General features: G+C 67.1%; 198 protein-coding genes (2 of these 198 cut by a window edge). 129 read left to right on the forward strand and 69 right to left on the reverse strand.

The genetic code is table 11. The annotated features are described in order from the left end of the window. The 8 genes from CFB49_RS30770 to CFB49_RS30805 all read left to right on the forward strand — a co-directional run. On the forward strand, positions 1 to 2,446 hold the end of the coding sequence (locus CFB49_RS30770) for a hybrid non-ribosomal peptide synthetase/type I polyketide synthase (protein WP_089493260.1). 11,591 nt of this gene lie to the left of the window's left edge; 2,446 of the gene's 14,037 nt are visible here — the last part of the coding sequence; its start codon lies beyond the left edge, outside the window; the stop codon is at positions 2,444 to 2,446. 1 nt (position 2,447) lies between these two features. Beyond that, positions 2,448 to 4,043, forward strand: a complete 1,596-nt coding sequence (locus tag CFB49_RS30775; RefSeq protein WP_249190630.1) for an MBL fold metallo-hydrolase — start codon at positions 2,448 to 2,450, stop codon at positions 4,041 to 4,043. 65 nt (positions 4,044 to 4,108) lie between these two features. Continuing rightward, entirely contained in the window at positions 4,109 to 5,572 is a 1,464-nt protein-coding gene (locus CFB49_RS30780) for a serine hydrolase domain-containing protein (RefSeq protein ID WP_089493262.1), read from the forward strand. After that, complete coding sequence (locus CFB49_RS30785; protein WP_069619523.1) at positions 5,553 to 5,996, forward strand: GNAT family N-acetyltransferase; 444 nt, start codon at positions 5,553 to 5,555, stop codon at positions 5,994 to 5,996. Before CFB49_RS30780 ends, CFB49_RS30785 begins: the two co-directional genes overlap by 20 nt. Beyond that, positions 5,993 to 7,240, forward strand: a complete 1,248-nt coding sequence (locus CFB49_RS30790) for an MFS transporter (protein WP_069619524.1) — start codon at positions 5,993 to 5,995, stop codon at positions 7,238 to 7,240. Before CFB49_RS30785 ends, CFB49_RS30790 begins: the two co-directional genes overlap by 4 nt. A 95-nt stretch (positions 7,241 to 7,335) precedes the next feature. Then, positions 7,336 to 8,154: an aspartyl/asparaginyl beta-hydroxylase domain-containing protein gene (locus CFB49_RS30795; protein ID WP_089493263.1), complete on the forward strand. Its 819-nt coding sequence runs from the start codon at positions 7,336 to 7,338 to the stop codon at positions 8,152 to 8,154. Between the two features lie 408 nt (positions 8,155 to 8,562). After that, positions 8,563 to 9,282, forward strand: a complete 720-nt coding sequence (locus CFB49_RS30800) for a response regulator transcription factor (protein ID WP_089493264.1) — start codon at positions 8,563 to 8,565, stop codon at positions 9,280 to 9,282. Next, positions 9,282 to 10,805: a sensor histidine kinase gene (locus CFB49_RS30805; protein ID WP_089493708.1), complete on the forward strand. Its 1,524-nt coding sequence runs from the start codon at positions 9,282 to 9,284 to the stop codon at positions 10,803 to 10,805. The genes CFB49_RS30800 and CFB49_RS30805 overlap by 1 nt, the downstream gene beginning before the upstream one ends. Before the next feature lie 16 nt (positions 10,806 to 10,821). On the opposite strand, the gene CFB49_RS30810 is transcribed toward CFB49_RS30805, so the two are convergent. After that, positions 10,822 to 11,922 (reverse strand): AraC family transcriptional regulator, encoded by a 1,101-nt coding sequence (locus CFB49_RS30810; protein WP_089493265.1) that lies wholly within the window; start codon positions 11,920 to 11,922, stop codon positions 10,822 to 10,824. A 309-nt stretch (positions 11,923 to 12,231) separates the two neighbouring features. Between CFB49_RS30810 and CFB49_RS30815 the strand changes: the two genes are divergently transcribed. From CFB49_RS30815 to CFB49_RS30840, 6 genes are all read left to right on the forward strand, one after another. Further along, entirely contained in the window at positions 12,232 to 13,866 is a 1,635-nt protein-coding gene (locus CFB49_RS30815; RefSeq protein WP_089493266.1) for an AMP-binding protein, read from the forward strand. After that, a complete protein-coding gene (locus CFB49_RS30820) occupies positions 13,866 to 15,026 on the forward strand; it encodes an AraC family transcriptional regulator (RefSeq protein ID WP_069619529.1) in 1,161 nt (386 codons plus the stop codon). The genes CFB49_RS30815 and CFB49_RS30820 overlap by 1 nt, the downstream gene beginning before the upstream one ends. Positions 15,027 to 15,440: 414 nt before the next feature. Next, positions 15,441 to 17,231 (forward strand): acyl-CoA dehydrogenase, encoded by a 1,791-nt coding sequence (locus tag CFB49_RS30825; RefSeq protein WP_089493267.1) that lies wholly within the window; start codon positions 15,441 to 15,443, stop codon positions 17,229 to 17,231. Positions 17,232 to 17,311: 80 nt separating this feature from the next. Continuing rightward, entirely contained in the window at positions 17,312 to 18,940 is a 1,629-nt protein-coding gene (locus CFB49_RS30830; protein WP_373453201.1) for an electron transfer flavoprotein-ubiquinone oxidoreductase, read from the forward strand. A 48-nt stretch (positions 18,941 to 18,988) separates the two neighbouring features. Then, positions 18,989 to 20,182, forward strand: a complete 1,194-nt coding sequence (gene bktB / locus CFB49_RS30835) for a beta-ketothiolase BktB (RefSeq protein WP_089493269.1) — start codon at positions 18,989 to 18,991, stop codon at positions 20,180 to 20,182. Between the two features lie 38 nt (positions 20,183 to 20,220). Continuing rightward, positions 20,221 to 21,075 carry a 3-hydroxybutyryl-CoA dehydrogenase gene (locus tag CFB49_RS30840; RefSeq protein ID WP_069619533.1) on the forward strand — a complete coding sequence of 285 codons (855 nt, stop codon included), beginning with the start codon at positions 20,221 to 20,223 and terminating at the stop codon, positions 21,073 to 21,075. Between the two features lie 102 nt (positions 21,076 to 21,177). Here CFB49_RS30840 and CFB49_RS30845 read toward each other — a convergent pair whose 3' ends face one another. Together CFB49_RS30845 and deoC are read right to left on the reverse strand one after the other, a co-directional pair. Beyond that, positions 21,178 to 22,041: a DUF2071 domain-containing protein gene (locus CFB49_RS30845; protein WP_089437614.1), complete on the reverse strand. Its 864-nt coding sequence runs from the start codon at positions 22,039 to 22,041 to the stop codon at positions 21,178 to 21,180. A 162-nt stretch (positions 22,042 to 22,203) separates the two neighbouring features. Beyond that, entirely contained in the window at positions 22,204 to 22,884 is a 681-nt protein-coding gene (deoC, locus tag CFB49_RS30850) for a deoxyribose-phosphate aldolase (protein ID WP_089493270.1), read from the reverse strand. A 146-nt stretch (positions 22,885 to 23,030) separates the two neighbouring features. Between deoC and deoR the strand changes: the two genes are divergently transcribed. Continuing rightward, positions 23,031 to 23,801, forward strand: coding sequence for a DNA-binding transcriptional repressor DeoR (gene deoR, locus CFB49_RS30855; RefSeq protein ID WP_012337409.1), 771 nt, complete (start codon positions 23,031 to 23,033; stop codon positions 23,799 to 23,801). A 19-nt stretch (positions 23,802 to 23,820) separates the two neighbouring features. Here deoR and CFB49_RS30860 read toward each other — a convergent pair whose 3' ends face one another. The 3 genes from CFB49_RS30860 to rbsK are packed head-to-tail and all read right to left on the reverse strand — an operon-like array spanning position 23,821 to position 27,216. Beyond that, entirely contained in the window at positions 23,821 to 24,873 is a 1,053-nt protein-coding gene (locus tag CFB49_RS30860) for an aldose 1-epimerase family protein (protein WP_089493271.1), read from the reverse strand. 2 nt (positions 24,874 to 24,875) lie between these two features. Beyond that, positions 24,876 to 26,249, reverse strand: a complete 1,374-nt coding sequence (gene fucP / locus CFB49_RS30865) for an L-fucose:H+ symporter permease (RefSeq protein ID WP_069619536.1) — start codon at positions 26,247 to 26,249, stop codon at positions 24,876 to 24,878. A 40-nt stretch (positions 26,250 to 26,289) separates the two neighbouring features. Next, positions 26,290 to 27,216, reverse strand: a complete 927-nt coding sequence (gene rbsK / locus CFB49_RS30870) for a ribokinase (RefSeq protein ID WP_069619537.1) — start codon at positions 27,214 to 27,216, stop codon at positions 26,290 to 26,292. 255 nt (positions 27,217 to 27,471) lie between these two features. Between rbsK and CFB49_RS30875 the strand changes: the two genes are divergently transcribed. Continuing rightward, complete coding sequence (locus CFB49_RS30875) at positions 27,472 to 27,726, forward strand: type II toxin-antitoxin system Phd/YefM family antitoxin (RefSeq protein ID WP_034175542.1); 255 nt, start codon at positions 27,472 to 27,474, stop codon at positions 27,724 to 27,726. Beyond that, entirely contained in the window at positions 27,717 to 28,139 is a 423-nt protein-coding gene (locus CFB49_RS30880) for a type II toxin-antitoxin system VapC family toxin (protein ID WP_089493272.1), read from the forward strand. Before CFB49_RS30875 ends, CFB49_RS30880 begins: the two co-directional genes overlap by 10 nt. A gap of 175 nt (positions 28,140 to 28,314) precedes the next feature. Here CFB49_RS30880 and CFB49_RS30885 read toward each other — a convergent pair whose 3' ends face one another. Then, the gene (locus tag CFB49_RS30885; RefSeq protein ID WP_089493273.1) at positions 28,315 to 28,917 is read right to left on the reverse strand and encodes a LysE family translocator; all 603 of its coding nucleotides are present in this window, start codon (positions 28,915 to 28,917) and stop codon (positions 28,315 to 28,317) included. A 442-nt stretch (positions 28,918 to 29,359) separates the two neighbouring features. Between CFB49_RS30885 and CFB49_RS36975 the strand changes: the two genes are divergently transcribed. From CFB49_RS36975 to CFB49_RS30955, 15 genes are all read left to right on the forward strand, one after another. Further along, on the forward strand, positions 29,360 to 29,716 hold the full coding sequence (locus CFB49_RS36975) for a hypothetical protein (RefSeq protein ID WP_249190628.1): 357 nt from the start codon (positions 29,360 to 29,362) through the stop codon (positions 29,714 to 29,716). Then, positions 29,713 to 31,329: a tryptophan halogenase family protein gene (locus CFB49_RS30895; protein WP_089493274.1), complete on the forward strand. Its 1,617-nt coding sequence runs from the start codon at positions 29,713 to 29,715 to the stop codon at positions 31,327 to 31,329. The genes CFB49_RS36975 and CFB49_RS30895 overlap by 4 nt, the downstream gene beginning before the upstream one ends. Then, positions 31,329 to 32,414 carry a monodechloroaminopyrrolnitrin synthase PrnB family protein gene (locus tag CFB49_RS30900; protein WP_089493275.1) on the forward strand — a complete coding sequence of 362 codons (1,086 nt, stop codon included), beginning with the start codon at positions 31,329 to 31,331 and terminating at the stop codon, positions 32,412 to 32,414. The genes CFB49_RS30895 and CFB49_RS30900 overlap by 1 nt, the downstream gene beginning before the upstream one ends. Positions 32,415 to 32,468: 54 nt before the next feature. Beyond that, positions 32,469 to 34,169 (forward strand): NAD(P)/FAD-dependent oxidoreductase, encoded by a 1,701-nt coding sequence (locus CFB49_RS30905; RefSeq protein WP_089493276.1) that lies wholly within the window; start codon positions 32,469 to 32,471, stop codon positions 34,167 to 34,169. 24 nt (positions 34,170 to 34,193) lie between these two features. Beyond that, entirely contained in the window at positions 34,194 to 35,279 is a 1,086-nt protein-coding gene (locus CFB49_RS30910; RefSeq protein WP_034175623.1) for a Rieske 2Fe-2S domain-containing protein, read from the forward strand. 533 nt (positions 35,280 to 35,812) lie between these two features. Continuing rightward, positions 35,813 to 36,169: a hypothetical protein gene (locus CFB49_RS30915; protein ID WP_089493277.1), complete on the forward strand. Its 357-nt coding sequence runs from the start codon at positions 35,813 to 35,815 to the stop codon at positions 36,167 to 36,169. Between the two features lie 196 nt (positions 36,170 to 36,365). Continuing rightward, positions 36,366 to 39,149, forward strand: coding sequence for a sugar ABC transporter (locus CFB49_RS36980; protein ID WP_249190627.1), 2,784 nt, complete (start codon positions 36,366 to 36,368; stop codon positions 39,147 to 39,149). Positions 39,150 to 39,198: 49 nt separating this feature from the next. After that, on the forward strand, positions 39,199 to 43,272 hold the full coding sequence (locus CFB49_RS30920) for a tetratricopeptide repeat protein (RefSeq protein ID WP_306427001.1): 4,074 nt from the start codon (positions 39,199 to 39,201) through the stop codon (positions 43,270 to 43,272). Positions 43,273 to 43,443: 171 nt separating this feature from the next. Next, positions 43,444 to 43,941 carry a penicillin-binding protein activator LpoB gene (locus CFB49_RS30925; protein ID WP_084044344.1) on the forward strand — a complete coding sequence of 166 codons (498 nt, stop codon included), beginning with the start codon at positions 43,444 to 43,446 and terminating at the stop codon, positions 43,939 to 43,941. A gap of 34 nt (positions 43,942 to 43,975) precedes the next feature. Then, positions 43,976 to 45,436, forward strand: coding sequence for a PelD GGDEF domain-containing protein (locus CFB49_RS30930; protein ID WP_089493278.1), 1,461 nt, complete (start codon positions 43,976 to 43,978; stop codon positions 45,434 to 45,436). 52 nt (positions 45,437 to 45,488) lie between these two features. After that, a complete protein-coding gene (locus CFB49_RS30935) occupies positions 45,489 to 46,523 on the forward strand; it encodes a hypothetical protein (protein WP_089493710.1) in 1,035 nt (344 codons plus the stop codon). Further along, positions 46,520 to 48,166 (forward strand): GT4 family glycosyltransferase PelF, encoded by a 1,647-nt coding sequence (pelF, locus tag CFB49_RS30940; RefSeq protein WP_089493279.1) that lies wholly within the window; start codon positions 46,520 to 46,522, stop codon positions 48,164 to 48,166. Before CFB49_RS30935 ends, pelF begins: the two co-directional genes overlap by 4 nt. Then, entirely contained in the window at positions 48,166 to 49,539 is a 1,374-nt protein-coding gene (gene pelG / locus CFB49_RS30945; protein ID WP_069619548.1) for an exopolysaccharide Pel transporter PelG, read from the forward strand. The genes pelF and pelG overlap by 1 nt, the downstream gene beginning before the upstream one ends. 174 nt (positions 49,540 to 49,713) lie before the next feature. Continuing rightward, a complete protein-coding gene (locus tag CFB49_RS30950; RefSeq protein WP_089493280.1) occupies positions 49,714 to 50,520 on the forward strand; it encodes an endo alpha-1,4 polygalactosaminidase in 807 nt (268 codons plus the stop codon). A gap of 506 nt (positions 50,521 to 51,026) precedes the next feature. Beyond that, positions 51,027 to 52,595, forward strand: a complete 1,569-nt coding sequence (locus CFB49_RS30955; RefSeq protein WP_089493281.1) for a methyl-accepting chemotaxis protein — start codon at positions 51,027 to 51,029, stop codon at positions 52,593 to 52,595. A gap of 316 nt (positions 52,596 to 52,911) precedes the next feature. Here the strand turns inward: CFB49_RS30955 and CFB49_RS30960 are convergent, their stop codons facing one another. From CFB49_RS30960 to CFB49_RS30975, 4 genes are all read right to left on the reverse strand, one after another. Next, the gene (locus CFB49_RS30960) at positions 52,912 to 53,313 is read right to left on the reverse strand and encodes a hypothetical protein (protein ID WP_143328653.1); all 402 of its coding nucleotides are present in this window, start codon (positions 53,311 to 53,313) and stop codon (positions 52,912 to 52,914) included. Next, positions 53,310 to 53,840 carry a chemotaxis protein CheW gene (locus CFB49_RS30965; RefSeq protein ID WP_089493282.1) on the reverse strand — a complete coding sequence of 177 codons (531 nt, stop codon included), beginning with the start codon at positions 53,838 to 53,840 and terminating at the stop codon, positions 53,310 to 53,312. The genes CFB49_RS30960 and CFB49_RS30965 overlap by 4 nt, the downstream gene beginning before the upstream one ends. Positions 53,841 to 53,874: 34 nt before the next feature. Then, positions 53,875 to 55,605, reverse strand: coding sequence for a methyl-accepting chemotaxis protein (locus CFB49_RS30970; RefSeq protein WP_089493283.1), 1,731 nt, complete (start codon positions 55,603 to 55,605; stop codon positions 53,875 to 53,877). A 462-nt stretch (positions 55,606 to 56,067) separates the two neighbouring features. After that, positions 56,068 to 56,580, reverse strand: coding sequence for an Lrp/AsnC family transcriptional regulator (locus CFB49_RS30975; RefSeq protein WP_069619552.1), 513 nt, complete (start codon positions 56,578 to 56,580; stop codon positions 56,068 to 56,070). A gap of 173 nt (positions 56,581 to 56,753) precedes the next feature. Here CFB49_RS30975 and CFB49_RS30980 point away from each other — a divergent pair, with 173 nt between their 5' ends. After that, positions 56,754 to 57,770: a 1-aminocyclopropane-1-carboxylate deaminase gene (locus CFB49_RS30980; protein ID WP_069619553.1), complete on the forward strand. Its 1,017-nt coding sequence runs from the start codon at positions 56,754 to 56,756 to the stop codon at positions 57,768 to 57,770. A gap of 71 nt (positions 57,771 to 57,841) precedes the next feature. Further along, positions 57,842 to 60,532, forward strand: a complete 2,691-nt coding sequence (mdeB, locus tag CFB49_RS30985; protein ID WP_179234986.1) for an alpha-ketoglutarate dehydrogenase — start codon at positions 57,842 to 57,844, stop codon at positions 60,530 to 60,532. A 272-nt stretch (positions 60,533 to 60,804) separates the two neighbouring features. Here the strand turns inward: mdeB and CFB49_RS30990 are convergent, their stop codons facing one another. Beyond that, positions 60,805 to 61,701 carry a LysR family transcriptional regulator gene (locus CFB49_RS30990; RefSeq protein ID WP_089493712.1) on the reverse strand — a complete coding sequence of 299 codons (897 nt, stop codon included), beginning with the start codon at positions 61,699 to 61,701 and terminating at the stop codon, positions 60,805 to 60,807. A gap of 133 nt (positions 61,702 to 61,834) precedes the next feature. Here CFB49_RS30990 and CFB49_RS30995 point away from each other — a divergent pair, with 133 nt between their 5' ends. The 4 genes from CFB49_RS30995 to CFB49_RS31010 all read left to right on the forward strand — a co-directional run bounded on the left by CFB49_RS30995 (position 61,835) and on the right by CFB49_RS31010 (position 66,827). Next, complete coding sequence (locus CFB49_RS30995; RefSeq protein WP_089493284.1) at positions 61,835 to 63,259, forward strand: M20 family metallopeptidase; 1,425 nt, start codon at positions 61,835 to 61,837, stop codon at positions 63,257 to 63,259. 48 nt (positions 63,260 to 63,307) lie between these two features. Further along, positions 63,308 to 64,594 (forward strand): MFS transporter, encoded by a 1,287-nt coding sequence (locus CFB49_RS31000; protein ID WP_089493285.1) that lies wholly within the window; start codon positions 63,308 to 63,310, stop codon positions 64,592 to 64,594. Positions 64,595 to 64,686: 92 nt separating this feature from the next. Continuing rightward, on the forward strand, positions 64,687 to 65,160 hold the full coding sequence (locus CFB49_RS36120; RefSeq protein ID WP_179234987.1) for a hypothetical protein: 474 nt from the start codon (positions 64,687 to 64,689) through the stop codon (positions 65,158 to 65,160). Positions 65,161 to 65,261: 101 nt separating this feature from the next. Next, the gene (locus tag CFB49_RS31010) at positions 65,262 to 66,827 is read left to right on the forward strand and encodes a methyl-accepting chemotaxis protein (RefSeq protein ID WP_089493286.1); all 1,566 of its coding nucleotides are present in this window, start codon (positions 65,262 to 65,264) and stop codon (positions 66,825 to 66,827) included. Between the two features lie 80 nt (positions 66,828 to 66,907). On the opposite strand, the gene CFB49_RS31015 is transcribed toward CFB49_RS31010, so the two are convergent. Together CFB49_RS31015 and CFB49_RS31020 are read right to left on the reverse strand one after the other, a co-directional pair. Next, complete coding sequence (locus CFB49_RS31015) at positions 66,908 to 68,287, reverse strand: sigma-54-dependent transcriptional regulator (RefSeq protein WP_069619559.1); 1,380 nt, start codon at positions 68,285 to 68,287, stop codon at positions 66,908 to 66,910. Then, positions 68,269 to 69,768, reverse strand: a complete 1,500-nt coding sequence (locus CFB49_RS31020) for a sensor histidine kinase (protein ID WP_306426997.1) — start codon at positions 69,766 to 69,768, stop codon at positions 68,269 to 68,271. The genes CFB49_RS31015 and CFB49_RS31020 overlap by 19 nt, the downstream gene beginning before the upstream one ends. Before the next feature lie 724 nt (positions 69,769 to 70,492). On the opposite strand from CFB49_RS31020, the gene CFB49_RS31025 reads away from it, so the two are divergent. Together CFB49_RS31025 and CFB49_RS31030 are read left to right on the forward strand one after the other, a co-directional pair. Beyond that, complete coding sequence (locus CFB49_RS31025; protein WP_006481405.1) at positions 70,493 to 71,170, forward strand: heavy metal response regulator transcription factor; 678 nt, start codon at positions 70,493 to 70,495, stop codon at positions 71,168 to 71,170. Beyond that, a complete protein-coding gene (locus CFB49_RS31030; RefSeq protein WP_089493287.1) occupies positions 71,167 to 72,627 on the forward strand; it encodes a heavy metal sensor histidine kinase in 1,461 nt (486 codons plus the stop codon). Before CFB49_RS31025 ends, CFB49_RS31030 begins: the two co-directional genes overlap by 4 nt. A gap of 234 nt (positions 72,628 to 72,861) precedes the next feature. Here the strand turns inward: CFB49_RS31030 and asnB are convergent, their stop codons facing one another. From asnB to CFB49_RS31050, 4 genes are all read right to left on the reverse strand, one after another. Beyond that, entirely contained in the window at positions 72,862 to 74,682 is a 1,821-nt protein-coding gene (asnB, locus tag CFB49_RS31035) for an asparagine synthase (glutamine-hydrolyzing) (RefSeq protein ID WP_089493288.1), read from the reverse strand. A gap of 496 nt (positions 74,683 to 75,178) precedes the next feature. Further along, on the reverse strand, positions 75,179 to 76,720 hold the full coding sequence (locus CFB49_RS31040) for an efflux transporter outer membrane subunit (RefSeq protein WP_089493289.1): 1,542 nt from the start codon (positions 76,718 to 76,720) through the stop codon (positions 75,179 to 75,181). 31 nt (positions 76,721 to 76,751) lie between these two features. After that, complete coding sequence (locus tag CFB49_RS31045) at positions 76,752 to 78,170, reverse strand: efflux RND transporter periplasmic adaptor subunit (protein ID WP_089493290.1); 1,419 nt, start codon at positions 78,168 to 78,170, stop codon at positions 76,752 to 76,754. 52 nt (positions 78,171 to 78,222) lie between these two features. Further along, the gene (locus CFB49_RS31050) at positions 78,223 to 81,462 is read right to left on the reverse strand and encodes an efflux RND transporter permease subunit (protein WP_089493291.1); all 3,240 of its coding nucleotides are present in this window, start codon (positions 81,460 to 81,462) and stop codon (positions 78,223 to 78,225) included. 267 nt (positions 81,463 to 81,729) lie between these two features. Here CFB49_RS31050 and CFB49_RS31055 point away from each other — a divergent pair, with 267 nt between their 5' ends. Beyond that, positions 81,730 to 82,227: an MEKHLA domain-containing protein gene (locus CFB49_RS31055; RefSeq protein WP_089437643.1), complete on the forward strand. Its 498-nt coding sequence runs from the start codon at positions 81,730 to 81,732 to the stop codon at positions 82,225 to 82,227. A gap of 127 nt (positions 82,228 to 82,354) precedes the next feature. Beyond that, positions 82,355 to 82,669 carry a DUF4148 domain-containing protein gene (locus CFB49_RS31060; protein WP_069616623.1) on the forward strand — a complete coding sequence of 105 codons (315 nt, stop codon included), beginning with the start codon at positions 82,355 to 82,357 and terminating at the stop codon, positions 82,667 to 82,669. 67 nt (positions 82,670 to 82,736) lie between these two features. On the opposite strand, the gene ansP is transcribed toward CFB49_RS31060, so the two are convergent. Next, positions 82,737 to 84,227, reverse strand: a complete 1,491-nt coding sequence (gene ansP, locus CFB49_RS31065; RefSeq protein ID WP_089493292.1) for an L-asparagine permease — start codon at positions 84,225 to 84,227, stop codon at positions 82,737 to 82,739. Positions 84,228 to 84,698: 471 nt separating this feature from the next. Between ansP and CFB49_RS31070 the strand changes: the two genes are divergently transcribed. The 5 genes from CFB49_RS31070 to CFB49_RS31090 all read left to right on the forward strand — a co-directional run bounded on the left by CFB49_RS31070 (position 84,699) and on the right by CFB49_RS31090 (position 88,117). After that, positions 84,699 to 85,505, forward strand: a complete 807-nt coding sequence (locus tag CFB49_RS31070) for a transporter substrate-binding domain-containing protein (protein ID WP_089493293.1) — start codon at positions 84,699 to 84,701, stop codon at positions 85,503 to 85,505. A gap of 89 nt (positions 85,506 to 85,594) precedes the next feature. Continuing rightward, positions 85,595 to 86,281, forward strand: coding sequence for an amino acid ABC transporter permease (locus CFB49_RS31075; RefSeq protein WP_069616618.1), 687 nt, complete (start codon positions 85,595 to 85,597; stop codon positions 86,279 to 86,281). Beyond that, positions 86,278 to 86,928 (forward strand): amino acid ABC transporter permease, encoded by a 651-nt coding sequence (locus CFB49_RS31080; RefSeq protein WP_069616617.1) that lies wholly within the window; start codon positions 86,278 to 86,280, stop codon positions 86,926 to 86,928. Before CFB49_RS31075 ends, CFB49_RS31080 begins: the two co-directional genes overlap by 4 nt. Then, positions 86,915 to 87,664, forward strand: a complete 750-nt coding sequence (locus tag CFB49_RS31085) for an amino acid ABC transporter ATP-binding protein (RefSeq protein ID WP_069616616.1) — start codon at positions 86,915 to 86,917, stop codon at positions 87,662 to 87,664. The genes CFB49_RS31080 and CFB49_RS31085 overlap by 14 nt, the downstream gene beginning before the upstream one ends. Before the next feature lie 174 nt (positions 87,665 to 87,838). Next, on the forward strand, positions 87,839 to 88,117 hold the full coding sequence (locus CFB49_RS31090; protein WP_089493714.1) for a DUF4148 domain-containing protein: 279 nt from the start codon (positions 87,839 to 87,841) through the stop codon (positions 88,115 to 88,117). Positions 88,118 to 88,310: 193 nt separating this feature from the next. Here the strand turns inward: CFB49_RS31090 and CFB49_RS31100 are convergent, their stop codons facing one another. From CFB49_RS31100 to CFB49_RS31110, 3 genes are all read right to left on the reverse strand, one after another. Then, the gene (locus CFB49_RS31100; protein WP_089493295.1) at positions 88,311 to 89,453 is read right to left on the reverse strand and encodes an FAD binding domain-containing protein; all 1,143 of its coding nucleotides are present in this window, start codon (positions 89,451 to 89,453) and stop codon (positions 88,311 to 88,313) included. Between the two features lie 41 nt (positions 89,454 to 89,494). After that, a complete protein-coding gene (locus CFB49_RS31105; RefSeq protein WP_069616612.1) occupies positions 89,495 to 90,370 on the reverse strand; it encodes an alpha/beta fold hydrolase in 876 nt (291 codons plus the stop codon). A 130-nt stretch (positions 90,371 to 90,500) separates the two neighbouring features. Further along, positions 90,501 to 91,220 (reverse strand): TetR/AcrR family transcriptional regulator, encoded by a 720-nt coding sequence (locus CFB49_RS31110; protein ID WP_089493296.1) that lies wholly within the window; start codon positions 91,218 to 91,220, stop codon positions 90,501 to 90,503. Between the two features lie 241 nt (positions 91,221 to 91,461). Here CFB49_RS31110 and CFB49_RS31115 point away from each other — a divergent pair, with 241 nt between their 5' ends. Next, on the forward strand, positions 91,462 to 91,698 hold the full coding sequence (locus tag CFB49_RS31115) for a DUF1427 family protein (protein WP_089493297.1): 237 nt from the start codon (positions 91,462 to 91,464) through the stop codon (positions 91,696 to 91,698). Beyond that, entirely contained in the window at positions 91,680 to 92,417 is a 738-nt protein-coding gene (locus tag CFB49_RS31120; RefSeq protein ID WP_069616609.1) for a YoaK family protein, read from the forward strand. The genes CFB49_RS31115 and CFB49_RS31120 overlap by 19 nt, the downstream gene beginning before the upstream one ends. Positions 92,418 to 92,570: 153 nt before the next feature. Here CFB49_RS31120 and CFB49_RS31125 read toward each other — a convergent pair whose 3' ends face one another. Together CFB49_RS31125 and CFB49_RS31130 are read right to left on the reverse strand one after the other, a co-directional pair. Further along, positions 92,571 to 93,479 (reverse strand): LysR family transcriptional regulator, encoded by a 909-nt coding sequence (locus CFB49_RS31125; protein ID WP_069616608.1) that lies wholly within the window; start codon positions 93,477 to 93,479, stop codon positions 92,571 to 92,573. A 147-nt stretch (positions 93,480 to 93,626) separates the two neighbouring features. Then, entirely contained in the window at positions 93,627 to 93,905 is a 279-nt protein-coding gene (locus tag CFB49_RS31130) for a XapX domain-containing protein (protein ID WP_089437650.1), read from the reverse strand. 297 nt (positions 93,906 to 94,202) lie between these two features. Here CFB49_RS31130 and CFB49_RS31135 point away from each other — a divergent pair, with 297 nt between their 5' ends. The 5 genes from CFB49_RS31135 to CFB49_RS31155 all read left to right on the forward strand — a co-directional run bounded on the left by CFB49_RS31135 (position 94,203) and on the right by CFB49_RS31155 (position 99,746). Then, the gene (locus CFB49_RS31135) at positions 94,203 to 94,889 is read left to right on the forward strand and encodes a hydrolase (protein WP_069616606.1); all 687 of its coding nucleotides are present in this window, start codon (positions 94,203 to 94,205) and stop codon (positions 94,887 to 94,889) included. A 168-nt stretch (positions 94,890 to 95,057) separates the two neighbouring features. Next, a complete protein-coding gene (locus CFB49_RS31140) occupies positions 95,058 to 95,225 on the forward strand; it encodes a DUF1427 family protein (protein ID WP_059579100.1) in 168 nt (55 codons plus the stop codon). A gap of 19 nt (positions 95,226 to 95,244) precedes the next feature. Then, positions 95,245 to 97,134 carry an amidohydrolase gene (locus tag CFB49_RS31145; RefSeq protein WP_089438134.1) on the forward strand — a complete coding sequence of 630 codons (1,890 nt, stop codon included), beginning with the start codon at positions 95,245 to 95,247 and terminating at the stop codon, positions 97,132 to 97,134. Positions 97,135 to 97,305: 171 nt separating this feature from the next. Continuing rightward, positions 97,306 to 98,259, forward strand: a complete 954-nt coding sequence (locus CFB49_RS31150; protein WP_069619205.1) for a VOC family protein — start codon at positions 97,306 to 97,308, stop codon at positions 98,257 to 98,259. Between the two features lie 14 nt (positions 98,260 to 98,273). Then, on the forward strand, positions 98,274 to 99,746 hold the full coding sequence (locus CFB49_RS31155; RefSeq protein ID WP_089493715.1) for an alginate export family protein: 1,473 nt from the start codon (positions 98,274 to 98,276) through the stop codon (positions 99,744 to 99,746). Positions 99,747 to 99,769: 23 nt separating this feature from the next. Here CFB49_RS31155 and CFB49_RS31160 read toward each other — a convergent pair whose 3' ends face one another. Then, positions 99,770 to 100,675 carry a LysR family transcriptional regulator gene (locus CFB49_RS31160; RefSeq protein ID WP_069619204.1) on the reverse strand — a complete coding sequence of 302 codons (906 nt, stop codon included), beginning with the start codon at positions 100,673 to 100,675 and terminating at the stop codon, positions 99,770 to 99,772. Between the two features lie 216 nt (positions 100,676 to 100,891). On the opposite strand from CFB49_RS31160, the gene CFB49_RS31165 reads away from it, so the two are divergent. Continuing rightward, on the forward strand, positions 100,892 to 101,938 hold the full coding sequence (locus tag CFB49_RS31165) for an MBL fold metallo-hydrolase (RefSeq protein ID WP_089493298.1): 1,047 nt from the start codon (positions 100,892 to 100,894) through the stop codon (positions 101,936 to 101,938). A 248-nt stretch (positions 101,939 to 102,186) separates the two neighbouring features. Here CFB49_RS31165 and CFB49_RS31170 read toward each other — a convergent pair whose 3' ends face one another. Beyond that, on the reverse strand, positions 102,187 to 103,158 hold the full coding sequence (locus tag CFB49_RS31170; RefSeq protein WP_089493299.1) for a LysR family transcriptional regulator: 972 nt from the start codon (positions 103,156 to 103,158) through the stop codon (positions 102,187 to 102,189). Positions 103,159 to 103,419: 261 nt separating this feature from the next. Between CFB49_RS31170 and CFB49_RS31175 the strand changes: the two genes are divergently transcribed. Both CFB49_RS31175 and CFB49_RS31180 read left to right on the forward strand, forming a co-directional pair. After that, positions 103,420 to 105,978, forward strand: a complete 2,559-nt coding sequence (locus CFB49_RS31175) for an ATP-binding protein (RefSeq protein WP_179234988.1) — start codon at positions 103,420 to 103,422, stop codon at positions 105,976 to 105,978. 178 nt (positions 105,979 to 106,156) lie between these two features. Next, complete coding sequence (locus CFB49_RS31180; RefSeq protein ID WP_249190563.1) at positions 106,157 to 107,146, forward strand: alpha/beta hydrolase fold domain-containing protein; 990 nt, start codon at positions 106,157 to 106,159, stop codon at positions 107,144 to 107,146. A gap of 65 nt (positions 107,147 to 107,211) precedes the next feature. Here CFB49_RS31180 and CFB49_RS31185 read toward each other — a convergent pair whose 3' ends face one another. Beyond that, positions 107,212 to 108,132, reverse strand: a complete 921-nt coding sequence (locus CFB49_RS31185) for a helix-turn-helix domain-containing protein (protein ID WP_069619200.1) — start codon at positions 108,130 to 108,132, stop codon at positions 107,212 to 107,214. A 401-nt stretch (positions 108,133 to 108,533) separates the two neighbouring features. Between CFB49_RS31185 and CFB49_RS31190 the strand changes: the two genes are divergently transcribed. The 3 genes from CFB49_RS31190 to CFB49_RS31200 all read left to right on the forward strand — a co-directional run bounded on the left by CFB49_RS31190 (position 108,534) and on the right by CFB49_RS31200 (position 114,188). Continuing rightward, positions 108,534 to 111,446: an ATP-binding protein gene (locus tag CFB49_RS31190; protein ID WP_089493302.1), complete on the forward strand. Its 2,913-nt coding sequence runs from the start codon at positions 108,534 to 108,536 to the stop codon at positions 111,444 to 111,446. A gap of 87 nt (positions 111,447 to 111,533) precedes the next feature. Then, positions 111,534 to 113,432: an amidohydrolase gene (locus tag CFB49_RS31195; RefSeq protein ID WP_089493716.1), complete on the forward strand. Its 1,899-nt coding sequence runs from the start codon at positions 111,534 to 111,536 to the stop codon at positions 113,430 to 113,432. 81 nt (positions 113,433 to 113,513) lie between these two features. Then, positions 113,514 to 114,188 (forward strand): phosphohydrolase, encoded by a 675-nt coding sequence (locus CFB49_RS31200; protein ID WP_089437657.1) that lies wholly within the window; start codon positions 113,514 to 113,516, stop codon positions 114,186 to 114,188. 94 nt (positions 114,189 to 114,282) lie between these two features. On the opposite strand, the gene CFB49_RS31205 is transcribed toward CFB49_RS31200, so the two are convergent. From CFB49_RS31205 to CFB49_RS31260, 12 genes are all read right to left on the reverse strand, one after another. Then, complete coding sequence (locus CFB49_RS31205) at positions 114,283 to 115,395, reverse strand: alkene reductase (protein WP_089437658.1); 1,113 nt, start codon at positions 115,393 to 115,395, stop codon at positions 114,283 to 114,285. A gap of 70 nt (positions 115,396 to 115,465) precedes the next feature. Beyond that, positions 115,466 to 116,683: an MFS transporter gene (locus CFB49_RS31210; RefSeq protein WP_089493303.1), complete on the reverse strand. Its 1,218-nt coding sequence runs from the start codon at positions 116,681 to 116,683 to the stop codon at positions 115,466 to 115,468. Positions 116,684 to 116,864: 181 nt separating this feature from the next. Continuing rightward, positions 116,865 to 117,782, reverse strand: a complete 918-nt coding sequence (locus tag CFB49_RS31215) for a LysR family transcriptional regulator (RefSeq protein WP_069619195.1) — start codon at positions 117,780 to 117,782, stop codon at positions 116,865 to 116,867. Between the two features lie 103 nt (positions 117,783 to 117,885). Continuing rightward, on the reverse strand, positions 117,886 to 120,147 hold the full coding sequence (locus CFB49_RS31220; RefSeq protein WP_069619194.1) for a xanthine dehydrogenase family protein molybdopterin-binding subunit: 2,262 nt from the start codon (positions 120,145 to 120,147) through the stop codon (positions 117,886 to 117,888). Then, positions 120,147 to 120,647: a (2Fe-2S)-binding protein gene (locus tag CFB49_RS31225; RefSeq protein WP_069619193.1), complete on the reverse strand. Its 501-nt coding sequence runs from the start codon at positions 120,645 to 120,647 to the stop codon at positions 120,147 to 120,149. The genes CFB49_RS31220 and CFB49_RS31225 overlap by 1 nt, the downstream gene beginning before the upstream one ends. Further along, positions 120,644 to 121,924 carry a c-type cytochrome gene (locus CFB49_RS31230; protein WP_089493304.1) on the reverse strand — a complete coding sequence of 427 codons (1,281 nt, stop codon included), beginning with the start codon at positions 121,922 to 121,924 and terminating at the stop codon, positions 120,644 to 120,646. The genes CFB49_RS31225 and CFB49_RS31230 overlap by 4 nt, the downstream gene beginning before the upstream one ends. Before the next feature lie 274 nt (positions 121,925 to 122,198). Then, positions 122,199 to 123,329 carry an amidohydrolase family protein gene (locus CFB49_RS31235; protein WP_069619191.1) on the reverse strand — a complete coding sequence of 377 codons (1,131 nt, stop codon included), beginning with the start codon at positions 123,327 to 123,329 and terminating at the stop codon, positions 122,199 to 122,201. Beyond that, a complete protein-coding gene (locus CFB49_RS31240; protein ID WP_089437661.1) occupies positions 123,326 to 125,011 on the reverse strand; it encodes a cation acetate symporter in 1,686 nt (561 codons plus the stop codon). The genes CFB49_RS31235 and CFB49_RS31240 overlap by 4 nt, the downstream gene beginning before the upstream one ends. Next, entirely contained in the window at positions 125,008 to 125,367 is a 360-nt protein-coding gene (locus CFB49_RS31245; RefSeq protein WP_069619189.1) for a DUF485 domain-containing protein, read from the reverse strand. The genes CFB49_RS31240 and CFB49_RS31245 overlap by 4 nt, the downstream gene beginning before the upstream one ends. A gap of 73 nt (positions 125,368 to 125,440) precedes the next feature. Next, the gene (locus CFB49_RS31250; protein ID WP_069619188.1) at positions 125,441 to 126,664 is read right to left on the reverse strand and encodes an FAD binding domain-containing protein; all 1,224 of its coding nucleotides are present in this window, start codon (positions 126,662 to 126,664) and stop codon (positions 125,441 to 125,443) included. 1 nt (position 126,665) lies between these two features. Next, positions 126,666 to 127,145, reverse strand: coding sequence for a VOC family protein (locus tag CFB49_RS31255; protein WP_089493305.1), 480 nt, complete (start codon positions 127,143 to 127,145; stop codon positions 126,666 to 126,668). Between the two features lie 156 nt (positions 127,146 to 127,301). Further along, complete coding sequence (locus CFB49_RS31260; protein ID WP_069619186.1) at positions 127,302 to 127,574, reverse strand: UBP-type zinc finger domain-containing protein; 273 nt, start codon at positions 127,572 to 127,574, stop codon at positions 127,302 to 127,304. Positions 127,575 to 127,794: 220 nt separating this feature from the next. On the opposite strand from CFB49_RS31260, the gene CFB49_RS31265 reads away from it, so the two are divergent. Next, positions 127,795 to 129,066 carry an NAD(P)/FAD-dependent oxidoreductase gene (locus CFB49_RS31265; protein ID WP_069619185.1) on the forward strand — a complete coding sequence of 424 codons (1,272 nt, stop codon included), beginning with the start codon at positions 127,795 to 127,797 and terminating at the stop codon, positions 129,064 to 129,066. 25 nt (positions 129,067 to 129,091) lie between these two features. On the opposite strand, the gene CFB49_RS31270 is transcribed toward CFB49_RS31265, so the two are convergent. Together CFB49_RS31270 and CFB49_RS31275 are read right to left on the reverse strand one after the other, a co-directional pair. Then, the gene (locus CFB49_RS31270; RefSeq protein WP_069619184.1) at positions 129,092 to 130,528 is read right to left on the reverse strand and encodes an efflux transporter outer membrane subunit; all 1,437 of its coding nucleotides are present in this window, start codon (positions 130,526 to 130,528) and stop codon (positions 129,092 to 129,094) included. Beyond that, positions 130,525 to 131,553: an HlyD family secretion protein gene (locus CFB49_RS31275; RefSeq protein ID WP_089438137.1), complete on the reverse strand. Its 1,029-nt coding sequence runs from the start codon at positions 131,551 to 131,553 to the stop codon at positions 130,525 to 130,527. The genes CFB49_RS31270 and CFB49_RS31275 overlap by 4 nt, the downstream gene beginning before the upstream one ends. An 83-nt stretch (positions 131,554 to 131,636) precedes the next feature. On the opposite strand from CFB49_RS31275, the gene CFB49_RS31280 reads away from it, so the two are divergent. Beyond that, complete coding sequence (locus CFB49_RS31280; protein ID WP_069619182.1) at positions 131,637 to 133,217, forward strand: MFS transporter; 1,581 nt, start codon at positions 131,637 to 131,639, stop codon at positions 133,215 to 133,217. Positions 133,218 to 133,317: 100 nt separating this feature from the next. Here CFB49_RS31280 and CFB49_RS31285 read toward each other — a convergent pair whose 3' ends face one another. Further along, positions 133,318 to 134,139 (reverse strand): alpha/beta fold hydrolase, encoded by an 822-nt coding sequence (locus tag CFB49_RS31285; RefSeq protein ID WP_256122016.1) that lies wholly within the window; start codon positions 134,137 to 134,139, stop codon positions 133,318 to 133,320. On the opposite strand from CFB49_RS31285, the gene CFB49_RS37195 reads away from it, so the two are divergent. From CFB49_RS37195 to CFB49_RS31310, 6 genes are all read left to right on the forward strand, one after another. Beyond that, positions 134,126 to 134,539: a hypothetical protein gene (locus CFB49_RS37195; protein WP_373452664.1), complete on the forward strand. Its 414-nt coding sequence runs from the start codon at positions 134,126 to 134,128 to the stop codon at positions 134,537 to 134,539. The two genes, CFB49_RS31285 and CFB49_RS37195, sit on opposite strands and share 14 nt — an antisense overlap. A 125-nt stretch (positions 134,540 to 134,664) precedes the next feature. Continuing rightward, entirely contained in the window at positions 134,665 to 135,096 is a 432-nt protein-coding gene (locus CFB49_RS31290; RefSeq protein ID WP_069619180.1) for a DUF3331 domain-containing protein, read from the forward strand. 64 nt (positions 135,097 to 135,160) lie between these two features. Further along, positions 135,161 to 135,982 (forward strand): alpha/beta fold hydrolase, encoded by an 822-nt coding sequence (locus CFB49_RS31295; RefSeq protein WP_089493306.1) that lies wholly within the window; start codon positions 135,161 to 135,163, stop codon positions 135,980 to 135,982. A gap of 400 nt (positions 135,983 to 136,382) precedes the next feature. Further along, entirely contained in the window at positions 136,383 to 138,188 is a 1,806-nt protein-coding gene (locus CFB49_RS31300) for a winged helix-turn-helix domain-containing protein (RefSeq protein WP_069619178.1), read from the forward strand. A 232-nt stretch (positions 138,189 to 138,420) separates the two neighbouring features. Beyond that, positions 138,421 to 138,840: a DoxX family protein gene (locus tag CFB49_RS31305; RefSeq protein WP_069619215.1), complete on the forward strand. Its 420-nt coding sequence runs from the start codon at positions 138,421 to 138,423 to the stop codon at positions 138,838 to 138,840. A 111-nt stretch (positions 138,841 to 138,951) separates the two neighbouring features. Then, a complete protein-coding gene (locus CFB49_RS31310) occupies positions 138,952 to 140,445 on the forward strand; it encodes a mechanosensitive ion channel family protein (RefSeq protein WP_089493307.1) in 1,494 nt (497 codons plus the stop codon). Positions 140,446 to 140,487: 42 nt separating this feature from the next. Here the strand turns inward: CFB49_RS31310 and CFB49_RS31315 are convergent, their stop codons facing one another. Beyond that, positions 140,488 to 141,396 (reverse strand): LysR family transcriptional regulator, encoded by a 909-nt coding sequence (locus tag CFB49_RS31315; RefSeq protein WP_069619176.1) that lies wholly within the window; start codon positions 141,394 to 141,396, stop codon positions 140,488 to 140,490. Between the two features lie 119 nt (positions 141,397 to 141,515). On the opposite strand from CFB49_RS31315, the gene CFB49_RS31320 reads away from it, so the two are divergent. Then, positions 141,516 to 142,421 (forward strand): helix-turn-helix transcriptional regulator, encoded by a 906-nt coding sequence (locus CFB49_RS31320; protein ID WP_069619175.1) that lies wholly within the window; start codon positions 141,516 to 141,518, stop codon positions 142,419 to 142,421. 52 nt (positions 142,422 to 142,473) lie between these two features. Here the strand turns inward: CFB49_RS31320 and CFB49_RS31325 are convergent, their stop codons facing one another. Beyond that, positions 142,474 to 143,151 (reverse strand): hypothetical protein, encoded by a 678-nt coding sequence (locus tag CFB49_RS31325; protein ID WP_089493308.1) that lies wholly within the window; start codon positions 143,149 to 143,151, stop codon positions 142,474 to 142,476. A 106-nt stretch (positions 143,152 to 143,257) separates the two neighbouring features. On the opposite strand from CFB49_RS31325, the gene CFB49_RS31330 reads away from it, so the two are divergent. After that, positions 143,258 to 144,421, forward strand: a complete 1,164-nt coding sequence (locus CFB49_RS31330) for an aldose epimerase family protein (protein WP_089493717.1) — start codon at positions 143,258 to 143,260, stop codon at positions 144,419 to 144,421. Between the two features lie 27 nt (positions 144,422 to 144,448). On the opposite strand, the gene CFB49_RS31335 is transcribed toward CFB49_RS31330, so the two are convergent. Together CFB49_RS31335 and CFB49_RS31340 are read right to left on the reverse strand one after the other, a co-directional pair. Next, positions 144,449 to 145,309 carry a PhzF family phenazine biosynthesis protein gene (locus CFB49_RS31335; protein ID WP_089493309.1) on the reverse strand — a complete coding sequence of 287 codons (861 nt, stop codon included), beginning with the start codon at positions 145,307 to 145,309 and terminating at the stop codon, positions 144,449 to 144,451. Between the two features lie 16 nt (positions 145,310 to 145,325). Further along, positions 145,326 to 146,144, reverse strand: coding sequence for a TrmB family transcriptional regulator (locus tag CFB49_RS31340; protein WP_089493310.1), 819 nt, complete (start codon positions 146,142 to 146,144; stop codon positions 145,326 to 145,328). 134 nt (positions 146,145 to 146,278) lie between these two features. On the opposite strand from CFB49_RS31340, the gene CFB49_RS31345 reads away from it, so the two are divergent. Then, positions 146,279 to 146,644, forward strand: coding sequence for a RidA family protein (locus CFB49_RS31345; protein ID WP_069619171.1), 366 nt, complete (start codon positions 146,279 to 146,281; stop codon positions 146,642 to 146,644). After that, positions 146,641 to 147,846, forward strand: coding sequence for an MFS transporter (locus CFB49_RS31350; protein WP_089493311.1), 1,206 nt, complete (start codon positions 146,641 to 146,643; stop codon positions 147,844 to 147,846). The genes CFB49_RS31345 and CFB49_RS31350 overlap by 4 nt, the downstream gene beginning before the upstream one ends. A gap of 197 nt (positions 147,847 to 148,043) precedes the next feature. Here the strand turns inward: CFB49_RS31350 and CFB49_RS31355 are convergent, their stop codons facing one another. Next, a complete protein-coding gene (locus CFB49_RS31355; RefSeq protein WP_089493312.1) occupies positions 148,044 to 149,015 on the reverse strand; it encodes an AraC family transcriptional regulator in 972 nt (323 codons plus the stop codon). A gap of 94 nt (positions 149,016 to 149,109) precedes the next feature. On the opposite strand from CFB49_RS31355, the gene CFB49_RS31360 reads away from it, so the two are divergent. Both CFB49_RS31360 and CFB49_RS31365 read left to right on the forward strand, forming a co-directional pair. Continuing rightward, positions 149,110 to 149,943 (forward strand): oxidoreductase, encoded by an 834-nt coding sequence (locus tag CFB49_RS31360; protein ID WP_089493313.1) that lies wholly within the window; start codon positions 149,110 to 149,112, stop codon positions 149,941 to 149,943. 134 nt (positions 149,944 to 150,077) lie between these two features. Next, positions 150,078 to 150,914, forward strand: coding sequence for an alpha/beta fold hydrolase (locus tag CFB49_RS31365; RefSeq protein WP_069619167.1), 837 nt, complete (start codon positions 150,078 to 150,080; stop codon positions 150,912 to 150,914). A gap of 114 nt (positions 150,915 to 151,028) precedes the next feature. Here CFB49_RS31365 and CFB49_RS31370 read toward each other — a convergent pair whose 3' ends face one another. Further along, positions 151,029 to 151,736 (reverse strand): DUF3142 domain-containing protein, encoded by a 708-nt coding sequence (locus tag CFB49_RS31370; RefSeq protein ID WP_089493314.1) that lies wholly within the window; start codon positions 151,734 to 151,736, stop codon positions 151,029 to 151,031. A 7-nt stretch (positions 151,737 to 151,743) separates the two neighbouring features. Then, positions 151,744 to 153,918 (reverse strand): hypothetical protein, encoded by a 2,175-nt coding sequence (locus tag CFB49_RS31375; protein WP_089493315.1) that lies wholly within the window; start codon positions 153,916 to 153,918, stop codon positions 151,744 to 151,746. 454 nt (positions 153,919 to 154,372) lie between these two features. On the opposite strand from CFB49_RS31375, the gene CFB49_RS31380 reads away from it, so the two are divergent. From CFB49_RS31380 to CFB49_RS31390, 3 genes are all read left to right on the forward strand, one after another. Then, the gene (locus CFB49_RS31380; protein WP_089493316.1) at positions 154,373 to 155,953 is read left to right on the forward strand and encodes a hypothetical protein; all 1,581 of its coding nucleotides are present in this window, start codon (positions 154,373 to 154,375) and stop codon (positions 155,951 to 155,953) included. A 32-nt stretch (positions 155,954 to 155,985) separates the two neighbouring features. After that, the gene (locus tag CFB49_RS31385; protein WP_089437675.1) at positions 155,986 to 156,312 is read left to right on the forward strand and encodes a hypothetical protein; all 327 of its coding nucleotides are present in this window, start codon (positions 155,986 to 155,988) and stop codon (positions 156,310 to 156,312) included. 148 nt (positions 156,313 to 156,460) lie between these two features. After that, positions 156,461 to 157,513 carry an AraC family transcriptional regulator gene (locus tag CFB49_RS31390; RefSeq protein WP_089493317.1) on the forward strand — a complete coding sequence of 351 codons (1,053 nt, stop codon included), beginning with the start codon at positions 156,461 to 156,463 and terminating at the stop codon, positions 157,511 to 157,513. 42 nt (positions 157,514 to 157,555) lie between these two features. Here the strand turns inward: CFB49_RS31390 and CFB49_RS31395 are convergent, their stop codons facing one another. Continuing rightward, positions 157,556 to 158,968, reverse strand: coding sequence for a 3-deoxy-D-arabino-heptulosonate 7-phosphate synthase (locus CFB49_RS31395; RefSeq protein ID WP_089493318.1), 1,413 nt, complete (start codon positions 158,966 to 158,968; stop codon positions 157,556 to 157,558). A 31-nt stretch (positions 158,969 to 158,999) separates the two neighbouring features. Further along, entirely contained in the window at positions 159,000 to 159,761 is a 762-nt protein-coding gene (locus CFB49_RS31400; RefSeq protein WP_069619160.1) for a 2-keto-4-pentenoate hydratase, read from the reverse strand. 296 nt (positions 159,762 to 160,057) lie between these two features. Between CFB49_RS31400 and CFB49_RS31405 the strand changes: the two genes are divergently transcribed. From CFB49_RS31405 to CFB49_RS31440, 6 genes are all read left to right on the forward strand, one after another. After that, entirely contained in the window at positions 160,058 to 160,537 is a 480-nt protein-coding gene (locus CFB49_RS31405) for a universal stress protein (RefSeq protein ID WP_089493319.1), read from the forward strand. Between the two features lie 13 nt (positions 160,538 to 160,550). Then, the gene (locus CFB49_RS31410; RefSeq protein WP_069619158.1) at positions 160,551 to 160,742 is read left to right on the forward strand and encodes a DUF2964 family protein; all 192 of its coding nucleotides are present in this window, start codon (positions 160,551 to 160,553) and stop codon (positions 160,740 to 160,742) included. Positions 160,743 to 160,929: 187 nt separating this feature from the next. After that, on the forward strand, positions 160,930 to 162,666 hold the full coding sequence (locus CFB49_RS31420) for a site-specific integrase (RefSeq protein WP_089493321.1): 1,737 nt from the start codon (positions 160,930 to 160,932) through the stop codon (positions 162,664 to 162,666). A 55-nt stretch (positions 162,667 to 162,721) separates the two neighbouring features. After that, entirely contained in the window at positions 162,722 to 163,045 is a 324-nt protein-coding gene (locus CFB49_RS31425) for a TfoX/Sxy family protein (RefSeq protein ID WP_089493322.1), read from the forward strand. Positions 163,046 to 163,136: 91 nt separating this feature from the next. Then, positions 163,137 to 164,057 carry a hypothetical protein gene (locus CFB49_RS31430; protein WP_089493323.1) on the forward strand — a complete coding sequence of 307 codons (921 nt, stop codon included), beginning with the start codon at positions 163,137 to 163,139 and terminating at the stop codon, positions 164,055 to 164,057. An 848-nt stretch (positions 164,058 to 164,905) separates the two neighbouring features. Next, a complete protein-coding gene (locus tag CFB49_RS31440) occupies positions 164,906 to 166,330 on the forward strand; it encodes an aminotransferase-like domain-containing protein (RefSeq protein WP_089493718.1) in 1,425 nt (474 codons plus the stop codon). 150 nt (positions 166,331 to 166,480) lie between these two features. Here CFB49_RS31440 and moaD read toward each other — a convergent pair whose 3' ends face one another. The 5 genes from moaD to fdhD form a co-directional block, all read right to left on the reverse strand. Beyond that, positions 166,481 to 166,738 carry a molybdopterin converting factor subunit 1 gene (gene moaD / locus CFB49_RS31445; protein WP_069619153.1) on the reverse strand — a complete coding sequence of 86 codons (258 nt, stop codon included), beginning with the start codon at positions 166,736 to 166,738 and terminating at the stop codon, positions 166,481 to 166,483. Between the two features lie 52 nt (positions 166,739 to 166,790). Next, positions 166,791 to 167,363, reverse strand: coding sequence for a molybdenum cofactor biosynthesis protein MoaE (locus CFB49_RS31450; RefSeq protein ID WP_089493324.1), 573 nt, complete (start codon positions 167,361 to 167,363; stop codon positions 166,791 to 166,793). A gap of 47 nt (positions 167,364 to 167,410) precedes the next feature. After that, entirely contained in the window at positions 167,411 to 168,535 is a 1,125-nt protein-coding gene (gene moaA, locus CFB49_RS31455) for a GTP 3',8-cyclase MoaA (RefSeq protein WP_089437683.1), read from the reverse strand. Positions 168,536 to 168,752: 217 nt separating this feature from the next. Continuing rightward, a complete protein-coding gene (locus CFB49_RS31465; protein WP_089493325.1) occupies positions 168,753 to 169,967 on the reverse strand; it encodes a molybdopterin molybdotransferase MoeA in 1,215 nt (404 codons plus the stop codon). Continuing rightward, positions 169,964 to 170,836 (reverse strand): formate dehydrogenase accessory sulfurtransferase FdhD, encoded by an 873-nt coding sequence (gene fdhD, locus CFB49_RS31470; protein WP_089493326.1) that lies wholly within the window; start codon positions 170,834 to 170,836, stop codon positions 169,964 to 169,966. The genes CFB49_RS31465 and fdhD overlap by 4 nt, the downstream gene beginning before the upstream one ends. Positions 170,837 to 171,259: 423 nt before the next feature. Between fdhD and CFB49_RS31475 the strand changes: the two genes are divergently transcribed. The 4 genes from CFB49_RS31475 to CFB49_RS31490 all read left to right on the forward strand — a co-directional run bounded on the left by CFB49_RS31475 (position 171,260) and on the right by CFB49_RS31490 (position 175,282). Continuing rightward, on the forward strand, positions 171,260 to 172,660 hold the full coding sequence (locus CFB49_RS31475; protein WP_069619148.1) for a cytochrome ubiquinol oxidase subunit I: 1,401 nt from the start codon (positions 171,260 to 171,262) through the stop codon (positions 172,658 to 172,660). 2 nt (positions 172,661 to 172,662) lie between these two features. After that, on the forward strand, positions 172,663 to 173,670 hold the full coding sequence (gene cydB, locus CFB49_RS31480) for a cytochrome d ubiquinol oxidase subunit II (protein WP_089437686.1): 1,008 nt from the start codon (positions 172,663 to 172,665) through the stop codon (positions 173,668 to 173,670). Positions 173,671 to 173,857: 187 nt separating this feature from the next. Continuing rightward, positions 173,858 to 174,778 (forward strand): bestrophin family protein, encoded by a 921-nt coding sequence (locus tag CFB49_RS31485; protein ID WP_069619146.1) that lies wholly within the window; start codon positions 173,858 to 173,860, stop codon positions 174,776 to 174,778. A 93-nt stretch (positions 174,779 to 174,871) separates the two neighbouring features. Then, positions 174,872 to 175,282 (forward strand): VOC family protein, encoded by a 411-nt coding sequence (locus tag CFB49_RS31490; RefSeq protein ID WP_089493327.1) that lies wholly within the window; start codon positions 174,872 to 174,874, stop codon positions 175,280 to 175,282. Positions 175,283 to 175,291: 9 nt separating this feature from the next. Here the strand turns inward: CFB49_RS31490 and trpS are convergent, their stop codons facing one another. Both trpS and CFB49_RS36540 read right to left on the reverse strand, forming a co-directional pair. Continuing rightward, positions 175,292 to 176,305, reverse strand: coding sequence for a tryptophan--tRNA ligase (trpS, locus tag CFB49_RS31495; protein ID WP_089493328.1), 1,014 nt, complete (start codon positions 176,303 to 176,305; stop codon positions 175,292 to 175,294). 208 nt (positions 176,306 to 176,513) lie between these two features. After that, on the reverse strand, positions 176,514 to 176,669 hold the full coding sequence (locus CFB49_RS36540; protein WP_006481299.1) for a hypothetical protein: 156 nt from the start codon (positions 176,667 to 176,669) through the stop codon (positions 176,514 to 176,516). 527 nt (positions 176,670 to 177,196) lie between these two features. Between CFB49_RS36540 and CFB49_RS31500 the strand changes: the two genes are divergently transcribed. From CFB49_RS31500 to CFB49_RS31520, 5 genes are all read left to right on the forward strand, one after another. Then, positions 177,197 to 178,123 (forward strand): SEL1-like repeat protein, encoded by a 927-nt coding sequence (locus CFB49_RS31500; protein WP_249190564.1) that lies wholly within the window; start codon positions 177,197 to 177,199, stop codon positions 178,121 to 178,123. Positions 178,124 to 178,468: 345 nt separating this feature from the next. After that, on the forward strand, positions 178,469 to 179,095 hold the full coding sequence (locus CFB49_RS31505) for a hypothetical protein (protein ID WP_089493329.1): 627 nt from the start codon (positions 178,469 to 178,471) through the stop codon (positions 179,093 to 179,095). A gap of 80 nt (positions 179,096 to 179,175) precedes the next feature. After that, positions 179,176 to 179,508, forward strand: a complete 333-nt coding sequence (locus CFB49_RS31510) for a RebB family R body protein (protein WP_069619142.1) — start codon at positions 179,176 to 179,178, stop codon at positions 179,506 to 179,508. 193 nt (positions 179,509 to 179,701) lie between these two features. Next, a complete protein-coding gene (locus CFB49_RS31515) occupies positions 179,702 to 180,064 on the forward strand; it encodes a RebB family R body protein (RefSeq protein WP_069619141.1) in 363 nt (120 codons plus the stop codon). 172 nt (positions 180,065 to 180,236) lie between these two features. Further along, positions 180,237 to 180,560, forward strand: coding sequence for a RebB family R body protein (locus CFB49_RS31520; RefSeq protein WP_069619140.1), 324 nt, complete (start codon positions 180,237 to 180,239; stop codon positions 180,558 to 180,560). A gap of 101 nt (positions 180,561 to 180,661) precedes the next feature. Here CFB49_RS31520 and CFB49_RS31525 read toward each other — a convergent pair whose 3' ends face one another. Further along, positions 180,662 to 181,504 carry a Crp/Fnr family transcriptional regulator gene (locus CFB49_RS31525; RefSeq protein ID WP_249190565.1) on the reverse strand — a complete coding sequence of 281 codons (843 nt, stop codon included), beginning with the start codon at positions 181,502 to 181,504 and terminating at the stop codon, positions 180,662 to 180,664. 243 nt (positions 181,505 to 181,747) lie between these two features. On the opposite strand from CFB49_RS31525, the gene CFB49_RS31530 reads away from it, so the two are divergent. From CFB49_RS31530 to argE, 8 genes are all read left to right on the forward strand, one after another. Then, a complete protein-coding gene (locus CFB49_RS31530; protein WP_069619138.1) occupies positions 181,748 to 182,305 on the forward strand; it encodes an RNA polymerase sigma factor in 558 nt (185 codons plus the stop codon). 113 nt (positions 182,306 to 182,418) lie between these two features. Further along, entirely contained in the window at positions 182,419 to 182,712 is a 294-nt protein-coding gene (locus tag CFB49_RS31535; RefSeq protein ID WP_050014033.1) for a RebB family R body protein, read from the forward strand. 29 nt (positions 182,713 to 182,741) lie between these two features. Then, complete coding sequence (locus tag CFB49_RS31540) at positions 182,742 to 183,353, forward strand: hypothetical protein (RefSeq protein WP_089493331.1); 612 nt, start codon at positions 182,742 to 182,744, stop codon at positions 183,351 to 183,353. Positions 183,354 to 183,570: 217 nt separating this feature from the next. Continuing rightward, the gene (locus tag CFB49_RS31545) at positions 183,571 to 184,017 is read left to right on the forward strand and encodes a hypothetical protein (protein WP_069619136.1); all 447 of its coding nucleotides are present in this window, start codon (positions 183,571 to 183,573) and stop codon (positions 184,015 to 184,017) included. A gap of 184 nt (positions 184,018 to 184,201) precedes the next feature. Then, entirely contained in the window at positions 184,202 to 185,524 is a 1,323-nt protein-coding gene (locus CFB49_RS31550) for a flavin-containing monooxygenase (protein ID WP_089437692.1), read from the forward strand. Between the two features lie 68 nt (positions 185,525 to 185,592). Beyond that, positions 185,593 to 186,042, forward strand: coding sequence for a RidA family protein (locus CFB49_RS31555; RefSeq protein WP_050014029.1), 450 nt, complete (start codon positions 185,593 to 185,595; stop codon positions 186,040 to 186,042). Then, positions 186,039 to 186,716: a DUF1028 domain-containing protein gene (locus CFB49_RS31560; protein WP_089493332.1), complete on the forward strand. Its 678-nt coding sequence runs from the start codon at positions 186,039 to 186,041 to the stop codon at positions 186,714 to 186,716. The genes CFB49_RS31555 and CFB49_RS31560 overlap by 4 nt, the downstream gene beginning before the upstream one ends. Continuing rightward, on the forward strand, positions 186,709 to 187,872 hold the full coding sequence (argE, locus tag CFB49_RS31565; protein WP_069619133.1) for an acetylornithine deacetylase: 1,164 nt from the start codon (positions 186,709 to 186,711) through the stop codon (positions 187,870 to 187,872). The genes CFB49_RS31560 and argE overlap by 8 nt, the downstream gene beginning before the upstream one ends. A 75-nt stretch (positions 187,873 to 187,947) precedes the next feature. Here the strand turns inward: argE and CFB49_RS31570 are convergent, their stop codons facing one another. After that, on the reverse strand, positions 187,948 to 188,871 hold the full coding sequence (locus CFB49_RS31570; RefSeq protein WP_069619213.1) for a LysR substrate-binding domain-containing protein: 924 nt from the start codon (positions 188,869 to 188,871) through the stop codon (positions 187,948 to 187,950). 393 nt (positions 188,872 to 189,264) lie between these two features. On the opposite strand from CFB49_RS31570, the gene CFB49_RS31575 reads away from it, so the two are divergent. Continuing rightward, positions 189,265 to 190,686 carry a purine-cytosine permease family protein gene (locus CFB49_RS31575; protein ID WP_069619212.1) on the forward strand — a complete coding sequence of 474 codons (1,422 nt, stop codon included), beginning with the start codon at positions 189,265 to 189,267 and terminating at the stop codon, positions 190,684 to 190,686. A 135-nt stretch (positions 190,687 to 190,821) separates the two neighbouring features. Here the strand turns inward: CFB49_RS31575 and CFB49_RS31580 are convergent, their stop codons facing one another. From CFB49_RS31580 to CFB49_RS31600, 5 genes are all read right to left on the reverse strand, one after another. Continuing rightward, positions 190,822 to 193,101: an FdhF/YdeP family oxidoreductase gene (locus CFB49_RS31580; RefSeq protein ID WP_089437695.1), complete on the reverse strand. Its 2,280-nt coding sequence runs from the start codon at positions 193,099 to 193,101 to the stop codon at positions 190,822 to 190,824. Positions 193,102 to 193,223: 122 nt separating this feature from the next. Next, positions 193,224 to 196,067 carry an ATP-dependent Clp protease ATP-binding subunit gene (locus tag CFB49_RS31585; protein WP_089493333.1) on the reverse strand — a complete coding sequence of 948 codons (2,844 nt, stop codon included), beginning with the start codon at positions 196,065 to 196,067 and terminating at the stop codon, positions 193,224 to 193,226. Positions 196,068 to 196,351: 284 nt separating this feature from the next. Next, on the reverse strand, positions 196,352 to 196,621 hold the full coding sequence (locus CFB49_RS31590) for a hypothetical protein (RefSeq protein ID WP_143329353.1): 270 nt from the start codon (positions 196,619 to 196,621) through the stop codon (positions 196,352 to 196,354). A gap of 78 nt (positions 196,622 to 196,699) precedes the next feature. Beyond that, a complete protein-coding gene (locus CFB49_RS31595; RefSeq protein ID WP_069619130.1) occupies positions 196,700 to 197,515 on the reverse strand; it encodes a family 1 encapsulin nanocompartment shell protein in 816 nt (271 codons plus the stop codon). After that, complete coding sequence (locus CFB49_RS31600; protein ID WP_089493335.1) at positions 197,508 to 198,587, reverse strand: Dyp-type peroxidase; 1,080 nt, start codon at positions 198,585 to 198,587, stop codon at positions 197,508 to 197,510. The genes CFB49_RS31595 and CFB49_RS31600 overlap by 8 nt, the downstream gene beginning before the upstream one ends. Positions 198,588 to 198,986: 399 nt before the next feature. Here CFB49_RS31600 and CFB49_RS31605 point away from each other — a divergent pair, with 399 nt between their 5' ends. The 3 genes from CFB49_RS31605 to CFB49_RS31615 all read left to right on the forward strand — a co-directional run bounded on the left by CFB49_RS31605 (position 198,987) and on the right by CFB49_RS31615 (position 200,395). After that, positions 198,987 to 199,361 carry a LysR family transcriptional regulator gene (locus tag CFB49_RS31605; RefSeq protein ID WP_069619211.1) on the forward strand — a complete coding sequence of 125 codons (375 nt, stop codon included), beginning with the start codon at positions 198,987 to 198,989 and terminating at the stop codon, positions 199,359 to 199,361. Next, positions 199,358 to 199,810 (forward strand): phosphate-starvation-inducible protein PsiE, encoded by a 453-nt coding sequence (locus CFB49_RS31610; protein WP_012336571.1) that lies wholly within the window; start codon positions 199,358 to 199,360, stop codon positions 199,808 to 199,810. Before CFB49_RS31605 ends, CFB49_RS31610 begins: the two co-directional genes overlap by 4 nt. A gap of 87 nt (positions 199,811 to 199,897) precedes the next feature. Next, on the forward strand, positions 199,898 to 200,395 hold the full coding sequence (locus CFB49_RS31615) for a DUF1269 domain-containing protein (RefSeq protein ID WP_089493336.1): 498 nt from the start codon (positions 199,898 to 199,900) through the stop codon (positions 200,393 to 200,395). Here CFB49_RS31615 and CFB49_RS36545 read toward each other — a convergent pair. Next, positions 200,389 to 200,589 carry a hypothetical protein gene (locus CFB49_RS36545; RefSeq protein ID WP_179234989.1) on the reverse strand — a complete coding sequence of 67 codons (201 nt, stop codon included), beginning with the start codon at positions 200,587 to 200,589 and terminating at the stop codon, positions 200,389 to 200,391. The genes CFB49_RS31615 and CFB49_RS36545 overlap by 7 nt on opposite strands. Before the next feature lie 87 nt (positions 200,590 to 200,676). Here CFB49_RS36545 and CFB49_RS37200 point away from each other — a divergent pair, with 87 nt between their 5' ends. The 15 genes from CFB49_RS37200 to CFB49_RS31690 all read left to right on the forward strand — a co-directional run bounded on the left by CFB49_RS37200 (position 200,677) and on the right by CFB49_RS31690 (position 217,840). Beyond that, entirely contained in the window at positions 200,677 to 200,850 is a 174-nt protein-coding gene (locus CFB49_RS37200) for an Arm DNA-binding domain-containing protein (protein ID WP_373453202.1), read from the forward strand. Next, a complete protein-coding gene (locus CFB49_RS36985; RefSeq protein ID WP_373453198.1) occupies positions 200,777 to 201,193 on the forward strand; it encodes a type VI secretion system baseplate subunit TssF in 417 nt (138 codons plus the stop codon). Before CFB49_RS37200 ends, CFB49_RS36985 begins: the two co-directional genes overlap by 74 nt. Continuing rightward, positions 201,145 to 201,540, forward strand: coding sequence for a type VI secretion system baseplate subunit TssF (locus tag CFB49_RS36990; protein WP_373453199.1), 396 nt, complete (start codon positions 201,145 to 201,147; stop codon positions 201,538 to 201,540). The genes CFB49_RS36985 and CFB49_RS36990 overlap by 49 nt, the downstream gene beginning before the upstream one ends. Before the next feature lie 380 nt (positions 201,541 to 201,920). Further along, positions 201,921 to 202,172, forward strand: a complete 252-nt coding sequence (locus tag CFB49_RS36995; protein WP_249190572.1) for a hypothetical protein — start codon at positions 201,921 to 201,923, stop codon at positions 202,170 to 202,172. Positions 202,173 to 202,296: 124 nt separating this feature from the next. Then, on the forward strand, positions 202,297 to 205,296 hold the full coding sequence (locus tag CFB49_RS31630; RefSeq protein WP_089493337.1) for a type VI secretion system Vgr family protein: 3,000 nt from the start codon (positions 202,297 to 202,299) through the stop codon (positions 205,294 to 205,296). Continuing rightward, positions 205,296 to 206,165 carry an ankyrin repeat domain-containing protein gene (locus tag CFB49_RS31635; RefSeq protein WP_089493338.1) on the forward strand — a complete coding sequence of 290 codons (870 nt, stop codon included), beginning with the start codon at positions 205,296 to 205,298 and terminating at the stop codon, positions 206,163 to 206,165. The genes CFB49_RS31630 and CFB49_RS31635 overlap by 1 nt, the downstream gene beginning before the upstream one ends. Before the next feature lie 43 nt (positions 206,166 to 206,208). Continuing rightward, on the forward strand, positions 206,209 to 206,652 hold the full coding sequence (locus CFB49_RS31640; protein ID WP_089493339.1) for a hypothetical protein: 444 nt from the start codon (positions 206,209 to 206,211) through the stop codon (positions 206,650 to 206,652). Between the two features lie 65 nt (positions 206,653 to 206,717). Continuing rightward, positions 206,718 to 207,176 (forward strand): DUF1795 domain-containing protein, encoded by a 459-nt coding sequence (locus CFB49_RS31645; protein WP_089493340.1) that lies wholly within the window; start codon positions 206,718 to 206,720, stop codon positions 207,174 to 207,176. 21 nt (positions 207,177 to 207,197) lie between these two features. Further along, complete coding sequence (locus CFB49_RS31650; protein ID WP_089493341.1) at positions 207,198 to 211,445, forward strand: RHS repeat-associated core domain-containing protein; 4,248 nt, start codon at positions 207,198 to 207,200, stop codon at positions 211,443 to 211,445. 9 nt (positions 211,446 to 211,454) lie between these two features. Continuing rightward, positions 211,455 to 211,979: an SMI1/KNR4 family protein gene (locus CFB49_RS31655; RefSeq protein ID WP_089493342.1), complete on the forward strand. Its 525-nt coding sequence runs from the start codon at positions 211,455 to 211,457 to the stop codon at positions 211,977 to 211,979. A gap of 69 nt (positions 211,980 to 212,048) precedes the next feature. Then, the gene (locus CFB49_RS31660; RefSeq protein WP_089493343.1) at positions 212,049 to 212,474 is read left to right on the forward strand and encodes an NTF2 fold immunity protein; all 426 of its coding nucleotides are present in this window, start codon (positions 212,049 to 212,051) and stop codon (positions 212,472 to 212,474) included. 234 nt (positions 212,475 to 212,708) lie between these two features. Beyond that, complete coding sequence (locus CFB49_RS31665) at positions 212,709 to 213,269, forward strand: imm11 family protein (RefSeq protein WP_256979935.1); 561 nt, start codon at positions 212,709 to 212,711, stop codon at positions 213,267 to 213,269. A gap of 1,303 nt (positions 213,270 to 214,572) precedes the next feature. After that, complete coding sequence (locus tag CFB49_RS36550; protein ID WP_179234990.1) at positions 214,573 to 215,037, forward strand: hypothetical protein; 465 nt, start codon at positions 214,573 to 214,575, stop codon at positions 215,035 to 215,037. Between the two features lie 748 nt (positions 215,038 to 215,785). Further along, entirely contained in the window at positions 215,786 to 216,034 is a 249-nt protein-coding gene (locus tag CFB49_RS31685) for a hypothetical protein (RefSeq protein WP_069619127.1), read from the forward strand. Between the two features lie 381 nt (positions 216,035 to 216,415). Then, entirely contained in the window at positions 216,416 to 217,840 is a 1,425-nt protein-coding gene (locus tag CFB49_RS31690; RefSeq protein ID WP_089493345.1) for an aminotransferase-like domain-containing protein, read from the forward strand. A gap of 27 nt (positions 217,841 to 217,867) precedes the next feature. Here CFB49_RS31690 and CFB49_RS31695 read toward each other — a convergent pair whose 3' ends face one another. Continuing rightward, on the reverse strand, positions 217,868 to 219,028 hold the full coding sequence (locus CFB49_RS31695) for an NAD-dependent formate dehydrogenase (RefSeq protein ID WP_089493346.1): 1,161 nt from the start codon (positions 219,026 to 219,028) through the stop codon (positions 217,868 to 217,870). Between the two features lie 232 nt (positions 219,029 to 219,260). Here CFB49_RS31695 and CFB49_RS31700 point away from each other — a divergent pair, with 232 nt between their 5' ends. Next, the gene (locus tag CFB49_RS31700; RefSeq protein ID WP_089493347.1) at positions 219,261 to 220,790 is read left to right on the forward strand and encodes an FAD-dependent oxidoreductase; all 1,530 of its coding nucleotides are present in this window, start codon (positions 219,261 to 219,263) and stop codon (positions 220,788 to 220,790) included. A gap of 42 nt (positions 220,791 to 220,832) precedes the next feature. Next, the gene (locus CFB49_RS31705) at positions 220,833 to 221,210 is read left to right on the forward strand and encodes a DUF5594 family protein (RefSeq protein WP_069619123.1); all 378 of its coding nucleotides are present in this window, start codon (positions 220,833 to 220,835) and stop codon (positions 221,208 to 221,210) included. 49 nt (positions 221,211 to 221,259) lie between these two features. On the opposite strand, the gene CFB49_RS31710 is transcribed toward CFB49_RS31705, so the two are convergent. Further along, positions 221,260 to 221,478, reverse strand: coding sequence for a DUF6566 family protein (locus CFB49_RS31710; protein WP_069619122.1), 219 nt, complete (start codon positions 221,476 to 221,478; stop codon positions 221,260 to 221,262). Positions 221,479 to 221,600: 122 nt separating this feature from the next. Here CFB49_RS31710 and CFB49_RS31715 point away from each other — a divergent pair, with 122 nt between their 5' ends. The 4 genes from CFB49_RS31715 to CFB49_RS31730 all read left to right on the forward strand — a co-directional run bounded on the left by CFB49_RS31715 (position 221,601) and on the right by CFB49_RS31730 (position 224,484). Beyond that, the gene (locus tag CFB49_RS31715) at positions 221,601 to 222,239 is read left to right on the forward strand and encodes a MarC family protein (protein WP_089437703.1); all 639 of its coding nucleotides are present in this window, start codon (positions 221,601 to 221,603) and stop codon (positions 222,237 to 222,239) included. 31 nt (positions 222,240 to 222,270) lie between these two features. Further along, the gene (locus CFB49_RS31720) at positions 222,271 to 222,750 is read left to right on the forward strand and encodes a hypothetical protein (protein ID WP_069619120.1); all 480 of its coding nucleotides are present in this window, start codon (positions 222,271 to 222,273) and stop codon (positions 222,748 to 222,750) included. 145 nt (positions 222,751 to 222,895) lie between these two features. Continuing rightward, complete coding sequence (locus CFB49_RS31725) at positions 222,896 to 224,101, forward strand: zinc-dependent alcohol dehydrogenase (protein ID WP_089493348.1); 1,206 nt, start codon at positions 222,896 to 222,898, stop codon at positions 224,099 to 224,101. 59 nt (positions 224,102 to 224,160) lie between these two features. Beyond that, entirely contained in the window at positions 224,161 to 224,484 is a 324-nt protein-coding gene (locus tag CFB49_RS31730) for a four-helix bundle copper-binding protein (RefSeq protein ID WP_175975264.1), read from the forward strand. Between the two features lie 10 nt (positions 224,485 to 224,494). Here CFB49_RS31730 and CFB49_RS31735 read toward each other — a convergent pair whose 3' ends face one another. Next, positions 224,495 to 226,087 carry a PAS domain-containing hybrid sensor histidine kinase/response regulator gene (locus CFB49_RS31735; RefSeq protein ID WP_089493349.1) on the reverse strand — a complete coding sequence of 531 codons (1,593 nt, stop codon included), beginning with the start codon at positions 226,085 to 226,087 and terminating at the stop codon, positions 224,495 to 224,497. Between the two features lie 266 nt (positions 226,088 to 226,353). Here CFB49_RS31735 and CFB49_RS31740 point away from each other — a divergent pair, with 266 nt between their 5' ends. From CFB49_RS31740 to CFB49_RS31755, 4 genes are all read left to right on the forward strand, one after another. After that, the gene (locus CFB49_RS31740) at positions 226,354 to 226,707 is read left to right on the forward strand and encodes a chemotaxis protein (protein ID WP_089493350.1); all 354 of its coding nucleotides are present in this window, start codon (positions 226,354 to 226,356) and stop codon (positions 226,705 to 226,707) included. Between the two features lie 184 nt (positions 226,708 to 226,891). After that, positions 226,892 to 227,743: a BON domain-containing protein gene (locus CFB49_RS31745; protein WP_089437707.1), complete on the forward strand. Its 852-nt coding sequence runs from the start codon at positions 226,892 to 226,894 to the stop codon at positions 227,741 to 227,743. Between the two features lie 47 nt (positions 227,744 to 227,790). Next, positions 227,791 to 230,601, forward strand: coding sequence for an ABC transporter transmembrane domain-containing protein (locus CFB49_RS31750; protein WP_249190568.1), 2,811 nt, complete (start codon positions 227,791 to 227,793; stop codon positions 230,599 to 230,601). Next, positions 230,543 to 230,686, forward strand: the 5' end (the start) of a protein-coding gene (locus CFB49_RS31755) for a hypothetical protein (RefSeq protein ID WP_034196537.1). Its footprint extends 384 nt past the window's final position; 144 of the gene's 528 nt are visible here — the first part of the coding sequence; the start codon lies at positions 230,543 to 230,545; the stop codon falls past the right edge of the window. The genes CFB49_RS31750 and CFB49_RS31755 overlap by 59 nt, the downstream gene beginning before the upstream one ends.

The following is a 230,686-nucleotide window of genomic DNA, read 5'->3' on the forward strand; positions in this document are numbered from 1 at the left end:
CCTGCAGCGCGCGACCGTGCTCAACCTGCCCGCGTCGTTCTGGCGCGAATGGGTGCGTGCGATCGGGCTCGGCGAGGCCGCGCTGCCTGCGCGGCTGCGGCTGGTCGTGACGGGCAGCGAGACGGTGCCGCTCGCGGCCGTGCAGACATGGCGCGCCGTGACGGGCGGCCGTGTGGCGCTGATGAACGCGTACGGGCTGACGGAAAGCGTGATCACGTCCGTCGTGCACGACGTGCCGGCCGACGCGCGCCCGGATGAACGCGACGTGCCGATCGGCGCACCGCTGCCCGGCACCACGGCCTATGTGCTCGACGCGCACCTGCAACCGGTGCCGCCGCTGTGCCGCGGCGAGCTCTACCTCGGCGGCAGCGCACTTGCGAGCGGCTACCCGGGCCGGCCCGGCCAGACGGCCGCCGCGTTCCTGCCCGATCCGTTCGCCGGACAACCGGGCGCGCGCATGTATCGCACCGGCGACCTCGTGCGTCGCGACGGCGAGGGCGCGCTGATCTACCTCGGCCGCAGCGATCGCCAGATCAAGGTGCGCGGCGTTCGTGTCGATCTGGCCGAAGTGGAAGCGCTGCTGCTCGAACAGGACGGCGTGCGCGAGGCCGCGGTGCGGCTGTCGGGCGGACCCGACGCGCCGGCGCCGCGGCTGGAGGCGTTCATCGTGGTCGGCTCAGACGCATCGGGCGCGGCGGACACGTCACGCGAGGCGGCGCGCGAGCGGCTGCGCGCGTTGCGCCGCGTCGCGCCCGCGCATCTGGTGCCGCATGCGCTGGCAATCGTGCCGTCGCTGCCCAAGACGTCCGGCGACAAGATCGATCGCCAGTGGGTATCGACGGCGGTGCTGCCGTCCGCGGCCGCGGACGGCGACGACACGCCGCCGCTGCGCGCGCTGCTGACGGTGCTGCGCGACGTACTGCGGCTGGATCGGATCGGCCGCGACGACAACTACTTCGGGCTGGGCGGCGATTCCATCCTGGTGCTGCGGGCCGTCGCGCAGCTGAACCGGGCCGGCTGGACGGTCGACCCGCAGGATTTCTTCGCGAGCCCGACCCTCGCGGACCTGGCCGATTGCCTGCGGCCGCTGGCGGCGCGACCGGACGCGCACGATGTGTCCGCGTTTCCGCTGACGCCGTATCAAAGGCGCGTGCTGCAACGCCCGCATGCGCACCACTGGAACCGCGCGTTGCTCGTTCAGGCGGCGCAGCCGCTCGACGCCGACGCGCTGCGGGCCGCGCTCCGCTCGCTGCTCGACGCGCATCCGGGGCTGCGCTGCGTATTCGATCGCGGCGCGCTGGCGGGCCGCGTCGCGCCGGCGGACACGGACGCCGTGCAGCGCTGCTTCAGCAGCCACGACCTCGCGGCGGACGATGCGGCGCGCTTCATCGTCGCGCACAGCACGACGCTGCAGCAGGGCTTCGATCTCGCGCAAGGGCCGCTGGTGCGGATCGCGCACTACCGATGCGGCGCGGCCGGCGACCGGCTGCTGCTCGTCGTGCACGGTCTCGTCGCGGACAGCCATGGCTGGGCGGTGCTGCTGGACGACCTGGCCAGTGCGTATGCGGCGCATGCGAACGGCCGGACGCCGGCAGTGGCCGCGCCGACGCTGGCGTATCCGGCCTATCTTCGCGCGCTCGACGCACGCATGGCGGCCGTGCGGCAGGCGGGCGAAACCGCCGCGTACTTTGCGCCGATGGCGGCCAACGTCGCGCTGCCGCGGGATCGGCACGCGGAAGCCGGCGCGAACGCCGAGGCAAGCCAGCAGGTCGTGCGCGACCGGCTGACGGGCGAGGCGGCGCGACGGTTGCTGGCCGTCGTGCCGCAGCGCCTGCGCGTGAAAGCCGCCACCGTCGCGATCGCGGCGGCGGCGCGCGCGCTCACCGACTGGGCGGGCGGCGCGGTCGTCGCCGATCTTGGCCGGCACGGCCGCGACTGGCTCGACGACGGGCCGGCGGTCGAGCGCGCGGTCGGCTGCTTCGTCTGCGACGTGCCGCTGCTGTTGCCGCATCACGCCGGCGTGCCGGGCGTCGCCGCGCTGCGCGAATGGGAGACGACGCTCGCCGCGCTGCCGCTGGCGGCGCTGGGCGGTGCAGACCTGCCGCCGCCCGCCGGCGTCGATCCCGACGCGTGGCGGCGCTGCGTGCAGCCGCAGGTCAGCGTCGATTTCGTGTCGGCGGCCGCCGCGCGTCCGTCCGCGTGGTTCTCCGCCGCCACCGAGGCGGTGGGCGCGGACCGCGCGGCGAGCGACGAACGTTCCCATCTGCTGAACCTCGTCTGCGTCGCGGGCGACGGCGAACTCGCGTTCGAGTGCCGCTACAGCGACGCCGTCCACACGCGCGCCACCGCCGAACAGTTGCTGCGTCGGTGGCGCGAACACATGGAGGCCGCGCTCGCGCATGTCGCCGACGCAGCCGTTCCCGTAGTCGAACACGATCATTCCTGACATGACCCAGATCTACCTGAAACCCAACGTCGTCTTCGAACCGCTGATCAATCAATGGTATGCGTGGACTTTCCTGCTGCAGCCCGCGACCTGCGCGCTGGTGATGAAGCAGGTGCATCTGCGCATCATGGAATCCTTCATCCGCGCGCCGGAGCTGCATCGGCGCTCCGCCGCGAAGATGGCCGGCGGCCCGTTTCTCAATGGCGGCCGTGAGCTCGTGCCGGCGGTCGACGCGCTGATCCGCGAGACCCGCACGCGCGCCGCGCCGCTGCTGGCGCTGGCGGACGCGCTGCGCGAGCTCGACGAACTGCTCGCGCGGGAAGGGGGCGGCGATACGCTGTCGCCGCTGTATGCGCGGGTGCCCGAGCCGTTGAAGGGATTCGTCGAGCTGGGCTACGACCTGCGCGGCCACGCGTCGTACCGGCTGTTCGAGCGGCTGCTGTACGACAGCGCCGGCTATCTCGACGCGCTGCAGAGCGTGAACGGCTTCCTCGCGACCAGCGACGACCGGAGCTTCATGCTGAGCACGCCGCGCTTTCCGGACGAGCACATGGTGCAGATCCGCCTGCCGTTCCGCGACGCGCTGTACGACGAGCTGTTCGCGGCCCGCCACACGGGCGCCGCGCCGGACCTGATCGACCGCCTGCTCGCGCACGCGGAGGGCGGCGCCGCGCGGCGCACGGCGCTCGAAACCTGGTTCACCGATGCGCCGCCGCCGCGCCCGCCGTCGGCGCCGGCGCGCGCGGGGCAGCCGGTGCGGGTGCGCTACTTCAACCATGCGACGGTCCTGGTCGAAACCGCGGAATTCTCGCTGCTGACCGATCCGATCGTCGGCTATCCGCTCGGCCAGGGCGACGATCCGTTCACGTTCGCGGATCTGCCCGAGCGCATCGATTACGTGCTGCTGACCCACAACCATCAGGATCACATCGTGCTCGAGAGCCTGCTCCAGCTACGGCACCGGATCGGCACGCTGGTGGTGCCGCGCAGCCACGGCGGGTTCCTGCAGGACCCGTCGATCCGGCTCGCGCTCGAAGCGTGCGGGTTCGAGCGGGTGATCGAGGTCGGCGAGCTGGACAGCGTGCCCGTGCCGGGCGGCGAGATCGTCGCGCTGCCGTTCCTCGGCGAGCACGGCGATCTGCATATCGCCGCGAAGATGGCGTTCGCGCTGAAGGTGGACGGCAAGAGCATGCTGTTCGCGGCCGACTCGAACAACCTGCAGCCGGAGCTGTACCAGCGCATCGCGCAGCGCATCGGCCGGATCGGCACGCTGTTCATCGGCATGGAATGCGAAGGCGCGCCGATGTCCTGGCTGTACGGCGCGCTCCTGAACGAGCCGCTCGGGCGCCAGTTCGACCAGAACCGCCGCCTGAACGGCTCCGACTGCGAGCGCGCGTGGCCGCTGGTCGAGTGCTTCGCGCCGCGCCAGGTGTTCGTCTATGCGATGGGCGCGGAGCCGTGGCTCAAGTTCATCTCCAGCATCGAATACGCGCCGACCTCGCTGCCGATCGTCGAATCGGACAAGCTGATCGCCCGCTGCCACGCACACGACATCCAGTCCGAGCGGCTGTACCTGAAGAAGGAAATCGTCCTTTGAGCGCGCGCGACCGCGGGGCCGCCCGCATCGTCTCGTCGAATCGTCGAACCAGGAAAACATCGCCCATGCCGGATCGTCCTCCGTCCCGTGTCGCTACCGCCGTCAGGATTCTCGCCGTCACCGTCATGCTGTTGCTGGCCGTTGCGGTGGGCCTGCTGTATTGGGCGCTGCCCGCCGCGACCGGCTATGCGTCGCATTACCTGTGCGTGCGCGTGCTCGCCGGTGGCGACGGTCGCGACGACGGTGCGCGCGCCGTGTTCGCGCGCGAGGTGAAGCCGATCAATCCGTTGTTCGACTTCGTCACGTACCGGATCGACCGTGCGCGACAGACCGTCGAGGCCGCCGGGCTCGGCGTGCTGCGCGCGACGGTCGCGTTGTACCGGCCGGGCCTCGGCTGCACGATCGCGCCGGCCGACGCGCTCGACGCGTTGCGCGTGGAGGGCCATGGCCTCGCGTTGCCGGGCGCGGCGGCCGAGACCGACCACCTCGACGATGCCGCACCGTCCGATCCGCCGCCGGCGCTGGGCGCCGTGCTGGATCGCGCGGTGGCGGAGCCGGCGCCCGGATCGCTGCGCAACACGCTGGCGGTGGTCGTGCGGCAGGACGGCAAGCTCGTCGGCGAGCGGTACGCGCCGGGCGTCACGGCCGACACCCCGTTGCTCGGCTGGTCGATGACGAAGACCGTCACCGCATTGCTGGCGGGCGTACTGGCCCGCGACGGCAAACTGACGCTCGCGCAGGATCGCCTGCTGGACGACTGGGCGTCGTCCGGCGACCCGCGCCAGGCGATCCGGTTGCGCGACCTGCTGCAATGGACGAGCGGGCTGGACTACCAGGAAGGCTATCTGCCCGGCTCGGACACGACGAAGATGCTGTACCAGTCGACCGACATGGCGCGCTTCGTCGCGAGCCGGCCGCTGAAGGTCGCGCCCGGCCGCGAGGTGGACTACCAGAGCGGCGGGAGCGTGCTGATCGCGAAGATCATCGCGCGCGCGGTTTCGCCGCGGCCGCTCGACATCGTGCCGTTCGCACGGGCGCGGCTGTTCGAGCCGCTCGGCATCCGCACCGCGATGATGGAGCCCGACGCGTCGGGCACGCTGGTCGGCAGCAGCTACATGCTGGCATCGGCGCGGGACTGGTCGAAGCTCGGCCAGCTGATCCTGCAGCACGGCGTGTGGCGCGGCGCGCGCATCGTCGATGAGGACTGGGTGCGTTTCATGGCGACGCCCGAGGCGACCCGGCACGACGGCCGGCTCGGCGCGCATCTGTGGCTGAATGCCGGCGCCGGCGGCGCGCGCCGGTTTCCGTCGCTGCCGGAGGACCTGATGATGATGGACGGCTTCAATCACCAGCTGGTGGTGATCGTGCCGTCGTGCCGCGCGGTCATCACGCGGCTGGGCGCGACGGTGGACCACAGCTGGGACACCGAACGCTTCGTCGCCGACGTGATGGCGAGCCTGCCAGGCTGCGCCGATCCGGCAACCACGACCGCTGCAAGGGAAGCGAATCATGAAGATCACCGTGCGTGACGCCGTGGCCGCCGATATGCCGGCCCTGCGCGAGCTGTTCCTGTACTCGCGCCGCGAGACTTTCGTCTGGCAGCCGGCCGGTGCGTTCGAGCCGGCCGATTTCGACGCCCAGACGGAAGGCGAGCGGCTGAGGGTCGCCGAGGACGGAAGCGGGCGACTCGCCGGCTTCGTGTCGGTCTGGGAGCCCGACCATTTCATCCATCACCTGCACGTGTCCCGGCCGCACCACCGGAGCGGCGTCGGCCGTGCGCTGCTGCGCGCGCTGCCGGGCTGGCCGGCCACCCGCTATCGGCTCAAGTGCCTGCGCGCCAACGCGCCGGCGCTGGCGTTCTATGCGGCGTGCGGCTTCGTCGAGATCGGCGCCGGCAGCGCGGAAGACGGCGAGTACCTGCTGCTCGAGTCCGGCGACAAGGACCGCCGATGACCGTTCACCTGCGGTACTGCCTGCAGCAGGCGGCGTTGTGGGGCACCTTTGGCCTCGTGCTGCCGGTCGTCACGCTGTTCCTGCTGCACAACCATTTCACGCTGTTCGAGATCGGGCTTTACGCGGCGCTGTTCAGCCTGTCGACCATCGCGCTTGAGCTGCCGTTCGGCGCGATGGCCGACCGCGTCGGCCGTATCCGGACCTATCGCGTATCGCTGCTGATGAACAGCGTCGGCTGCGCGCTGATGCTGTGCTTCAGCCAGAAGCCGATGCTGTACCTCGCGGCGGCGAGCTTCGGCATCGCGCGCGCGATGAGTTCCGGGACCGTCGACGCGTGGTATGTCGGCCTGCTGCGCGAGCACGGCGAAACGAAGCGGATTCCGTATTTTCTCGGCCGCGCGGAGCTGGCCTCCGCGCTCGGGCTGGCAAGCATGTCGCTGGTCGGCGGCGTGCTCCCGGACCTGATCGGCAGCCGGCTGTTCGACAACCCGTACAAGATCGGCCTGGCTCTCGCATGCGGCCTGTTCGTCGTGCTGCTGGGCCTCACGTCGTGGTTTTTCGCCGAGGCGGAGCAGGCGCCGCGCGAGGCGGTGCCGGCCGGCAGGATGCTCGACGATCTTCGCGAACTGGTCCGGTTCACGTGGCACGGCGGCGCGGTGCGGCCGCTGATCCTGCTCTGCATGCTGCTCGGCGGCGTCGTGTCGGTGCTGGAGAGCTACTGGCCGGTCGTGTTGAAGACGCTCGTGCCGATGCACGGCGCGACCTGGGCGTTCGGCCTGTTCCTCACGCTGATGCTGGTCGTGAAGGGCGCGGGCGGCTGGGTGTCGTATCGCGTGATGAAGCAATGCGCCGCGCGGCCAGCGCTCGCCGTGACGCTGCCGTTCGCCGGGCTCGCCGTGAGCCTCGTGCTGACGCGCTGGGCGAATCACGTCGTCGCGTTCGGCGTCGTGCTGAGCGGGGTCGCGCTGTGCCTCGGCATCGCTGGCGCGGTGGTCAACGCGGTGCTGCATCACCGGACGCCCGATGCGCTGCGATCGCGCGCCGTCTCGTTCTTTTCGCTGGTGTTTCAGCTCGGCAGCATGATCGCGTCGGTCCTGCTCGGCTACCTGGTCAGCCAGTGGGGCGTGCAGGCGGTGTGGTGCGGCGTCGGCGTGCTGGTCGCGGCGGCGTCCGGATACGGCGCCACGATCGGCGGCTGGGCCGCCGACCCGGTGGAAGAGGCGAAGGCGACGGCGCGCGTGTAGGGATGGGCGCGCCGGATCGAGTCAGGTGCGATGCGTCATGCGGTAGCGGCAATCTTTTTCGTTTGTCACCCCCACGATAGCCAAGGAGAGCGACTTTGAAACAGGAGATGCGCAATGCGATTCACAACACGCTGGATGCGCTCGTGTCCCAGTACGGGATGGCGGAGCTCGAACGCGTGATCGAGTTCGTCGACATCAATACGGGGCGGGTTCCGTTGCCCGTGTTGCCGAAACATCAGCGGCCGTTGCTGTTTTATTTCCCGGGGCTCGATGGGAAGCCGTGGTACGAGGCGTCCGATTATCCGGAACTCGAGGCGTTCACGTCGACGCTCGAGGCGTCGGTCGACGTGCTGCGCGAGGAGTTTCTCGCGCAGGTGACCACGCCGATGCTGCTGCCGTACGAAGAGCAGGTGGCGGGACGGTTCGAGTCGATCCGGCGCAACGACTGGGGGTCGTTCTATTTCAGGCGCAAGGGCGAGCCCGAGGTCGAGGAGAATTGCCGCCGCTGCCCGCGCACCGCGGCGCTGATGCGGGAGGTGCAGGATTTCCTCAGCCCGAGCGGCGCGTTCATCTTTTCGGTGATCCAGGGCGGCACGCGGATTCCGCCGCATTCGGACACGACGAATCTCAAGCTGACCTGCCAGCTTCCGCTGATCGTGCCGCACGGCTCGCGACTGCGCGTCGGCGACGAGACCCGCGAGTGGCCGGATCGGCGTGCGATCATTTTCGACGATACGTTCGAGCATGAGAGCTGGAACGACAGCGACGAGCCGCGGGTTTGCCTGCTGGTCGATATCTGGCATCCGGGCATCACGCGGATCGAGCGGGACGCGCTCGAGCGGCTCGATGCGGCGATCAGCCAGCATCTCGGCCTGGATTTCCGGCCACCCTGGGCCGAAGCGGCCGCGGCGTAACGCGGGGAAGGGCGGCCGGCGGTCGTCTTTCGATCATCGACCGCTAGCGGCTGGGTCAGGCTGGCATTCGGCGCCGCGCTCGTTTTTACACCGGCGCGCGCGCGGGTGCCGGCCGCGCGCCGCGCCGAGGGAAAGGGGGGCACCGGGCATCTCGCGCCCGGTTTTTTCGTGTCCGTTGGGTGGTCGCGCGGGCGCGTGGGATCGAGTTTGAAGGGCCGGAGCGGGAAGCCTTGCGGATATTGGCTGACATCGCGAGCACGATCCAAACTTAAACGAAATGTGATCCCTCGCCGCCGCAAAATTTTGCACAATGACGGCAGCGCGGTTTTCCTCCGCGCTTCGACCCGGGCCGACCGCCCGTCGACCACCGTCATTGAGCTCCGCGCCGACGTGCCGCCGCCCACCGCCATGGACCAACCGAAACGCATCCTGATCGTCGAGGACGACGCCGACATCGCCGACGTGCTGAGCCTGCACCTGCGCGACGAGCGCTACGAGGTCGTGCACAGCGCGGACGGTGCCGAAGGGCTGCGCCTGCTCGAACAGGGCAACTGGGACGCGCTGATCCTCGACCTGATGCTGCCGGGCGTCGACGGCCTCGAGATCTGCCGGCGCACGCGGGCGATGACGCGCTATACGCCGATCATCATCACGAGCGCGCGGTCGAGCGAGGTGCACCGGATCCTCGGCCTCGAACTCGGCGCCGACGACTACCTCGCGAAGCCGTTCTCGGTGCTCGAACTCGTCGCGCGCGTGAAGGCGCTGCTGCGGCGCGTCGATGCGCTCGCGCGCGATTCGCGGCTCGATGCGGGCACGCTCGACGTCGCGGGGCTCGCGATCGACCCGATCGCGCGCGAGGCGAGCGTCGACGGCGCACGCATCGACCTCACGCCGCGCGAATTCGACCTGCTGTATTTCTTCGCGCGCCATCCGGGCAAGGTGTTCTCGCGGATGGACCTGCTGAACGCCGTGTGGGGCTACCAGCACGAAGGCTACGAACACACGGTCAATACCCACATCAACCGTCTGCGCGCGAAGATCGAGGCCGATCCGGCCGAGCCCGTGCGGATCCTGACCGTGTGGGGACGCGGCTACAAGCTCGCCGCGCCGGGCCAGCGGGACGCATGATGAAGCTCACGCTCACCCGGCGGCTGTCGCTCGTGTTCTCGATCCTGCTGCTCGCGTGCTCGGGCGCGTCGGCGTGGCTGCAGATCCGCGCGAACGACATGCGCGAGAAGGAAGTCGTGCAGGCGCTGTCGCGCGACCTGGCCGCCAACATCGCCGGCAGCGCGCCGCTGATGGACGCGAACGGGCTGCGCCCCGACGCCGTGCGCACGCTGTTCGGACAGTTGATGGGCGTGAACCCGAGCGTCGAGGTGTACCTGCTCGACAACACGGGGCGCATCAAGGGCGACGATGCGCCGCCCGGCCACGTGAAGCGCGACCGCGTCGATCTCGCGCCGGTGCAGCGCTTCATCGCGGGCCAGCCGCTGCCGATCCTCGGCGACGATCCGCGCAGCCCGGACGCGCGCAAGGTGTTCAGCGCCGCGCCGCTGCAGCGCGCGGGGCAGCCGCCGTCGGGCTACATCTACGTGGTGCTGCTCGGCGAGGCGCATGACCGGCTCGCCGCGCGCGTCGACGCCGGCAACGTGCTGCGCACGACGCTGTGGTCGATGGCGATCGTCGCGCTGCTCGGCCTGCTCGCGGGCCTCGTTGCCTTCGGCTTCATCACGCGCCCGCTGCGCCGGCTGACGGCCGCGATGCGCGACTTCGACGCGAACGGTGCGCCCCGCGCGCCGGGTGGGCCCGACACGCCCGACACGCCGCCGCCGGTGCTGCGCTTGCCGCCGGGCCGCCGCGGCGACGATATCGCGGTGCTCGAATCCGCGTTCGCGCAGATGGCCGACCGGATCGGCGACCAGTGGCGCGCGCTGACGCGCCAGGACCAGCAGCGGCGCGAACTGATCACGAACATCTCGCACGACCTGCGCACGCCGCTCACGTCGCTGCACGGCTATCTGGAGACGCTGTCGCTGAAGGCCGACACGCTGCCCGAGCCCGAGCGGCGGCGCTACCTGTCGATTGCGCTCGCGCAGAGCGCGAAGGTCGGGCGGCTTGCGCAGGCGCTGTTCGAACTCGCGCGGCTCGAATCGGGCGGCGTGCAGGCCGAGCGCGAGCCGTTCTCGCTCGTCGATCTCGTGCAGGACGTGTTCCAGAAATTCGAGCTGGCCGCGCAATCGCGTGGGGTCGCGCTGCATGCGCGGATTCCGCCGCGCGTGCCGGTCGTGTCGGCCGATCTCGGGATGATCGAGCGCGTGCTGACCAACCTGCTCGACAACGCGCTGCGGCACACGCCTTCGCACGGCGAGGTCGAGATCGCGCTGGCGCCGCAGGGCGACCGCGTGATCGTGACCGTATCGGATACCGGGGAAGGGATTCCGGCGGCGCGGCGCGAAGGGCTGTTCCAGCGGCCGCAGCGGCCGATGAGCGGCGGCACGGCGACGAGCGGCGGGCTCGGCCTGTTGATCGTGCACCGGATGCTGGCGCTCAACGGCAGCGGCATCCGGCTCGTCGATCGGCCCGGGCGCGGCGCGGTGTTCGAGTTCGCGCTGGCAGTCGCGTCGCCGGCGGCGGGCGACGGCACGCGCTGACCGCGCCCGGCAGGCGCTACTTGCCGCGCTTGCGTCGCACGTCGCTCGGCGTCGTGCCGGTCCAGCGCTTGAATGCGTGGCGGAATCCCACTGCATCGCTGAAGCCGAGCGTCAGCGCGATGTCCTCGGTGCTGAGCGTGGTCGTGCCGAGATAGTCGATCGCGAGCGCCTTGCGCACGCTCGTCAGCAGTTCGCTGTACGACGTGCCTTCGGCTTCGAGCTTGCGGCGCAGCGTGCGCGACGTCATGCACAGGCTCTCGGCGATCGCGTCGATGTCCGGGAATTGACCCGGCGTGCGGGTGAGCTCCTCGTAGACGCGTCGCGTGATGCCCGATCGGCTGCGCAATTCGTCGAGCAATTGCGCGCAGTGCGACGACATCTGCGCGGCGGTGATCGGATTCGCGAGCTGCGGCGCACGCGCGAGCCACGCCGCCGGATAGCTGAGCACGTGATGCGGCTGGTCGAACGCGATCGGGCATTCGAGCGCGTCGGCCAGCAACGCCCCGTGCGGCGGCCGCGGCTGCGCGAACTGCGCGCGCGCGGGCACGCACCATCCGCCCATCACGTCCTTGATGATCGTCACGTGCAGCGCGAACTGCATGTCGATCAGGAAACGGTACAGCGACTCGTCGAGATCGGGCAGCGCGACGTCGTGCCGGTCCGGAAACAGCCATGACGCGGTGTCACCCTGTTCGACCCAGCGGATCGGCAGCATGCCGTTCGCGAGCCGGTGATATTTGACGGCCGAATCGAACGCGCGCGCGAGCGATTCCGAGCACAGCATCGCGTAGCCGTACATCCCGTAGCTCGACGCACGCAGCAGGCGGCCGACGCGCACGCCAAGGTCGGTGCCGTCGTACCGGCCGACCGCATTGCGTGCGGCCGTCAGGAACTGCAGCGGCGACGTGAGCGTGAACGGGTCCGCGACGTCGGCCGGCGCGAGGCCGGTGCCGGCGAGCACCGTCGCCGGGTCGAGGCCGGCTTGCGCGGCCACGTCGACGAGCACGGCCAGCTTGGCCGGCGTGAAGCGCTGCTCGCGCAACGCGTGGGCGGCCGCGGCATCCGGCAGCGGGATGGAGCGGGCGTCGGTCGGTTTGAAGAGCGCACTGCGCGGCATGACGGGATCCTGCGTCCGAATCGATATCGTTGACGGCACGCAATTCTGCTCGGGAACGGTCCCATTCGCCACCGGGTTCACCCTGATGCGCCGACGGAGCTGCCCGGGCGGACAGGTGTTCGCCGTGTGATGTTGCGCAGCACGGGCTTCGCCTGTCCGTTTCGATCATGTTTCGGCCGCCCGGATCATTTGCAAAGCGCGTCGTGCGCGCGATAGTCGCCGATCAGGCGGCGGCCCGCGTCCTTCCGGCGTGCAGGCTGCCGTGCGAACGGCACGCAGGCTGGCGTGCCGTCCCCAGAGGAGTGAGACATGACGAACAGACACTGGCTCGGGTCGTATGGCCCGATCCCCGCCGAGATCGACGCCGATCGCCATCCTTCCGTCAGCGCGCTGCTGGACGACGCGATGCACCGCTTCGCCGACCGTCCGGCGTTCCATGCGTTCGGCCGCACGCTCGCCTATGCCGACGTCGAACGCCTGTCGAGCGCGCTGGCCGCGTATCTGCAGCAGGTCGTCGGCGTGCGCAAGGGCGACCGCGTGGCCGTGATGCTGCCCAACGTGCTCGCGTTTCCGGTCGTGTTCGTCGCCGTCGCGAAGATCGGGGCGGTCCAGGTCAACGTGAATCCGCACTACACCGCGCGCGAACTCGAGCATCAGCTCAACGACGCGGGGGTCGAGGTGGCGATCGTCTGCGGCGGGTCGATGGGCACGTTCGCGGACGTGGTCGGCGGCACGCGCGTGCGCACCGTGCTGAGCGTGGGGCGCGACGATCTCGGCGTCGTCGATGCGCCGGCCGGCGCGTGCGACGCACTGCCGCCCGGTTCGATCGCGCTCGCGCAAGCCATCGCCGCCGGCGAATCGCTCGCGTGCGAGCCGGTTGCGCTGAGCGGCGCGGACCTGTTGCTGCTGCAGTACACGGGCGGCACGACCGGCCTGTCGAAGGGCGCGGCGCTGTCGCATCGCAACCTCGTCGCGAACGTCGCGCAGTTCGCGGCGATCGTGCCGGATGCGCGCCAGCCGGGCGAGGAGGTCGTCGTCACGGCGATCCCGCTGTATCACATCTTCGCGCTGACGGTGAACTTCCTGTCCTACTTCGCGATCGGCGCGCAGAACTGGCTCGTCGCGAACCCGCGCGACATGGACGGGTTCGTCGACGTGCTGAAGGCCGCGCGGCCGACGGTGTTCGTCGGCGTGAACACGCTGTACGCGGGGCTCGCCGGCCATCCGCGGCTGAAGGAGGTCGACTGGTCGCGGCTGAAGCTGTCGGCCGGCGGCGGCGCGGCGGTGATCGACGTGATCTCGTCGCGCTGGAAGGCGGTGACGGGCAATTTCATCCGCGAAGGCTACGGGCTGTCGGAAACGTCGCCGGTCGTGTCGTTCAACCCGCAGTCGATCGACCGGTTCACCGGCACCACGGGCGTGCCGCTGCCGTCGACCGACGTGAAGCTGCTCGACGACCAGGATCGCGAGGTGGCGATCGGCGACGCGGGCGAGATCTGCGTGAAGGGGCCGCAGGTGATGAGCGGCTACTGGCAGAAGCCGGACGCGAACGCGGCCGCGTTCACCGCGGACGGCTATTTCCGCACCGGCGACGTCGGCGTGTTCGACGCGGCCGGCTTCCTGCGGATCGTCGACCGCAAGAAGGACATGATCATCGTGTCCGGCTTCAACGTGTACCCGAACGAGGTGGAAGCGGTCGCGACCGCGCTGCCGGGCGTCGCCGAATGCGCGTGCATCGGCGTGCCGGACCCGCGCACGGGCGAGGCCGTCAAGCTGTTCGTGGTGCTCGCGCCGGACGCCGACGTGACGGAGGCGCAGCTCGTCGCGCATTGTCGCGCGAGCCTGGCCGCGTACAAGGTGCCGAAGCTCGTGCGCTTCGTCGACCGGCTGCCGAAGTCGACGGTCGGCAAGATCCTGCGCCGGGAACTCAGCCGCACCGACTGATGACGGCGCCGCGCCGCGCGGCCCAGGCTGCGCGGCCCGGTGCGCGGAAAGCCCCGAAGGTGGCGCGCGGGCCGCTCAAGTACAATGCGGTCGGTTCGATCGACGGGGACGCGATGACCGGCTCAGATTCACTTTCCGCCCGGCCCGGGCGTGCGCTGCCGTCGCCGAGCGCGACGGTGCCGATCTCGCTCGTCAACGGCTTTCTCGCGAGCGCAGGCGTGCAGCGCGACGTGGTCGAGCGCTACCTGCGCGGCGCCGGCATTCCGATCGAGCTGCTCGGCGAGCCGCATGCGCGCGTGACGGAGGAGCAGTTCTCGACGCTGTATCGCACGCTCGCGATCGACCTCGACGACGAGATGCCCGGCATCTTCTCGCGCCCGTTGCGCGGCGGCACGCTGAAGTACCTGTGCCTGAGCCTGCTCGATGCGCGCAACCTCGAAACGGCGCTGCATCGTTTCGGGCAATTCTTCCATATCCTGCTCGACGACTTCTTCGTCGAATCGAAGCGCGACGAGCTCGTCGCGCAGGTGCTGCTGCGCCCGAACGACGCCATCGGGCCGATCGGCGCGCTCGGCCAGGAGTTGATGCTCAAGCTCGTGCACGGCGTGTGCTCCTGGCTGATCGGCCAGAAAATTCCGCTGCTGCAGATCGAGTTCGCGTGCCCGCGGCCGCGCCATGCGGTCGACCACCTGTACTTCTTCACCGGCGCCGTGCAGTTCGACCGCGAGCGCACGCTGATGCGCTTCAGTGCCGATTACCTCGACGCGCCGATCCGGCAGAGCAAGCGCAACCTGCGCAAGTTCCTCGCGCGCGCGCCCGGCGACTGGATCTTCGAATCGTTCAGCGAACAGCTCGTGTGCCATCGGGTACGGCAGTACCTGTCGGCGGCGCTGCCGGATCTGCCCGTGATCGATCAGGCGGCCGAGCACCTGCATTGCTCGGTGCGCACGCTGAGCCGCCATCTCGCCGCCGAAGGGACGACGTTCCAGGTGCTGAAGGACGAGCTGCGGCGCGATATCGCGATCCAGCGGCTGACCGATACGCCCGACACGATCGCGGCGATCGGCGCCGATATCGGCTTCGACGACCCGAGCGCGTTTCATCGCGCGTTCCGGCACTGGACGGGCAGCACGCCGGGGACGTATCGGCGCCGTGCGTGACGCCGGAGTGGGGCCGGGTATCGCCGGTTCGCCGATTCGAGGATCGCATCCCATAACCGGCTCCTTTGCGGTGTTCACGGCCGGTTTTTCAGAGGACACTCCCATAACCGGCTCCCTTTGCCACGTCGAGCCGGGGAGCCGCGCGTGCGCCCGGTCGCTTTTTTGGCGCGCGTTGCCGCCATTGTCGAGACGGACGGACCGGGCGCCGACGCCCGCCCGACGGGCTTCACCGCCATGCGCAAGGGTCGCGGGCGGCGTGCGCCGTGGCCGGTTTTGTCACCATGTGGGCCGGATATGACAATGGGAATCGGGATCCCCGGCGTTAGGATGGCCCATCGCGTCGCCCGGCACTGGCCGGTTTTGCCGTACCGGCCCCCGTGGCGCCCTATTCACCGCCTGAATGGAACATCGACCATGAGCTATAACGCCCCCGTCAAGGACATGCTGTTCGTGCTGAAGGAACTCGCAGGCATCGACGCCGTTGCGCAGTTGCCGGGCTTCGAGGATGCGGGTTACGACACGGCGCAGGCCGTGCTCGACGAATCCGCGAAATTCTGCGGCGAGGTGCTGGCGCCGCTGAACGTCGAAGGCGACCGCAACCCGAGCAGCTGGAAGGACGGCGTCGTGACCGCGACGCCGGGCTTCGGCGCAGCGTTCCGCCAGTTCGTCGAAGGCGGCTGGCAGGGGCTGCAGCATCCGGCCGAATACGACGGCCAGGGCCTGCCGAAGCTGATCGCGACGCCGTGCATCGAGATGCTGAACGCATCGAACCTGTCGTTCGCGCTGTGTCCGCTGCTGACCGACGGCGCGATCGAGGCGCTGCTGACGGCCGGCACCGACGCGCAGAAGCAGCGCTACGTGCCGAAGCTGATCTCGGGCGAATGGACCGGCACGATGAACCTGACCGAGCCGCAAGCCGGTTCGGATCTCGCGCTGGTGCGCTCGCGCGCGGAGCCGCAGGGCGACGGCACGTACAAGGTGTTCGGCACGAAGATCTTCATCACGTGGGGCGAGCACGACATGGCGGACAACATCGTCCACCTGGTGCTGGCGCGCACGCCGAACGCACCGGAAGGCGTGAAGGGCATCTCGCTGTTCATCGTGCCGAAGTTCATGGTCAACGAAGACGGCTCGCTCGGCGCGCGCAACGACGTGCACTGCGTGTCGATCGAGCACAAGCTCGGGATCAAGGCGAGCCCGACCGCGGTGCTGCAATACGGCGATCACGGCGGCGCGATCGGTTACCTGGTCGGCGAAGAGAATCGCGGCCTCGAATACATGTTCATCATGATGAACGCGGCGCGCTTCGGCGTCGGGATGCAGGGGATCGGCGTGGCCGACCGCGCGTACCAGAAGGCCGCCGCATTCGCGAAGGAACGCGTGCAGAGCCGCCCGGTGGACGGCTCGGCGAAGCAGTCGGTGACGATCATCCATCACCCGGACGTGCGCCGGATGCTCGGCACGATGCGTGCGTTGACCGAAGGCGCGCGGGCGCTGGCCTACGTGGCCGCCGCGCACAGCGACATTGCCCACCGCCATGCGGACGACGCGACGCGCGCGCGTCATCAGGCCATCTACGAATATCTGGTGCCGGTCGTGAAGGGCTGGAGCACCGAGATGGTGAACGACGTGGCGAGCCTCGGTGTGCAGGTGCACGGCGGGATGGGCTTCATCGAGGAGACCGGCGCCGCGCAGTACTACCGCGACGCGCGGATTCTCGCGATCTACGAAGGCACGACCGCGATCCAGGCGAACGACCTCGTCGGCCGCAAGACGCTGCGCGACGGCGGCGCGGTCGCGAAGGCGCTGATCGCCGAGATCGGCGACACGGTCGCGGCGCTCGGCAAGCTCGACGGCGCGGCGGCCGCATCGATGAAGGCGCAACTGGAGAAGGGTGCGCGCGCGTTGTCGGCGGTGGTCGACTACGTGCTGGCGAACGCGAAGCAGGACCCGAACGCGGTGTTCGCGGGCAGCGTGCCGTACCTGAAGCTCGCGGGCGTCGTGCTGTGCGGATGGCAGATGGCGCGCGCACTGCTGGCCGCGCACGCGAATCGCGCGAGCGACGTCGCGTTCTTCGATGCGAAGATCGCGATCGCCCGATGCTATGCGGAGCACGTGCTGGTGCAGGCGAGTGCGCTCGAAGCGTCGATCGTCGGCGCGAAGGGCAACGAGAGCGTGCTCGCGTTGACGGAAGACCAGTTCTGACCGCTGACGGTCGGGACGCAGCAGGAGACAGGATTTTGACCACACAGGACTTGCTCGCGCAATACGGCCCGCGCGAATCGATGGAATACGACGTCGTGATCGTCGGCGGCGGCCCCGCCGGGCTGTCGGCGGCGATCCGGCTCAAGCAACTGGCCGCCGAGAAAGGCACCGAGATCGGCGTGTGCGTGCTCGAGAAGGGTTCCGAGATCGGCGCGCACATCCTGTCGGGCGCGGTGATGGACCCGCGCGCGATCACCGAGCTGTTTCCCGACTGGAAGGAGCGCGGCGCGCCGCTCGATGTCGAGGTGAGCGAAGACCGCTTCCTGTTCCTGTCCGAGAAGAGCGCGGTGACCACGCCGAACTGGGCGCTGCCGGACAACTTCAAGAATCACGGCAACTACGTGATTTCGCTGGGCAACGTGACCCGCTGGCTCGGCCAGCAGGCCGAGGCGCTCGGCGTGGAAATCTTCCCCGGCTTCCCGGCCGCGGAGATTCTCTACAACGACGACGGCTCCGTGAAAGGCGTCGCCACCGGCAACATGGGCGTGGGCAAGGACGGCGAGCCGACCGAGAACTTCCAGCTCGGCATGGAACTGCACGCGAAGTACACGCTGTTCGCCGAAGGCTGCCGCGGCCATCTGGGGCGGCAACTGATCGCGAAGTACAAGCTCGACGCGAACGCCGATCCGCAGGCGTACGGGATCGGCATCAAGGAACTGTGGGAAATCGATCCCGCGAAGCACAAGCCGGGCCTGGTGATCCACACGGCCGGCTGGCCGCTGAAGCCGGATACGTACGGCGGCTCGTTCCTGTATCACATGGACAACAACCAGGTCGTGGTCGGCTTCGTGGTGGGCCTCGGCTACACGAACCCGTACCTGTCGCCGTTCGAGGAATTCCAGCGCTACAAGACGCACCCGTCGATCCGCGCGTTCCTCGAAGGCGGCAAGCGCGTGTCGTACGGCGCGCGCGCGATCACGGCCGGCGGCCTGCTGTCGCTGCCGAAGACGGTGTTCCCGGGCGGCGCGCTGATCGGCGACGACGCGGGTTTCCTGAACGCGTCGCGGATCAAGGGCAGCCATGCGGCGATCAAGACCGGCATGCTGGCGGCCGACGCCGCGTTCGACGCGGTGCAGGCCGGCCGCCAGTCGGACGAGCTGAACGCGTACCCCGATGCGTTCAAGCAATCGTGGCTGTACACGGAGCTGTACCGCGCGCGCAACTTCAAGCAGTGGATGGCCAAGGGCCTGTACCTGGGCACGCTGATGGTCGGGCTGGAGCAGAAGGTGATGGGCGGCAACGTGCCGTGGACGCTGCATCACCAGCATGCGGACCACGAGATGCTGAAGCCGGCGTCGCAATGCGAGCCGATCGCGTATCCGAAGCCGGACGGCAAGCTGACGTTCGACCGGCTGTCGTCGGTGTTCATCTCGAACACGAACCACGAGGAGAACCAGCCGGCGCACCTGACGTTGAAGGATGCGAACGTGCCGGTAAACGTGAACCTGCGCACGTACGCGGGGCCGGAGGCGCGCTTCTGCCCGGCGGCGGTGTACGAGTTCGTGAAGAACGACGACGGCGGCGAGCGCCTCGTGATCAACGCGCAGAACTGCGTGCACTGCAAGACCTGCGACATCAAGGACCCGACGCAGAACATCGTGTGGGTCACGCCCGAAGGCGGCGGCGGGCCGAATTACCCGAACATGTAACGCAACGTATCCCCGCGCCCGCGGGCGCGAACGAACCGGAGTGAGACGATGAGCAATGCAGCGAAGGAAGTCGTGGTGGTGAGCGGTGTCCGTACCGCGATCGGTGATTTCGGCGGCAGCCTGAAGGATTTCTCGCCGACCGACCTCGGCGCGAAGGTGGTCGCCGAAGTGCTGTCGCGCGCGAACGTGCCGGGCGATGCGATCGGGCACGTCGTGTTCGGCCACGTCGTAAACACCGAACCGAAGGACATGTACCTCGCGCGCGTCGCGGCGATCAACGGCGGCGTCGCGCAGCACACGCCGGCGCTGACCGTGAACCGCCTGTGCGGCTCGGGCCTGCAGGCGATCGTGTCGGCCGCGCAGACGATCATGCTCGGCGACGCCGACGTCGCGATCGGCGGCGGGTCGGAAAGCATGAGCCGTGCGCCGTACACCGTGCCGGCCGCGCGCTTCGGCCAGCGCATGGGTGACGCGAAGCTCGTCGACATGATGCTCGGCGCGCTGCACGACCCGTTCCAGACGATCCACATGGGCGTGACGGCCGAGAACGTCGCGAAGAAATACGACATCTCGCGTGACGCGCAGGATGCGCTGGCGCTCGAATCGCATCGTCGCGCGGCGCGCGCGATCGCCGAAGGGCGCTTCAAGGACCAGATCCTGCCGATCTCGATCCGCACGAAGAAGGGCGAGGTCGCGTTCGACACCGACGAGCATGTGCGGCACGACGCGAGCGCGGACGATTTCACGAAGCTCAAGCCCGTGTTCGCGAAGGAGAACGGCACCGTGACGGCCGGCAACGCATCGGGCATCAACGATGCCGCTGCCGCCGTGCTGATGATGAGCGCGGACGCCGCACGCGCGCAGGGCGTGAAGCCGCTCGCGCGCCTCGTCGCGTATGCGCATGCGGGCGTCGATCCGGCGTACATGGGCATCGGCCCGGTGCCGGCCACGCAGAAGGCGCTCGAACGCGCCGGCCTGAAGATCGCCGATCTCGACGTGATCGAAGCGAACGAGGCGTTCGCCGCGCAGGCGTGCGCGGTCACGCAGGAACTTGGCCTCGATCCCGCGAAGGTCAACCCGAACGGCTCGGGCATCTCGCTCGGTCACCCGATCGGCGCGACCGGCGCGCTGATCACGGTGAAGGCGCTGTACGAGCTGAAGCGCATCGGCGGGCGTTACGCGCTCGTCACGATGTGTATCGGCGGCGGCCAGGGGATTGCCGCAATCTTCGAGAACATCTGATAATCGACCGCTCAGCATCCGAATACACAGGAATCGTCATGGCCATCGAAACCGTCGGCGTCGTGGGCGCCGGAACCATGGGTAACGGCATTGCGCAAACCGCTGCCGTCGCCGGACTGAACGTCGTGATGATCGACGTCAGCGACGCCGCGCTCGACAAGGGCCTCGCGACGCTGAAGGGCAGCCTCGAGCGGCTCGTGTCGAAGGACAAGCTCGCGGCCGACGCACGCGATGCGGCGCTCGCGCGCATCACGACGTCGACCGACTACGCGACGCTCGCCTCGGTCGACATCGTGATCGAGGCCGCGACCGAGAACGTCGAGCTGAAGGGCCGCATCCTGAAGCAGATCGAGGCCGTCGCGCGCCCGGACGCGATCATCGCAACCAACACGTCGTCGATCTCGATCACCGCGCTTGCGGCGCCGCTCGCCGATCCGTCGCGTTTTCTCGGCATGCACTTCTTCAACCCGGTGCCGCTGATGCCGCTCGTCGAGATCATCCGCGGGCTGCAGACGAGCGACGCGACCGCGTCGGCCGTGCGCGCGCTGACCGAGCGTTTCGACAAGTCGCCGATCGGCGTGCGCAATTCGCCGGGGTTCGTCGTGAACCGGATCCTGGTGCCGATGATCAACGAGGCGTTCTTCGTGCTGGCCGAAGGGATCGCGTCGGCCGAGGAAATCGACGCGGGAATGAAGCTCGGCGCGAACCACCCGATCGGGCCGCTCGCGCTGGCCGACCTCGTGGGCCTCGACGTGTGCCTCGCGGTGATGGACGTGTTCCTGAAGGACTTCGGCGATCCGAAGTATCGCGCGTGTCCGCTGCTGCGCGAGATGGTGTCGGCGGGCAGGCTCGGGCGCAAGACCGGGCGTGGGGTGTACGACTACAGCAAGTAAGCGGCACTTCACCCCACTTCGCGCGGCCGCCTTCGGGCGGCCGCGTGCTTTGTATGGCGCTCCGGCCGCCGCGATTTAGGCGCGGACCGCCCGAGCAGCGCGTTACAACAGCCGCTCGGACAGCACGCGGAACGCGACGTCGGGCACGACGAAGCACAGCGGTTCGCCGATCGCGCCGATGCGGGCAAGGAAGTCGCCGCCGGCGGGCCCGACCGTTTTCAGCGGTTGCACCGCGTCGACGTCGATCGGCAGGTCGATCGACGCATACGCGAGGCGGTCGCAGTCCTCGACATGGGCGACGGCCGCGTGCTGCAGCGACAGCGCGGCGACGGCCGCGCGCCAGTCGTCGAAGAACGGGGCGAATGCATCGGGCAACGTCCGGTCGTGCGACGCTTCGGCCGTGCAGCGGAAGTCGGGCGCGCTGCCGCCGCTGCCTGCCAGCCGCGTGTCGTAGCGTCCGTCGCGTGCCTCATGCGTGAAGGGCCGCGCGAGATGCGACGGTAGCGCATCGCTGAACAGCCGGCTGCCGAGCGCATAGAGCGGGTGATCGAACACGTTCTTCACGAACAGCACGGTGCGCTCGGCCGGCGCGCCGTTCGGCAGCGCGTCGACGTAGAGCCGCCAGTTGCTCTGCAGCGGCGACGGAAATACGCGCCGCAGCGGGCCGGCGACACGCGGGCCGAAATGCCGATGCCGGTAGGTGAGCGTCGTGAACAGCGTGCGGCCGCCGCGGCTCGCGAGCGTGACGCCGCGCGGCACGAGGTGCGCGACGGCCGCGACATCGACGACCCACGTGCAATACACGACATGCTCGACGTCGCTCGCGAGCTGCAGGAACGGCAGCCGCGACAGCAGCGCGCGGCGGGCGCGCAGCAGCGGGCCGCTCGCGACGATCCGGTTGGCGAGCCGGCCGGCGAGGCCGGGGGACGGGTAGACGAAGGCGTTGTCGTGGCGCATGGGCGGCATTGTGCCGAGGTTGTCGCATGCGGGGAAGCCGTCGGGCACGTGTCTTGGGCCGAGCGCGCGCCTGTCCGCCGGGGCGATGCCGCACGGTGCTGCTCGCGCGATACATTGCCACGGCCGGTCCTGATGCGTGATGCATGCACGCGAAGGCCGGCCATTCGCGTGTCAATACCCCGAACGGCCGCCGCCTAGATCGCTGACGATCGCCACCCCCGAACTCGTCCCGAGCCGCGTCGCGCCGGCTTCGAGCATCGCGAGCGCGGCCGCGCGGTCGCGCACGCCGCCCGACGCCTTCACGCCGAGCGTCGGCCCGACCGTGCGGCGCATCAGCGCGACGTCGGCGAGTGTCGCGCCGCCGTGGCCGAACCCGGTCGACGTCTTCACGAACGCGACGCCGAGATCGCGGCACATCTCGCACACGCGCACCTTCTCGTCGTCGGTCAGCAACCCCGTTTCGAGGATCACCTTGAGCGGCACCGTGCCGCACGCGCGATGCACGGCGTCGATGTCGGCCTTCACGTCGTCGGCGCGGCCGCTTTTCAGCGCGCCGATGTTGATCACCATGTCGATCTCGCCGGCGCCCGCCGCGATCGCGGCGGTGGCTTCGAACGCCTTCGCGGCGGACAGCCCCGCACCGAGCGGAAAGCCGACCACGGCGCAGACGAGCACACCGGTATCGGCCAACTCGCGCGCGGCGAGCGGCACGTTCGCCGAATTCACGCAGACCGAGTAAAAGCGATGCTCGGCCGCCTGGCGGCAGAGTTCGCGGATCTGCGCGTCGCTCGCGTCGGGCGCGAGCAGCGTGTGATCGATGGTTTGGGCGAGTTGGGCGTTGGAAAGCGGCATGTGTCAGGACTCCACGGATCGTGTGCGGAAAGGGCACACGGAAAGTTGATGTTTTCACATCGGTTTGTTACAAATACGACATTCCGGCCGGGCCCGCGCGCCCGGCACGACGAGCGACTCACGCGGCGGGCACGCAGGATACAGGCATGGAAACAAAGAAGGGCGAACGGATCAAGACATTGATGAACGTGCTGCAAGGGCAGAACGCGATTCATCTGAGGGAAGTCGCCGAGCTGTTCGGCGTGTCCGAAATGACGATCCGCCGCGATCTCGCGGACAACCCGCACGGCCTCAGCCTGATCGGCGGCTACGTGACGCGCCATTTCGCCGCGCAGCGCAGCGACATCGGCGAGTACCTGATCAGCGCCGAGAACAACCGGCAGACCGAGGAAAAGCGCCGCATCGGCAAGCTGGCCGCGCAGTTCGTGACGACCGGCGACACGATCTTCGTCGACTGCGGGTCGACCACGCCGTTCATCGTCGATTTCATTCCGGACGACCTCGAGTTCACGGCGGTCTGCAATTCGCTGAACGTGTTCGCGAAGCTGCAGCAGAAGCCGCATTGCAACGTGATCCTGTGCGGCGGCGCGTATCACCGGCAGAACATGGTGTTCGAATCGGTCGCCGAAACGGGCATTCTCGATTCGGTGCGCGTGTCGAAGGCGTTCATCTCGGCGGCCGGCGTGAGCGAGCGCTGCGGCGTCACGTGCTTCAACTTCCACGAAGTCGATGCGAAGAAGAAGGTGATGGCGCGCGCGCAGAACCGCTTCCTGCTGGTCGACCACACGAAGTTCGACGAAGTGCGCGCGGCCTATTTCGCCGAACTGACCGATTTCAACTACGTGATCTCCGACGGGCAACTGAGCCGCCGCTACGAAACGGCGATCCGCGAGCACGGAATCGCGCTCGTGACCTGACGCGGCGCCGTGCATCGGGTCACGCATCGCGCGCTTCCGCCGCGCTGAGGTAGCCGGTAAGCACCTCGAAGCGGCGCGATGCGCCGGGCGCCAGCGCCGCCACGTGGCCCTTGCGGCGCTCCGCTTCGTAACCCTCCGGCTCGCAGGTCGACGGCAGCGCGAACGCGGCCACCTGCTGATCGGCGTTGTGCAGGATCCAGCGCGTCGCATGCGGAAATTGCGCGGGCCGGTATGCGGTGTGGAACGCGCCGCCGTCCGGATGCGCGAGCCGGAAATGCGCGACACCGTCGGCGTCCGTTGCCACGTCGTTCATGAAGAACACGATCTCCGGGTCGTACAGCGCGGGCGCATCGAGTGTCGCGAGCCGCACCGGATCGCGCGCCAGCGTGGCCGTGTAGTCGCGCCACGCGGCGGTCGGCTTCACGTGCGCGGGCACGCTGTCGCGCAGCCGCATGCCGCCACGCGGCAGCGACTGCACGAAGCGGCCGCCCGGCACGTATGCGTAGTTCAGGTGCGCCATGTACATCAGGTCCATCGGCGCGCCGCCGAGGTTCGTCACATCCATCGCGATCGTCATCCGCGCGTCGTGTTCGGCCAGCCGCACCGACGGACGCGCGACGTAGTGGCTGCCGAAGCCCTGCACGTATTCGTATTCGCCGGTCACTTCGACCGTCGCGCCGCGCGCATCCATGCCGATGACGAGGCTCGCGCGGTCCATCGGCGCGCACGGCATCTCGCCGTGCAGCGCATGCGTGTCGTCCGGCCCCGGGCAGCCGTTGCGCAGCAGCCCGCTATGGAACATGAAGCAGCCGTAGGTATCGATGATCGACACCGCGCGCTTCGGCTGCCGGAACATGTGCTTCATCGTCAGGTCGCGGCCGTCGAATTCGGCGGCCCAGATCATCTGGCCGAGATACGGCAGCACGACCAGATGACCGCGTCGGTTCTCGAGCTTCAGCGCCTCGACGCCGGACGGATACGCGAACGCGGTGACGGTGAGGCCGTCGGTACGGTACAGCGTGCGCGGCGCTTCGCGGAAGTCGTCGCGCCGCAATTCGATCTCGCCGCGCATGGTCAGGCGCCCGACGTGTTGCGCGTCGCGGCGTAGCGTGCGGACGCATGGTCGCCGGCCGCCGCGTCGGGCGTCGCCGCCGGCAGGTGGCGCAGGCAGTAGAAGCCGTAGTACACGATCACGACGAAGCACAGCAGCGGCACGACGAACGCAAGCTGCATGTTGCCGCCGGTGTGATCGGAGATCAGCCCCTGGATCAGCGGCACGACCGCGCCGCCGACGATGCTCATCACGAGGATCGAGCCGCCGTATTCGGTGTCCTTGCCGAGGCCGTCGATCGTCAGCCCGTAGATCGTCGGCCAGCACGGGCCGAGGAAGATGCTCACGCACACGGCCGCATAGACTGCCGTGATGTTGTGCACGCTGATCGTGTACGCGAGCAGCGCGATGCACAGGATGCCGTAGACGATCAGCACCTTGGCCGGGCCGACGCGTTTCATCACGAGCGTCGCGACCAGCTTGCCGACGAAGAACGCGAAGAACGTCGCGAGCAGATAGCGCGATGCGCCGCGCTCGGTGAGGCCGCCGATCTGCATCGCGAGCCGGATCGTGAAGCTCCACACGCCGACTTGCGCGCCTACATACAGGAATTGCGCGACGATGCCCGCGACGAAGCGCCGGTTGCCGAACAGTCTTGCGAGCGTGCCGCGCGCGTCGATCCGGTGCGTGACCGCGCTCGCGCCGTTGCCCTTGCAGGCCGGGTACGGCGTGAGCGCGAATACGATGAAGACGGCGACGAGCACGACGATCAGCCACTTGTACGGTTCGAGCGTGGCCTGGATCATCGCGAGCTGGTGCGTGTGCGCATCGGCGGCCGACATCGCCGCGAGCTGCGCATGCGACGCGTCGCCTTCCTTGAAGATCAGGAAGCTGCCCATATAGACGCCGGCCATCGCGCCGAACGGATAGAACGTCTGCGAGATGTTCAGCCGCCGCGTGCTGGTGTCGCGCGGGCCCATCAGCGTCGAATACGAGTTCGACGCCGTTTCGAGAAACGACAGGCCCGCGGCGATCACGAACAGCGCGACGAGGAACATCCCGTACTTCGCCATCGACGCGGCCGGGAAGAACAGCAGGCAGCCGGTCGTGTAGAGCAGCAGGCCGACGAGGATCGTCGTCTTGTAGCTGAACTTCTTCACGACGGTCGCGGCCGGAATCGCGAGGAAGAAGTAGCCGAGATAGAACGCGGACTGTACGAACGCCGATTCGAAATCGGACAGGAAGAACGATTTCTTGAACTGCGCGATCAACACGTCGTTCAGGTTCGCGGCGGTGCCCCACAGCGCGAACAGGCAGCACAGCAGCGTGAACGCGAAGAGCGGCGTGCGGTTCAGGTAATAGCCGTCGGGTGTGTGTTCGATCGGGGTCCGGCTCATGGGTGTCTCCTTCCCAATGTTTCGTCGATGAAGGCGCCGATCAGAAGCCGGCGTCGCGGAGGAAGCGTTCGAACGTCGCGGCGTCGGCGTACGATTTCTGCGTGCCGAGGCCCGTGACCGAATGCGCGGCGTACGCGGACGCGTAGCGCATCGCATCGATGGCGTCGCGCGACGCCGCATAGCAGCGCGCGAAGCAGCCGATATACGCGTCGCCGGCGCCCGTCGTGTCGCGCGCGTCGACGGGCACGCCCGGCACGTGGTGCGCGCCGTGACGCGACACGAGCAGCGAACCGTTGCTGCCGAGCGTGACGAGCACGTGCTTGAGCCCGCGTGCGACCAGCGCTTCGGCGGCGCGGGCGGCGCTTTCGCGCGAATCGACCGGCATGCCCGACACGATCGCGAGCTCGGTTTCGTTCGGCACGAAGAATTCGACGGAACGGATGCGTTCGAAATCGAGGTCGGCCACGGCGGGGGCCGGGTTCAGCAACACGGGAATACCGTGCCGCGCGCCGAATTCGATCGCGTGATAGACGGTGTCGAGCTCGATTTCGAGTTGCAGCACGATCAGCGCGCATTCGGCGAGCATCGGCGCGGCCGCGTCGATGTCGGCCGGCCGCAGATGGCGGTTCGCGCCCTTGACGATCAGGATGCTGTTGCTCGAATCGGGCTCGACGAAGATCGGCGCGACGCCGCTCGGCACGCCGGGGACCTTGCGCACGTGCGTGGTATCGATGCCTTCGCGCTCGAAGTTGCGGATCGTGTTGTCGGCGAACACGTCGTCGCCGACCTTGGTGACCATCACGACGCGCGCGCCGAGGCGTGCGGCCGCGACGGCCTGGTTCGCGCCCTTGCCGCCGCAGCCGAGCTCGAAGTTCGGCGCCTCGAGCGTTTCGCCCCGGGCGGGCATGCGCGCGACGTAGGTCACGAGGTCGACCATGTTGCTGCCGATGACGGCGATTGTCTCCATCTGTGTCTCTTCCTTGGTATGGGGGCGGCCGTGTGCGTGGGCGGCGGCGGGCCGCGACAGGCGATAATAAAATCACATTGAATGTGAAAATGCAATCTTATGATGTTAGTGGGGTCACTTTCTTGGCCGCCGGAAAGGCAGAGGCGCCGGTATGTCGACCTTCCGATCGGGGATGAAGGCGTTGTTCAGGCCGGTCGTCGGATTGGGATGCGAAAAATACGTATAATACGTATTCATTGCTTCGCGGAGGCGACCATGCCCACTATCACCGCCACCGAACTGGCGCGTCACACCCGCCAAATCCTCGATCAGGTCGCTCAGCGCCGCGAGACCGTCGTGGTCGAGCGCAACCAAACCGTGATCGCGCGCCTGGTGCCCGCCGACCCTGTCATGAACGCCGCGCAGGCGCTCGAGGGCCTGCCGCAGAATCTCGGCGCGGACGGCGCGGCCCGCTGGTTGCGCGACAGCCGCGCCGGCTTCGACGACGGAGTGCGCGACCCGTGGGCGTGATCATCGACAGCTGCGTATGGGTCGGTCTCGCCGGCGGCACCGTCGACGCGCGCGCCGTGATCGACACCGCCGGCGACGCACCGGTGTTCATCTCGACGATCTCGCTGGGCGAACTGGCGTTCGGCGTGGAGTCGTGCGCCGACGCCGCCGAGCGCGCGCGGCGGGGGGCCCATCTGCGTCAGCTCGAGCTGCGCCCCGTGCTCGATGTCACACGCCACACCGCCGCCGCGTTCGGCGTGCTGGCCGCCGCGGTCAAGCAGGCCGGCCGCTCGCCGCGCCCGCGCTGCAACGATCTGTGGATCGCGGCGCAGGCGATCGAGCACGGCTACGCACTGATGACGCTGAACGTGGCGGATTTCGCGGACCTGCCGGGATTGAACGTGCGGGTGCCGACCACTGCCGACGGGAATTGAACGGCTCTCGAACAACGCAGGGCCGCGACGGCCGGCGCTACAACGGTATCGCGAAAGAGTCGACACAGGTCTTCGCAACGCGGTGGATAGTGACAACCTTAATACGCAGCAAGCAAGCGCCTGAATAACTCGCTTGCGGAGCGAAATGCGTTTTCGCCGGGAAGCGCCGCGTCGGTCAGCGATTCACGACCGAGTACACGAGTGTGCCGGAGAACATCAACAGCACGAGCGATGCGCCGCGCAGCAGCGTCGACGTGCGGGCGGCCCACGCGCGTTGCGAAGTGAGGAGCCCGCCGAGGGACGACCAGCCCACACCGATCGGCGCGAGCACGACCAGAAATACGACGAGCGCCCACGCGAAATAGTGCGCCGACCTGAACGCCTCCAACGGAAACAGCGTGCTCGAGAACAGCAGCGCCTTCGGGTTCATCATCGTCGCGACGAACACGTCGCGAAAGCGCACCGGCGCGACCGACACGTCCTGCAGCACGCGGCTATGCGTCCACATCCGGAGCGCGAGGAAAAAGATATAGACGGAACTCGCGAGCTTGACCACGTCGTAAAGCCAGGGCCGGCCGACAGCGAACGCGGACAGGAAGAATCCCCATACGGCAATCGCGATCGCATAGCCGAGCGCCTCGGCGACGACCAGCGGCCACGTGCCGCGCAGGCCGACCTTCAGCCCGGACGACAGCAGCAGCGTATTGGTCGGCCCTGGCACGATCAGCACCAGCGAGACGTACATCGACATCTTCAGCAACGCTTCCTGGATGGGCACGCGGCCTCCTCGATTCGTCAGTGTCGCGGTTCGCGGCAGGCCGAAGCCGGTGCACCGCTGAAATGGCGGTTGACCTTCATGCACAGATCGTTCGATCTGCGCGTTCCGTGAACTTGCCCGTCTTCGCCGCATGGCCTTCGTTCTGCTCGGGCACATCATGACGAATTTCTCTGCCGACGAGTCGGATTATTTTTGGGTCGAGATCACGATCGTCGAAATGTGAAACGGTCGGCGGATTTGCATTTGAAGTGGTGAATTCTTTGTTTCTTTCATGTTAATTCCGTCAGTCATTCCATATATTTTTGGCGAAATGATTCTCGAATCATGCGTTCCAAATGAAAAAATGAATTTCGTTGTTTCGAAAAAATTGAATCGACTGTAGTGAGGTAATTAATCGATATTTTCCGGTATTTAGAATTTCTCTGAACAACCGGCGATTGATATGAAATTTTTCGAGGTGTGCCATCATGAACGCTGCTATGGTGTGTCGGACAGTCAAGTGCACGGTGCGACGATCCTGGAAACAATCAGGTGGACCGAATTTTCAAATGCACTAATAGCAGTCACCGTATCGGAAATTCAATTTGTCGAAGCGGAATCCATTACGCGGTGTGCCGCCGCGTGCGATGGAGGTTTCGCGTTGTTGTCTGACTTCGCTGCGATTCGCTACGCCTTTTCGGTGTCATTTGTCGTGATGGACCGGGCGCGTCATCACGCGTTACCGGATGAGTTGCCGGTTCAATTCGACAAGGCGGCACTATCCATTCAGGTTTCAAATCCTATGGGAAGCGTGTCATGACTCACCCGATCAAGAATATCGTCATCGTGGGCGGCGGCACGGCGGGCTGGATGTCCGCCTCGTACCTCGTCCGGGCGCTCCAGCACCACGCGAACATCACGCTCGTCGAATCCGCGGCGATCCCCCGGATCGGCGTGGGCGAGGCGACCATCCCGAGTTTGCAGAAGGTGTTCTTCGACTTCCTCGGGATACCGGAGCGGGAGTGGATGCCCCAGGTGAACGGCGCGTTCAAATCCGCGATCAGGTTCGTGAACTGGCGGAAGTCTGTCGATGGTTCGCGCGGCGACCACTTTTACCATTTGTTCGGCAACGTGTCGAACTGCGACGGCGTGCCGCTGACCCACTACTGGCTGCGCAAGCGCGAACACGGCTTCCAGCAGCCGATGGAATACGCGTGCTACCCGCAGACCGAGGCGCTCGACGGCAAGCTGGCGCCGTGCCTGGCCGACGGCACCCGCCAGATGTCCCATGCGTGGCACTTCGACGCGCACCTGGTGGCCGACTTCCTGAAGCGCTGGGCCACCGAACGCGGGGTGAAGCGCGTCGTCGACGAGGTCGAGCAGGTTCACCTGAACGATCGCGGCTACATCGCCAGCCTGTCCACCAAGGAAGGGCGCACGCTGGAAGCGGACCTGTTCATCGACTGCTCCGGCATGCGCGGGCTCCTGATCAACCAGGCGCTGAAGGAGCCCTTCATCGACATGTCCGACTACCTGCTGTGCGACAGCGCGGTCGCCAGCGCCGTGCCCGCCGACGACGCGCGCGACGGGATCGAGCCGTACACGTCGGCGATCGCGATGAACGCCGGGTGGACCTGGAAAATCCCGATGCTGGGCCGGTTCGGCAGCGGCTATGTGTTCTCGAGCAAGTTCACGTCGCGCGATCAGGCCACCGCCGACTTCCTCGACCTTTGGGGGCTCTCGGACAAGCAGCCGCTCAACCAGATCAAGTTCCGGGTCGGGCGCAACCGGCGCGCGTGGGTCAACAACTGCGTCGCGATCGGGCTGTCGTCGTGCTTTCTGGAGCCGCTGGAATCGACGGGCATCTACTTCATCTACGCGGCGCTTTACCAGCTCGTGAAGCACTTCCCCGATACGTCGTTCGACCCGCGGTTGGCCGACGCATTCAACGCCGAAATCGTCTACATGTTCGACGACTGCCGGGATTTCGTGCAGGCGCACTATTTCACCACGTCGCGCGACGACACCGCGTTCTGGCGCGCGAACCGGCACGACCTGCGGCTGTCGGACGCGATCAAGGAGAAGGTCGAACGCTACAAGGCGGGGCTGCCGCTGACCACCACGTCGTTCGACGATTCCACGTACTACGACACCTTCGACTACGAATTCAAGAACTTCTGGCTGAACGGAAACTACTACTGCATTTTTGCCGGCCTGGGGCTGCTGCCCGACCAGTCGCTGCCGCTCTTGCGGCACCGGCCGGAGTCGATCGACAAGGCCGAGGCGATGTTTGCCCGGATCCGGCGCGAGGCCGAGCGTCTGCGAGCGAGCCTGCCGACGAACTACGATTACCTGCGCTCGCTGCGCGAGGGCGATGCGGGGCTATCCCGCAGCCAGCCGGGGCCGACGCTCGCGACGCCGGAGATCCTGTAGTGGACCGCGCCCCGGACCGGGTGCGCGCGATCGCGGCCACGCACGCTGCCGTGGCGGCCTGCGACCCGCTGCAGGCGCGCGCGCTCGTCCTGCGGCTGCCGGGCCTGAACCGTCGACGGGACGTGCCCGGCATCGTCGGGTTGCTGCGCGAGTTCCTTCCGGCGCGCGGCATGCCCTCGGGCTGGGGCTTCGTCGAAGCCGCCGCCGCGATGCGGGACATCGGGTTCTTCCTGGGGTCGCTCAAGCGGCACGGACACGAGCCCGTGGACGCGGTGCCCGGGCTCGAACCGGTGCTGCTCGATCTGGCGCGCGCGACCGACCTGCCGCCGCGCGAGACGCTGCTGCACGTGACGGTCTGGAACCCCGCGGCGGCCGACGCGCAGCGCAGCTACACCGGGCTGCGCGACGAAGCGCACCTGCTCGAGAGCGTGCGCATCTCGATGGCGGCGCTCGAGGCGGCCATCGCGTTGACCGTCGAGCTGACCGACGTGCCGCTGCGCTCGCCCGCGTTCGCGCAAGGGTGCGACGCGCTCGCGGACTATCTGCAAAAAATGGTCGACTCGATCGTCTACGCGTATCGCTTCATCTCGGTGCAGGTCTTCTACGACGAGCTTCGTCCGTACTACGAACCGATTCGAGTCGACGGCCAGAACTACCTCGGCCCCGGTGCCGTGGAAATGCCCCTCTTCGTGCTGGAGCACGTGCTGTGGGGCGCGCGATCGGACCACCAGGGTTATCGGGAATTCAAGGAGACGTACCTGCCCTACGTGCTTCCCGCGTTCAGGGCGATCTACGCGCGGTTCGCCGGGCGGCCGGCGCTCGTCGACCGCGTGCTCGGCGAAGCGCAAGCGGCTCGTGCGCGGGGCGAGCCGGTCCAGGCCGGGTTGGCGGCCCTCGACCGCGTATTCGAGGTCCTGCTGCGCTTTCGCGCGCCGCACGGCAAATTGGCCGAGCGTGCGTACGAAGTCGGGCGAAGCGGCCCCACGATCGGCAGCGGCGGGTACGCGCCCAGCATGCTCGGCGATCTGCTCACGCTCACGCGCGCGGCACGGTCACGCGTTCGCGCCGTGCTCGACGCGCGCTGACGGCTCGGCGCGGGCGGCGGCCATGTGTTCCATCTCACCAGGAGAGTTTGCCCCATGACTCAGCAGAGCCCCGCGAACGGGCGCGACAACAACCACTACGACGTGATCATCCTCGGCTCGGGCATGTCGGGCACCCAGATGGGAGCCATCCTGGCCAAGCAACGGTTTCGCGTGTTGATCATCGAGGAATCGTCGCACCCGCGCTTCACGATCGGTGAATCGTCGATCCCCGAGACGTCGCTGATGAACCGCATCATCGCCGATCGCTACGGCATTCCGGAGCTGGACCACATCACGTCGTTCTATGCGACGCAGCGTTACGTCGCATCGAGCACGGGAATCAAGCGCAACTTCGGCTTCGTGTTCCACAAGCCCGGCGAGGAACACGACCCGAAGGAATTCACGCAGTGCGTGATTCCCGAGCTGCCGTGGGGGCCGGAGAGCCACTATTACCGGCAGGACGTCGACGCGTACCTGTTGCAAGCCGCCATCAAGTACGGCTGCACGGTTCGCCAGAAGACGAGCGTGACCGAATACCACGCCGACAAGGACGGCGTCGCGGTGACCACCGCCCAGGGCGAACGCTTCACCGGCCGGTACATGATCGACTGCGGCGGCCCGCGTGCGCCGCTCGCGACCAAGTTCGGGCTGCGCGAAGAGCCGTGCCGCTTCAAGACGCACTCGCGCAGCCTCTACACGCACATGCTCGGGGTCAAGCCGTTCGACGACATCTTCAAGGTCAAGGGGCAGCGCTGGCGCTGGCACGAGGGGACCCTGCACCACATGTTCGAGGGCGGCTGGCTCTGGGTGATCCCGTTCAACAACCACCCGCGATCGACCAACAACCTGGTGAGCGTCGGCTTGCAGCTCGACCCGCGCGTCTACCCGAAAACGGACATCTCCGCGCAGCAGGAATTCGACGGATTCCTCGCGCGGTTCCCGAGCATCGCGGCGCAGTTCCGGGATGCCGTGCCGGTGCGCGACTGGGTCAAGACCGACCGTCTGCAGTTCTCGTCGAGCGCCTGCGTTGGCGACCGCTACTGCCTGATGCTGCACGCGAACGGGTTCATCGATCCGCTTTTCTCCCGCGGGCTCGAGAACACCGCGGTAACCATCCACGCACTCGCGGCACGCCTGATCAAGGCGCTGCGCGACGACGACTTCTCCCCCGAGCGCTTCGAGTACATCGAGCGCCTGCAGCAGAAGCTGCTGGACCACAACGACGACTTCGTCAGCTGCTGCTACACGGCGTTCTCGGACTTCCGCCTGTGGGACGCGTTCCACAGGCTGTGGGCGGTCGGCACGATCCTCGGACAGTTCCGGCTCGTGCAAGCTCATGCGAGGTTCCGCGCGTCGCGCGACGAGCGCGCCCTCGATCATCTCGACGACGATCCCCCGTATCTCGGGTACCTGTGCGCGGACATGGAGGGGTACTACCAGTTGTTCAACGACGCCAAAGCCGAGGTCGAGGCCGTGAGCGCGGGGCTGAAGCCTGCCGGGGAGGCCGCGGCGCGGATTCACGCCCTCATCGACGAACGCGAATTCGCGAAGCCGATGTTCGGCTTCGGGTACTGCATCACCGGCGCCAAACCGCAGCTCAACAACTCGAAGTACAGCCTGCTGCCGGCGATGAAGCTGCTGCACTGGACGCAGACCAGCGCGCCGGCGGAGGTGAAACGGTACTTCGACTACAACCCGATGTTCGCGCTGCTCAGGGCGTACGTCACGACCCGCATCGGCCTGGCGCTGAAGTAGTCGACCGACCCCGGAACGAAAATGATAGACGACGTTCAATTGAATCAAGTGCGTGCCAGCGAACATCCGTCGGCGGCGTATGATGCGACCACGCGCGTGGCCGCGAGCTGGTACGTGGCGATGCGCTCGGACGACCTCAAGGACAAGCCGACCGCGTTGACGCTCTTCGGCCGCCCGTGCGTCGCGTGGCGCGGCACGACGGGCCGGGCCGTGGTGATGGACCGCCACTGCGCGCATCTTGGCGCGAACCTGGCCGACGGGCAGATCAAGGATGGGTGCATCCAGTGCCCGTTTCACCACTGGCGGTACGACGAGCACGGCCAGTGCGTGCATATTCCCGGCCACAGCGCGGCGGTGCACCGGCTGGAGCCTGTGCCGCGCGGGGCGCGCCAGCCGACGTGGGTCACCGTGGAGCGATACGGTTACGTGTGGGTCTGGTACGGCTCGCCGCAGCCGCTGCACCCGCTGCCCGAGATCGCCGCGGCCGACGTGGACAACGGCGACTTCATGCACCTGCACTTCGCGTTCGAGACGACGACGGCGGTCTTGCGGATCGTCGAGAACTTCTACGACGCGCAGCACGCGACGCCCGTCCACGCGCTGCCGGTCTCGGCCTTCGAGCTCAAGCTCTTCGACGATTGGCGCGCGTGGCCGGAGGTCGAGTCGCTGGCGCGGGCGGGCGCGTGGTTCGGCGCCGGGATCGACTTCACCGTGAACCGGTACTTCGGGCCGCTCGGCATGCTGTCGCGCGCGCTGGGCCTGAACATGTCGCAGATGAACCTGCACTTCGACGGCTACCCCGGCGGGTGCGTGATGACCGTCGCGCTGGACGGAGACGTCAAGTACAAGCTGCTTCAGTGCGTGACGCCGGTGAGCGACGGCAAGAACGTCATGCACATGCTGATCTCGATCCGGAAGGTGGGCGGCGTCCTGCGCCGCGCGACCGACTACGTGCTGTTCGGGCTCCAGACCCGGCAGGCCGCGGGGTACGACGTCAAGATCTGGAACGGGATGAAGCCGGACGGCGGCGGCGCGTACAGCAAGTACGACAAGCTCGTGCTCAAGTACCGCGCGTTCTACCGGGGGTGGGTCGACCGCGTCGGCCGATAGCGGTGCCGCGGCGATGCCGAGGATTGCTGGCGACATCGATATGCCTGATACGCGATGACAAGATTGTCGGGTCGCACCCGGCGGCGATTGTATCGATCGAAGCGAAGCGGGCGTGCCTGCGGGTAGGCACGCCAACCGCATGCGCTGCGGCGTGGGTAAATTCCGGTTAAAGGCACGCTGTACGGCAATTGAATTCGATATTCAGAGCAATCGGTATCCACGGCAGTGCGACGGCGCAAACGTGTGCGGCCATGGTGCGCGTCGCGCCGTCGGCGACGTATCGAAGCAGGCAAATGCCATACGCAGGTCATCTTGGATCGGGACAATTCGAAAACTCCGCCAGTGATCTCGATCTCGCTGAATGGCTCTGGTTGGATTGGGCGATGGCGTTATCCCGTCACGCGGCGAATTCCGTCGAAATGCCTTCGTCATCTTTACGATGTCGCATCAAAACATAAATTTATGTAAGAACATAAAATTCACCATTGGGCATGGTAATTTTAAAAAGAAGAACAAACGGGGAAATAATAAGTATGGCCAAGTCGGAAAAAGCATCCGGGTTGATGCTGGTCGCCGGTTCCATCGGCTCTTCCGCGGTCGATGGCGGCAATGCGCTGCGCGTGCAGCCATTTGCGGTGCGGGTCTTGTGTGTGTGGGTCGTCACGTGCTGTTTTTTCGTCGTCTATCGAGGCGAGATGCTGCCCTCCGGGGCGAAGACCGAGAGCACGGATCGCCTCGAATATTGCGCGGACATACACGGCATGGGCGCACTTCAAGCCGCCCTCGTACTGGCTGCCGACAGGGCCGCCGGTTTCAGCGTCGCCACGCGCTTGGGATGGCGCGTATCGCTGATGCGGGCCGCAGCAGGCATGGGCGCCGGCAAACGATGAGTGCGCAAACGACCTCCCCTGCATCGTGGTTGCTGCATGCGCGTGCGCCGATCGGGCGCGACGGTCCCGTGCGCATGTGGGGACGTTTCCCGACTGTAGACACCATCCGTTAGATCTTACCTGTGCCGGGGCGGCGTGCGCCGGCATTGCTTGACGTCCGGAACGACACGAATTGAATCATCAACCCAGAGCGGGCATGGCTTCCGTGCTTGCTGTCCGCGGCAGCGTTGCCGCGACCCTGTGCATCGCGGCGCTTGCGTTCGCTTCGCTGCACGCCCTGGCGGCCGATACCCCGGAACATCCATCCCCGCCGGCCGCGCCACGTGCAAACGTCGCGTTTTTCGACGGTGCCCAGCCGCCCGAGGGCTTGCTGCAAGCGTTCGACGCCGTAGTGCTCGATCCCGCCCGGGGCTTCGATCCGGCGACGCACCCGCTCGCGCATACCGTTTGGGTCGCACGCGTACCGCACGGCGCGTCGGGCCCGGCACTCGGGCCGGCGGCGTTTGTCTCGCAGCGCATCGAGCCGTTGTGGGCGCGTGGTTATCGCGGCTTCCTGCTCGACACGCCGGAGGCGATCGCCTCGAGCGAGGCAATTCATGCGGCTTATCCAGACGCTCGTCTGATCGTCGGCGGCAACGATGCGCTGCGCGCGGCGCAACCGCATGCGAACGTGCTTTACGCGGTGCTCGGTCCGCCGCTGGTGCGCGGTTTCATGGACGGCGACGACATGCGTGCGGTACGCGACGTCGCCGCCGCAGACCGCACTGCGCGCGTCGACACGGCGCGGATTTTCATGCGTGAGACGCACGTGCCGGTGTTGTCGCTCGAGATCTGCGAGCGCACCGACCGGGCATGTGCCCGCGCGACGGCCGCCCAGGTCGTCGCGACCGGCGTGACGCCGTACGTGACGGACGCGGGCCGTGACGTCGTCGGCATCGGTGCGATCGAAGTGCTGCCGCGCAAGGTGCTGATCGTACAGAACCGCGACGCCGATACGCCAGTGGACGAAACGCGTGGCGTGCGCGACCTCGCGATGCCGCTCAATTATCTTGGCTACGACGTCGAATACGCGGATCTCGACGCACCGCTGCCGACCGATATCACACCGGACCGTTACGCGGGCGTCGTCGCCTGGATCGAAGGCGCGGAGCCCGCCGATCCTGCGAGATGGCGGCGCTGGATCGATGCGCGCATCGCGGATCACGTGCCGGTGGCGTTCATGGGACAGTTCGGCTTCGACGCCGCGCAGGAAGAGGGCGCGGCACTCGATCTGCAGCCGGTGCCCGGCCCGTTCAGGGCGCCGCTCAGCGTCGTGACGCGCGATCCGATGATGGACTTCGAGATCGATCCGAGGCCGGATGCGCGCGATCTCGTCGGGATGCGCGTCGGATCGCACAGCCGTGTGCTGTTGCGGCTTGCGGCGGCAGGCACGAACGTCGACGCGGCCGCGATCACGCCGTGGGGCGGCTATACGCTGAGTCCGTACACGGTCGTTTCGCTGAACGGCATCGGGCAGACGCGTTGGGCGATTCAGCCGATCTCGTTCGTGACCGACGCGTTGCGTCTCGTGCGGATGCCATCGCCGAGCGTCACGACCGAGAACGGCCGGCGCCTGTTCATGACGCACGTCGACGGCGACGGCTATGCGTCGCGCGCGGAATTCCCCGGTGCGGATTATTCGGGAGACGCGCTCTATCGACGTATCTTCACGCGCTACAAGGTGCCGATGACGTTGTCGGTCATCGAAGGCGAAGTAGGGCCGACCGGCCTGTATCCGAAACTGTCGCCGCGCCTCGAGGCGCTCGCGCGGCAGATGTTCGCGCTGCCGTGGGTGCAGATCGGCTCGCATACCTATTCGCATCCGTTCCAGATGGCCGACCTCGATGCGACGACGGGCGCACGCGTCGACCACCGGAACAACGTCGAGCGCGGCAACGGCGGCGACACGGCGTTCTCGCTGGATATCCCGGGCTACACGTTCGATCTCGACCGCGAGATCGCCGGCTCGATCGCCTACATCGATTCGCGCCTCGCGCCGCCGGGCAAACGTACCGAAGTGCTGCAATGGCCGGGCGACTGCGAGCCGCCCGCGGTCGCCGTGCGCAAGGCCTATGCGGCCGGCGTCCAGAACATCAACGGCGGCGACACGATCATTCGCAAGTCGGTGAACAGCTGGACCCATATTGCGCCGCTCGGCGTCGACAAGGGGCCGGGCGCGTACCAGGTATACGCGCCGAACCAGGACGAGAACGTTTACACGAACGACTGGCAGGGCCCGTTTTATGGTTTCACGCAGGTACTCGAAACCTACGACATGACGGAGCATCCGCATCGCTTCAAACCGATCGACGTGTACTACCACATGTACAGCGGCACGAAGCTCGCGTCGCTGCGCGCGCTGGACCAGATCTACTCGACCGTGCTGAAGCAGCCCGTGCTGCCTGTCTACATCACCGATTACACGCACAAGGTGCTGGACTGGCGCGGTTTCGCGGTCGCGCGCGAAATGGCCGGCGGCGCATGGGTCGTGCGCGGCAACGGCGACGTGCGCGAATTGCACTGGCCGCGCAACGACGTGCCCGACCTGCGTGCGTCGCAGGGCGTGACCGGTTATGCGCCCGGCCCGGACGGCCTCTATATCCATATTGCCGACGGCGCCGCACGTGTCGTGTTCGAGCGCGACACGGAGAACGGATTGCGCGGCGGAGTTCAACCGCATGGCCCGGGCAGGACACCGTACATCGCGCAAGCGAACGGATTCGTCCGGAACTTCCATCGAACCGCCGACGGGATGTCGTTCGAGTTCGGCGGCTACTACCAGCCGTTCGTCGAGCTCGCCGACGCGCAGCGGTGCCGTGTGCGCATCGCGGGCCGACCGATCGACGCTCGGCGCGACGGAACGGCGCTTCGTTTCGAAACGGCGGCCGACGTCCGTCAGCCGATGCGCTACCAGCCGGTCGAGATCGCGTGTGACCGGTAATCGCCCGCGTATCGCGCCGCCATGGCTCGTGCTGGTGCTGGCAGGCGTCGTGCTGCTGGCTGGCTATGCGGTTGCACCACATGACGGGTTGCGTGAGCGGATGGCCGCGGTTGGCGGCCCGAGCGATCTGAGCGCGGCGTATCTCGAAGCATGGGTGAAAGTGCGGCCGCGCGACGAAGTGCTACTGGCGATGCTCGGTGAGCAATATGTGTCGCTGGGCCGGCTCGCGGATGCGGGGCGGGTCGTTCAACGAATGGACGAGGCGGCTTCCCCGCCACTGCGGCAGGCCGCGATGAAGCTGCGGCTCGCGATCGCGCAGCAACGCACGAACGAGATGCGGGCCGACGATCCGCGCCGTTCCGCTGCGCTTGCCGCACTGCGTCTGCAGCTCTCCGACGCAGCCGCGCTCGACTGGTCCGATCGCGATCTCGAATGGTTCGCGCAATCCGCGGCATCGGTCGGTGCCCCCGCGCTCGCGCTGCGTTTCTATGTGCGCCTCGCGCGGCGCGACACCGCACATCGCGATACGTGGGACGGATACGTGTCGCGCTACGCGCTGCAGATCGGCGACTACAAGGAGGCGGCCGACAGCTGGTTCCGGCGTCAGCAGAACGCGACGACGCTCGGCGCGCGGCGACGCTGCTTCATCGCGGGCATTCGTGTGCTGCAGGCCGGCAATCTGACCGCCGATGCAATCGCGGTTGCGCAGCGCCAGAACGACGCGTTCATCGACGATCAGCCGACGCTCGTTGCGTTGCTCGATCTCGCACGGGCAGCGCAGCGGCCGGACCTGATCGAGCGGTATGCGAAGGCGTTGGCGCGGCGCGCAGGAATCGGCGGGATTGCCTATCGGAGCAGGCGCGCGGGCCGCGTGCTCGCCGTGCCGGCGGTTCACTGGTCGGGTTCGACGCCGCAGACGTACGCGTATCTGGACGGTCCGATGGTATGGGGCCGCGCACGTCGCGGTAGCGTCGCGCTGCAGCTCCGGGCAGGCCGGGGCGGCCACGGCCTGTTCATCGATGCGGCGCAAGCGCAAGTCACCGCACGGACGCAACCGCGGGTGCATATCGTGAAGGTCGCGCTGCGACGACGCGACGCAATGATGCGCCTCGCCGTCGCGACGCAGGTATCGAAGCATGCGGCAGCTGTGCAACTTCCGTCGCCGCCGGCTGCCGATGGGGCGGACATTGCCGATCTCCTCTATCAGTCGTTCCTGGAGTCCGCCGATCCCGCCAATGCGCAGAAGGTCGCGCTCGCGCAGCTCGCCAAGGAATCGCATTCGGCGCTGTGGCGCAAGCGCCTGGCGCAGGTGGCCGAATGGAACGGGTCGTCGCAGCTCGCGCTGAAATCCTGGCTCGACTATGCGCGACAAACCGGCGACCCCGTCGGCTGGCGGAACGTTCGGCGCATCGCCCCGATGCTGGACGACGACGACGCCTACCTGGCCGCTTTGCTGCAGGCGGCACGGGCGACGCCCGACGATCTCAAGCTCGTCGATTCCATCACGGCGACGTATGAGCGCCTCGGGCGGCCGGACGACGCGATCGCGTTCCTCGACGGTCTGCCGCACGGCCGTGAAGCGAACGCGCTCGACGAACGCGCCGGTGCGCTCGCGGAACGCGCCGGCCACGACGACGAGGCGCTCGTGATTTACCGTCGGCTGCAACGGCGCGAGCCGCGCAATCCGCGCTACGCGCTGCACACCGCCAATGTTCTGTATCGCGACGGAGACTACGCGGGCGCACTCGATGCAATGACGAACGCGAGCCGTTACGCGCAGGACGGCGAAGTGGCGTTCTGGCGCAACTACGGCGAACTGGCGCGCCTGCTGCAACGCGACGACGCGGCGCACGACGCGTATCGTCACCTGCTGGCGAGCGATGCGGCGACACCCGACGATCTGGCCGACATGTCGTACTTCTACGATGCGTACCCGATCGACGCCGGCCGCATCTCGGCGCTCCGCTACCGGCGCGACCATACCGTGCGCGCGCTGCAGCAGGCGGTCTACTACTACACCGCGGCCGGCGCGATGGAGCGCATCGACGCGCTGCTCGCGAGCCTCACGCCGCAGGAGCGCGAGGCAGCCGAGGCGTCGCCGGGTTTTCTCGGCGTCCGCGCCGAGTACGAGCGGCAAGCCGGCCGTCCGCTCGATGCGTTGCGCGATCTGCGGCATGCGGTCGATCTGCCGGGCGCATCGGCGGATCTGAATGCGGCGCTATTGTGGACGCTGGTCGATTACGGCACGGATGCCGAGTTGCGCGCGGCGCTCAACCGCTGGCGCAACAAGGCTTCGGCTGACGCGCCGCTGTGGGGGCCGTATGCCGCGGCCGAACTCCGCCTGAACCGGCCCGTCGATGCGCTCGAATATCTGCGCCGTCAGGCCGTGATGATGTCGCACGATCCGCTGTGGCTGCTCACGTACGCCGATGCGCAGGAAATGGCGGGGCGTCCGGATCTCGCGTGGTCGATTCGTCGCAAGGTGTGGCTGCAGATCGGCGCATTTGGCCGGACGCAGGCGCGGCAGACGCCGCAGGAACGGGATGCACCGTCCTCGCTGCCGCGACGGACGACGCAGGAGCCGCAAGACGCACAACCCGTGCAACGCGGTGTTCCGGCGCGTACATCGCAGGACATCGAGACGCGCCTGGAACTGCGTAGCCGCGGCGTCGATCTGGCCGCGCAATATTCGAGCGCCGACCACGCGGTCGCGCTGCTCGACGCACTGCTGAAGGACGGCTCGGCGACTGCCGATTTCGTCAGCGAGCGCCGTACCTTGCTCGGCGACGCACGCGGTCTTTCGCCGCTCGAGTCGTCGGCGCGGGGTAGTACGAAATCGATGCACGACATGCTGGAAAAAGATCGCCGTGCGTACGCGGCAGTCGCGCAGGAGGTGGCGATTACGTGGGCGCTGTCGCACGAGGCGAATCCGCTTGCGAAGCGGTGGCTCGCGTTGCAGGCGGCAAACCTGTTCGCGCGGCCGGCGTCCGCGCAATTGACCGTCGCGCTTGCCGACGGCGACATCGGAACGATGGAGCGTCTGCTCGATCAGGGTGTGCGCTTGCCGCGCTACGACCGGATCGATGCGGCCGTAGCTGTCGATCGTCCGGGGCAAGCACAAGCGCTCGCGTTCGACGGCCTCGATGGCGCGCCCGACGACTGCGAAATGCATCGGCGTCTCGTCGAAACCGCGCTCGCGTGGCCGCAGTCGCTCGACGCGAGCATGACGACCTACGCCGAACGTCCGCTCGATTACAGCGAGCAGACAATCGCGGCAAGCCGCAAGATCGCCGGGCATTACCTGATCGGCATGACCGCCACGCTGGACCTCCAGCGATCGACGGACGCGTCGCAACTGGTCAACGTGCCGTCGGCGGACCGCTCGCTGATCTTCCATGCCAGGTGGCAGACGCGCGACGATGCGTTCACGATGAGGGCGGGCCGCCGCGAAGGACTCGACGCCTTCTATACGATCGGACTGGGCGTGGAATTCGGACGCAACGGACCGCTGCAGTTCGGCATGCGTGCGGGCCGCGATCAGGTCGCCGACGAGCTGCCGACGTTGCGCATCGGCGGGATGAAGGACAACCTGATCGCCGATGGAAGCTGGCAGGCGAACGAACGCGTGACGGTGTCCGGCAGTGTCGAGATGGACCGCTTCTACAGCCAGGCGCGCACCTATCTCGGGAGCGGCGTGCTGTCGACCGCGCAGGTGAGCTACCGAATTCGTACGGCGTACCCGGACTATACGATCCGCGTCGTCGGCACGCACGGCGATTATGGTGCGGGGGGGCGGGCGGACGCGCTGATTTCGTCGCTTCTGCCTGCCGCGAGCCGGTCGGCCTCCGCAGGAAATTTCATGCCGGCCACGTACACGCAATACGGATTGTTCGCGGGGTTCGGGACCGATCTGCGCGAACGGTACACGCATCGGTGGCGGCCGTTTCTCGAGGTCGGTGTCGTGCACGATTCGATCCAGGGCGGCGGAGCGGCCATCGATGCCGGCATGGCGGGTTCGGTGTTCGGCGGGGATCATGCCGCATTGTTCATCCAGCACCAGCGTGTCTCACGCCTCGGTACGCCTGTGACGGTGGTCGGCGCGCAATACCGCTGGTTTTATTGATTCCGGTTTCCATCGTTGTGCGGCGCGAACGGAACGACGCACACGATGATGCATACAACGAAGTGAGTAGGGAGTGGTTCGATGAACGAGATGAACGAAGCGGCTGTACGGTCCGGATGGTTGCGCTGCGCGGAGGCAGCCCGGCTCGTCCGCTGGGGCGCGGCGATCGCGATGTCGGCGGCGGTGCTCGCGGGCTGCGGCTCGATGCGACAGACCGCGGCGCCGACGCTCGCGGCCAGCGATGCGGTGGCGATCGCACCGATTGCGAACTTCACCGAAACGCCCGCAGCGGGCGGGAGCGCCGCGGCGCTCGCGGCGACCATATTGCGCGCGAACGGGCTGGCCGACGTGCGTCTCGCGCCGGTCGACGGAGACGGCAACGCGATGTTCGACACCGCGCAGCGCGACACGGGCGAGCGTCGGCTCGCGTGGGCGCGCGAGCATCACGTGAAGTACGTGCTGGCCGGCGCCGTCGAGGAGTGGCGCTACAAGGTGGGCGTCGACGGCGAGCCGGTCGCGGGCCTGACCTTCGAACTCGTCGACGTCGAGTCGGGCCGGGTCGTCTGGAGCGCGGCGGGTACGCGCAGCGGCTGGAGCCGTTCGAGCCTGTCGAGCGTCGCGAATGCACTGGTCGGCCGCCTGCTCGCGCCGCTGCGGCCGCGCTCGTGATGCGCGCTCGACACGACTGGACCGGGAGACGACCATGAGCGCCGCGAACGCTACCGGCAACCCTCACGGCGGGAGCGGCCCTGCACCGGCGTCGCCTCGATCGCGTCAGGCGAATCCGTTCGGGCACCTGAGTACGGTACGCCGTCTCGTCGCGCCTGCCGCTGCACGGCCGATTTCGGTCGTGGAAACGATCGTGTTCATGCTGATCGTGCTCGCGCTTGCGTGGCACTTCGACCGGAACGATCCGCTGCTGCTGCATGCGGACTTTCCGTGGCTGTGGTTCGGCCCGCTCATCGTCGCGCTGCGTTACGGGACGCTGCTCGGGTTGCTTGCGAACGCGTTGATGATCGGCGCATGGCAATGCGTCGCCCACCTGCATCCTGCCGCCGCCGGCGAAGCGTGGCCGCTGCAGCGCTTCGCCGGCGGGTTGCTGCAGACGATCGTCGTCGGCCATTTCGGCGACACGTGGGGCGCTCGCGCAACTCGGGCGAACGCGCTCAACGACTATCTGAACGACCGGCTCGTCGCGATCACGAAGAGCCACTACCTGATGCGTCTGTCGCACGAGCGGCTGGAAAAGGATCTGCTGTCGAAGCCGACCACGCTGCGGGATTCGATCACCGAACTGCGCCGTCTGTCGCTCGCGCACGGATTCGATGCGCCGCCGCAGGGCGTGGCGAGCACGGTACGGCTACCCGGTGCGCACGCGCTGCTCGAATTCGTCGCGCAGGCGTGTCAGATCGAGATGGCGGCGCTGTATCCGGTCGAAGGCGCGACGAACTCGCCCGCAATCGTGTGCGAACCGGTTGCGCGGCTCGGCGATGCATTCGATTTCGATCCGCGCGACGGCCTCGTGGCCCGCGCGCTCGAGACGAAATGCATCGCCCATCCGAAAAGCAGCGGCGACGTCGCGCCGAATACGGCGCTGCTGGTCGCCGCGCCGGTCGTGTGCGCCGACGGCCGCCTGATCGCGTTGCTCGCGATCAAGCGCATGCCGTTTCTGTCGCTGAACTTCGACAATCTGCAACTGCTGCTGGTGCTGCTCGGCTATTACGCCGACGGCGTCGAGCATGCGGCGTGCGTGCGCGACGTGGTGGCGGCAGTACCGGCGTGCCCGTACGAATTCGCGCTCGACGTCGCGCGTCTGACGCGCCTGCAGCGCGAGTCGGGGATCGCGTCGTCGGCGGTCGCGCTCGTGTTCCAGCACGACGAGGCGGACGATTCGCTGTTCGAGCACGTGATGCGCGGGCGCCGTTCGCTCGATCTCATCTGGCCGTTGAAGACGCCGACGCAATCGGTGCTCGTGAACCTGATGCCGGCGACCGATACGGCCGGCGTCGACGGCTATCTCGCACGCGTCGAGGCGAGCCTCGATGCGCAGTTCGGTCTCGATCTCGAAGGCGCGCGCATCGGCGTGCATACGTTGCATCTGGGCAGCCTCGAACCGGGGCCGGCATTGCAACGCCTGCTGAAGGGAAGCGGCATCCATGTATAGGCTGCGATCCGGTTCGTGGGCCCCCAGCGCGTTACGGGTGCCCCCGGCGTCGATGCTGGCCGCACTCGCGTCGTCCGTCGGCATTGCGATCGTCGCGGCGCTGCAGTATGCCGTGCTCGCGCGGTTCGGCGGGCTCGCCCAGGCCGGGGCGGCGATACCCGTTTCCGCACCGCCGGTCGCCCCCCTGTGGCCCGTGTTCGGCGCGATGGTGGTGGGCGGCGCGGCGCAGGCGGTGCTGTACCGGCAGTTGCTGCCGCAACGTTACCGAACCCCACGCAACGGGACGCTCGCGGCGCTCTGGCTCGCCTGTACGTTCGTGCCTGTCGGCGGCGGCCTCGTCGTGCTGGCCAGCTGTGCGTGGGCGGCTTGCTGGCCCGCGAAGCAGGGCGACGACGCATACGCCGACGTGCCTTTGCCCGAGTTCGTCACCTATCTCGTGTCGCGCGTCTCGCACGGCGGCGGCGCGCGTCTGCAGGCGCGTCTCGTGAATACCCGGGTGGCCGCGTCGGATCGTCTCTCCGCGCTCGTTGCGATCCAGAGCATGCCGACGCGCACGACCGGCACGCTGCTGCGCGATCTGCTCGCCGATCCTCTCGAAGACGTGCGGCTCATCGCATACGGCACGCTCGACCGCGCCGAGAACGAGATCGCGCAGAACATCTTCCACGCGCAGCAGACGCTCGACGCCGCCCACGACGACGCAACGCGCCAGGCGACCCACCGCCGGCTTGCCGAGCTGTACTTCGAGCTGGTCTATCAAAATCTCGTGCTCGGTGCGGTGCACGGGCACACGCGCGAACAGGCCGACCGCCACGCGCAGGCCGCGCTCGCAATCGATGAAGGCGACGCGGCGATGTGGCTCGTTCGCGGCCGCCTCGCACTCGCGACCGGCGACGCGGACGCGGCCATGCAATACATGAGCCGTGCGCTCGAATGGGGCTTTCCGCGCGAGCGTCTCGTGCCGTGGCTGGCCGAGGCCGCATTCCTGCGCGGCGAGTATTCGCGCACGGCCGAGCTGCTCGCGTCGCTCGGCAACGCCGCCGCGCTGCCCGTTCTCAATCCCGTCGTAAGTTACTGGTCGTCATGAAACCGTCCATTCACCGCCGTGCCGGTCCGTCGACCGCGATCGACGTCTGCCTGCTGCTCGAAGGCACGTTCCCGTATGTCCGAGGCGGCGTATCGAGCTGGGTCAACGAGATGATTCGTGCATACCCGCTCAAGCACTTCGCGATCGTGTTCATCGGCAGCCGGGAAGACGACTATCATGGCGCCGCGTACGCATTGCCCGACAACGTCGTCCACTTCGAGTCCCATTATCTGTATGGCGACGTGCCTGCCGATGCGGGCAGCGCACGGGAGATTCCCGGCAACCCCGAAGCGTTCAAGCGTTCGGCTGCGCTGCACGATGCGTGGCGCGGGCAGGACACGGACGGTGCCGCGGCGAACCCGGCTGCGCTGATGGCCGATCTCGTCCAACTGATCGACGACGACGGACCGCTGAACGAGCGGCAGTTTTCCACCAGCCGCGCGGCGTGGGACTTCATCGTCGAGCGTTATCATCGCTATTGCACCGACCCTTCCTTCACCGACTACTTCTGGACGGTGCGGATCATGCACAAGCCGCTGTGGCAGCTTGCGCGGATCGCACGCGGACTGCCGCCGGCGCGCGTCTATCACACCGTATCGACGGGTTATGCGGGCTTTCTCGGTGCGCTGTTGCATTACCGCACGGGCCGGCCGCTGCTCGTTTCCGAGCACGGTATCTATACCAAGGAACGCAAGATCGATCTGCTGCAAAGCGAGTGGATCCGCGACAACCGGGGCGCGTTCGAGCGGGACGTATCGACGATCAGCTATTTCCGCGCGCTGTGGGTGCGTTTCTTCGAAGCACTCGGCAAGCTCGCCTACGACGCGGCCGACGAGATCGTCGCGCTCTACGAGGCCAATCGGCACCGTCAGATTGCCGACGGCGCCGATGCCGCCCGGACGCGCAACATTCCGAACGGCGTCGACGTGGACGGCTTCGCGCCGCTGCTGGACAAGCGGGCCGGCGGCCCGCGCCGCGTCGTCGCGCTGATCGGCCGTGTGGTGCCGATCAAGGACATCAAGACATTCGTCCGCGCGATGTTCATCGCATCGCGGACGATGCCGGAAATCGAAGGCTGGATCGTCGGGCCGGAAGAAGAGGATCCCGCCTATGCGCTGGAATGCCGGGCGCTCGCGCAGAGCCTCGGGCTCGCGACGACGGTGCGCTTTCTCGGCTTCCAGCGGATTCACGACATTTTGCCGAAAGTCGACGTGATCGCGCTGACGTCGATCAGCGAGGCGCTTCCGCTCGTCGTGCTCGAAGGCTTCGCGGCCGGCGTGCCGTCGATTACCACCGATGTCGGGTCTTGCCGGCAACTGATCGAAGGGCTCGAAGAGGACGACCGCGCGTTCGGGGCCGCCGGCGCGGTCGTGCCGATCGCGAATCCTGCCGCGTTCGCGCAGGCGGCGCTCGACCTGCTCGGCGACGCGCAGCGCTGGCAGGCCGCACAGCAAGCCGGTCTCTCCCGTGTCCGGCGCTTCTACACGCGTGCACAGATGATCGACCGGTATCGGGCGTTGTACGATGCGCTCGCGATCGCTCCCGACCGGATGCGTCGCGGGCAGCCGTTCGAAGCCGGCTGCCCGGTGCACCGTGCACGGGCGGGCGTGGCTGCATCCGGCTCGAGCAAGGAGGGCCGCTGATGGCCGGCATTGGCTTCGAATTGCGCAAGATCCTGCGGCAACAAACCCTCTTCGGCGTCGCGCGCGCATACGCGTATGCGGGGCTGATCAGCTCCGGGCCGCTGATTCTTTCGATATTTGGGATCCTGATCATTGGCGTGATGAGCGTCGCGTTCGTGATACCAAAATATGCGATCGTCCAGTTTCAAGTGTCGGTGACTTACCTGATCGCGTGCAGTCTGATTCTGACCGGGCCGCTGCAATTGTCGTTCACGCGCTTCATCTCCGACCGGGTGTTCGAAAAGCGCGACGATCTCGTGCTGTCGAACTATAACGGCGTGGCGCTCATTGCCACGGCGGCATCGGGATGCGTCGGCTTCATCGCGGTGGCGGCGGGATTTCGCGGTGAGCCGCTGCTGTATCGGCTGCTGATGGTCGTGGGATTCGTCATCGTCAGCAACATCTGGATCGCGGTGATCTTTTTGTCCAGCGTGAAACAGTACCGGCAGATTCTTGCGGTGTTCCTGGTCGGCTATGGCTGCACGGTCGCGTTCGCGCTGATGCTGAACCGGCAGGGCATCTGCGGCCTGCTCGGCGGTTTCGTCGCCGGGCATCTCGTCTTGTTTGCCGGGCTTTCGGGGTTGATCTACCGAAACTACCGCAGCGATCGCTTCGTGTCGTTCGACTTGCTCGACCGGCGCTTCGCGTATCCGACGCTCGCGCTCGTCGGACTGCTGTTCAATCTCGGCGTATGGCTCGACAAATTCATGTTCTGGTATGCGCCGGGCACGGGGGCGCAGGTGATCGGCCCGTTGCATGCATCGGTGATCTACGACATTCCCGTGTTCATCGCGTACGTTTGCGTGATGCCCGGGATGGCGACGTTCCTGGTACGCATCGAGGCGGATTTTGTCGAGTATTACGATGCGTTCTACGAAGCCGTGCGCAGTGGAGCAACGCTGCGGCACATCAACGACATGCGCGACATGATGGTCGGCAGCGTGCGCACCGGGCTGTATGAAATCATCAAGGTGCAGGCCGCCGTGCTGGTGCTGATCGTCGCATTCGGTCACTGGCTGCTGGCGGCCCTGAATATTTCGACGCTGTACCTTCCGCTTCTGCTCGTCGACGTGATCGCCGCGAGTCTGCAGGTGCTGCTGTTGGGTTTGCTGAACGTGTTCTTCTATCTCGACGCGCGTCGGCTGGTCGTGGCGCTGTCGGCGGCTTTCGTCGTGCTCAACGGCGTGCTGACCGGCATTACGCTATGGATGACGCCGGATGCATACGGCTACGGCTTCGCGCTTGCGCTGCTCATTCTCGATGTCGCGGCGGTGCTGTTGCTCGACCGCAAGTTCGGCCGCCTCGAATACGAAACCTATATGTTGCGTCATTGAGGGGATATGTTTTCATTCCGAATCCGTCGGTCGCGCAGGCGGCCGACGTTGGCAGCGGCATCGTCCGTGGCTGCCATCACAGTCGTCATCTTGGGCGCGCTGTGCGGGCGGCCAGGACATGCGCAGCCCGCACCGCCCGTATCGTCGCCTGACGCGTGCGATCCGGCCGATGCGATGCGTCCGCATTCCGTCGCGTTCTTCTACGGCAACGACGTGCCGGTTCGTCAGCTGGAGAAGTTCGATGTCGTTGTCGTCGAACCCGACAGCGGCTTCGATCCACGCGCGCAAGACGTGCGATGCCCTGCATGGTTCGCCTATGTGAGCGTCGGCGAAGTCACACCAGAGCGCGACTATGCGCGCAGGATCCCGAAACAGTGGTTGTTCGGGCGTAATACGACCTGGGCGTCGGCGGTCGTCGATCAGTCGGCACGGGGGTGGCCGTCGTTTTTCGTCGAACAGGTGATCGCGCCGCTGTGGGCGCGTGGTTACCGCGGCTTCTTTTTCGATACGCTGGATTCGTACCAGCTCGTCGCGAAGACGGAAGCGGCGCGCGCGAAGCAGGCGGCTGGCCTTGTCGCGGTGATCCGCGCGGTGAAGTCGCGCTACCCGAGCGCGCAACTGATCCTGAACCGCGGCTTCGAGATCTTGCCGAGGGTGCACGACGCGATCGCCGCGGTTGCATTCGAATCGCTGTTCGGCAGCTGGGATCAGCGCAACCGGCATTACGGCGCCGTCCCTGCAGCGGATCGCGACTGGCTGCTCGCGCAAGCAAAGGCAATTGAAGAGCGCTACGCGCTACCGGTGATCTCGATCGACTATTGTGCGCCGGACGATGCGGCGTGCCGCAGCACGATCGCCGCGAAGATTCGCGCGACGGGTCTCATTCCGTACGTGACGGATGGTGCATTGCGCACCGTCGGCATGGGCCCCGATGCGGCGGCATCACGGCAATGCCGCGAGACGAGGTTGGGCGGAGGTTGACGCATTCGGCGTCCTGCTGGACTGTTTTGTCGATCTGTGTCGAGAGCGCATCCCGCTGCGAGCGCCGGTATTGAACGCCCCTGGGCCGACATCGACGGTGCAATACACGCAATCGGTATGCCGTCTGGTCCGCTCGTTCCAGCGAGGGTTTGCGGGCAGTGCTGCAATCCGTGTGTCAACGGTTCGTGACAGCGGTGTATGGGGGCCATGAGCATTGCAGCGGTTCCATTCACGGGAGAAATTCTCCGGATCCTGGATTTGTCAGAGGATTCCGGCGTGTTTCTCACACCCGGCGCAATGTTTTTTGCGGCAACCGATAAAAAGATAATACGCCCGCGATCGTTTGCGAGGACGGATAGTCACCTGATGCGGCTGCGTGTCAGGGAAAGCCAACCGATATGGCCGGCCATCTTGAGCAATGTCTCTTCGGGCGGGGTGTGCGGGCATTACAGTAAGTTTGCTTGCGTGCCGACATAACGAACAACAACACACGGGGGGAAGCAAGCATGGGGTCCATGACAGTCGGCAGGAAGCTGGGCTTGGCATTCGGCATCGTCGTACTCATATCGTTGATCGGCAGCGCGATCTCGATCGTCAATTTTCTGAAGCTGAACCGGGCGAACGGCTGGAACGTCCATAGTTACCAGGTCCTGCGGGCGAACGACGACATGTTGACCAGCATGGTCAACATGGAGACGGGTGTGCGCGGCTACGTGGCCGCGGGGGATGACCGGTTCCTGGAGCCCTATAAGGCAGGCCTCAAGCAGTTCGCCACGTCGTTCGACGTCGTTCGTGGCCTCACTGCGGACAACGCGACGCAGCAGCGTCGTCTCGAGACACTGCGCGACATGCATCGGAAGGTGGCAGAGGTCGACGACAAGCTGATCGCCATGCGGCGTGACGTCAATGCCGGTACGCAGCCTGCCAACGCGCTGATCGACTACTTCAAGCAGGGCGACGACAAGCAGTTCATGGATCGCTATCGAGCCGTGGCCACCGAGCTGAACGAGGCCGAGCAGTCGCTGCTCGATCAGCGTTCAGGAGAGGTGGCCAGCTTGACTGCGTTGACCAAATTGACGCTCGCGGCGGCAGGCATCATCACCGTCATCCTGTCGATCGTGCTGGGAACCGTCATCACGCGCGGCATCATGCGGTCGCTGGGTGGCGAGCCCGCCGACGCCGCGGTCGTGGCCGGGCGGATTGCCGAAGGCAATCTCGAAGCATCCGTGCCGGTCGCGCCGAACGATCGCGGCAGCCTGATGGCATCGCTCGAATCGATGCGGCGGCAACTGAGCGGCATCGTGTCGGAAATTCAGTCGACCGCGGAATCGATCACGACTTCGGCTGGTGAGATCGCGCAGGGTAACCTGGACCTCTCGCAGCGAACGGAAGAGCAGGCGGCTTCGCTCGAGGAAACGGCGGCCAGCATGGAGCAGCTGACCGCGACGGTTCGTCAGAATACGGAAAACGCCAAGCAGGCGAATGCGCTTGCGGGCAGCGCGTGCGAGGTCGCGATGCGCGGCGGCGAAGTGGTGAGCCAGGTGGTCGAATCGATGCGTGCCATTGCGAACAGTTCGGGCAAAGTGGCCGAAATCATTACCGTGATCGAAGGGATTGCGTTCCAGACGAACATCCTCGCGTTGAACGCGGCCGTCGAGGCCGCGCGTGCGGGCGAGCAGGGGCGCGGCTTTGCGGTCGTGGCCGGCGAAGTGCGCACGTTGGCGCAACGCAGCGCGAACGCGGCCAAGGAAGTGAAGGATCTCATCACGGGTTCGGTGGAGAGCGTGGCGCAGGGGTCGCAGCAGGTCGAACGCGCGGGCACGACCATGTCGGATATCGTGCAGTCCGTGCGGCGCGTGACCGACATCATGAGTGAAATCGCATCGGCGTCGGACGAGCAGGGAACGGGTATCGAGCAGGTGAACGTCGCCGTCGGCCAGATGGATTCGGTCACGCAGCAGAACGTGGCGCTCGTGGAGCAGGCATCGGCAGCGGCGCAGGCGATGGCGCAGCAGGCAACCACCCTGCGCGAGGTGGTCGGGATATTCAGGATCGGTCGCGCGCTCGCGCACTGACGGGCTCGGCCTCGGAGCTTCGCCGGAAGTCGACGCGACGGGCGTCGATGCGTGTTGGCGCGAGCCGTCTACAGGTTCTCGACCGGAACGGGGATCGTCTCGCCTTGATACGGCATCTCCGAGAACGGTCCGACCGCGCGAAGGATCCGGTGCCGGTTCAGTTCGAAGGCCAGCCGAACCTGCTGTTCGCTCGTATCCCGGGCACCGAGGCAGGCGCACACCGTCGACGTGCCACATCGGGGCCTATGCCGGGCAACGCACTGCCGGCAGCGAGCAATCGGATGTGTCAATCGATCGATACACCGGCGTCAACGAATTAGACGTCGATCGAGGTGGATACGCCGGATGTGACCCGGGACGATTCGTCGAGCCACGCGATGATCGAATCGTACAGCGCGGCAAGGTGGTCGGCGCGCTCGCCGATCCGCTTGAGCATGTCCCGTTGCTCCGCCGTCGTGGCTTCCCATTGCCAACGCATGAATTGCTCGTATTGAATCGGCAGCAGCTTTCGTTGCCCGATGTAGTCATGTCTGACTCGCTCGCGCATCGCAAGGTCGGGCATGTGTTGTTCCGTCGTGTGCCGGGTCAATTTGTCGAAGGTCGCCCGGGCTTCGTCCACTTGAGCGTCGACCAGATAGAACAGGCTCGGCAAAAACTCGATGGGCCGCCATACCGGCGGCCGTTGTGTGTCTTTCGTCATCGTTTGAATGTCGATCAAGCTTCGCTCGGACGGTTCCAGCGCGCGCCGACGTCGACCGTTTCCATCAGTCGATCGATGTCGAGCAGGGTCAGCAGTTGTTTGCCGTCGTCTCCTTCGTGGACGGCGAGGCCCGTGACGAATTCCGTTTGCATCGCGGTCCCGACCTCCGGCGCCGGGCGGCGCGCGGAGCGATCGATATCGACGACGTCGCTCACCGAGTCGACGATCAGGCCGATCGTCTGTTCCGCACCGTCGAGTACGATGATGGCGGTCGGCACGGTGTCGCCGATCGGGTCCAGCGAGAACGTCATACGCAGGTCGACGATCGGCATGACGAGGCCGCGCAGGTTGATCGTGCCTTTGACGAACGGCGGTGCATCGGCGGCGGGCGTCGGTTCTACATAAGGGCGGATCTCGCGGACACTCTGGATATCGATTCCGTATTCGTCGCCGCCGAGCACGAAGGCGACAAATACCTGCGTGGTCGCGTCGCCGGCGTTATCGCGTCCGGGTGTGCTCTCCGCGATTTCAACTGCTTCCGTCATGTCATGCTCCAGGAAACGGATGGTTCGTGCCGAATCAAAAGGTGGTCCAGTCTGCTGCAGCGTCCATCGCGGCACGGGGTGACGGTGTTCTCGCCTCCGTCACGGGCGTGCCGCCCGGTCGCACCGGCCGCGACACTGCCGCCGTGGCTGCCGCACCCCGGTGCGCCGCCGGCTGGTCGTATGCACGGCTGTCCGCGGACCCGACGCGGAAGAACGAGACAGCCTCGGTCAATCGATGGCCCTGATCCTCGAGCGACTTCGACGCGGCCGCCGCTTCCTCCACCAGTGCCGCGTTCTGTTGCGTGACTTCGTCCATCTGCGTGATCGCGATGTTGACCTGTTCGATCCCGCGACTTTGTTCGGAGGACGCCGCGGCGATTTCACCCATGATGTCCGTCACGCGCGCCACGGCCATCGTCACTTCGGCCATCGTGTGACCTGCATCGTCGGCAAAACGCGAGCCGTCCCGAATCTTCTGGACGGATGCGCCGATCAACGCCTTGATTTCCTTGGCTGCGCTCGATGAACGTTGCGCGAGGCTTCTCACTTCGCTCGCCACGACGGCGAAGCCGCGACCCTGTTCGCCCGCGCGGGCAGCTTCCACGGCGGCGTTCAGCGCGAGAATATTGGTCTGGAACGCGATGCCTTCGATAATCCCGGTGATCTCGGCTATCTTCGACGAGCTGTCGCTGATGTCGGTCATGGTTTCCACGACCTGGCTGACGACCGCGCTGCCTTTGTGGGCGACGTCCGACGCGCCGTTGGCCAGGGCGCTCGCCTGTTGCGCGCTCTCCGCGTTCTGCCGCACGGTGGCGGTGAGCTGTTCCATGCTCGATGCCGTCTCCTGCAGCGACGCCGCCTGTTGTTCCGTGCGGGACGACAGGTCCTGGTTACCGGACGCAATCTGGCTGGATCCCGTCGCGATGCTGTCCGCAGCGGTGCGGACTTGCCCGATCAGCCGGACGAGGCTCGCCTGCATCTCGCCCATCGACGCGAGCACGCTACCTTGCGGCGCGGCCGCGGCGCCGTCGACGGTGCCGAGGTCGCCCGCCGCGACGCGGCGTGTGATGTCGCTCAGGTCGCCGGGTTCCGCGCCGAGTGCGCGCGTGATGCTGCGCGTGATCAGGCATGCCGCAACGACGGCTGCCGCGAGTGCAGCGAGACAGATGCCGATCAGCAACGCGCGGTGTCGGCTGTACTGTTGCACGGACGCCTGCTTGCTCTCAGCCGCCCGATTGCTTGCAAAACCGGCGTAGGTGTCGGCTGCTGTGACAAGTTCCTTCAGTAGCGGCCGGCATTGATCGTCGATCATCGCGATCGCCTGATCCCGCTGGCCGTGTAACGCAGCGTCGCCGATCGCGACGGCCACCGGGCCATATCGCGATTCAATGCGGTTGATCTCGGCCACCAGCACGCGGGCTTTCGCCGTCACGTCTGGATTTGTGGCGATTGCTTCGTTCAGCTGGCGAAGCCGTGTCTGCACTTCCTCATGTGCCTGTGTCATCGCAACGCGCTCCGCTTCGACATCGGCGGGTTTCATCACGAGCACGAGATTGCGGACGGCGACCGCGCGCTGAAGTACAGCCGCACGAATTTTCTCCGTCAACGCCGCGCGTGCGCGCGCCCCGTCGACGTAACCCGCGAAGCTGTCGTTCGCATCCCCGAGCGCACTGATTGCAAGCACCGAAACCAGAACCACCAGCGCAGCCATCATGCCGAAGGTCAGCGCGAGTTTCGCTCGCACGGTCAATTGTCCGAAGCTCATGTTTAATCTTCCCCTGTCGTTCGCCCTTGTCGAGCGGATATCGTTGTGCTTGTTATGAACGTCGGGTCGGGAAAGCGTCGACATGCATCCAAGCCCATCCGCGCCCCGTCGTTGTAACCGCGACCACGCAGATACCGGTACCGGCTTCGATGTCTTCGCATGCCGGTTCGCGAAGGACGAGCGCCGCCTGCCTGGTACGATCTGCGAGATCGTTCCGAGCAATACACGCAAGTGGTGTGCCACATAAAGGGGGCTGTCGGGCAAGGCTTTGCCGGCAGTGCGGCAGCTGGAGTGTCAACGCGCCCGGACACGCGTGTCCGGAAATCCGACGCTATCCGATGTCGAGGCTCGCCATGCGCGTGTACGGAGACCGGCAGCTCATGCCGAGCCGCTTCTCCGCTTCCGCGCGATTGTCGCCGGTGAGTTCCGGCGTGAGCAGAAAACGGCTGCCTTGCACCGCCGCTATATGGCGATCTGCGTCGAAGAAAGAACCTGCTTGAGCACCATGAAAGTCCGAATCTGACGCACGCCGGGCAGGTAAAGCAGTTGCTCGGCATGGAGCCGGTTGAAGCTTTCGCTATCGCGCGTGCGCAGCATCATGAAGTAGTCGAACTCGCCGGTCACCACGTGGCATTCCATGCAGCCGGATACGTTCTGTGCGGCTTTTTCAAACGCGGCAAAGGATTCGGGGGTCGATCGATCCAGCACGACCCCGATGATCACGACCATGCCCGCATCGAGGGCAGGCGCGTTGAGCAACGCGACGATTCCTCGGATCAAACCCAGGCTCTTGAGCCGTTCGACGCGGCGCAAACAGGCCGGCGCACTCAAATTGACCTTCGCCGCCAGCGCGACGTTCGAGATCGATGCGTCCTTCTGAAGGGCCCGCAGGATTGCTTTGTCCGTACGGTCAAGTTCGACGTGGCTCGCGTCAGCCGGGCGCGATTTGCCGAGAAATTTTGTTGTCGATTTCATCGGTTCTAAAAAATAACCATTCGTGGAGATGGGGGAAATTGTATTTCAAAGTGCGGCGATGGACGGATGTTTGCAACCCCGTTTCGTAGGTATTTCACTAGAATTTCTTCGTGCCCGGTCGCCCTTGACGACATCGGGCGTCGGAACCCACCGCCCACTTTCGGAGAACCTCCGTGAACCTCGATCGCTTCCCGCGCCACAAGCTGACCTTCGGACCCACCCCCATTCATGAGTTGCCGCGCCTCGGCAAGGCGCTGGGTGGCAAAGTGCATCTCTATGCAAAACGCGAAGACTGCAACAGCGGCCTGGCGTTCGGCGGCAACAAGACCCGCAAGCTCGAGTACATCGTGCCGGACGTGCTGGCGAGCGGCGCCGACACGCTGGTATCGATTGGCGGCATCCAGTCGAACCAGACGCGTCAGGTCGCGGCAGTCGCGGCTCATCTTGGCCTGAAATGCGTGCTGGTTCAAGAAAACTGGGTCAACTACTCGGACGCTGTGTATGACCGCGTCGGCAACATTCAGATGTCCCGCATGATGGGCGCCGACGTTCGGCTGGTCAGCGACGGCTTCGACATCGGCATTCGTCCGAGCTGGGAAGAGGCGCTGGAGAGCGTTCGCAACGCGGGCGGGAAGCCGTATCCGATCCCCGCCGGTTGTTCCGAGCATCGGCTTGGCGGCCTCGGGTTCGTCGGTTTCGCGGAGGAAGTGCGCGCCCAGGAAGCCGAACTCGGATTCAAGTTCGACTACATCGTCGTGTGTTCGGTGACCGGAAGCACGCAGGCCGGCATGGTCGTGGGGTTCGCGGCGGACGGACGCGCGGATCGCGTGATCGGTATCGATGCGTCGGCCAAACCCGAGCAGACGCGCGAGCAGATTCTTCGCATCGCACGCCAGACCGCCGATCTCGTGGAACTCGAACGGCCGATCGAGGACGCGGACGTGGTGCTCGATACGCGCTACGGGGGCCCTGAATACGGCTTGCCGTCGGAAGGGACGCTCGAAGCGATTCGACTGTGCGCGAAGACCGAGGGGATGCTGACCGACCCGGTTTATGAAGGCAAGTCGATGCACGGGATGATCGACAGGGTGCGCCGCGGCGAGTTTCCGGAAGGGTCCCGGGTCTTGTATGCGCACCTCGGTGGCGTCCCCGCATTGAACGCATACAGCTTCCTGTTCAAGAACGGTTGAGGCTCGGCTGCGTTCCTGCTGCAAGTGGAGTCGGAACGCGGCGTGCATATCGCCAATTCGGGGTGCCAAGTATGGACATGCAGAATCGACTTCCGGCCAGCACGATGACGGACCCCGACCCGGAGGAGCTCCGGGAATGGTGCGACGCGCTCGATGGCGTGTTGCACGCGTGGGGCGGCGATCAAGGCAAGGCGCGTGCACGTCACCTTCTCGACTCGTTGCAGGCGCACGCACAGGCCCGTCGCGTTGCGTGGCGGCCGCCGTTGGTCACGCCGTACGTCAATACCGTGGCGCCTGAAGAGCAGCCAGCCTATCCGGGCGATCTGCACATCGAGCGGCGGATCGCGGCGTTGATACGGTGGAACGCACTCGCGATGGTGGTCCGCGCCAACCGCGCGCAGGGAGAACTCGGCGGGCATATCGCAAGCTATGCTTCCGCCGCGGATCTGTTCGAGGTCGGTTTCCAGCACTTTTTCCGCGGCCCGGATGCGGTGCACGGCGGCGATCTGGTGTTTTTCCAGGCGCATTCCGCGCCGGGCGTCTATGCTCGGGCGTTTCTCGAGGGACGATTGTCGGAAGAATCGCTGTCCCATTATCGCCAGGAGATCGTGGGGGAGGCTCGCGGCATCCGGGGATTGAGTTCGTATCCTCATCCCTTTTTGATGCCGGACTTCTGGCAGTTTCCAACCGGATCGATGGGGCTGGGGCCGCTCAACGCCATCTATCAGGCGCGGTTCATGCGGTACATGGACAATCGCGGCTTGAAGGAGCACGGCGACCGTCGCGTGTGGGGTTTTTTCGGCGATGGAGAAATGGACGAGCCCGAGTCGATCGCCGCGTTGACGCTCGCGGCTCGCGAGCGGCTCGACAACTGCACATTCGTCATCAACTGCAATCTCCAGCGACTGGATGGCCCCGTCCGCGGCAACGGCCGGGTCATCGACGAGCTCGAGGCGTTGTTCGCCGGCGCCGGATGGAACGTCATCAAATGCATCTGGGGCTCGGAGTGGGATGCGTTGCTCGGTCGCGATCATGCCGGGGTGCTCGAACGCGCTTTCGCGAACACCGTCGATGGCGATTTTCAGACATTGTCGGCCAATGACGGCGCGTTCAATCGCGAGACGTTCTTCAGCCGGAATCCGGAACTGCGAGCGCTGGTGGAGTCGCTGTCCGACGACGACATCGCGATGCTTCGGCGCGGCGGGCACGATCCCGTGAAAATCCATGCGGCTTTTGCCGCGGCGACCGTCAGGAATGGTCGACCGTCGGTGGTGCTTGCCAAGACCATGAAGGGCTATGGCATGGGCACGATCGCGCAAGGGCGCATGACGACGCATCAGCAGAAAAAGCTGGAGCGGGACGACCTGATTGCATTTCGGGATCGATTCGCGCTCCCGCTTTCCGACGAAGCGGCATCGGAAGCACGGTTTTATCGGCCGCCGCACGATAGCGATGAGCTGCGGTACTTGCGGGAGCGTCGCGAGACGCTTGGCGGCTATCTTCCCCAGAGACATGCGGCATCCGAGCGACTGGTGGTGCCCCCGCTGGCGAGCGTCGCCGGCTTCTCGATGAATGCGGACGGCAAGGTCATGAGCTCGACGACCGCCTTCGTCAGGCAACTCGGTGCGCTGCTCAAGGACGCCAACCTTGGCCCGCGACTGGTTCCGATCGTGGCGGACGAGGCCAGAACGTTCGGCATGGCGAATCTTTTCAGACAGGTCGGCATCTACGCGCCGTTCGGGCAGTTGTACGATCCGGAAGACAATTCGTCGATGCTCTCGTATCGTGAAGCGTCCGATGGTCAAATTCTCGAGGAAGGTATTACGGAGGCAGGGGCCATCTCGTCGTGGACGGCCGCTGCGACGAGTTACGCCGTGCACGGTATTCCGATGATGCCGTTCTATATTTACTACAGCATGTTCGGTTTTCAGCGTATCGGCGATTTGATCTGGGCGGCTGCGGACCAGCGCGCCCGGGGTTTTCTCGTCGGTGCCACGTCGGGCCGCACGACGCTCGGAGGAGAAGGATTGCAGCATCAGGATGGCTCGAGTCACCTTCTCGCGTCGACGATACCGACGTGTCGGGCGTACGATCCGTCCTTTGCCGGCGAACTGGCGGTGCTGATCGACTACGGGTTGCGGCGCATGCTGAGTGACGCGCACGACGAGTTCTATTACGTCACCGTGACCAATGAGAACGTCGCGCAACCGAGTATTGCTGACGCGTCGCATGAAGGTATCGTGAAAGGCATGTATCTGTTCCGACAAGGAGGCCGCTTTCAGCGGCGGGTTCAGTTGTTCGGCAGCGGCGCGATCATGGGCGAGGTGCTCAAGGCGGCGGACGAACTCGAGCGGTTACATGGGGTGGCCGCGGACGTCTGGAGTGTTACCAGCTATGTCGAGCTGGGGCGGGATGGTGCGCGATGCGAGCGGGAATGGCGGCTTGGTTCGGGCGACATCGGGAACGCGTGGATTGCTCGCCAGTTGCGTACGACGGTTGGGCCGATTATCGCTGCGTCCGACTATGTGAAAGCGCTTCCGGAAATGGTGCGTGCGTATATTCCGGACGGACGGCGGTATGTCACGCTTGGGACCGATGGGTTTGGTCGAAGTGATTCTCGCGCGCAGTTGCGGCGGTATTTTGAGGTGGACGCTCAAGCCATCGTGCAGGCGGGGTTGCGGGCCCTCGAGGGGCAGGCGGCGGGGAATGAGGTTCGCGAACGGGCAGGGGCGTCTCATGTCGTCGGGGTGGTGGCGCACTGACGTGGGGCTCCCTGGGAATATGGTCGTGGGCCGTTGTTTTAGGCGGCTCTCCACACGCTTGTCGTTGAACCCGTTTTGCTATCGGTCTATTAGCGTCGCCCCTGCGCGGGGCGGCGGTCACTTTTCTTTGTCTTCCAAAGAAAAGTAACCAAAAGAAAGGCGCGTCCTTGGGCGGACGGCAAAGGTGGTTCTGCTCAGGTTGGTGGTTTCTTTGCCGCCGTAGGTCGTGGTATGTCGGGACTGGGGGGTGGCAGTACGAAGTCGTCGCGCAACTAGTCGGCCGTTTGCAGCTGCTTCACCAATTCGCCAACGAAGTCGACCAGGACGGTCGACAACACTCGGCCCGACAGGGTCTGGATCTGGATCGCACGCAACGACATGCCCGGATGATCGATCGGTATCGCTACCAGACCGTCCGTCGCCAGACGCGCCTGCACCGTCAGACGGCTGGTCAGGGACACGACTCCCGACATTTGAGTGAATGCATACAGCGTGTTGGAGTTGTTGCAGGTCAGGACAGGCTCGAAGAGAAGATTCTCCAGGCTCGCCGTCGTATCGAAAAGCTGACGGATCGTCGTGCCGCGGTCAAGCAGCGCAATCGGGAAATTCCGCAACTCGGCCATCGATACCGTCGCATGCCCGGCCAGCGCGTGAGAACGGGGCATGACGGCACAAATGGGCGCGCTCCGCGTGTACTCGACGTTGATCTCCGGCTCTCGTACGACACCGAACGTCAGGCCGATATCGGCTTCGCCGCTCCGTACGTGTGCCGTCACCTCTTTCGGCGCTGTCACTGCCACCTCGAAACGGGTACCGGGCGACTTTTCCAGAAATTGCGTGATGGCGCGAGGGAGAACATCCCGGGCAAACGCCTCCGACGTCGAGACGCGGATCGTGCTTCGATCGAATGAGTTCAGCGCCTTGATCTCCTCGAGCACCTGCTGACCTTCAAGCAGGGTTCGCCGGACATGCGCAGCCAACAGCTCCCCGGCCTTGTTGGGGACCATGCCGCGCGCCTGACGCTCGAACAGCGGGCAGCCGACCTCCTCCTCGAGCTTCGTTATCTGACGGCTGATCGCCGAGATCGAAACGTGCAGCTTTTCGGACGCCTCGCTCAGCGAACCGGTGTTGGCAACGGCAAGGAAGTATCGGAGTGCAGCGTTGTGCATGACGTCCGCCAAGTTTGCGTTATTGGAAAGCAGGGCACGCAAAAAAGTCAATTGTGGTGCGCGTTTTGGCTCCGTACGCTTGATCCATCAGGGCTGCACAAACCGCTCTTCCACGATACACGCGAGGATCACCATGACGCGTCGCCAAGCAATCGACTCTGCCACAAAATATTTCGATTCGGGTGGATTCCTGACAGATCTCGCGCGACGCGTCCACATGGCGACGGAAAGTCAGGATTCCGGAAGGGCCGGCGAGCTTCGAGCCTACCTCGTCGACGAGATCATCCCATCGATCGACCGTATTGGTTTTGAGTCTCGTATCGTCGAGAACCCGGTTGCGGGGAGCGCGCCGTTCTTGATTGCGACACGTATCGAGGATCCCTCGCTTCCGACGATCCTGATGTACGGGCACGGTGATGTCGTCCGTGGCCATGACGGACAGTGGAACGACCAGATGTCGCCATGGAACATTACGATTGAAGGAGACCGGTGGTTTGGGCGGGGCACGGCGGACAACAAAGGGCAGCACACGATCAACCTCGCCGCGCTGGAGCAAGTCATCGAGGCCAGAAATCGACGTCTGGGTTTCAATGCGACGCTGCTGCTCGAGATGGGGGAGGAGACCGGATCGCCCGGGCTACGTGCAGTCTGCGAGCAGAACAAGGACCTTCTCGCAGCCGACGTTCTGATCGCTTCGGATGGCCCCCGGGCCAGATCGCACGTCCCCTGTGTTTTTCTCGGGTCGCGCGGATTCGTCAACTTCACGCTTTCCGTTCGGCTCCGGTCGGGCGCCCATCATTCCGGAAATTGGGGAGGGGCGCTCGGCAATGCCGGAACCGTACTCGCGAACGCGATTTCGTCGCTCGTCGACGGGCGTGGGCGGATCCTCGTCGACGCGCTGTTGCCGACGCATATTCCGGCCTCGGTACGAACTGCGCTGAAGAATATTAGCGTCGGTGGCGGGCCCAACGATCCTCACGTCGATGCCGATTGGGGCGAACCTGGGTTGACCACCCAGGAGCGTGTCTATGCATGGAACGCGCTGGAAGTACTGGCCTTTACCACCGGTAACCCGATCAGCCCGATCGGCGCGATTCCTCCTGTTGCGCATGCGCATTGCCAACTCAGATACGTCGTCGGTACGGATTGCGGGCGCTTCGAAGAAGTTCTACGGCATCGCCTCGACGCATGCGGGTTCGACAGGGTCGAGGTGGCTATCGGCGAGCGAATGGGCGCCACGCGCCTGCCGCCGGAAGATCCGTGGGTCGCATGGGCGCTCGATTCGATCGAGCGGACGACCGGAAAGCATCCCGATTTGCTTCCCAATCTTGGCGGGTCGCTGCCCAACGACGTCTTTTCCGACGTTCTGGGCCTTCCGACGATCTGGATTCCGCACTCGTACGGAGCCTGTTCGCAGCACGCCCCGAACGAACACCTGCTTGGAAGCGTCGCGCGTGAGGCGCTGCAGATCATGGCCGGCATATTCTGGGATCTCGGGGAGTCGGCATCCGCCGTCCGGGACCGACGCAAGGAAGGAGCGCTCGTCGTCCAGGCATAAGACGCCAATTTTTAATGCACTTGTTGTCGTAAGTTAACGGAGAATGAGATGCGTACTATGGAAATGGTGGATGCCGCGCCGACTAGAGAACAGGCTCCTAACGTTTTTCGACTGGTGTCCGCTGCAACCGTCGGCAATGCTTTGGAGTGGTTCGACATACTGATTTATGGATTCTTCGCAATCTCGATTTCAAAGGCTTTCTTTCCGGCGTCGAGCAGCGGGGTATCCCTTCTTCTGACGTTCGGGACGTTCGCGATCTCGTATTTGGCCAGGCCGATCGGCGCGCTCGTGCTGGGGTCGTATGCGGATCGTCGCGGTCGCAAGGCATCGATGATGGTGTCGATCGTGACGATGATGGTGGGCACGACGACGATCGCACTGACGCCGAGCTACGAGTCGATCGGCATGATCGCGCCGATTCTGGTCATCTGCGCTCGACTGCTTCAGGGTTTTTCCGCTGGCGGCGAGTTCGGCAGTACCACTGCGTTTCTGGTGGAACAGTGCCCCGAACGCAAGGGATTGTTCGCCAGCTTCCAGTTCGCGAGTCAGGGGTTGAGCTATATGCTCGCGGCCGGTTTTGGCGTTCTCCTGACCTCGACCCTCGATGCAGACGCCATCGACGCATGGGGTTGGCGCATACCGTTTCTCTTTGGCGTGTTGATCGGCCCCGTCGGCCTGTACTTGCGAAAGCACGTGCATGAGGCCGACGGCGCAACGCGTGAAAGGCGCGAATCGTTCCCGGTAAGGGAAGTGTTCGTCAATCAGAAAGCCAGAATGTTGTTGGCGATCGGTACGCTCGTTCTTTCCACCGGCGCCAGTTACGTCATTCTTTATGTTCCGACCTACGCGGTACGCGAGCTTCATCTGCCCGCCAGTTTCGGCTTCATTGCAACGATGTTGACCGGCGGGATCCTGACGTTCGTTACGCCGTTCGTCGGCTATCTGTCGGACAGGATCGGCCGCGTCAGGCTGATGATCTGGGCCGGGATGGCGTTCATCCTGACCATTTATCCGGTTTTCAAATTGCTTGGCGCGCATCCCGATCTGGGAAGGCTCATTGCGATGATGGCCTGGATCGGGACGCTCAAGGCGGTCTATTTCGGCGCGCTTCCGGCGCTGATGGCGGAAGTCTTTCCGACAGAAACCCGAGCGACGGGTATGGCCATCAGCTACAACATCGGCGTCACGCTGTTTGGCGGTTTCGCGCCGCTGATCGTCGCATCGTTGATCCATCAGACAGGCAATTTGGCATCGCCGGCGTTTTACCTGATGCTGGTCGGCGTGCTGAGTTTGATTGCATTGCGCGGATGTCGATCAATGTTGAATCTCCGATGAGGCAGCGCATCGAGGGAATTCCGCACAGCCGAGCGATTGCTTCGACGGGTGCGGTCCGGGACTGTTTCGACCACATGCGAGGTGAGATCGGAATGAGTGCAAGGAAACTGGACACGGCATCGTCGGGGGCGTCGACGTGGAATTGGCTGTTACCGCCTTCGGAGCGGGCCCGCGTGTGTGTCGTCATTGATCCAAGCCTCGGCGCTGCCGCGGTTTCAGCGACCGTAGCCTGCTTCACGGCGATGCCGGAAGTCGCGCTTCTCCAGATTGACGATCCGGTCGATGCGCACCGTGCATGGAGCGCGTCGCTCATGCCGGGTGGCGTCCCCGAGGCGGCGAAGACAAGCACGGATTGCGGGTTGCGTCGATTGCCGCGGGGCGTGCCGTTGCTGGTGTGGTCGACGCGCCCGCAAGACCTCGACTGGCTCGGCGGCATCGAAGGGAACAGGGTGCGGGCCCTCGTGACCTTCGAGGATGACGAGGTCGAAATGCAGGTATCTCGTCTTTTCACGCTTGTTCTGAAGGCGTTGAAGCACGCGATCGCCGAGAACATGTTGATCTACTAATACGACAAAAATGGTCTTGCTTCGGCATGTCGCGACATACGCTCGCGAGTCACGTATCTGCAATTCATCCATTTTTCCAACAACACGAACAAGTGACCGGTATGTTGACCGTTATTTCGAAGTTGAACATCGGCAAGCGGCTGGGGCTCGGTTTTGCGATGGTATTGGCGATGTCGCTGATCGGGATCGTCATCGGACTGATGCGTCTGTCTTCCGTTGCCCAGGCCACCCGCGACATGGTCGCTAGGCCGTTGCAGACCGAGCGGCTCGTCAATGACTGGTCCCGGCAAATCAGCGTCGCGGTGACGCGCACTACCGCGATTGCGAAGAGTGCCGATCCGGGGCTGGCCAACTATTTCAACGACGAAGCCATCGCCGCATCGAAAGTGTCCGCGGCGAAGCAGACGGCCATCGAGGCGGTGATGACGTCGGACGCGGAAAAGCGCTTGTTCGCTGCCATCGGCCAGCAACGCAAGCGCTTCCTCGCCATCCGGGATCAGATCTATGCGCTGAAGAAGGAAGGAAAAGCGGAACAGGCCGACCAGTTGCTCGAACAGCAGTTCATACCGACCGCGCGGCAACTCGTCGAAGAAGTCGACGCGTTGGTGACGTACCAGCGCGAAGAAATCGACGGACTTGCGGCCGAGATCGACGCGAATTATCGATTCGGACGCACGCTGATGATCGCGTTCGGCGTTGTCGGCATGCTGCTGAGCGTGGTATGCGGATGGTTGATCACCCGCAGCATTACCCAGCCGCTCATGCGCGCGACGGACGTCGCGCATCGGGTGGCCAGAGGCGACCTGAGCGTTCATGTCGACGTTCATGGCACGGACGAACTCGGCCGACTGCTCGGCAGCTTGCGTGACATGCAGGCTGCACTGCTTCGCGTGGTGTCCAACGTGCGCCGCGGCTCGGATCACCTCGCGGCGGCGAGCGCCGAAATCGCGCAGGGCAACGACGATCTCAGTTCCCGCACGGAGAGCCAGGCCAGCGCGCTCGAGCAAACCGCCGCGTCCATGGAGGAACTGAGTTCCACCGTGGCACGGAACGCCGACAACGCTCACGAAGCGAATCAATTGGCGATGAATGCATCGACGGTGACCGCGCAATGCGGCGAAGTGATCAACCAGGTCGTGGAAACCATGAAGGGCATCAACGACAGTTCCCGCCAAATCTCGGACATCACGGGGGTGATCGACAGCATTGCCTTTCAGACGAACATCCTGGCCTTGAATGCCGCGGTCGAGGCCGCGCGTGCCGGCGAGCAGGGAAGAGGCTTCGCGGTGGTCGCCAGCGAAGTGCGCAGCCTGGCCGGACGTTCCGCCGATGCGGCCAGGGAGATCAAGAAGCTCATCGGCTCGAGCGTGGGGCGCGTCGCTCAAGGTTCGACGGAAGTCGAGCGCGCATGGGTGGCGATGACAGAAGTCGTGAACTCGATTCGTCGCGTCACCGAGACGATGAGCGAAATCAGCGCCGCGAGCACCGAGCAATCGCTCGGCGTGGCCCAGATCGGCGAAGCCGTCGGCCAGATGGAGCGCACGACGCAGCAAAACGCCGCGTTGGTCGAGCAAACTGCTGCGGCGGCAATCAGTCTGCGCCAGCAGTCACGGGAACTGGTGGAGGTCGTCTCGGTGTTTCAGCTTGGACGCGGTGAAGCACTGTAGAGCCGGGCGACAAGGCCGCGCCGGCAGTGCGGCAGCGAGCGTGTCAACGCGCCCGCACACGTGTGTCCGGCAATCCGGCGCTAGCCGATGTCGAGGTTCGCCATGCGCGTGTACAGGGACTGGCGGCTGATACCGAGCCGCTTCGCCGCTTCCGCGCGATTGTCGCCGGTGAGTGCCAGCGTGCGCAGGATCATCTCGCGCTCGACGGCGGCGAGGGCTTCCGACAGCGGACGATTGAGCATCGCGACCGGCAGCAGCGCGTCGCGCGACGGAACACCCGGTTCGTCGAGGAACGCGAGATCGCATCCAGTGACGACGGCGCCGGGCGCGAGCGCATTCACGCGTGCGATCGCGTTGCGCAGTTCGCGTACGTTGCCCGGCCACGCATACGCGATCAGGCGGCGCTCCGCCTGCACGGACAGCCGCTTCGTCGTAGTCGTGCTCGACGTCGTGTCGAGAAAATGGACGGCGAGCGGCAGGATATCGTCCAGCCGTTCGCGCAGCGGCGGCAGATGAATGGGGATGACGTTGAGTCGGTAAAGCAGGTCTTCGCGAAACGTTCCGTTCGCGACCATGGTCCGCAGGTCCCGGTGGGTTGCTGCAATCACGCGGACGTTCACCGAAACGGACCGGTTGACGCCGAGCGGGGTGACTTGTTGTTCCTGCAGCACGCGCAGCAGCTTGGCCTGCATGCAGGTCGCCATGTCGCCGACTTCATCCAGAAAAAGCGTGCCGCCATCGGCTTCGACGATCCGGCCCGTCCGTGCGGCCGTGGCGCCCGTGAAAGCGCCTTTGCAATGGCCGAAGAGCTCGCTTTCGAGAAGCTCATGGGGAATCGCCGCGCAATTGACGGCAACGAACGGGCGAGCGCGACGCGACGACTCGACGTGGAGCACCCTGGCCGCGATTTCCTTGCCGGTTCCCGTTTCCCCGGTGATGAGAACGGTCGCGTCCGACGCTGCCGCGCGGCCGATACATTTTTGTACTTCGCGCATCGCCGCGCTGATGCCGAGCAAGCGCGGTTCCGTACCGACAGGCTCGTCGAATGCATCGACGTTCGCAGGCATACGGGCAACGGCGTCGGACGGAGAATGGGCCGCGAAGATGCGCTCGAGCAGACGCGCGATATCGTCGCGGCCGACCGGCTTCGCCAGGTGGTCGAACGCGCCCAAGCGCATGGCGGCGATCGTGTTGCCGCTACGGGCATAGGCGGTCAGTACCACGACGGGTACCGTCGCGAGGCGATCGACGTGCCGCAGCTTCTCGAGTACGGCTATTCCGTCCATGTCCGGCAGCCGGATGTCGAGAAAGATGCAGGCGGGTTGCAGACCTCGCTCGATGCGAGCGAGCGCGTGCTTGCCCGTGCCGGCGCATAGGGTTTCGTGACCGAGATCGGTCAGCGTTTCAGACAATCCTTCGCAGAAGGCATCGTCGTCGTCGATCAGCAGGATGGTTGCCATGGGATATCGATGACAAAGCAGGCAGTAGGGGTGGCGGCGTGATAGGCATTGCCGCCGTGCGACGCTGCGATCTCTCGAACCAGGGTGAGACCCAGCCCGCAGCCGCCGGGCCGCGCACTGACGAAGGGTTCGAAGATGCGCACGCGCTCGGCTTCGGCCACGCCGGGGCCGTCGTCGGCGACTTCGAGTACGAAGCGCACGCCACATGGCGAAGCGCGACGGCTGGCCTCGATGTGAACCGTGCCGCCCGGGCGAACGTGCGCCAGCGAATTGACGATCAGATTGTCGAGGGCACGGCGCATCTGGGCGGGGTCGAAAACGGGGCGATCGGTCATTTCCCCGGCGGACGCCGTCGGCATATTGCAGGCCACCGTCAACGCGACATCCTTGCTGCGCGCGAACTCATCGTGTGTCTGCACGCTTTCCGGAAGCCATGTGGCCGGATCGACCGGCTCGACGCGCGGCGTAACGGGCTGGGTGAGCGCCAGGAGCCTCGACACCTGGATTTCGATGCGCTCGATCTGGCCGAGTATCGAGCGCAGTGCCGATTGCTGCCGGGAGGCATCACCGGCCAGCGCGTTTTCGGCTTTCAATCGCATCGCGCCGGCCGGATTGCGGATTTCATGCGCAACCTCGGCGGCCAGTGTGCCGAGCAGCGCGACACGATGCGCGTGAGCGAGGCGTGTTTCCAGTTCGCTCGCCCGTTCGCGCGCATCGCGGGTACGCGCAATCCAGCGGTTGAATGCATGCGCGATTCGATCGAGTTCCGGTTCGCCCGGGCAGGAGATGCTTCCGGTCCAATCGGCGTCGTCGTTCGAGAGCGCGGTGTCGAGCCGTACCAGTTTGTCGCGCCATGCGCACAGTGCGAATGCGAGATACAGGGAAACGGCGAACAGAACCGCCAGCGCGCCGGCGAACGTCGCTACGATGGCGTCGCCCTGACGGACCCACATCGATTGCGCGCGCACGAGGGTCCACGCATAGAGCCCGGTATGTCCGTTCACGGGGCACGCGATCGCGATAACCGCCTCGCGGTGTCGTCCGACTATCTCGGCGGCGGGACGAACGGCGCTGGAAGCGGCGGAGAGCGCACTCAGGATCAGCGGCGTTTCCGCTTCCGGAATGTCGCGCTTGATGCCGCTGCCCGGGTAAGAAGGAAACGCATAAGCGAGGAATCCACCGCCATGCCCGGGCGCACTCACAGGCGGCGTGGAGCGCGGCGCGTCAGCCCGCCAGAACCCTCCCTCGATACCCGCGGATGCGGCAAGGGCCGTGTTGAGTACGTCGCGCAACAGTTCAACGTTCGGCTCCGTCGCGTGCGGTAACGACAGCGTGTAGTGGGAAGCAATCGCCTCGCACGCGTCGCTCGCGCGCTGCCTGGCGGATGCGATCCGGTGGCCCTCGGTGCAACTGGCCATTAACCAGATGATTGCGATCAGCGATGCGCACAACGCCGCGGCAAGTGCCCTGAGTAGCGACAATTGCGTTGAAAACCTCGGTCTGACTAGCGGCATGGTCTTGCGTTGAAGGGTGCTACGTCTGTTCTCATGGAAATGGTCTGCGCAATGCAGGGCAATCGCGTTCGCATCCGCGTCGACGTCCGGTCGAGAATAATGGGTGGCCGTGGGGACGATGTGACGGGCCATTCGTATGTGAAGCATGCGATGTATGCGGTACGCACGCACTCGCATCGCTCGTTCGGTGGGTTTTGTCAGACAAGACGGCGATGGAATCCGGCACACTCCAACCGTCCGACAAGCGCGCCGATTTCGGTCACGCTCGAAGCATTTGGGCAGCCGGTGGGTGCAATAACTAGAAGGTGGAGGCGCGGAAGCACCCATATGGGCGCCGGGGAGACGAGCGTATCGTTTCACTCCCGTTTTAAGTACATAATGAAATTCATGTGTCAGACACGGTTCGTGTTCATATCTGGAAGTGATCCTTATTATCTGAATGGTACATAAACGTTTTATTTTCGTCTTGTGCGCAATCGTTTGCGGACTGTGCGTCGTCAATAAAAGCAATGTGGCGCCCGATCGGGCTGACGGCACGGGAACCCGCCGCCTGGCACCGTGACCGCACGCCAGGCTGACCGTCTGATTACCGTTTTGTCATCTACGCCGTTCGCGCCTGCACGGAGCGAAGCCGTGTCGCCGTTTCCGGGTAACATCGCCGGATGTCCCCACGAAAGCGACGGAGCCGGCCATGCGCATCCTGATAGTCGAAGACGAACCGAAGACGGGCGCGTACCTGAAGAAGGGGCTCGAGGAATCGGGCTTCAGCGTCGATCTGGCGAAGGACGGCGCCGAAGGGCTGATGCTCGCGCAGGAAGAGCGTTACGACGTGATCGTGCTCGACGTGATGCTGCCCGTGCTCGACGGCTGGGGCGTGCTGAAGCGGCTGCGCGAAACACACACGACGCCGGTGCTGTTCCTGACCGCACGCGACGACGTGCAGGACCGCGTGCACGGCCTCGAACTCGGCGCCGACGACTACCTCGTGAAGCCGTTCGCGTTCGTCGAACTGCTCGCCCGCATCCGCACGCTCGCCCGTCGCGGGCCGCCGCGCGAGACCGAACATCTGACGGTCGGCGATCTGGAAATCGACGTGGTGCGCCGCCGCGTGAAGCGCGGCGCGACGCGAATCGACCTGACGCCGCGCGAATTCTCGCTGCTGCAGCTGCTTGCGCGCCGGCAGGGCGAGGTGCTGAGCCGCACGCAGATCGCGTCGTACGTGTGGGACATGAATTTCGACAGCGACACGAACGTCGTCGAGGTCGCGATCCGGCGTCTGCGCGCGAAGATCGACGACGCGTTCCCGGTCAAGCTGATCCATACCGTGCGCGGCGTCGGCTACGTGCTCGAACCGAAGGACGACGCATGACGCGCCCGCGCTCGCTTGCGGCGACGCTCGCGCTCGCGTTCGCCGCCACCACGCTCGCCGCGTTCGCGCTCGTCGGCGCGTACGTGTATGCGGGCCTCGAGCGGCAGGTCAACACACAGGACGATCTCGACATCGTGCTGGCCGCGCGTCACACGCGCCGGCTCGCGGGCGAGCTCGAGTCGCTCGATGCGGTTCGCGCGCACGCGGAGCGGCTCACGAGCCAGGTGCTGGGCAACGAGGCGCTGTCGATGGTCGTCGTGGATGCGCAGGGCGACGTGCTCGCGCGTCACAACGTCCGGCTCGCCGCGCTCGACGACCCGCCTGCGGCCGCATCCGTTCCGCTGGCGGACGCGCAGCTGTTCGCGCCGCACGCGGCGCCGGTTCCCGCGAACGACCGGATCACGGCCGACCGGCTCGTCACGTGGGCCACTGGCGGCGGCACGCCGATGCGCGGCGTCTTGATCGAGGCCGCGCTCGGCGACCGCACGCCGATCCGCATCGCGATCGCGCGCAACATGCGCGACCGCGCCGATCTGCTCGAAGGCTATCGCGACCGGCTCAAACTCGCCGGCGCCCTCGGCGCGCTGTTCGCGCTACTGCTCGGCTACGGGCTGATTCGCAAGGCGCTCGCGCCGCTGCGCGAGATCGTCGACGACACCGGCCGGATCACGGTCGACAAGCTCGACACGCGGCTCGATGCGTCGCGCGCGCCGCCCGAGCTGCGCGCGCTCGTCGATGCGCAGAACGCGATGCTCGGCCGCCTGCAGCAGGCGTTCGCGCATCTGTCGCAATTCAGCGCCGATCTCGCGCACGACTTGCGCACGCCGCTTAACAACATGCGCGGCGCCACCGAAGTCGCGCTCGCGCGGCCGCGTTCGGTCGACGAGTACCAGACGCTGCTCGAATCGAATCTCGAGGAATACGACCGTCTCGCGCGGATGATCGAGAACGTGCTGTTTCTCGCGCGAGCCGAGCATCCGAGCTTCGTCACGCGGCAGCGCGCGTTCGACGTGCGTGAAGAACTCGAGCGCATCGCCGAGTATTTCGAGGGGCTCGCCGACGAAGCGGGCTCGTCATTGCGCGTCGACGGGCACGGGCAGCTGACCGCCGACGTCGAGCTGTTTCGTCGCGCGGTCGGCAACCTGCTCGCGAACGCGCTGCGTTACACGCCTGCCGGCGGTGTCATCACGCTGCGTGTCGACGAAACGCCGGACGCGGTGCGCGTCGTCGTCGCGAATCCGGGCGAGCCGATCGATCCCGCGCTGCTGCCGCGGATCTTCGACCGCTTCGTGCGCGGCGACCCCGCGCGCAGCGGCGGTGTGCCGGGCGGTACGGCCGGGCTCGGCCTCGCGATCGTGCGCTCGGTGATGGAACTGCACGGCGGCACCGCGCAGGTCGAAAGCGACGCGCGCGGCACGCGGTTCGTGCTCACGTTCAACCGGCCGCCGGCTGCGTGACGGCGGGTCGGGGCCGTACGGCCGCCGCGGGTTCCGTCGCGCCAGTGTTCGACTCCGCGCCTGCGCTTGCGCTCGCCTGCCAGCCGCCGCCCAGCGTCTTCAACAATCCGACCAGGCTGGGATGGCGGGCGCGTAGAACGCCACTTCGAAGCCTAGCGGTTCGCAAGCGCTGGTCCGGTTCGACTCAAAGATCGAGATGCCCCGTCTCGGGCGCCACGCGAAACAACGCTCGCCTCATGGCATGCTCACGCCGTGAACCCGCGACCAGTGAGCCAACGAGCACGCCCGAAACATGACGGCGCGCTCTTGCTCATTCAGCGGCAATGGATCGGCGCAGCGGCGCTGCAGCCGGGGTACGTCGAGCAAGCCGGCGATGCGGTCGGCGTCCGTAGCCAGTATTTCGCGGGTGTGCTGGCGCAATGACTCGCCGTTGCCTTGATCCTTGGGTAAGGCCGACTTCCTGCGCAGGCGCACGGCTTCCGGCAACGCACCGCGCGACGCTTCACGCAACATGGCCTTTTCCACACCGTCACGTAGCGCCAGCTCGGCCGGAATGGTGGCAGCCAGGTCCAAAACTTCGGTATCGCTGAAGGGGACGCGCGCTTCCAGTCCATGTGCCATGCCATGGATATCGCCGTTATGCAACAGCCGCTGCAACCAACGATGGCGCACCAGCCATTGCGTGGCGCGCAAACGTGACGCGGGCGTATGCCAATCGTGTCCGGCCGCGATCGCCAGTTGGCGATAGACCTCGCCGTAGTGTTGCAACGGTCGCTCCAGCAGGCCGGGCCGTAGATAGGGATCGCCGGTCAAGCGTTGCAGGATATGGGTCGGGTCACGGGTGGCGTGCGGGTCGAGCAGAAAGTGATAACCGTAGTGCGTTTCATCGGCGGCATCGCCCACCAATACCGCCTTGAGGCGCGTGCTGGCGGCTCGCGCCAGGTAATGTTGCGCCAGCTCCTGTTCCCATGCGGGCAGTGCATCGTTTTGGGTGGCCAATTGCAGCAGATCCTGGGCCAGCGCGGAGCGCGTCGGTGCGACGTCTTCGCGTGGCAGACCCAATTCATTTGCGGCCTGTTCGGCGAAAGGCTGATCATCGGAAGCCACGATCAGCGAACGCGCGTAGTCGTAGCGATCGTGATCTTCAAAGCGAATGGTGAAGCACGGCGGTGTCGTACCCGCTGCTCGCGCCAGGCCGCCTATCAGCGTGGAGTCGAGGCCACCGCTGAGAAACAGGCCAACCGGTGTATCGGCGATCGAGCTGCGCTGGACGGCCGCGGCCAGCCGCTCGCGCAGCGCGGGAGCGATATCGTCGGCCCTGGCAACCGGGTTTTCGGCAATCTCCGGCGCCCAGCGCGATAGCTGCAAGCCATCGCGATCCAGGCGCAGCAGATGCCCGGGCGGCAGGTACGCCATGCCTTCGAACATGGGTTGGGCCACGCCGCTGAAGAACGGCGCCACCAGGTATTCCAGCACGGCGTCGCTATTCGCACGCGGCGCGTGCATCGCAGGCAGCAGTCCTTTGGCCTCAGAGGCAAACAGGAATTCCGCCCCCTGTTGCAGGTAAACGAACGGCTTGACGCCCAGCCGGTCGCGCGCGGCAAAGGCTCGCTGACGACGGGTGTCCCACACCAGGAACGCGAACATGCCGTTGAAGCGCCGAAGACACGCTTCGCCCCAAACCGCATACGCGGCGAGCACCACCTCGGTGTCGGTGTTCGTGTGGAACGACCAGCGCGCGCTCAGTTCGCGGCGAAGCTCCGCATAGTTGTAGACCTCGCCGTTGTAGACCAGCACGTAACGATGGTCGGCACTGCGCATCGGCTGCGCGCCATGCTCGGCGTCGAGTAGCGCCAAACGGTCGTGAGCAAGCACGGCGTGTTGGTCATGCCATAAGCCCCGGCCGTCCGGCCCACGATGCCGCTGTCGCTCGCGCATGGCGAGCACCCGCTCGACCTGTGCGGGCGCCTGGCCGTCATAGCGAATCAGCCCAGCCAAGCCGCACATCAGACGGTCGCGCCCAGTTGAACGGGGGCGAGCAACAGCGTGGTCCATAGCTGTTGCCGTTCGAAGGTGCTGCTAACAGTCAGCCCAGATACGGCTAATGGGAGCACTCGTGGTAGTGCCGTCAGCAAAGGCTGAGAGCGACGTTCTTTTCGTGTCTGCACGCGTTGCGCTCATGTAAAAAATGGGGGAAGTATGCGCGAAGATTGTGCTAATGCGCTTTCAAGAGCTTGCAATTTCAGATTTGGCTCATGAGCGGCGTAATGAGGCAAACAACTCGTGACAAGAGCATAGCGTGCACGTAACAGATGATCAACAAATTGGGTGCGCGCACAACAATATAACGATCATCCGAAGCCCGGTGGGGGCGACGCTAGTGCTTGTTTTACAGGGTATTGGAGGCTGTCCACATTGAGCCTTGGCGCACGCCCAGGCCGCGCTTCAACACCATCGTTTGAGGCCTGCGCCGAGGCGGAAAGACAGCATCGTAAGTGCGGCGCGAAAAGATTTTTGCGGGCATGGCGCGCGGCACGCGCTCCTTGTAGGTTCAACCGGCCGGCGGCAGCGCGACGGCGGCTTCGGGCCGCACGGCCGCCGCGTGTTCCTTCGCGTCGGTGTTCGATTCCGCGCCTGATACTGCGCTCGCGCTCGCCTGCCAGCCACCACCCAGCGCCTTCAGCAACCCGACTTCGGCCTCGACCCGCCGCGCGTCGATCTGATCGGCCGTGCGCCGGTTCGTCAGCGCGATCGTCTGCGCGGTCACCACGTCCAGATAGCTGACGGCGCCCGCGTTGAAGCGATTCGTCGTCAGTCGCAGCGACAGGTCGGCCGCGTCGGTCGCGCGTTGCTGGCTGCCGGCTTCGGACGCGAGTGCATCGATCGCGGACAACTGATCCTCCACCTGCTGGAACGCGACGAGCACGGTTTGCCGGTAATCGGCGACCGCGCCGTCGTATTGCGCATGCGCGCCCCGCAGCGACGCGCTGCGGCGGCCGCCGTCGAACAGCGTGCCGGCGAGTTGCGGGCCGAGCGACCAGAACAGGCTCGGCGCCGCGAGCCACGGCGCGAAGAACGAACTCTCGAGGCCGGCGCTCGCCGACAGCACGAGATCAGGGAAGAACGCGGCGCGCGCCTCGCCGATCTGCGCGTTCGCGGCCGCGACGCGACGCTCGGCCGCCGCGATGTCGGGCCGCCGCTCCAGCAATTGCGACGGCACGCCGGCCGGAATGGCCGGCACGTGGAACGCCTGCACGCGCGGCGGCAGTGCGAACGTCGATGCACTCTCGCCGACGAGCGTCGCGATCGCGTGCTGCAACTGCGCACGCGACGCATCGATGTCGGTGTCCTGCGTGCGCGTCGATTCGAGCTGCGTGTCGGCTTGCGCAACCGCCGACGCGTCGATCGCACCGGCCGCGAGCTGCTGCTTGAGCAGCGTCAGCGCGTCCGCGTACGCGCGCACCGTGTCGTCGAGCAACTGCTTCTGCGTGTCGAGCGAGCGCAGCGCGAAATAGTCGGTTGCGAGTTCGGCCGTGACCGACAGCTTCACGGCCTGCAGGTCGGCCGCGCTCGCGGCGGCATTCGCCTGCGCGCCGGTCACCGCGTCGCGCACGCGGCCGAACACGTCCGGTTCCCAGCTCGCGGCCACGCCGGCCTGGTAGTCGGGCGTCGTTTTGCCGGCGAGCGACGAACCGAGCCGGTTCTGCGACACGCGCGAGCGGCTTTGTGCGACGCCCGCGGTGATCGTCGGCAGGAACCCGGCGTGCTGATAGTCGACCATCGCGCGCGCTTGCTGCAGATCGGCGACGGCTTTCTTCACAGTCTGGTTCGATACGTCGACGCGCGCTTCGAGCGCATTCAGATCGGCGTCGCCGAACACGGTCCACCACGCGCCGCGCGCGGCGGCGTCGGCCGGCATTGCCGCGCGCCAGCCGGCCTGCTCCGCCGGTGCGGCCGGCGCGCCCGCGTAGTGCGCGGGCACCGCGACGGCAGGGGGCGAATAGGGAGGCAGCGTCGAGCAGGCGGTCAGTGCGGCGACGGCGCCGAGCGCGACGATGCGGCGAGCGAACGGGAGCGGATGAAGAAGGCGCATGGCAGGCATCTCGTGGGTGGTCGTCGATGGGTTAGCCGCGGGTGGGCGCCGGAGCGGGTGTTGACGCAGAGGGTGCGACGCCGGCTGTGCGCAATTGCGGCACGTCGCGCGCACCGGCCGCGGACGCCGGTTGCGCGGCCTGCGCGGCCTGCGCGGACGAAGCAGACGAAGCAGACGAAGCAGCAACCGGCGCCGCATCGTGCGAGGTCGCCACGATCTTCACCGCTTCCCCGGCCGTGATCGCATCGCCCGGGTTATCGATCACGCGATCGGTCGCCGCGAGCCCCGCGACGATCTCCACGCGCGTGCCGAAATCGCGCCCGATCTGCACGGTCTTCAGTGCGGTGCGTCCGTTCGCGCCGACGGTGGCGACCGTCACGCCGTTCGGACGGAACAGCAGCGCACTGACCGGCAGGTCGAGCGCCGGCGCCGCGCTCGGCAACACGAGATGCGCCTGCGCATATGCACCGGGCATCAGCGTGCCGTCGCGATTGTCGACGTCGATCTCGACGCGCAGCGTGCGCGTGACAGGATCGATCGCGCCCGCGCTGCGCGCGACACGCGCGGCAACGCGCCGCCCCGGATACTGCGGCGTCGTCAGGTAGACCGGCGTGCCGGTCGATACGCCGGTCGCGCTGTCCTGCGGCACGTCGACGAACACGCGCAGCGTGTCCGTCTGTTCGAGATGGAACAGTTCGCCCGACAGGCCCGGGCTGCCCGGCGTGCCGCCCGCGGTGACCAGCGTGCCGACGTCGACGTTGCGCGCGGTGATCACGCCGTCGAACGGCGCGGTGACGGACTCGTACGACACGAGCTCGGCGAGATGCGCGACGTTCGCCTGCGCGGACGCAAGCATCGCGCGTTTCGCGTTCATGTCCGCGACCTTCGTGTCGGTGTCCTGCTGCGACACCGACTGCGTTTTCAGCATGTCCTGCCAGCGCTGCGCGGTCGATTTCGCATAATCGTAGTTCGCCTGCGCGCTCGCTTCGTCGGCGCGCGCCTGGCGCAGCTGCGCGTCGAGATCGGGCGCCGAAATCTGCGCGAGCGTCTGGCCGGCCTTCACGTGCGTGCCGAGATCGACGCTCCAGTGCGCGATATAGCCGCTCGTGCGCGCATAGATCGATGCGTCCGCATAGGGCGCGACCGAACCGGGCAACGTCAGCGTCTGGTCGGCCGGCGCCGTGCCGGGCACGACGACGGATACCGGCAGCGCCTGCTGCACGGCCACCTGCGCGCGCTGTGCGGCGCGTGCATCGATACGCGGCACGATGCCGAGCGCGAGCAGCGCGGCGGCGAGCGCGGCGGCCGCGAGCGGCACGGTCAGCTTGCGGCCGCGGCGGGCCGGCGGGGTGTCGGGGGCGCCGCCGCGGGCGGCGGGCGGTACGGCTGCGGCCGCGGTGGCCGCTTCGGCGGCGGGCGGCGGGGCGACGGGTTCGATCGAGTCGTTCATGATGGGTCCGGGTCGGGCGAATCGAAGGATGAGAAAGGGCGGGCGTCCGCGCTCAACGCAGCGCCGGCGTATCGGGCGCGTGCTGAGCGCGCCGGCCGGCCGCGGCGTCGCGACGCCGCGCGAGCCACGCGTGGACGAAGCCGAACAGCACCGGCACGAACAGCAGCGTCGACACCGTGCCGAACGCGAGGCCGCCGATCACCGCGCGGCCGAGCGGCGCGTTCTGCTCGCCGCCGTCGCCGAGGCCGAGCGCCATCGGCAACATGCCGATCAGCATCGCGAGCGCGGTCATCACGACGGGCCGGAAGCGGCTGAAGCCTGCGTCGAGCGCTGCCTGCCACGGCGATGCGCCGGTCGCGAGCAGCTCGCGCGCCGTATTCACGACGAGAATGCTGTTCGCGGTCGCGATGCCGATGCACAGGATCGTGCCGGTCAGCGCGGGCACCGACAGCGTGGTGCGCGTGACGAACAGCATCCACGCGATGCCGGCGAGCGACGCCGGCAGCCCGCCGACGATCACGAGCGGATCGAGCCACGACTGGAAGTTCACGACCATCAGCAGGTAGACCAGCGAGATCGCGAGCGCGAGGCCGCCGAGCAGGCCCGCGAACGACTCGTGCATCGCCTGCACCTGGCCGCGCAGCACGATCGACGAGCCGGGCGGCAGTTGTGCGCGTGCGGCGTCGACGAGCTTCGTCACGTCGGCCGTGACGCCGCCGAGGTCGCGCCCCTGCACCGACGCGAAGATGTCGAGCACCGGCTGCACGTTGTAGTGCGACACCACGGCCTGCTGCGTCGCGCGCGAGAACGTGCCGAGCGAGCCGAGCAGGTTCTGCGCGGGTGCGCCCGCGGCCGGGCCGCCGGCCGGCGTCTGCGGCGAGCGGGCGGTGCCGGCGGGCAGCGGCACGTTCGCGAGCGACTGCAGCGAATTCACCGTGTATTGCGGCGTCTGCACGAGCACCGGGTAGCTGACGCCGTTGCGCGGATCGAGCCAGAAGTTCGGCGTCGTCTGCGAGCTGCCGGACAGCGCGATCAGCAGGTTCTGCGCGACGTCGCGCTGTTCGAGGCCGGCCTGGATCGCCTTCGTGCGATCGACGTTCACGTTGATCGCCGGTTCGTCGCCGGGCTGCTGGATACGCGCGTCGACGAGCCCGCGCACGCCGCGCAGCTTCGCGAGCAGCGCATTCGCGACCGCACGGTTCTGGTCGAGCTTGTTGCCGACGATCTGGATGTCGATCGGCGCGGGCAGCCCGAAATTGAGGATCTGGCTGACGATGTCGGCCGGCAGGAACGCGAACGTCACGCCGGGGAACGACTGCGCGAGCACGTTGCGCAGCTTCGCGACGTATGCGGCGGTCGACGCGTGATTCGGCTTCAGCGTGACGAGCACGTCGGCGTCCTCGGTGCCGATCGGGTCCGACGAGTCGTACGTGAGGTTGATCCCGCTCACCGGCACGCCGATGTTGTCGAGCACGCCGGCGAGCTGGTTCGCCGGAATCACGCCGCGGATCTTCGCTTCGACTTCGTCGGTGAGCCGCGCGGTTTCCTCGATCCGCGTGCCGGTCGGCGCGCGCAGGTGCAGGCGGATCTCGCCGGTGTCGACCGACGGGAAGAAGTCCTGCCCGGCGAACGCGTAGAGGCCGGTCGATGCGACGCAGGCGAGCAGGAACGCGGCCGCGAAGCGGCGGCGCCGCGCGATCGCCGCCGACAGCAGCGCGCGGTAGCGCAGCCGCACGGCCTCGAAGCGATGCTCGAACGCGGCCTGGAAACGAGCGATGCGCGCGAATACGCCGCGCGGCGGCCGGCCGCTGCCTTTGGCGCGCATCAGCGCCATCGCGAGCGTCGGCACCAGCGTGCGCGAGAAGAAGTACGACGCGATCATCGCGAAGATCACGGCCTCGGCGAGCGGCACGAACAGATAGCGCGCGACGCCGGTCAGCAGGAACATCGGCACGAACACGATGCAGATCGACAGCGTCGACACGAAGGTCGGCACCGCGATTTCGCCCGCGCCGGTCAGAATGGCCTCCTCGAGCGGCGCGCCGAGCTCGAGATGATGCGTGATGTTCTCGATCGCGACGGTCGCGTCGTCGACGAGGATCCCGACCGCGAGCGCGAGCCCGCCGAGCGTCATGATGTTGATGGTCTGGCCGAGCGCGGACAGCGCGAGCAGCGACGTGAGCACCGCGAGCGGGATCGTGATCGCGATGATCAGCGTCGCGCGCCAGCTGCCGAGGAACAGCAGGATCATCAGCGCGGTCAGGCACGCGGCGATCAGCGCCTCGCGCACGACGCCCTGGACCGCCGCCTTCACGAACACGGACTGATCGTCGAGCGGTGAAATGTGCAGCGCCTTCGGCAGCCCGGCCGCGATTTTCGGCAGCATCGCCTTCACCTGGTCGATGATCGTCAGCGTCGACGTGCTGCCGGTCTTCTCGACCGTCAGCAGCGCCGCGCGCTTGCCGTCCGCCCGCACGATGTTGGTCTGCGGCGCGTAGCCGTCGCGAACGTGCGCGACGTCGCGCACGTACACGACGTTGCCGCCGATCGTCTTCACCGGCAGGTCGTTCAGCGCGGCGACCGTCTGCGTGCTGCCGTTCATCTGCACGTTGTATTCGTGCGTGCCGATCTTCGCGGTGCCGCCCGGCAGGATCAGGTTCTGCGCGTTGATTGCGTTGACGACGTCGATCGGCGCGAGCCCCTTCGCCTGCAGCGCACGCGTATCGAGATCGACGACGATCTGACGGATCTTGCCGCCGAACGGCAGCGGCACGGCCGCGCCCTGGACGGTCGCGAGCTGCGTGCGGATGAAGCTGTTGCCGAGGTCGTACAGCTGCTGCTCGGGGAGCGTGTCGCTCGACAGCCCGAGCTGCAGGATCGGCACGGTCGACGCGTTGTACGTGATGATGTTCGGCGGCAGCGTGCCGGGCGGCAGGATGCGCAGGATCGACGCGGCGTTGCTCGCGGCTTCCGCGATCGCGCGATTGATGTCGGCGCCCGGGTGGAAGAAGATCTTCACGACCGACACGCCGTTCAGCGACTGCGACTCGATATGCTCGATGTCGTCGACGTCCGACGTGAGCGCGCGTTCGTAGTTCGACGTGATCCGCTTGGCCATGTCCTCGGCGGAGAAGCCGTTGTACGACCAGACGATGCTGACGACCGGAATGTCGATGCTCGGGAAAATGTCCGTCGGCGTGCGCAGCAGCGCGAGGGGCCCCGCGATGAAGATCAGCAGTGCGAGTACGACGAACGTGTAGGGCCTGCGTAACGCCAGCCGGACGATCCACATGATGGTGCTCCTCGAAGCAGGGCTTGGATGCGCATTCGATGCGACGAGCATGCAGTCTGCCGGCGCGGCGTTGACCCGACCCTGACTCGAGGATTACGAAACCGTTATCTGTGCGGGCGCGGTGGCGGCCGCGCGGCGGGCCGCCCAGCGCGATGCGGGCTGGCCGACCCGTCGCCGCCGACGGCGGTGCGCCGCTTCATCCCTATAATGTCCGGCGGCAAATCCTTCGCTCATTCGCGTATCTCGCCGATTTCAGGAGCCAGACCGATGTCGTTGCGCACCGATGCAAACTTCTTCGTCCTTCTTGCCGATTCGTATCGCCGGTTCGTGAACGGCCCGCTCGTGCCCGACGGCATGTGCGCTTCCGACGGCGCCGCATGGCTGTACGATACGGCGCCGTTCGGCATCCTTGCGCACGACACGTCGGCCGACCCGGTGTTCGTGTACGGCAACCGGCGCGCGCAGGCGATCTTCGAATACGACTGGGATGAACTGACGGCGTTGCCGTCCCGTCTGTCGGCGGAGCCGATGGAGCGACACGAGCGCCAGGTGTTTCTCGACAAGGTGATGCGCGACGGCTTCGTGTCCGAATACCGCGGCGTGCGGGTGACGAAGTCCGGCAAGCGGTTCTGGATCGAGCGCGCGACCGTGTGGCAGCTCATGGACGCAGACGGAATCGTGCACGGCCAGGCCGCGATGATTCCGGAAGTGCGGCCGCTCGACGCGCCCGCGACGGGCGCGAGCGACCAGATAACAAAACCGTAATCGAAACCTCACCTTCAGGAAAGCGCGCGAATCGCAGAATGCACTCAACTCTTCATCGCATCGATGGGGAGCGGAGGTCCGGCCTGATATGCGGACGCGAACACGCCATCTTTGAGAGGTGAACATCATGAACAACCTGATTCGTGCAGTCCTGCTTTCCTGTGCGCTGAGCGCACCGATCGTCGCATTTGCGCAAACCACCGACCATGCGGTCACACGGGCCGACGTGCGCGCCGATCTCGTCCGCGTCGAAAAGGCCGGTTATCGTCCGGTCGGCAGCGATCCGTACTATCCCGACGACATCCAGGCCGCCGAAGCGAAGGTCGCGGCACAGCAAGCGCAATCGGCCGCCGCACGGCCGAGCGTCGCGGCAAAGACCGCTGCGCCGTCGTTCGCATCGCTCGCGTCGCTCGACGCGCAGCCGCTGTACGAGCATCACTGAATGCGGCGGTCGACCGCCGTCGGCGGCCCGACGGCGGATCGTTCGACGGCGCGCATGCCGCCGCGAGTCAGTGCTCGCCGTTCTCGAGCACGTTCTGCGTGAGCGCGATCGACGGAATCGTCGGCTTGAGCAGCGCACGGCGCGCGCGACGGCTCAGCCACTTCCAGCCGGCCACGAGCAGCAGCGCGACCAGCGGGATCGACGCAATCGTCCACGTCCCGTTCGGATAGTCGAATGCCATCAACACCAGCACGCCGAGCAGGAACAGCAGCGTGAGCCACGACGTCACGGGCGCGCCCGGCATCCTGAACGCTACGTCTTCCACGTCGCCGCGCCTGACCGCGGCGCGGAACTTCATCTGGCACACGACGATGAAGCCCCATGTGCTGATGATGCCGAGCGACGCGATGTTCAGCACGATCTCGAACACGCTCGACGGCACCAGATAATTGAGCAGCACGCCGACCACATAGATCGCGACCGTCACCAGAATGCCCGCGTACGGGACCGATTGCGAACTCATCCGCGCGAGGAACGCGGGAGCCGAGCCGCCCATCGACAGCGAACGCAACACGCGCCCGGTCGAATACAGGCCGGAGTTCAGGCTCGACAGCGCGGCCGTCAGCACCACCAGGTTCATCACCGAGCCGATGCCCGGCACGCCGAGCGCGCCGAAGAACGTGACGAACGGGCTCTGGCCCGCCTTGTACGCACTCCACGGCAGCAGGCAGACCAGCAGGACGACCGACGCGACGTAGAAAATCGCGATGCGCCAGATCACGTTGTTGATCGCGCGCGGCAGCACCTTGCGCGCATCCTTGCATTCGCCGGCGGCCGTGCCGACCAGCTCGACACCCGCGAACGCGAACACCACGCCCTGCACCAGCACCAGCGCCGGCATCAGTCCGTGCGGAAAGAACCCGCCGTTGTCGGTGATCAGATGCATGCCGGTGCCATGGCCGGCCACCGGCATGCCCGTGCCTAGGATCGCCGCGCCGATCACGAGAAACAGCACGATCGCGGCGACCTTGATCAGCGCGAACCAGAACTCCATCTCCGCGAACCATTTCACGCCGATCAGGTTCATCGTCGCGACGATGCACAGCGCGACGAGCGTGAAGATCCACTGCGGCACGGCCGCGAACGGCGCCCAGTAATGCATGTAGAGCGCGACGGCGGTGATGTCGACGATGCCGGTCATCGCCCAGTTCAGGAAGTACATCCAGCCGGCGACGAACGACGCCTTCTCGCCGAGGAATTCGCGTGCGTACGACACGAAGCTGCCGCTGCTGGGGCGATGCATCACGAGCTCGCCAAGCGCGCGCAGGATCAGGAACGAAAACGCGCCGCATACCAGATAGACGATCGCGAGCGCCGGGCCGGCGGCCTGCAGCCGGGCGCCGGCGCCGAGAAACAGCCCGGTGCCGATGGCCCCGCCGATCGCGATCATCTGCACCTGTCGATTGCCGAGGGTCTTGTGATAGCCGGCTTCGTGCGATTCGAGCCAGCTGCGTTTGTCGGTTTCGCCGGTTGTCGACGGGTCGGGAATCGATGCCATGACGGTATCCTCGCGCACGGATGGGATGGGACTTGCCCCGATCGCGGGACGATCGGGACCACCGGTACCGGGGGAGCAGCGCGCGGAATCGAGCGTGTCCATCCTGATCGCGATTCGTCGGACCTGACGAAAGGCACGGTACGTCGCGAACGTATTCAGCCGTAATTCCAGTCACAAACGGAATGCAAATTTGGACTGAGCCTGTTCGAATCCGTGCATAGGGTCTCGGCGCCGGGTGAACCGGATAGGTAATTTGGTGCGCCCGCGCGCGCTACGGGGGCAACCGTTACCGACGGCGCCGGCTCATGCACCGAAATGAGGAATCCGGTTCGCCGAACGGTTCGCCGAAATTTCCGTCCCGCGCCGGTGCGGCAAGCGTTTCACGGCGATGGCCCGGTTTTTGCTGGAGTGGTGTCGGCCGCGCAATCGTTGCGCGCTGCCCGACGACATACCAGACAAGGAAGATTCACCGTGAGCCCGACGACCCGACCGTTTCCCCGACGCACCTGGCTGGCTGCGCTGCTTGCCGCCCCCGTGATCGCGCTGTTCGCCGCCGCGCCGGCTCATGCCGATGCGCTCGACACCATCGCGAAAAACGGCACGCTGCGCGTCGCGGTACCCGAGGACTATCCGCCGTTCGGTTCGGTCGGCACGGACATGCAGCCGCAGGGCTACGACATCGACATGGCAGGACTGCTCGCCAAGGCGCTCGGCGTCAAGCTGAAGCTGGTGCCCGTGAACAGTGCGAACCGGATTCCGTACCTGACGACCAACAAGGTCGACATGGTGATCTCGTCGCTCGGCAAGACCCCGGAGCGCGAGAAGGTCATCGACTTCTCGAGCGCGTACGCACCGTATTTCCAGGGCGTGTTCGGGCCGTCCGACGTGAAGGTGAGCGGGCCCGCCGACCTCACCGGCAAGACGGTCGGCGCCACGCGCGGCGCGCTCGAGGAGATCGCGCTGTCGCAGCTCGCGCCGAATGCGACGATCAAGCGCTTCGAGGACAACAACGCGACGATCCAGGCGTTCCTGTCGGGTCAGGTGCAACTGATCGCGGCCGGCAACATCGTCGCGGCGGCGATTCTCGCGAAGAATCCGCCGCGCCGCCCCGAGGTCAAGTTCGTGATCAAGAATTCGCCGTGCTTCGTCGGCGTCAACAAGAACGAACCGCGCCTGCTCGCGAAGATCGACGATGCGATCGCGCATGCGAAGCAGGACGGCTCGCTGGGCGAGCTGTCGCGCAAGTGGCTCGGCCAGCCGTTGCCGGCCGGACTGTGACGTATCGCCGTGTCGCGTGACACGGCGCCGCGGCGGGGATGCCCGGCGCGGCGCGTGTCGTTGTCCGAACCCGAATTTATCCCGTTCCCATGAGCTACCAGCTTCAATTCGGCGAGCTTGCCGAGTACGCCGGCGTGTTCGCGAGCGGCGCGGCGATCACGCTCGCGCTGACCGCGGTCGCGACCGTGCTCGGCGTGGCGGTCGGCGTGCTCGGCGCGGCCGCGTACAGCGCCGACGCGCGCGCGGCCGTGCGGTTGCGCCCGCTGATCGGCGCGTACGTCGAGGCGATTCGCAATACGCCGTTCGTCGTCCAGCTGTTCTTCATCTTCTTCGGCTTGCCGGCGCTCGGCGTGCACATCGACGAATACACGGCCGCGATCCTCGCGATGACGCTCAATCTCGGCGCGTACTCGGTCGAGATCGTGCGCGCGGGCGTGGCCGCCGTGCCGAAAGGGCATCTGGAGGCAGCCTCCGCGCTGGCGATGTCGCGCGCGCAGATGCTGCGCCACGTCGTGCTGCCGCAGGCGCTCGCCAAGGTGTTTCCCGCGCTGTCGAGCCAGATCGTGATCACGATGCTCGGGTCGGCGGTCGTGTCGCAGATCTCGGTGGCCGACCTGACCTATGCGGCCAGCTACATCCAGTCGCGCAACTTCCGCGCGTTCGAGACGTACTTCGTGATCACGCTCGCGTATCTGGCGATGGCGCTGCTGATGCGCGCGACGCTCGGCGCGATGGGGCGCCGCCTGTTCTCCCGCCGCGTGCGAGGTGCGCGATGACCGATTTCACGTTCGGGCAGATTCTCGCGAACCTGCTGCTGGCCGCGCGCTGGACGATCGTGCTGTCGATCGTGTCGTTCGTGTCCGGCGGCCTCGTCGGCCTCGGGCTGCTCGTGATGCGCGTGTCGAATTCGACGGTGCTGCGCGGCGTCGCGAAGCTCTATATCGAAGTGTTCCAGGGCACGCCGTTGCTGATGCAACTGTTCATCGTGTTCTTCGGCCTGCCGCTCGTCGGGCTCGACGTTTCGCCGTGGGTCGCGGCCACCGCGGGGCTCACGTTCTTCACCAGCGCCTATCTGGCCGAGATCTGGCGCGGCTGCGTCGAGGCGGTGCCGAAAGGGCAGTGGGAAGCATCGGCCAGCCTGGCGATGAGTTATGTCGAGCAGTTGCGTCACGTGATCCTGCCGCAGGCGGCGCGCATCGCGATCGCGCCGACGGTCGGCTTCGGCGTGCAGGCCGTGAAGGATACGGCGCTGGTGTCGATCATCGGCTTCACCGAGCTGACGAAGGTCGGCATCGCGATCTCGAACGCGACGTTCCGGCCGTTCGTCGTGTATGGCCTCGTCGCGCTGATCTATTTCGCGCTCTGTTATCCGCTTACCCGTTATGCGCGCACGTTGCAAAGGAGATGGCATGCCGCTCGTTGAAACCCGGGGTCTCGAAAAGAACTTCGGCACCCATCATGTGCTCAAGGGCATCGATCTGTCCGTCGAGCGCGGGCAGGTCGTGTCGATCATCGGCCGCAGCGGTTCGGGCAAGAGCACGCTGCTGCGCACGCTCAACGGGCTCGAGAGCATCGACGCGGGCACGATTTCGGTCGACGGCGAACGCGTCGACGCACGGCACGCGGATTTGCGCGCGCTGCGGCTGAAGGTCGGCATGGTGTTCCAGCAATACAACCTGTTTCCGCACCTGAGCGCCGGACAGAACGTGATGCTCGCGCAGTCGGTGGTGAAGAAGTCGCACCGGCAGCAGGCGCGCGCGATCGCGGAACTGATGCTCGAGCGCGTCGGCCTCGGCGACAAGTTCGACGCGTTTCCGGAACACCTGTCGGGCGGCCAGCAACAGCGCGTCGCGATCGCGCGTGCGCTCGCGATGAAGCCGAGCGTGCTGCTGTGCGACGAGATCACGTCCGCGCTCGATCCCGAGCTCGTCGGCGAGGTACTGGGCGTGATCGAGCAACTCGCGCGCGAGGACATGACGTTGATCATGGTCACCCACGAGATGAACTTCGCGCGCGCGGTGAGCGACAGGATCGTGTTCATGCACCAGGGGCGCGTGTGGGAGAGCGGGACGGCCGACGAGATCTTCGAGCGGCCGCAGACGGTGGAGTTGACGCGGTTCCTGGGCAGCGTGCGGAACCCGGAAAGCGCTACGCGCTGACCGACACGGCCGTGCGGCCGGGCCGCCGACCAGATGACAAGACCGTAATCGACGCCTCACCTTCCGGACAGCGCGCGAATCGCAGAATGGACACCACTCCTCATCGCATCGATGCGGAGCGGAGGTCCGGCCTGATCTGCGGACGCGAACACGCCATCTCGAGAGGTGAACATCATGAACAACCTGATTCGTGCAGTCCTGCTGTCCTGTGCGCTGAGCGCACCGATCGTCGCATTTGCGCAAACCGCCGACCAACCGGTCACGCGCGCCGACGTGCGCGCCGACCTGGTCCGGGCGGAGCGCGACGGCACCGTGCCGACGTCGAACTGGGACTATCCGCCGAGCACGCAGACGATCGCGCGCAATCGCGAGCTGTATGCGATCGCGCATGGCGACCGGCCCACGACAATGGCCGCGACGTCGGCCGCCGTGTCGACGGCGAGCGCGCAATGAAGGGGGGCACTGTATCGACACGCGCGACGGGACTGGCGATCGCCGCGTGGCTCGCGGCGGCCGCGGCCCCGGCTTTCGCGCGCGGGCAGCCGCAACTGCCTGAAGACGACGGCGGGCGCGCCAGCGTGCTGCGCGCGCTGGATCCCGACTTCGATCCGCCCCACGCGGCAGTCGACCTCCGGCCGGCGAGCCGTCACGCCGCGCCCATCAGCCGCGCGCCGAGCGCGATCCCGCGCGCGGACAACAGCGCGCCGGCCGCCCGCTGACGGGCGTCCCAGCCCGCCAGCGCGGCGTCGAACGCGGCGCCGCGTGCGACGTCGCGCAAGGCTTCGGCCAGATCGACCGCGTTGTCCGCCGCTTTCGCGACGCCTCCCGCGGTGTGCGGGCGCACGATGCAGGCGGCGTCGCCGAGCAGCACCGCGCGGCCGAAGGCCATGCGTGCGGTCGCGAGATCGACGATCGACTGCGCGAACGGCGCGGGGGTCGCATCGACGAGCGCGGCGAGCGTCGGCGCGAGCATCCGGTCGGCGGCGTCGACGAGTTCCGCGCGGTTGTCGTCGCGCATCGCGCCGGGCGGCAGCGACCCGTCGCGCTGCGTGCCGTCGCGCGCCAGGAACAGCGACGGCAGCCGGTCGGACGCGAGCCGCCGGTACCACACCCAGTTCACGCGTCGCCCGCCCGGTTCGGTCGCGCCGTCGGCGCCGGGCACCAGATAGGTAAGGAACAGGTGCCGGTCGCCTTGCTGGAACGTGAAGCGTTCGCGCAGCAGCATCAGCACCTGCTCGGGCAGCGCGCGTTCGTCGACGAGCCCGCGCCACGCGACATAGCCCGCGTACGCCGGCTGCACGTCCGGCAGCAACTGCGCGCGTACGGTCGAGCGGCCGCCGTCCGCGCCGATCAGCAGATCGGCCGTCTCGGCGCGGCCGCTCGCGAAATGCGCGACGATCCGCTCGCCGTCCTGCTCGAACCGCTCGAACGCGTCGCCGGCGTGGATGATCCCGGCGGGCAGCGCACGCTTGAGCGCCGTGTAGATTGCATTCCACGCGGTCTGCGTCTGCGGCATCGCGAAGCGCTGCACGATCCGGTCCTGCGCGTCGACGTAGATGCGGTCGATCGAATCGACGCCCGCGTCGCGTGGCAGCGCCACGCCGCCGAACGCGAACGCGCGCTCGATCGGCGGCTGCAGCACGATGCCGCCGCCGCGGCTGTCGAGTGCGTGCGGCGATTGCTCGAAGACGCGGACGTCCCAGCCGGTCGCGCGCAGCGCGGTCGCCGCGAACAGCCCGCCGACCGATCCGCCGGCGATGACGGCCTTGCGGCCCGATCCGTGTTCCATCCGATGTTCTCCCGATGATGCCGCGTGCGGCGGGCGTTGCGTCAGCCGGCCCAGCCGCGCAGGAAATCGAGCAGCAGCGCGTTCACGCGCTCGGGCTGCTCCTCGTGCGGCAGATGTCCGCACTGCGCGATCGGCTCGGCACGCAGATGGGTCGCCATGCCTTCCCACACGGCTTTCATGTCGAACATCTTGCCGACCGCGTAGAAATCCTCGCCCCAGATCGCCATGGTCGGGCACGCGATCCTGACATCCGCATCGACGAGGTCCTGCCGCACGTCTTCGGCGTTCGCGCGATAGTCGGCCAGCGCGCCGCGCACGGCGCCCGGACGCCGATACGCGCGCACGTACGTGTCGAACGCATCGCCCGAGATCGCGTGCGGGTTGTAGCACCAGTCGGCGAAAAAGTAGCTGAGCCATTCGGCTTCCTTGCCGGCGATCAGCGCCTCCGGCAGGTCGGGCACCTGGTGGAACAGGAAAAACCAGTACGCGCGCGCGGTTTGCGCGGTCATGTTCTGCGCGACGATGCGCGTCGGCACGTTGTCCATCACGACGAGCCGGTCGACGCGTTCGGGGAAGTCCTTCGCGAAACGCGTCGCGACGCGTGCGCCGCGGTCGTGCCCGACGAGCGCGATGCGCCCGATGCCGAGCGCATCGAGCAGCGCGGCGAGATCGCGGGCCATGTTGCGCTTGTCGTAGCCGGCCGCGGGCTTGTCGGTTTCACCGTAGCCGCGCAGGTCGGGCACGATCACGCGATAGTGCCGTGCGAGCGCCGGAATCTGGAAGCGCCACGCGAAGCTGGTTTCGGGGAAGCCGTGCAGCAGCACGACGACGGGCCCCGCGCCGGCCTCGATGACGTGCTGGCGGATGCCGTTTGCCGTAACGGTGTGATGGGTCGGTGCAAGCGTGTCGGTCGTCATGTGGGAATCCCGGTTTTGCGGGCGGTGCGCGATACGGCACGCGTCCAATGCTGTCCGAGGATAGGGCAGGTGACGTGCGTCGCGGCTGAATCGTTCTGAACCGGCCTGAGCGCCGCGCCGCGCGGCGGCATCACTTGCGGCGGGGGCGCTTGCCGGAGGCGTCGGACGCGACACGTTGCAGCGCGGCCGGCGTGCCGTTCAGGAACGCGTCGATCTGCCGCTCGATTTCCGCGTCGAGATCGTCGGGCACCGGCAATCCGTATACCCACTTGCGCACGCCGAGATAGAAGATGCTCGCGTGCAGGCTCCACACCAGTTCGATTTCCGCGTTGCGCTGCGCTTCCGACGCCGGTGTCGCGATGTCGTACGCGTGCCGCAGCTCGCGCAGCACCGGCAGGAACACGCGTTCGCGCAGCCGCGACAGATAGCGCGTATTGAAGCCCTCGCGGCTGAGCCCCGCGAAGATGAACGTGCGGATCCATTCGCGCCGCAGGATCGTCTGCGCGTACGACCGGTAGAACGCGACGAGCCGCTGCTGGAGCGGAACCGAGCGGTCGGCGATCAGTTTTTCCCACGCGGGGTCCCACGTGTAGACCTCGTCGTATACGCGATCGATCAGCGCTTCCTTGCTCGGGAAATACCGGTAGAGCAGCGGCTGGGTCACGCCGATCTGCCGCGCGAGCTCGCGCGTGCTGCCGGAAAAACCGTGGGTCGCGAAGTGTTCGACCGCCTTTTCGACGATCTGTCGCTCGCGTGCTTCCGGCGTGAGGCGGCGGCCCGATGTGCTGGCGGTGTCGTCGGCGGTCGTCCCGCGCGCACGGGGCGCTGCATTGCGCTTGGTCTCGGTCATGCGTCGGCTCCTGAATGCGGCCATTCTGCACTTATCGATCGAAAAATAGCAAGGCGCACCCCGGCGAGGGGCCGCGCGGGCCGGCCGCGAAGGCGCGCGCCGTGCCGCGCGCGGTTCGGCGGTTTCAGAAAATTTCAGGTCGCCGCCATGACTTTCAGGCCCGCATTCCCTACGCTTGCTCCCGAACCGCTGCACGAGGCCGAAGCCCTTCGGCCGGCCCGCGGCGCAACCGGAACGGACCATGGCTTACCTGATCTCGCCGGGAGCCGGCATTGCAGTCGGCTTCCTGCACCCCCTCGTGCGCGTGCAGTTGCCCGCGCGGCCGCTGACCGCGCTAGCGGGCCTGCTCGGCCTCGTCTTCCGCGAGCAGGCGATTCCGCTCGTGCAGGCGCAATTGCGCGCGCTCGCCGCGCGGGTCCGCGATGCGGACACCTTCGATAGAACCGCGGAAGCCACGCCATGCAGCCCGCGCAAGTAACGGCAGCGGGCGCGGCGGCCCCCGATCGCCTGCGCGGCGAGGATGTGTTTCTCGCATCGATCGCCGGCTACGTCGACACGCTCGGCTTCGTCGCGCTGTTCGGGCTCTTTACCGCGCATGTCACCGGCAACTTCATTCTGATCGGCTCGGGCCTCGCCGGTGTCGGCCAGGGCCTGATGATCAAGTGGCTCGCGTTTCCGGCATTCATCGCGGGAATCGTGGCCGCCCGTATGCTCGATCACCGGATGCGCGTGCGCGGGCATGGCCCGCGGGCGCGCTCGCTGTACGCGCTGCAGACGATCCTGCTGGCCGGATTCATGCTCGCGGGCGTCGCGGCGTCGCCGATCGGCAGCGCCGATGCGCCCGCGACGATCGTCTGCGGGCTGCTCGGCGCGGCGGCAATGGGCGTGCAGAACGCGCACGGCCGGCTGACCGCGCGCACCGTCGTCGCGAATACCGTGATGACCGGCAACGTCACGCAGGCGGTCATCGATGCATTCGACTGGCTCGTGCCGATCGCCGCGCCGGCCGAACGGGAAGCCGCACGTGCGCGGCTGCGACGCACGCTGCCGCCGGTTGTCGGTTTCGCGCTCGGCGCGGGCGCCGGCGCGAGCGCCTACCTGTACGCCGGGTTCTGGGCGCTGGCGCTGCCGCTCGTGGTGCTTGGTTTCCTCACCTGGCGCTCCGGCCGGACCGGCGAGCCTTCCGCGTCGCGCTGAACGCCGATTCCGCACGCGGCGTCGGTTGCGAGCGCCAAGGGGGGGCGGCGAAGCCGCTCCGCGTTTCTTCGTTTCTTCAACGCTGACTTCGGGACCGGCTTGATGCAGGTCGGCAAGCGCGAGACCGTTCGACCATTCGCGGAAAGCGCAGCGTCACGCGCGCGCGGTGAACCGGTCGACGAGGTCGTGGTGACCGAGCTGTTCGACCCACCAGCGTAGTGCGCGCCCGGCTTCGTCGGCGCGCCACGCGATATAGCAATGGGTCGTGTCGCGCATGCCGGTCACCTCTCGCGCGACGAGCCTGCCTTGCGCGATCGCGGGCGCCGCGATGCAGTCCGGGAGCGTACCCACCGCGAGCCCTTCGCATTGCGCGGCCAGTTTCGCCGCGAGCGTCGGCACCGCGAGATACGGTTGGCCAGCATCGACCGCGACCGATTGCGGCTGAAGTTCGCGGGACGTGTCGGAGATCACCGCGCCGCGATACTCGACGATCGACGCCATCGACAGCGGTTCGGGCAGCGCCGCGAGCGGATGGCCAGGGGCGACCGCGAACACGTGCCGGAGTGTGCCAATGGGCTGCGCCACGATGTCGGGCAGTTCCGGCGGCTCGCCCGCGGCGCCGATAATCAGATCGGCCCGCCGCGAAATCAGCGCATCCCAGGTGCCGCCGAGCACTTCGGTGGAGAGTCGCAGCCGCGTGTCCATTTCAAGATCGTAGAACGCATGGACGTATGGCCACATCATGTCGAAGGGCAGTATCTCCGCGATGCAGACGCGGACCTCGGTTTCCCAACCTTGCTGCGCGCGCTGCGCCTTCCGTTCAAGCTGTTCGGCGGCATGAAGGAGACGGCGACCCTCCTCGACGACGACGCGGCCCGCGCGCGTGAGCTTCGCACGACGCCCGCTGCGATCGAACAACGCGACGCCCAGGTCGCTCTCGAGTTTCTGTACGACGTATGTCAGTGCGGACGGCACGCGGTGCACCAGCTCTGCCGCGTCGGCAAACGTACCGGTGCGGTCGATCGCGTCCAGTGCCTCGAGTGCTTCGAAAGACAGCTTCATGGTGAATTTCGCTACAGCAAGGGCATCGGGCGGTGTCGGACCGTCGAGCGATGCTGTTCACAACGGTTCGTCATCCGACGTGCCGAGACACGCACGCGTGCGCGCCAACAGTCGGGCCGCCGCCGCATTCGCTCGACGTCCCGCCTGTCACGTCGGCGTGGATTCGCGTCGCTTCACGGCGGCGTCGGCGTGTGCGCCGGGCAGCGCGCCGAACATGTGCTGGCTGCACTTCGCATCGCGCCATGCGGTTCCCGGTCGGATGCCGTCGACCATCCGTCGCACCACGGGCAGAATCTGCTCGCCGGCCAGAATGCCGAGCAGGCCGACCAGGGCGACGGCGGGCGGCGCCGGCGATTGCACGCCGATCAGCGCGTAAACGACGCCGGCGAGGATGCCGGCGAGAAGCGAAGCAATGTACGGTTTCATGGGTCTTGAGTGGAGTGACGGCCGTTGAAAAGACGGATAAATACCGGGCTGGCGTCGATCCGAAAGTCTTGGGCCAGCCTATCAGGTCTGCGTGTTCGTCGTGAGCGCATTCAATCAAATTCAGATCTTTTCAGTCTGAATTCAACGCGTGACGAGAATCAGAACAATTAACTGGTGCGGTCGCACATTCGCGTATTGAATGACGCAGGCCGGTTTCCGACACCGCGCATTGGACGCTTCGCGGATTCGTCGGCCAGGCGAGCTTCATTTTTCTCCGCGTCAAAGGACATCACCATCATGAGCAACCCCAAGCTTGAAGTACTTACCCCGCACAACAGCCAGCTGATCTTCATCGACCAGCAGCCGCAAATGGCGTTCGGCGTGCAGTCGATCGATCGCCAGACGCTGAAGAACAACGTCGTCGGGCTCGCGAAGGCCGCGAAGGTCTTCAACATCCCGACCACGATCACGACGGTCGAAAGCGAGAGCTTCTCGGGCCACACGTATCCCGAGCTGCTCGACGTGTTCCCGAACCAGAAGACGCTCGAACGCACGTCGATGAACTCGTGGGACGACCAGAAGGTGCGCGACGCGCTTGCCGCGAACGGCCGCAAGAAGGTGGTCGTGTCGGGCCTGTGGACCGAAGTCTGCAACACGACGTTCGCGCTGTGCGCGATGCTCGAAGGCGACTACGAGATCTACATGGTCGCCGACGCATCGGGCGGCACGACGCAGGCTGCGCACGACTTCGCGATGCAGCGCATGGTGCAGGCCGGCGTGGTGCCGGTCACGTGGCAGCAGGTGCTGCTCGAATGGCAGCGCGACTGGGCGCACCGCGAGACGTACGACGCGGTGATGGCGATCGCGAAGGAGCATTCGGGCGCATACGGGATGGGCGTGGACTACGCGTACACGATGCTCCACAAGGCGCCGCAGCGCACCGCGACGCCGCATGAGTCGATTGCGCCGGTTCCGGCGAAGTAAGCGCAGACGGCCTGCAACGGCTGATGCCGGTGCGGCGGGTTCGATGCGAACGCGCCGCATTGGCTCCATGGCCGCGGGCGGCGGACGTGACCGAAACACGCATGCCGCCCGCGGCATGCCGGTCGAAACACGGCGCCTGCATTTGAATTTGTCCGGGAGATTTATCGCATGAAACCTTATCTGGTTTCCCTTGGTGCGGGCCTGCTGATCGGCGTGATTTACAGCGCCATCAAGGTTCGCTCTCCCGCACCGCCGCTGATTGCGCTGGTCGGGTTGCTCGGCATGCTGATCGGCGTGCAAGCGTTACCCACCGTGAAACAGCTGTTTGGCTTCTGATCAACAAGAGGTGATGCACATGACCGCAACCGTGACCCAACCGGATCTGATCCTGCATAACGGACGATTCACGACGCTCGACCGCACGAACCCCGTCGCCACGGCAGTCGCGATTGCCGCCGGCCGCTTCGTCGCCGTCGGCAGCGACGCGGACGTCATGCCGCTCGCGGGCCGCGCGACGAAGGTGGTCGATCTCGGCGGCCGCGGCGTGCTGCCGGGCCTGATCGACAACCACTGCCACGTGATTCGCGGCGGCCTGAACTACAACATGGAACTGCGCTGGGACGGCGTGCCGTCGCTCGCGCTCGCGATGGAGATGCTCAAGCAGCAGGTCGCGATCACGCCCGCGCCGCAGTGGGTGCGCGTGGTCGGCGGCTTCACCGAACACCAGTTCGTGGAGAAGCGGCTGCCGACGATCGACGAACTCAATGCGGTCGCGCCGGACACGCCCGTGTTCATCCTGCACCTGTACGATCGCGCGTTGCTGAACGCGGCGGCGCTGCGGGTGGTCGGCTACACGAAGGACACGCCGGAGCCGCCGGGCGGGACGATCCTGCGCGATGCGGCGGGCAACCCGACCGGCCTGCTGCTCGCGAATCCGAACGCGACGATCCTCTACGCGACGCTCGCGAAGGGGCCGAAGCTGCCGTTCGAGTATCAGTACAACTCGACGCGCCATTTCATGCGCGAGCTGAACCGGCTGGGCGTGACGGGCGTGATCGACGCGGGCGGCGGTTCGCAGAATTATCCCGACGATTACGAAGTGATCCGCAAGCTGCACGACGCGGGCGAGATGACGATCCGGATCGCGTACAACCTGTTCACGCAGAAGCCGAACGCGGAGAAGGAAGACTTCGTGAACTGGACGAAGAGCGTCAAGTACCACGACGGCACCGACTACTTCCGCAATAACGGCGCCGGCGAGATGCTGGCGTTCTCGGCGGCCGACTTCGAGGATTTCCGCGTCGCGCGGCCGGACCTGCCCGCGCAGATGGAGGACGATCTCGAAGGCGTCGTGCGCGTGCTCGCGGAAAACCGCTGGCCGTGGCGCATGCACGCGACCTACGACGAAACGATCAGCCGCGCGCTCGACGTGTTCGAGAAGGTCAACGAGGACATCCCGCTCGAAGGGCTGAACTGGTTCTTCGATCACGCGGAAACGATCACCGAGAAATCGATGGACCGGATCGCCGCGCTCGGCGGCGGCATCGCGGTGCAGCACCGGATGGCGTACCAGGGCGAATACTTCGTCGAGCGCTACGGCGCGCAAGCCGCGGAGGCGACGCCGCCGGTCGCGAAGATGCTCGCCAAGGGGCTGAAGGTGTCGGCCGGCACCGACGCGACGCGCGTCGCGTCGTACAACCCGTGGGTGTCGCTCGCATGGCTCGTGACGGGCAAGACGGTCGGCGGCATGCGCATGTATCCGCAGCGCAACCTGCTCGATCGCGAAACCGCGCTGCGGATGTGGACCGAGTACGTGACGTGGTTCTCGAACGAGGAGGGCAAGAAGGGGCGCATCGCGGTGGGGCAGCTTGCCGACCTGGTGGTCCCGGATCGCGATTTCTTCGCATGCGCGGAGGACGACATCGCCGCCACGACCGCGTTGCTGACGGTGGTCGACGGGAAGATCGTGTGGGGCGCGGGGCCGTTCGCGTCGCACGACGCACCGATCCCGCCGGCGATGCCGGACTGGTCGCCGGTGCGCGAGTTCGGCGGTTATGGCGGATGGGGCGCGACGCAGCGCAACGGCGCGCCGCTGCAACGCGCGGCGGCCGCCGCGATGTGCGGCTGCGCGAATGAATGCAACCTTCACCAGCATGCGCACGCGAGCGCATGGGCAAGCACGTTGCCGACGTCGGATGCGAAGGGCTTCTGGGGCGCGTTCGGGTGCTCTTGCTGGGCGATCTGACATCGCGTGCCTACCGCTGCGACTCCCCGGCATGGTTCCGCACGCTGCCGCTCGCGGTGCGCGTGTTTCTCGTCGGTCGTCCGGGCCGCCCGGATGAGTCGCCTGCATCCCGCTGAATCAGAATCCGCGCGCGGCGCCAGGCCGCGCGCGTCAACATCACGGAGAAAACCAATGAGTTCATTCAACCTGCGCAACCTGCTGCGCATGACCGCCGCGTCGTCGGCCGTGCTCGCCGCGCTGCTGGCCGGCGCGCCGGCATTCGCCGACGAAACCCACCTCGACGACATCGCGTCGCCGGCCGCCGCCGCGCGCGCTCCCGCCATTGCGGTCGGCCCGCAGTACGACACGACGCACGTGTGCGTCGCACCCGAAGATTTCGACCGCTTCACCGACAGCTTCGTCGCGACGTTCGGCGGCAAGAAGTCGAAACAGGGCGTGTTCCAGGTCACGCCGACGCCGAGCCAGACGATGTCGCAGCTCGTGCTGACACCGGTCGGCACGATCTCGGTATTCGGTTTCAAGACGCCGATCCCGTATCCGTTCTGCGAGGAACGCACCGGCTATCTCGTCACCGACATGGACGTCGCGGTGAAGTCGGCGCGCGCGCATGGCGCGGACATCGTCGTGACGACGTTCCCCGACCCGATCGGCCGCGACGCGATCGTCCGCTGGCCGGGCGGCGTGAACATGCAGCTGTACTGGCACACGCAGGCGCCGAACTACGACCCGCTGCAGACGGTGCCGGAGAACCGCGTGTACGTATCGCCGGAAAGCGCGAGCAAGCTCGCACGCGACTTCGCCGCGTTCTCGCACGGCAAGATCGTGTCCGACGTGCGCCATGCACCGGGCATCGAAATCGGCCGGCCGAACGACACGTACCGCCGCATTCGCATCGAGTCGGGCTTCGGCAAGATGACCGTGCTCGCGACCGATGGCCACCTGCCTTACCCGTTCGGGCGCGAAATGACGGGCTACGAAGTGGCCGATCTCGCCGCGACGCTGAAGCAGGCCGAAGCCGCGGGCGTGACCGTGCTCGTGCCGCCGTTCAAGTCGGACGGCCGCGACGCGGCGCTCGTGCAGTTCCCGGGCGGCTACGTCGCCGAAATCCACGCGCGGTCGAAATGACGGGGCGCCGGCCGATGAAGCGATCGTGGCGCGGTGCGCTGCCGTGCGTCGTGCTGGCGGGCGGCGCCGCGTTGCACGCGGGGTCGGCCGTCGGCGCCGATGCCGCCGCCGATGCCAATGTGTCGGCGGCCGGCGCGGCCGCGTCGCCGGCCGCCGCCGCCGCGGCGTGCACCGCGAAGCGCCCGACGGTGTCGTTCAACCGCTGGCAGGAAGACTGGTCGGCGCTCGCGAATCCGTGCGTGCCGCGCAAGCCGTTCGACGCGCTGAAATACATACGGCTCGGCGACGACCCGTCGACCTACCTGTCGCTCGGCGCGAACCTGCGCGAGCGCTTCGAACTGAACAACGCGCCGCTGTTCGGCCTCGGCGCCGCGCACGACGACAACTACGTGATCCAGCGCGCGAACGTGCATGCGGACCTGCGCTATCGCGGACACTTCCAGGCATTCGTGCAGTTCGTCGATGCGCGGCCGTTCGGCAAGGACACGGTCGGCCCGGTCGACAAGGATCAGCTCGACCTCGAGCAGGCGTTCGTCGCGTACGTCGATCAACTGGGGCCCGGCACGTTCAAGACGCGGATCGGACGCCAGGAGATGGCGTTCGACTTGCAGCGTTTCGTGTCGGTGCGCGACGGCCCGAACGTGCGGCAGGCATACGATGGACTGTGGACCGATTACGAAATCGGCAAATGGCGGCTGATCGGCTATGTGACGCGCCCGGTGCAGTATCGCAATGCGGCCGTGTTCGACGACGTGTCGAACCGGCACCTGCGATTCGACGGCGTGCGCGTCGAGCGCACCGGCACGGGGCCCGGCGATCTGTCCGCGTACTGGTCGCGCTATACGCGCGACAACGCGCGCTATCCGGATGCCTCCGGCACCGAGCGGCGCGACGTGTTCGACATGCGCTACGCGGGCAAGACCGACGGGTTCGACTGGGACGTCGAGGCGATGCTGCAGACCGGCCACGTCGGGCAGGACACGGTGGGCGCATGGGCGTTCGGCGCGCTGGGCGGCTACACGTTCGCGAAGACGGCCGGCACGCCGCGCATCGGCATCCAGGTCGACGGCGCATCGGGCGACGCGCATCCGGGCGACCGGCGCGTCGGCACGTTCAACCCGATGTTTCCGAACGGCTATTACTTCACGCTCGCCGGCTACACCGGATACAGCAACCTGATCCACGTGAAGCCGTCGCTGACGTTCAAGCCGGCCAGCTCGGTGACGGTGCTCACCGCCGTCGGCTTCCAGTGGCGGCAGACGACCGCCGACGCGATCTACGGGCAGGGGATGTCGGCGGTGCCGGGCACGGCCGGCAAGGGCGGCGCGTGGACGGGGATGTACGCGCAGGCGCGCGTCGACTGGCTCGTGAACGCGAACGTCGCGCTCGCGCTCGAGGCCGTGCACTTCCAGCTCGGCTCGTCGATTCGCGCGCTCGGCGCGCGCAATGCCGACTATCTCGGGATGGAAGCGAAGTTCGGCTGGTGACGCGTCGCGCCGTGCCGCGCGCGTCAGGGCTGCGCGCGGGCGAGCGATTCGACGAAATCGATGAACGCGGTCACGCGCTTCGAGCCGCGCTGGTTCGGCAGGTACAGCGCGGTGATCACCGCGCGCGCCGAGCCCGGCGTCACGTCGTATCGATCGAACAGCCGCTGCAGGCGGCCGGCTTCGATGTCCGCGTCGACCAGCCAGTCGGGCAGCAGCGCGATGCCGGCGCCGTCGAGCGCGGCCTCGCGCAGCACCTCGCTGTGATTCGATTTCAGCCGGCCGGTGACGACGACCTGCGTCGTGCGTTGCGCACCGGCGAACGTCCACGTCTGCTGGTCGACGCCGAAATGAAAGCGCAGGCACGCATGATCGACCAGTTCGCCCGGGGTCGCGGGCGTGCCGTGCGCGTCGAGGTACGCGCGGCTCGCGACCACGTAGCGCCGGAACGTGCCGAGCGGCCGCGCGACGACTTCCGCGGTCGGGGCCGCGTCGCCGAGCCGGATCGCGACGTCGATCCGGGCGGACACGAGATCGACGCGTTCGTCGGTGAGCTGCAGGTCGAGGTCGAGCTTCGGATGGCGCGCGACGAACGCGGCGACGTGCGGCGCGATGCGGCGCAGCCCGTACGCGACGGGGACCGACACGCGCAGCGGCCCGGACGGTTCGTCGCCGCGATCGGCCACCAGCGCGTCGGCATCGGCGAGTTCGCCGAGCACGCGTTTCGCGCGCGCATAGTAGACGGCGCCCGCGTCGGACAGCGTGACCTGCCGCGTCGTGCGGTTCAGCAGCACGGTGCCGAGCGACGCCTCGAGCGCATCCACCGCGCGCACGACCGACGAAGCGGCGAGATCGAGCCGGCGCCCCGCGCTCGAGAAGCCGCCGGCTTCCGCGACTTCGACGAACGCGCGCAGCGCGGAGAATTTGTCCATGGGGTCGCCTCGGTGCGGGTTGTAACGGCGCATTGCATGCGGTTCGCATTCTAGCGCCGGCCGGCGCGGCGGCCGCGCGCACGTGCCGCGTCTTCAGGACAATTCAGGCCACGCTCAGGATTTTCGCCGCGGCGCCCGATAAGCTGCGCGACATTGCGTGTTGCACGGGTCGGTCGTTCGTGACCGGGCGCGCGCACGGTTCGTCCCGGAGAACACATGAAGAACCCGTTCCGGCACGCGTGCGTCGTGCATGCGGCCCGCTTGCTCGTCGTGGCCGGATGGGCGGGCCTGCTCCCGTCCGCGGCGTTCGCGCAGGCCGCAACGTCGCCCGACGCCCGCGCCGATGCGCGACCCGGCGCGCAATCCCCGGCGCCAGCCGCCGCCGCGGGCCTGCAGCCTCCCGGCTTCTATCGGCAGAAGATCGGCGATTTCACGGTGATCGCGCTGTCCGACGGCACCCATCCGTTTCCGGTCGACACGGTGTTTCGCGACATCTCGAAGGACGAGATCCGGCGCGATCTCGACCGCGCATTCCTGGAGCCGCCCGTGCAAGGGTCGATCAACGCGTTCCTGGTCGATACCGGATCGAAGCGCATCCTCGTCGACGCGGGCGCCGGCACGCTCTACGGCGACTGCTGCGGCAAGCTGATCGACGACCTGCGCGCGGCCGGCTACGCGCCCGCGCAGATCGACGAAGTGCTGCTCACGCATCTGCACAAGGACCATGTCGGCGGCATTGCGTCGAATGGCGCGATGACGTTTCCGAATGCCGTCGTGCGCGTGAACGCCGTCGAGGCCGCGTACTGGCTCGATCCCGCCAACAAGGCGCAGGCGCCGGCGTTCCTCGCGTCGTTCTTCGACGCGGCCGCGGCGGCGGTCGCGCCTTACGTGGCGGCCGGCCGCTTCAAGACGTTTCGGGGCGAAGCGGCGCTCGCGCCCGGCATTCGCGCGGTGCCGATGCCCGGCCATACGCCGGGGCATACGGCTTATCTGATCGAGAGCGGCAATGCGGGCCTGCTCGCGTGGGGCGACATCGTGCACGTGGCGGCGATCCAGTTGCGCGACGTCGACGCGACGGTCCAGTACGACAGCGATGCCGGCGCCGCCCGCCGTACGCGGCGGGACACGCTGAAGCGCGTCGCCGATCGACGCTATCTCGTCGGGGCCGCGCATATCGCGTTTCCCGGGCTTGGCCACCTGCGCCGGGACGGTGCGCAATACGACTGGGTGCCGGTCAACTACGACGCGACGCCGGTGCGGTGACGAGCCGGCCACATCGGCGAGGCCACATCCGTGGCAGCATGCGCATGCTGCGGCATTCTGGAGGACGACGCGCCACGATGTGAATCGCTCACGCGCGTCGCGTGTCGTGATCCGGCGCCGTCGTGAGCCACGGCCGTCCGGTGCGTGATCGCGAGTCCGAGATACCGCGACGACACGTCCAGCAGACATCCGGCAAAATCAATCATCATTTCGTTGTTTCCCCTGCATTCGTATAAGCAAAATCTTCATCACGCCGCGCACGGCGCGAGCGTCGCCTGCGTCGCGGCAAGCCGGGCAATGTTCGGTACAGCCGCTATTGCGCCAATCTCGTCGCGTTGCTCGCCGAAGGCGTCGAGCAAATACTCGGTCAATCTGCGCACCCGCGCGGGGAGATTGCGTCTGGACCGGTAGACGAGGCAGGCTTCCAGCGGCGCGACCTGCCACGCATCGAGCACACGCACGAGTTCGCCGCGATTGAGCGCCGCTTGTGCGAGCGGGTCGGGCAGGATTGCTACCCCCTCGCCGTCGACGGCCGCCGCGAGAAGCGCATGAGGACAATTCGTGCGCAGCGCCGCGCGCGAGGCAAGCGACACACACTCCCCGGAGGCTGCATGGCCGACCGTCCATACCGAATGCTGTGCGCCCGTCGCGAGGCAAGCCTCGGCCGGCACATCGAGCGGGTGAGCGAGAGCGCTGGTCCGTTCGAGCCACGCAGGACTCGCATAGAGCCCGAGATGCACGGCCGCGAGTGATCGCGCGATGCACGACGACGGCGCCGAGCGACCGACGACGATCGCGAGGTCTGCAAGATCGCCGAGCGTATCGGCCAGGTGATCGACGCGCCGCACGTCGACCCGTACTTTCGGCCACGCGCGCATGAAGCGGACCAGGACGGAAGTGAGGCGGGCGGTATCGAAGATTGCCGGCACCTCGATGCGGACGTTACCCGCGCAATCGCCGGCTTCGTCGCTGCCGGTACGCGCGAGGTCTTCATAGGAGGACAGGACGCCCGTGACGCGCTCGAGCACCGCATGGCCGGCCGTGGTCAACGCGACGCGGCGCGTGGTCCGGTTGAAGAGCTGCACACCGAGCATCGTTTCAAGATCCTGCACCGCGCGGCTTACCGACGGTACGCCAACATTGGTGGCGTCGGCTGCCCGCGTGAAACTGCCGTGGTCCGCCACTGCCTTGAATACCTCCAGCGCTTTCAGACGCTCCATATCGACCTCCGATCATTGATTGGCTTGCATGGAGCCATGTTGGCGGGGAGACGCGCGTCGGGCCAGTTACGACTTGTTAAGCGTTGCTAAGTCGGCGCCCGGATCCGTGCCGATCCTCGTCGGCTGCAGCAAAACAGGTTTTTTTAAGATCTTTTAAGGGCGCGTACTGCGCTTTTGAGTAATGATTGGCCGTTTTTGCGTCAATGTGCGCGCCCGGCGCACCGTATTGGCCGACACTCAACCCGCGCGATGACGCTCTCGATGACCGCTCCTTACAGCCTCGCGTTCGGCCCTTTTACGCTGCAATTCCCGCAACGCGTCCTGCTCAAGGACGGGACGCCGCTGAAAATCGGCAGCCGCGCGCTCGACATTCTCGTCGTACTTGTCGAGCAGGCGGGCGCGCTGGTCTCGACGCGCAATCTGTGCGACAGCGTCTGGGTGGACAACGTCGTCGAGGAAGGCGCGCTGCGCGTGCATCTGTCGGCGCTGCGCAAGGTGCTCGGTGACGGACCGGACGGTGCGCGTTACATCGTCAACGAGACCGGACGCGGCTATCGCTTCGCCGCGCCCGTTACCCGGGCCGAAGCAGTGGACCCGGCCGCACCACGGCCTCATACGCACGCAACCCGGCCTTCCACCGGGTCCGACAGCGGTTCGCGCATACCGGTCACGCTCGCTCGCGTGATAGGCCGCGAGGATGTCATCGCAGGTCTGACCGACCACTTGCCCGAGCGACGCTTGCTCACCATCGCCGGCCCGGGAGGCATGGGCAAGACGACCGTCGCCGTCGCCGTCGCGCATCGCTTCGCCCAGCGCACCGGCGTGCGCGCCGTGTTCGTCAATTTCGCGCCGGTTTCCGCGGCCGCGAGCGCGGCCAGTACGATCGCGTCGGCGCTCGGCGTTGCCGTCTCCAGCGGCGATCCGGTACCCGACCTCATCCAGGCGCTTGGGGCATCGCCGGTGCTGCTGGTGCTGGATAACTGCGAGCATCTGATCGATGCCGTTGCCGTGCTCGCCGAGCAACTGCTGCAAGGCGCGTCGGGCGTGCATCTGCTGGTCACGAGCCGCGAGCCGCTGCGCGCGGAAGGCGAATCCGTCCATCGCCTCGCCGCGTTGCCGTCGCCCGAGACTGACGCAGGCGTGAGCCTCCACGACGCCGTGCAGTTCCCGGCGATCGCGCTGTTTCACGACCGCGCGCGCGCCGCCAATGACCGGTTTGCGTTGAGCGACGCGAATCTGGGCTCCGTCATCGATATTTGCCGACGGCTCGACGGTATCCCGCTCGCGATCGAGTTTGCGGCGGCGCGCGTCGGCTTGATGGACGTGCATTCGATTGCAGCGCGGCTCGACGACCGCTTCGCGCTGCTCACGCAGGGCCGCCGCACGGCGCTTGCGCGCCAGCAGACGCTGCGCGCAACGCTCGACTGGAGCTATGAATTGCTCCGGCCGGAGGAGCGCCAGGTGCTGCGCCGCCTCTCGGTCATGCGGGCCGCCTTCGGCATGGATGCCGCCGCGGCTGTCGCAGCCGGTGGCGACGTCGATGACCTCGCAGCCTTCGACGCCGTCACCGGCCTGATCGCCAAGTCGCTGATCGCCTGCGCAATCGACGATTCGGACCATCCCTATCGACTGCTCGACACGACGCGCCATTACGCGTATATGCGACTTGAAGAGGCGGACGAGCTCGATGACGCGCGCCGCCGCCATGCGTTGTACTGCTGTGCGATTTTTGCCGACCCCGTGGCGGCGTGGGAAGGCAAGGCGCCGCGTCAGTGGCTCGCGATTCACAGCCAGCGAATCGACGATGTGCGAGCCGCGTTCGATTGGGCGGCGGGCCAGGATGGCGAGCCGAAGCTCGCGATCGACCTGCTGATCGCGACGGCGCCGCTGTGGTTTCATCTTTCGCTACCTCACGAATTCCTCGGGATGGCCGAGCGCGCAATCGCCGCGGCGGAAAACTCGGATCTGGCGGGCAAGGAGCAGCATATCGAACTGCTCGCCGCGTACGGTCACGCGCTCTGGCACACGCGCGGGCCGACGGCGGCGATGGCGAACGCGTTCGACGCCGCACAGGCCGCCGCGCAGCGCCTCGGCGACGACCGGCTCGCATTGCGCATGCTGTGGGGCGTGTGGGCGCATCGGACGCTCGCGGGCGCGTACGCGGAAAGCCTCGAACATGCGCGTGCGTTTCGCGCTGCCGCCGCACGCACGGGCGATTTTTCGACGACGCAAACCGGCGAACGGATGTGCGCGCTGTCACATCACTTCCTCGGGGACCACGATATCGCGCGCGCATTGATCGAAGCGGTGATGGCTCGCGACAAGGACCCGGTGCGCGCGACGCACGCGAACCACGCGCAGGTCGACGCGCATATCGCGGCGATTTCCATTCTGATGCGCATTCTGTGGCTGCAGGGCGAGACGGACGCGGCGATGGCGCTCGCGCGCGACTGCGCGACGGAGGCGCTCGCGATCGATCACGATCTGACTGTCTGTTACGGACTCGCGATCGGCTCGATCGCCGTCGCGACATGGGAAGGCGAAGTGGCGCTCGCGCGCGAATGGACCGTGCGGCTTCGCGAGCGCACGCGCCGGCGCGGTCTCGCGTATTGGGACAAATGGGGCGAGGGCTTCGAGGCCATTCACGAAGGCAGACCTGTCACGCCGGCAGGCGCCACCCCGATGCAACTCGAAGTGTTCGCGTGCGCTGGCGACGCAGGGAGCGCAAACGCATTGATCGAAGCTGGACGGGCGAACACGCCATCGTGGTTACAGGCGCATTTGCTGGAAGTCGCGGCAACGCGCGGTGTGCGGACATGAAGCGACGGTAAATCGGCTCGAAGCGTGCGTCACGAGCGTGAACGCTTTGCTGGACACGGGCTTAACGCCTCTTAGCAACGCTTAACTGTCGCTCGTGCGGGAATCCGATGAGAATTTCTTCTGTCGACGGCCAACGGTGCCGGATCGACAAGCAAGCTCACTCATCGGAAACTGCCCCATGAACGATTTCACGTCTGCCCGTCTGCCCGAAGACGCCGCACCGGGCCTGATTAGATCCGCGGACTCGTATCCGATCCTCGATGCGCAAACGCAATCGTTCGTCGACCATGCCACTGAGGCAGGGGTTCCGGCAGAGCGTTTGCGCGAATGGGCAAACGGCGATGCGACGGACGCGATACACGCCGAAGAAATCGCGCTGAAAGCTGGCGCGGCGGCCTCGGATTTCACGATCCGGATCGTACGACCGCCGCAGGCGGCGCCCACTCCGCTGCCCGCCGTGCTCTTCCTGCCGGACGGCGCGAGCTTCGCGGGTTGCCCAAGCGACAACCGGCTTGCGCGCAGGATCGCCACCGACGCCGAGGCGGCCGTCGTACTCGTCGATTACACCTCGGCACCCGCTGCGTGCTTTCAGACCCAAAACGAGCAGGCGTTCACCGCGCTCGTCCATCTGCACGAGCACGCACGCGCATTGAATCTCGACGGCGGCACCCTGATCGTCGCCGGCGAAGGCACGGGCGGTCATCTCGCCGCGACCCTCGCGCTGCTCGTCAAGGCGCGTCGCGGCCCCCGTATCGCGCTTCAGATCATGCTGTGTCCGACGCTTTCGACAAGCACGGCGGGCGCCTCGGCAGCGAGATGCGTCGACGGCCCGAGCTTTACCGCACACACCGGGCGCATGCATGCACGGGCGCGCTTTCCGTCAGAAAACCTCGGCGAAACAATCGCAATGCCGCTAAACGCGAGTTACACGGATCTCGAAGACCTGCCTCCCGCGCTGATCGTCACGGCTGAAAACGATGTCGCACGTGACGACGGCGAAGCCTACGCTCGCAAGCTGATGCTCGCCGGGGTTCGCGTCAGCGCGGTTCGCTGCCTCGGCACGATTCGCGATTTCACGGTGCTCGACGGCCTTGCCGACACGCCGCCCACCGAGGCTGCATTGCGATTGGCATGCGGCACGATCCGCGCGACGCTGCGCGGACAGTGAATATGGGACAGATCGATCGCGTCAGGAAAGCGGGCAGTAGCGCGTTGACGCACCCGGGCGGCCGATCAGCGCGACCGCGCACGCCGCCACGCGCCGGGCGGATGGCCGACGATCCGTGCGAATACGCGGTTCAGATGGCTCTGGTCGGCGAAGCCGCACGCGACCGCGATGTCGGCCAGCGTCATGTCGGACGTCTCGATCAGCTCGCGCGCACGCGTCACGCGCTGTTCGAGCAGCCACTGGTGCGGCGTGCGGCCGGTCGTGCGCGAGAACGCGCGGATGAAATAGCCGCGCGACAGGTCGCATTCGTTCGCCACTTCCTCGATCGATACGCCGAGGTCCGCCTTTTCCATCAACAGCTCCTGGGCGAGCGCCACCTTCGCGGGCGACAGCATGCCCTTGCGTTCGAGCTCGCGCGTGCGTGCGTTGCCGTAGCGGCGCACCAGGTGCGTGCCCATCGCGAGCCCGATCTGTTCGATGAACAGCGCGTTCAGCGGGCCGCCTGCGTCGAGGCTGTCGGCCACCGCGTGCGCGAGATGGCCGAGCACCGGATCGCGCACGTCGGGGCGGCACGTGAGGCCGCCGATCGATTGGCCGCCGTGCTCGGGGCCGACGCGTTCGAGATACGCATGCGGCAGCTCGACCAGCACGAAGTCGAAGTGGCCGTACAGATCCGCGTGGAAATGGCGCGAGAAGTCGCGAATGTAGATCGAGTGATGCTGGAACCGGCGCTCGCTCGCGCCGGCGCGCCCATAAAGCGTGCGGCGGTGGCCGCCGCTCAGCGACACGCCGACCAGGAAGCCGCGGTCGCACGGCGGCATCTCGATGCGTTCGACGTGCGCCTCGCGCATGCATTTGCGGTGCAGCCTCAGGCCGCCGGATGTCGTCTCGACATCCTTTGCCAGCAGGCTCGACACGCAGCCGAGCGTGTCTTTCGGCCGCCGCGGAGCCGATGCCACCGGCGCGGCGATGACGGAGTCTGACATGGAATTCCCCAACGAGGGACTCGGAGCGTGAAATGACGAGTCCAGTTTAGATGCGCACGCGAACGTTCAAAATGAATTTGCATAAACGTCCGCCGGCCATCCTGACAAATTGCTTTCAATGCGTGTGCGCGGCGAGTGCGCCACCCGGCTCGACGCCTGCGCGAGCGGCCCGGCAGAGTATAGCGCCCGACTTTTACACGCAAGTGAGCGTGCCGGTCGCGCTCCACCGAAATCCGCGGCCAGAGCGCATTTTCATTCAAGATTTCCGGCGACCACCCGTCTACACTCGGTCCGGAATTCGACACTTTCCGTCCGGTGCAACGGCGCGCCGGACGCGGACTTCCTGCCGGGTGAACTGCCGCGTTCATCGGGCAGCCATCCCGAGGGACCCGGAGGCGGCCATGATCCAGATCGGAACTTTGTCTGTGGATTTCGAGCAACGCGACATTCGCCGGCACGGCGCGTCGCTGCGCATCGGCGCGCGCGCGCTCGACATTCTCGAAGTCCTGCACCGCGCGAGCGGTTCGGTCGTGTCGAAGGACGACATCATGGACGCGGTCTGGCCGGGCCTGATCGTCGAGGAGAACCGGCTTCAGGTGCATGTGGCGACGCTGCGCAAGGCGCTCGGCGCGAGCCGCGATCTGATCAAGACGGTGCCCGGGCGCGGCTACCTGCTGGTGGCGAGCGCGTCGTCCGGCCCGGACCTCGTGCCCGTGGTCGACGCGCCGGCCGTCGCGACGCCGCCGGCCGTCGTCGCGTTGCCCGATGCGCCCGCGTCGCCGCTGCTCGCGCCGCTGGTCGGGCGCGACGCCGAACTCGCGCAGATCGTCGACATGCTCGAACGCACGCCGGTCGTCACGCTCGTCGGCGCGGGCGGCATCGGCAAGACGAGTCTTGCCGTGCGCGTCGCGCACGGCGTGCGCAGCCGCTCGCACGAGCGCGTGCTGTTCGTGGAACTGGCGCGTGCGTCGACGCGCGACGACATGCTGATCGCGCTTGCCGCCGAACTCGGTCTCGACACGCACGGCGTGCCCGCGCTCGACAGTATCGGCGACGCGTTCGCGACGTCGCCCTGCCTGCTGGTGCTCGACAACGCGGAGCACATCGTCGATCTGGTGGCGAGCCTCGTCGAAACGCTGACGTCGAGCGCCGGCTTGCTGCGCGTGCTCGTGACGAGCCGCGAGCCGCTGCACATCTCGACCGAAGCGGTGCTGCGGATGAGCCCGCTCGCGGTGCCGGACGGCGACGCGTCCGCCGACGAAATCGTCCGCTGTTCGGCCGTCGCGCTGTTCCTGGAACGCGTGCGCGCGGCCGCGCCGGATTGCACGGTCGACGAAGCCGGCGTGCGGCTGATCGGCGACATCTGCCGGCGCCTCGATGGGCTGCCGCTCGCGATCGAACTGGCCGCGGCGCGCGTGGCGACGCTCGGGCTCGCGGTGGTCGCGTCGCGTCTCGACGACCGGCTGAACCTGCTGACGGGCGGGCTGCGTTCGGCGCTGCCGCGTCATCAGACGCTGCGCGCGACGTTCGACTGGAGCTACGTGCTGCTCGATCGGGCCGCGCGCGCGCTGTTTCGCCGGATGGGGTGCTTCATCGGGCCGTTTTCGTTCGATGCCGCGTACGCGGTCGCCACCGAGCCCGGCACGTCGGCCGCGGACATGATCGCGGTGCTCGGCGAGCTGGTGGCGAAATCGCTGGTGACCGTCGAGTTCCATGGCGCGTATGCGCGCTATCGGCTGACCGAATCGACGCGCGCGTATGCGGTCGAAAAACTGCACAACGAAGGCGAGTTCGAGCGCATCGTCGCGCGCCATGCGGAGTACGAGCGCGCGCGCGCGCCCGTGCGGCTCGTGCCGCCCGCCGACGTGCCGCTTGCCGATGCGCCCGCGCCGGCCGTGGACGAACCGGCGGACGCCGCCGAGGCCGCCGGCGTGCCCGAGCCCGACCGGCTGGCGCGCGCGCTGCTGGAGCCGTCGCGGATGCGCGCGTGCACGGCGCGCGCGAGAGAGGTGCTCGACGAACTCGACACGGGCGCGGCGGACCCGGTCGACGCCGCGCGCGAGATGCGGCTGCGGGCGGCCTGCGCGTCGGCGCTGCTGCATACCGACGGCGACGCGCTGGCCGCCGCCGCGATGTGGGACCGCACGCTCGGTCTGGCCGCACACGTCGGCGACGATGCGTTCGACGCGCGCGCGCTGGTCGGGCTGTGGAACACGATGCTGACGCTGTCGGACATTCACGAATCGCTGCGCTACGCGACGCGCTTCGAGCGGGCGGCCGAACGGCGCGGCGACCGGTCGCAGCGGTTGCTGGCGAACACGATGGTCGCGACGTCGCTGCATTACTTCGGCGAGCATGCGCAGGCGCGCGAGCGGCTGGAAGCGGCGACGGCCGAGCTCGCCGACGCGGGCGAATCGCCGTGCGCGCAGGCCGCGCTGGGCGTCGACATGGCGACGCTGGGCCGCACGATGCTGATCCGTCTTCTGTGGATGCAAGGCGAGCCCGAGCATGCGATGCGCGTCGCCGCGCAGGCGGTCGAGTGCGCGCGCCGCGGCCCGTCGCCACTCGCGCTGTGCATCGTGCTCGGCGCGGCCGCCGTGCCGATCGCGCTGCGCTACGGCGATCACGACATCACCTCCGACTATCTCGCGACGCTGCGCGGGACCGCGGACGCGCACGGGTTCGACATCTGGCGCAGTCACGCCGAATGCCTGACCGGTCAGTTCGACATCCAGTCCGGCCATCCCGGCGCCGGCCTCGCCCGGCTCGAACCCGCGCTGCGACGCGTCGAGGCGAGCGGATTCCGGCGCGTGCTCGCGCCGTTGACCGTCGCATATGCGGAGGGCCTCGTGCGGACCGGCCGCGCGGATGAAGCGTGCACCCGGCTCGATGCGACGCTCGCGCGGTGCCGCGCGCACGGCGAGCACCTGTTCGTCCCCGAACTGCTGCGCGTGAGAGGTGTCGCGATGCTCGAGCAGGCGCGCACCGTCGGCGCGGATCTCGCCGTCGCGTACGAGGCGGACGGGCATCGTCATCTGCAGATGGCGATCCAGACCGCGAACGCGCAGGGCGCCGCGATGTGGGCGCTGCGCGGCTCGCTCGATCTCGCCGATCACCTGATCGAGCGCGGGCAAACCGCGCAGGCGTCGGCGCTCGTCGCCGGGGTCGCGCGGCATTTTGATCCGCATTCGCGCGCTCACGACGTGCGCCGCTTGCTGCGCGTGCAGAACTTCGTTCGTCCGGATGCGCCGCTCGCGCCGTCCCTGACGCGCGCGCGACGCGATGCCGCCGACGCGGCCCAACAGGCGGCATAACGATGCGCGAAACCGGTACGGCAGTGCGGTCGCGTGATTGCAGCATGCGTGCCGACGCGCGCGCGGGCGCGCACGGGAGGCCCGACGGTGCTTAGAGCGACGGAACCCGCGCGTTCGGCGGACCTCGTCGTGTTCAACGGCAAGATCGCGACCCAGGACGAACAGCGCTCGTTCGTCCGCGCGCTCGCCGTGAAGGACGGGACCATCGTCGCGACCGGCGACGATCGCGACGTGCTGCGCCATGCGCACGACGACACGACCCGAATCGATCTGAACGGCCGTACCGTGATTCCGGGCCTGATCGATGCGCACCTGCAGGCGATCCGCGGCGGCATGAACTTCAACCTCGAGGTGCGCTGGGACGGCGTGCCGTCGCTGGCCGACGCGCTCGAGCTGCTGGGCCGGCAGGTACGCCGCACCCCCGCGCCGCAATGGGCGCGCGTGGCGGGCGGCTGGACCGCGCTGCAGTTCGCGGAAAAGCGCGGCCCGACGGCGGCCGAGCTCAACGCGATTGCCCCCGACACGCCGGTGTTCATCCAGCATCTGGCCGACAGTGCGTGGCTGAATGCAGCCGCGCTGCGCGCGCTCGGCTACGGGCGCGACACGCCCGATCCGCCCGGCGGCGAACTGCGGCGCGACCGCCACGGGCGGCCGACCGGGCTGCTGCTCGCGCGCCCGGACCCGGCGGTGCTCGGCGCGGCGCTGGCCCGCGCGCCCGTGCTCGATGCGGACGACCGCGTCAACTCGACGCGGCAGTTCATGCGCGCGCTGAACCGCGTCGGCGTGACGAGCGCGATCGACGCCGGTGGCGACGGCCTCGCGTATCCGGACGACTATGCGGCGGTCGCGACGCTCGCGCGGCGCGGCGAATTGACGACGCGCATCGCCTATGCGCTGGGCGCGCGGCACGCCGGCCGGGAGCTCGACGACTTCGCGAAATGGATCGCGCTGACGGCGCCCGGCCGCGGCGACGCGTTCCTGCGCGCGAGCGGCGCGGGCGAGCGGCTGCTGTTCTCGGCCGTCGATCTCGGGAATTTTCTCGAACCGCGCGTCGACCTGCCCGCGTCGGTCGACGCGGAGCTGGCGGCCATCGTCCGGCTGCTCGTGCGTCACCGCTGGCCGTTCCGGCTGCATGCGACCTACGACGAATCGATCGGCCGCTTCCTCGACGTGTTCGAAGCGGTCGATCGCGACACGCCGTTCGACGGGCTGCGCTGGAGCTTCGATCGCTGCGAGACGATTTCGGATGCCAATATCGCGCGTGTTGCGGCGCTGGGCGGCGGCATCACCGTGCAGCCGCGCATGGCGTTCCAGGGCGAAGCGTTCATCGCGCGTCATGGCGCGGCGGCGGCCACGCGCGCGCCGCCGATCCGCGCGATGCTCGCGGCCGGGCTGCCGGTCGGTGCGGGCTCCGGCGCGACGGGCGCGGCGAGCTACAACCCGTTCGTCGCGCTGTACTGGATGGTGTCGGGGCGCAGCGTCGGCGGCACCGCGCTGTATCCCGCGCGCAACCGGCTCGGCCGGATGGAGGCGCTGCGCCGCTACACGGTCGGCAGCGCGTGGTTCTCCGCGGACGAGCATTGCAAGGGCGCGCTGGTGCCCGGCCGGTACGCCGACTTCGCGGTGCTGAGTGACGACTACTTCACGGTCGACGCGCGGCGTATCCCGGCGTTGTCGTCGGTGCTGACGGTCGTCGACGGCAAGGTCGTGCACGCGGAACAGGAATTCTCGCCGCTGGCGCCGCCGCCGCCGCCCGTCAGCCCCGCATGGTCGCCGGTCGCAGCAGGCGGCGTCGCCGATGCGGCGGACGCCGGCGGGCGCGCCGCGCCGCACGCATCGGCGGCGGGCGACGCTTGCGCGGCTTCCGGCATCGACGTGTGCCGGGCGCACAGTCACGGGCGCCGCTTCGCGCGGTCGCGCTATCCGACGGCAAGTGCGGCCGCCGAACGCTGCGAAGCCTTCGGCGGCTGCTGCGTCGCGTTTTGAGCGGCGCGTGCCGGCGCGCGCCGCACGTCGCCGTGCATGGAACGATTTTCCGCCCCGGGCACGGGGCATGAAGGAGACAGGATGAATGCTGCGCACCCGCGCGCATCGGCCACCGGCGACGAAGTGGCCGGCGTTCGCATTCCGCGCACGCCCGTTGCGGCCGAGGCAGCCGACGCGGCCCGCGCGTCGTTGCCCGCCGCGCTCGTCGATCACGCGTCGCGCGTGTTCGTGTTCGCGTCGCTCGCCGCGCGGCGTGCGTGCGACGCGTGCGACGCCGATGCGCTGTACGTCGCCGCGATGTACGCGAACATGGGGCTGAGCCCGGCGTACGGCCGTTCGACCGAACGCTACGAGCTCGACGGCGCGGATGCCGCGCGTGCGTTGCTGTTGCGGCACCGCCGGTCGCAGCGCATGCGCGACGACGTATGGCATGCGATCGCGCTGCATACGACGCCGGGTGTGGCCGTCCGCGCGTCGCCGCTCGCGCGCGCGTTGGCGTGCGCGATGTCGACGGACCTGATGGCGACCGACTTCGACGCCTATACCGCCGACGAGCGCACGGCGCTCCTCGCGGCTTACCCGCGCGGCAGCGGTTTTCCCGAAGCGTTTCTTGACCTGGTCGCGCGCGGCGTCGCGCACCGGCCGCAGTCGACGTTCGGCACGTGGAGCGCCGACGTGCTCGAACGCGTCGATCCGGATTTTCATCGGCCGAATTTCTGCGGGCGCGTGCTGGGCGCACGGTGGAACGACACGTGACGGCGCCGGTCCGGCGTGCGGCAGTCGCACGCTCGACCGGCCGCGGCGCGCGGCCGCGCCCGGGATGCCGCACCTGGCGCGCCGCCCGTGCGGATCACGCGTGCGAGGGCGCCGCGTCGTACCGCGCATAGTCGACATAGCCGGCGCGGTCGCCGCCGTACCAGCCGGCGGCCTTCGGTTCCGCGAGCGGTGCGCGGGCCGCGATGCGCTCCACGAGATCCGGGTTCGCGATATACGCACGCGCAAACGCGACGAGATCGGCGTCGCCCGCGTCGATCAGCGCGTTCGCCGCGTCCGGCGAAATGCCGCCGTTGACGATCAGCGTGCCGTGGAACGACCGGCGCGCGTGCTCGACGATGCGCGGCAGATCCGGCTCGCCGCTCCAGCCGTTGGTGTCGGCCGCGTGCAGATACGCGACGCCTGCCGTGTCCAGCATCCGGCCGACGTACGCGAGCGTCGCGTCCGGATCGGCGTCGCGCACGTTGTTGTATTTCGCATACGGCGAGATGCGCACGCCGACGCGGCTCAATGGCATCACGCCGCCGACCGCGTCGACGATCTCCTCGAGAAAGCGCGCGCGGTTCGCGACCGATCCGCCGTAGCGATCGTCGCGGCGATTCAGCGTCGACGACAGGAACTGATGCGGCAGGTAGCCGTTGGCCGCATGGATCTCGACGCCGTCGAAGCCCGCGGCCATCGCGCGCGCGGCGGCCTGCCGGAATTCGTCGACGGCCGCGACGACTTCGTCGGTCGTCATCGCGCGCGACGGCGTCGCATGAATCTTCGTGTAGTAGCCGTTCTGCAACTGCGCCCAGACCTGCAACTGTTCGAGGTCGTCGTTCACGCCGGACGGCGACAGCGGCGCGGCGCCGCCGAGCAGCGTCAGCGAGCTGACGCGGCCGCCGTGCCACAGCTGCGCGAAGATGCGCCCGCCGTTCGCATGGACGGCATCGGTGACGGTTTTCCACGCGGCGGCCTGCGCATCGTCGACGAGACCGGGCGTCAGCTCGAATGCGGCGGACGCCCGACTGACGTTGGTGGCCTCGGTCACGATCAGGCCGGCCGACGCGCGTTGCGCGTAGTACTCGGCCATCAGTTCGGTGGGCAGGCCGCGCGACGGCGCGCGCGAGCGCGTCATCGGCCCCATCACGACGCGGTTCGGCAGCGCGAGGCCGCGCAGATCGTAGGCACTGAGCAGGGAAGACATGATGGACTCCTGTGGTTCGACGGGGAGCGGGGCGGCTTCGCGCCCCGCGAACGGATCGTGTGACGAGGGTTCAACCTGCGGCGTGACGTTGCGCGTGCGGCCGGCCGACGAGCAGGTAGTGGGCGAGCGCGACGATCGGGAACGCGCCGGCCACCGCGGCGACGAGCGGCCAGCCGCCGTGTTCGTACAGCGGGCTCGCGAGCGCGGAGCCGACGGCGCCGCCGACGAAGATGCTCGTCATGTAGAGCGCATTGAGCCGGTTGCGGCTCGCCGCATGCAGCGCGTAGATCTCGCGCTGGCCGAGCACCATGTTCATCTGCACCGCGAAGTCGAGCACGATGCCGGTGACGACGAGCCCGTACAGGCCGGCGCCGTGCACGAACCCGACCGCATACGCGAGCGCGCCGGCGACGAGCGCGATCAGCGTCGCGCGCACCGTATGGCCGGCATCCGCGAGGCGCCCGGCCACCGGCGCCGACGTCGCGCCGATCGCGCCGACCAGCGCGAACAGGCCGATCGCCGATTGCGACAACCCGTAGTGACGCGTCAGTTCGACGGGCACGGCGGTCCAGAACAGGCTGAACGACGCGAACATCAGGCCCTGGTAGAACGCGCGATGGCGCAGGACCGGCATCGTGCGAACGAGGTGCAGCAGCGAGCCGATCAGTTCGAAATAGGTCGCGCGGTGATCGGGCTGGCGCGGCGGAATCGTCAGCGCGAGCACGGCCGTGACGAGCGTCATCAGCACGGCGGCGGCCGCGAACACGAAGCGCCAGCCGAACGCGTCGGCCACGACGCTCGACAGCGGCCGCGCGAGCAGGATGCCGAGCAGCAACCCGCTCATGATCGTGCCGACGACGCGTCCGCGCGAATGGTCGGGCGCGAGGTGCGCGGCGAGCGGCACGAGGATCTGCACGGCCACCGAGCTGAACCCGATCAGCAGCGAAATCGCAAGAAAGAGCCCGGGCGTGCGCACGAACGCCGCCGCCGCGAGGCTCGCGATCGACACGACGGCCGTCACGATCATCAGCTTGCGGTTTTCGAGCAGGTCGCCGAGCGGCACGATGAAGAACAGCCCGAGCGCGTAGCCGATCTGCGTCAGCGACACGATCAGGCTCGCCGTATTGCCGGACATGTGCAGGCCCGGCGCGATGAGCTCGGTGATCGGCTGCGCGTAGTACAGGTTCGCGACGATCGCGCCGCAGCTGAAGGCGAACAGGAGAATCAGCCCCTGCGTGAGTTTGGCGCCGTGCGCGGGGGGCGCGAGCGGTGTTGAATTCGTTGACATGATCGACTCCTGGAAAAGAGAAGGGCCGGACACCGAAGCGTCGCGCCGGCATCGAATTCGTTCGGCCGCGCTACGGTGTACCGCATTGCCGTTCATACTATTGATCAATCGATAAAACCGGAAGCGAGGCGCCGCGCAATCGAGTGTTGCGCGGCACGCAAAGGTGCCGCGCGGCGCCGGTTCAGCCGCGTTTGCCCTGCAGCGTCGGAATCTGCTCGAACAGGCCCGCGAGCCAGTCGACGAACACCTTCAGCTTGACCGGTATGTGGCGATTGGGCGGATACAGCACCGAAATCGGCTTGGGCGGCGCGTTGAAATCGGTCAGGACTTCGCGCAACCGGCCCGATTTCAGGTAAGGCTCGACGAGGTACAGCGACGTCTTGATCAGGCCGATGCCGGCGACGCCGCATTCGATGTAGTTGTCCGCGTCGTTGACGGCCACCGTGCCGCACATCTGCACGATGCGCGGCTCGCCGTCGACGACGTAGTCCCACGGGCGCGGTCGCCCGGTGTCGGCCGAGATGTGACTGACCGCCACGTGCTGCGTGAGATCGTCGACGGTCTCCGGCTCGCCGCACCGCGCGAAATACGCGGGCGAGCCGCACGTGCAGGTGGTCAGGCTGCCGATCCGCCGCGCGATCATCCCCGAATCGTCGAGCGCGCCGATGCGCACCACGCAGTCGACCCCTTCGCCGACGAGGTCGATCTGCCGGTCGGTCACGCCGAGTTCGATCATGATGTCCGGATGGGCGTCGAGAAACGCCGGCAGCGCGGGCACGACGACCTGCTTCGCCATCGCGGGCGGCAGGTTCACCTTCAGCCGGCCGCGCGGCACGTTGCGGGCCTGCGACACCGACGCCTCCATGTCGTCGATCTCGCGCAGCACGGCGACGGCGCGTTCGTAATACGCCTGGCCGTCCTCGGTCAGCGAGATGCGGCGCGTGGTGCGGTTCAGCAGCCGGCAGCCGAGATGCTGCTCGAGGGCGCTCAGCAGCGCGGACACGCGCGGCGTGGTGAGGCCGGTCGTGTCGGACGCGCGCGTGAAGCTGCCGGTTTCGACGATGCGCGTGAACACGCGCATCGAAAGCAAGGTATCCATCGTCGGAAGCTCTCCAGCCTGTCGGCATGCGGCGCCGGTGCGTGCCGGCGCCGTCTTGTCGGGTATCGGATAGGGCGTGTCGCGTAGCGGGTGCGACCGACCGCTAGGCGTCGATGCGCTTTCTCAGCGAATCACCGGCAAACGGCATTTCGCGCATGCGCTGGCCGGTCGCGTCGAAGATCGCGTTAGCCAGCGCGCCGGCGGTCGGCCCCATCGACGCCTCGGCCGCGCCGAGAAACGGCGCGCCGGGGCGATTGACCAGATGGACCTTCACGTTCTGCGGCGCGGCCGAGAAGCGCAGGATCGGGTAGCTGCTCCAGTCGAAGCTGCGAATCCGTTCCGTGTCGTACTTCAGCGCCTCGTACAGCGTCCAGCTCGCGGCCTGCACGATGCCGCCCTCGATCTGGTTGCGGATGCCGTCCGGCGACACGATCTGCCCCGCGTCGACGGCGGCTTCCGCGTGTTCGAGCGTCACCTGGCCGGTTTCCGGCACGACCGACACCTCGACCGCGATCGCGACGTAGGCCATCAGGTTCTTGTACTTGCCGAACGCGAAGCCGACGCCGCGGTTGCGCGCGCGCGGCGGCCGCGGCCAGCCGAAGTGCTTCGCGGCGAGCTGGATCACCTGCCGCGCGCGATGGTCTTCCATGTGACGCAGCCGGAATTCGACCGGATCGACGCCGGCCGCGTGCGCGAGCTCGTCCATGAAGCTTTCGATCGCCCAGACGTTCGTGTGCGCGCCGAGCGAGCGCATCGCGGAGGTCTGCAGCGGCATCGTCGGCGAGAAGTTGTTGACGATGTGCTGGTTCGGCAGCGCGTACAGCGGAATCGCGTTGCGGTCGCCACCGCCCTCCGGTTGCAGCATCGGCGTCGACGGCGCGGGCACGAACGGCGGCTCCAGCATCCGCGCGGGCAGCAGCCGGCCGGCGTTGACGATCCGCTCGTTGTGCGAGCTGCTCCACAGCGCGTAGTTCCAGTCGACGATGCGGCCGCTCGCGTCGAGCGATGCGCTGACCTCCGTCACCATCGCGGGCGTGAAGTGATCCCACGTGTGTTCCTGTTCGCGCATCCATTGCACGCGAATCGGCTTGCCCGGCATCGCGGCGGCGATCAGCGCCGCATGCGCGGCCACGTCGTCCGCACCGTTGTGCCCGTAGCAGCCGGACCCTTCGGTGTGAATGCAGCGCACGTTCGCCTTCGGCATCGACAGCATCTCCGCGAGCGCGTCGCGCAGCGGATAGACGCCCTGCGAGTGGGTCCAGACCGTCATCATCCCGTTCTCGAGATGCGCGACCGAACACGACGGCCCGATCGACCCGTGCAGCAGGTAGTTCTTCAGGAACGTCGCGTTCAGCGTCTTCACGGCCGGCGCGGTGGCCGCGTGCGTGTTCGCGATCTCGATGCGCTGCGTCGAGATCCGCTTCAGGTCCGCATGCACGGTGCTGCGCTCGGGCAGCTTGCGGCCCGGCGACCACTGGCAGCCGGCGGCGAGCGCGCGCTGCGCGACCACCGCTTGCCATTCGCCCTGCGCGACCACCGCGAGCATGCTGCCGTTGCGCACGATCCGCACGACGCCGGGCAGCTTCAGGATCGCGGCTTCGTCGAACGACAGCAGCTTCGCGTCGTATACCGGCGGCATCACGACGCGCGCGTGCAGCATGCCGGGCAGCTGCATGTCCTGCACGTAGCTGACGCCGCCCGTGACCTTGTTCGGGATGTCGACGCGCGGCAGCGACGTGCCGATCACCGCGAACGTCGCCGGGTTCTTCAGCGGTGACGTGGGCGTCGCGTTGCGGTGCAGGTCGACCGTGCGGATCGCATCGCCGTAGGTCATCGTGCGGCCGTCGGGCGCCGTGATCACCGCGTCGGCGGTCGTCAGCACGCGCGGATCGACGCCGAAGCGTTTCGCCGCGCCTTCCACCAGCAGCGCGCGCACCTGCGCGGTCGCGTTCAGCAGCGCGGAGCCGCTGTCGGCCATCGTGTGACTGCCGGCGGTCAGCCCTTCGTCCGGCGACGCACCGGTGTCGGCGGTCAGGAACGTGATCAGCGACGGCTTCATGTCGAGTTCCTCGGCGGCCACCTGCAGCAGCGCGGTGCGCACGCCGGTGCCGAGCTCGACCTTGCCGGTAAATACGGTGACCTTGCCGTCGGGCGCGATCTTGACCCATGCATCGAGCAGCGGATTGGTCTTCAGGCTGCCGGCGAGCGCCTGCGTGGCCTTCGCCACGTGCACGGCCGCGCCTTCGTCGGCGATCACCATCTGCGCGGCCGCGCGCGACGCAGGCGCGAGACTGAACGCGACGAACAGCGCGCCGGAGACGATGAAGTGCCGGCGGCCTTCGTCGATGTCGTCGTGGGAATTCATTACAGCCCCTTGCTGATCGTGACGGGAGCGGAAGCCGGTTCGGGGGCCGGCAGCCCCGCGACCGAGCGCACCGCCGCGAGAATCCGCATGTGCGTGCCGCAGCGGCACAGATTCGGTTCCATGTGCGTGCGCAGTTCCTGTTCGGTCGGCTTCGGATTGCGTTCGAGCAGCGCCTGCGCGCGCATGATCATCCCGGCGATGCAGTAGCCGCACTGCGCGGCCTGATGCTCGACGAACGCGCGCTGCAGCGGGCCCGGATGCTCGGCGGTGCCGAGGCTTTCGATGGTGCGCACGCTGCGCGAGCCGACCGCGGCCACCGGCATCAGGCACGAGAAGGTCGGCTTGCCGTCGACGATCACGGTGCAGGCGCCGCATTGGCCGAGGCCGCAGCCGAACTTCGCGCCGTGCAGGTGCAGGTCGTTGCGCAGCGCGTACAGCAGCGGCGTGGACGGATCGATGTCCAGCGTGTGCCGCACGCCGTTGACGGTGAGGGTAATCATCGTGCGGTGTCCTCTTTTCTGAGCTTCGCGGCCATCGCGTCGACGCCCGACCACGCGGGACGATCGGTATAGGTCTCGCGCACGTACGCGGCGAGATCGGCGATCTGCGCGTCGTCGTACTGGTCGATGAACGACGGCATGTAGTTCAGCGTGTCCTCGCCGTGCCAGCCGATCCCGTTGAACATCATCTGGATCGCGTTGCGCGGCGTATCGGCGTTGACTGCCGTGCTGAACGACAGCGTCGGCCGCTCGCCGATCGACTGCATCGGCGCGGCCGGCCCGTGGCACTGCGCGCACGATGCCTGGAACAGCGTCGCGCCGCGCCGCGCGGCCGGCGTCGTCGCGGCGCGTTGGAGCGGATTCGCGGCCGCACGCGCGGTCGCCGGCTTCTGGATCGACAGGATGTACGCGGCGATCGCCTCGACGTCCTCCACCGGCACCGTCGCAAGGTCGCGCGTGACGGGCAGCATCGGCTCGGCCGCCGCGCCGTGCTCGCTCGCGCGGCCGGTGCGCAGGTAGGTGACGAGTTGCGCCTGCGTCCACGGCCGCGCGGCCTGGCCGAGCGCATTGAGCGGCGGCGCTTCCCAGCCGTCGACGATGCCGCCGTCGAACGCGCGGCCGCGCTGCTCGCCGCCGATCGCGTTCAGCGGCGAATGGCACGACGCGCAGTGGCCGAGCCCGTCGACGAGCATCCTGCCGCGGTTCCATTGCGCGGACTGCGAGGGGTCGGGCTGATACGCGCCTTCGCGCAGGAACAGCACGTTCCAGAACGCGACCAGCGGCCGGAAGTTCAGCGGAAAGATCAGGTCGTTGGCGGGCGCCGTCGCATGTACCGGCTCACGCGTCATCAGGTACGCATAAGCGGCGGCGATGTCGTCGTCCGACATCCGCGTGAAATGAATGTACGGAAACGCCGGGTAGAGCGGCTGGCCGTTGCGTCCGATGCCGGTGCGCAATGCACGGGCGAATGCGTCGCGCGACCAGCGGCCGATCCCCGTTTCGGCGTCCGGCGTGATGTTGGTCGCGTAGATCGTGCCGAACGGCGTCGCGAGCGGCAAGCCGCCCGCGAACGGCTTGCCGTCCTTCGCGGTGTGGCACACGACGCAGTCGCCGAGCGCGACGACGCGCGCGCCGGCGCGCACCAGTTGCGGATCGAACGAAGCAGGGGCGGGCGGATCGATCGGCGCGATCGACGGCCGCACCATGATGCCGATCGCGACCGCGATGCCCGCGACCGCGATGCCGGCCGCGCCGAACCAGAGTCGTTTGTGCTTCATGCGCGCTCCGCGCGAAGCGGTGCGCCGCACGTCGTGCGCGGCGCGCCCGCGGCGTCGTGCGTCGGCCGGCCGGGCCGCGAACGCGTGGCAGCGCGGCGGTGATTGGCAACTGGATTCACGTTGTCACTCCATCAATCGAAAAGGCGCGCAGGCGCTGGCCTGCGCGGTCGCTCTTGCACCCAGTCTACGCAGACGCCCGCGTCATTTCCTGAAGCCGGGCTGAAACGTTCTGAACGGGGTCCGGCCCGGTTCGGCGGCGCCCGGCACGCCCGCGCTAGATCCGCAGCAGCCGGCCCGCATTGCCGCCGAGCACCAGCGCGCGCTGGTCGTCGGGCAGGTCCAGCCGGTCGAGAAAACGCACCGGTTGCGCGTAGCCCATGTCGAAGCAATAGTCGCTGCCGAGCACCAGCCGGTCGATGCCGACGTTCTCGATCAGAAAGTTCAGCACCGGCCCCGAGTGGGACACCGTGTCGTAGCTGAAGCGCCGCAGATAGCGGCTCGGCTGTTGCGCGAGCCGGCGCGTTTCCGGCCGGACGCTCCACCCGGCGTCGAGCCGGCCGACGAGGATCGGCAGCGCGCCGCCCGCATGCGGCAGCGTGACGTGCAGCGCCGGATGGCGGTCGAGCACGCCGCCGAGTATCAGGTGCGAAGCGGCGATTGCCGTATCGAACGGATTGCCGAGCAGGTTGCTCAGGTAGAAATCGCCGAGGCGCGCGCCGCCGACGGTTTGCTGCGGGTGCAGGAACACCGGCAGCCCGAGCTGCTCGATGCGCGCGAATACCGGCGCGAACCGCGGATCGTCGAGGTCGCGGTTGTCGATGTTCGTGCCCATGTACACGCCGCGCACGCCAGGCAGCGACGACGCGCGCTCGAGCTCGTCGATCGCATCGGTCGCGTCGAGCATCGGCAGCGTCGCGAGGACGACGAAGCGCGCCGGATGCCGCTGGTGCACGCGCGACGCGGCGGTGTTCCATGTGCGCGCCAGTTTCGCGTTGAACGGCCGGTCGCCCCAGTACGCCATCGGCACGCTCAGCGACAGCGCCTGCACGTCGACGCCCGACGCGTCCATGTCCTTGAGCCGCGCGTCGACGTCGATGAATTTCATCGGCAGCGGCCCGAGGCCGCCGGCTGGCGTGCGGAACGTGAACGTCGTGTCGTCGCACGCGAATGCGCCGCCGAACCGCTTGCCTTCGCCGCCGACGAGGTCGCAGAAGCTTTCCGGGTAATAGTGCGCGTGGATGTCGATCGCGCGCGGCCGCCGGGCCGGCAGCGTGGCTGCCGCGGACGACGCGGGCGCCGGTTGCGCGGCCGCGGCCGGGCGTCCGGCAAGGGCCGCGACGGCAAGCGCGGCGAATGTGCCGAGCATGCGGCGCCGGCCGGTGGGCAGACAGCAGGGGCAGGTCATCGGATCGTCTCCAGGTCGTGATTGTCGTGTTGTGGCGCGCCGCGGCGCGGCTGGGCGCCGAGTTCGCATGCGACGAGCTGCGCGTCGAACCGCGCGCGTTCGCGTCGCGCGCGGGCCGAGCCGTCGGTGGCCGACACCGCGACGATCGCGACGAACGCGGCGGCCATCGAGAACAGCGCCGGATATTCGTACGGGTAGGGCGCGTGCGCGTGGCCGAGCACCTGGACCCAGACGGTCGGGCTCAGCACGGTGAGCGTGACCGCCGTGACGAGCCCGATCGTGCCGCCGATCACCGCGCCGCGCGTGGTCAGGCCGCGCCAGTAGATCGAGAGCAGCAGCACCGGAAAATTCGAGCTGGCGGCGATCGAGAACGTGAGGCTGACGATGAACGCGATGTTCTGCTTCTCGAATGCGATGCCCAGCACGATCGCGAGCACGCCGAGCACCAGCGTCGTCGCGCGTGCGACGCGCATTTCTTCGCGGTCGGTCGCCTGGCCGCGGCGCAGCACGTTCGCATAGAGGTCGTGCGAGATCGCCGACGAGCCGGCGAGCGTCAGCCCGGCGACCACGGCGAGAATCGTCGAGAACGCGACCGCGCAGATGAAGCCGAGGAAAAAGTTGCCGCCGACCGCATGCGCGAGATGGATCGCCACCATGTTCGCGCCGCCGGCCACCGCGCCGGACGCATCGTGATACCGCGGGTCCGCTGCGACGAGCGCGATCGTGCCGAAGCCGATCACGATGATCAATGCATAGCCGGCCCCGACGATGCCGGTTGCATGGAGGATGCTCTTGCGCGCCGCGCCGACGTCGCCGACCGTGAAGAAGCGCATCAGGATGTGCGGCAGGCCGGCCGTGCCGAAGATGAGCGCGAGGCCGAGCGACACCGCGGACACCGGGTCGGACACGAGGCCGCCCGGCCGCATGATGGCCGCGTGCTTCGGATGGACGCGCAGCGCCTGCGCGAACAGCGCGTCGAGGCTGAAGCCGAAGCGGCTCAGCACCATGAATGCCATGAAGGCCGCGCCGGCGAGCAGCAGCACGGCCTTGACGATCTGGATCCACGTGGTGGCGAGCATGCCGCCGAAGAACACGTAGACGACCATCAGCACGCCGACGATCGCCACCGCGGCCGTGTAGTCGAGCCCGAACAGCAGCTCGACGAGCTTGCCGGCGCCGACCATCTGGGACACGAGATACAGCAGGACGATGACGATCGAGCTCGACGCGGCGAACGCGCGGATCGGCCGTGGCTGCAGCCGGTACGACACGACGTCGGCGAGCGTGTACTTGCCGAGGTTGCGCAACGGCTCCGCGATCAGGAACAGGATGATCGGCCAGCTCGCGAGAAAGCCGACCGAATAGATCAGCCCGTCGTAACCGCTCGTGAACACGAGCGCGGAGATGCCGAGCAGCGATGCGGCCGACATGTAGTCGCCGGCGATCGCCCAGCCGTTCTGCAGCGCGGTGATGCGGCCGCCGGCCGCGTAATGATCGGCGACGCTGCGGTTCTGGCGGGCGGCCCAGCGCGTGATGACGAGCGTCGACGCGACGAACAGCACGAACATGCCGATGGCGACCGGATTGTGCGGGTGCGCGAGCGGGGCGGAGCCCGCCGCGAACGCCGGCGCCGCGGCTGCGCTCGCAGTTGCAGCGAGGAGGATGGCGAAGGTGCGTTTCATTGGGCGCCTCCGTCGCGGATCGACGCGACGAGCGCGTCGTGCACCGCATTCGCACGCCGCACGTACAGCGCGACGAGCGCGAACGTCGCGACGAACATGCCGAAGCCGACCGGGATGCCCCACGTGGTCGGGCGGCCCGGCACGATCGGCCGGCCGAGCCATGCCGGCGAGAACGCCAGCGACAGGATGAACGCGAAGTAAAGCGCGAGCATGACGGCGGTCAGCGACCACGCGAAGCGCCTCCTTCGCGTGACGAGATGGCGGAAGCGGGCATCGCGCAGCAGCGGATGCGTGGCCGCGGCGGGCACGTCCTGATCGGGTGCGGGGCCGGCGGCAGCCGGAATCGAGCGGTTCACGGTGTCTCCTTGTCGGTATGGGGCGGGGCGCGATGCGGCGGACGCGAGATGTCGTGCATGCGCCCGCCGGTGGTCAGAACCGCGGCGGCACGGCCGTTTCGCGCATCACGACTTCCGCGGTGCGGTAGCGCTCGGCCATCTCGCGTTCGGTGTCGTTCTTCAGTTGCGCCTGCATGTATGCGCCGAGATGGCGCGCGTGTTCCACGATCGCGGCGCCGAACGCCGTGCGCGTTTCGCTGTACGCGTGCAGTGCGTCCAGCGGATCGGCATGCGCGGCCAGCGCGCCGACCAGCGCAAGCGCATCGCCCGCGGCCTTCGTGACGCCCATCCCGCAGTGCGGCCGCGCGACGAATGCCGCATCGCCGAGCAGCGCGATGCGGCCGAACGCCATGCGCCGCACCTCGAGGTCGTAGATCGGCTGGAACAGCGGCTGTGCGGCACGCGACACGACTTCCGCGAACTGCGGCGCGAGCAATGCATGCGCGGCGTCTTCCATGTCGGCGAGCACGTCGCGGCGGATCAGCGTCGGCGGAATGCCGGTCGCCCACAGCTTGCCCGTCGCGTCGGTGAGCAGGTTCGGCAGGTCGGTGTCCTCGCGGGTCGCGCGATACCACACGAAGTTGTAGCGGCGCTCGCCGGGCCGCGTGCTGTTGTGCTGGCCGGCGACCGGGTAGCCGAGGATCTGCTCGCGCGGCGGCAGGCCGAACGCGAACTTGTCGAACAGCGCCGCGTGCGTGCGCCCGGACAGTTCGCGCTCGTCGACGAGGCCGCGCCACGCGACGTAGCCCGCGTACTGCAGGCGCGCGTCCGGCAGGAATCGTTCACGGATCGCCGAACGGAAGCCGTCGGCCGCGACGACGAGGTCGGCATGCACGACCGACCCGTCGGCCAGCGTGAGGGTGGCGTGCTCGGGCCCGTCCGCGACATCGGCGACGACGGCCCCCGCGTGATGGTGCTGGTCGGGCAGCGCGGCGCGCAGGACGTGGTACATCTTGCTCCATGCGGTCAGCGTCTGCGGCAGTTGCCGCTCGGATGCGAGCGAGCCGTCCCGCGCGAGCGTGACGCGCGATTCGACGTTCACGCCGATCGATGCGTCGATGCGCACGCCGGCCGCGCGCAGCACGTCGAACAGCTCCGGATGCGTGACGATGCCGGCGCCGCGGCCGGACAGCGCGTCGGGCACGCGTTCGAACACGTCCACGTCCCAGCCGTTGCGCAGCAACAGGTTCGCGGCGAACAGCCCGCCCAGCGAGCCGCCGACGATGGCGGCCTTGCGATGCGTCGAATGGGTGCGCATGTCAGTCTCCACGGGTAGCGGCTGCTGCTGCGGCGCCGCGCATGTCGAGGCCGGCGACTTCGGCGGCCGGGTAGTTCAGTTCGATCGTCACGCCCGACGGATCCTCGATGAAGACCTGATGCAATCCGAGGCTCGGCACGGTGCGGTCGCGCCATGCGATGTGCTCGGCACGCAGCGTGCGCCACATCGCCTCGACGCCGGTCGCGACGAACGCGATGTGGTCGACGGTGCCGGTGCCCGCGGCCGGCACGGGCTTGTCGCCGAGATACGCGGCGAGCCCGTTCGGGTTGGCCGGATCGATGCCGATCAGGTGGACCGTGCCGTAATCGGCTTCGTCGTCACCGAGGTAGAGCCACGCGCCCGGAAAGTCGAACGGCGGGCGGTAGCCGCGTCTGAAGCCGAGCACGCGTTCGTAGAAGCGGCACGATGCGTCGAGATCGGGCGTGCGGATCGAGTAATGCGCGAGTCGGGATACGGGCATGACGAACCTCTTGTTTATCGAAGGATAAGTTATCGTTCGATAAATTCTAGGCCGAAAACGGCGTAGCGCAAAGCCGTGATCGAGTCGTGTTAACCCTTGGCCCGGAATCGGGGGCGAATCGGGGATGAACGGGCGCCGATGGCGCCGCGTGTCGCGTTACGACGGAACTTCGCCGGCGACGACTTCGTCCGCGTAGCACCAGATCCAGCGCTCGCCGGGCTCGATCGAGCGGACGAGCCGGTGGCCGGTTTCGTGGAAATGCCGGCTCGCATGGCGATTCGGCGACGAGTCGCAGCAGCCGACGTGCCCGCAGATCAGGCACATCCGCAAATGCACCCAGCGGCTGCCCGATCGGATGCATGCCTCACAGTAGTCCTTGTCGGTGTCGAACACGCGTGCTTCGTCGAGATGCGTACAGGCGTTGGCCATCTTGCGCTCCGGTGCCGGCGCGGGAGCGACGCTTGCGGCACGGCCGGCGCGAAGCCGCAAGCGGGAGGGGTACGCGGCATTGTGCAGCGTCGCGTCGCGGCCGCACCTTAATTGTCATGAAGCGGCCCGCGCGGCGCGCGGCGGCGGCGTACAGTCGCGGATGCGTCCGGCGGGGCACTGGTCGGACCGCATTCGACATCGACATCATCGGGAGGCGCTCATGGATCAACCGCAACACCTGCGGATCGTCGGCCTGCCGCACAGCAGGGATGCGTACGCGATTCGCGATTTCCTGCAGCGGCGCATGATTGCGTACGACTGGTGCGAGCTGACATCCGACGCGGACTGCGCGCAGGTGCTCGGCATCGCGCCGCTGCGCGACATCCGGCTGCCGGTCGTGATCTTTCCGGACGGCTCGCGCCTGTACCAGCCGACCCTGGCCGAGATCGCCGCGCGGCTCGGCTGGATCGCGCGCCCGCGCTTCGTCGAATACGACGTGTCGATCTACGGCGCGGGGCCGGCCGGGCTGTCGGCGGCGGTCTACGCGGCGTCCGAGGGGCTGCGTGCGGTCGTGATCGAGCGCGGCGCGATAGGCGGGCAGGCCGGCACGAGTTCGCTGATCGAGAACTACATGGGCTTTCCCGACGGCATCCCGGGTGCGGAGCTCGCGGAACGCGCGCGCGAGCAGGCGGTGAAGTTCGGCGTCGAGCTGCTGACGATGCGCGAGGGCGTGCATGCGACGTTCGTCGACGGCAAGATCCGCGTCGAGCTCGCCGACGGGTCGATCCTGGTCGCGCGCGCGAACATCTGCGCGACCGGCATCGAATATCGCAGCCTCGGGCTGCCGGAGGAGCCGGCGTTTCTCAATGCGGGGCTGTTCTACGGCGCCGGGTCGAGCGAAGCGCCGATGTGCGCGGGCGAGCAGGTGTTCATCGTCGGCGGCGGCAATTCGGCCGGCCAGGCCGCGATGAATTTCGCGCGGCATGCGCGTCAGGTGACGATGCTCGTGCGCGGTGCGTCGCTCGCCGACACGCTGTCGCGCTACCTGATCGACCGGATCGAGCGGACGCCGAACATCGAGGTGCGCTACCGGTCGAGCGTCGCCGCGCTGCACGGCGACGGCTGGCTCGACGCGATCGAGCTTCGCTCGGCGGACGGCACGCTCGAACGGCTGCCGGCCACGCGCCTGTTCGTGTGCATCGGCGGCGCGCCGAATACCGACTGGGCGAAGGACACCGACATCATCCGCAATCCGGGCGGTTATCTCGTGACCGGCGGCGACCTGTACGACTGTCCGGCGTTCGAGCGCGTATGGCCGCTCGAACGCCGGCCGTACCATCTGGAAACCAGCGTGCCGGGATCGTTCGCGGCCGGCGACGTGCGATCGGGATCGGTCAAGCGCGTCGCGTCGGCGGTCGGCGAAGGCGCGATGGCCGTGACCTTCGTGCACCGGTTTCTCGGCGAGGATGCCCATCGGCTCGCGGGCGCGTGACGCGCTCGCGGGCCGTTCGATCCATTCATCGCGCGTCGGCCTGCGTCGCGCCGCGTAACCCGTCCCGGCCGGCGCGCGCCGGCGGCGTCCATCCGCCGCCCAACGCGCGCACGAGGCTCACCGTCGCGACGGCCAGCGCCTGCCGGCTGTGAATCAGCTGGCGCCGCGCATTCAGCGCATCGCGATCGGCGTCGATCACTTCCAGGTAGCTGACGTAACCGTGCGCGTAGCGGCTCAGCGACAGCCGCGCCGCCGCGTCCGTCGCGCGCGCCGCATGGTCGTAGCGCACGATCCGCTCCTTTTGCGCGGCGATGTCGTTGAGCGCATCCTGCACGTCGCGCAATGCGCCGATCGCGGTCGCGCGATAGTTGGCGTCGGCGACGTCCGTGCCGGCCCGCGCGGCGGCCACCGCCGCGTCGCGCTTGCCGCCGTCGAACAGCGTCAGCGCGACGTTCGCGCCGAGACTCCACAGCGAGCTGTTGCGGTCGAGAAACGACCGCAGGTCGCGGGTGGCGAAACCGCCGTCGGCGGTCAGCGTCAGCGTCGGCAGCCACGCGGTGCGCGCGATGCCGAGCTCGAGCGACGCCGCGTCGGCGCGCCGTGCCGCCGCGAATACGTCCGGGCGTCGGGCGAGCAGCGCGGACGGCAGCCCGGCCGGCACATCCGGCACCTGCACGGGCACGGCGCCCGTGTCGACGTCGAACGCGGTCGGCGACACGCCGGTCAGCACCGCGATCGCGTCGACGAGGTTCTCGCGCAGCCGACGGCTCTCCGCGAGATCGGCCTGCGCGGTATCGAGATCGGCCGACGCGCGCAGCCCGTCGAGATCGCTCGCCGCGCCGGCCCGCACGCGCGCGGCGATCACGTCGAGCGCGGTGCGCCGCAGCCCGATCGCGCGCGTGAGCGTCACGAGATCGTCGTCGACGTAGCGCAGCGTCAGGTAGTCGATCGCGACTTCGGTCGCCACCCGCAGACGCACCGCATCGCGGTCGGCCGCCGCCTGCAGCACGTTCTGTTCGCCGACGTCGGCATCGCCGCGCAAGCGCCCCCATAGATCGACTTCGTAGCTCGCGGCGACGGGAACCGACCAGTTGTGCATCGTGCGCTTCGGCAGCGCGTTGTCGACCGTGCCGGATACACGCGTACGGCTGAACGACGGGTCGACGCGCACGGTCGGCGCCAGCGCGGCCTCGCGCACGCCGAGCAGCGCCTGCGCCTGGTCGACGCGCGCGGCCGCCGCGCGGATATCGAGGTTGTGCGCGAGCGCGGCGTCGACGAGGCGGCCGAGCTGCGGGTCGCCGAACCCGGCGGGCCACGCGGCGAGCGACGGCGCGCGCGCATCGGTCGACGGATCGGCATGGCGGAACCCGTCGTGTCCGACCGGAACGGGCGCGAGCGGCTGCGGTGCGATCGAGCATGCGGCCAGCAGGCTCGCGGCGAGCACGGCGAAGGCGCGCTTCATTGCGCTGCGCCGCTGTGCTGCAGCGTGACGACGACCGACAGCCCGGGCCGGATGCGCGGCTCCGTCGCGGCCGGACCGTCGAGCAGGATCTTCACGGGTACGCGCTGCGTGACCTTCGTGAAATTGCCGGTCGCGTTGTCGGGCGGCAGCAGCGCGAACTGCGCGCCGGTCGCGGGCGACAGGCTGTCGATGCGGCCGCTGAACGCGCGCTCCGGCAGCGCATCGAAGCGCAGTTGCACGGCGTCGCCGGCGCGCACGTGCCGCAGCTGCGTCTCGCGGAAATTGGCGACGATCCACGGATGCGGCTCGACCAGCGTGAGCAGCGCCTGGCCGGGCGCGACATGCTCGCCGGTCTCGACGGTCTTCTTGCCGACATAGCCGTCCGACGGCGCGACGACCGCCGTGTAGCCGAGCTGCAGCAGTGCGTCGCGCAACTCGGCATCGTTCTGGCTCGACGCGGCGTCGGCGGCCTGAGCGGCGGCGATGGCGCTGCGCCGTTGCGCATCGGCCGCCGCAACGCGCGCGCGGGCGGACTTGCGTGCGGCATCGGCCGCATCGAACTCCTGCTTCGACAAGCCGCGCGGCGTCTCGCGGGTCAGTTCGCGTGCACGCGCGTAATCGAGTTCGGCCTTTTCGGCATCGGCGTGCGCCGATACGAGCGCCGCGTCCGCCTGCTCGATCAGCGCGCGGGCGCGGCTCGCATCGGCATGCGCCTGGGCGACGCGTGCGCGCTGCGCCGCGACGCGCACGTCGAAGTCGCGCCGATCGATCTGCACGAGCGCGTCGCCCGCGTGCACGAACTGGTTGTCGTCGACGAGCACACGTTCGACCGTGCCGGCGACGCGCGGCGAGATCACGTGCAGGTGGCCGGTCACGTACGCGTCGTCGGTGCCGCGATCGCGTGCGTCGAACTCGTACACGAGCAATGCGACGAGCAGCAGCGCGATCGCGGCGATCGCGACGATGGCCGGCTTGCGGGAACGCGCGGGCACGGCGGGCGACGGCGCGGAGGAGGGTGGGGTCATGATCGGCAAACTCCAACGTACGGGCAGGATTCGACGCACCGCGTTATGCTTGCGCCAGCTTGACAGGCGGGAGCCGCTCGACGATGAACACGACGTTCGCCACCGGCAGTGCCGTGCCGGCGCCGGCCGCAGGGCCGGCCTCCGACATTCCGACGTTTCGGTCGATCGCCGCGATCGCGGCCGTGCTGCTCGGCGCGATCATCGCGACGCTGACGTCGCGTATCACGTCGCTCGGGTTGGCCGACGTGCGCGGCGCGCTGGGCATCGGCTTCGACGAAGGCGCGTGGATCAACACCGCGTTCACCGCATCGCAGATGTTCGTCGGGCCGCTCGCGATCGCGGCGGCCTTCATGTTCGGCACGCGCCGCGTGCTGGTCGCGGGCGCCGTGGTGTTTCTCGGCGCGGAAACCGTGCTGCCCCTCTGCACGCAATTCGGCGCGTTCATCGTGTGCCAGGCGATCGCGGGGCTCGCGTCCGGCGTGTTCGTGCCGCTGACGGTCGGCTTCGTCGTGCGCACGCTGCCGCCGCGCCTGATTCCATTCGGCATCGCCGCGTATGCGATGAATCTGGAGATGTCGCTGAACCTGTCTGCCACGCTCGAAGGCTGGTACAGCGAACACCTGAGCTGGCGCTGGCTGTTCTGGCAGAACGCGGCGCTGACCGTGCCGTTCATCGCGTGCCTGATGCTGTCGCTCGCCGACGAGCCGATCAAGCGCTTCGCGTCCGGCATCGACGCGCGCGGGATGCTGCTCGGCGCGGGCGGGTTCGCGTGCCTGTGCATCGCGCTCGACCAGGGCGAGCGGCTGTTCTGGCTGCAGTCGCCGCTGATCGTCGCGCTGCTGGCCGTCGGCATCCTGATGATCGCCGCATTCCTGATCCACGAACTCGCGTCGCCGCGCGCGGGCATCGATCTCGGCTATCTGGCGCGGCCCAACATCGCGCTGTTGATCCTGCTCGTCGGCCTCGTGCGCTTCACCGTGCTCAACACGAGCTTCATCCCGTCGCTGTTCCTCGCCAGCACGTACGGGCTGCGCCCGCTGCAGATCGGCGATACGCTGCGCTGGATCGCGATGCCGCAACTGCTGTTCGCGCCGTGCGTCGCGCTGTTGCTGCAGCGTGTCGACCCGCGCCGGCTGATCGTCGCCGGCTTCGCGATGGTGGCGATCGCGTTCGCGCTCGGGTCGCGGCTCACGCCGGTCTGGGCCGAGCCCGACTTCATTCCGTCGCAACTGCTGCAGGCGCTCGGCCAGACGATGGCGCTCACGTCGGTCATCTTCTTCTTCGGCAAGCACGTGACGGCCGAGCATGCGTTGACGTTCGGCGCGGTCGTGCAGGCGACGCGCCTGCTGAGCGGACAGCTCGGCACGACGTCGATCGCGGTGATTCAGCGGATCAGGGAGGCTACCCATTCGAATCTGGTCGGTCTGCATGTGTCGCTGTCGGATCCGGAAACGCTCGAACGGCTGCGGGCCGGCGCGGCGTCGCTGGTCGCGCACGGCGCCACGTTCGCGACGGGCAACCAGGCGACCTATGCGCTCGTCGATCGCGCGGTGCGCGTGCAGGCTACCACGCTCGCGCTGGCCGACAACTTCCGCGTGGCGATGGCGTTCGCGCTCGCCGGCGCGCTGCTCGGCATCCTGCTGCGCCCGGTGCGGGCGCCGTGAGCGTCGCACCGGGCGATCTGAAATTTCCTGAAAATTCCTGAACGGCGTGTGTGCAGCGTCCGTCGCGGCGACATGTGCGCCGCCGCGGCGGACGGCGCGCTTACGCCTGCAGGAACGCGAGCAACTCGGCGTTGATGCGGTCGGCGCTCACGACGCACATGCCGTGCGAGCCGCCCTCGATCACCTTCAACACCGCGTGCTTGACGATCTTCGACGACAGCCGGGCCGAATCGTCGATCGGCACGATCTGGTCGTCGTCGCCGTGCAGCACGAGCGTCGGCACGTCGAATTTCTTCAGGTCGTCGGTGTAGTCGACTTCCGAGAACTCCTTCACGCACAGGTACTGGCCGTGGATGCCACCCATCATCCCCTGCGACCAGAACGCGTCGATCGTGCCCTGCGAGACCTTCGCGTTCGGGCGATTGAAGCCGAAGAACGGCACGGCGAGATCCTTGTAGAACTGCGAACGGTTCTCCGCGACGTTCTTGCGGATGCCGTCGAACACTTCCATCGGCAGGCCGCCCGGATTGGTCGGCGACTTCACCATCTGCGGCGGCACCGCGCCGATCAGCACGGCCTTCGCCACGCGCTTCGTGCCGTGGCGGCCGATATAGCGCGCGACTTCGCCGCCGCCGGTGGAGTGGCCGACGAGCATGGCTTCGCGCACGTCGAGCGCGTCGAGCAGCGCGGCGAGATCGTCCGCGTACGTGTTCATGTCGTTGCCGCGCGACGGCTGGCTGGAGCGGCCGTGACCGCGGCGGTCGTGCGCGATCACGCGATAGCCGCGCTGGACGAGGAACAGCATCTGCGCATCCCACGCGTCCGCGCACAGCGGCCAGCCGTGCGAGAACACGACCGGGCGGCCGCTACCCCAGTCCTTGAAGTAGATCTGCGTGCCGTCCTTGGTCGTGATCGTGTTCATCGTCTGCGCTCCTGCATGGACTGAAGAGGGGCTTGGGGACGGCGTGCCGGCGGCGGCCGCCATCGCGGGCAGCGCGGCCGCGGCAACGGCCGTCGCGCCGGCGAGCAGCATGTCGCGGCGGCGGGCCGACGCAACGGCATCGGTCTGTTCGGGATGCATCTGGACTCCTGAGGTAGGCGGCGGCGAGGCCGCACGGGATGGTGGATCGGTGGCGGCCGGCCGCGGCCATCCCGCCCGGCAGCCGTCCGGCGTGCGCTGCCGCGCGTCGACTGGCGCGCGCGGACGAACGAATGCCGTCGGGAGCGTATCCCGGCGCGATGCGCGCCGTACTGAAATCCGGCTGAATTTTCTTGAACGCCGCGGCGCCGCGCGCGGATTTGCCGCGCTGCAGAAAAATTAAGCGCGGGACAGGGACTCTTCAGCGCACGGCGACTATCGTCAACATCGGGTCACCGGCACACGTTGCGCGCCACGCGAACGGGCCGGCGGGCCCGCTCCGCCCGTCACCTGCCTGGATATGCCGCCATGGACGCCTTCAATCGCTGGGAGCACATGATCACGTCGCTCGGACCGCTGCCCGTCGCGGGCGTCCGGATGCTGCCGATGCCGCGCGCGCGGGAGACGGACGGCTCGCGTCGCCCGCATCGGGACGATGCGCCGGTGCCGTCGAGCGGCGACGTGCGCCGCCGCAGCGCGATCGTCGCCGTCGAGCGGCAGACCGATTCGTCGATGCTGGTGTCGTGGAGCGATCCGACGCGCTGCCGCTACGACGAACAACGCTGGATCTGCGCGAAGGCGCGCAGGCTGGCGCGCTGCGCGCTCACCGGGCAGCCGATCCGGATCGGCGACGCGATCTACAAACCCCAGTGGCGCGGCGAGAAACGCCCCGCGAACTGCCGCGAGATGGTCCTCGCGACGGCGCTCGAGCAGTTCGTCGCCCGGCAGTCCCGGGCATGACGCACCGCGCCGCACGCTTCGGCCGCGTGCGCGGCCGCGACTTTCCTACCTGAAAGGAACCCTCATGAGCACGTTCACCACCCGCGACGGCGTGTCGATTCACTACAAGGACTGGGGCAGCGGCCGCCCGGTCGTGTTCATTCACGGCTGGCCGCTGAACGCCGACATGTGGGATGTGCAGATGCATCATCTCGCGTCGCACGGCCTGCGCTGCATCGCATACGACCGGCGCGGCTTCGGGCGGTCCGGCCAACCGTGGAGCGGATACGACTACGACACGCTGGCCGACGATCTCGCGACGCTGCTCGAGACGCTCGACCTGCACGACGTGACGCTCGTCGGCTTTTCGATGGGCGGCGGCGAGGTGGCCCGCTACATCGGCCGGCACGGCACGCGCCGCATCGCGAAGGCGGTGCTGATCGGCTCGGTGACGCCGCTCGTCGCCCGCCGCGACGATCATCCGGAAGGTGTGGACGTCGCGGTATTCGACGGCATTCGCGCGGGCATCGTGGCCGATCGCGCGGCGTTTTTCGACGGTTTCTGGCCGCTCTTTACCGGTTCGAACCGCGACGGCTCGACGGTGTCGCGCGCGGCGCTCGGCTGGACGTCGGTCATGGCGCTGCAGGGCGGACTGAAGGGCACGCTCGATTGCGTACGCGCGTTTTCCGAAACCGATTTCCGTGCCGACCTGCAACGATTCGACGTGCCGACGCGGGTGATTCATGGCGACGACGACCAGACGGCGCCGCTCGCATTGACCGGCGCCGCCACCGCGAAACGGGTCCCGCATGCGACGCTGAGCGTCTACGAAGGCGGCCCGCACGCGCTCTACCTGACGCACGCGGCCAGGCTGAACGACGAACTGCTGGCGTTCGCGCGGGCCTGAGCCCGCGCCGCGCGGCGAATCGCGCCGCAAACGCGGGCAAGCGCGCCGACGGACAGATAGTCGGCCGGCACAATAAAGGCGTCTGAAAATAAACCGGCCGGTCAATCAAAACGAACAATGCGGCGCATTGCTCCGATCAAAAAACATTTCGTCTGATATAACGAAATCGTATTTATCGGCGCATCCACGATTTGCACATGAAACGTGCGCGGCCCTGCCGCATTTCGGTGCGGGGGCGCAAGGCAGCGCTTCGGGGCGGCATTTTTCGTCATTTCAAAAAAATCGTGCCGTTCATTCTGATAATTTGAATCATTCGACCATGCAAATACCGTAGCATTGATACCGAACCGGCCCCCGATTTCAGCGGGGCGCCGTTGAATGTCACCCTCAAGAAATTCTCATGATCCGGATTGGAACACTTCACGTTTTTCTCGACAGACGTGAAATTCGTTCGAACGGCAAGCTGCTGCGCATCGGCAGCCGCGCATTCGAAATTCTCGAGCTGTTGATTCGGGCGAACGGCGCGCTGGTATCGAAAGACGACATCATGCAGCGCGTATGGCCGCACACCGTGGTGGAGGAAAACAACCTGCAGGTGCACATCGCCTCGCTGCGCAAGGCGCTGGCCGGCGACCGGAACCTGATCGTGACGGTGCCCGGCCGCGGCTATCGTCTGGTCGTCGGGCAGGACGACGGCGACGCGCCCGTGCGTCCCGCGATGTGGCGGCCGTCCGCTGCGCCGAGCGCGTTGTTCGGCCGCGAACAGACGGTCGCCGACGTGCTGGCCGCCCTGCAGGGCGCGCGCGTCGTGACGCTGGTCGGCGCGGGCGGCATCGGCAAGACACGGGTCGCGATCGAAGCGGCGGCGCGCGCCGACGCGCGCTTTCCGGAAGGCACCGTGTTCGTTTCGCTCGCCACCGTCGCGTGTCCGCGCTTCGTGCCGGATGCGCTCGCCGGCGCATTCGGCATCACGCAGCCGATCGGGTCGCTGACCCTCGAAGCGGTGCTCGCCAGCGTCGCGCGTCGGCGGATGCTGCTCGTGCTCGACAATTGCGAGCATCTGCTCGACGCCGCCGCACAGATCGCGAGCGCGCTCACCGATGCGGACGACGGGCTGTGCGTGCTCGCGACGAGCCGGGAATCGCTGCGCATCCACGGCGAGCGCGTGTGCCCGGTGCCGCCGCTCGACGTGCCCGACGAAGGGGCTGGCGATCACGAGGCGATGCGCGCGAGCGCGGTGCAGTTGTTCGCGGCGCGTGCACGCGCGGCCGATCCGCGTTTTCCGCTCGATGCGCGCAGCCTGTCGTTGATGGCGTCGGTCTGCCGCCGCCTCGACGGCCTGCCGCTCGCGATCGAGCTGGCCGCGGCCCGCGCCGCCGTGCTGGGCATCGACGTGCTGGCCGCCCATCTCGACGATCACTTTCGGCTGCTGACCGGCGGTTTTCGCACCGCGTTGCCGCGTCATCAGACGCTGCAGGCGATGTACGACTGGAGCTACCGGCTGCTCGGGGAGGCCGAGCGCCTGCTGCTCCGATGGCTCGGCGTGTTTCGCGACGGCTTCTCGATCGAGGCCGTGCGCGAGGTCGTCGGCGCCAACGGGCTGGCCGGCGCCGACCTGCTCGATACGATCGCCGGCCTCGTGTCGAAGTCGCTGCTGATCCTCGAGACCGCACACGGCGCGCCGCGCTACCGGCTGCTGACGACCACGCGGGCCTACGCGCAACAGCAGCTCGACAGTCACGGCGAGGGGGCGGCTGCCGCGCGCGCGCATGCGACCTACTTCCTCGCGTTGTTCCGGCGCGCGGCCCACGGTGGCGACGAGCCGCGCAGCGACGCGAACGGCACGACCCGGCTCGATGCGGTGCGGCGCGAACTCGGCAATCTGCGGGCCGCGCTCGACTGGGCGTTTTCGGCGCAGGGCGACGCGGCGCTCGGCATCGCGCTCGCGGCCGTCGCGGTGCCTTGCCTGTTCGACCTGTCGCTCGTCGACGAATGCCGCGAGCGGGCGCGCGTCGCGCTCGATGCGATGCGCGACGCGGACGCGACCCCCGTGTCCGACGATGCGCGCGTGCGGTTGCTGGCCGCGTATGCGGCCGCGCTCGCGCATACCGCGGGGTCGACACAGGTTGCGCACGATGCGTGGTCGGAGGTGCATGCGCTCGGACTCGATGCGGCCGAGGCCGAGCTGCCGTCGCGCGAGTCGTGACGCCGGGTTCTCGCGCGTCTGCCGTGTTTCAGAACGATTCAGCCCGGTTACAGGACGGCGGCGGGCGGCACGCGTAGATTGCCTGAACGGAGGGCGCCCCGCACTTCGTCGGCACGCGTGCGCGCCGACCCCGTGCGCTCGCCGACATCGCGCGACCCCAATGAACGCCGGCGCGGGCGAAACGCCCGGCGTGCGCGCGGCCGCGCATCCCGCTCAATCGACGAACCGCCGCATGAAACCTGACCAACCGGACCTTTCCCGTCGCGCGACCGACCTCGGCCTGCTGTTCCTGCGTGTCGCCGCCAGCGTGCTGCTGCTCGTGGTGCACGGCTTGCCGAAGATCGTCCATTACACGGCCGAAGCCGCGGCCATCGAAGATCCGTTCCATCTTGGCCGCACGCTGTCGATCCTGTTCGCGATCTTCGCGGAGGTCGTGTGCCCGATCTTCATGATCGTCGGTCTGTACCCGAGGCTGGCGGCGCTGCCGGTGATGATCGTCACGCTCGTCGCGCTGGTGTTCGTCCACCCGGACTGGCCGCTGCGCGATGCGCAGTTCGCGTGGATGCTGCTGATCCTGTTCGGCACGATCGCGATCGCGGGCGCCGGCCGCTATGTGTTGCCGTTGCCGGGCGTCGTGCGTCGGCGTGACTAGCCGCAGCCCGCGCGTCGGCGGGCAGCACGCGATGTGCCTGACGATTCCGTTCCCGCGGCGACCGACGTGCTGCCGCTTCCCCCTTTTCGCGCGCCGCGCTTGCGATCCGACATGTTGAATTTCTCCGATACGGCGATCTACGGCGCGCCGATCGTGCTCGCCGATCTCGCCGCGTGGCGGCTGTTCGCGCGCGATCGCCCCGTGGTTCGCGCCATCCGGCGCTGCGCGGCGTTCGCCGCGTTGAGCGCCGTGCTGTTCGCGACCGGCGTCAGCCCGCTCGCCGTTCCCGCGTCGCTCGGCGGGTTCGACCGGATCGTGGTCCAGGCCGTCTGCATCGCGTGGTGGCTCCAGTGCGCGATCGTGTTCAGCCTGCTGCTCAATCACCTGCTGCTGCCGCGTGCGTGGCACAGCCAGCGGCTCTTTCACGATATCGCCGCGGGCATCGTGTTCGGCGCGGCCGCGGTAGCCGCGCTCGGCTATGTGCTCGGCCTGCCGTTGAGCGGCCTGGTCGCGACCTCCGGCGCCGTCGCGGTGATCCTCGGTCTCGCGCTCCAGAACACGCTGAACGACGTGTTCTCCGGGCTCGTGCTGAACACCACGCAACCGTTCCGGCTCGACGACACGGTGTCGATCGGCGAGCTCGAAGGGCGGATCGTCGAGAGCAACTGGCGTTCGACGAAGCTGATCGACAGCCTCGGCAACCTGGTCGTCGTGCCGAACAGCGCGGCGGCGCGCGCCACCATCGTGAACCTCAGCGAGCCGGCTGGCCTGCACGGCGTCACGCTCGCGCTCGACCTCGATCCCGCGGTGCGGCCGGCCGTCGCCGTCGGCGCGCTGGAACGGGCCGCGGCGAGTTCGCTCGACGTGCTCGCGCGCCCGGCGCCGATCGCGGTCGTGAAGGCGTTCCGCGCGAACGCGATCCAGTACGAACTCGTCTGCTACGTCGATGCGCTACAGAAGAAGACGACCGTGCGCAACGCGCTCTACGATCTCGCGCATCGGCATCTGGCCGCGGCGGGCGTCGCGTGGCGGCCGCTCGGCGGGCCGGCGCCGGCGTTCGCATCGCCATCGCCATCGCCATCGCAAGGGCATCCGGTATCGCGTCGGCTGCTGCTGTTGCGTGCGGTCGAATTGTTCGCGTGCGTCGACGACGACGATCTGGCCGTGCTGGCCGATGCGCTGATATCGCGTTCGTTCGGCAAGGGCGACGTGATCTATGCGTCGAATTCGGAGTCGCGCGTGCTGACGATCGTCGAATCGGGCGTCGCGGCGGTGTTCGTGCCGGGCGCGTCCGGCGACGTCGAAGTCCGGCGGATGGCGCCGGGCGATGCGATCGGGCAGTCGGTCGTGCTCGCCGGCACGCGGCTTCACGCGACCGTCCATGCGGTGACCGCGATGACCGTGCATCAGCTTCGCAGCGAGGATCTGTCGGCGCTGATCGGCAGGAAGCCGGCGCTCGGCAGGCTGATGTGCGAGTCGCTCACCGACCATATCGCGACGGAGGAGAGGATGATGATTCCGCCGGTCGAGAAGGCGCACGCGGGGTTCAGCCTGATCGGCTGGCTCGAGAAGGAAATGAAGCGGCTGCACGATTCGCTCGGCTGACGCGCGTGCGGCTCCGGCGGCCGGCGCCCGTGAACGGGCGCGTCAGTCCGGCGTCGTGAAACGCTCGACGAGATCGGGCTGGTCGAGTTGCTCGACCCACCAGTGCAGCGCGCGGCCCGCCTCGTCGCCGCGCCACGCGAGATAGCAGTGCGTGGTGTCGCGCATGCCCGTCACCTGGCGCGCGACCAGCTTGCCGTCGGCGATCGCACGCGCCGCGATGCATTCCGGCAGGGTGCCGACCGCGAGCCCTTCGCATTGCGCTTCGAGTTTCGCGGCCAGCGTCGGTACCGCGAGGGTCGGCTGGCCCGCATCGATCGCGACCGACTGCGGCTGCAATTCGCGCGACGTATCGCTGATCACCGCGCCGCGATACTGGACGACCGACGCCATCGCCAGCGGTTCGGGCATCGACGCGAGCGGATGGGACGGCGCGACCGCGAACACGTGTTTCAGCGAGCCGATCGGCCGCGCGACGATGCCCGGCAATTCCGGCGGTTCGCCCGCCGCGCCGACGACGAGATCGGCCCGGCGCGAAATCAGCGCATCCCACGCACCGCCGAGCACTTCGGTCGACAAACGCAGCCGCGTGTCCATCCCGAGCGCGTAGAACCGGTGCACGTACGGCCACAGCGCGTCGAACGGCAGAATTTCATCGATACAGACGCGGACTTCCGTTTCCCAGCCTTGTTGCGCCCGCAGTGCCTTCATTTCGAGTTGTTCGGCCGCGCGCAGCAGGCGCCGGCCTTCCTCGACGACGATGCGTCCCGCATGCGTGAGCTTCGCGCGCCGTCCGCTGCGGTCGAACAGCGCCACGCCGAGATCGCTTTCGAGTTTCTGCACCAGGTAGGTCAGCGCCGACGGCACGCGATGCAGCAGTTCCGCTGCTTCGGCAAAGGTTCCGGTGCGGTCGATCGCGTCCAGGGCTTCGAGCGCTTCGAATGACAGCTTCATTGCGAATTCCCGTAGAGGTGGCTGGCGCATCATACCAGTGCCGCTACGGCGCGAGCAGCGTGCGTCGCCGCGATTTGCTAGAGTGGCGGGTATCGTCATTCTCCACCCCGCATCGCCCCATGAGCGCCCCTCAGCCGGATACCGCATCGTCCGATTTCATCCCGGCCGACGTCAGGCAGACCGTCGTCACGCAAGCGTTGCCGCACGGGCAAATCGGTATCGTCCGACTCCAGAGCTTGCGCAGGAACTCGGGGCTGACCGCACCCTACGAACTCGAGAATACGGATCTCATCGTATTGCAGCTGCGTCCGTTCGGCGAACAGGATCTGTGGCTCGATGGCCGCCCCGCACCGTTCGTTCCGTATGACGCGGGAACCGTGTCGATCTACGATCTCGATCGTCGTTGGGTGGCCGACCTCCAGGGCGCGTTCGATTGCCTGCATTTCCATCTGCCGCGCCACACGCTCGAGGAAACGGTCGACGACCTCGGCGGCCGGCGGCGGCCGCAGCTTTACCTGCCGCCGCATCTGAGCACCCACGACTCGATCGTCCATGCGCTCGGCCAGTCGTTACTGCCGGCGCTGGCCCGGCCGGGCGAGGCATCGCAGATCTTCATCGATCATGTGGGGCTGGCGTTTCAGGCACACGTCGCTCACCGTTACGGCGGCGTCGGCGAACGGCGGGAAAGGTCGGACGGCAAGCTCACGCCGTCGCAGGCGCGCCGTGCGCAGGAGCTGTTGCTAGAGCACCTCGACGGCAACATCGGGCTGGCCGACGTCGCGAGCGCGTGCGGGCTGTCCCGCAGCCATTTCGTCAAGGCGTTTCATCGAACGACCGGGCTGCCGCCGCATCGCTGGCTCATCGTGCAGCGCGTCGAGCGGGCGAAGGAATGGATGCGCAATCCGAACGTGCCGTTGAGCATGATCGCCGTTGCGTGCGGCTTCGCCGATCAGAGCCATTTCTCGCGAACCTTCATGCGGTTGACCGGTGTCACGCCACGCCGGTGGCGCGCGGACCATACGTGATCGTCGCGACGCGGAGGCGGGGCGCGCCGGTCCGTCGCGACGTGCGCGGCGCCTACGCGTAGAAGTCGATCAGCGTGTCGAGATTGCGTTGCGCGCGCGGCTCGAGCGGCGCGAATTCCGCCGAGCGAAACAGGGGAACCTGCTCGCGCAGAGGTTCGAGCGCCTGCTTGCGGCCGATGCGGAAGCTTGTCGACGGCGCATCGGGATCCTGCGCCCACTCGCGTGCAATTGCGCGGTCGTATTCGCGAAGCCGGTCCGGCGCGGCCGCGAGGATCGCGAGATCGGCGTCGAGAAAAATCTGTCCCGCGCGCTGCAATGTCGGATCGGCGGCGAACGTTTCAGGTAGCCGGTGCGACTGCGTCGCGAGGACGAGATCGGACGCAACGGACACATGCGATGCGTGCGCGTGCAACCATGACGCGGTACAGTGCGCGTTCGTGACCTGCACGAGCCATTGCGCACTGCGCGGTTCGTTGTCCGCGTAGTCCGGCAGCGTCGTCGCATAGACGGCATCGTGGGCCCATGCCGCGAGTTCGATGGCCGGCCATAGCGGTTCCGCGCGATACGGCGCGAGGTGCGCGAACAGTTCCGCCAGATGGGCGAGCGTGTGATAGAAGCGCTGCGGCTCGCTGTATGCGCGCTCGATGAGCGGCCACACGGCCGCCGTGCCGAAGCACACATCACAGGCGGCGCGCAGCGTGCGCTCGATATCGGGGGTGACGGCGTTCATGGCGGCGATCGGCTCGGGTGGACGATGCGCGCAGCATAGCAAACGCGGCGACGTGCAGGCATGCAACTTGCACGCCGGCACGGGCCGCATCACTTTGGAGGTTTTCATGAAACGACGCTGGCCGCGACAATCGATGCTCGCGATAGGTGTGTTCGCAACGTTCGGCTTTCATGCCGCCATCGCATCGGCGGCGGCCGACGTGTCGATCAGCCGCTCGGATTACGGGACGACCGCGAGCGGGCAGGCGGTGAGCCAGTACACGCTCGCGAACCGGCACGGCGTGACGCTGAAAGTGATCACGTACGGCGGCATCGTGACGGCGCTCGACGTGCCGGACCGCACCGGCCACGTTGCCGACATCGTGCTCGGCTTCGATTCGCTGCGCGACTACGAAGCGCACAACGGCAACATCCATTTCGGCGCGCTGATCGGCCGGTATGCGAACCGCATCGCGGGCGGGCGTTTCGCGCTCGACGGCAGGACGTGGACGCTGCCGGTCAACGACGGACCGAACACGCTGCACGGCGGCCCCGACAGTTTCGACGCGAAGGTATGGAAGGTCACCGGCACGCACAGCGATGCGACCGGTTCGAGCGTCACGCTGCGCTACGTGAGCCCCGACGGCGAGAACGGCTTCCCCGGCACGTTGACGACCGACGTGACCTACACGCTGACCCGCGACGACGAGATCCGCATCGACTACCGCGCGACGACCGACAAGAACACGGTCGTGAACCTGACCAATCACAGCTACTTCAATCTGGCTGGGCAGGCCGGCGGCAGCGTCGAACGGCAACTGATCGAGATCGCCGCATCGCGTTTCACGCCGACCGACAATACGTCGATTCCGACCGGGCAACTGGCGAGCGTCGCGGGCACGCCGATGGATCTGCGCCAGTTGACGCCGATCGGCGCGCATTTGCGCGACGCGTATCCGCAGCTCGCGATCGCGCACGGCTACGACCAGAACTGGGTGCTGGACCAGGGCGGCCAGTCGGCGCCCGCGTTTGCCGCGCGCGCTTACGACCCGGCGTCCGGGCGTTTCCTCGAGCTGTACACGACGCAGCCGGGGCTGCAGTTCTATACGGCCAACGGCCTGAACGGCAGCGTCGCGGGCAAGGGCGGCACGGCCTACCGGCAAACCGATGCGTTCGCACTGGAAGCCGAGCATTTTCCCGATTCGCCGAATCGTCCGGCGTTCCCGTCGACGGTGCTCAAGCCGGGCGACACGCTGCACGAAGTGACGGTGTGGCGGGTGGGCGCGCGATGACCGTCGGCGCTGACGGGCGCGCGGCGATCACACGTTGATCGTGCCGCGCCCGATTTCGATCACGCGCCCGCCGACGCCGATTTCGCCCGCCGCATCGACCGACAACCGCAGCAGGCAAGGCCGGCCGACGGCTTCGCCTTGCTCGACGCGAAACGCGGCCGGCAGATCGTGCCCGGCGGCGAGCAACCACCCGCCCAGGTTCGCACAGGCCGATCCGGTGCCCGGATCTTCCGATACGCCGCCGCCTTGCTTCACGAAGAAGTAGCGGGCCACGACCGTTCCCGGGCGTTCGGCGTCGAACGCGAACACATAGGCGGTCTTCCGGCCGAGGCTGCTTCGCGGCCAGATGTCGAGGTGCGCGCCGTCGGGCTGCGCGCGCCGCACGGCAGCCGGATCCTTGAGCGCGACCAGCAACTGGTCGGCGCCGGTGTCGACCCACAGCGGCGGCGCGAGCAGGTCGTCCTCGGCGAGCCCGAACAGGGCCGCGGCCCGCGCATCGGGCAGCGCGCACGGCGCCGTGTTCGGCATGCCGGCGTGCGGCGCGATGAAGGTCCACACGTCGGCGCGCGCGGTGACGTCGACGACGCCGGCCTTGAATTCGAGCGACAGCGCGTCGCCTGCCTCGAGCAGGTCGCGCACGACGTGCGCGGTGCCGAGCGTCGGATGGCCCGCGAAAGCCATCTCGTAGCCGGGCGTGAAGATGCGCACGCGTGCATGCGCCCGCTCGGACGGCAGCACGAAGGTCGTCTCCGACAGGTTGAACTGCACGGCCAGCGCCTGCATGGTCGCGTCGTCCATGCCGCGCGCATCGTCGAACACGCAAAGCGGGTTGCCGCCGAACGTCGATTCTGCGAAGACGTTCAGCAGGCGGAAGGTGTATCGGGTCATCGGTATCTCGTGCGGATCAGCCCTGCTTGTCGAGCGGTGCAAGCATCGCCTGCAGGTCGGGATGCTTCAGCACTTTCCGGTATTCCGCCGGCCCCATCGCGTCGATCAATACGCGGCCGCTCACGTCGGCCTTGATGTACTCGACCGCGAGCAGCGCGATGACCGGATTGGTCGTCAGCGTCGCATGGTCGGGCGACTGGTCGCCGAATTCCGCGACCACTGCCTCGGTGTTGTCCGCGACCGCGACGGCGAGCCGCCGCCCCGAGAGCCGCAGCCTCGCGCTGGCGCCGCATTGGGCCATGTCGTAGTGGCGCGGCCCGTCGAGCGTGCGATTGCCGTAGATCGCCACGTGCGTATCGATGCCGCGCGCCGCGGCCGCTTCGAGCGGCGGCCCCAGTGCGTCGATTTCCTCGTCCCACACACCCGCGAAGATCTCCGTTTTCGCCTGGTCGATCACGCGCGCGAATGCGCTGACGATCGCCTCGCGTCCGCTCAACGACCAGACCAGCCCCGGCTCTTGCCGCACCGGCAGCCGGTCGAGCGCGCCCGCCGCCAGTTCGAGATCCGCGTTGAAGCGCGTGCGCAATTCTTCCAGCAGCGATCGGTGCGGCACGGCTGCATAGCGGACCGGCTCGGACCGGTTGACGAGCACCGCGCCGCGCGCCTCCAGGCGGCCGAGCGTCTCGTAGACCTTCGATGGCGGCATGCCGGCGCGCCGGCCGACTTCCGCACCCGTCAGCGCGGCTTGCCCGACGAGCGCCGCGTACGCCTGCGCCTCGTATTGCGTAAAGCCGAGCCGGATCAATGACGTGATCAGTTCCGCGTTTTCGTTCATGTGGATGGACTTGAATGGCCGTGACGGGCGTCACGGACGGGCTTGATTAACTACCGGAGTAGTATAGAATCGAACTGACTTACTACCGAAGTAGTAAGTCAGATTTTCGAACCTTACCGAAGAGGATCAATACGATGCGTCAACGGATCAGTACCGGCTCCCCGTGGGAGCCCAAGGTGGGCTATTCGCGTGCAGTGGTCGTCGACAACACGATCTACGTGTCGGGGACGGCAGGCAAAGGCGACGACGTATATGCGCAGACGCGCGATGCGTTGGCGACGCTCGGCAAGGTCCTCGCGGACAGCGGATTCGCGTTGTCGGATGTCGTCCAGAGCCGGCTGGTGGTCGCGGATTTCGACCATTGGGAAGACGCGGCCCGGGCGCACGGCGAGATCTACGGCGATATCCGGCCGGCGTTCTCGCTGGTCCATGCGTTGCCGTTCGTCGATCCCGAGATTCGCGTCGAGGTCGAGGCGATCGCGGTCCGGACCGCCGCATGACGGTCGTCGGCCCGCACGCGTCCCTGTCCCGCCCCGCGATCGCGATGCTCGCGCTCGCGGCGGGCGTCGCGATCGCCAACGGCTATGCGCTGCAGCCGTCGTTGTCGGCGATGGCCGGCGACTTCGGCGTGCCGGCCGCGCGGATGGCGACCCTCGCATCCGTGACGATGTTTGGCTATCTGGCCGGCCTTGCGCTGCTCGTTCCGCTGGTCGACCGGTTCGGTCCGCGCACGCTCATTCCGGCGCAACTGGGCGTGCTCGCGATATTGCTCGCGTGCGCGTCGCTGTCGTCGACGCCGCTCGCGCTCGATGCCTGCTTCGTGTTGGTGGGCGCGGCCACGACGGTCGCCGCGCAATGCAGCGCGGTCGTCGGGAAGCACGCGGACCCGCAGCGGCGCGGCGGGGCAATGGGCGTCGTCTCCGCGGGGATTTCCGCCGGGATCCTGCTGAGCCGTTTCGTCGGCGGCGCGTTGTCGCAATGGTGCGGATGGCGCGGCGCGCTGCTCGCATTGGCCGGCTGCGTGGCGCTGGCGGCCGTCGGCAGCGGCGTGCTGTTGCCCGGCGATCGCCCCGAAGGGCGTTCCGGCCGCGCTGCCACGATCGGCGCGATTCCGCGGCTGTTGCGCGACAGCGCCGCATTGAGGCGCCGCACCGGCGCCGGCATGCTGTGGTTCTTCGCGTTCAATCTGGTGTGGGTGGGACTGGCGATTCGTCTGGCCGCGCCGCCGTACAACCTCGGGGCGGCCGCGATCGGCGCATACAGTCTCGCCGGCGTGCTCGGCCTGGGCGTGACGCGGGTGGCCGGCAAGCTCACGGATCGCTTCGGCGATCGTGCGGTGATCGGGGGCGGGCTCGCCGTGGCTGCGCTTTCCACGTTGCTGCTTGGCGTTGCGCTCGGTCATCCGGGCTGGCTGGGCGTCGGGCTCGCGCTGTTCGATGCCGGTTGTTTCGCCGCCCAGGTCGCGAACCAGGCCCGTGTCGTGGCGATTCAGCCGGCGCGCGCCGGTGCGTTGAACGCCGCATACCTGACGCTGTATTACGCGGCCGGCGCCGGCGGCGCCGCAGCGGCAGGCATGCTCGTCGAACGGATCGGGTGGGGCGCGATGATGATCGTCGCGGCCGGTGCGGTGACGGCGGCCGCGTGGGTCGGGGCAGCACGCCTGAGCGCCGATGCCGCGGGCGAACCGACGTCCGTCGGTTGAGCCGGGGAAATTGTCGCGTTCCGGTTCGCCGCGCTGCTGAATGCGGATCGGCCGCAGCAATACGCGAACGGCGAACGTGCTGGCGGCTGCTGCCGGGCGGATCGGCCGCAGGACATTGGCGGCGTGACCGTCGCTGGCCGGCCTGACGCTCGATGCGGCGTGATGAACGCGTGCGTCGCGGCCGGTTTCCGCACGTATCAATGCGACGACACGAACCTCGCATCGTCGAACGCTTCCGGAATCGCGAAGTTCGCGCGCATGCGCTGCGCTTCCTTCGCCGGCGTCAAGCCGAACAGGCGTTTGAATTCCCGGCTGAACTGCGACGGGCTCGTATAGCCGACCGCGTAGCCGGCCGCTTCCGCCGTCAGGTCCTGTCGCACCATCAACAACCGCGCCTGATGCAGGCGCGTCGATTTCAGGTACTGCATCGGCGACACCTGCGTGATCGCCTTGAAGTGACTGTGAAAGCTCGGCACGCTCATGACGGCTTCGCCGGCCAGTTGCGACACGTCGAGCGGCCGCGCGTAATCGGCGTGGATCATGCGCAACGATCGCCCGATCCGGCCGAATTGCCCGCGCATCGCCAGCGCGCCGCGCATCGCGTTGCCCTGCGCGCCGGTCAGCACGCGGAAATACAGCTCGCGAAGCAGCGCCGGGCCGAGCACCGCGGCGTCGAGCGGCCGCTGCATCGCGTCGACGAAACGCAGCACCGATGCGTGCATCGCATCATCCATCGGCGTCGACATCATGCTCTTCGGCGCCTGCACGGTTTCCGCGACGCCGGCGCGGTCGATCTGCGCGGCGAGTTCGGCGGCCAGCGTGAAATCGAGGTGCAGGTACAGCGCGAGCAGCGGGCGCTCGGGCGTCGCGTCGGTTTCCATGCTGAACGGGACGGGCACGGAGACGGCCAGGTAATGGTGTTCGTCGTACAGATAGCGCTCGCCGCCGAAGTAACCGCGCTTCGATCCCTGGCACACGATCACGATGCCCGGGTCGTACAGCACCGGCGTGCGCGACAGCGCGCGGTTCGAGCGCAGGACGCGCACGCTCGGCAGCGCGGTCAGGTTGTAGCCTTCGTCGGGCGCCAGCGCGCGCAGCAGCGTCACCAGGCGCTTTCGGTCACGCGGCGACAGCGCCGGAGGTCGGGTGGAGACGGGTGCGGTGCTCATAGTTTTGTGCAAGAAAATAAGCGGAATCGGGCTTATTCGGCGTCGTTCGTCAGACTAGTATGCACGCTTCAATCCACATTCGGGAGAAGCTCGCATGGCATCCGGCAACATCATGCTCATTACCGGCGTCAGCAGCGGTTTCGGCCGCGCGCTGGCCCAGGAAGCGCTGGCCGCCGGTCACACGGTGGTCGGCACGGTGCGCAGCGCGCAGGCGGCGCGCGAATTCGAAGCGCTGTCCGCGCAGGCGGCCGTCGCGCGCGTGCTCGACGTGACCGACTTCGAGCGCATCGACGGCGTCGTCGCGGACATCGAGGCGAACGTCGGGCCCGTCGACGTGCTGGTGAACAACGCGGGTTACGGGCACGAAGGGATCATGGAGGAGTCGCCGCTCGACGAGATGCGGCGGCAGTTCGACGTGAACGTGTTCGGCGCGGTCGCGATGATGAAGGCCGTCGTGCCGTTCATGCGCGAACGCCGGCGCGGCCGCATCCTGAACATCACGTCGATGGGCGGGCACATCACGATGCCGGGCATCGCGTACTACTGCGGCAGCAAGTTCGCGCTGGAGGGCATTTCCGAGACCCTCGGCAAGGAGCTCGAGCCGTTCGGCATCGCGGTGACGGCCGTCGCGCCGGGTTCGTTCCGCACCGACTGGGCCGGCCGCTCGATGGCGCGCACGCCGCGCTCGATCGCCGACTACGACGCGCTGTTCGATCCGATCCGCCGCGCGCGCGAGGAAAAAAGCGGCAAGCAGCCGGGCGATCCCGCGAAAGCCGCACGGGTGATGCTCGCCGTGATGGCAGCGGACCATCCGCCGGCGCATCTGCTGCTCGGCAGCGACGCGCTGCGCCTCGTGCGCGACAAGCTGGCGGCGCTGGACGACGAAATCCGCGCGTGGGAAGCCGTGACGGTGTCGACGGACGGCTGACGGGCGCGGCGTCGTTCGTTCCTGCTAGTGGATGATCGGCCATTGCATTGCACGATGGCGTCGCGGTTTCACAATAAAGCCGATAATGGCGGCGGCCCGTTCGCCACGTTCATCCACCTCACAGGAGCACCGCGATGCCATACGTCACCACGAAGGACAATGTCGAGATTTTCTACAAGGACTGGGGCCCGAAGGACGCGCAGCCCGTCATGTTTCATCACGGCTGGCCGCTGTCCAGCGACGACTGGGATGCACAACTGCTGTTCTTCGTTCAGCACGGCTATCGCGTGATCGCGCACGACCGCCGCGGCCACGGCCGCTCGGCGCAAGTCTCGGACGGCCATGACATGGATCATTACGCCGCGGATGCGTTCGCGGTCGTCGAGGCGCTCGACCTGCGCAATGCGGTGCATATCGGTCACTCGACCGGCGGCGGCGAAGTGGCGCGCTACGTCGCGAAGCACGGCGAGCCGGCCGGCCGCGTCGCGAAGGCCGTACTGGTCAGCGCGGTGCCGCCGCTGATGCTGAAAACCGAATCGAACCCCGAAGGCTTGCCGCTCGAGGTGTTCGACGGCTTCCGGAAAGCGCTCGCCGACAATCGCGCGCAGTTCTTCCTCGACGTGCCGAGCGGCCCGTTCTACGGGTTCAACCGCGAAGGTGCAACCGTGCATCAGGGCGTGATCCGCAACTGGTGGCGGCAGGGGATGGAAGGCAGCGCGAAGGCGCATTACGACGGCATCAAGGCGTTTTCGGAAACGGACCAGACCGAAGACCTGAAATCGATCTCCGTTCCGACGCTCGTGCTGCATGGCGAGGACGACCAGATCGTGCCGATCGCGGATTCCGCGCTGAAGTCGGTCAAGCTGTTGAAGAACGGCACGCTGAAGACGTACCCCGGCTATTCGCACGGGATGCTGACGGTCAACGCGGACGTGCTCAACGCCGACCTGCTCGCGTTCGTGCGGGCGTAATGATGGCGGCGCCGGCCCGCTGCGGCGGGCGGTGTCGCGATTGAAAACAGGCGATCCGGCCGCGGCGTTGGCTACGGCAGCCGATCGCCCCGCCGTGTTTGCGCCCGCTGACCGCTACCCGTTGCGCAAGAACACGACGTAGCCGCGGAACCACGGATTCGACGCGAGATACGGCGGCGCGTCCCACTCGCCGCCCTGGATCACGCCGATGCGAAACGGCAGTTGCAGCCGCGCGACGCGCGGCAGATAGGCCGCGTAGTCGGCAATCGTGCGGCGGCCCTGGTAGGTCTGCACGACCACCTCGTCGACGATGCCCTTGAGCTGGTTGACCTGGTCGGTATCGATGCGGCTGCTCCAGTCGAGCAGCCCCGTGATGCTCAACAGGCAATCGGCGGGCAATGTATCGCGCAGCGTGCGCAGGAACGCAAGGTAATCCTGCAGATGGCGCGTACCGGCGTCGAAGTCGATCTGGATGCCGGCGATCGTGCGGCCCGACGCGCGCCAGCGTGCGAGCTGCGCGAGCATGATCCGCGTGACGCGCGGCGTCCAGCGCAGCGTATGCGCCCGATAGACGAGCCACACGCGTGCGTCGGGCGCGGGCGGCAGCGCGACGCCCTGCGCGATCACGCGCACTTGCGACTCGTCCCGCGGCGACGCTTCGATCTGGCCTTGCAGCACGTAGACGATGCGCGCACCGCGCACGACCGCCTGCGGCTTCACGCCCGCCCACAGCCAGAACGCGTCGTACCGCGCGGCGTCGACGGCGCCGGCCAGCGCGACGCGCGCGGCCAGCAGCAGCGCGATGCACGCGATGCGCTTCATGTGGCGCTTACCAGTAGTAGCGAAGCTTCTGCGCCCACGGGCTGCCCGGATAGGCGGTCTTCAGCGTGTCGAACCAGCGCTTGCGCGTGCTCTTCGGCACGTCCTTGCCGCCGCATTCGTTGGAGCCGCCCGGTGCGTAGCACTTGATCGCGCGGTAGAACGCGTACGCGCGGTCGTTCGGGTTCGCCTGCGTATCGGCCATCACCGTCACGTAGCTCGACATCCGCTCGTACGGCTGGCCCGCGAACTGCGACGGCGCCGCGCCGAGCGTCGGCGGCACGCGCGGGGCGGCCGTGCCGGACGCATTGCGGACCCACGACGGCGCCGGATCGCTTTCGAGACCGGACGCGGGCGGATGCAGCCGCACGAAATCGGCGAGGCAGTTCAGCCCTTTCGGATCGGCGGGATTCTGCTGCAGCGTCGCGGCGACGTCGCGCGCCGACAGGCACGTGTAGCCGTCTTCGTTTTTCGCGCCGGCCGCGACGAACGGCTTCAACGGATCCGTGGGCGTGCCGGGCACCAGCGCGGTATCGGCGAGGAAGTCCGCGTAGTGCGAACGCGTGAGCTCCTTGTACAGCAACGTGTACAGCGCGGTGCTGCGCAGCGCGCCGGTGGTCGCCTGATTCTGCGCCTGTGCGCGCAGCAGGTCGGCATTGGCCGCGCGCTGCAGCAGCACCCCGCGGATCGCGGCGTTCTGCACGGGCGAATCGTCGGCGAACACGTCGTTGACGAGCCCGGCCTGCTCCAGGTTGATCGCGAGCGCGAGTTCCAGCATTTCGCGCTGGAAGCGGAACGTCGCGAGCGGGATCAGGTCGCGCCACAGCTGGCGGGCCTTGTCGTTCTGGCCGCTGTCCTCCAGCGCGAACCCGCGCAGCGCCTGCTGGCTCAGCCCGAAGTAGTCGAGCGGCGCGGCGGGCGTCTGCGGCAGCAGGTCGAGGGCGGCGTCCGGCTGGTGCCCGAGCTGCACGTACCAGGTCGCGAGCAGGTAGTCGTACAGCGCGGGCGCGTTCGCGAAGCGCGGCTTCTGCGCCTGCAGCTCGTCCAGCGTCATCGGCTTGCGGCTCGCATCGCTGCTGTCCGATGCGCGCATGCGCTGCAGGTCGACGGTGGCGAGCACGGTCGGCGACTGGATCTGGCGCGCGTCGAATTCCGGGCCGAACAGCAGTTTGCTGTCGAGTTCGTTCGCCAGTTGCATCAGCGGCACGTTCGACGTCGCCGGCGACCAGCGCGCGAGCGCATGACCGTACAGGTCGGCCTGCTGCGTGACGTTGCCGCCGAGCCACGCGACCCGTCGCAACAGCCCGCTCGCGGACACCGCGTAGCGCCCCTTCGGATACACCTTCAGGTAGGTCCGGAACACCGTGTTCGCCGCGTCGAGCGATACCTTCGTCACGCGCGCGCGCGTCGGCGTCGGGCTGTCGTTGTCGAATGCGTTGGCCTGCGCGGCGTTCAACTGCGCGCGCCCGGCCATGTAGAGGCCGGTTTCCTTCAGCCACGGGTCCGCGCTGTGCGATGCGTTCGCGAACGCGCGGGTCGCGGTGAGGAAGTCGGCGCGGTAGAACGCGTTCGTGCCGTCGAGGTACGCGGCGAACTGCTGGCCGAGCGGCGACTTGACCGGCGGCTTCGTCCACGCGGCGCTCGCGCCGCCCGCGGCGCAGGTTTTCTGCGCGATGTCCGCGCGCGCCGCGCGCAGGCGGGCGGCCTCGTCGGCGGGCAGGCCGCCGGCGCCGCCCACTGCGTCGTTGAACGCGGCCGCACCCGCGCTCATGCTGCGGCAGATGCTGCCTTCGCCGTCCGCGTACCGGTTCGACGACGCATCGGCATCGGCATCGGCCGCGCCGCCGGTCCTGTCGGGCACCTTCTGGCCGATGTCGATCCATCCGGAGAAGTCCATCGGGAACGGCACGACGATCCGGTCGATCCGCTCTTTCGCCGGGATGGTCTTCGGATCGGGAAACACCTGCGCGACCTTGCCGCTGTCGACCATCATCAGCATCGCATTGATGCGTGTGTCGTTGGCGGGCGTCAGCATCGGTACGTTGCCGCACGAGTAGGAAGTCTGCCGGAGCGTGTTCGGCACGTAGCAGCCGTCGTCTCCGCTTGCATGGGCGGTCGGCGTCCACAGCAGGCTGGCCGCCAGCGCGGCAAGCAGGGTTCGGTTCAGCGTCGGGTTTCTTCGCATTTTTCTTGTGTCGGGTAGGGGGCCGCGACGGCCGGTTCTCTCAGGGGGTGTTTTGTCCCGGCGCGTATCGTACCTCACGGGCCGTCATGACCGGCAGTGTGCCGGCCTGCCAGCCGCGCCGGGGGGGCAGGCTCCCTCGAAACGGAAATCCACTCAGTGTGGACGCAACGCCACCTTGAATCCGGATCGCTTGAATTAAGATGCAGCCGGCAGTGGCGGACGTCCGACGATGGACGACCTGACGGGGGCCGCGCTGCATGACGGGGGAGGGCTGCCGAAAGCGACGTACGCGTCGATCCGCACGACGGAATCGATCATGAAAGGGACGCGGGCAAATGCCGGTTTCCACGCTCGTTCAATAGCACGACTTAATAATTTTACGGGCGAAACGATGCGTCGTATCCGCTCGACGGCAGACGAGAGTACGCCGACAAATGAAAACAAGAGGATCCCGATGAAACCCATTACATGGATGGTCATGGCGGCCGCGCTCGCACTGACCGCATGCGGCGGCGACGATGTCGCGACGAACGGCGGTGCGTCGTCGTCGACGTCGAGCAACCCCGGTTCGCCGTCCGGCTCGACGTCGCCCGGCGGCGGGTCGACCGGCGGCGGGTCGACCGGCGGCGGGTCGACCGGCGGCGGGTCGACCGGCGGCGGGTCGACCGGTGGCGGGTCGACCGGTGGCTCGACCGGCGGCGGCGCCACGCAGCCGCAGGCCGGCTGGTCGACGGCCGCCGCGGTGGACGGCAAGGGGCCGGAGGGCGCCCCGAGCGTGACGATCGACGCGAACGGCAATGCGCTCGCCACGTGGATGACCAACGGTCCGGCCGGCGCGAACGGCAACGAGATGTGGGGCGCGCGCTATGCCGCGGGCTCGGGCTGGGGAACCGCGACGCGGCTCGACACGGGCGACGGCTCGCATTCGATGAACACGACGAGTTCGAGCCCGTCACGCGTGGTCGGCAACGCGAGCGGGCAGGCCGTCGCGTTCTGGACCGAATGGATGCCGGGTCCGAACACGTATGCGCTGTGGGCGCGCCCGTACAGCCCGGCCGGCGGCTGGGGCGCGGCGTTCGAAGTCGCGCCGGACGTGACGGGGTCGACCTATTCGGCCGGGATCGACGGCCAGGGCAACGCGCTCGTCGCGTGGACGCAGTCGATCAGCCTGCTCGATACGCGTATCGCGTGGACGCGCTACACGCAGTCCGGACAGTGGTCGCCGACGGCGTTGATCCAGATGCCGGTGCAGACCGGGCCGGGCGCGGTGACGGGCGACACCGACAACGTGGGGCCGATGATCTCGGTCCTGTCGTCCGGCCGCGCCGTGCTCGCGTGGCGGCAGACCAACCATACGCACTCGGCGCTGTGGACGGCCACGTACGACACGGCCAACGGCTGGACCGACGTCAACCAGGCCGTATCGAACACGAGCCTGTTCACGACGATCATCTCGCCGGTGGCCGGCATGGACGCGAAGGGCAACATCACGCTGCTCTGGGGGCAGCTCGACGTGACGGGCGGGAAGCTCACCACCACCACGATGTCGCAACGCTATGTGTCCGGCACCGGATGGCAGCCGTCGCAACCCGTGGCGCCTGCCATCGTCGAGCCGACCGGCTTCATCGCGACGCCGATGCTGGCCGTCAACGAAAACGGCGTGGCGGCCGCGATGTGGGCGGAAGGCGGCGCGGCGCTGCAAGTAAGCGTGTCCGATGCAAGCGGCAACTGGGGGCCGTTGCAGCGGCTGACGGAACACCTGAACGGCGCGGCAATCCAGTACCCGCCGCTCGTGGTCGATGCGGGCGGCAACGTGACGGCCGCATGGCAGGACACCGGTTTGCCGGGCGCGTCGGCGGTCGTCGCGGCCAGCTACCGGAAGGGCGCGTGGAGCGCGTCGACGGTGGCGCCGCAGAGCGCGTCGTGGCCGGCGCTGGCCGTCAACGCGACGGGAGCGATGGCGCTGCTCTGGCAATCGTACGTCGCGACGATCGGCAGCCAGATCCAGGCCAGTTTTTATACGCCGGGCACGTAAGCGCCTCGCATTGGGAAATCGAAGGAGAAACCATGAAGCAAACCTTGTATTGCACCGTACGGACCGCGCTGGGCATCACGGCCGCCGGCCTCGTGCTTGCCGCGTGCGGCTCGACGCAGATGAACATGGTCGACGTCCAGACGTCGACCGCGAAGACGCTCGGGCTCGCGTCGTCGGACGAGATCACGATCGCCAACGTCCAGTACGGGAAGAAGGACGGGCTCGGCGGCCAGAAGGTGAGTTACGACGCGACGACCGGCAAGGGGCGGCGTTTCGGCTGTACGGTGTTCATGATTCCGGGGCTCACGCCGATCGATCGGCCGACGTACAACAACTGGGAATGCCATCCGCAACGCTGATGGTCGCGATGACGACCGCGCCCGGCGTCGGGCGTCGGTCGATCGCTTCGGGGGACGATGCATCGCGTGGGCCTTGCGCCCGCGCAATTTGGTCCGATAATCGACGAACCGTTTCTTTCCTGACCCGCCGGTTCGATAAAAAACTGTCATGGATCAAGCTGCATTTGTCCCTGTTTTCAAGTTCCGCACGACCGACTACCCCGAGCCGGACCGGTTCCACGTCTGGGTCAAGGACATGCTGTGCGACTACCGGCTCGACGACGACGGCGGCCACGGCCCGTGCGACGCGGAAGCCAGCGGCGCGGCGCTCGGCCCGCTGATCTTGTCGGGCCGGCACTGGCACTCGCGCGCGCCGACCTATACGGTTCGCCGCACGCCGCGGCGGATCCGGCTCGACGGGCAGGATTCGATCCGCTTCACGCTGCTGCTCGGCGGTCGGCTCGCGAGCCAGACCGGCGGGCCCGAGCTGATCAAGGGCGCGGGCGACCTGTTCGTCTACGACGTCGCGCAGATCAACGACTGCAAGGTCGAGGCCGGCGACGTGATCAGCCTCGTCGTGCCTCGCTACCTGCTGCCGAGCCATGCCGCGCAGGCGCACGGCCAGACGCTGACGAGCGGCGTGGGCCGGCTCGTCGCCGACCAGATGCTGTCGCTGTTCCGGAACCTGCCGAACCTGCGCATGCAGGACGTGCCGAGCATCGTGCAATCGATGCTGTTGCTGCTGGCCGCGGCGGTGTCGCCGACCGCGCAGGCGTTGAACGACGCTCGCGGCCCGATCGAGCATGCGCTGGTCGACCGCGTCCGTCACTACATCGACATGCATCTGCTGGAGCCGGACCTCACGCCCGAACGGATCTGCCGTGACATCGGCGTGTCGCGGGCGCGGCTCTATCAGTTGTTCAAGGAAGAGGGCGGCGTGATGCGGCAGATCACGCGGCGGCGTTTGCGTCACGCGTATCACGTGCTCGGCGATCCGCAGCGCCGGCATCAGCGCATCGCGGAAATCGCGTGGGCGCACGGCTTTCCCGACGAGAAGTATTTCCATCGGCTGTTCAAGGCGGAATTCGGCCACACGCCGAAGGAGACGCTCGAGTGCGCGGCCGCGCCGATCCTGCTGCCGTGCGGTGCGACCGATGCGCGCTGGGGCGACGGCGGCCGGCTGGCCGGGTGGACGCTGCCGTTCGGGGTGCTCACCAACTGAGCGGGCAGCACGTGGGCGTCGCGCGCCGGTCGTGATCGCGCATCACGCGCACACGCTGCTGGCGATGCCTCCGTCGTCCATCTCGTCGAGCGCGGCGCGCAAATCGTCGATGGCCACCATCAGTTCGCGGACCTGCCGTAACGACGGGTACTGATGCAGAACGGCCTGCCATTGCGGCAGGGTCAGCAGCGCGTGCCAGATGACGCCGAGGCCGCCCGCATCGGCATCCGGCCGTTGCACGAGCGCGCTCGCGTATTCGAGGCTCGCCTGCGCGGACAGCAGCTGCATCCGGCTCGCGGCGCTCAGCAGCCGCGGTGTCGCATCCGCGGACGCGTCGCAGCAATACAGCACCTCCCGTGGCAGCGCCGCTTCGTCGGTCGTCAACGCATGCAGCGATGCGCCGTGCACGCGCACCGTGCCCTGGTGCGTCTCGAATGCATAGACCGTGTCGGGGGCCGCCTGCGCGAGCAGGGTCAGGCCGCGCAGCAGCCGCGGCAGATCGGTCGTCGCGGCATCCGCGGAGGCCTTCGCTTCGACCAGGAAGCGCACGTTCCACGCGGGCGCCGGGTCGTTGCCGCGCGCGCGTTCGAGCAGGATCGCATCCCATTCGGTTTTCGCGCGGTCGTGCCGGCCCGGGATCGACGACGGCACGCGCATCGACGTGACGACGCGGTAGGTGCGCTGCTCGTCCACCGCGTCGAGCCTGCGTGCCAGTGCGTCGAGCGCCTGCGCCGCCAGCGCTTCGACGGCAGCGCCGCGCTGCTGGGACGCGACGCCCTGCGCGACGGCGACCGTGCTGCCGACGAGTGGCCCCTGACGGACCCACAGCGCGCGGTAGCGGCGGACGCCCTCGTCCGCGGCCAGCGCATCGAGCCGCAGCATGCGTTCGAGCGCGGGGCTGTCCTTGAGTTTGACGATGTCCTGCTCGAACGCCGCGTCGGTCGCCATCTCGGGCAGTGCGAGCAGTTGCGCGAGCGCCGCGTGCAGCTCGGCCCACGACGCCGCGGTCGCCGCCGCATGCAGGCGCGCGAGGCCGTCGCGTTGCCAGGCCTGTGCGCTGCGCTCGAGCTTGGCCGGGTGCGCGATCGCATTGACGGCCGAGTGGAGCGCGCGCCGGTCCTGCTCGGCGTGCGCGGACAACGACGCGTATTCGCGCACGTTCGGTGCATCGTGACGCAGCACCGACGCCTGAAACGACGGATCGCCGGATGACGAATCCATCGCGTCGCGGATCATCCGCGCGAGCGCATCGATGAAGCGCTGCCGCAAGTCGCCGCCGGGCGCGTGACCGTCCGCCCGCATCCTGCGCGCTTCCTCGATCACGATCGCCAGCGCGGTGGCCGGATTCGTCGCGTCGGTCAGCGACGCCGCGCGCTCGAGCGGCGGCAGCCGGTAACGGCGCGCGACGGCGCGCAGGGTGGCGTCGAGCAGGGCGGGAAGCGGTGTCAGCGACATGGCGGTCCGGGCGTGAAAGAGACCTGACCCGTCACGCGGTCAACGTCACCGACAGGCTGCCGAGCTCGCCGAAGCGCACCGTCAGCGCATCGCCGAGCGGCACGTCGATCGCGCCCGCGTACGAGCCGGTCGTCACGATCTGGCCGGCGCGCACCGCATCGCCGCGCGACGCGAGGAAATTGACGAGCCATACCAGCGGCTTCAGCGGATCGCCGTCCGGATGGCTGCCGTCGATCGTGCGGTTCAGCGCGCCTTCGAACGACAGCGCGAGCGTCGCGAGCGGCACGGTCAACCCGTCGGGCACGACCGGGCCGACGCACAGCCCCTGGTTGAATTGCCCGTCGGCCAGCAGCTCGAACTTCGACGCGCGCGCCGGCTCCGCATAGCGGCAGCCGAGCACCTCGAGCACGATGCGCACTTCGCGGATCGCCGCGCGCACCGCGCCTTCGTCATACGGCTGCTCGCGCGCGGGCAGGTCGCGATCGAGCACGAACGCGATTTCCGGCTCGATCCGCACGATCGGCCCGCCGACGACGCGGTACGGCGCATCGGCTTCGCGGATCGTCGACGCGAAGATCGGCGCGAGGATCACGCGATCGGGCGGTGGCAGCGCGCATTTCCATCCGCCGACGGGTTCGCCGAGCAGGTCGGCCACGCGCTGCTGGATCGCGAGCGCGGTGTCGATGTCGTCGGGGCGCAGTGCATCGGGTAACAGCGGGCCGGGCGAGCCGGCATGGCGGGCGGCGACGAGATGCTGGGCGGCGCCGTCCACGCGTTCGGTAGTCGTTGTCATGTCGGTTGAGCGAGTTGAAAGTGGGGCCGGCAAAAAAGGGCCGGACGAAAGTCGCATAGTCGATGATAGCGCCTTCGGCGCGATGGGCGCTCGAAAGGGCAGCGGCGCATGCATCGCCGGCCCGGTTCGCGCGGGCCGATGACGCAAGCCGCCCGCTTCCCGTCGCGTCGCTTTGCCGCATGCGCCGGTATCGCCGGGGCTTGACCGTCGTCAACATCCGCACCCGCTGCCGGCCGATGATGGTGGCATGGCCGTGCGCGACAGCGCGCGCGGCAACTCACCCCAGCGAGGTTCGCATGTACGAGAAAATCATGGTGGCCGTCGACGGCAGCGCTTCGTCGAAACAGGCGCTTGCCGAGGCCGTGAAGGTGGCGCTGGCGGGCGACGCGCACGTCAGCGCGGTGTACGTGGTCGACAAGTCGGTGCTGTTTACGTATGCAGGCCGTCTCGATCCGCACGCGCTCGTCGAGGAAATCCGCGACGACGGGCGCAAGGTGCTGCGCGAAGCCGAACAGGTCATCGCGCTGGCCGGCGCGAAGGGCGAAGCCGAACTCGTCGAGACCGAGAGCATCGGCGAGGATGTCGCGGAACGCCTGCAACGCTATGTGAAGGAGCACGGGATCGACCTCGCGGTGGTCGGTACGCACGGGCGGCGCGGCATCCGGCGCGTGCTGCTCGGCAGCGTCGCCGAGCGTTTCGTGCGCGGCTCGAAGTGCCCGGTGCTGCTGATTCGCGGCGACGACGCCGACGCGCCGGCCGCCGCGGCCGCGGCATGACGCGGCGCGCGCGATGATACGCCGCCAGTACCGGATCGTCGTCGCGGCGATCGCGGTGTTCGTGTCGCTCGCCGGGATGATGGCCGTCGTGACGGGCCTGCTGTTCGATGCCGCGACGGCGCTGCGCGGCGGCGCGCTTGCGTTGATCGTCGGCGTCGCCGGCTTCGTCGTGATGCTGAACCCGGGGCCGAAAGGCGAGGATTGACGCGGGCGGGCAAGGTGGCGGCGCACGTCGGACCGAGGTTTCGCGACGACCGGCGACAGCCGTGGCGCCGCCGTGATTTCGCGTGGTCGCGTGTCGTCGCCGGCGCATTCGTGCCGTCCTGCTCGATCTGGCTCGTCAGCCGCTTCAACGTTGCCGCCCGCTCGGCGCTTCTGTCAAACTGGCGCCCATGAAACCGCGCCTCACTGCACCGCTTTCCGCCGATTCCGCGCCTGCGCCCGCAGGCTTTCCCGACGCCGACGAACTGGCCGCGCTGCGCGCGTGGTACGCGGGCATGACCGTGCGTCAGGCCGTCGAACGCTACCTGCCCGACCGGCTCGGCGGCGGGCGCTCGGCGCGCGGCGTGATCGGTGCGATTCGCCGTCGCCTCGTGCGCGTCGCGCGGCAGGTCGGCCGCCCCGATCTCGCGGAACGGCTCGGCCATCCGGACGGTGAGCGTTTGCGGGAGGCGAAAGCGGCCACCGACGCGATCGCCCAACTGCGTCATGCGCGCGCGCCGGCACCGCAAATCAGCGACGACGTCGGCCTGTGGCTGCCGGCGCGCGCGGTCGTTGCGTTGCATGCGCACGGGATCGCGACGCTCGCCGACCTGACGGTGCGGATTCCGCGTCGGCGCCAGTGGTGGCGGGCGATCGCGGGCCTCGGCATGGCCGGCGCGCGGCGCATCGAGGCGTTCTTCGCCGCGCATCCGCACCTGACCGAACGGGCGCGCGCGCTGATCGCCGCGGCGCCGCGCGGCAGCATCGTGCCGTGGGAACACCTGAAGCTGCCGCACGAAGTCGACGGCTCGGCCGGCACGTTCCGCGCACCGCGCGCGACCAGCACGCTCGACGCGGACAACGATTACGCGGCCGTGCACGCGTGGCTGTCGCTGCACGAATCGCCCGCGACGCGGCGCGCGTACCGCAAGGAGGCCGAGCGGCTGATCCTGTGGGCGATCGTCGAGCGCGGCCGCGCGCTGTCGTCGCTGACGACCGAGGACGCGCTCGCGTATCGCGCGTTCATCCGGCGGCCGACGCCGCACGAGCGCTGGGTCGGGCCCGTGCGGCCGCGCGGCGCGCCCGACTGGCGGCCGTTCTCCGGTGCGCTGTCCGCGCGGTCGGCCGCGTACACGCTGTCGGTGCTCGGCGCGCTGTTCCGCTGGCTGATCGAGCAGCGCTACCTGCTCGCGAATCCGTTTGCGGGCGTCAAGGTGCGCGACACGCGCGGCGCGACCGCACTCGATACGTCGCATGCGTTCACCGAAGGCGAGTGGCTGCTGGTCCGCACGGTCGCCGACGGGCTCGAGTTCGGCCAGCGCGCGGGCGACGGTGCGCCGCAGTCGGGATGGACGCCGGCCGCCGCGCAACGATTGCGCTTCATTCTCGATTTCGGCTATGCGACCGGGCTGCGCGCGAGCGAACTGGTCGGCGCGACGCTCGGCGACATCGAGACGGACGCGCACGGCGACGCGTGGCTGAAGGTGATCGGCAAGGGCAGCAAGGCCGCCCGCGTCGCGCTGCCGCCGCTCGCGCGCACGGCGCTCGATCGCTATCTGGTCGCGCGCCGCTTGCCGGTCACGCCGGCGCGCTGGCGGCCCGATACGCCGCTGATTCCGCGCCTCGCGGAGGACGACGCGGCCGCGATCACGAGTGTGCGGCTGTGGAAGGTGATGCAGCGTTTCTTCGCGCAGACGGCCGATGCCGTCGAAGCCGACCACCCGGCGCTCGCGCACAAGCTGCGCCAGGCGAGCCCGCACTGGATGCGCCATACGCATGCGACGCACGCGCTGGCGCGCGGCGCGGAGCTGACGACGGTGCGCGACAACCTGCGGCATGCATCGATCTCGACGACGTCGATCTATCTGCATGGCGACGACGTGAAGCGGGCGCGACAGATGTCGAGCGCGTTCGGTATCGACAAATGAGTTGAACACGCGGCATCGGCTCCGGTCAGACGATGTTTCGATCCCGGAGATTCACATGGCGTCGAGCCAGCGCACGGTCGATTTCATCGTCGAGCAGATCGCGGCGGCCGGTACGGTATCGGCCCGCAAGATGTTCGGCGAATACGGTATCTATTGCGACGGCAGGATGGTCGCGCTCGTCTGTGACGACCGGCTGTTCGTCAAGCCGACGCCCGAAGGCCGCGCGTATCTCGGCGCGTGCGTCGAAGCCCCGCCGTATCCGACCGCGAAGCCGCATCTCGTCATTGCCGGCGATCGCTGGGACGACCGCGAATGGCTGGCGACGCTGATCCGGATCACCGCCGCGCAACTGCCGCTGCCGGTGAAGCGCAGCCGATGACGATCGCGCCGCATGCCGCGCCACGCCGCGTAGCGGGCAGGCGTATTCTGTGACACATGCACGCGACCATCGTGCGCCAGGGAGTACCAGCATGGAGACATCCGGATTTGCGCGCGGCACGCGGCCGGCGCGCCGCGCATGGCACGCGCTCGTCGTGACTCTGTGTGTCGGCTGGAGCGCGTTGTCGTTCGGCGCGGAGGGCGCGAGCGGCGCGGCCGCGCTGCTCGACCGCTACCGCAGCCTTGGGCCCCCACTGAAGGACAACGCGTTTCACCGGCCCGTGGTGCTCGAATCGTCGGAAGCGTCGTCGTCGCTGAAGGGCGACATCTACGCGGTCGTCGATTATCCGTTCGCGGCCGTGAACGGCCAGCTCAACGATCCCGCGCAAGGCCCCGCGAACTGGTGCGCGGTGCTGATCCTGCACCTGAACACCAAGTACTGTCACGCGTCGAGCGGCGGCAACGGCCCGGTGCTCGACGTGAACCTCGGCCGCAAGATCGAGCAAAAGCTGTCGGACACCTATCGCGTGCAGTTCCGCTATCGCGTGGCGGCCGCGACGCCCGATTATTTCCAGGTCGACCTGACCGCCGACAGCGGCCCGATGGGCACGAAGGATTACCGGATCGCGCTCGAGGCCGTGCCGGTCGGCGCGTCGCGCACGTTCCTGCATCTCACGTATTCGTATGGTTTTGGCACGGTCGGCCGGATGGCGATGAAAACCTACCTCGCGACGGTCGGCAGCGACAAGGTCGGGTTCACGACCGTCGGTGCAGCCTCGGCCGGACAGCCGCAGTACGTCGGCGGCGTGCGCGGGCTGCTGGAGCGCAACACGATGCGCTACTACCTCGCGATCGACACGTATCTCGCGACGCTCGACAAGCCGATCGACCAGCGCCTCGCGCGCTGGTTCGACGCGACCGAGCAGTATCCGCAGCAACTGCACGAAGTGGAGCGGGGCGCGTATCTGCAGATGAAAGCGCAGGAGGTGCAGCGGCAGCAGGCGGCGCGATGACGCCGCCTGCCGGCTCGCAGGCTCGGGCGAGCAACCCCGCGACGACGTCGACGATCCGCTGCGGCAGCGCTTCGTCGTAAGGCAGCCCCACGGCGTCGCACGCGGCGGTGACGACGGTGGCGGCGCGATCACCGGCTCGACCGGTTCGCCGTCGCGCGTCACGCGTCACGCGGCCGGTCGCGCAATGCACCGTCCACGCGCTGACGCGCACGTGGCACGCGTCGATCACGATCCTCCCTTGAGTAACCGGTTCGGAGAACACGCGCGACAGCACGTGCCGGCGATGTCGCGCCATCCCGCCCAGCGGTAGATCCACACCGGTTCAGGCGGTTCTGGCGCTCCGTTTCGATATCGCGCTGGCGGACCGGGGCCATCATGCGTGCAGCGTTGCCGACGACGCTGGCGACGTGTTCGATCGTGGACCGCATCGTGTGGCTCTCACGACGAAAACCCTGCAGTGCCCCCCGCCGGTGCGGCGGGTGTTCCAGGCCGATCCGGCCGCCTCGGGCCGGCCAACCGGCCGTCCGGCCATTTCATAAGACGTACAGTTTTCCCGTGATTCGCGATTCGGGCGGAACTGTACTCTTGTTCGCGCGTTCGATGTGTGTACCCGCCGCCAACTGTTCTTCTCTTAAGATCCGGTCATCAAGTGCACAGTGCCGCAGATCCAGCTGATCCGGAACCCTGCCGGCGCATCTTCAAGAGAGAGCCAGTGCGATGGAAAAGGCAAAACCGGAGGGGAAGATCAGGAATCACGACGGCCCGCTCGGCGGGCGGAACACGCGCAACACGTGCGTATTGGGTGTACACGGCGAGGCGGCGCCGTGCGCGCCGGCGGGAGACGCACGATGAAACTCTATGAAAAACTCGCGGACGATATCGAGCGCCTGATCCGCCAGGGCGTGTACCGGCACGGCGACCGGATTCCGTCGGTGCGGCAGGCGAGCCAGCAGCACCGGATCAGCATCACGACCGTACTGCATGCGTATCTGCTGCTGGAAAGCCGCGGGCTGCTCGAAAGCCGGCCGCAGTCGGGCTATTTCGTGAACCTGCGGCGCGACGACAGTCATGCGCCGGTACGCGAGCTGCGGTCGTCGAAGCCGATCGCGATCTCGTCGTCGGTGGATGTAAGCCGGCTCGTGCTGTCGACGTTGCGCTCGATCGGCACGGACGACGCGGTGCCGCTCGGCTCGCCGTATCCGGACCCGAGCCTGTTCCCGTTCGAGAAGCTGAACCGCTACGCGTACGCGGCTGGCCGCGACAAGTCGCTGTGGGGCGTGACCGACGGGCTGCCGCCCGGCCATCCGCGGCTGATCCGGCAGATCGCGCGCCGCTACCTGGAAAACGGGATGTCGGTGGACCCGAACGAGATCATCGTGACGGTCGGTGCGACGGAAGCGATCAACCTGTGTCTGCAGGCGGTGGCGAAGCCGGGCGACACGATCGCGGTGGAATCGCCGACGTTCTACGCGATGCTGCACGCGATCGAGCGGATGGGGATGAAGGCGATCGAGGTGGCCACGCATCCGGAATACGGGATCGACATCGCGGCGCTGGCCGCGATCGCGAAGTCGCAGCCGATCGCCGCGTGCATGGTGATGCCGAACTTCCAGAATCCGCTGGGCTTCCAGATGCCGGACGAGCGCAAGCGCGAACTGGTTGAGTTCGCAGCGAAGGCCGGGCTGCCGCTCATCGAGAACGGCGTGTACAACGAACTGTATTTCGGCGACACACATCCGAGTTCGCTGAAATCCTACGACCGGACCGGGATCGTGCTGCATTGCTCGTCGTTCTCGAAGAGCCTGACGGCCGCGTACCGGATCGGCTGGGCGTTGCCGGGCCGCTACCGCGATCAGGTCGAGAAGCTGAAGTTCCTGAATACGCTCGCGACGCCGTCATTGCCGCAGCTGGCGATCGCGGAGTTTCTCGAGCGCGACGGCTACGAGCACCACCTGCGGCGGATTCGCAAGGCGTATGCGCAGCAGGCGAATCTGATGCGCGCGATGGTGTCGCGGTTCTTTCCTGAAGGCACGCGCATGTCGAGCCCGGCGGGCGGGTATGTGCTGTGGGTCGAGCTGCCTGCGCAGGTCGATGCGATGCGGCTGTACCAACTCGCGCTGGAGCAGGGGATCACGATCGGCCCCGGCTACATGTTCTCGATCACGGACAACTACCGGAACTTCATCCGGTTGAATTACAGCAGCCCGTGGTCGCCGGAGATCGAGCAGGCGGTGATCACGGTCGGGAAGCTGGCCGCGGCGTGCATGCGATGAAGGGGCGTTTGCGGTGCGTTGTATTTCGATGAAGAAGCCGGCCTCGTGCCGGCTTTGTTTTTCCAGGCCGGCGCCGACGACCGCGGTCATGGTCGGGGCGTCGATCTCGGCAAAGTGGCTACATCGAAGCGCGCAACCCTGCGCGTTCCGTCATCCCCCCGTCACCGGCGGAAAGAACGCAACCTCGCTATCCTCCCGCACGACGAAGTCCCCGGTCACCATTTCGAGGTTCACGGCCGCCCGCACGGGGCGGTCCATCCGCAGCGCGTCCGCGCTGCGCGCGTCGCGTGCGGCCAGCGTGCCGCGCAGCGCGTCGACGGTGAGTTCGCGGGCATCGATCTCGACGGTTTCTTCATCGATTGCCAGTTGTTCGCGAATGCTCGCGAAGTATTTGATCGTCAGTTTCATTGTGTTGTCTTTAGAAGGAGCGGCGAAATCGGAAAATGCGAAGCGAGCGCGATCAGCCCCAGCGCCGCATCGCCTGGTCGTCGTGCGCCTTCGCCTCGACCCAGCCGGATTCGCCGTCGTGCCGGATCTCCTTCTTCCAGAACGGCGCATGGGTCTTCAGGAAATCCATCAGGAATTCGCACGCATCGAACGCGGACGCGCGATGCGCGGCGGCCACCACGACCAGCACGACCGGCTGGCCGAGCGGAATGCGGCCGACACGGTGCACGATCCGCACCGCTTCGAGCCGCCAGCGTGCAGTCGCCTCCTCGACGATGCTCCACAGCGCCTGTTCGGTCATCGTCGGGTAGTGCTCGACTTCCAGTGCGACGACGTCGTCGACATCGCCTTCCTTGCGCACCACGCCAAGAAAATTCACGACCGCACCGACATTCGGATTGCGAACGATCGGCGCAAGCTCCGCACCCGCGTCGATCGGCGCATGCTGCACGCGCACTTCGAACCCGGCGGCAATCGCGGGCGCCGATTCGGAGTGAGTGCCGGCCGCATCGACGGGCGGCGCGGGGCTGCCGGCACGCAGCGGATCGTCCGGCAGCCCGGCGCGGGATTCGGTGAAAGTCGTCATGACAGGTTCTCCAGTGGGCGGCGCATCCGGTGTCGCGCGGCGGCCCTTCAGCCGCCGACGAGCGACATGCGCACGGTCGGATAGGTCTTGCCCGGCGCGCGGGCCGGCCGTGCGGCCCGGCGCTCGGAATAGCGGTCGTCGCGCCGCGTCCAGCGTTCGCGCACGGCGGCGGCGAGGTCGGCGATCGACGCCGCATCGTCTAGCCACGGCCGCAGGTCGGCGCCTTGCGTCGCGAACAGGCACGTATAAAGCTGGCCGTCCGCCGACACGCGGGCGCGCGAACAGGTGCCGCAGAACGGATGCGACACGCTCGCGATGAAGCCGACTTCGCCTGCACCATCGATGTGCGCGCAACGAATCGCGGTGGCGTCGTGCCCCGGTTCGCCGACGAGCACGAGCGGATAGTGCGCGTCGATCAGCTCGCGCATCCGCGCGGCCGGCACGACCTTGTCGCCGGACCAGAAGCTGGCGCCGCCGACGTCCATGTATTCGATGAAACGCACGGCCACGCCCGTGTGCCGGAAGTGCCGCACGAGCGGCAGGATCTGGTCGTCGTTCACGCCGCGCTCGATCACCGCGTTGACCTTGACTGGCGCGAGCCCGGCCGCGTGCGCGGCCTCGATGCCGGCCAGCACGCGCGACACCGGCACGTCGGCGTCGCTCATCCGGCGGAACACAGTGTCGTCGAGCGCATCGAGGCTCACGGTCACGCGCGACAGCCCCGCGTCGCGCAGCGTGCGCGCCTTCGCGGCGAGCAGCGAGCCGTTGGTCGTCAGCGCGATTTCGACGGGCTTGCCGTCGACGGTCGTCAGCGCGGCGAGCCGTTCGATCAGCGCTTCGAGGTGGCGGCGCAGCAGCGGCTCGCCGCCCGTGATGCGGATTTTCTCGACGCCGAGCGACGTGAACGCGCGGGCGATCTTTTCCAGTTGCGCGAACGACAATCGTTCGGACGACGGCATGAACGCGTAGTCGGCGCCGAAGTTTTCGCGCGGCATGCAGTAGCCGCAGCGGAAATTGCACTGGTCGATGACGGACAGGCGCAGGTCGCGCAGCGGACGGCCGAGCGTGTCGGACGGGCGGAGGAAAGCACCGGGCGATGCGTCGCCGGATGAAGCGACGGCGGCCGGCGCGGCGGAAACGATGGCATTCACGATCGGGTCGTCGGCCTGCATGAAGTAAGCGGAGGGGCGTCGCCGCTCGGCCGTGCGTGTGCCGACGTATCGGCGCACAGGTCGTGACGAGCCTCATCGTGAGCATAGTCCGCGGGGTTGGGCCGGCAGAGACACAATCGCGCCCGAATCGCAGGAATACAGTTCGCCGGCCGGGACGCGCGACAGGCGCGGCGAATGGGGCGAACGCGCCGTATCGGATGGAGAGTCGACTTCGCGCTCATGCGAGCCAGCGCGCGAATTCGTAGTACGGAACCGCGTCGCCGCGCGCGATGGTGCGCCCGGCCGGCAGCCGCGCGAGCCCGCTTGCCTGCACCAGCGACTGCAGCGTGCCGGCGCCTTGCTGGCGCAGCGTATCGAGCACGGGCGTACCGTTTGCGTCCACCGTACAGCGTACGCGCACGAAGCGCTCGCGTTGCGCATCCGGCTCGAAGCCGGTGTCGATCGGCAGCGACGGCACGACCGGCATGCACGCGTCGCGCCCCTGCAGGCGTCGGATCAGCGGTGCGACGAATAGTGCGAACGTCGTCATCGCGGCGCCCGGATTGCCGGGCAGCAGCGCCACGGGCCGCGTATCGAGCCGTGCGAGCGCGACCGGCTTGCCGGGCTTCATGCGCACGCCGGCGACGACGAACGACGCGCCGAGCGCGGCCAGCGCGGGGCGCAGCAGGTCCTTGTCGCCGACCGACGCGCCGCCGACGCAGATCACGAGGTCGCACTGCGCGTGCAGGTCGCGCAGCGCCCGATCGACGGCGGTCGCCGTATCGGCCGCGTGCACGCTCATCGCGACGTCGGCGCCGGTTCCCGCGACCAGCGCGGCGAGCATCGGCGCATTGCTGTTGTAGATCTGCTGCGGCGCGCGCGGCTCGCCGCACGCGACCAGCTCGTCGCCGGTCGTCAGGATGCCGACGCGCAGCGCCGCGCGCACGTCGATTCGCGCGAAACCTTGCGCGGCGGCCACGCCGACGTGCATCGCGCCCATCCGCACGCCGGCCGGCACGAGCAGCTCGCCGGCGCGCACTTCCTCGCCGCGGCGGCGAATGTGCGACCCGCTGCGCTGGGGCACGTCGAACGTGACACGGCCGTCCCGTTCTTGCGCATGCTCCTGCATCACGACAGTGTCGGCGCCGGGCGGAATCAGGCTGCCGGTGAAGAGGCGGGCGGCCGTGCGCGGCGCGAGCGGCGCCGGCGTATCGCCTGCATAGCAGCGCTGCGCGACACGCAGCGGCTCGCCGTGCGCGAGGTCCGCATGACGCACGGCGTAGCCGTCCATCGCGCTGTGGTCGGCCGGCGGCTGGTCGAGCACGGCCGTCAGCGGCGCGGCCAGCACGTGGCCGGCCGCTTGCGCGATCGGCACGGAGGTGGCAGCGTCGAGCGGCGCGAACGCGGCGGCGAATCGTTGCTGCGCGGTATCGAAATCGGACAGGTGGGTCATGAAGAGTGGGCCGGATGTGCCGTTGCGGGCGCGGGTGGGTCGAGGTGAACGGCGGCGGGCGATACGTATTCGACGAAGCCGTCGTTGCGGCAGAAACCGAGCAGCCGCACGCCGGCTTCGCGGGCGACGTCGATCGCGAGCGACGTCGGCGCCGAGATCGTCGCGATCATCGGAATGCCGACCCGCGCGGCCTTGCGCACCAGTTCGTAGCTCGCGCGGCTCGACAGGAACACGAAACCCGCGTGCAGGTCGGCGCGGCGGCGCGCGAGCTGCCCGATCAGCTTGTCGAGCGCGTTGTGGCGGCCGACGTCCTCGCACACGTCGAGCACGGCGCCGTTGCTATCGCACCACGCTGCCGCGTGGATGCCGCCCGTCTCGCGCATCAGCGTCTGCCGGGCCGGCAACGCCCGCGCGGCGCGCGCGATCGCGTCGGCGCCGATGCCCGCGGCCGTGCCGGCGGCCGCGATACGCGGCGGGTGCAGGTCGAGCTGCGCGATGCTTTCGATGCCGCACACGCCGCAGCCGGTGCGGCCGGCCAGCGCGCGGCGGTGGGCCTTCAGCGCCATGAACGCCTGCTGCGACACGGTCAGCCGTACTTCGGCGCTGCCGGGCCGGCACTCGCTTTCGATGTCGAAGACGTCCGATGCGCGCTCGACGATGCCTTCGCTCAGCGCGAAGCCGAGGCCGAACGCGTCGAGGTCGATCGGCGTCGCCATCATGACCGTGTGCGAGATGCCGTTGAACACGAGTGCAACCGGGGTTTCGTCGACGACGCGATCGACGGTGTCGCGCGCGTCGCCGGCACGATGGCGCGTCACCCGACACGCGGTGCTGCCGGTCGGATCGTCGCGGCGGATGCAGGACTCCATGCACGTTTCTCCAGGGCGGGGCGGCCGGCGGGCCGGCCGGGCTCGGCGCGTGCGCCGAACCACGGGAATCGATGCCGCCGGGCGGGCGCCGAAGGGCGCGCGACCGCCGCGGGCAGGCGTTGCACGACATGTTAAGTGGAGCGAGCCGCGCGCCCGACGCACAGCGCCGCGACGGAGAAAGCAGTACAGCTGAGCGTCCCGCCGGCATGGTAACTATTTTCCGTGCACACATCTTCGGCGGCGCAGGCAGCACAGTTTCAGCGCACGTTCGATTGATTGCGAGTATCGTTGCAAACGCGATATCGTCGTTCACGCTTCGATGCCGTGCGAGCCACCGTTCGGGTTCGCATGTGTCGTCGCCAAGCCGTCGCGCGATTTCCTGCTTCGAGCGTACGTCCTCACAACCACGAGCAAATTACGGTCATGGAAATCTTCGATGCGTTCCATCTCGCCCGATTGCAATTCGCATTCACGGTGTCGTTCCACATCGTGTTCCCCGCGATCAGCATCGGCATGGCGAGCTTCCTGGCGGTGCTGGAATGGCGCTACCTCGTCACCGGCGACGCCGCCTACAAGTCCATGTTTCAGTTCTGGTCGAAGATCTTCGCGATCGGCTTCGGCATGGGCGTGGTCTCCGGCGTCGTGATGGCGTACGAGTTCGGCACCAACTGGTCCGGGTTCTCGCGCGTCGCGGGCAACATCACCGGGCCGCTGCTCACGTACGAAGTGCTGACGGCGTTCTTCCTCGAAGCCGGCTTCCTCGGCGTGATGCTGTTCGGCTGGCAGCGCGTGAGCCCCCGCGCGCACTTCTTCGCGACGCTGATGGTCGCGGTCGGCACGCTGATCTCGACGTTCTGGATTCTCGCGTCGAACAGCTTCATGCAGACGCCGCAAGGCTACAAGATCGAGAATGGCCTCGTCGTGCCGGTCGACTGGTTCAAGATCGTCTTCAACCCGTCGTTTCCGTACCGTCTCGCACACATGACGATCGCGGCGTTCATCGTCGCGGGCTTCATCGTCGCCGCCTGCGGCGCATGGCATCTGCTGAAGGGGCGCCGTGACGAACCCGTGAAGCGCAGCTTCTCGATGGCGCTGTGGATGCTGCTGGTGCTCGCGCCGATCCAGATCTTCGTCGGCGACGCGCACGGGCTGAACACGCGCGAATACCAGCCGGCGAAGATCGCGGCGATCGAGGGGCTGTGGGAAACGGAGAAGGGCGGCACCGCGCTGAACCTCGTCGGGCTCCCCGACATGCAGGCCGAAACCACGCGCTATGCGATCCAGGTGCCGCACCTCGGCAGCCTGATCCTCACGCACAGCTGGGACGGCGAGATCCGCGGGCTGAAGGAATTCGCGCCGCAGGACCGCCCGTATTCGCCGATCATCTTCTGGACGTTCCGGATCATGGCCGGCCTCGGGATGCTGATGCTGCTGACCGCGCTGCTCGGGCTGCTGCTGAGAAAGGGCGGGCGCCTGTATGAAACGCGCTGGTTCCAGTGGTTCGTGGTGGCGATGGGGCCGTCGGGCATCGTCGCGCTGCTGGCCGGCTGGATCACGACCGAGGTCGGTCGGCAGCCGTGGACCGTGTACGGCGTGCTGCGCACCATCGACTCGGTCTCCCCGCTCACCGCTCAGCAGGTCGGCGTGTCGCTGCTGGTCTTCGTGGTCGTGTATTTCCTGGTATTCGGAACGGGTATCTACTACATGATGAAGCTGATGAAGCGCGGGCCGGCGGCCCAGGCCGGCTACATCGAACTGCACCGGCATCCGGGGCTGCGCAAGAGCGCGCTGTCCACGCCGCTGAACGTCACCGAGGCGGAGTAACCATGCACATCGATCTTCCTGTCGTCTGGGCCGCGATCATCGGCCTCGGCGTATTCATCTACGTGATGCTGGACGGCTTCGATCTCGGCATCGGGCTGCTGTTTCCGTTCTTCGATGCGAAGGCCGAGCGCCAGGTGATGCTCGACACCGTCGCGCCGGTGTGGGACGGCAACGAGACGTTCCTCGTGCTCGGCGGCGCGGGCCTCTATGGCGCGTTCCCGGTCGTGTATTCGACGCTGCTGCCGGCGAACTACCTGCCGCTGGTGCTGATGCTGGTCGGGCTGATCTTCCGGGGCGCGGCGTTCGAGCTGCGCGCGAAAGCGACCCGCACGCAGCACATGTGGGATCTCGCGTTCATCGGCGGCTCGGCGCTGGCCGCGTTCTGCCAGGGGATCGTGCTCGGTTCGCTGCTGCAGGGCATCAAGATCGAGAACAACCAGTTCGCGGGCGGGCCGTTCGACTGGCTGTCGCCATTCAGCATGATGTGCGGGATCGGCGTGCTCGTCACCTATGCGACGCTCGGCTGCGGCTGGCTGATCCTGAAGGTCGACGGCGAACTGCAGCGCAAGATGCGGTTGCTGATGAAGCCGCTCACGGGCGTGCTGCTCGCGGTGATGGGCGTGGTCAGCCTGTGGACCGTGATCGGGCTGCCGGCCGTCGCGCACCGCTGGTTCGGCAGCGGCAACCTGGGGTGGTTCCTGCCGGTGCCGATCCTCGTCGTCGCATGCGTATGGGGCATCTTCTACGCGGTGAAGCGTACGCACGAGGCCACGCCGTTCCTGCTGACGCTCGCGCTCGTGTTCCTCGGCTACACGGGGCTCGTGATCAGCATCTGGCCGAACATCGTGCCGCCGTCGCTGTCGATCTGGGACGCGTCGTCGAGCCATTCGAGCCAGTTGTTCGCGCTCGTCGGCACCGTGATCGTGCTGCCGATCATCCTCGTGTACAACGCGATGCAGTACCGCGTGTTCCGCGGCAAGGTGCGCGAGGGCGATATCGGCTATCACTGAGCGGCTATCACTGAGCGGCCAGCGAGGTGACGGGGCGCGGCGGGTGCGTATCATCACGCGCAGCGCGGCGCCCGTCCCGGCCCCGACCGAAAAGCGGCCCGCCATGCGCGGGCCGTTGCACATCGGGTGCGGGCGCAACGGGTTGCGTATTCCGGTTTCCTATTCCTTTGCCAGTCGAGAAAACATCATGATCGTCCGACCACGACAGAACTGGCTCCGGATGCTGTTCGTATGGAACGGCTCCGTGCTGCAGTCGATCATTCCGCAGCTCGTGTTCATGGCGATCGTCAGCACGCTGGCGGTCTTCACGAACGGACGCATCTTCGGCGAGAAGATTCCGCTGAACACCGCGCCGTTCACGCTGTTCGGGCTCGCGCTCGCGATCTTCCTCGGGTTTCGCAACAACGCGAGCTTCGAGCGCTTCAAGGAGGCGCGGCATCTGTGGGGCAACCTGCTGATCGCCGCACGCGCCGTGACGTCGCAACTGCATCGCTACCTGCCCGACAACGTGAGTGACGCCGAGCGCAACCGGCTCGCCGATCTGCTGATCGCGCTCGCGTATGCACTGAAGCACCAGTTGCGCCATACCGATCCGACCGCGGACCTGCAGCGCATTCTCGGGGCGGAGCGCACGGCCGCGCTCGGCGGCAAATGCTACAAGCCGGTCGCGATCCTCGACGAGCTGCGCGGCGGCATCGTGCGTGCGCTGGGGCACGCACCCGGCAGCGATGCGACCTGCTGGATGTTCGAGACGCAACTCGACGCGCTCGGCAAGTCGGTCGGCGGTTGCGAGCGCATCCAGTCGACGCCGATCCCGTTTTCGTACAGCGTGCTGCTCCATCGCACCGTGTATGCGTATTGCGTGCTGCTGCCGTTCGGGCTTGTCGATTCGACGGAGTTCTTCACGCCGCTGATCTGCGTGTTCATTTCCTACACGCTGATCGCACTCGAAGCGATCGCGAACGAAGTGGCCGAGCCGTTCGGTCTTGCGCCGAATGCGCTCGCGCTCGATGCGATCACGCGCACGATCGAGCGGTCGGTGCTCGAACTCGGCGATCGGCCGATGCCCGAGGAATTCGTGCCGGCATCGACGTATCAGATCACGTAGGCGGCGGGGGCGGTAGTGTAGTCGTCGGTAAGGTTGATCGGCCGGATCGACGACGGGTGTGTAGACTCGTGCTCGTTCAATGGAGCCCGCACCATGCAATTGCTTGATCACGTGTCGATCGGCGTGCCGGATATCGACCAGGCACGCCCCTTCTACGATGCCGTCATGGCTGCGCTGGGCGCAGCCAAGGTCTATGACCGGCCCAATGCGCTCGGCTATGGCGAACGTTGCAGCGCGAATGACCCGGATTCGACCTTTCTCGCGGTGTATCTGGATCCCGCCGAAGTCGCGGCGAGCAAGCGGCACTGGTGTTTCAAGGCCGCTTCCCGAGAGCAGGTGCATGCGTTTTTCGAGGCTGGCCTCGCAACGGGCGGCCAGTCCGACGGCGCCCCCGGATTGCGGCCGCAGTACCACGGCGACTACTACGCGGCTTTTCTGGTCGATCCGGCCGGCAACCGGATCGAGGCCGTGTGTCATGCGGCGGCGGAGCGCGTGCGGCCGTGACGGCGCCGCTCAATCGAAATACGTGAGCCCCATCGCACCCTTCACCTCCGCAAGGGTCGCCCCCGCCACGTCCCGCGCATGCAGCGTACCGCGCTTCAGGATCGCCATCACTTCGGCCTTGTCGGCTTCGAACTCACGACGGCGCGTGCGGATCGGTTCGATCAGCGCCTGCAGCCGCTCGTTCAGCACGCGCTTGACGACGCTGTCGCCGAGGCCGCCGCGGCGATAGTGGGCCTTGAGCTCGTCGACCTTCGCCACGTCCGGCTCGAACGCATCGAGGAACGTGAACACGACGTTGCCCTCGACTTGGCCAGGGTCGCTCACGCGCAGATGGTTCGGGTCCGTATACATGTCCTTCACGGCCTGCGCGATCTCGTCCGGCGTCGAGCCGAGCGTGATCGCGTTGCCGAGCGACTTGCTCATCTTCGCCTTGCCGTCGATGCCCGGCAGCCGCGTGACCGCCGACAGCACGGCCTCGCATTCGACCAGCACCGGCTTGTCGACGGTCGCGTTGAAGCGGCGCACGAGTTCGTTGGTCTGCTCGATCATCGGCAGCTGATCGTCGCCGACCGGCACGTGCGTCGCCTTGAATGCGGTGATGTCGGCAGCCTGGCTCACCGGATAGGTCAGGAAGCCGGCCGGGATGTCGCGCTCGAAGCCGCGCAGGCGGATTTCTTCCTTGATGGTCGGATTGCGTTCGAGACGCGCGACCGTGACGAGGTTGAGCAGGTATTGCGACAGTTCGGCGAGTTCGGGCACCTGGGATTGCACGACGATCGTCGAGATCGCCGGATCGATGCCGACGGCGAGATAGTCGAGCGCGACCTCGATCACGTTCTCGGTGACGCGCTGGCGGCGGCCCATGTTGTCGGTCAGCGCCTGCGTATCGGCGAGCAGCAGGAACTGCGTCGCCTCGTGCTGCATCTGCACGCGTGCGCGCAGCGAGCCGATGTAGTGGCCGAGATGCAGCGGGCCGGTCGTGCGGTCGCCGGTGAGGATGGTCGGGCGGGTGGGGTGCGTCATGGTCGTCGTTGCTCCGGGTTATCGAAGCCGCCAGCCATGATGTCAGCGCAGAAACGCAAATGCCGCCATCGCTGGCGGCATCACGTTTGGGACATGCAAAAGGAAACGGGCCGCCTGGGTCAGGCGCGCCACCAGCAATGCACGATCGGCGAGGCGGGTTTCGTTTCCATCGCGGCAGTATAGCGTAGTGCGCGCGCGGACGTGCGCATCAGCGGATTACGGATTCCATCGCGAGGTACGCCGTTTCGGCGGACGGCCACAGCAGGTACAGCAGGCCGGCCATCAACAGCCACGCACCGGCGCGTACGAGCGGCGTGCGGTCCTTGTCGCGTGGGGGACGGGTGGGCTGCTTCGATTTCTTCATGCTTGCAGGCGCGGGTGCGCCACTCCAACGGTTACTGCAACGGGTCGCGCGGGGCGAGCCGGGGTGTTGCGCGGAAATGGGTCAACGGGACTTCCCGTGGGGCAGAAGTGTCCGGGGATCTCAAAAAGGGTTCGATCGTATATTCTGAAACGCACGTCTCATGCGAAACGATGCGCATGCTACCAGTTCGGGGCGGTACGCATGGTCAAGGATTGTAGGGTGATGGTCGGAATGGATGGCCTCGTGTCCACGCTACGGGCCGAGGCCCCGGGCGTTTCCCGGTTGGGCGCGATTGCCGGTGGCCAATGAAATCGCTTGGAAAAACCGGATGGATCTTCCGGTCTCGCGCGCTCATACCATAACGAGCGCGCGACAATGGGTTCGCTTTTCTTACATGGGTATTCGAAATCGTGCGAAATCAATTACGTTCGACTGCTGCCCGCCGCATTGGCTTCACGCAATTGGTTTCTGTTTTCTTGTGCTTCGCCAGTGCGGCCTGTTCAAGGGGCGATGCGCTTCCGCGGAATATGTCGCTGACTGCCTTCAATCCGCATCGCGGGGCATTTGAGTGCAGGCATGAAGCTGCCGTGGTGCCGCCTGTTGATCCGGAGGCCGATCGCTGGAATCAGCAGGCAATGGCGCTGACCAGTTCCCTGCTGTGGCCGAACCAGCGCGATTACAAGGGCGCTGTCGATTTGTGGACGAAAGCGGCCGAGCGCAAGCACTGGAAGGCCATGCTGAATCTGGCGAATGCGTACGCGCAGGGGGAGGGTGTGGAGCGCGATTCGGAACATGCGGTTCAGATCACCGAACAGGCGATGAAACTGGGTATTCCGGCCGCCTACGATCTGATGGGCACGTACTACATGAACGGGATGGGCGTTAAGCCGGATGCCAGCCGCGCCTATGCATTCTGGCAATTGGCCGCCGATATGGGCAGCCCGAGTTCGATGGCGTATCTGGGTGGCAAGATGGATGCGCTCTATGACGATCCGAAGGCGGGCTTCTGGGGTAACCGCAAGATCTCCCTGCAAATGCTGGAATGTGCGGTCGCGCAAGGTAACGGACTTGCTGCATATGAATTGGGAACGACGATCGTGGGCGATCGAGCCGAATTGAGCGAGAACAACGAACGTGCCCTCAAGACGCTGCATGACGGCGTGAAGTTCGGCAGCGCCGAAAGTGCGGCCTATCTGTTCGGTGCGTTTGACGGTGGTGATTCCGTGGTCGGCAATGTGAAGGATCGTGCCCGTGCCGAGCGCTACAGTGTCCTTGCCGACCGCCTCGAGCGCGACCCCGACCTGCGTCTGCCGAATCTGGACAAGGTCGTGCCGCTGCCGCCCGCCAATCTGCCCAAGTGGGACGGCCGCAAGGAGACGTTGATCGACGCGGCGAAGGCGGTGACGTCCGTGCCGGAGTCGTCGGTCAAACCCGCGGCGCATCCCGTGTCGTAGCGTACGGGGCGCGCTTACGTGTCCGGTGGCCAGATGCTGCCGGAGAAGCCGCAGGTCGCCGTTCTTCCGCAGGCGGAAACGACGGCCGCGCCTGTCGGTGGTTACCCGCTCCCTGACACCCCGCCGCCCTCGCGCGGTGCCGGCCGACTTCACACCTCCCTCGCACGGTTCGTCCTTGCAGCAGTCCTGCCGAATTTCCGGCAAGGCCGTCGCACATCCCTTTCCCGGAGAACCCCCATGCGATATCCATTACAGCACGCCGACCAGGCCGTCGTGGCGCGGCGTCCGTCCGACACCGAACCGCACGTACCCGTGTCGCGAGCGAACCTCGAGGAGGTGTGAGTCATGAGCAACGAAGCACTCGACCCGCTGCTGCGGCAGCTCGCGGAGCGACTCGGACGGCCTCTCAAGCCCGGCGAAGAACAGGCGCTGCTGGAACGGCTGTCGGGCCGGCAAGCAAACCCGCCGACGCCTGCCGCCGGCCCGGCCGCGCCGGCGAGCGCCGCGAAGCCGCCCCTGCCGCAGTTCAAAACCCGGCAAGAGGCGCGCCAACAGATCAAGCATTTTCTGCAGCTCAACCAGCAAAAGGCGTACGAGAAGATGCGCGGCATCCTGCAGACGATCGACACGCAGAACGAGACGACCCTCGACATGCTCGCGTCGGAACAGCGAAAAGTATCGGGCGTACTCGACGCGAACGAGCCGGCCGGCGACGCGCAGGCATCCGGCGCGACCGGGATCCAGGACAGCACTCGCGAGGCGCTGACGATGATCGGCGAACAACTGACGGGCCTGATCCGTCAGGAAATCGAAACATGCTTCCGGCAATACGGCGATGCGCTCGCCGAAGGGCTCGCCGTCAGGCTCGACGCGATGGAGGACCGGTTGCGCAGCATCGTCGCCGGCCCGGCCGAAGCCGCCGAATCCACCGCTGCCGTTCACGATACGCCCGGCCAAGCGTCCATGGAGTAGCACGCGGGTCATGCGACCGAACGCGAAACCGGCCGGCCCCGATGTGCGACCTCTCAACTACGTGAACCAAGGAGCAACAAATGGCTGATACGTGTCAAGTGTGCCAGGTCAATCCCGCGATTACCGATGCGGTCACACAGGTCAACGTCAAGGTGGTCGCGGAAGCGCCGGCAATGGCGATGGGCTCGCTGTACCAGGCCCAGAGCCATTCGCTCAGCATCCTGTTCGAGAACGCGGTGCAGCAGCAGTCGCAGGCCGCGATCCAGTCGCAAACGTCGACGAACGTGGGGACGATGCAGCTCTACACGATCGGACCGGAAAGCGCGGGCGCGGCCGCCACGGAAATCGGCGCGAACGGGATCATTTCCATTCTGGCCGACGTGATCGCGATCGGGAAGGCCGTGACCAAGTAGTAAGGCGTCGTCGCAGCGCCGTGGTCGAGCGGCGGCGCAAGTGGCACGCGCCGCCGATACCGCCGCCGTGCCGCGGATGCGCAGCATGACCGCCGGCGCCTGATCAGCGGTGCCGCGCGGTGTTCCGGAGCAAACGACAGGGCGGGCAGCGCCGATTCGATGCGGTGCCCGTTCGCGAACCAGGAGAAATACGATGGCAAACGACGTCAACGATCCGCTTGACACGAAGGACCCCTGCAAGACCTGTGCGGTGAACGCCGCGATCACCGACGCGGTCACGCAGACCAACGTCAAGGTGGTGGGCGAAGCGCCCGCGATGGCAACGGGCTCGCTGTACCAGGCTCAGAGCCATTCGCTCAGCGTGCTGTTCGAGAACGCCGTGCAGCAGCAGTCGCAGTCCGCGGTGCAACTGCCGACCTCGACGAACGTCGGCACGATGCAGCTGTACACGCTCGGGCCGGCGAGCGCCGGCGCCGCCGCGACCGAAATCGGCTCGAACGGCGTGCTGTCCGTGCTGGCTGACGTGCTGGCGCTCGGCAAGGCGCTGGCCGGCTAACCCTGCGTCGGCGCCGGGCGGCGGCCCCGATCCCGGTGGCTGTCGCCCGGCGCCCGACGTCGTATCGACGCCGTGACGGCGGACGTCCTGTCGCGTCTCGACGGCGCCGACCGACCCATTCATGCTTTCGCCGCGACCGCGCCGCAGCGGCGAGCCAACCAGGAGCAACGACATGCCGGAACAGGTTTCCCCTGCGATGACCGATGCAGTCACGCAAGCCAACGTCAAGGTGGTAGGCGAAGCGCCCGCCGTGGCCTTGGGCACGCTCATGCAATCGAACAGCCATGCGTCCGCGATCCTGCTTCACAACGCGGTGCAGATGCAGGCGAACCAGGCGGCGTCCAACCTCGCCGCCACGACCGTCGGCATCATGCAGCTCTATGCGGGCTCGCCCGTGGCGCAGGCCAGCGCGGCGCGGTCGGCGAACGACAGCTTCGTCTCGCAACTGGCCGCCGTCGCGCAGTTGATGAACGCCCTCGGTCACGGGCGCGGCTGACCTTCACTGCGCGCCTCTGACCTTCACCGCGCGCCGCGCAACGCGGCGCGCTCGACCTGCCCGCACGGCGGCGCCGCATCACGCATGCGCTTGCCGGGGCGTCAATTGGCGTCGACGATGGTCCGGAGCTGCTCCGGTTTCCGAATCGTCACGCCGTGTTCGTGTAGCCGGATCAGGCCGTCGCGCTGCATCTTCTGCAGGCTGCTGTTCAGTCGCGGCCGGCTGACATTGAGCATCGCGGCGAGAATGCTCTGGCTCTCCGGCAGCGGCACCTCGAGATCGTTCCCTTGCATGCGGTTCAGCAGATGGCGCGCGAGTCGTGCTTCGAGCCGGTACAGGCAAGCCGACTCGACGAACTCGCTCAGCTGATGAATGTGCCGGCACAGCTGTTCGTGGATGCGCGCCATGAATTCCGCGTTGGCCTGCAGCGGCGCAAAGTGCTGGCGATGCAGCAGCGAAATGCGGCAGTCGGCGCTCAACTGGGCGGTGAAGCTGCGCCGGTGCGCGAGAATCAGCGTGTTTTCGCCGATGAGGTCGCCCGGCATCGAGTGGCCGAGAATGATCTCGCGTCCGCCGGGCTCGTGCAGCGTCTTGTAGACGCGGCCGCGGTGCACGAACGCGACGAAATCCCCCGGATCGCCCTTGAAGAACAACAGGCGATTGCCGTGTTCGGGCCAGGGCGTGACATGCCGCTCGATGTGGGCGAGCAGGCTTTCCGGCAGATCGACGAGTATCGGTATGTTGCGCAGCGTTTGAGCGTTAGCAAGGGCAGGCATGTTTTCCGCGCGAGGTTGTTGAACGATGCGGCCACCTAGCGAAAAACGCTGCCTTCGGCATTGCGTGAAAAATGAATAATGAAAGTATTGAAATAATCGGCAGGCGGTCCGGACGAGGCGGCACTTTGACGGCAAGCGCGCTTGATCGACCGACATCGAAAACAGCATGCCGACGCACGGACGCATCGCGGCGGTAGTCGTTCTTTTTCATCGCAATGCCGTTATTCAGTCAGGCCCGGCGGCGCACCTGAAACGACGGATCGGGCTATGCCGGTGAATTAATATTTCCGTTCATAATAATCAAGAAAATTTACCGAAGCCGATTATCGTTATATCGGTGTTACACGGGTAACAGCGTCAATCCCGGCCTCGAATCGATTCTGTGTTTTCCATAAAAAAGGAAGACACGGGATGACAACCTCGAACCAGCACGCTGCCCCGACGCCCGAGTCTCCGGCGCAGCAGCTCGACCGCACCTGGCGGGAAATGCAGGGGAAATTGCGGCGCCGCGCGCGCCTGTTGTGCAAGGGTGATGTTCACCGGGCCGACGAACTGCTTTCCGATACCGCACTCAAGGTCCACATTTACCTGCAGCGCTCGCCCGAGCGCGTCCGGAACCTGACGGGTTTCCTCTTCCTGGCGCTGAATCACGCGTTCCTCGATGGCGCGCGCCGCCGCCTGCGCGAAAGCGGCATGCTCGAATTCGACCCGGCCTGGGACGACGATCACGCCGTCGAGCTGGCCGGCCACGCGCCGTCGGTCGAGCAGCAACTGCTGCTGCGGCAACAGCTGCTGCGTCTCGAGCAGGCGCTGTCGGTGCTGTCCCCGCAGCAGCAGATGCTGTTCACGCTGAAGTTCGAGGAGGACCGGCCGTATTTCCACATCGCCGCGACGCTCGGGATCAACGAGCCGCTTGCCAGAAAGCGCGTCGAACTGCTGCGCAAGAAGTTGCGCGAGGAACTCGCGTGAGCGCGTTCACGAATGCCGGCATGCAGCGTTCCTAACGGCATGCGCGGCGTCGATGGCCTGCCGGCCCGCCGTTCCTTCAATCGCATGCCGGAGCCGAGATCCGAGGAGGCCTCGTGGCAGACAAAGTCAATGAGCAGATTACCGATGCGCTGACGCAGACCAACGTCAACGTCGTCGCGGGATCACCGGCCCAGGCGCTGGGCATGCTTTACCAGATGTTCAGCCAGGCCGTCGGCATCTCGGCGCAGAACATGACACAGCAGCAGGCAGCGTTGAACCAGATTTCGAACGCCGTCGTGTCGAAGGCCGTGGCGATGATCCTGTCCGTCGAGGCATCGCCGAAGCCCGCATCGGGCGGCGCGTCGCTGCCCGCGGCGGGCGGGTCGCCGACGGGTTCCACGCATTAGGACGCGACGACTATCGGGATACCTGAATCATGAACATGAAAGGTCTTTTGGGCGGACGCGGAGAAGGCGCGACGCAGGTGCCGGACGACGCCGCGGACGCCGCGGCCGAAGCAGCTGCGCCGGCCGAGGTCGCGCCGCACGACGCGACGCCGACACCCGGCAAGCGCGCGTGGCCCGTCAATCGGCTGCGCAGGTTCACCGATGCGCTGAAGGCGCCGGACCAGATCGCGGGGGCGGCCGGGGCCGCGCCGTCGGCGCTGAAGACGGTGCAGGCGATCAACGCGGAGGCGGCGTCCTACGCGACCACGCAGATCGCCGTCGGTCCGAACATGTTGATCACGCAGGCCGGCGGCATGGTCGCGCAGGCGGCGGCCAACTACTTCGAGGCGTCGACGTCGCTGGCGATCGCGGGCAAGAGCGTGCTGATGAAGGACCTCGCGCAGAAGACCATCGACGAAGACGTGAAAGGCATGGCGATGGATGCGGTGGGCCTGCTGCTGACGGACCTGTTCGTCGCGACCGCGGCGGTCGTCGCGGGCGCCGCGGAGGCGATCGAAGGCGAGGCCGCGAGCGTCGCGCTCGACCGGATCGACGAGAGCCTGCAGAAGTATCAGGCGCTGCTGGACAAGAAGGGCACGTAGGGCGCGGCGTCGATACGAACGTCGCGGGCCATCATGCATCGAGAACCTCGGGGCAATCGCCTGCCACGCGTGCAGCGGGCGAAACAGTCTCAATCGACACGATCCGCCGGGCCCGTCAGGCCCGATGCGGGACGTGAGCGGCGGGCGCGACGCACGTTCTGGGTTGAACACGTCGCGGCCTGCTACCGGCAGTCCTGTCTAGTCATGTGAGGAACCCATGTCCTACATCATTCAGAACGTACACGGTTCGGCGCCGCTGCGGGTTGGCGAGCGCAACTGGGGCGATGCGACGGAAATCGATTTCGGCACGATGACCAGTTGCATCGCGCTCGTCGAGCAGACGCCCGGCCAGCCGACGTTGGTGCGCGGCATCCATCTGTCGATCGTCAGCCCCGACGGCACGAAGGTCTACGATACGGCGTCGAATGTCGCCGGACAGGTCGAGACGATCATGCAGCAGAGCGGCAACATGCGGGCGTGTCTCGGGCGCATCGATGTCTGGCAGGCCAATGTGTCGCAAGAAGTGCGGGACTTCTTCGTCGCGTTGATGATGAGCCTCGGCATGACCCAATGGGTACAGGTGCCGGACGGCAACCTGCGGGTACGGCTCCACGGCGGCGTGATGCAGTATCAGAAGGGCACCGACGCGTGGACCAACGTGTAGCCTGCACGATCCATCGAAACCGGTGCCCGCGATGCGCGGGCGCCGGCCCCGCCCCAGCTTTTTGCTCGTCAACGCCAACAAAAAACCTCGTTTCGCGCCACGCGGCCTGTCAGCAGAATGTCTCCATTCCAGCTCACGCGACGACACAAGCGTCGCATGAGCCGCACTTCAGAAGGAGACAGCCGTGGCAGTCGAAACAACCTCGATCGATACGCTCGTCGTCGGCGCCGGGCAGGCCGGCGTGGCGATGAGCGAGCACCTGGGCAAGCAGGGCGTGCCCCATCTCGTGCTGGAGCGCAGCCGTATCGCCGAACGCTGGCGCACCGGGCGCTGGGATTCGCTGGTCGCGAACGGCCCCGCGTGGCACGACCGTTTCCCGGGGCTCGAGTTCGACGGGCTCGACCCCGATGCGTTCGCAACGAAGGACCAGGTCGCGGACTACTTCGAAGCGTATGCCCGTCGATTCAACGCGCCGATCCGCACCGGCGTCGAAGTGACGCATGTCGTGCGCAACACGGGCAAGCCGGGCTTCGTCGTCGAGACGTCCGACGGCACGATCGAGGCGAACCGCGTGGTGGTCGCGACGGGCCCGTTCCAGCGCCCCGTGATTCCGCCGATCGCGCCGGATGACGCGCGCGTCGTGCAGATCCATTCCGCCGACTATCGCAACCCGGGCCAGCTCCCGGCAGGCGCGGTGCTGGTGGTCGGCGCCGGTTCGTCGGGCGTGCAGATCGCCGACGAACTGCAGCGCGCGGGCCGGCAGGTCTACCTGTCGGTCGGGCCGCACGATCGTCCGCCGCGAGCATATCGCGGCCGCGACTTCTGCTGGTGGCTCGGCGTGCTCGGCGAATGGGACAAGGAAGTCGCGACGCCCGGCCGCGAACACGTGACGATCGCGGTGAGCGGCGCGCGCGGCGGCCATACGGTCGATTTCCGCGCACTCGCGAACCAGGGCGTGACGCTGGTCGGGCTGACGAAGTCGTTCGACGGCGGCGTGGCCGTGTTCGAACCCGATCTCGCGATCAATCTCGCGCGCGGCGACGAGAACTACCTGTCGCTGCTCGACGCGGCCGACGCGTATGCGGCGCGCAACGGCCTCGACCTGCCGGAAGAGCCGGACGCCCGGCGCATCCTGCCGGACCCCGGCTGTGTCGCGCATCCGATCCTCTCGCTCGATCTCGCCGGCGCGGGCGTCGCGTCGATCGTCTGGGCGACCGGCTATGCGGTCGACTACGGCTGGCTGAACGTCGACGCGTTCGCGTCGAACGGCAAGCCGCAACACCAGCGCGGCGTATCGAAGGAGCCGGGCATCTATTTCCTCGGGCTGCCGTGGCTGTCGCGGCGCGGCTCCAGCTTCATCTGGGGCGTGTGGCACGACGCGAAGCACATCGCCGATCACATCGTCACGCAGCGCAAGTACCTCGCGTACCACGACGCGGCGCAGCACCGCGCGGCCGCGCAGGCGGTGCAGCCGGACGCGCGCCCGCTCGCCGAAGCGGCGAACTGACAACCTGACGACCCCGCCGCGCCCCTTCCCGCGCGGCGGGCGACCACACCGACACTCGAAGGACCTCGATGAGCCAGCCTACCCATACGCGTATCCGCATGTTCAACACGAAGGATACCTACCCGAACCAGACGCTCGACAACGACCTGTGCCAGGCGGTGCGGGCCGGCAACACCGTCTACGTGCGCGGCCAGGTCGGCACCGATTTCGACGGCAACCTGATCGGCCTCGGCGACCCGCGCGCGCAGGCCGAGCAGGCGATGAAGAACGTCAAGCAGTTGCTCGAGGAAGCCGGCAGCGACATCACCCACATCGTGAAGACGACGACCTACCTGATCGATCCGCGTTATCGCGAACCCGTGTACCAGGAGGTCGGCAAGTGGCTGAAGGGCGTCTATCCGATCTCGACGGGACTCGTCGTTTCCGCGCTCGGCCAGCCGCAGTGGCTGATGGAGATCGACGTGATCGCGGTGATCCCCGACAACTGGCAGCCGAACCGCGCACGGGAGGCGACATGACGTTCTCCATCGTCGGGCGCTGCCCGGAGACGGGGCAGCTCGGGATCGCGATCAGCTCGTCGAGCATCGCGGTGGGCGCGCGCTGCCCGTGGGTGCGTGCGGGCGTCGGCGCCGTGTCGACGCAGAACATCACGCTGCCGGCGCTTGGGCCCCAGATCCTCGACCTGATCGAGCACGACCAACTCGCGCCGGCGGCGGCACTCGACCGGGCGTTGAGCGCGAACGGCTGGAGCCAGTACCGGCAGGTCACGGTGATCGACGGGCAGGGGCAGACCGCATGCTTCACCGGCAAGGAGGCGCTCGGCACGCATCGCGCGGTGCAGGGGGAGCAGTGCGTGGCGGCGGGCAACCTGCTGGCCGCGCCAGCCGTGATCGACGCGATGGTGCGGGCCTTCGAGCACGCGCCGGGGTTGCTCGCCGATCGCCTGCTCGCCGCGATGCACGCGGCGATGGCGGCCGGCGGCGAGGCCGGGCCCGTGCATTCGGCCGCGCTGAAGGTGACGGGCGACGTGACCTGGCCGATCGTCGACCTGCGCGTCGACTGGGCCGATACCGATCCGGTCGGGCAGCTCGACGCGCTGTGGCGCGCGTATCGGCCGCAGATGCAGGATTACCAGACGCGCGCGCTGAACCCGACCGCCGCACCGCGTTACGGCGTGCCCGGCGATGAGTGATCCGTCGAGCCGCGCGTTGCTCGAACGGCTGATCGGCTTCGCGACGGTCAGCCGCGATTCGAACCTCGAGCTGATCGGTTTCATCCGCAACTATCTCGCGGGTTTCGGGGTGGAGAGCGAACTGTTCTACAACGCGGAACGCACGAAGGCGAGCCTGTACGCGACGATCGGCCCGCGCGATCGCGGCGGCGTCGCGCTGTCGGGCCATACCGACGTGGTGCCGGTCGACGGGCAGGCATGGACGGTCGAACCGTTCCGGCTGACCGAGCACGACGGCCGCCTGTACGGCCGCGGCACGGCCGACATGAAGGGCTTCATCGCATCGGTGCTCGCGGCCGTTCCGGCGTTCGTCGCGCGGCCGTTGAGCGTGCCCGTGCATCTCGCGTTCTCGTACGACGAGGAAGTCGGTTGTCTCGGCGTGCGGCCGATGCTCGAACAACTGGCCGCGCGCGAACATCGTCCGCGGCTGTGCGTGATCGGCGAGCCGACCGAACTGAAGCCGGTGCTCGGTCACAAGGGCAAGCTCGCGATGCGTTGCCACGTGAAAGGCGCCGCGTGTCACTCCGCTTACGCGCCATCGGGCGTCAACGCGATCGACTATGCGGCGAAGCTGATCGGCAGGCTCGGCGAGATCGGCGCGGCGCTCGCTCGCCCCGAGCGGCACGACAGTCGCTTCGACCCGCCATTCTCGACCGTGCAGACGGGATTGATCAAGGGCGGCCGCGCGCTGAACATCGTGCCGGCCGAATGCGAGTTCGATTTCGAGGTGCGTGCGCTGCCAGATTTCGATGCGCACGACGTGCCGAGAAAGCTGCAGGACTATGCGGAATCCGAGCTGTTGCCGAGGATGCGCGCGGTGCAGCCCGATACCGACATTCAACTGAAACCGCTCGGCGCATATCCGGGGCTGGCGACCGCGCCGGACAGCGAGGCCGCGCGGCTGGTCGCTTGGCTGAGCGGGTCCGACGCGTTCGGCACGGTGGCGTTCGGCACCGAGGGCGGGCTGTTCGGGCAGGCCGGTATTCCGACCGTCGTGTGCGGGCCCGGCAGCATGGACCAGGGGCACAAGCCCGACGAGTTCGTCACGCTCGAACAACTGCACGGATGCGACGCGATGCTGGGCCGCCTCGCCGCGTATCTTGCTTCCGCCGCCTGAACGGGCGGCCGGCACGCACGCGCCGCATCCGCCGGCGCGTGCGATGTCCCATTCCCTGTCGCGACCTCAGCGACCTCATCGCGCCGCTTCGGCGACGATCTGCGCGAGCCGCTCGCGGCAGAAATCGACGAACGACTGCGCCTGTTTCGTGAGCTGCCCGCGCTTCAGCCGCGCGCTCACGAGCCCGGACGGGCTGACCGTTTCACTGAGGCCGATCGTCACGACGCGCTGGCCGTCGTACGTATAGTCGGAATGCGGGCGCGTGACGAGCAGCGAGAAACCGAAGCCCTGGCCGACCATCCCGCGCACCATCTCGATCGACGGCGAGCCGAACACGATGTTCGGCGTGAGCCCGAGTTCGTGAAACAGGCTGACGAAATACGTGCGGCTCGGCTGCACGTCGAGCAGGATCATCGGCTCGACGCACAGATCGCGCAGCGACACGTGCGACTGCGCGGCGAACCGGTGGTGCTCCGGCAGCAGCACGTACGGCTGCTGCGGCGGCATCAGCGGCTCGGTTTCGATCGTGCCGTCGAGATCGTGGTCGTACATCAGCGCGAGATCGAACGTGCCGGACGTCAGCCCTTGCACGAGTTCCTGCTGGTCGCCGTCGCGCAGCCGAATGTTCACGCCCGGGTAGCGCTCGCGAAAACCCGCGATCAGTTGCGGCAGGTAGAGCGGCGCGACCGTCTCGAAGCAGCCGATGTCGATCTGCCCGGCGATCACGTCGTTGTCGGCGAGCGCGTTCTGTTCGAACTCGTGCGCGATGCGCAGTAGTTCCTGCGCTTTCCGGTAGAAGCGCGTGCCGCTCGGCGTCAGCGACACGCCTTGCGCGTGGTGACGAATGAACAGCTTCACGCCGAAGCTCTCTTCCAGCCCCTTGATCGCGCTGGAAATCGACGGCTGCGCGATGAAGAGCTGACGCGATGCCTCGGCGACGCTGCCGGATTCGACCGTCGTGATGAAGTATTTCAGTTGCCGCAAAGTGTAGTGAGCCACAAGCACCTCTGACGCCCGCCCCGGCGTGTCGCCGCGGGCGCATGCGCGTTCCATATGGAAACAGACCCTGGCACCTTACCTGAAGTCGATCGGCGCCGAAATTTCCGCTGCAGAGCTTTTTCGTATGTCGCGGAAATATTTTTAGTATTTTCCGGTCGCAATGCACGTGGCGCACCATCCTCTCCAACCTGGATCGCGACGGGGCCGCGTGCGCGCCGGCGGGACATGTCATCCGTCCCCGCTTGCAGCGCACGCGTCGCTTCGTTCGGCACCGCCGCGCGTGCACGCGGCGCGGCGTCGCTCGCGCATCCGGACCGATGGCCGGCGCGCACCCCGACGCGCACCGGCGTGAACGGCACGCGCGCATCGCCGCGCAGGACAGGAGACTTCACCATGACGAACGCGGAACGCAATGCGTCCCCGATGATAGAGAAGCACACGATCGGCTATGTGCCGCCCGCGGAACGCCACGGCAAGGTGCGCGACCTGTTCACGCTCTGGTTCGGCGGCAACATCGCGCCGCTGCCGATCGTGACCGGCGCGCTCGGCGTGCAGATGTTCCACCTGAACCTGATGTGGGGCATCGTCGCGATCGTCGTCGGCCAGGCGGTCGGCGGCGTGCTGATGGCGCTGCATTCGGCGCAGGGGCCGCAGATGGGTATCCCGCAGATGATCCAGAGCCGCGCGCAGTTCGGCTCGTGGGGGGCACTGCTCGTCACGCTGATTGCGGCCGTGATGTACGTCGGCTTCTTCGCGTCGAACATCGTGCTCGCCGGCAAGTCGGTGCACGGCATCGCGTCGTCGGTGCCGGTCCCCGTCGGCATCGTGATCGGCGCGGTGGGCTCCGGGCTGATCGGGATCGTCGGCTACCGGTTCATCCACATCCTGAACCGTATCGGCACGTGGGTGCTCGGCATCGGCATTGCCGTCGGCTTCTGGATGATCCTGTCGCACGTGAACACCGCCGATTTCCTGACGCGCGGCGGCTTCGACTTCGCGGGCTGGCTCGCGACGGTATCGCTGTCGGCGCTGTGGCAGATCGCGTTCGCGCCGTACGTGTCGGACTATTCGCGCTATCTGCCGGAGAACGTCGGCGTCGCGTCGACGTTCTGGGCGACCTACCTCGGCTGCACGATCGGCTCGACGCTCGCGTTCATCTTCGGCGCGGTGGCCGTGCTCGCGGTGCCGGCCGGCGCGGACACGATGGACGCGGTCAAGCAGGCGACCGGCCCGCTCGGCCCGCTGATGCTGGTGCTGTTCCTGCTGAGCGTGATCAGCCACAACGCGCTGAACCTGTACGGCGCGGTGCTCGCGGTGATCACGTCGGTGCAGACGTTCGCGTACAAGTGGATTCCGACCGCGAAGGCGCGCGCGATCGTGTCGGTCGTGATCTTCGTTGCGTGCTGCTACGCGGCGATCGGCGCGTCGACGAACTTCGTCGGCAATCTCGTCGACCTGGTGCTCGCGCTGCTGGTCGTGCTGGTGCCGTGGACGGCGATCAACCTGATCGACTTCTACGTGATCCACAAGGGCAAGTACGACATCCAGTCGATCTTCATGGCGGACGGCGGAATCTACGGCCGCTTCAATCCGCAGGCGCTGCTCGCGTATGCGATCGGCATCGTCGTGCAGATTCCGTTCATGAACACGCCGATGTATGCGGGGCCGATTCCCGCGCATCTGGGCGGCGCGGATTTGTCGTGGCTCGTGGGCCTGCTGCTGACGTCGCCGCTGTACTACTGGCTCGCGACGCGCGACAGCGCGTATCGGCGCCGGCAGGGCGGCGCGCACCTGCCGCCGACGGCGGTGCGGTAAGCGCGGCGTCGTTCGACGCGATCCAATGGAACGGCCGCCGCATCGGTGGCGATGCGGCGGCCGCGAGCGGAAAGCGCAGGGCGGCAGGCAGGGCGAAGGGGGCGGCGTGTGCCGCGACCCTTGCCCGCCCGCGGATCAGACCACCGCCGAGCGCGCGACGCGCACCGGCACCGACTTGTACGACGGCGTGCCGCTTTCCTTGTCGATGTAGTCGAGCGGCACGAGCACGTTCGCTTCCGGATAGTACGCGCCGACCGAGCCCGGCGCGATGTCGTACTCGATCGCGGTGATCTTCTCGAGGCGCAGCGTGCGGCCCGACGCGGTGACCGTTTCGATGTCGACGAGGTCGCCGTGCTCGAGCCCGTACTTGTCGAGATCGGCCGCGTTCATGAACAGCACGTCGCGCCGGCCGAACACGCCGCGATAGCGATCGTCGAGCCCGTAGATCGTCGTGTTGTACTGATCGTGGCTGCGCAGCGTGATCAGCCGCAGCACCTGTTCGGCGCCGAGTACGTCCGCGTCCTCCTTCACACCCTTGTAGACCGAGAACATCGCCTTGCCGGTCGGCGTCGGCCACACGCGCTCGGTGGGCGGCAGCGGCAGGCGGAAGCCGCCCGGCGTGCGAATCCGCTCGTTGAACGCGTCGAAGCCGGCTACCGTCTTGTCGATCAGGTCGCGGATGCGGTCGTAGTCGGCGATCAGGTCGAGCCACGCGACCTTGCTGTTCGGCAGCGTCGCATGCGCGATGCCGGCGACGATCGCGGGCTCCGAGCGCAACTGGTCCGACGCCGGCTTCAGCTTGCCGGCCGACGCATGGACCATCGACATCGAATCCTCGACGGTGATCGATTGCCGGCCGGTGGCCTGCATGTCGAGCTCGGTGCGGCCGAGCACGGGGAGGATGAAGGTTTCCTTGCCGACCAGCAGGTGCGAACGGTTCAGCTTCGTGCCGAGATGCACGCTCAGGTCGAGCTTCGCCATCGCCGGGAACGACAGCTCGGGATCGGGCAGCGCGACCGCGAAGTTGCCGCCGAGGCACAGCAGCGCCTTCGCGGTGCCGTCGATCATCGCCTGCATCGCCTGCACCGCGTCGTGCCCATGTTTCGCGGGCGGCGTGAAGCCGCACACGTCCTCGATCTTCTTCAGGAATTCGGCCGACGGCTTCTCGGTGATGCCGACCGTGCGGTTGCCCTGCACGTTCGAATGGCCGCGCAGCGGGCACACGCCGGCGCCGGGCTTGCCGATGTTGCCGCGCATCAGCAGCAGGTCGGCGATCAGGCGCACGGTCGCCGTACCCTTGTTGTGCTGCGTAACGCCCATTCCGTACGTGACGATCGTCGCGTTCGACTTCGCGTACGCGAGCGCGACCTCTTCGAGCTGCGTTTGGCTGAGGCCGCTCGCGCGCTCGATGTCGTCCCACGACGTGGCTTCGAGGTCGGCCGAGAACGCGTCGAAGCCGTCGGTGTGCTGCGCGATGAAATCGCGGTCGAGCACGTCGCCGCGTTCGGCTTCGAGCTTCAGCAGCGCCTTCATGATGCCCTTCAGCGCGGCCGCGTCGCCGCCCGCGTCGACCTGGTAGTACGTCGACGCGATCCGCGTCGAGCCGAACGACGCCATCTCGATCATGTCCTGCGGATCGGCGAAGCGTTCGAGCGCGCGTTCGCGCAGCGGGTTGAACACGATGATCGGCACGTTCCGGCGCGAACACTCGTGCAGCGTGCCCATCATCCGCGGATGGTTCGTGCCGGGGTTGTGGCCGATCGAGATGATCAGCTCGCAGTGGTCGAAATCCTCGAGCGACACGGTCCCCTTGCCGATGCCGATCGACTGCGGCAGGCCGACGCTGGTCGGCTCGTGGCACATGTTCGAGCAGTCGGGGAAGTTGTTGGTGCCGAGCTCGCGCGCGAACAGCTGATACAGGTACGCGGCTTCGTTGGACGCGCGGCCCGACGTGTAGAACTCGACCTGCTCGGGCGGCAGCGCGCGCAGCACTTCGCCGATGCGCGCGAAGGCGTCGTCCCATTCGATCGCGCGGAACGTGTCGGTCGCGCGGTCGTAGACGAGCGGATGCGTGAGCCGGCCCATGTTCTCCAGTTCGTAGTCCGACATGCGCAGCAGCGACGACACGGTGTTCGCCGCGAAGAATTCCGGCGTCACGCGCTTGGTCGTCGCTTCCCACGTGACGGCCTTCGCGCCGTTCTCGCAGAACTGGAACGTCGACTTGTGTTCCTTGTCGGGCCACGCGCAGCCGGGGCAGTCGAAGCCGTCGGGCTGGTTGGTTCGCATCAGCACGATCGGCGCCTCGATGGTTTCCATCTGCGACCGCACCGCGTCGGCTGTCGCGCGAAGCGCGCCCCAACCGCCGGCGGGCCCGTCGTATTTCCTGATGCCTGGCACTTCGCGTCGATTTGTCATGTGAATCTCCAATAGCCGGGCCCGGTGCGGGTGGCTCGGTTGCGCCGTGTCACGGCGTGGGGCGGCTCCGTCCGCGGACGGAGCCGGTCATGCGCGCCCCGGGTTGCGGGGCATGCGTTGTTTTAGTGCGCGTCCTTCTTCGTGCCGGACGACTTCTTGCCCGACGGTTTCGCCGCGGGCGGCGGGGCGTCGGCGGGCGTGTCGTCCGCCTTCGCGTCTGCTGCTGCCTTGGCGGTCTTGCCGTTCGGTTTGGCCTTGCCATCGGCGTCCTGCTTTGCGTCCTTCGTGTCTTTCGCTTCAGGCGCGGCGAGCTTGTTGAACTTCACTTCGTCGCTGTCCTTGTCGTAGTCCACCTCGCACTTGTCGCCCGACTTCAGCCGATCGGCGAGGATTTCCTTCGCGAGCCGCGTCTCGATGGTCTGCCGGATCTGGCGCTTCAACTCGCGCGCGCCGAATTCGGGCTGGTAGCCGGCTTCGGTCAGGTGCGCGACGAGCGAGTCGCCCATCACGAGCGTGATGTCCTGCGCGGCGGCGGTGCGCACCACGCGGTCGAGCTGGATCTGCACGATCGCGCGGATGTTGTCCTTCGACAGCGCGTGGAAGACGATCACCTCGTCGATCCGGTTCAGGAACTCGGGCCGGAAATGCCCCTTCAGCACCTGCATCAGTTCCTCGCGGATCGCCTTGTCGGTCTTGCGTGCGGCTTCCGGCTGCGTGAGGTTGTCCATGATGATCGCCGCGCCGAGGTTGCTGGTCGCGATGATGATCGTGTTGCTGAAATCGACCACGCGGCCCTTGCCGTCGGTGAGACGCCCGTCGTCGAATACCTGCAGCAGCACGTTGTAGACGTCCGGATGCGCCTTCTCGATCTCGTCGAGCAGGATCACGCTGTACGGGCGTCGCCGCACGCGCTCGGTGAGCTGCCCGCCTTCGTCGTAGCCGACGTAGCCGGGCGGTGCGCCGATCAGCCGCGCGACCGCGTGGCGCTCCATGTATTCCGACATGTCGATGCGGATGATCGCCTGCTCGTCGCCGAACACGGTCTCGGCCAGCGCCTTCGCGAGCTCGGTCTTGCCGACGCCCGTCGGCCCGAGGAACAGGAACGTCGCGATCGGCCGGTGCGTCTGGCCGAGCCCCGCGCGCGACAGCCGCACCGCATCGCTGACGGCGACCACCGCATCGGCCTGGCCGACCACGCGCTCGCGCAGCTGCTCTTCCATCTTCAGCAGCTTCTGGCGTTCTTCCTGCGTGAGTTCGGACACGGGGATGCCGGTCAGCCGCGACACGACCTCGGCCACCGATTCGACGGTCACCTCGAGCGTCTCCGAACCGGTTTTGCGCTGCCACGCCTCCATCATCTCGTCGACGGCCTTCTGCTTCGCGCTGATCTGCTCTTCGAACTGCTTCGCTTCGTCGAAGCGCTTGCGCGACGTCGCGTAGTCCTGCTCGCGCTTCAGCTGCGCGATCTGCGCTTCGCCTTCCTGAATGTCGACCGGACGCGACGTCGCGCCGATCCGCACGCGCGCGGCGGCCTGGTCGATCAGGTCGATCGCCTTGTCGGGCAGGAAGCGCGACGTGATGTAGCGGTCGGCGAACTCGGCGGCCGCGACGAACGCGTCGTCGGCGAACGTCACCTGGTGGTGCGCCTCGAGGCTGTCGCGCAGCCCGCGCAGGATCACGATCGTCTGCTCGACGCTCGGCTCCGGCACGAACACGGGCTGGAAGCGGCGTTCGAGCGCGGCGTCCTTCTCGATGTACTTCTGGTATTCGTTGAGCGTCGTCGCGCCGATCAGGCTCAGCTCGCCGCGCGCGAGCGCGGGCTTCAGCACGTTAGCGATGTCGAGGCCGCCTTCGCCGCCGCCCTGGCCCGCGCCGACGATCGTATGCAGCTCGTCGATGAACAGGATCAGTTCGTCCTGCTTCGCGGTCACTTCGTCGATCAGCTGCTTCGCGCGTTCCTCGAATTCGCCGCGATACTTCGCGCCGGCCACCATCGAGTTGATGTTGACTTCGACGAGCCGCTTGTCGCGCAACACTTCGGGCACGTCGCCGTTGACGATCCGCTGCGCGAGCCCCTCCACGATCGCGGTCTTGCCGACGCCCGGCTCGCCGATCAGCACCGGGTTGTTCTTCTTGCGGCGCGCGAGCACCTCGATCGTGCTCTCGATTTCCTGCGCGCGGCCGAGCACCGGATCGAGCTTGCCCTGGCGCGCGATCGCGGTGAGGTCGCGGCCGAACTTGTCGAGGTTCGGCGTGCCGGTCGGCGCATCGACGCGGCCGTCCTCGGCGCCCTTGCCGACCACCTTCACGACCTTCTGGCGCAGCGCCTCGGGCGTCACGCCGTATTTCTTCAGCAGCGTGCCGGCGACGCTGTCCGGCACCGCCGCGAGCCCGATCAACAGGTGCTCGGGGCCGATGTACGAGTGGCCGAGATCGCGCGACGCCTGAAACGCGTACTGCACGGCCTTCTTCACGCGCGGCGAGATCGACAGCTTGTCGAGCGGCGCATCGGGGGCGGCCGTGCCGGTGTGCGCATGCGCGTCGATGTACGTCTTGATGTCCTCCGGCGACAGCTTCAGTTCCTTCAGCAGCGCGGCGCACACGTCGGTGTCCGCGAGCGCGTACAGCAGGTGTTCGGAATCGAGCTCGCTGCGGCGCAGCTCGTGCGCCTTCTCGGCCGCGCGCTGCAGCAGCTCGAGCGTCTGTTCGCTGAACGCGTCGGTCGGGTCGACCGATTCGCGCGGAATCTCGGCGGCGAGCGGCGATTCGTCGCCGAGCCCGCCGAACAACGACGACGGTCCGCCACCGCCGAGCAACGAATCGAACGGATTCAGCATGCTTTGATGCCGCATCAGCTGACGGAAGTGGTAATCGCAGATCGAGATGGTCTTGCGCTCGCCGTCCTGCATCACGGTGGCGCGCGCAACGGCCGGCCGCGCGTGGCAGATATCGCAAAGTGCGGGCATGGTGGTCTGGCTCCTGTCGGTGAAGGTGGGTCGAAGCGTGACGCCCGATGCGGTGCGGCGCTCGCGCGTCCCGATTGCATACGCACGACGCGCACCGCGGCGGCGCGTGTCGCACCGGTGCGACACGCGCGGTGCGCGCCGGCGTGGCGCACGATCGCGGTCGGGGCGGGAAGCGCGGGTGCGGCAAGGAGCCCACGGCATCGCTTCGACTGCGTTCAAAATAACGAATCGACGCGGCCCGTCCAAGACACAGTTCCATGCCGGACCGGCCGTGAATTGCACCCTCACATGGACGCGGGACGGGGCGGCAAGGAGTACAGACGCGCAAGCGGGCGGCGGCGCGGGCGTGCGCGGCGCGTGCGGCTTGCGGTGGAAGGGGCGGGGCAGGGCGGCGCCCGAACGGCGCGCGGTGCGACATCGGCGCGCAGCGCGCCCGCAGTGGGCAAACGGAGGGTGGTGTCGCCGGCCTCGCGGCCCGCGCTCGCGTCGACCGTCTGCTTCAGGGTAGCGACGGACGCCTGCAACGCCTGTAATGCATCATTCGATTCGCTCATGACATCCTCCATGCAGGACGGGCTGGATCGGCGACGAACCGTGGCCGGCGCCGCGGCGTCGCGCGCCGGCCGCCGCGCTCAGGCGGCCGCGTTGCCCTGCGGCGCCACGGCCACCGATGCCTCGCTCGTCAACATCAGGAACGTGAACGTTTCGCGCAGGTACAGGCGGACGCCCTTGTCGGTGTGGCTCGTGTAGCCGATCGACAGGTCTTCCCCGAGGTGCAGCTCGTAATCGCCGCCGCGCGTGGACAGCACGCAGCCGCCGCTGATCGCCGGCGCCCAGATGATCTCGCCGCTGACGATGCGTTTGATATGGCCGAGGACCGGATAGCCCTGGTCGCGTGCTTCGCTGAGCGCGGTGTATGCGTCCGACCCGAGCACGACCGAGTACGGGCCGTCGACGCCGGCGAGGCGCAACGCTTCCAGCGCGTCGCTGATCGCGTCCGGGTACGCGCCGACGTCCGCGGGCAGCGTGAGCCGTCGGTTCGACGTGCCTTCGCGGATGCCGATGATGCCGGCCGCGCGGTAGCCGTCGAAGATCGCGCTGTCTTCGGCGAACGCGAGCCGTTGCGCGGCTTCCTTCGCCGGCTGCCAGTCGGCGTCGCGCGCGCCGCGCTCGACGCTGTCGATCGCGTCGCGGCTCAGTTCGAACGGCACCGTCAGCTCGACGATCGTGCGTACTTCGCGCAGCCGCGCGTTCACAAGCTCGCGCGGCGCGGCCACGTCGAGCAGGTGCCCGGTGCCGACGGCCGACAGCTCGGGGCCTTCGGGGCCGTCGACGTCGACGACGCGGCGGCCGGCCACCGATCGTTTGAAGGTGCGCGCCACTTCCTCCTCGATTTGTTCCCAGGCGGACGACGAGATCGGGGCGAGTTCGCGATGCAGGTTATTCATAGGTCGGGGTTCCTTTCAGCGAGCCGATGTTCAGCGAGCCGTCGCGACGTGGCGCGGCAGGCGCGGACGGCGTGGATTCCGGTTGGGCGGCGCCGTCGGCCGGCGCCGGGCGGTCGGCGAGCGCTTCGAGCAGGTCGGCCGACGGCACGAAGAACAGCGAGCCGGTGACCGCGCGGCTGTAGTCGAGCAGGCGGTCGTAGTTGCCGGGCGGGCGGCCGACGAACATGTTCTCGAGCATCTGCTCGATCGGCGCCGGCGAGCGCGCATAGCCGATGAAATAGGTGCCGAATTCGCCGGCGCCCGGGCGCCCGAACGGCATGTTGTCGCGCAGGATCTTCACTTCCTGGCCGCCCTCGTCGAGCGTGGTCAGCGAGCTGTGCGAGCACGACGGCTTCACGTCCGGCGCGAGCTCGATGTCGGACAGCTTGGTGCGGCCGATGATGCGCTCCTGCGTCTCGACCGCGAGCGCGTTCCAGCCGGCCATGTCGTGCAGGTACTTCTGCACGAGCACGTAGCTGCCGCCCGCGAATTCGGCGTCTTCGTCGCCGATCACCGTGAAGTCGACCGCCTCGCGGCCTTCCGGGTTCTCGGTGCCGTCGACGAAGCCGATCATCGCGCGCTGGTCGAAATTGCGGAAGCCGTGCACCTCGTCGACGACCGTGACCGCGTCGCCGAGCGCATTGAGCAATTGCGTCGCCAATTCGAAGCACAGGTCCATCGCTTCCGCGCGGATGTGCAGCAGGATGTCGCCGGGCGTCGCGATCGCGACGCGCTGGCCGGCGCCGAATTCGCGGAACGGATGCAGCGACGCGGGGCGCGGCTCGCCGAACAGCGCATCCCATGCGTCGGAGCCGAAGCTGCAGACGCACGTGAGATTGCCGCCCGGCACGCGCTTGCCGACCGAGCGCACGAGCGCGGCGATGTCGCCGCACCATGAACGGATCGTGTCGGCGTGATCGGCGCCGGGATTGATCGTCGCCACGAGAAAGATCGCGCTGCGCGTGATCGGGCTGTGGACGGCCTGGGAGAGCGGGGGAGGGGTAGTCTGCATCGCGGCCTGCCGGTCAGTCATGTCGGGACGGGCGGGCTGTGGCGCGCGAACGGTTGAACTGTGTCATGCGACGGTTCTCTTTGTGACGTGCGGATGAAGGACGTTGCGCGGGCATCGCGCAACGGGCCGCAGCGGCGGCAGCCGGCCTCCGGCGCGAAGGGGAGGCGGACGTGGCGGCCGCGCGTTCGCCCGGCGCGTGAGCTGTCCGCACCGCGTAACGTCGTCGAGCCTGCAATCTAGCAGCTTCGACGGGGCTTTGGAACACGTATCGATGATCTGTCATTCGAATGGGTCAAACAGGGCTCGGTTTTGTGCGGCGCCCGCGCAGCTGTACTCCTGGCGCGCGCGGCGCTGTGCTCTTGAGCGTGCGTGTCGCGTGCAGTAGATTAGGTTCCGCTCCGCCCGACGACGACCCTCATGATGAACCTTTTGGAAGCGATGCGTATTTTCGGTGCGATCGTCGAGCACGGCGGGCTGTCCGGCGCGGCGTCCGATCTGCAGCTCGACGTCGCGCAGGTGGGCGCGCGGCTCGACGATCTCGAACGCTATCTCGGCTGCCGGTTGTTGCTGGACCGCACGGGCGACGCCGTGTGCACCGAGGCCGGCGCCGCGTTTCATGCGTGTTGCCGGCGCACGCTGTCCGCGGTCGCGCAGGCGACCGGCGCGATCGGAACCGGCGCATGCGCAACGGTTTCCCGTCCGCCCGTCGCAGGCTTTCCGTTTCCCGACACCCTCCGCCGTCGCGATGGAGCATCGATCGCGGCACCGACGACATCGCACCGGATACCGCGTTGAATACTTCCACTGCATCCGCCGATACGGCCGCCGAGCGCATTCGTCGCCGCTTCGGCCATTTCCTCCACGCGGCCGAGCTGGCCGGGCTGGTCGTGATCGGTCTGGCGACCGCGTTCGCGATGGCGCAGGAAGCGTGGAAGGTCGTGCTCGCGGGCGAAGTGTCGCTGACGGACCTGCTGCTGATGTTCCTGTATCTGGAAGTGCTCGCGATGGACCTGCGCTACCTGCGGCTTGGTCGGCTGCCGGTGCGGTTTCCGCTGTTCATCGCGATGACGTCGCTCGCGCGTGACCTGATCCTGCGCGGCGCGACCGACAGCCCCGAGCGGATGCTGATGACGACTTTCGGGATCGTGCTGCTCGCGGTCGGCGTTCTGATCCTGAGCTTCGGCCAGCATCGCTTTCCGGCGGACGTCGACGATGTCGAGGACGACGTGCATGCGCGCAAGTAACGCGGCCCGGGCGGCATTCGAAGCGAACCCCGGCGCGCCGTGCGACGTGCGGCGGCCCCATCCTCATCCCAACACACGAGGTGTCGCATGACCAGCCAATTGATCGTCGCCGTATTCGACAGCGTCGACACAGCCCGCCGGGCCGCGAACGATTTCGACGCGCTGTCGGAGAAGAACGAAGGATTCCATATCGAAAATGGCGTCGTCGTCGAGAGGGACGCGAACGGCGAGCTCGCGGTGCTCGACGCCGAATCGCGGCCGTTCAGGGGCGGCGTGATCGGCGCAATCGCGGGCGGCTTGCTCGGCCTGCTCGCCGGGCCGCTCGGCGTGGTGACCGGCATCGCGGCCGGCGCGTGCGCCGGCCTGCTCGCGCAAGCGGCCGGCAACGCGCTGCTCGACGGCACGTTCGTCGAGACGGTCGCGGCGCGGCTCGTGCCCGGCAGCGTCGCGGTCATTCTCGAAGCGAAGGAGGACACGCCGTTCTCGGTCGACAACGTCGTCGCGGGATTCGGCGGCAAGGTCTTTCGCCACGCAAGGGTTCCCGGACATTCCGATATCTTCCGTCGGCATCCTGTAGATCACTGACGTTTCAGTGATTTATGAGTAACAATATGCTTGCCGCTTGCCGCTTGCCGCTTGCCGCTTGCCGCTTGCCGCTTGCCGCTTGCCGCTTGCCGCTTGCCGCTTGCCGCTTGCCGCTTGCCGCTGCCGGCCCGCAGGATTTCCACACGCAGTATGGGTAGCGGTGTGAGTTTTGTGGGTAAGAAGGAGCGCAACATGGCAGGACGACAGTTGCATCGGCTCAACGCCTTGCGGGTCGCAAAGAAATGACGCCAGGTCACTACGCCGACGGCGGCGGCCTTTACATGCCAATCGCGAATAGCGGTGCGCGCTCATGGATCTTTCGATTCAAACTTGACGGGCGCATGCGTGAAATGGGACTCGGACGGCTTTCGCGAGTCTCGCTTGGCGAAGCACGAAAACCAGCCGCAGGGTACCGTGAGATGGTTAGGGAGCAGACTGATCCCATTCACCCTTGAGCTTACGGCACCGTCAGCCCAGTTCGCCATCGCTCCAGATATGCTGCGCGTGCTGATGCACGCCACGCGTGCCTTCGTTGAACTGGACGGCAACGGGCGCTGGCGTCGGGCGGACATGCCGCTGGCGGCCGCAGGTTTCGACGATGCCGACGTGCTGCTTCCGCCGCCTCGCGACAGTGCGATTGCGCCGTTTCATCTGTTGATGGAGTACGGCGCGTTTCCCGCTCGTTTTGACAACCTCGACCTGAATTTGGCGCGGTTGAAACGGTTGGCGCGCGCCGGATCACGTTGCATTTGGCCCTTGCCGGTATCCACCCTGACTCACGTCGCGCTCAACGGCTGATCGCAGCGTCGGCCGATAATCTCCGGCTGTTTTGCGCACCAGTAGTCAACTTGTTCGCGAGCAATGCGGAGCGGATCGAAACGAAGGCTGGGCAAGCGTACTATGCGCTGAAACCGTTTTCGCTGAAGACCGCAGCTACCAGCGAGATCTGGTCAGTTGATCAGGTCCGCATAACGACCGCCCAAGGTGCCGCCCTTCGAATCCTTGCAGCACGCGCTTGGCACAGCGCCAGGCCCGTATTGGGTTGTTTTGCGCGACGAAGCCCGGCGTGCGCCGAAGCCGCCTTTCGAGCCCGGCAAGACGGGACAGGAAGCGCTGCGCGGCCAGGCAACTGGAGTGCGCGCTGACGGATTGCGCGGCCTGGAACTCGCGCTTGTGAACGCTCGCGGCGAGCCAGTTGATCCGGCGCGCAGCGCCAACTCGACATCGTGCTGTCTTGCACCAATGGCAACCTGGCAGACATGCGCGAGAGCCAGTTGGCCGTGCGCGATGGGGACTCCGGTGACGAGATCGCGTTATTGGCTCAGCCTAGCGCAAGTCCCGCGCCGATTCTTCGCCGCGACGAGCTGTGGGAATTGCTGTCGTGGTTCCGCGGGCAGTGCGGCTGAACGCCGAAGGCCTCACGCAGTTCAAGCGGCTGTGCATCCGCTTCGGCATGTTTGCTCCCGACGGCGGCCACCGATTCGATGCGCTCGTGTCCCTCTCGACTGAACGGGTGTGGCGCTGGATGCCAGGCAAGCCGGCTTCAGCATTCGTCCAAGGATTGGAGGTCCGGCTCGTGATCGACGAGCAGCGTTTCGCCCAGTTCAGTCTCGCCGGATTGGGGTGCGTGATGGATCGACTATTTCCCCGTACGTTCCAGTCAGCAGCTTCGTGCAAATCGTGTTGGTCTCTGCAGAGACAGGTGCGGTACTGCGACGCGGCGAACCCTGCGCCGGTTCCCAATGCTTATTTGATGGGTGAACGAAAAGGGTGCTAGCAGGGAAATTGCAAAGGAATTTCAGGTACCTTTCGCTGGCAAACGTTTTGTCCTACAGTAGCGGGGCCTCAAGCTGGTGATCCAATTGGGGACAGAACCTGAGACGAAAATAAAGGGAATTCAAATGAGTTTCGCCCCGAATGGCGGTATTCCGGCCGGTTCCGGCGGGAATCTGTTGGGCTCGCTGAGCGCGCTCGGCGGCCTTGCCGGGCCGGTCGCATCCACGGTGGCAAGCCAGATTGGCCCGCTTGCCGGCGTCGCAAGTCATATCGACACCGTGCAACGCGCGGTTCAGCTTGCGCAGACCGGTTTTTCGCTGATGAACAAAACGCCGGCCGCGATTGCGGACGCGCTCAACAATGCGGCCGGCGGCGTTGCTCGACTGACTCAGCTAAATCGATACGTGACCATCGACTCGCCGCTCGGTCCCGACGTGCTGCTGGTCAGCACCGCTGTCATCGATGAACATGTCAATCGGTTGCCAGAGATTCACCTCGATTTGCTGTCACACCGGCATGATCTGGTGCCCGATCAGCTGATCGGGCAACCGATCAAGATCCGATTCGACCAGAGCGCGCGCCAGTCGACCCTGGAGCGCATCGTGTCGTCAGGCGCCGCCGACGGCATCCGCTACTTCGACGGCTACGTCACGTCGTTCGACCGGGCGGGCAACCCGGGCAAGGTGACGCAATATCAAATGACGGTGGCGCCGTGGTTCTGGTTTCTGACGCGCTCGACCGACTGCCGGATTTTCCAGAACAAGACCGCTCAGGACATTCTCACCGAGATTTTCCAGGATCACGGGTTCACTGATTTCGAGTTCGACATCCGGACTGCACACAAGCCGCTCGAATACATCGTGATGTACCAGGAGTCGTATTACAACTTCTGTGCGCGGTTGATGGAGCAGGAGGGCCTGATCTGGACGCACCGCTACGAGAAGGAAAAGCACTTCCTTGTCATCGGCGATACGAATTTCGTTTTCCGCCCGATCGACGGGCTGGCCAATTTGCCGTATGCCGCCACCGCAGCGAGTGAAGACAACGGTATCGAACAGTTGCATGAAGGCCGGCGTTTCGGCGTCGGCAAGATCGCCTTTCGCGACTTCAATCACCAGAACCCGTCGTCGCCGCTGATGCTGGCGCAGGCCGAGCCGGAGAATCTCCGGCATGCGGGGCTCGAGACAACGGAGCGTTTCGAACACCAGTCGTTGTTCGACCACGGCGATGACGGCGACCGTTACGCACGCATCGCGATGCAAGCAGAAGAAGCGAGCGCGCATCGGTATACGGGCAGCGGCTATGCGTGGCGGATGACCGCTGCAGGCAGCGTGACGGTGACCAACCATCCAGTCATGGCCAACAATCAGGAATACGCGATCCTGCACGTTCGTCATGAGGCCGTGAACGATTACACGGAACACAACGCAAAACTGCCGTACCGCAATACATTTTCCCTGCTCCCGAAGAAGTTTCCGTATCGTTCGCCCAGAAATACGCCGAAGCCGGTCATTCACGGCACGCAGTCGGCAATCGTGGTCGGCCCAAAGGGTGAAGAAATTCACACGAACGGCAGTGCTGTGAAGGTGCACTTCCTGTGGGATCGCCGCGGCAAGCTGGACGGCTCGGATTCGATGTGGATCCGCGTGTCCCAACCTTGGGCGGGCGACGGGTGGGGGGCCGCAGCCATCCCGCGGATCAAACAGGAGGTCTTGGTCGCGTTTAATCAAGGGGACCCCGACAATCCGGTTATTGTGGGCCGCGTCTACAACGGCGAGCAGGGCAATCCTTATCACGGGGCTGCCGGGCAGACGATGGGGATCAAGAGCCAGACGCACAAGGGCGCCGGCTCGAACGAACTGCGGTTTTCAGACGTGAACGGCGCGCAAGAAGTCTTTCTGCACGCGCAGAAGGATATGAACACGGTCATCAAGGATTCGGAAACGCACACGGTCGAAGGCGGCGGGCGCACGGTGTCGCTGCTCAAGGGCAGCGAAACGAAGCAGATCGTGCAGGGCGGATTGAAGGAAACCATCGCGCTGACTCGCGACACCACGGCGAACGTGATCAATACGAAGGCCATCGCGAGCAAGGCCGGGCCCGGCATGCAAAGCCATCAGGCGAGCGACGGCATCGAGCATCGTGTCGGGGACGGCGTCGTGACGATGACGCCGGACAGCATCAAGCTGACCTTCGGTCCGTCAACGATCGTCATCAATGCGAACGGCATCTATCTCGACGGGCCGGTCATCCATCTGAATCGCGGCAGTGCGCAATCCGCGGAACAGGCGCTCGCGCTCGAGTGGGCGGCAGAGCAGGCGACGATCGCTAAAGGGTTGGCGAGCCCCGATCCGGCGACGCGCGCGGCGGCGGCCAAGCTGGCGAGCTCGCTGAAGGCGCAGCAGCTGGCGAAACTCGCGGATCACGTGTATCACCCGAACGATCCGCCGCCGACCGGGTGGAAAATGGCGACCAACGATCCGGAAGCGTTGAAGGCTTTCGGGCTCAAGCCGAGCGACTTCGAGAAAAGCGGTAGCAACTTCGGGTCGCAGATGTATATCCCGGATCCGAAGGTCTTCGGCGACAGCATGAAGCCGACGGTCGCGTTCAAGGGTACCCAGCAGCTCTTCGGCGAAGACATGAGCAACAACATGGCGCAAGGGCTCGGCGCCGATGCACCGTATTACCGCAATGCGGTCACGATCGGCAAGAACATCGAGACCACGGGCGCGTCGGCCGGCGTCGATTTCACCGGGCATTCGCTCGGCGGTGGCCTGGCGTCCGCTGCAGCCGAGGCCAGCGGCGGTTCGGCGGTGACCTTCAATGCTGCCGGCCTCAATCCGGAGACCGTCGCGCAATACGGCGGGACCGCCCAGCCGGCCAACATCACGGCCTACCGCGTCGACGGCGATATCCTGACCGGCCTGCAGGAAGGCCGACTCGGGCCGATCAGCGACGGTACGGCGGCGCTGATGCCCAAGGCGGTTGGCAGCCCCGTCACGCTCGACGGTGAAAGCGTGACCACGGTCGGCCGTCACCTGATGGGTGACGTGACGAACGGGATCAACCAGCAGGTCGAGAAGGATCAACTCGACCTGGTCTCCCAACTGAATTCATCTCACTGATGCGATACAAAAAAGCGATAACCGCCGGCGCGATTGCCGCACTCGTTGGAGTGTCCTCGCCGCTCTGGTGGCCCACTCAAGCCCAAGGGACGAACATGACTGGCTTCAAGCGATACGCACCTGAAGATTTCTTTTCAGGGCAGCAACTCACGTTGGCGCAGGCCATTCATGACGGCGATCTCAGCCGCGTTCAGCAGCTCGCGCCGAAGACGGATCTGAATGCGCCGGGCGCGAAGAATACGACGCTGCTGTCGTATGCAGTGCAGGAAATCGTCCCGGTCAAGAACGACGCGTCCAATCCGCGCTACCAGATCATTTCGGTGCTCGTGAAGAACGGCGCAGATCCCAAGGCGCCGGTCGGTGCCAGCGGCGGATCTGTGGTCGATGTCGCATTGCGGGCCGATACGCCCAACCTCCTGCGCGTGCTGTTGAACAGCGGGCTCGATCCCAACTGGCTGTACAACGGCGACACGCCGATGATCTTCGCGGTTGCAGAGAACCGGCTGCTGCCCCAGCTGAAGCTGCTGATCGAGCACAAGGCGAACGTGAATGCTCGCGATTCGCTCGGAAAGACGGCCCTCTTCGAGGCGACGATGATTCAGCAGTGGGACGTCGTCGACTACCTCCTCTCGCACGGCGCGGATCCGAAGATTGCCAGCCAGCTCGGCGTGTCGTACGGGTGGGTGCTGCAGAACGAGTTGAAGAACCATACGACCACGGATTCGTCGGCACGTGCGCGCGTCGAAGAGATTCGTCGCAAGATCGTAACGGCCGGCGCACCCTGGCCGCCGCTCGATCCAAAGGCGCAACGCGCAGCGATGCGCGCGCGCGGCGAGAAGGTCGTGACCCCGGCCGGCCAAACGGATTGAACGCACGCGTGACGGTTGAAGCGTCGTGCTATGGATTCGGGAAATGATGAACGTTTTTGATTCGACGCCGCGTGTCGGGCGAGAGACGGTCCTCGGCGCATCCGGGGCGCTGTACCTTCTCTCGCTGACGATGCCGGCGATGCATTTCGAAAAGGAAGCGTCGCTCAGCGGGCTGTCGGTTCTCGCCCAGGGCTGGTGGGGACTGTTCATGCTCAATCCAGTATGGCTCGCCAATCCGCTCTACGTCGTTGCGGCCGTCCAGCTCGCCCGGAACCGATATACGCGTGCGAGCCAGTTTTCGGCAGCTGCGCTCGCATGTGCGCTCTGTTCATTGTTCGCGACAAAGTGGTACTTCAACGAAGCGGACGCGACGCCGATATCCGGCTACGGCGTCGCGTTTTACGTGTGGCTCGTCGCGCATGTCGTACTGCTCGCGGGCAGCTTGCGCTTGCGCCGGGAAAGCGCCGTCGCGCCGCAGGGAAAATGAGTGCCTGCGCGTGTAGACGCTGATTTAGATCCATTCCAACAACTACACATCACGAGAGAACTAGCATGACGGATTCCGAAAACCGTATCCGGATTCACGAAGGCAGCATCGTTCTGCCGGACGGTTTCGAGGATCGCACGACCAACCTGTTCGTGCCGGCCGATACGGCTGCGCAGCCGAACCTCAGTGTCGCACGCGACTGGCTCAAGGACGGAGAGACCCTTGCGCCGTATATCGACCGGCAGATCGCGCTGCTCAAATCGAGGCTGCAGGGACACCGGGTGCTTTCGCGCCAGGCTGAACGGCTTGGGCCTGAAACCGATGGAATGCCGGGGGAGCGCATCGACGCTGCCTATCGGAACGGTCCAAAGACCGTCTTTCAACGGCAAGGTGCATTCATCGTTGCCCCGGGACGCGTGCTGATCTTTACCGCATCGAGCGCGAAGAGCTTCGGCGAAACGCTCGACGCATTGTGGCGCAACTGGCTCGACGGCTACCGTCCGGCAGAACAAGAGTCGGCATAACAACAGCAAAGGACAACCATCGTGTACGAAGCCGCACGAGTCACTGATCCGATCGATCACACCAGCGCGCTTGCGGGCTTTCTGGTCGGCGCCGTGCTGGGCATTGCCCTGATCGCCGCAGTTGCCTTCGCCACATTCACATGCGGATTCGGCGTCGCGTTGCTCGCGGGGATGATGGCCGGTATCGGAGCGCAGGCTCTCCTGTCAATAGGAGAGTCGATCGGGAAGATGTTCAGCTCGCAATCAGGCAACATCATTACAGGTTCGCCGGACGTCTACGTCAACTCCCTCTCGGCGGCCTACGCGACGTTGAGCGGCGTGGCATGCAGCAAGCACAATCCCATTCCGCTTGTCGCGCAAGGATCGACGAACATCTTCATCAACGGGCGGCCCGCGGCGCGGAAGGACGACAAGATTACCTGCGGCGCGACGATCGGCGACGGTTCTCACGACACGTTCTTTCACGGCGGCACGCAGACATACCTACCAGTCGAAGACGAAGTGCCGCCGTGGCTGCGAACGGCGACGGAATGGGCGTTCGTGCTGGCGGGGCTGGTCGGCGGCTTGGGTGGGTTGTTGAAGCAGGCTGGCGGGCTGTCGCGCGCGGTGCTGCCGTGCGCTGCGAAGTTCATCGGCGGGTACGTGCTCGGTGAGGCGTTCGGGCGGTACGTTGCCGGGCCAGCGATCAACAAGGCGCTCGGCGGGATGTTCGGCAACCCGGTCGACGTCACGACCGGAAGAAAGATCCTGTTGGCCGAATCGGAAACTGACTTCGTGATCCCGAGCCCGATGCCGGTCGCGCTCAAGCGGTTCTATTCGAGCAGTATCGACTATGCAGGGACGCTTGGCCGCGGCTGGGTCGCGCCGTGGGAGCTTCGCCTGCATGCCCGCGACGGGCGCCTCTGGTACACCGATGCGCAAGGGCGCGAGAGCGGATTTCCGTTGCTGCGTGCCGGGCAAGCCGCATTCAGCGAGGCCGAGCAACGCTATCTGACCTGTACGCCCGACGGCCGCTACATCCTGCATGACATTGGCGAGACGTATTACGACTTCGGCCGATACGAGCCGGACTCCGGCCGCATCGCCTGGGTGCGCCGTATCGAGGATCAGGCGGGGCAGTGGTGCCAGTTCGAGCGCGATAGCCGCGGCCGCGTCGCCGAGATTCTGACGTGCGGCGGAATGCAGGCCGTGCTCGACTACGAAGGGGAGCACGGCCGCCTTGGTTCGGTCACGCTAGTCCATGGTGACGAACGACGCCTCGCTGTCGCTTACGGGTACGATGAAAACGGTCAATTGGCGTCCGTGACGGATGCGAACGGGGCGGTCGTACGGCGATTTACGTACGTCAATGGCCTGATGGCGAGCCACGTGAACGCACTGGGTTTCACGTCCAGTTATGTGTGGTCGACGATCGAAGGACAGCCGCGGGTCGTCGCAACGCGCACCAGCGAGGGCGAGGACTGGTCGTTCGAATACGACGTTGATGGCCGGCAGACTCGCGTCCGGCACGCCGATGGTCGCACCGCGCACTGGCGCTTCGACGCACAGTTTCAGATTGTCGAGTACACCGACTTCGACGGGGGACTCTACCGGATCAAATACAACGACGCCGGCATGCCGGTGATGCTGATGCTGCCGGGTGAGCGCACGGCCGAGTTCGAGTACGACGACGCGGGCCGGATCGTCGCCGAGACTGATCCGCTTGGCCGCACGACACGCACTCGCTATGACGGCAACAGCAGGCGGCCTGTGGAGATTGTCGGGCCTGACGGTGGTGCTTGGCGTGCAGAATACGATTCGCAGGGTCGGCTGCTGGTGAGTCAGGATCCGCTTGGCCGCGAAAACCGTTACGAATATCCGAAAGGGCTGACCTCGCTCCCGCTCGTGCACATTGATGCACTGGGGGGACGTAAGACTCTCGAGTGGAATAGGCTCGGCGAGCTCGTCGCGCGCACTGACTGTTCCGGCAAAGCGACGCGAACCACTTTTGATCCGTTCGGTCTGCCGGTTATGCGTGAGAACGCGCTTGGGCAGCGCATCACGTACGATGTGCGTCCGACCGGCGAGCCGCTCCGCATCACATATCCCGACGGAAGTTCGGAGACCTTCGAATACGATGCAGCCGGGCTTATGGTTCGGCACGTTGGCCTCGGCGGAAGGGTCCGACAGTGGCTGCGCAATGCGCGTGGCCAGGTCGTCGAGATAAGCGATCCAGCAGGGCGTCGGACCCGTTATCGGTACGATGCCGACGGGCGGCTTCGAGAGCTACTGCAGGACCGCGCGTGCTATGCGTTCACGTACAGTGCCGGCGGTCGGCTCTTGACCGAGACGCGACCGGACGGCGTGGAACGGCGGTTCGGGTATGGGGACGCTGGGGAATTGCTCACGCTTGATATCGTAGGGGCCCCGGTCAACGGCGCTAATGCGAATCGCCCGATTCGCACTATTCGCTTTGAGCGCGACCGGATGGGCAATCTGAAGGTTCAGCATACGCCGACCGAGGTAACCCGCTTTGAGCGCGACAAGGGCGACCGGACGGTGAAAGTTGAGCGTACGCCGACTCCAGCCGGTATTGCGCTTGGCATCACTCCCGACGCCGTGAGCTTCGAATACGACAAAGCGGGTCGCCTTATGGCCGAGCACGGCGTGAACGGCACAGTCGAATATGTGCTCGATGCGCTCGACAACGTGACAACGCTAGCGCTGCCGCACGACCAGAGCTTGCAGATCCTACGGTATGGTTCAGGCCACGTTCACCAGATCCGTTGTGACGATCAGGTGGTGAGTGACTTCGAGCGTGACGATTTGCATCGTGAAGTGATGCGCACACAGGGGAGGTTGACTCAGCGTTCCGCATACGATCCGCTTGGTCGGAAAGTCTGGCAGTCGGCAGGATTCCAACCCGAAGCGCTGGGGCGTGGGCGCGGGCACTTGTGGCGGAATTACGGGTACGACGCCGCTGGTGAGCTCATCGAGATGAGCGACGGCCTCCGTGGCAGTACGCAGTACAACTACGATCCTGCCGGGCAGCTGACCCGGCGGGTGAACACGATGGATCGGCAAGTTGAAGAATTCGCGTGGGACGGCGCCGGCAACCTGCTTGACGATGCGCAGCGCAGCAGCCGGGGGTACGTCGAAGGCAATCGCCTGCTCATGTGGCAAGATCTCCGTTTCGAGTACGATCCGTTTGGCAATCTGACGACGAAGCTGCGCGGAGCGAACCAGACGCAGCGGTTCACCTACGACGGGCAGAACCGACTGATCGCAGTCCGAACGCACGACGCGCGTGGCACGGTCGAATCTCGGTTCGAATACGACCCGATCGGGAGGCGTATTGCGAAGACGGATACCAGTTACGACCTGCGTGGCGTAAAACTGCGCAGCGAGACGAAGCGGTTCGTATGGGAGGGGCTACGGCTCGCGCAAGAGGTGCGCGAGACTGGCGTGAGCAGTTACATATACAGTCCAGATGCGTCGTACTCTCCAGCGGCACGCGTTGATGCGGTTATCGCGAACGCACTGGCGGCGGTAGCGATCGACACGGCGAAGCTGGCGTCGCGGATATACCACTTCCATACGGATCTGGTGGGCGCCCCATTGGAAGTTACAGACGAAGCTGGAGAGCTAGCGTGGGCAGGGCAATATACGGCGTGGGGCAAGGTCAAGCCGAACAGTCGAGAACTGACTTCGGCACGCACGGATCAGCCGCTCCGCTATGCTGGACAATATGCCGATGAAAGCACGGGCCTTCACTATAATACTTTCAGGTTCTACGACCCTGATGTAGGCCGGTTCATTAACCACGATCCGATCGGGCTGCTGGGTGGCGACAATTTGTATGCGTATGCTCCCAATCCTACAGGATGGATCGATCCGTGGGGCTGGTTTGGGGAGAAGCCGTTGAACTCTCCGGATGTAACGAAATGGCTTGAAAAAGGTGGTACCGTTCACGTCGAGGTGGAGTCGGGGACGTGGGTATATACCAACGCAAAAGGTACGGTTGTCCGTTATCCAAATGGTTATCCTGATTTCAAGCCGTATGAGGTCAGATCTGTAGACGTTGAGGGGCTGAAAGGAAATCACAGTAGGGCGCCAACAGGGGACTTTGGATTGGCGGATGCAAAGGCAGGAAGCCCCGCCGACTACACGAAAAATACTTGGCACCACCACGAGAACATGGTAACGATGCAGGAAATTCCGAAGGATATTCACAGTGAATTCACCCATAGGGGTGGCGTCTCTAACTTGAAGAATCAATCGTCGTGTTAAGGAGGTAAGGTGCCAGTTCTGTATGGAGCAAAACCTGCACAGCCGCTCCTCGGTAAATTGGAGGCGGAACTCGGATTCGTTCTTCCGACGGATTACAAGGAGTTTTTGAAGAAGTGGAACGGCATATTCATTGGTGGCGCCGACTATCTCGATTTTGATTTTCCTGGTGTCGACAATGGAATGATTTCGTTTGCTTCACTTTTTGGGGTCGGAGCGAGCAACGAGAATTTTGATTTAATCGAGCAAAACGAACGTGTCAGAGGTGAGGTCGATTTTCTAAACGATTTCTTTGTGATTGGAGATGATCCAGGCGGTAATTACTACGCGCTGGCGCGATTCGATAACGTTGAAAAGGTCCTGTATTGGGATAGAACGCATCTGCATGCGGATGACACGGCGAAGCCGGATATTGCAGAGGTGTCAGAATGTGGCAACCTCTACAATGTAGCCGATGGATTCTCGGCATTTCTGGATATGATCGTCGCCGGAACAAAACAAATGCAGTTCGTCGCGGTCGACGACTGGCCTGGCTAAAATATGGATGTCGTCGTCGCTGAGGTCTCGCACTAGGGCGGTATTTTCAATGATTAAGGGTTGAAGGCGATGAATGACGATTTTGAGCAGGCGCGAGCGGCATTGCGATCATTCATGTTGGAAATGAATCAATGGGAAAAGGATTTTTGCAAGAAAAAACCTAGTGCTCTGGAAAGCGGTGGCGATGTATCTGAAATTGACGGCCGCGCACGGAAAGATCTTTCGGCTATTTTAGAGAAATGGGCGTTCCAAGAAAAAACAAATCAAGGTCGCTTGATTGACTTGGGTTGTTCGGATCCGCCGACATACGATCCTGAAACGGATGTCGAAGATAGCGTGGAATCCACCGATGGGGAGGTGGTTTTCACCATCCGTCAGACATTGGGAATGTTGACGATATCCCGATTCACGATGAAGGAAAAGGCGGGTAGGTGGATGGCGAAGAAAAAAGAGTTCCTTAATTTTAAGGATAAATGGCAGCGTTCGGTTCTCTAACAACGTCGCTCGCCCCGTTTTCGTGATTGGGTGTTGTCAAGACCGACGGAATGGGGCGCCCTTTGGTTACGTGCGGAAAGATAAATAGTATCGGTCTGGATGTCTCGGGTGCTGAGAGGAACGTGCCGACATTTTTTCTTGAGCCGTGTGAGGCCGGGATGCGCGAGGAGTTGCACCGCGCCATAATAGCTGATGGATTCTCGGTATTTATGGAATTTGGATGTGGGGCGGTGCGTGAGTAACGTTTACGGTTTGAGGCAGGATGAAGCATTTCAGCCTCTCGTTCAAGTCGATGATGACGGTGAAATCGCATATGACAAGAGCGTAGCTATACGAGCAACCGCTCTATGTGGGCGAGGGTTTGGCCGAGACTATGACCCCGTTAAGCTTACGTGGGGCACTTTGCGCAGAAAAAAGACCAGCGACGTTCATACGATGCTATCTCCGTTTCTCGTGTTTAGTGAGAGGGCGCTTGATGTATTGGCGCCGGTACTTCGTGACAGCGGGGAGATATTGCAGGTCGAGGCCCCGATAAAAGACATGTTCGGATTTCATGTAACCCGGGTGATCGAGAATGCTGTCGATATGGATGCATCAAAATTCAAAGTCTACCCTCAGGCGACGATTTTTAATAAAATATTTATTCTGCAGAGTCGCATTGAAGGGGCTGATATATTTCGCCTAAAAGAAAGCCCTGCTTCAGTATTTGTATCCGGGCGTTTTAGAGGGCTTGTAGAGCAAAATAAATTAAAAGGGTTCGATTTCGGAGGGGTCATTTCGCAATCTGAGAAGTAGGGTTTCGCAACACCCGATGGCTGGTCAGAGCATGGCCAGGGTGGCCTCGATTTCACGAGAGTAACGTGTGAGAATCATACATTGGGGGTGGTCGACTTCTAGGCCTCTATGCGCGGGTACGCCAACGAAAGGAATTTAGCGGAGCAGCAACGCTGAATGGAAAGGTTGGCACGCGCAGTATCGATTTCGATGTCGCAAGGGACACGAATCAAGTCGATGCGGCTCCTATCTGTTCTACACGATGGTCCAGTGTCGGGCGTGTCGTGTTGACGAGGTGCTTCGTCAGATCCATCAACTCGCGCGCCAGGCGGGCGGCCGCTGTCTTTCGGAGCAGTATGCGGGCCGCGGCACACCACTCCAGTTTCTCTGTAAGGCAGGGCGCGCTTTCGAGAAGACCGCTGAGAATCTGCGAAAAGGCTCTTGGTGCGTGCTCTGCGCGAGAGCGCAACATTCGCGGCGCATGGCCGATCCGCATGGGATGACGCGCATGCGAGCCGCAGCAAGAGCGAGAGGCGGCAAGTGTTTGTCGACCGGCTACACGAAACTGACAGAGCGCTATCGTTTCCGGTGTGCTGTTGGACACGAATGGGAGACTTCCGGTACCGAGATCGTGCGGGGTGCATGGTGTCGAATTTGCTCGGACCGAGAGAAGGTGCACGCATATCGTCACAGGGACGGCCTGGCGAGGCTACGTGAAAGAGCGAAGAGCCACGGTGGGGTTTGTCTCTCGAAGGTCTACGAGGGCAGCAAAGCGTACTGCAGGTTCCGGTGTGGTGCTGATCAGAATCTTTCGTGGTGCTTGGTGCGCGGAGTGTCAGGCGGGACTCGATGCGCTTTGGGATCGAGCGCATGCGCCAGCGGGCGACGCAACTGGGCGGTTGTTGGGGGGGCATTGGTGCCCAGTATGTAGCCGCGACGCGTCCAAGCTTGGGGTTCATCTGATGAAAAACATTGAGGCTGAGCGTGGTGGGAATTGTGTCTGAATAGCGCAACCAGACTTGAGTGGGAATGTGCCCGAGGCCATCGATGGCTCGCTACACCGAATACGATTCGACGTGGCCACTGGTGTGCCGGTGTTATTTCATCAGTATCACAACAACCGAAAGGACTCGCCGCAAGCGGTGACATGAAGCGGTCGGGAGGTGAGCTTTTCAACCAGATGTGCGACGCGCCGGCGCGTTTCAGCTGAGTGAGGACGTCCTTGGCGGACAATGACGCGATAGGATATGAGCCGTTGCTCAATCGCTCATGACGTACTGTTTTGTTATGCTCTGGTGTGATCGCATGGAATCAGAGACGAACGATGCTCATTCGAGAACAAGGGCGCCTCATCAAGTTGCTTCGGGTCGAACCTCCAAAGCGGCCTTCCATCAGGGCGCGGGCGCGCGAATGTGTCATCGGTACGTTTCGTGCCGATGAACCTGTCCCGACTGGGCTGCTTGACACTCTGTCCCGCGACGAGCGGAAGCTGCTCGAGCGATGGCTCGAAGCCTATCGGGAAAGCAAGGCGCGCGATCAAGTGCGCCCCGTGCTGGCTAGCGCATCCGAACAGCTCGAGAGGCTCGTTGGTGCGCTCGAAGTGGCGGCCGACACTTTGTCGAGCGCCGAAGCAGATCAGATTTGGGCGCAGCTTCATGCGATTGCGCGCACGTTGAAGAGAGCGGGCCATCCGCGGCCTCGAGCAGCCCGTCGGCCGCCGGCTCCACTTCCAGGGCAGCGGGACTTCTTTGGTGAATTCGACGGGCTCGAGCGGCTGGTCGAACAATGAACATGCGCTGCGTGGTTTTCTCTATGCGAGGCCGGCGAGCATAGGGGCTGGTCGGCCGTCGTCCACAACAACGGCATCTGGATCGAAGTGCTTTCGCGGATCGCCTGATCGGCTTCCTTCGCAGGCCGCCCCCGCCGAATTGCGGATTGGGCATTTCCGTTTGGCACTTCACTTACGCTGATTTGCTGGTACTTGCGTGCCCAGTCGGTCCCGAGTACATCGGCGGAGAACACGACACCCGGCGCAATCCGAACAAGCTGGCTCATCGACAAGTTCTCCTAAGCGGACTGTACGTCGAAGTGCGCAGCGGCGTAGCGAGCGCTGCAGTTCCACACTTCGACGCCGTCACGGGCGAACGTAGCCCATCCGTCTTTCACGATCGTCTCTGCGCGCGGAAATACTTCGCCGTGACCGTTTGCCGGCGCAGCAAATATCGTCCGCTCGCGACATGCCGCCCAGTATGTCCCATCAGGTAAAGATGGGGCGCGTCCCGGACGCAGCCGAGTCCGTGAGCGCGGTTTTTTGTTGAGTTTGGGCGGGAAACTGCTCGGTCGTCGTTTGCCATCAGGGCGTTGCGGCCGATATTGCATTCCGCTGAGTTCAATATGGGCAGGATTGTGGGTAAGGGGCTATCGGCGACTCCGGGAGTCCTACCTGGCGGAGCTGTGCGGGCGATGATCAGAGTCTGCTGCCTTCCGCCACGCGCTCGACTGAGCGCGCGCCTGTCGAATCGATTCAGGAGAGTGGCATGCGCATCGACCAATCGTACCGGCGCTTCGACATCGCGGCGACGCTGTCGCCGCTGCCCGGCAACCGCGCGATCGCGATCGTCGACGTGACGACCGACGATCCGGGCCGCGTCGCCGATCTCGGCACCGGCCAGTTCCTCCAGATCCGCAAGTGGCTCGAGTCGAACGACATCGCGCTGCTGACGGTGGTGTTCGACGAGTGCAAGGTCGCGATCGACCACTACGCGGACAACGTCGACGACGCTTGAGTGCGAGCGGGCCCGCCCATGGCCGGGCTTCGCTTCGCCGCCGCTTCCTCTGCTACCGCAATACATCATGACGTGCGCCGGACGAACGGCTGCCGTGCGAGCGCGCGCGGCCGCGCCGTCGCGTTCGCATCATCTGTTCACCACGCCGGCCGGATTTGACGTTTCCTCGCCAAACTGTCACTTACATTCGCCGAAATGACGCAGTAGGATGCCGAACCTTGTCTTGATGAGATTCGCATTGCTATCCGCCTTCAATTTCGGTAACGGACGAGGTTCCAGCCGGGACACCCGCACCCGGCGACGGCTATCCGGCTTCGTGCATCGGCGCGGCGGTGCCGCTCATGCGGCGCAGGCCGGTTCATCGCTGGCGGGGCGAGGCGGATGAAGCTCTACGAGAAATTTGCGAACGACGTAGAGCGACTCATTCGGCAAGGGGTATATCGACACGGCGACCGTGTGCCGTCGGTGCGTCAGGCGAGCCAGCAGCACCGGATCAGCATCACGACCGTACTGCATGCGTATCTGCTGCTGGAAAGTCGCGGGCTGCTCGAAAGCCGGCCGCAGTCGGGCTATTTCGTGAACCTGCGGCGCGACGACAGTCATGCGCCGGTACGCGAGTTGCGGCCGTCGAAGCCGATCGCGATCTCGTCGTCGGTGGATGTGAGCCGGCTCGTGCTGTCGACGTTGCGCTCGATCGGCACGGACGACGCGGTGCCGCTCGGCTCGCCGTATCCGGACCCGAGCCTGTTTCCGTTCGAGAAGCTGAACCGCTACGCGTACGCGGCTGGCCGCGACAAGTCGCTGTGGGGCGTGACCGACGGGCTGCCGCCCGGCCATCCGCGGCTGATCAGGCAGATTGCGCGCCGCTACCTGGAAAACGGGATGTCGGTGGACCCGAACGAGATCATCGTGACGGTCGGCGCGACGGAGGCGATCAACCTGTGTCTGCAGGCGGTGGCGAAGCCGGGCGACACGATCGCGGTGGAATCGCCGACGTTCTACGCGATGCTGCACGCGATCGAGCGGATGGGGATGAAGGCGATCGAGGTGGCGACGCATCCGGAATACGGGATCGACATCGCGGCGCTGGCCGCGATCGCGAAGTCGCAGCCGATCGCCGCGTGCATGGTGATGCCGAACTTCCAGAATCCGCTGGGCTTCCAGATGCCGGACGAGCGCAAGCGCGAACTGGTTGAGTTCGCAACGAAGGCCGACCTGCCGATCATCGAGAACGGCGTGTACAACGAACTGTACTTCGGCAACATGCATCCGAGCACGCTGAAGTCGTTCGATCGCCATGACATCGTGCTGCATTGCGCGTCGTTCTCGAAGAGCCTGACGGCCGCGTACCGGATCGGCTGGGCGTTGCCGGGCCGCTACCGCGAGCAGGTCGAGAAGCTGAAGTTCCTGAACACGCTGGCGACACCGTCGTTGCCGCAGCTCGCGATCGCGGAGTTTCTCGAACGCGACGGCTACGAACATCACCTGCGGCGGATTCGCAAGGCGTATGCGCAGCAGGCGAACCTGATGCGCGCGATGGTGTCGCGGTTCTTCCCGGACGGCACGCGCATTTCGAGCCCGGCGGGCGGCTACGTGCTGTGGGTCGAGCTGCCCGCGCAGATCGACGCGATGCGGCTGTACCAGCTCGCGCTGGAGCAGGGGATCACGATCGGCCCCGGCTACATGTTCTCGATCGCGGACAGCTACCGGAATTTCATCCGCCTGAACTACAGCAGCCCGTGGTCGCCGGAAATCGAGCGCGCGGTCGTCACCGTCGGCAAGCTCGCCGCATCCTGCATCGACTGACCGCGCCGCGGCGGGCGGCGCGCGACGTCATGTCAGCCGGTACGACTGCGCGCCCGTGCCCGCGAGCGTGCCGCCGTCGACGATCAGGTATTCGTTGCGGATCGGCTTGCCGTCGAACCAGCATTGCAGGATCTCCAGCGTGCCGGCCGCATAGCGCGCCTGCGCGGACAACGACGTGCCGGAGATGTGCGGCGTCATCCCGTTGAACGGCATCGTGCGCCACGGGTGATCGGCCGGCGCCGGCTGCGGAAACCATACGTCGCCGCCATAGCCGGCGAGATGGCCGGACGTGACGGCATTCACGACCGCGTCGCGGTCGACCAGCTTCGCGCGCGCGGTGTTGATCAGGTACGCGCCGCGTTTCATCCGCGCGATCATCGCCGCGTCGAACAGGTGCTCGGTCGACGGGTACAGCGGAATCTGCAGGTTGACGATATCGACGGCGCTCGCGAGCGACGCCACATCGGCGTGATACGTGAGCGCGAGCGCCTGCTCGATCGACGCATCGAGCCGATGGCGCTGCGTGTAGTGCAGCTGCAGGCCGAACGGCTGCAGCCGGCGCAGCACGGCGAGACCGATGCGACCCGCGCCGACCGTGCCGAAATGCATCCCTTCGACGTCGTAGCTGCGCGACACGCAGTCGGCGATGTTCCAGCCGCCCTGCTGCGCGATCGCATGCGACGGCAGGTAGTTGCGCACCAGCGCGAGCGTCGTCATCACCACGTGCTCGGCGACGCTGATGCTGTTCGAGCCGGTGACTTCGGCAACCGTGATGCGCGCGCGCGCGGCGGCGTCCAGATCGACGTGATCGGAGCCGATGCCGGCCGTCAGCGCGAGCTTCAGCTTCGGCGCGCGGGCGATGCGTTCGGCGCTCAGGTACGCGGGCCAGAACGGCTGCGAAATCACCACGTCTGCTTCGGGCAGCCGGCGCTCGAATTCGGAGTCGGGGCCGTCCTTGTCGCTCGTGACGATCAGCGTGTGGCCGTGCGCTTCCATATAGCCGCGCAAGCCGAGCGCGCCGGACACCGAGCCGACGAGTTCGCCGGGCCGGAAGCCGGGCGGGCCGGCCGGCGTCGGCGCGGTTTGACCGTCCGCGTAGTGCGTGACGACCGGAATCGTGTCGCGCACGTAGTGCGGCGGATAGCCGTCGACGGGATCGGGGTAGAGCACGCACAGGACGGTGGCCATCGGGTAGTGCTCCTTTGACAGGTGAAGGCGGCACGCGGCTTGCGCGGGTCGCGCCGTGCCCCTCGCAGGCGGCCGCCGTGTTGCGCCGCAACGCTGATCACGTTCTACGCCGGTCGCGGATCGCGTACAAGCTACAGTCCGCGTTTGCGTGCGCTGCGAGGCGTCTGTACCTGTTCTTTTCAGGAGGGATGGCGATAATGGGATCGTTACCTGACTTTTCGGGAGCCACGTCATGACTGGAAGCGATGCTGCGTCCTCACCCGATCTCACGCAAGGGATCGCGCTCGACGATCTCGCCGACGGCGCGATGATCGAAGGCCATGTCGGCGATGCGGCGGTGCTGCTCGTGCGCCGTGCCGACGAACTGTTCGCGGTGGGCGCGCAATGCCCGCACTACGGCGGCCCGCTGGCCGAGGGCCTGCTGGTCGGCGACACGATCCGCTGCCCGTGGCATCACGCGGCGTTCTGCTTGCGCACCGGCGAGATGGAACGCGCGCCGGCGCTCGACGGGCTGCCGTGCTGGCGCGTCGAGCGGCGCGACGGCCGCGCGGTCGTGGTCGATGCGCGGCCGGCCGCCGCGCCGCCTGCGCTGAAGGCGGCCGGGCTGCCCGCATCGGTGGTGATCGTCGGCGGCGGCGCGGCCGCAATCGCGGCGGCCGTCACGCTGCGGCAGGAAGGCTATCCGCATCCGATCACGCTGCTGAGCGCCGATGCCGATCCACCGTACGACCGGCCGAACCTGTCGAAGGATTACCTCGCGGGCACGGCTCAAGCCGATTGGTTGCCGCTGCGCGCACCGTCGTTCTATACCGAGCAGCGGATCGACGTGCGCTGCAATACGCGCGTCACCCGCATCGATCCCGCGCAGCGGGCGGTCGAGCTCGCCGACGGCAGCCGCATCGAATACGGCGCGCTGCTGCTCGCGACAGGCGCCGAACCGAATCGGCTGAACGTGCCCGGCGCCGATTTACCGCACGTTTGTACGTTGCGCTCGCGCGCGGATTGCGATGCGCTGATCGCGAAGCTGAAAACCGCGCGCCACTGCGTGGTGGTCGGCGCGAGCTTCATCGGGCTCGAAGCGGCCGCCGCGTTGCGCACGCGCGGGGTCGACGTGCAGGTGGTCGCGCCCGATACGCATCCGATGGGCCGCGTGCTCGGCGATGCGCTCGGCGACACGATCAAGGCGCTGCACGAAGCGCACGGCGTCGTATTCCATCTCGGCGCGACGCCCGCGCGGATCGGGCCGGACAGCGTGACGCTGTCGAACGGCGACGTGCTGCCGGCCGACGTCGTGCTGGTGGGGATCGGCGTGCATCCGAACGTCGAACTCGCGCAGGACGCCGGGCTCGCGGTCGAACGCGGCGTGACGGTCGACCGCTTCCTGCAGACGAGCGCGCCCGGCATCTATGCGGCCGGCGATATCGCGCGCTGGCCCGATCCGCTGACGGGCGAGCGGATTCGCGTCGAGCACTGGGTCGTCGCCGAGCGGCAGGGCATCGTCGCGGCGCGCAACCTGCTCGGCCAGCAGCGGCCGTTCGACGCGGTGCCGTTTTTCTGGAGCCAGCATTACGACCTGACGATCCGCTATGTCGGGCATGCGGAGCAATGGGATCGCGTCGAGATCGACGGCGACCTCGGCGAGCACGACTGCTCGATCGCGTACTGGCGCGGCAACACGCGGCTCGCGGTCGTGACGATCGCCCGCGATCTCGACAACCTGAAGGCCGAAGCGGCGCTCGAGCGGCAGACGGCTTCCGCATGAAAGCAGCATGACGACACCCACCGAACCTTGAATGGAGGCGAAATGAACCCTGACGTCCGTGCCCGTTTCGAAACCGAGTTCGCGCCGCGCATCGCGACGCGCTTGCGCGGCCTGTATCAGCCTGGCGAAGTGAAGGTCGACGTCGTGCCGCACGACGGGCAGGGCAGCCCGACCTGCATCGACGTGATCGGCCTCACGTCGACGGTCGGCCTGCCGAACCGGTTGAACGCGCGGCTCGCGTGGCGCGACGATGCGATCGCCGGTCTGCTGGCCGAGCCCGACCATGGCCGCTTCGATCGCTATCTCGCGGTGCTGCCGGTCACGATCGAGCGCTGGCAGATGGAATTGCCGGTCGATTTCAGCAGCCGGACGCAGCGCGATCGCGAGATCCTGATCGGCGACCTCGATTTCGATGCGTGACGTGCGTCGCGCGATGCCGGCCGATGGGGCGCGGCCGAACCGCGCGCGGTTACCGGTCGCGCGTTCGGATGATCACGCGCCCCTGGTCGATGCCGCCGCGCAGCGCTTCGTCGCACGTGAGCCATTCGGGCGTGACGAGTTCGGGCGCGGGCAGGTCGACGGGCGTGCCGTCGCGGAAGATCCGCACCTGCGCGACCCATGCGCCGTTCGCGTTGCGCGTCGCGTCGACGCGAATTTCGTGACCCATGAAAGTGTCGGTGGCTTGCATCGAGCGGGGCCCTCCGTCGTGGATGAACGTGGTGCGTGGATCGTATCAGCATGGCGGGCGCCGCGCATCGAAAACGAACCGGCGTGTGCGTGTCACGTGCCGCGCGAGACGGGAGCGACCCTGTGGCCTTCGACCTGACCTTTTCCATCAAGGTGTTCGCGGCGCTGTTCGCGATCATGAACCCGATCGCGAACATTCCGGTGTTCCTGTCGCTGACCGAAGGCGCGGCGGACGGCGTGCGTCGCAAGGTCGCGCTGACGGCCGCGATCGGCGTGACGGTCGGCTGCATCGTGTCGGCGGTCGCAGGGGGCGCGATCCTGCACGTATTCGGTTTGACGATCGACGATTTCCGCCTCGCGGGCGGGCTGCTGGTGCTGTTGATCGCGCTGTCGATGCTGCATGGTGCGCCGAGCCGCCAGCATGCGCCGGGCGCCGACGAAGGCGCCGATCCGGCGGCGGCCGACAGCGTCGCGATCTACCCGCTGACGATTCCGTTGCTGGTCGGCCCCGGCACGATCGCGACGATGATCGTGCTCGGGCACAGTGCCGTCGCGACCGGGCAGGAACTCGCGTTCGCGCTCGGGCTGGCCGCATTTCTCGTGCTGCTGGCCGTGTCGTTGCTGTCGGCGCCGTTGATCGGCCATTACCTGTCGCCGCGCGTGACGGCCGTCACGCAGCGCCTGATGGGGATGATTCTCGCGGCGATCGCGATGCAGATGATCGTCGCGAGCCTGAAGGCCGCGTTCGGGTTGCCGCATTGAGCGCGCCCGTTCGCCTGCATGGAGTCGCTGAATGAACACGCTGATCGTCTTGTCCTATCCCGATCTCGACGCGGCGCGTCGCGCGCTGGCCGAACTCGGCACGCTGCGCGACCGGCACGTCGTCGCGCTCGCGGGTGTCGTGATCGTCGAGTGCTCGACCGACGGACAGTTGCGCACGCATGCAGTCGATCCGGGCCGCGTGTCGTCCGGTTCGCTGCTCGACAGCGTGGTCGCGCACGTCGAATCGTCGCTCGACGCGTGGCGCGAACGTCCGGCGGACGATGCGCTGACCGACCGCGTCGCGCGCAAGGCGCGCCCGGGCACCGTGTCGCTCGGGCTGGCCGCGACGCAGCTCGACATCTACGCGCTGAGCGCGGCGCTCGCGCCGCTGGGCGGCGAAGTGACCGACACGACGCTGTCGATCGACGACGAACTGAAGCTCGTCGAAGCGATCTCGAACGCGCGCGACGGCAGCGGTGAGCCCGGCGATAGCGGTCCGCCCACGGACTGACGCGCCGGCACGGCCCCTCCCCGAAGACGAAGCGCTTTCTGTCCGTGCGTCACGGCGCGCCGCGCGCGCCGCACAGGCGCATGCCTTGCTCGATCGGCTCGACGGTGACCTTCACCGTTTCCGCTTTCGACAAGGAGGGCCTGACATGAAAGCAGTCGTATTTCACGGCATCGGCGACATTCGCATCGACACGGTGCCTGATCCGGAAGTCTCCGCGGCGACCGACGCGGTCGTGCGCCTGACCGCCAGCGCGATCTGCGGTACCGATCTGCACATGGTGCGCGGCACGCTCGGCGGGATGAAGCCGGGCACGATTCTCGGCCACGAGGGCGTCGGCATCGTCGAGGCGGTCGGGCGCGACGTACGCAACCTGCGGCGCGGCGATCGCGTGCTGATTCCGTCGACGATCGCGTGCGGCAGTTGCGCGTACTGCCGCGCCGGTTACACCGCGCAATGCGACGTCGCGAACCCCGGCGGGCCGCGCGCGGGCACGTCGTTCTTCGGCGGGCCCGCTGAAACCGGCCCGTTCGACGGGCTGCAGGCCGAATACGCGCGCACGCCGCTTGCGCATGCGAGCCTGATCCGGCTGCCCGATACGATCGACGACGATCGCGCGATCCTGATGTCGGACATCTTCCCCACCGGCTATTTCGGCGCGCAGCTTGCGGAAGTGAAGCCGGGCGATACGGTCGCCGTGTTCGGCGCGGGGCCGGTCGGGCAGTTCGCGATCGCGAGCGCGAAACTGATGGGCGCCGGCCGCGTGATCGCGATCGACCGCATCGCGTCGCGGCTCGAGATGGCGTGCGCGCAGGGCGCCGAGATCGTCGATTTTTCCGAGGACGATCCAGTCGACACGATATTGCGTCTGACGGGCGGGATCGGCGTCGATCGCGTGATCGACGCGGTGGGCGTCGATGCGATGCGCGCGACGCACGGGCCGGCTGCGGCCGATCGCGACGCCGCGCGCGCGTTCGATGCGGAAGTGGACGCGATCGCGCCGCACCGCAAGCCGGACGGCCGCAACTGGGTGCCGGGCGACGGGCCGTCGCAGGTGTTGCAATGGGCGGTGCGCGCGGTCGCGAAGGCCGGCACGATCTCGGTGATCGGCGTATATCCGCAGGCGGCGCGCGTGTTTCCGATCGGCGAGGCGATGAACCGGAATCTCACGATCAAGATGGGCAACTGCAATCACCGGACGGTGACGCCGCCGCTCATCGAGCTGGTGCGCAGCGGTGCATTCGACCCGCTGTCGGTGCTCACGCGCAGCGAGCCGCTGACGAACGCGATCGATGCGTATCGCGCGTTCGACGTGCGCGAGCCCGGCTGGATGAAGGTGAAGCTGACGCCGTGACGACACGAACCGAAACGATGCAAACCTAAACGATGCAAACCGAAACCGGGAGCACTGCGATGAGCGATCAATACGACAACTGCATGGCCGCGTGCGATGCGTGCGCGCACGCGTGCGACACCTGTGCGGCCGCCTGCCTCGCGGAGCGCGACGTGCACGCGCTGGCGGGCTGCATCGCGCTCGACATCGAATGCGCGCAGCTGTGCCGCTTCGCGTCGGGCGCGATGGCGCGCCGCAGCGGGCTCGCACCGCGCATTTGCGCGCTGTGCGCGCACGCGTGCGACTTGTGCGCGGCCGAGTGTTCGCGGCATGCGCACGAACATTGCCGCCGCTGCGCGCTTGCATGCGAGGCGTGCGCGGCGATGTGCCGCGCGATGGCCTGAGGCCGGGCGCTTACGGCGTGTCCTGAACCTGGCGCGCGACGCGCTGCAGCAGCGCGTCGAGGACGGCCATCTCGACGGGCTTCACGAGATGGTCGTCGAAGCCCGCGCGTTCGGTGCGCGCGAGGTCGGACGCGCGCGCATGGCCGGACAGCGCGACGCAGGTCGTGTCGCGCAGCGCGTCGATCGCGCGCAGTTCCTGCAGCAGCGTGAAGCCGTCGACGTCCGGCATCGTCAGGTCGAGCAGCATCAGTTGCGGTGCGTAGTCGCGCGCGAGGGCGAGCGCGTCGGCCGCGTTGTACGCGACGCGCGGCGCATGCCCTTTCAGTTGCAGCAGCACCGCGAGCGTATCGGCCGAATCGCGGTTGTCGTCGACGACGACGATGCGCAGCGGCGTGTCGGCCGGCGGTTCGAGCGCGGCCGGCGCAGGCGGTGCGGAGGGAACGTTGCGGGTCGTTTGCGCGATCGGCAGCCAGATCGTGAACGTTGCGCCGTGGCCGGGCCCGTCGCTTTCCGCGACGATCCGCCCGCCGTGCAGTTCGACGAACGACCGGCAGATCGCGAGACCGAGCCCGAACCCGTCGGACGGGGAGCGACTCGACGCGCCTTCCTGCTGGAACAGGTCGAAGATGGCGTCGAGCGCGCCCGGCGCGATGCCGACGCCGTGATCGGCGACGCGGATCGCGACCAACGGCCCCTCGATCCGCGCGCCGACGTCGATCCGGCCGCCGTGCGGCGAGAATTTGGACGCGTTGTCGAGCAGGTTGTGCAGCACCTGGACGAGCCGTGCGTCGTCGCCGTGCAGGGCCACGGAATCGTCCGGCAGGTCGACGCGGATCCATTGCCCGCGCGCGGCCAGCTTCGGCTGGATGCTCTCGATGCCGCGGCACACGATGTCGCGCACGGTGGTGGGGCGCGCGTCGAGTTCGACCTTGCCGGCCGTGATGCGCCCGACGTCGAGCAGATCGTCGACGAGCCGCGTCAGTTGTCCGACCTGGCGATGCACGGCGTCGCGACACTGCGCGAGCGCGGGCGCGGGATCGGGCAGGCTCTGCAGCACGCCGACCGAATTGCGCAGCGGCGCGAGATGATTGCGCAGCTCGTGCGCGAGCATCGCGATGAACACGCTGAGCCGATGCGTCGATGCTTCGAGTTCCTCGAGCCGCTTGCGCTCGGTCATGTCGCGCGTGATCTTGATGAAGCCGCGCAGCTGATGCGTCGCGTCGTGCACCGGCGTGATCGTCACGCTCGCCCAGAACTGCGTGCCGTCCTTGCGCACGCGCCAGCCTTCGTCCTCGAAGTGGCCGTGCGCGGCGGCCAGCGCGAGCCCTTGCGACGGCCGGCCGGCCGTGATCGCGTCGGTCGGATAGAACAGCGAGAAATGGTGGCCGACGATCTCGGCGGCGGAGTAACCCTTGATGCGCTGGGCGCCGGCGTTCCACGTCGCGACGTTGCCATAAGGGTCGAGCATGAATACCGCGTAGTCGGTGATCGACTCCACCACGGTCTGAAACCGGAATTCGGCGAAGCGGTGCAGCAGGTCGCGCGGGTCGGACGAGCCGGGCGGCGGCGGATGCGGTTGGAGATCGGCGTCGTCTTTCTTCATCGGAGCGGCAAGTTGAAAATACGGGCGGCCGCAAGTCGCCGGCCCGCCCCCGGACGCGCCGGCGGCGGCCATATGGAGCGAGTTGGCACGTCCGAAAGCATAAAGGAACTCGATTCAGCTGATCAATGGGTGCGCATGGGCCGTGCCGTCCGCCGTGCCGGCCGGCTGCGCCCGGCGCGGCATGCCGATTGCACGCCGGTACGGTCCCTGCCGCGCGGCGGCCCTCCGGCCGATCGCGCGGCGGCAAGCCAGGCAAGGAGATCGACATGAACAGCACGCTCAATCCCGATAACGAACCGGCCGGCCCGGACGACGAGAACGCCAGCCGCGGCCGGGACGGCCGGGCGCTGGGCCCGAGCGACTCGTCCGACAGCGGCAGCGACACGGCGGGCGCGCGGCGTCATCCGTTCGACGTCGATTCGCCGCTCGACGACCACGCGCTCGAACGCGGCGACGCGGCGCTCGACAGCGATACGGACCGCGCGGGGACGGGCGAGCGCGCGTCGGCGGACGGCGATTCGACGCTCGAGGAAGGCGCGGACATCGAGCCGGACCGCACGGAGCGGCTCAGCGAGCCCGGTCGCACGGACGACCCGGCCGAACCCGACGCCGCGCCGTGACGCCCGGCACGCAAAAACTGCAATCGCGTTGCAGATTCGGGCGCCTGGCGGCTTCCCCGCGCTGCGACGCGCAACCGTCGCGGGACGGCAACGGCGCCGGCACGCGATTTGCATTCACCCGACCGTCGCACGCCGGGCCACGGCATGGTGCCGCGCGCGGCGCAGGCGATCAAGGAGAGACACGATGCAACGACGATATCCCGGACGGTCCGGCGAGCGCGGTGGGCCGTCCGACTGGCACGAGCGCAACGAACGCGCGTACCGGGGCGCCGGCGAGCGCGGTATCCCGGACGACCCGGCCCGGTGGCCGGAAGAAGACTACGAATCGGCTTACCGCCGCTTCGCGAGCGAGGACGTGGGCCCGGAAGACTGGGGCAGCGAATGGACCGAGCGCGCCGCACGGCCGGCCGACCAGCGGCGCGGCGCGGCCGACCCGGACTGGCCGGGCGGCGCGCGCCAGCCGGCGCGGGACGTCGAGCGTGGCTACGGCGACCCGGGCCGCCGGGCGGAGGAGCGCGAAGGCCGGTACGGTGGCGAGCGCCCGGAGTTCCGCGGCCAGCACCGGATGGGCGGGTACGGCGGCGAGCGCGATCGTGGCGACCCGCGCTACGGCGGCGGCGCGCCCGACCTGTCGCGCTTCGGCAGGGACACCGAACGTGACGCGCTGCGCCATCGCCGCGGGCCGAAAGGCTATACGCGCTCGGACGAGCGGATTCGCGAGGACGTCTGCGAGCGGCTCGCGCATGCGCTCGAGATCGACGTGAGCGACGTCACCGTGCAGGTGAAGGAGGGTCGCGTCGAACTGGACGGCACGGTGCCGGCGCGCTGGATGAAGCATGACATCGAGGATCTGGCCGACGGCTGCCTGGGCGTGCGCGACGTCGAGAATCGCGTGCGCGTGCGCCGCGACGGCGAACACGATACGGGCATGGTGCTGCATCCGGACCAGCGGACCGTCACGCCGACCCAGCCTGCCGCACGCGACCCCGAGCCGGGCACCGTGGTGAGCGGCCGCGAGCGCGAACCGCGCCATTGACCGCCCGTGCGTGAAACGCCGCGCCCCCGACCGCGAGTACTGCGTGCATGACGACCGGAATCGACGAAACGCCCGTCAAGGACCGCGATGCGGCGGCAGGCCGCGACCGCCGCGACCTCCGCCATCGCCGCGACAAGCGCGGACTGCGAGTACGGATCGCGGTCGAACTCTGGCGCGCGATCTGGCATTACCGCGCACGCGTGCTGGCGGCGATCGTGCTGCTGGTGCTCGCGAAAGCGGCGGCCGTATCGGTGCCGCTGCTGCTCAAGGACATCGTCGACGGCTTCGGCCGCGCGGCCGGCCAGCCGATGGCGTGGCCGGTGTTGCTGCTGTTCGCGTACGCGGTCGTGCGCTTCGCGTCGAACGCGCTGAACGAAGTACGCGACATGACCTTCGTGCAGGTCACGCAGCATACGGTCGCGTCGTTTACCGTGCGCACGTTCGGCCATCTGCATCGGCTCGGCGCGCGTTTTCATGCGCAGCGCGAGACGGGCGCCGTCGTGCGCGACCTCGAGAAAGGCACGGCCGGCATCGGCTACCTGCTCGGCGTCGCGGTGTTCACGGTCGTGCCGACGGCGATCGAGATCGGCTCGGTGCTCGTGATCGTGATCGGCAAGTACGGCGGCGGCTTCACCGCGATCATCCTCGTCACGTTCACCGTCTACGCGGCGTATACGGTGGTGTTCACGCGCCGGCGCATGCGTTACCAGCGGCGCGTGAACGCGCTGGAGGCCGAGTCGAATTCGCGCGTGGTCGACAGCCTGCTGAACGTCGATACGGTCAAGTACTTCGCGCGCGAGGACGTCGAGCGCGACCGCCTCGACCGCGTGCTCGGCGAATGGCGCGAGGCCGGCGTCGACAACCAGTACGCGCTGTCGACGCTGCATATCGGGCAGAGCGCGTGCATCGGCGCGGGGATCGCGGCGGTGATGCTGCTCGCCGGGCAGCAGGTCGCGCGCGGCGCGATGACGATCGGCGATCTCGTGCTGATCAACGCGTACATCATCCAGATCAGCCTGCCGCTGAATGCGCTCGGCTTCGTGTTCCGCGAGGCGAACGACGCGATGACGAACATCGAACGGCTGTTCGGGCTGCTCGATGCGCGCGGCAAGCCCGGCGAGGACGGCGATGCGCCCGGTGCGCAGCCGCTCGTCGTGCGCGGCGGCGCGATCGAGTTCGAGCATGTCGACTTCGGCTACGAGCCGAGCAGGCAGATCCTGTTCGACGTGTCGTTCCGCATCGAGCCCGGGCAGACGGTCGCCGTGGTCGGCGGCAGCGGCTCGGGCAAGTCGACGCTCGCGCGGCTGCTGTTCCGGCTGTACCAGCCCGATGCGGGCACGATCCGCATCGACGGTCAGGACCTACGGCTCGTCACCGAGCGCAGCCTGCGCGACGCGCTGGGCATCGTCCCGCAGGACACCATCCTGTTCAACGACACGCTCGCGTACAACATCGCATACGGCAAGCGCGACGCGACCCGCGGCGAGGTGATCGCGGCCGCGCGCGGCGCGCAGCTCGACGCGTTCATCGAGCGGCTGCCCGAGGCGTACGACACGCGCGTCGGCGAGCGCGGCGTACGGCTGTCGGGCGGCGAGCGGCAGCGGGTCGCGATCGCGCGCGCATTGCTGAAGGCGCCGCCGATCGTCGTGTTCGACGAGGCGACGTCGGCGCTCGACACGCGCTCGGAGCGCGCGATCCAGCAGGAGCTGATGCGCGTCGCGCGGCATCGCACGAGCCTCATCATCGCGCACCGGCTGTCGACGATCGTCGATGCCGACCGCATCCTCGTGATGGAGTACGGCCGGCTCGTCGAGCAGGGCACCCACGACGAGCTGCTGGAAAGCGGCGGCGTGTATGCGCAGATGTGGTCGCTGCAGGCGAAGCAGCGCGAACTGGAGCGCACGGAGGCGAAGTTCGCGCGGCAGCCGGTGCGGATCAACCCGCTCGTGTCGCAGGTGCTCGATTCGCTGGCGGAGGCGGCCGCGCAGCGCGGCGTGCCGGTGTTCCGCCACCTGACGGACGAGGATCTCGTCGTCAAGGCCGATCCGGCCGCGCTGCGACGCTTCGTGTGGGAACTGTGCCGCGGCGCGATCGACGCGAGCAGCGGCGGGCAGCTCGAGGTGCGCACCGCGCGCCACGACCCGGAAGCGCGGATCACGATCGCGTGCGCGGGCGTCGATGCCGCCGAACTGTCGCTGATCGATCTCGAACGATTGCAGGACGCGATCGAGGAAGCCGGCGGCTACGTCGTGCGCGAACGCGACGATATCGGCGTGACGCTGCACCTGTCGCTGCCGATGTACGCGGTGGTGCCGGGATCGGTGCAGCCGGACGGTGCCGCGCCGCATCCGGACGCCGGCGGGGCGACCGCCGCGAAGCCCCTCGACGGGCTGCGCATCGCGTGCGTGGACGACCACGACGAGGCGCGCGAGGCCCTCACCGCGCTGCTGAAGGTGGCCGGCGCCGACGTGCACGCGTATGCGTCGGGCCAGGCGCTGCTGGACGACCTGTGGCGCGCGCGCCGGGCCGACTGGCCGGCGCTGCTCGTCTGCGACATCGACCTCGGCGACGACGAGGAGGACGGCTACGCGGTGATGGCGCGCGTGCGTCAGCTCGACGCCGCGCGCGATCGCGACGGCCGTGCGCCGCTCGAAGCGCTGGCGTTGTCCGGCCATGCGCGCGATCGCGACCGCACGCGCGCGGTCGAAGCCGGTTTCCATGCGTACCTGACCAAGCCCGCGGTAGCGGCCGACCTGATCGCGGCGTTGCGTGCGCTCGCGTTTTCCTCCGGAGAAATCCATGCCGAACCTTCTGAATCCGACGACACCCGAAGCCCTGAACGCACGTCGCGGCGGTAGCGCGTTCGCGGACCGCCAGGCCGCGGTGGCGGCCGTCGAGCTGCTGCTGCCGACCCTGTCCGCCGCGCTGCAGAGCGATTTCGTC

The organism is Burkholderia sp. AU17457 (genome assembly GCF_002223255.1).
Classification (GTDB): Bacteria; Pseudomonadota; Gammaproteobacteria; order Burkholderiales; family Burkholderiaceae; genus Burkholderia; species Burkholderia sola.

Bases quoted from the DNA above. Each gene is read 5' to 3' on its own strand.
- CFB49_RS30775 (WP_249190630.1), top strand. From the start codon at position 2,448: ATGACCCAGATCTACCTGAAACCCAACGTCGTCTTCGAACCGCTGATC.
- CFB49_RS30780 (WP_089493262.1), top strand. From the start codon at position 4,109: ATGCCGGATCGTCCTCCGTCCCGTGTCGCTACCGCCGTCAGGATTCTC.
- CFB49_RS30785 (WP_069619523.1), top strand. From the start codon at position 5,553: ATGAAGATCACCGTGCGTGACGCCGTGGCCGCCGATATGCCGGCCCTG.
- CFB49_RS30790 (WP_069619524.1), top strand. From the start codon at position 5,993: ATGACCGTTCACCTGCGGTACTGCCTGCAGCAGGCGGCGTTGTGGGGC.
- CFB49_RS30800 (WP_089493264.1), top strand. From the start codon at position 8,563: ATGGACCAACCGAAACGCATCCTGATCGTCGAGGACGACGCCGACATC.
- CFB49_RS30805 (WP_089493708.1), top strand. From the start codon at position 9,282: ATGAAGCTCACGCTCACCCGGCGGCTGTCGCTCGTGTTCTCGATCCTG.
- CFB49_RS30810 (WP_089493265.1), bottom strand. From the start codon at position 11,922: ATGCCGCGCAGTGCGCTCTTCAAACCGACCGACGCCCGCTCCATCCCG.
- CFB49_RS30815 (WP_089493266.1), top strand. From the start codon at position 12,232: ATGACGAACAGACACTGGCTCGGGTCGTATGGCCCGATCCCCGCCGAG.
- CFB49_RS30820 (WP_069619529.1), top strand. From the start codon at position 13,866: ATGACGGCGCCGCGCCGCGCGGCCCAGGCTGCGCGGCCCGGTGCGCGG.
- CFB49_RS30825 (WP_089493267.1), top strand. From the start codon at position 15,441: ATGAGCTATAACGCCCCCGTCAAGGACATGCTGTTCGTGCTGAAGGAA.
- CFB49_RS30830 (WP_373453201.1), top strand. From the start codon at position 17,312: ATGGAATACGACGTCGTGATCGTCGGCGGCGGCCCCGCCGGGCTGTCG.
- bktB (WP_089493269.1), top strand. From the start codon at position 18,989: ATGAGCAATGCAGCGAAGGAAGTCGTGGTGGTGAGCGGTGTCCGTACC.
- CFB49_RS30840 (WP_069619533.1), top strand. From the start codon at position 20,221: ATGGCCATCGAAACCGTCGGCGTCGTGGGCGCCGGAACCATGGGTAAC.
- CFB49_RS30845 (WP_089437614.1), bottom strand. From the start codon at position 22,041: ATGCCGCCCATGCGCCACGACAACGCCTTCGTCTACCCGTCCCCCGGC.
- deoC (WP_089493270.1), bottom strand. From the start codon at position 22,884: ATGCCGCTTTCCAACGCCCAACTCGCCCAAACCATCGATCACACGCTG.
- deoR (WP_012337409.1), top strand. From the start codon at position 23,031: ATGGAAACAAAGAAGGGCGAACGGATCAAGACATTGATGAACGTGCTG.
- CFB49_RS30860 (WP_089493271.1), bottom strand. From the start codon at position 24,873: ATGCGCGGCGAGATCGAATTGCGGCGCGACGACTTCCGCGAAGCGCCG.
- fucP (WP_069619536.1), bottom strand. From the start codon at position 26,249: ATGAGCCGGACCCCGATCGAACACACACCCGACGGCTATTACCTGAAC.
- rbsK (WP_069619537.1), bottom strand. From the start codon at position 27,216: ATGGAGACAATCGCCGTCATCGGCAGCAACATGGTCGACCTCGTGACC.
- CFB49_RS30875 (WP_034175542.1), top strand. From the start codon at position 27,472: ATGCCCACTATCACCGCCACCGAACTGGCGCGTCACACCCGCCAAATC.
- CFB49_RS36975 (WP_249190628.1), top strand. From the start codon at position 29,360: ATGAAATTTTTCGAGGTGTGCCATCATGAACGCTGCTATGGTGTGTCG.
- CFB49_RS30895 (WP_089493274.1), top strand. From the start codon at position 29,713: ATGACTCACCCGATCAAGAATATCGTCATCGTGGGCGGCGGCACGGCG.
- CFB49_RS30905 (WP_089493276.1), top strand. From the start codon at position 32,469: ATGACTCAGCAGAGCCCCGCGAACGGGCGCGACAACAACCACTACGAC.
- CFB49_RS30915 (WP_089493277.1), top strand. From the start codon at position 35,813: ATGGCCAAGTCGGAAAAAGCATCCGGGTTGATGCTGGTCGCCGGTTCC.
- CFB49_RS36980 (WP_249190627.1), top strand. From the start codon at position 36,366: ATGGCTTCCGTGCTTGCTGTCCGCGGCAGCGTTGCCGCGACCCTGTGC.
- CFB49_RS30925 (WP_084044344.1), top strand. From the start codon at position 43,444: ATGTCGGCGGCGGTGCTCGCGGGCTGCGGCTCGATGCGACAGACCGCG.
- CFB49_RS30930 (WP_089493278.1), top strand. From the start codon at position 43,976: ATGAGCGCCGCGAACGCTACCGGCAACCCTCACGGCGGGAGCGGCCCT.
- CFB49_RS30935 (WP_089493710.1), top strand. From the start codon at position 45,489: ATGCTGGCCGCACTCGCGTCGTCCGTCGGCATTGCGATCGTCGCGGCG.
- pelF (WP_089493279.1), top strand. From the start codon at position 46,520: ATGAAACCGTCCATTCACCGCCGTGCCGGTCCGTCGACCGCGATCGAC.
- pelG (WP_069619548.1), top strand. From the start codon at position 48,166: ATGGCCGGCATTGGCTTCGAATTGCGCAAGATCCTGCGGCAACAAACC.
- CFB49_RS30950 (WP_089493280.1), top strand. From the start codon at position 49,714: ATGCGTCCGCATTCCGTCGCGTTCTTCTACGGCAACGACGTGCCGGTT.
- CFB49_RS30955 (WP_089493281.1), top strand. From the start codon at position 51,027: ATGGGGTCCATGACAGTCGGCAGGAAGCTGGGCTTGGCATTCGGCATC.
- CFB49_RS30965 (WP_089493282.1), bottom strand. From the start codon at position 53,840: ATGACGGAAGCAGTTGAAATCGCGGAGAGCACACCCGGACGCGATAAC.
- CFB49_RS30970 (WP_089493283.1), bottom strand. From the start codon at position 55,605: ATGAGCTTCGGACAATTGACCGTGCGAGCGAAACTCGCGCTGACCTTC.
- CFB49_RS30975 (WP_069619552.1), bottom strand. From the start codon at position 56,580: ATGAAATCGACAACAAAATTTCTCGGCAAATCGCGCCCGGCTGACGCG.
- mdeB (WP_179234986.1), top strand. From the start codon at position 57,842: ATGGACATGCAGAATCGACTTCCGGCCAGCACGATGACGGACCCCGAC.
- CFB49_RS30990 (WP_089493712.1), bottom strand. From the start codon at position 61,701: ATGCACAACGCTGCACTCCGATACTTCCTTGCCGTTGCCAACACCGGT.
- CFB49_RS30995 (WP_089493284.1), top strand. From the start codon at position 61,835: ATGACGCGTCGCCAAGCAATCGACTCTGCCACAAAATATTTCGATTCG.
- CFB49_RS31000 (WP_089493285.1), top strand. From the start codon at position 63,308: ATGCGTACTATGGAAATGGTGGATGCCGCGCCGACTAGAGAACAGGCT.
- CFB49_RS36120 (WP_179234987.1), top strand. From the start codon at position 64,687: ATGAGTGCAAGGAAACTGGACACGGCATCGTCGGGGGCGTCGACGTGG.
- CFB49_RS31010 (WP_089493286.1), top strand. From the start codon at position 65,262: ATGTTGACCGTTATTTCGAAGTTGAACATCGGCAAGCGGCTGGGGCTC.
- CFB49_RS31015 (WP_069619559.1), bottom strand. From the start codon at position 68,287: ATGGCAACCATCCTGCTGATCGACGACGACGATGCCTTCTGCGAAGGA.
- CFB49_RS31025 (WP_006481405.1), top strand. From the start codon at position 70,493: ATGCGCATCCTGATAGTCGAAGACGAACCGAAGACGGGCGCGTACCTG.
- CFB49_RS31030 (WP_089493287.1), top strand. From the start codon at position 71,167: ATGACGCGCCCGCGCTCGCTTGCGGCGACGCTCGCGCTCGCGTTCGCC.
- asnB (WP_089493288.1), bottom strand. From the start codon at position 74,682: ATGGACCACGCTGTTGCTCGCCCCCGTTCAACTGGGCGCGACCGTCTG.
- CFB49_RS31040 (WP_089493289.1), bottom strand. From the start codon at position 76,720: ATGCGCCTTCTTCATCCGCTCCCGTTCGCTCGCCGCATCGTCGCGCTC.
- CFB49_RS31045 (WP_089493290.1), bottom strand. From the start codon at position 78,170: ATGAACGACTCGATCGAACCCGTCGCCCCGCCGCCCGCCGCCGAAGCG.
- CFB49_RS31050 (WP_089493291.1), bottom strand. From the start codon at position 81,462: ATGTGGATCGTCCGGCTGGCGTTACGCAGGCCCTACACGTTCGTCGTA.
- CFB49_RS31055 (WP_089437643.1), top strand. From the start codon at position 81,730: ATGTCGTTGCGCACCGATGCAAACTTCTTCGTCCTTCTTGCCGATTCG.
- CFB49_RS31060 (WP_069616623.1), top strand. From the start codon at position 82,355: ATGAACAACCTGATTCGTGCAGTCCTGCTTTCCTGTGCGCTGAGCGCA.
- ansP (WP_089493292.1), bottom strand. From the start codon at position 84,227: ATGGCATCGATTCCCGACCCGTCGACAACCGGCGAAACCGACAAACGC.
- CFB49_RS31075 (WP_069616618.1), top strand. From the start codon at position 85,595: ATGAGCTACCAGCTTCAATTCGGCGAGCTTGCCGAGTACGCCGGCGTG.
- CFB49_RS31080 (WP_069616617.1), top strand. From the start codon at position 86,278: ATGACCGATTTCACGTTCGGGCAGATTCTCGCGAACCTGCTGCTGGCC.
- CFB49_RS31085 (WP_069616616.1), top strand. From the start codon at position 86,915: ATGCCGCTCGTTGAAACCCGGGGTCTCGAAAAGAACTTCGGCACCCAT.
- CFB49_RS31090 (WP_089493714.1), top strand. From the start codon at position 87,839: ATGAACAACCTGATTCGTGCAGTCCTGCTGTCCTGTGCGCTGAGCGCA.
- CFB49_RS31100 (WP_089493295.1), bottom strand. From the start codon at position 89,453: ATGGAACACGGATCGGGCCGCAAGGCCGTCATCGCCGGCGGATCGGTC.
- CFB49_RS31105 (WP_069616612.1), bottom strand. From the start codon at position 90,370: ATGACGACCGACACGCTTGCACCGACCCATCACACCGTTACGGCAAAC.
- CFB49_RS31110 (WP_089493296.1), bottom strand. From the start codon at position 91,220: ATGACCGAGACCAAGCGCAATGCAGCGCCCCGTGCGCGCGGGACGACC.
- CFB49_RS31115 (WP_089493297.1), top strand. From the start codon at position 91,462: ATGGCTTACCTGATCTCGCCGGGAGCCGGCATTGCAGTCGGCTTCCTG.
- CFB49_RS31120 (WP_069616609.1), top strand. From the start codon at position 91,680: ATGCAGCCCGCGCAAGTAACGGCAGCGGGCGCGGCGGCCCCCGATCGC.
- CFB49_RS31125 (WP_069616608.1), bottom strand. From the start codon at position 93,479: ATGAAGCTGTCTTTCGAAGCACTCGAGGCACTGGACGCGATCGACCGC.
- CFB49_RS31130 (WP_089437650.1), bottom strand. From the start codon at position 93,905: ATGAAACCGTACATTGCTTCGCTTCTCGCCGGCATCCTCGCCGGCGTC.
- CFB49_RS31135 (WP_069616606.1), top strand. From the start codon at position 94,203: ATGAGCAACCCCAAGCTTGAAGTACTTACCCCGCACAACAGCCAGCTG.
- CFB49_RS31140 (WP_059579100.1), top strand. From the start codon at position 95,058: ATGAAACCTTATCTGGTTTCCCTTGGTGCGGGCCTGCTGATCGGCGTG.
- CFB49_RS31145 (WP_089438134.1), top strand. From the start codon at position 95,245: ATGACCGCAACCGTGACCCAACCGGATCTGATCCTGCATAACGGACGA.
- CFB49_RS31150 (WP_069619205.1), top strand. From the start codon at position 97,306: ATGAGTTCATTCAACCTGCGCAACCTGCTGCGCATGACCGCCGCGTCG.
- CFB49_RS31155 (WP_089493715.1), top strand. From the start codon at position 98,274: ATGAAGCGATCGTGGCGCGGTGCGCTGCCGTGCGTCGTGCTGGCGGGC.
- CFB49_RS31160 (WP_069619204.1), bottom strand. From the start codon at position 100,675: ATGGACAAATTCTCCGCGCTGCGCGCGTTCGTCGAAGTCGCGGAAGCC.
- CFB49_RS31165 (WP_089493298.1), top strand. From the start codon at position 100,892: ATGAAGAACCCGTTCCGGCACGCGTGCGTCGTGCATGCGGCCCGCTTG.
- CFB49_RS31170 (WP_089493299.1), bottom strand. From the start codon at position 103,158: ATGGAGCGTCTGAAAGCGCTGGAGGTATTCAAGGCAGTGGCGGACCAC.
- CFB49_RS31175 (WP_179234988.1), top strand. From the start codon at position 103,420: ATGACCGCTCCTTACAGCCTCGCGTTCGGCCCTTTTACGCTGCAATTC.
- CFB49_RS31180 (WP_249190563.1), top strand. From the start codon at position 106,157: ATGAACGATTTCACGTCTGCCCGTCTGCCCGAAGACGCCGCACCGGGC.
- CFB49_RS31185 (WP_069619200.1), bottom strand. From the start codon at position 108,132: ATGTCAGACTCCGTCATCGCCGCGCCGGTGGCATCGGCTCCGCGGCGG.
- CFB49_RS31190 (WP_089493302.1), top strand. From the start codon at position 108,534: ATGATCCAGATCGGAACTTTGTCTGTGGATTTCGAGCAACGCGACATT.
- CFB49_RS31200 (WP_089437657.1), top strand. From the start codon at position 113,514: ATGAATGCTGCGCACCCGCGCGCATCGGCCACCGGCGACGAAGTGGCC.
- CFB49_RS31205 (WP_089437658.1), bottom strand. From the start codon at position 115,395: ATGTCTTCCCTGCTCAGTGCCTACGATCTGCGCGGCCTCGCGCTGCCG.
- CFB49_RS31210 (WP_089493303.1), bottom strand. From the start codon at position 116,683: ATGTCAACGAATTCAACACCGCTCGCGCCCCCCGCGCACGGCGCCAAA.
- CFB49_RS31215 (WP_069619195.1), bottom strand. From the start codon at position 117,782: ATGGATACCTTGCTTTCGATGCGCGTGTTCACGCGCATCGTCGAAACC.
- CFB49_RS31220 (WP_069619194.1), bottom strand. From the start codon at position 120,147: ATGAATTCCCACGACGACATCGACGAAGGCCGCCGGCACTTCATCGTC.
- CFB49_RS31225 (WP_069619193.1), bottom strand. From the start codon at position 120,647: ATGATTACCCTCACCGTCAACGGCGTGCGGCACACGCTGGACATCGAT.
- CFB49_RS31230 (WP_089493304.1), bottom strand. From the start codon at position 121,924: ATGAAGCACAAACGACTCTGGTTCGGCGCGGCCGGCATCGCGGTCGCG.
- CFB49_RS31235 (WP_069619191.1), bottom strand. From the start codon at position 123,329: ATGACCTGCCCCTGCTGTCTGCCCACCGGCCGGCGCCGCATGCTCGGC.
- CFB49_RS31240 (WP_089437661.1), bottom strand. From the start codon at position 125,011: ATGAAACGCACCTTCGCCATCCTCCTCGCTGCAACTGCGAGCGCAGCC.
- CFB49_RS31250 (WP_069619188.1), bottom strand. From the start codon at position 126,664: ATGCGCACCCATTCGACGCATCGCAAGGCCGCCATCGTCGGCGGCTCG.
- CFB49_RS31255 (WP_089493305.1), bottom strand. From the start codon at position 127,145: ATGCCCGTATCCCGACTCGCGCATTACTCGATCCGCACGCCCGATCTC.
- CFB49_RS31260 (WP_069619186.1), bottom strand. From the start codon at position 127,574: ATGGCCAACGCCTGTACGCATCTCGACGAAGCACGCGTGTTCGACACC.
- CFB49_RS31265 (WP_069619185.1), top strand. From the start codon at position 127,795: ATGGATCAACCGCAACACCTGCGGATCGTCGGCCTGCCGCACAGCAGG.
- CFB49_RS31270 (WP_069619184.1), bottom strand. From the start codon at position 130,528: ATGAAGCGCGCCTTCGCCGTGCTCGCCGCGAGCCTGCTGGCCGCATGC.
- CFB49_RS31275 (WP_089438137.1), bottom strand. From the start codon at position 131,553: ATGACCCCACCCTCCTCCGCGCCGTCGCCCGCCGTGCCCGCGCGTTCC.
- CFB49_RS31280 (WP_069619182.1), top strand. From the start codon at position 131,637: ATGAACACGACGTTCGCCACCGGCAGTGCCGTGCCGGCGCCGGCCGCA.
- CFB49_RS31285 (WP_256122016.1), bottom strand. From the start codon at position 134,139: ATGAACACGATCACGACCAAGGACGGCACGCAGATCTACTTCAAGGAC.
- CFB49_RS31290 (WP_069619180.1), top strand. From the start codon at position 134,665: ATGGACGCCTTCAATCGCTGGGAGCACATGATCACGTCGCTCGGACCG.
- CFB49_RS31295 (WP_089493306.1), top strand. From the start codon at position 135,161: ATGAGCACGTTCACCACCCGCGACGGCGTGTCGATTCACTACAAGGAC.
- CFB49_RS31300 (WP_069619178.1), top strand. From the start codon at position 136,383: ATGATCCGGATTGGAACACTTCACGTTTTTCTCGACAGACGTGAAATT.
- CFB49_RS31305 (WP_069619215.1), top strand. From the start codon at position 138,421: ATGAAACCTGACCAACCGGACCTTTCCCGTCGCGCGACCGACCTCGGC.
- CFB49_RS31310 (WP_089493307.1), top strand. From the start codon at position 138,952: ATGTTGAATTTCTCCGATACGGCGATCTACGGCGCGCCGATCGTGCTC.
- CFB49_RS31315 (WP_069619176.1), bottom strand. From the start codon at position 141,396: ATGAAGCTGTCATTCGAAGCGCTCGAAGCCCTGGACGCGATCGACCGC.
- CFB49_RS31320 (WP_069619175.1), top strand. From the start codon at position 141,516: ATGAGCGCCCCTCAGCCGGATACCGCATCGTCCGATTTCATCCCGGCC.
- CFB49_RS31325 (WP_089493308.1), bottom strand. From the start codon at position 143,151: ATGAACGCCGTCACCCCCGATATCGAGCGCACGCTGCGCGCCGCCTGT.
- CFB49_RS31330 (WP_089493717.1), top strand. From the start codon at position 143,258: ATGAAACGACGCTGGCCGCGACAATCGATGCTCGCGATAGGTGTGTTC.
- CFB49_RS31335 (WP_089493309.1), bottom strand. From the start codon at position 145,309: ATGACCCGATACACCTTCCGCCTGCTGAACGTCTTCGCAGAATCGACG.
- CFB49_RS31340 (WP_089493310.1), bottom strand. From the start codon at position 146,144: ATGAACGAAAACGCGGAACTGATCACGTCATTGATCCGGCTCGGCTTT.
- CFB49_RS31345 (WP_069619171.1), top strand. From the start codon at position 146,279: ATGCGTCAACGGATCAGTACCGGCTCCCCGTGGGAGCCCAAGGTGGGC.
- CFB49_RS31350 (WP_089493311.1), top strand. From the start codon at position 146,641: ATGACGGTCGTCGGCCCGCACGCGTCCCTGTCCCGCCCCGCGATCGCG.
- CFB49_RS31355 (WP_089493312.1), bottom strand. From the start codon at position 149,015: ATGAGCACCGCACCCGTCTCCACCCGACCTCCGGCGCTGTCGCCGCGT.
- CFB49_RS31360 (WP_089493313.1), top strand. From the start codon at position 149,110: ATGGCATCCGGCAACATCATGCTCATTACCGGCGTCAGCAGCGGTTTC.
- CFB49_RS31365 (WP_069619167.1), top strand. From the start codon at position 150,078: ATGCCATACGTCACCACGAAGGACAATGTCGAGATTTTCTACAAGGAC.
- CFB49_RS31370 (WP_089493314.1), bottom strand. From the start codon at position 151,736: ATGAAGCGCATCGCGTGCATCGCGCTGCTGCTGGCCGCGCGCGTCGCG.
- CFB49_RS31375 (WP_089493315.1), bottom strand. From the start codon at position 153,918: ATGCGAAGAAACCCGACGCTGAACCGAACCCTGCTTGCCGCGCTGGCG.
- CFB49_RS31380 (WP_089493316.1), top strand. From the start codon at position 154,373: ATGAAACCCATTACATGGATGGTCATGGCGGCCGCGCTCGCACTGACC.
- CFB49_RS31385 (WP_089437675.1), top strand. From the start codon at position 155,986: ATGAAGCAAACCTTGTATTGCACCGTACGGACCGCGCTGGGCATCACG.
- CFB49_RS31390 (WP_089493317.1), top strand. From the start codon at position 156,461: ATGGATCAAGCTGCATTTGTCCCTGTTTTCAAGTTCCGCACGACCGAC.
- CFB49_RS31395 (WP_089493318.1), bottom strand. From the start codon at position 158,968: ATGTCGCTGACACCGCTTCCCGCCCTGCTCGACGCCACCCTGCGCGCC.
- CFB49_RS31400 (WP_069619160.1), bottom strand. From the start codon at position 159,761: ATGACAACGACTACCGAACGCGTGGACGGCGCCGCCCAGCATCTCGTC.
- CFB49_RS31405 (WP_089493319.1), top strand. From the start codon at position 160,058: ATGTACGAGAAAATCATGGTGGCCGTCGACGGCAGCGCTTCGTCGAAA.
- CFB49_RS31410 (WP_069619158.1), top strand. From the start codon at position 160,551: ATGATACGCCGCCAGTACCGGATCGTCGTCGCGGCGATCGCGGTGTTC.
- CFB49_RS31420 (WP_089493321.1), top strand. From the start codon at position 160,930: ATGAAACCGCGCCTCACTGCACCGCTTTCCGCCGATTCCGCGCCTGCG.
- CFB49_RS31425 (WP_089493322.1), top strand. From the start codon at position 162,722: ATGGCGTCGAGCCAGCGCACGGTCGATTTCATCGTCGAGCAGATCGCG.
- CFB49_RS31430 (WP_089493323.1), top strand. From the start codon at position 163,137: ATGGAGACATCCGGATTTGCGCGCGGCACGCGGCCGGCGCGCCGCGCA.
- CFB49_RS31440 (WP_089493718.1), top strand. From the start codon at position 164,906: ATGAAACTCTATGAAAAACTCGCGGACGATATCGAGCGCCTGATCCGC.
- moaD (WP_069619153.1), bottom strand. From the start codon at position 166,738: ATGAAACTGACGATCAAATACTTCGCGAGCATTCGCGAACAACTGGCA.
- CFB49_RS31450 (WP_089493324.1), bottom strand. From the start codon at position 167,363: ATGACGACTTTCACCGAATCCCGCGCCGGGCTGCCGGACGATCCGCTG.
- moaA (WP_089437683.1), bottom strand. From the start codon at position 168,535: ATGCAGGCCGACGACCCGATCGTGAATGCCATCGTTTCCGCCGCGCCG.
- CFB49_RS31465 (WP_089493325.1), bottom strand. From the start codon at position 169,967: ATGACCCACCTGTCCGATTTCGATACCGCGCAGCAACGATTCGCCGCC.
- fdhD (WP_089493326.1), bottom strand. From the start codon at position 170,836: ATGGAGTCCTGCATCCGCCGCGACGATCCGACCGGCAGCACCGCGTGT.
- CFB49_RS31475 (WP_069619148.1), top strand. From the start codon at position 171,260: ATGGAAATCTTCGATGCGTTCCATCTCGCCCGATTGCAATTCGCATTC.
- cydB (WP_089437686.1), top strand. From the start codon at position 172,663: ATGCACATCGATCTTCCTGTCGTCTGGGCCGCGATCATCGGCCTCGGC.
- CFB49_RS31485 (WP_069619146.1), top strand. From the start codon at position 173,858: ATGATCGTCCGACCACGACAGAACTGGCTCCGGATGCTGTTCGTATGG.
- CFB49_RS31490 (WP_089493327.1), top strand. From the start codon at position 174,872: ATGCAATTGCTTGATCACGTGTCGATCGGCGTGCCGGATATCGACCAG.
- trpS (WP_089493328.1), bottom strand. From the start codon at position 176,305: ATGACGCACCCCACCCGCCCGACCATCCTCACCGGCGACCGCACGACC.
- CFB49_RS36540 (WP_006481299.1), bottom strand. From the start codon at position 176,669: ATGAAGAAATCGAAGCAGCCCACCCGTCCCCCACGCGACAAGGACCGC.
- CFB49_RS31500 (WP_249190564.1), top strand. From the start codon at position 177,197: ATGTCGCTGACTGCCTTCAATCCGCATCGCGGGGCATTTGAGTGCAGG.
- CFB49_RS31505 (WP_089493329.1), top strand. From the start codon at position 178,469: ATGAGCAACGAAGCACTCGACCCGCTGCTGCGGCAGCTCGCGGAGCGA.
- CFB49_RS31510 (WP_069619142.1), top strand. From the start codon at position 179,176: ATGGCTGATACGTGTCAAGTGTGCCAGGTCAATCCCGCGATTACCGAT.
- CFB49_RS31515 (WP_069619141.1), top strand. From the start codon at position 179,702: ATGGCAAACGACGTCAACGATCCGCTTGACACGAAGGACCCCTGCAAG.
- CFB49_RS31520 (WP_069619140.1), top strand. From the start codon at position 180,237: ATGCCGGAACAGGTTTCCCCTGCGATGACCGATGCAGTCACGCAAGCC.
- CFB49_RS31525 (WP_249190565.1), bottom strand. From the start codon at position 181,504: ATGCTGTTTTCGATGTCGGTCGATCAAGCGCGCTTGCCGTCAAAGTGC.
- CFB49_RS31530 (WP_069619138.1), top strand. From the start codon at position 181,748: ATGACAACCTCGAACCAGCACGCTGCCCCGACGCCCGAGTCTCCGGCG.
- CFB49_RS31540 (WP_089493331.1), top strand. From the start codon at position 182,742: ATGAACATGAAAGGTCTTTTGGGCGGACGCGGAGAAGGCGCGACGCAG.
- CFB49_RS31545 (WP_069619136.1), top strand. From the start codon at position 183,571: ATGTCCTACATCATTCAGAACGTACACGGTTCGGCGCCGCTGCGGGTT.
- CFB49_RS31555 (WP_050014029.1), top strand. From the start codon at position 185,593: ATGAGCCAGCCTACCCATACGCGTATCCGCATGTTCAACACGAAGGAT.
- CFB49_RS31560 (WP_089493332.1), top strand. From the start codon at position 186,039: ATGACGTTCTCCATCGTCGGGCGCTGCCCGGAGACGGGGCAGCTCGGG.
- argE (WP_069619133.1), top strand. From the start codon at position 186,709: ATGAGTGATCCGTCGAGCCGCGCGTTGCTCGAACGGCTGATCGGCTTC.
- CFB49_RS31575 (WP_069619212.1), top strand. From the start codon at position 189,265: ATGACGAACGCGGAACGCAATGCGTCCCCGATGATAGAGAAGCACACG.
- CFB49_RS31580 (WP_089437695.1), bottom strand. From the start codon at position 193,101: ATGACAAATCGACGCGAAGTGCCAGGCATCAGGAAATACGACGGGCCC.
- CFB49_RS31585 (WP_089493333.1), bottom strand. From the start codon at position 196,067: ATGCCCGCACTTTGCGATATCTGCCACGCGCGGCCGGCCGTTGCGCGC.
- CFB49_RS31590 (WP_143329353.1), bottom strand. From the start codon at position 196,621: ATGAGCGAATCGAATGATGCATTACAGGCGTTGCAGGCGTCCGTCGCT.
- CFB49_RS31595 (WP_069619130.1), bottom strand. From the start codon at position 197,515: ATGAATAACCTGCATCGCGAACTCGCCCCGATCTCGTCGTCCGCCTGG.
- CFB49_RS31600 (WP_089493335.1), bottom strand. From the start codon at position 198,587: ATGACTGACCGGCAGGCCGCGATGCAGACTACCCCTCCCCCGCTCTCC.
- CFB49_RS31605 (WP_069619211.1), top strand. From the start codon at position 198,987: ATGAACCTTTTGGAAGCGATGCGTATTTTCGGTGCGATCGTCGAGCAC.
- CFB49_RS31615 (WP_089493336.1), top strand. From the start codon at position 199,898: ATGACCAGCCAATTGATCGTCGCCGTATTCGACAGCGTCGACACAGCC.
- CFB49_RS36545 (WP_179234989.1), bottom strand. From the start codon at position 200,589: ATGTTGCGCTCCTTCTTACCCACAAAACTCACACCGCTACCCATACTG.
- CFB49_RS37200 (WP_373453202.1), top strand. From the start codon at position 200,677: ATGCCAATCGCGAATAGCGGTGCGCGCTCATGGATCTTTCGATTCAAA.
- CFB49_RS36995 (WP_249190572.1), top strand. From the start codon at position 201,921: ATGCCAGGCAAGCCGGCTTCAGCATTCGTCCAAGGATTGGAGGTCCGG.
- CFB49_RS31630 (WP_089493337.1), top strand. From the start codon at position 202,297: ATGAGTTTCGCCCCGAATGGCGGTATTCCGGCCGGTTCCGGCGGGAAT.
- CFB49_RS31635 (WP_089493338.1), top strand. From the start codon at position 205,296: ATGCGATACAAAAAAGCGATAACCGCCGGCGCGATTGCCGCACTCGTT.
- CFB49_RS31640 (WP_089493339.1), top strand. From the start codon at position 206,209: ATGATGAACGTTTTTGATTCGACGCCGCGTGTCGGGCGAGAGACGGTC.
- CFB49_RS31645 (WP_089493340.1), top strand. From the start codon at position 206,718: ATGACGGATTCCGAAAACCGTATCCGGATTCACGAAGGCAGCATCGTT.
- CFB49_RS31660 (WP_089493343.1), top strand. From the start codon at position 212,049: ATGAATGACGATTTTGAGCAGGCGCGAGCGGCATTGCGATCATTCATG.
- CFB49_RS36550 (WP_179234990.1), top strand. From the start codon at position 214,573: ATGCTCATTCGAGAACAAGGGCGCCTCATCAAGTTGCTTCGGGTCGAA.
- CFB49_RS31685 (WP_069619127.1), top strand. From the start codon at position 215,786: ATGCGCATCGACCAATCGTACCGGCGCTTCGACATCGCGGCGACGCTG.
- CFB49_RS31690 (WP_089493345.1), top strand. From the start codon at position 216,416: ATGAAGCTCTACGAGAAATTTGCGAACGACGTAGAGCGACTCATTCGG.
- CFB49_RS31695 (WP_089493346.1), bottom strand. From the start codon at position 219,028: ATGGCCACCGTCCTGTGCGTGCTCTACCCCGATCCCGTCGACGGCTAT.
- CFB49_RS31700 (WP_089493347.1), top strand. From the start codon at position 219,261: ATGACTGGAAGCGATGCTGCGTCCTCACCCGATCTCACGCAAGGGATC.
- CFB49_RS31705 (WP_069619123.1), top strand. From the start codon at position 220,833: ATGAACCCTGACGTCCGTGCCCGTTTCGAAACCGAGTTCGCGCCGCGC.
- CFB49_RS31710 (WP_069619122.1), bottom strand. From the start codon at position 221,478: ATGCAAGCCACCGACACTTTCATGGGTCACGAAATTCGCGTCGACGCG.
- CFB49_RS31720 (WP_069619120.1), top strand. From the start codon at position 222,271: ATGAACACGCTGATCGTCTTGTCCTATCCCGATCTCGACGCGGCGCGT.
- CFB49_RS31725 (WP_089493348.1), top strand. From the start codon at position 222,896: ATGAAAGCAGTCGTATTTCACGGCATCGGCGACATTCGCATCGACACG.
- CFB49_RS31730 (WP_175975264.1), top strand. From the start codon at position 224,161: ATGAGCGATCAATACGACAACTGCATGGCCGCGTGCGATGCGTGCGCG.
- CFB49_RS31735 (WP_089493349.1), bottom strand. From the start codon at position 226,087: ATGAAGAAAGACGACGCCGATCTCCAACCGCATCCGCCGCCGCCCGGC.
- CFB49_RS31740 (WP_089493350.1), top strand. From the start codon at position 226,354: ATGAACAGCACGCTCAATCCCGATAACGAACCGGCCGGCCCGGACGAC.
- CFB49_RS31745 (WP_089437707.1), top strand. From the start codon at position 226,892: ATGCAACGACGATATCCCGGACGGTCCGGCGAGCGCGGTGGGCCGTCC.
- CFB49_RS31750 (WP_249190568.1), top strand. From the start codon at position 227,791: ATGACGACCGGAATCGACGAAACGCCCGTCAAGGACCGCGATGCGGCG.